Source organism: Brevibacillus sp. MCWH (assembly GCF_013096935.1).
GTDB lineage: Bacteria > Bacillota > Bacilli > Brevibacillales > Brevibacillaceae > Brevibacillus > Brevibacillus aydinogluensis.
On record NZ_SDLF01000007.1, the window covers coordinates 1 to 187301 of the forward strand.

At 56.8% G+C, this 187301-nt stretch carries 197 protein-coding genes, 1 pseudogene, 1 riboswitch and 2 other annotated features; of the genes and pseudogenes, 43 read left to right on the forward strand and 155 right to left on the reverse strand.

The window, feature by feature from the left end; genetic code table 11:
- Nucleotides 1-211: hypothetical protein (locus ETC00_RS20470; protein WP_216369372.1), on the forward strand; the 211-nt coding region annotated here is incomplete at its 5' end.
- A 37-nt stretch (nt 212-248) separates the two neighbouring features.
- Here the strand turns inward: ETC00_RS20470 and ETC00_RS08260 are convergent.
- The 7 genes from ETC00_RS08260 to ETC00_RS08290 form a co-directional block, all read right to left on the reverse strand.
- Nucleotides 249-851: a genetic competence negative regulator gene (locus tag ETC00_RS08260; RefSeq protein ID WP_171565523.1), complete on the reverse strand. Its 603-nt coding sequence runs from the start codon at nt 849-851 to the stop codon at nt 249-251.
- Nucleotides 852-1105: 254 nt separating this feature from the next.
- On the reverse strand, nt 1106-1573 hold the full coding sequence (locus ETC00_RS08265; protein WP_171565524.1) for a hypothetical protein: 468 nt from the start codon (nt 1571-1573) through the stop codon (nt 1106-1108).
- Nucleotides 1574-1688: 115 nt separating this feature from the next.
- Entirely contained in the window at nt 1689-2594 is a 906-nt protein-coding gene (locus tag ETC00_RS08270; protein ID WP_171565525.1) for an NAD(P)/FAD-dependent oxidoreductase, read from the reverse strand.
- A gap of 61 nt (nt 2595-2655) precedes the next feature.
- Nucleotides 2656-3357 carry a LysM peptidoglycan-binding domain-containing protein gene (locus ETC00_RS20850; protein ID WP_171565526.1) on the reverse strand — a complete coding sequence of 234 codons (702 nt, stop codon included), beginning with the start codon at nt 3355-3357 and terminating at the stop codon, nt 2656-2658.
- A complete protein-coding gene (locus ETC00_RS08280) occupies nt 3354-3935 on the reverse strand; it encodes a CPBP family intramembrane glutamic endopeptidase (RefSeq protein WP_171565527.1) in 582 nt (193 codons plus the stop codon). The genes ETC00_RS20850 and ETC00_RS08280 overlap by 4 nt, the downstream gene beginning before the upstream one ends.
- Nucleotides 3932-5506: a RecQ family ATP-dependent DNA helicase gene (locus ETC00_RS08285; RefSeq protein WP_171565698.1), complete on the reverse strand. Its 1575-nt coding sequence runs from the start codon at nt 5504-5506 to the stop codon at nt 3932-3934. Before ETC00_RS08285 ends, ETC00_RS08280 begins: the two co-directional genes overlap by 4 nt.
- On the reverse strand, nt 5506-6585 hold the full coding sequence (locus ETC00_RS08290; protein ID WP_253264267.1) for a YpbB family protein: 1080 nt from the start codon (nt 6583-6585) through the stop codon (nt 5506-5508). The genes ETC00_RS08285 and ETC00_RS08290 overlap by 1 nt, the downstream gene beginning before the upstream one ends.
- A gap of 108 nt (nt 6586-6693) precedes the next feature.
- On the opposite strand from ETC00_RS08290, the gene ETC00_RS08295 reads away from it, so the two are divergent.
- The 6 genes from ETC00_RS08295 to ETC00_RS08320 all read left to right on the forward strand — a co-directional run bounded on the left by ETC00_RS08295 (nt 6694) and on the right by ETC00_RS08320 (nt 13310).
- A complete protein-coding gene (locus tag ETC00_RS08295; RefSeq protein ID WP_171565529.1) occupies nt 6694-7611 on the forward strand; it encodes a hypothetical protein in 918 nt (305 codons plus the stop codon).
- A 103-nt stretch (nt 7612-7714) separates the two neighbouring features.
- Entirely contained in the window at nt 7715-7924 is a 210-nt protein-coding gene (locus tag ETC00_RS08300) for a ferredoxin (RefSeq protein WP_171565530.1), read from the forward strand.
- Nucleotides 7925-8058: 134 nt separating this feature from the next.
- Complete coding sequence (locus ETC00_RS08305) at nt 8059-8556, forward strand: inorganic diphosphatase (protein ID WP_171565531.1); 498 nt, start codon at nt 8059-8061, stop codon at nt 8554-8556.
- 295 nt (nt 8557-8851) lie between these two features.
- Nucleotides 8852-9097, forward strand: a binding site (T-box leader).
- A 71-nt stretch (nt 9098-9168) separates the two neighbouring features.
- Nucleotides 9169-10323 (forward strand): pyridoxal-phosphate-dependent aminotransferase family protein, encoded by a 1155-nt coding sequence (locus tag ETC00_RS08310; RefSeq protein WP_171565532.1) that lies wholly within the window; start codon nt 9169-9171, stop codon nt 10321-10323.
- On the forward strand, nt 10316-11899 hold the full coding sequence (gene serA / locus ETC00_RS08315; RefSeq protein WP_171565533.1) for a phosphoglycerate dehydrogenase: 1584 nt from the start codon (nt 10316-10318) through the stop codon (nt 11897-11899). Before ETC00_RS08310 ends, serA begins: the two co-directional genes overlap by 8 nt.
- Nucleotides 11900-12026: 127 nt before the next feature.
- On the forward strand, nt 12027-13310 hold the full coding sequence (locus ETC00_RS08320; protein WP_171565534.1) for an ArsB/NhaD family transporter: 1284 nt from the start codon (nt 12027-12029) through the stop codon (nt 13308-13310).
- 116 nt (nt 13311-13426) lie between these two features.
- On the opposite strand, the gene ETC00_RS08325 is transcribed toward ETC00_RS08320, so the two are convergent.
- From ETC00_RS08325 to ETC00_RS08595, 55 genes are all read right to left on the reverse strand, one after another.
- Complete coding sequence (locus tag ETC00_RS08325; RefSeq protein ID WP_171565535.1) at nt 13427-14563, reverse strand: HAD family hydrolase; 1137 nt, start codon at nt 14561-14563, stop codon at nt 13427-13429.
- Nucleotides 14564-14583: 20 nt separating this feature from the next.
- On the reverse strand, nt 14584-16365 hold the full coding sequence (locus ETC00_RS08330; protein ID WP_171565536.1) for an ATP-binding protein: 1782 nt from the start codon (nt 16363-16365) through the stop codon (nt 14584-14586).
- A 1-nt stretch (nt 16366) separates the two neighbouring features.
- Nucleotides 16367-17083: a response regulator transcription factor gene (locus ETC00_RS08335; protein ID WP_171565537.1), complete on the reverse strand. Its 717-nt coding sequence runs from the start codon at nt 17081-17083 to the stop codon at nt 16367-16369.
- A gap of 95 nt (nt 17084-17178) precedes the next feature.
- Nucleotides 17179-18408, reverse strand: a complete 1230-nt coding sequence (ccsB, locus tag ETC00_RS08340; protein WP_171565538.1) for a c-type cytochrome biogenesis protein CcsB — start codon at nt 18406-18408, stop codon at nt 17179-17181.
- A gap of 25 nt (nt 18409-18433) precedes the next feature.
- Nucleotides 18434-20089: a cytochrome c biogenesis protein ResB gene (resB, locus tag ETC00_RS08345; protein ID WP_171565539.1), complete on the reverse strand. Its 1656-nt coding sequence runs from the start codon at nt 20087-20089 to the stop codon at nt 18434-18436.
- Nucleotides 20090-20101: 12 nt separating this feature from the next.
- Nucleotides 20102-20626 carry a thiol-disulfide oxidoreductase ResA gene (resA, locus tag ETC00_RS08350; protein ID WP_171565540.1) on the reverse strand — a complete coding sequence of 175 codons (525 nt, stop codon included), beginning with the start codon at nt 20624-20626 and terminating at the stop codon, nt 20102-20104.
- 115 nt (nt 20627-20741) lie between these two features.
- The gene (locus tag ETC00_RS08355) at nt 20742-21491 is read right to left on the reverse strand and encodes a pseudouridine synthase (RefSeq protein ID WP_171565541.1); all 750 of its coding nucleotides are present in this window, start codon (nt 21489-21491) and stop codon (nt 20742-20744) included.
- Between the two features lie 103 nt (nt 21492-21594).
- Complete coding sequence (locus ETC00_RS08360) at nt 21595-22128, reverse strand: spore maturation protein (RefSeq protein ID WP_171565542.1); 534 nt, start codon at nt 22126-22128, stop codon at nt 21595-21597.
- Nucleotides 22129-22143: 15 nt separating this feature from the next.
- On the reverse strand, nt 22144-22734 hold the full coding sequence (locus ETC00_RS08365) for a nucleoside recognition domain-containing protein (RefSeq protein ID WP_171565543.1): 591 nt from the start codon (nt 22732-22734) through the stop codon (nt 22144-22146).
- On the reverse strand, nt 22727-23887 hold the full coding sequence (locus ETC00_RS08370) for a D-alanyl-D-alanine carboxypeptidase family protein (RefSeq protein WP_171565544.1): 1161 nt from the start codon (nt 23885-23887) through the stop codon (nt 22727-22729). Before ETC00_RS08370 ends, ETC00_RS08365 begins: the two co-directional genes overlap by 8 nt.
- Before the next feature lie 93 nt (nt 23888-23980).
- On the reverse strand, nt 23981-24565 hold the full coding sequence (gene scpB / locus ETC00_RS08375) for an SMC-Scp complex subunit ScpB (protein WP_171565545.1): 585 nt from the start codon (nt 24563-24565) through the stop codon (nt 23981-23983).
- Nucleotides 24555-25322 (reverse strand): segregation and condensation protein A, encoded by a 768-nt coding sequence (locus ETC00_RS08380; protein ID WP_171565546.1) that lies wholly within the window; start codon nt 25320-25322, stop codon nt 24555-24557. The genes scpB and ETC00_RS08380 overlap by 11 nt, the downstream gene beginning before the upstream one ends.
- A 25-nt stretch (nt 25323-25347) precedes the next feature.
- Nucleotides 25348-26022: a site-2 protease family protein gene (locus tag ETC00_RS08385; protein WP_171565547.1), complete on the reverse strand. Its 675-nt coding sequence runs from the start codon at nt 26020-26022 to the stop codon at nt 25348-25350.
- 208 nt (nt 26023-26230) lie between these two features.
- The gene (locus ETC00_RS08390) at nt 26231-26665 is read right to left on the reverse strand and encodes a peptidylprolyl isomerase (protein ID WP_029099542.1); all 435 of its coding nucleotides are present in this window, start codon (nt 26663-26665) and stop codon (nt 26231-26233) included.
- Nucleotides 26666-26751: 86 nt separating this feature from the next.
- Entirely contained in the window at nt 26752-28074 is a 1323-nt protein-coding gene (gene lysA / locus ETC00_RS08395) for a diaminopimelate decarboxylase (protein WP_171565548.1), read from the reverse strand.
- 189 nt (nt 28075-28263) lie between these two features.
- Nucleotides 28264-29736, reverse strand: a complete 1473-nt coding sequence (locus ETC00_RS08400; protein ID WP_171565549.1) for a spore germination protein — start codon at nt 29734-29736, stop codon at nt 28264-28266.
- Nucleotides 29663-30304 carry a stage V sporulation protein SpoVABEA gene (spoVAEA, locus tag ETC00_RS08405; protein WP_171565550.1) on the reverse strand — a complete coding sequence of 214 codons (642 nt, stop codon included), beginning with the start codon at nt 30302-30304 and terminating at the stop codon, nt 29663-29665. Before spoVAEA ends, ETC00_RS08400 begins: the two co-directional genes overlap by 74 nt.
- 29 nt (nt 30305-30333) lie before the next feature.
- Nucleotides 30334-30684, reverse strand: coding sequence for a stage V sporulation protein AE (gene spoVAE, locus ETC00_RS08410; RefSeq protein WP_171565551.1), 351 nt, complete (start codon nt 30682-30684; stop codon nt 30334-30336).
- Nucleotides 30684-31712 (reverse strand): stage V sporulation protein AD, encoded by a 1029-nt coding sequence (gene spoVAD, locus ETC00_RS08415; RefSeq protein ID WP_171565552.1) that lies wholly within the window; start codon nt 31710-31712, stop codon nt 30684-30686. Before spoVAD ends, spoVAE begins: the two co-directional genes overlap by 1 nt.
- A gap of 13 nt (nt 31713-31725) precedes the next feature.
- A complete protein-coding gene (spoVAC, locus tag ETC00_RS08420; RefSeq protein ID WP_171565553.1) occupies nt 31726-32205 on the reverse strand; it encodes a stage V sporulation protein AC in 480 nt (159 codons plus the stop codon).
- Between the two features lie 128 nt (nt 32206-32333).
- Entirely contained in the window at nt 32334-32753 is a 420-nt protein-coding gene (locus ETC00_RS08425) for a stage V sporulation protein AB (RefSeq protein WP_171565554.1), read from the reverse strand.
- On the reverse strand, nt 32750-33364 hold the full coding sequence (locus ETC00_RS08430) for a stage V sporulation protein AA (RefSeq protein ID WP_171565555.1): 615 nt from the start codon (nt 33362-33364) through the stop codon (nt 32750-32752). Before ETC00_RS08430 ends, ETC00_RS08425 begins: the two co-directional genes overlap by 4 nt.
- Before the next feature lie 113 nt (nt 33365-33477).
- Nucleotides 33478-34233, reverse strand: a complete 756-nt coding sequence (sigF, locus tag ETC00_RS08435) for an RNA polymerase sporulation sigma factor SigF (RefSeq protein WP_171565556.1) — start codon at nt 34231-34233, stop codon at nt 33478-33480.
- An 11-nt stretch (nt 34234-34244) separates the two neighbouring features.
- On the reverse strand, nt 34245-34691 hold the full coding sequence (gene spoIIAB / locus ETC00_RS08440) for an anti-sigma F factor (protein ID WP_171565557.1): 447 nt from the start codon (nt 34689-34691) through the stop codon (nt 34245-34247).
- Nucleotide 34692: 1 nt separating this feature from the next.
- Complete coding sequence (gene spoIIAA, locus ETC00_RS08445) at nt 34693-35043, reverse strand: anti-sigma F factor antagonist (protein ID WP_171565558.1); 351 nt, start codon at nt 35041-35043, stop codon at nt 34693-34695.
- Between the two features lie 149 nt (nt 35044-35192).
- On the reverse strand, nt 35193-36383 hold the full coding sequence (locus ETC00_RS08450; protein ID WP_171565559.1) for a D-alanyl-D-alanine carboxypeptidase family protein: 1191 nt from the start codon (nt 36381-36383) through the stop codon (nt 35193-35195).
- 183 nt (nt 36384-36566) lie between these two features.
- Nucleotides 36567-38660 carry a methyl-accepting chemotaxis protein gene (locus ETC00_RS08455; RefSeq protein WP_253264268.1) on the reverse strand — a complete coding sequence of 698 codons (2094 nt, stop codon included), beginning with the start codon at nt 38658-38660 and terminating at the stop codon, nt 36567-36569.
- A 188-nt stretch (nt 38661-38848) separates the two neighbouring features.
- Nucleotides 38849-39808, reverse strand: coding sequence for an ABC transporter ATP-binding protein (locus tag ETC00_RS08460; RefSeq protein WP_171565560.1), 960 nt, complete (start codon nt 39806-39808; stop codon nt 38849-38851).
- A gap of 15 nt (nt 39809-39823) precedes the next feature.
- Nucleotides 39824-40819, reverse strand: coding sequence for an ABC transporter ATP-binding protein (locus tag ETC00_RS08465; protein ID WP_171565561.1), 996 nt, complete (start codon nt 40817-40819; stop codon nt 39824-39826).
- Between the two features lie 14 nt (nt 40820-40833).
- Complete coding sequence (locus ETC00_RS08470; protein WP_171565562.1) at nt 40834-41748, reverse strand: ABC transporter permease; 915 nt, start codon at nt 41746-41748, stop codon at nt 40834-40836.
- A gap of 6 nt (nt 41749-41754) precedes the next feature.
- Nucleotides 41755-42687: an ABC transporter permease gene (locus ETC00_RS08475; protein ID WP_171565563.1), complete on the reverse strand. Its 933-nt coding sequence runs from the start codon at nt 42685-42687 to the stop codon at nt 41755-41757.
- A gap of 267 nt (nt 42688-42954) precedes the next feature.
- A complete protein-coding gene (locus tag ETC00_RS08480; protein WP_171565564.1) occupies nt 42955-44595 on the reverse strand; it encodes a peptide ABC transporter substrate-binding protein in 1641 nt (546 codons plus the stop codon).
- Between the two features lie 123 nt (nt 44596-44718).
- The gene (locus ETC00_RS08485) at nt 44719-45189 is read right to left on the reverse strand and encodes an Lrp/AsnC family transcriptional regulator (protein WP_171565565.1); all 471 of its coding nucleotides are present in this window, start codon (nt 45187-45189) and stop codon (nt 44719-44721) included.
- A 377-nt stretch (nt 45190-45566) separates the two neighbouring features.
- Nucleotides 45567-46871, reverse strand: a complete 1305-nt coding sequence (locus ETC00_RS08490) for a pyrimidine-nucleoside phosphorylase (RefSeq protein ID WP_171565566.1) — start codon at nt 46869-46871, stop codon at nt 45567-45569.
- 35 nt (nt 46872-46906) lie between these two features.
- Complete coding sequence (locus tag ETC00_RS08495) at nt 46907-47716, reverse strand: purine-nucleoside phosphorylase (RefSeq protein ID WP_171565567.1); 810 nt, start codon at nt 47714-47716, stop codon at nt 46907-46909.
- 33 nt (nt 47717-47749) lie between these two features.
- Entirely contained in the window at nt 47750-48925 is a 1176-nt protein-coding gene (gene deoB / locus ETC00_RS08500; RefSeq protein ID WP_171565568.1) for a phosphopentomutase, read from the reverse strand.
- 70 nt (nt 48926-48995) lie between these two features.
- A complete protein-coding gene (gene xerD / locus ETC00_RS08505) occupies nt 48996-49883 on the reverse strand; it encodes a site-specific tyrosine recombinase XerD (protein ID WP_171565569.1) in 888 nt (295 codons plus the stop codon).
- Between the two features lie 88 nt (nt 49884-49971).
- On the reverse strand, nt 49972-50211 hold the full coding sequence (locus ETC00_RS08510; RefSeq protein WP_171565570.1) for a YqzK family protein: 240 nt from the start codon (nt 50209-50211) through the stop codon (nt 49972-49974).
- Nucleotides 50212-50279: 68 nt separating this feature from the next.
- Nucleotides 50280-51410: an alanine dehydrogenase gene (ald, locus tag ETC00_RS08515; RefSeq protein ID WP_171565700.1), complete on the reverse strand. Its 1131-nt coding sequence runs from the start codon at nt 51408-51410 to the stop codon at nt 50280-50282.
- A 116-nt stretch (nt 51411-51526) separates the two neighbouring features.
- Nucleotides 51527-51991, reverse strand: a complete 465-nt coding sequence (gene fur, locus ETC00_RS08520; protein WP_035289716.1) for a ferric iron uptake transcriptional regulator — start codon at nt 51989-51991, stop codon at nt 51527-51529.
- Between the two features lie 94 nt (nt 51992-52085).
- On the reverse strand, nt 52086-52712 hold the full coding sequence (gene spoIIM, locus ETC00_RS08525) for a stage II sporulation protein M (RefSeq protein WP_171565571.1): 627 nt from the start codon (nt 52710-52712) through the stop codon (nt 52086-52088).
- Nucleotides 52713-52769: 57 nt separating this feature from the next.
- On the reverse strand, nt 52770-53966 hold the full coding sequence (locus ETC00_RS08530; RefSeq protein WP_171565572.1) for an endonuclease Q family protein: 1197 nt from the start codon (nt 53964-53966) through the stop codon (nt 52770-52772).
- Nucleotides 53953-54510 (reverse strand): NUDIX domain-containing protein, encoded by a 558-nt coding sequence (locus ETC00_RS08535; RefSeq protein ID WP_171565573.1) that lies wholly within the window; start codon nt 54508-54510, stop codon nt 53953-53955. The genes ETC00_RS08530 and ETC00_RS08535 overlap by 14 nt, the downstream gene beginning before the upstream one ends.
- Nucleotides 54511-54673: 163 nt before the next feature.
- Complete coding sequence (locus tag ETC00_RS08540; RefSeq protein ID WP_171565574.1) at nt 54674-55861, reverse strand: DUF3866 family protein; 1188 nt, start codon at nt 55859-55861, stop codon at nt 54674-54676.
- A gap of 198 nt (nt 55862-56059) precedes the next feature.
- The gene (locus ETC00_RS08545) at nt 56060-57175 is read right to left on the reverse strand and encodes a M20/M25/M40 family metallo-hydrolase (protein WP_171565575.1); all 1116 of its coding nucleotides are present in this window, start codon (nt 57173-57175) and stop codon (nt 56060-56062) included.
- 294 nt (nt 57176-57469) lie between these two features.
- Nucleotides 57470-59026, reverse strand: coding sequence for an acyl-CoA carboxylase subunit beta (locus tag ETC00_RS08550; RefSeq protein WP_171565576.1), 1557 nt, complete (start codon nt 59024-59026; stop codon nt 57470-57472).
- The gene (gene mce, locus ETC00_RS08555; protein ID WP_171565577.1) at nt 59019-59870 is read right to left on the reverse strand and encodes a methylmalonyl-CoA epimerase; all 852 of its coding nucleotides are present in this window, start codon (nt 59868-59870) and stop codon (nt 59019-59021) included. The genes ETC00_RS08550 and mce overlap by 8 nt, the downstream gene beginning before the upstream one ends.
- A gap of 45 nt (nt 59871-59915) precedes the next feature.
- The gene (locus ETC00_RS08560) at nt 59916-61568 is read right to left on the reverse strand and encodes an acyl-CoA mutase large subunit family protein (RefSeq protein ID WP_171565578.1); all 1653 of its coding nucleotides are present in this window, start codon (nt 61566-61568) and stop codon (nt 59916-59918) included.
- A 315-nt stretch (nt 61569-61883) separates the two neighbouring features.
- Nucleotides 61884-64004, reverse strand: a complete 2121-nt coding sequence (locus tag ETC00_RS08565) for a copper amine oxidase N-terminal domain-containing protein (RefSeq protein ID WP_171565579.1) — start codon at nt 64002-64004, stop codon at nt 61884-61886.
- Between the two features lie 232 nt (nt 64005-64236).
- Nucleotides 64237-65598, reverse strand: coding sequence for a dihydrolipoamide acetyltransferase family protein (locus ETC00_RS08570; protein WP_171565580.1), 1362 nt, complete (start codon nt 65596-65598; stop codon nt 64237-64239).
- A gap of 32 nt (nt 65599-65630) precedes the next feature.
- Complete coding sequence (locus ETC00_RS08575) at nt 65631-66614, reverse strand: alpha-ketoacid dehydrogenase subunit beta (RefSeq protein WP_171565581.1); 984 nt, start codon at nt 66612-66614, stop codon at nt 65631-65633.
- A 12-nt stretch (nt 66615-66626) separates the two neighbouring features.
- Entirely contained in the window at nt 66627-67619 is a 993-nt protein-coding gene (locus tag ETC00_RS08580) for a thiamine pyrophosphate-dependent dehydrogenase E1 component subunit alpha (RefSeq protein WP_171565582.1), read from the reverse strand.
- 27 nt (nt 67620-67646) lie between these two features.
- On the reverse strand, nt 67647-69068 hold the full coding sequence (lpdA, locus tag ETC00_RS08585) for a dihydrolipoyl dehydrogenase (protein WP_171565583.1): 1422 nt from the start codon (nt 69066-69068) through the stop codon (nt 67647-67649).
- 159 nt (nt 69069-69227) lie between these two features.
- Nucleotides 69228-70319: a Glu/Leu/Phe/Val dehydrogenase dimerization domain-containing protein gene (locus tag ETC00_RS08590; protein ID WP_171565584.1), complete on the reverse strand. Its 1092-nt coding sequence runs from the start codon at nt 70317-70319 to the stop codon at nt 69228-69230.
- A 226-nt stretch (nt 70320-70545) separates the two neighbouring features.
- Nucleotides 70546-72612, reverse strand: coding sequence for a sigma 54-interacting transcriptional regulator (locus ETC00_RS08595; protein WP_171565585.1), 2067 nt, complete (start codon nt 72610-72612; stop codon nt 70546-70548).
- A gap of 150 nt (nt 72613-72762) precedes the next feature.
- On the opposite strand from ETC00_RS08595, the gene ETC00_RS08600 reads away from it, so the two are divergent.
- The gene (locus ETC00_RS08600; RefSeq protein WP_171565701.1) at nt 72763-73026 is read left to right on the forward strand and encodes a DUF2627 domain-containing protein; all 264 of its coding nucleotides are present in this window, start codon (nt 72763-72765) and stop codon (nt 73024-73026) included.
- A gap of 23 nt (nt 73027-73049) precedes the next feature.
- Here ETC00_RS08600 and ETC00_RS08605 read toward each other — a convergent pair whose 3' ends face one another.
- The 7 genes from ETC00_RS08605 to ETC00_RS08635 all read right to left on the reverse strand — a co-directional run bounded on the left by ETC00_RS08605 (nt 73050) and on the right by ETC00_RS08635 (nt 78407).
- Nucleotides 73050-73925 (reverse strand): UDP-N-acetylmuramyl pentapeptide phosphotransferase, encoded by an 876-nt coding sequence (locus ETC00_RS08605; RefSeq protein WP_230076860.1) that lies wholly within the window; start codon nt 73923-73925, stop codon nt 73050-73052.
- Complete coding sequence (locus ETC00_RS08610) at nt 73910-74599, reverse strand: glycosyltransferase family 2 protein (RefSeq protein ID WP_171565586.1); 690 nt, start codon at nt 74597-74599, stop codon at nt 73910-73912. The genes ETC00_RS08605 and ETC00_RS08610 overlap by 16 nt, the downstream gene beginning before the upstream one ends.
- A complete protein-coding gene (locus ETC00_RS08615; protein WP_171565587.1) occupies nt 74586-75143 on the reverse strand; it encodes a copper transporter in 558 nt (185 codons plus the stop codon). Before ETC00_RS08615 ends, ETC00_RS08610 begins: the two co-directional genes overlap by 14 nt.
- Nucleotides 75144-75155: 12 nt before the next feature.
- The gene (gene steA, locus ETC00_RS08620) at nt 75156-76316 is read right to left on the reverse strand and encodes a putative cytokinetic ring protein SteA (protein WP_171565588.1); all 1161 of its coding nucleotides are present in this window, start codon (nt 76314-76316) and stop codon (nt 75156-75158) included.
- Between the two features lie 144 nt (nt 76317-76460).
- Complete coding sequence (locus tag ETC00_RS08625) at nt 76461-76637, reverse strand: DUF2759 family protein (RefSeq protein WP_171565589.1); 177 nt, start codon at nt 76635-76637, stop codon at nt 76461-76463.
- A gap of 156 nt (nt 76638-76793) precedes the next feature.
- The gene (locus ETC00_RS08630; RefSeq protein ID WP_171565590.1) at nt 76794-77570 is read right to left on the reverse strand and encodes a class I SAM-dependent methyltransferase; all 777 of its coding nucleotides are present in this window, start codon (nt 77568-77570) and stop codon (nt 76794-76796) included.
- A gap of 51 nt (nt 77571-77621) precedes the next feature.
- Complete coding sequence (locus ETC00_RS08635) at nt 77622-78407, reverse strand: class I SAM-dependent methyltransferase (RefSeq protein ID WP_171565591.1); 786 nt, start codon at nt 78405-78407, stop codon at nt 77622-77624.
- 119 nt (nt 78408-78526) lie between these two features.
- Between ETC00_RS08635 and ETC00_RS08640 the strand changes: the two genes are divergently transcribed.
- Nucleotides 78527-79393 (forward strand): LysR family transcriptional regulator, encoded by an 867-nt coding sequence (locus tag ETC00_RS08640; RefSeq protein ID WP_171565592.1) that lies wholly within the window; start codon nt 78527-78529, stop codon nt 79391-79393.
- Here the strand turns inward: ETC00_RS08640 and ETC00_RS08645 are convergent.
- The 32 genes from ETC00_RS08645 to ETC00_RS08800 all read right to left on the reverse strand — a co-directional run bounded on the left by ETC00_RS08645 (nt 79390) and on the right by ETC00_RS08800 (nt 106731).
- Nucleotides 79390-80211, reverse strand: a complete 822-nt coding sequence (locus ETC00_RS08645; RefSeq protein ID WP_253264269.1) for a metallophosphoesterase — start codon at nt 80209-80211, stop codon at nt 79390-79392. The two genes, ETC00_RS08640 and ETC00_RS08645, sit on opposite strands and share 4 nt — an antisense overlap.
- Before the next feature lie 34 nt (nt 80212-80245).
- The gene (locus tag ETC00_RS08650) at nt 80246-80824 is read right to left on the reverse strand and encodes a beta-class carbonic anhydrase (RefSeq protein ID WP_171565594.1); all 579 of its coding nucleotides are present in this window, start codon (nt 80822-80824) and stop codon (nt 80246-80248) included.
- Between the two features lie 174 nt (nt 80825-80998).
- Entirely contained in the window at nt 80999-82531 is a 1533-nt protein-coding gene (locus ETC00_RS08655) for an ATP-binding protein (RefSeq protein ID WP_438286228.1), read from the reverse strand.
- Entirely contained in the window at nt 82500-82904 is a 405-nt protein-coding gene (locus ETC00_RS08660; RefSeq protein ID WP_230076852.1) for an ATP-binding protein, read from the reverse strand. Before ETC00_RS08660 ends, ETC00_RS08655 begins: the two co-directional genes overlap by 32 nt.
- A 255-nt stretch (nt 82905-83159) precedes the next feature.
- Nucleotides 83160-83948 carry a sporulation transcription factor Spo0A gene (gene spo0A / locus ETC00_RS08665; protein WP_171565596.1) on the reverse strand — a complete coding sequence of 263 codons (789 nt, stop codon included), beginning with the start codon at nt 83946-83948 and terminating at the stop codon, nt 83160-83162.
- A gap of 431 nt (nt 83949-84379) precedes the next feature.
- Nucleotides 84380-85711, reverse strand: a complete 1332-nt coding sequence (spoIVB, locus tag ETC00_RS08670; protein ID WP_171565597.1) for a SpoIVB peptidase — start codon at nt 85709-85711, stop codon at nt 84380-84382.
- Between the two features lie 152 nt (nt 85712-85863).
- Nucleotides 85864-87594, reverse strand: coding sequence for a DNA repair protein RecN (gene recN / locus ETC00_RS08675; protein WP_171565598.1), 1731 nt, complete (start codon nt 87592-87594; stop codon nt 85864-85866).
- A 15-nt stretch (nt 87595-87609) separates the two neighbouring features.
- Nucleotides 87610-88059: a transcriptional regulator AhrC/ArgR gene (gene ahrC / locus ETC00_RS08680; protein ID WP_171565599.1), complete on the reverse strand. Its 450-nt coding sequence runs from the start codon at nt 88057-88059 to the stop codon at nt 87610-87612.
- A gap of 5 nt (nt 88060-88064) precedes the next feature.
- A complete protein-coding gene (locus ETC00_RS08685) occupies nt 88065-88922 on the reverse strand; it encodes an NAD(+)/NADH kinase (protein WP_171565600.1) in 858 nt (285 codons plus the stop codon).
- A gap of 109 nt (nt 88923-89031) precedes the next feature.
- A complete protein-coding gene (locus ETC00_RS08690; protein ID WP_171565601.1) occupies nt 89032-89844 on the reverse strand; it encodes a TlyA family RNA methyltransferase in 813 nt (270 codons plus the stop codon).
- Nucleotides 89841-91727: a 1-deoxy-D-xylulose-5-phosphate synthase gene (gene dxs / locus ETC00_RS08695; RefSeq protein ID WP_171565602.1), complete on the reverse strand. Its 1887-nt coding sequence runs from the start codon at nt 91725-91727 to the stop codon at nt 89841-89843. The genes ETC00_RS08690 and dxs overlap by 4 nt, the downstream gene beginning before the upstream one ends.
- A gap of 270 nt (nt 91728-91997) precedes the next feature.
- The gene (locus ETC00_RS08700; RefSeq protein WP_171565603.1) at nt 91998-92894 is read right to left on the reverse strand and encodes a polyprenyl synthetase family protein; all 897 of its coding nucleotides are present in this window, start codon (nt 92892-92894) and stop codon (nt 91998-92000) included.
- Nucleotides 92891-93148, reverse strand: a complete 258-nt coding sequence (xseB, locus tag ETC00_RS08705) for an exodeoxyribonuclease VII small subunit (protein WP_171565604.1) — start codon at nt 93146-93148, stop codon at nt 92891-92893. Before xseB ends, ETC00_RS08700 begins: the two co-directional genes overlap by 4 nt.
- The gene (gene xseA, locus ETC00_RS08710) at nt 93117-94496 is read right to left on the reverse strand and encodes an exodeoxyribonuclease VII large subunit (protein ID WP_171565605.1); all 1380 of its coding nucleotides are present in this window, start codon (nt 94494-94496) and stop codon (nt 93117-93119) included. Before xseA ends, xseB begins: the two co-directional genes overlap by 32 nt.
- A gap of 12 nt (nt 94497-94508) precedes the next feature.
- Nucleotides 94509-95363, reverse strand: coding sequence for a bifunctional methylenetetrahydrofolate dehydrogenase/methenyltetrahydrofolate cyclohydrolase FolD (gene folD, locus ETC00_RS08715; protein ID WP_171565606.1), 855 nt, complete (start codon nt 95361-95363; stop codon nt 94509-94511).
- Between the two features lie 92 nt (nt 95364-95455).
- The gene (locus ETC00_RS08720; protein ID WP_171565607.1) at nt 95456-96415 is read right to left on the reverse strand and encodes a tRNA (adenosine(37)-N6)-threonylcarbamoyltransferase complex transferase subunit TsaD; all 960 of its coding nucleotides are present in this window, start codon (nt 96413-96415) and stop codon (nt 95456-95458) included.
- Nucleotides 96416-96434: 19 nt separating this feature from the next.
- Nucleotides 96435-96839: a transcription antitermination factor NusB gene (gene nusB, locus ETC00_RS08725; protein ID WP_171565608.1), complete on the reverse strand. Its 405-nt coding sequence runs from the start codon at nt 96837-96839 to the stop codon at nt 96435-96437.
- Between the two features lie 48 nt (nt 96840-96887).
- Nucleotides 96888-97100 (reverse strand): DUF2273 domain-containing protein, encoded by a 213-nt coding sequence (locus ETC00_RS08730; protein ID WP_171565704.1) that lies wholly within the window; start codon nt 97098-97100, stop codon nt 96888-96890.
- A gap of 12 nt (nt 97101-97112) precedes the next feature.
- Complete coding sequence (gene amaP / locus ETC00_RS08735; RefSeq protein ID WP_304414389.1) at nt 97113-97670, reverse strand: alkaline shock response membrane anchor protein AmaP; 558 nt, start codon at nt 97668-97670, stop codon at nt 97113-97115.
- 97 nt (nt 97671-97767) lie between these two features.
- Nucleotides 97768-98178: an Asp23/Gls24 family envelope stress response protein gene (locus tag ETC00_RS08740; protein ID WP_029099468.1), complete on the reverse strand. Its 411-nt coding sequence runs from the start codon at nt 98176-98178 to the stop codon at nt 97768-97770.
- Between the two features lie 71 nt (nt 98179-98249).
- A complete protein-coding gene (gene accC, locus ETC00_RS08745; protein ID WP_171565610.1) occupies nt 98250-99605 on the reverse strand; it encodes an acetyl-CoA carboxylase biotin carboxylase subunit in 1356 nt (451 codons plus the stop codon).
- A gap of 16 nt (nt 99606-99621) precedes the next feature.
- Nucleotides 99622-100122, reverse strand: a complete 501-nt coding sequence (accB, locus tag ETC00_RS08750) for an acetyl-CoA carboxylase biotin carboxyl carrier protein (RefSeq protein ID WP_171565611.1) — start codon at nt 100120-100122, stop codon at nt 99622-99624.
- A gap of 239 nt (nt 100123-100361) precedes the next feature.
- A complete protein-coding gene (locus ETC00_RS08755) occupies nt 100362-101027 on the reverse strand; it encodes a SpoIIIAH-like family protein (protein WP_171565612.1) in 666 nt (221 codons plus the stop codon).
- 12 nt (nt 101028-101039) lie between these two features.
- Nucleotides 101040-101693, reverse strand: a complete 654-nt coding sequence (gene spoIIIAG, locus ETC00_RS08760; protein WP_171565613.1) for a stage III sporulation protein AG — start codon at nt 101691-101693, stop codon at nt 101040-101042.
- 22 nt (nt 101694-101715) lie between these two features.
- Nucleotides 101716-102363 (reverse strand): stage III sporulation protein AF, encoded by a 648-nt coding sequence (spoIIIAF, locus tag ETC00_RS08765; RefSeq protein WP_171565705.1) that lies wholly within the window; start codon nt 102361-102363, stop codon nt 101716-101718.
- A gap of 9 nt (nt 102364-102372) precedes the next feature.
- The gene (gene spoIIIAE / locus ETC00_RS08770) at nt 102373-103563 is read right to left on the reverse strand and encodes a stage III sporulation protein AE (RefSeq protein ID WP_171565614.1); all 1191 of its coding nucleotides are present in this window, start codon (nt 103561-103563) and stop codon (nt 102373-102375) included.
- A gap of 18 nt (nt 103564-103581) precedes the next feature.
- A complete protein-coding gene (gene spoIIIAD, locus ETC00_RS08775; protein ID WP_171565615.1) occupies nt 103582-103971 on the reverse strand; it encodes a stage III sporulation protein AD in 390 nt (129 codons plus the stop codon).
- Between the two features lie 14 nt (nt 103972-103985).
- Nucleotides 103986-104189, reverse strand: coding sequence for a stage III sporulation protein AC (gene spoIIIAC / locus ETC00_RS08780; RefSeq protein ID WP_171565616.1), 204 nt, complete (start codon nt 104187-104189; stop codon nt 103986-103988).
- Between the two features lie 16 nt (nt 104190-104205).
- The gene (gene spoIIIAB / locus ETC00_RS08785; protein WP_171565617.1) at nt 104206-104724 is read right to left on the reverse strand and encodes a stage III sporulation protein SpoIIIAB; all 519 of its coding nucleotides are present in this window, start codon (nt 104722-104724) and stop codon (nt 104206-104208) included.
- Nucleotides 104712-105674 carry a stage III sporulation protein AA gene (gene spoIIIAA, locus ETC00_RS08790; protein WP_171565618.1) on the reverse strand — a complete coding sequence of 321 codons (963 nt, stop codon included), beginning with the start codon at nt 105672-105674 and terminating at the stop codon, nt 104712-104714. The genes spoIIIAB and spoIIIAA overlap by 13 nt, the downstream gene beginning before the upstream one ends.
- 211 nt (nt 105675-105885) lie before the next feature.
- On the reverse strand, nt 105886-106380 hold the full coding sequence (locus ETC00_RS08795) for a CD1247 N-terminal domain-containing protein (protein WP_171565619.1): 495 nt from the start codon (nt 106378-106380) through the stop codon (nt 105886-105888).
- A gap of 87 nt (nt 106381-106467) precedes the next feature.
- Nucleotides 106468-106731 carry a YqhV family protein gene (locus ETC00_RS08800; protein WP_171565620.1) on the reverse strand — a complete coding sequence of 88 codons (264 nt, stop codon included), beginning with the start codon at nt 106729-106731 and terminating at the stop codon, nt 106468-106470.
- Nucleotides 106732-106890: 159 nt separating this feature from the next.
- Between ETC00_RS08800 and comA the strand changes: the two genes are divergently transcribed.
- From comA to ETC00_RS08815, 3 genes are read left to right on the forward strand one after another with little or no spacing between them, the layout of a single operon-like run.
- Nucleotides 106891-107706, forward strand: coding sequence for a phosphosulfolactate synthase (gene comA, locus ETC00_RS08805; RefSeq protein ID WP_171565621.1), 816 nt, complete (start codon nt 106891-106893; stop codon nt 107704-107706).
- On the forward strand, nt 107703-108419 hold the full coding sequence (locus tag ETC00_RS08810; protein ID WP_171565622.1) for a 2-phosphosulfolactate phosphatase: 717 nt from the start codon (nt 107703-107705) through the stop codon (nt 108417-108419). The genes comA and ETC00_RS08810 overlap by 4 nt, the downstream gene beginning before the upstream one ends.
- A 36-nt stretch (nt 108420-108455) precedes the next feature.
- Nucleotides 108456-108920 carry a DUF441 domain-containing protein gene (locus ETC00_RS08815; protein ID WP_171565623.1) on the forward strand — a complete coding sequence of 155 codons (465 nt, stop codon included), beginning with the start codon at nt 108456-108458 and terminating at the stop codon, nt 108918-108920.
- 84 nt (nt 108921-109004) lie between these two features.
- On the opposite strand, the gene efp is transcribed toward ETC00_RS08815, so the two are convergent.
- From efp to ETC00_RS08835, 4 genes are all read right to left on the reverse strand, one after another.
- Nucleotides 109005-109562: an elongation factor P gene (gene efp / locus ETC00_RS08820; protein WP_029099452.1), complete on the reverse strand. Its 558-nt coding sequence runs from the start codon at nt 109560-109562 to the stop codon at nt 109005-109007.
- A gap of 40 nt (nt 109563-109602) precedes the next feature.
- The gene (locus ETC00_RS08825; protein ID WP_171565624.1) at nt 109603-110673 is read right to left on the reverse strand and encodes a M24 family metallopeptidase; all 1071 of its coding nucleotides are present in this window, start codon (nt 110671-110673) and stop codon (nt 109603-109605) included.
- Between the two features lie 37 nt (nt 110674-110710).
- Nucleotides 110711-111151: a type II 3-dehydroquinate dehydratase gene (gene aroQ, locus ETC00_RS08830; protein WP_171565625.1), complete on the reverse strand. Its 441-nt coding sequence runs from the start codon at nt 111149-111151 to the stop codon at nt 110711-110713.
- A 100-nt stretch (nt 111152-111251) separates the two neighbouring features.
- Nucleotides 111252-111740 (reverse strand): YqhR family membrane protein, encoded by a 489-nt coding sequence (locus ETC00_RS08835; RefSeq protein WP_171565626.1) that lies wholly within the window; start codon nt 111738-111740, stop codon nt 111252-111254.
- Nucleotides 111741-111876: 136 nt separating this feature from the next.
- On the opposite strand from ETC00_RS08835, the gene ETC00_RS08840 reads away from it, so the two are divergent.
- Both ETC00_RS08840 and ETC00_RS08845 read left to right on the forward strand, forming a co-directional pair.
- Entirely contained in the window at nt 111877-112812 is a 936-nt protein-coding gene (locus tag ETC00_RS08840) for a DUF1385 domain-containing protein (protein ID WP_171565627.1), read from the forward strand.
- A gap of 37 nt (nt 112813-112849) precedes the next feature.
- On the forward strand, nt 112850-113188 hold the full coding sequence (locus tag ETC00_RS08845) for a hypothetical protein (RefSeq protein ID WP_171565628.1): 339 nt from the start codon (nt 112850-112852) through the stop codon (nt 113186-113188).
- Between the two features lie 59 nt (nt 113189-113247).
- Here the strand turns inward: ETC00_RS08845 and ETC00_RS08850 are convergent, their stop codons facing one another.
- From ETC00_RS08850 to ETC00_RS08860, 3 genes are all read right to left on the reverse strand, one after another.
- A complete protein-coding gene (locus ETC00_RS08850; RefSeq protein WP_171565629.1) occupies nt 113248-114195 on the reverse strand; it encodes a patatin-like phospholipase family protein in 948 nt (315 codons plus the stop codon).
- A gap of 94 nt (nt 114196-114289) precedes the next feature.
- On the reverse strand, nt 114290-114718 hold the full coding sequence (mntR, locus tag ETC00_RS08855) for a transcriptional regulator MntR (RefSeq protein WP_171565630.1): 429 nt from the start codon (nt 114716-114718) through the stop codon (nt 114290-114292).
- Between the two features lie 121 nt (nt 114719-114839).
- Nucleotides 114840-115397: an NADPH-dependent FMN reductase gene (locus ETC00_RS08860; protein ID WP_171565631.1), complete on the reverse strand. Its 558-nt coding sequence runs from the start codon at nt 115395-115397 to the stop codon at nt 114840-114842.
- Nucleotides 115398-115595: 198 nt separating this feature from the next.
- Here ETC00_RS08860 and ETC00_RS08865 point away from each other — a divergent pair, with 198 nt between their 5' ends.
- Nucleotides 115596-116627, forward strand: coding sequence for a hypothetical protein (locus tag ETC00_RS08865; RefSeq protein ID WP_171565632.1), 1032 nt, complete (start codon nt 115596-115598; stop codon nt 116625-116627).
- Between the two features lie 18 nt (nt 116628-116645).
- On the opposite strand, the gene ETC00_RS08870 is transcribed toward ETC00_RS08865, so the two are convergent.
- A complete protein-coding gene (locus tag ETC00_RS08870; RefSeq protein ID WP_171565633.1) occupies nt 116646-118640 on the reverse strand; it encodes a PAS domain-containing sensor histidine kinase in 1995 nt (664 codons plus the stop codon).
- A gap of 381 nt (nt 118641-119021) precedes the next feature.
- On the reverse strand, nt 119022-120335 hold the full coding sequence (locus ETC00_RS08875) for a M28 family peptidase (RefSeq protein ID WP_171565634.1): 1314 nt from the start codon (nt 120333-120335) through the stop codon (nt 119022-119024).
- 295 nt (nt 120336-120630) lie between these two features.
- Here ETC00_RS08875 and dat point away from each other — a divergent pair, with 295 nt between their 5' ends.
- Entirely contained in the window at nt 120631-121482 is an 852-nt protein-coding gene (dat, locus tag ETC00_RS08880; RefSeq protein ID WP_171565635.1) for a D-amino-acid transaminase, read from the forward strand.
- A gap of 79 nt (nt 121483-121561) precedes the next feature.
- Here dat and ETC00_RS08885 read toward each other — a convergent pair whose 3' ends face one another.
- From ETC00_RS08885 to gcvT, 7 genes are all read right to left on the reverse strand, one after another.
- Nucleotides 121562-122761: an MFS transporter gene (locus ETC00_RS08885; protein WP_171565636.1), complete on the reverse strand. Its 1200-nt coding sequence runs from the start codon at nt 122759-122761 to the stop codon at nt 121562-121564.
- Nucleotides 122748-123260 carry a MarR family transcriptional regulator gene (locus ETC00_RS08890; protein WP_171565637.1) on the reverse strand — a complete coding sequence of 171 codons (513 nt, stop codon included), beginning with the start codon at nt 123258-123260 and terminating at the stop codon, nt 122748-122750. Before ETC00_RS08890 ends, ETC00_RS08885 begins: the two co-directional genes overlap by 14 nt.
- 270 nt (nt 123261-123530) lie before the next feature.
- Nucleotides 123531-124361, reverse strand: a complete 831-nt coding sequence (locus tag ETC00_RS08895; RefSeq protein ID WP_171565638.1) for a lipoate--protein ligase family protein — start codon at nt 124359-124361, stop codon at nt 123531-123533.
- Nucleotides 124362-124651: 290 nt separating this feature from the next.
- A complete protein-coding gene (locus ETC00_RS08900) occupies nt 124652-125554 on the reverse strand; it encodes a class I SAM-dependent methyltransferase (RefSeq protein WP_171565639.1) in 903 nt (300 codons plus the stop codon).
- A gap of 253 nt (nt 125555-125807) precedes the next feature.
- Complete coding sequence (gcvPB, locus tag ETC00_RS08905; protein WP_171565640.1) at nt 125808-127280, reverse strand: aminomethyl-transferring glycine dehydrogenase subunit GcvPB; 1473 nt, start codon at nt 127278-127280, stop codon at nt 125808-125810.
- Nucleotides 127273-128625, reverse strand: a complete 1353-nt coding sequence (gcvPA, locus tag ETC00_RS08910) for an aminomethyl-transferring glycine dehydrogenase subunit GcvPA (protein WP_171565641.1) — start codon at nt 128623-128625, stop codon at nt 127273-127275. The genes gcvPB and gcvPA overlap by 8 nt, the downstream gene beginning before the upstream one ends.
- A 38-nt stretch (nt 128626-128663) precedes the next feature.
- A complete protein-coding gene (gene gcvT / locus ETC00_RS08915) occupies nt 128664-129767 on the reverse strand; it encodes a glycine cleavage system aminomethyltransferase GcvT (protein WP_171565642.1) in 1104 nt (367 codons plus the stop codon).
- A gap of 333 nt (nt 129768-130100) precedes the next feature.
- A riboswitch (glycine riboswitch) is annotated at nt 130101-130193 on the reverse strand.
- A gap of 219 nt (nt 130194-130412) precedes the next feature.
- Between gcvT and ETC00_RS08920 the strand changes: the two genes are divergently transcribed.
- The 3 genes from ETC00_RS08920 to ETC00_RS08930 all read left to right on the forward strand — a co-directional run bounded on the left by ETC00_RS08920 (nt 130413) and on the right by ETC00_RS08930 (nt 134320).
- Nucleotides 130413-132116, forward strand: coding sequence for a DEAD/DEAH box helicase (locus tag ETC00_RS08920; protein WP_171565643.1), 1704 nt, complete (start codon nt 130413-130415; stop codon nt 132114-132116).
- A gap of 66 nt (nt 132117-132182) precedes the next feature.
- The gene (locus tag ETC00_RS08925; protein WP_171565644.1) at nt 132183-133337 is read left to right on the forward strand and encodes a YqhG family protein; all 1155 of its coding nucleotides are present in this window, start codon (nt 132183-132185) and stop codon (nt 133335-133337) included.
- Nucleotides 133338-133447: 110 nt separating this feature from the next.
- A complete protein-coding gene (locus ETC00_RS08930) occupies nt 133448-134320 on the forward strand; it encodes a hypothetical protein (RefSeq protein WP_371808884.1) in 873 nt (290 codons plus the stop codon).
- A gap of 101 nt (nt 134321-134421) precedes the next feature.
- On the opposite strand, the gene ETC00_RS08935 is transcribed toward ETC00_RS08930, so the two are convergent.
- The 5 genes from ETC00_RS08935 to ETC00_RS08955 all read right to left on the reverse strand — a co-directional run bounded on the left by ETC00_RS08935 (nt 134422) and on the right by ETC00_RS08955 (nt 138488).
- Nucleotides 134422-134676, reverse strand: a complete 255-nt coding sequence (locus ETC00_RS08935; RefSeq protein ID WP_171565645.1) for a YkuS family protein — start codon at nt 134674-134676, stop codon at nt 134422-134424.
- A 23-nt stretch (nt 134677-134699) separates the two neighbouring features.
- Nucleotides 134700-134861 (reverse strand): YqzE family protein, encoded by a 162-nt coding sequence (locus tag ETC00_RS08940; protein WP_171565646.1) that lies wholly within the window; start codon nt 134859-134861, stop codon nt 134700-134702.
- Nucleotides 134862-134927: 66 nt separating this feature from the next.
- A complete protein-coding gene (locus tag ETC00_RS08945) occupies nt 134928-135455 on the reverse strand; it encodes a shikimate kinase (protein WP_171565647.1) in 528 nt (175 codons plus the stop codon).
- A gap of 45 nt (nt 135456-135500) precedes the next feature.
- The gene (locus tag ETC00_RS08950; RefSeq protein WP_171565648.1) at nt 135501-137330 is read right to left on the reverse strand and encodes a stalk domain-containing protein; all 1830 of its coding nucleotides are present in this window, start codon (nt 137328-137330) and stop codon (nt 135501-135503) included.
- Nucleotides 137331-137522: 192 nt separating this feature from the next.
- Nucleotides 137523-138488 carry a substrate-binding domain-containing protein gene (locus ETC00_RS08955; RefSeq protein ID WP_171565649.1) on the reverse strand — a complete coding sequence of 322 codons (966 nt, stop codon included), beginning with the start codon at nt 138486-138488 and terminating at the stop codon, nt 137523-137525.
- Between the two features lie 150 nt (nt 138489-138638).
- On the opposite strand from ETC00_RS08955, the gene modA reads away from it, so the two are divergent.
- The 3 genes from modA to ETC00_RS08970 are packed head-to-tail and all read left to right on the forward strand — an operon-like array spanning nt 138639 to nt 140858.
- A complete protein-coding gene (modA, locus tag ETC00_RS08960; protein WP_171565650.1) occupies nt 138639-139445 on the forward strand; it encodes a molybdate ABC transporter substrate-binding protein in 807 nt (268 codons plus the stop codon).
- A gap of 24 nt (nt 139446-139469) precedes the next feature.
- Complete coding sequence (gene modB, locus ETC00_RS08965; protein ID WP_171565651.1) at nt 139470-140156, forward strand: molybdate ABC transporter permease subunit; 687 nt, start codon at nt 139470-139472, stop codon at nt 140154-140156.
- A 15-nt stretch (nt 140157-140171) separates the two neighbouring features.
- Nucleotides 140172-140858 (forward strand): ATP-binding cassette domain-containing protein, encoded by a 687-nt coding sequence (locus tag ETC00_RS08970; RefSeq protein WP_171565652.1) that lies wholly within the window; start codon nt 140172-140174, stop codon nt 140856-140858.
- Between the two features lie 120 nt (nt 140859-140978).
- Here ETC00_RS08970 and ETC00_RS08975 read toward each other — a convergent pair whose 3' ends face one another.
- Together ETC00_RS08975 and ETC00_RS08980 are read right to left on the reverse strand one after the other, a co-directional pair.
- Nucleotides 140979-141743, reverse strand: coding sequence for a LamB/YcsF family protein (locus ETC00_RS08975; protein WP_171565653.1), 765 nt, complete (start codon nt 141741-141743; stop codon nt 140979-140981).
- Nucleotides 141744-141874: 131 nt separating this feature from the next.
- On the reverse strand, nt 141875-142231 hold the full coding sequence (locus tag ETC00_RS08980) for a YlbG family protein (protein WP_171565654.1): 357 nt from the start codon (nt 142229-142231) through the stop codon (nt 141875-141877).
- A gap of 95 nt (nt 142232-142326) precedes the next feature.
- Here ETC00_RS08980 and ETC00_RS08985 point away from each other — a divergent pair, with 95 nt between their 5' ends.
- Nucleotides 142327-142650, forward strand: a complete 324-nt coding sequence (locus tag ETC00_RS08985) for a hypothetical protein (RefSeq protein ID WP_171565655.1) — start codon at nt 142327-142329, stop codon at nt 142648-142650.
- Here the strand turns inward: ETC00_RS08985 and ETC00_RS08990 are convergent.
- Both ETC00_RS08990 and ETC00_RS08995 read right to left on the reverse strand, forming a co-directional pair.
- Nucleotides 142645-143100, reverse strand: a complete 456-nt coding sequence (locus ETC00_RS08990) for a YlbF/YmcA family competence regulator (protein ID WP_171565656.1) — start codon at nt 143098-143100, stop codon at nt 142645-142647. The genes ETC00_RS08985 and ETC00_RS08990 overlap by 6 nt on opposite strands.
- Before the next feature lie 59 nt (nt 143101-143159).
- On the reverse strand, nt 143160-145088 hold the full coding sequence (locus ETC00_RS08995) for a hypothetical protein (protein WP_371808886.1): 1929 nt from the start codon (nt 145086-145088) through the stop codon (nt 143160-143162).
- 38 nt (nt 145089-145126) lie between these two features.
- On the opposite strand from ETC00_RS08995, the gene ETC00_RS09000 reads away from it, so the two are divergent.
- On the forward strand, nt 145127-145555 hold the full coding sequence (locus tag ETC00_RS09000; RefSeq protein ID WP_171565657.1) for a protease complex subunit PrcB family protein: 429 nt from the start codon (nt 145127-145129) through the stop codon (nt 145553-145555).
- Nucleotides 145556-145678: 123 nt separating this feature from the next.
- On the opposite strand, the gene ETC00_RS09005 is transcribed toward ETC00_RS09000, so the two are convergent.
- The 5 genes from ETC00_RS09005 to ETC00_RS20940 form a co-directional block, all read right to left on the reverse strand.
- Complete coding sequence (locus tag ETC00_RS09005; protein WP_171565658.1) at nt 145679-146098, reverse strand: hypothetical protein; 420 nt, start codon at nt 146096-146098, stop codon at nt 145679-145681.
- An 84-nt stretch (nt 146099-146182) separates the two neighbouring features.
- A complete protein-coding gene (locus ETC00_RS09010; protein ID WP_171565659.1) occupies nt 146183-146908 on the reverse strand; it encodes a thermonuclease family protein in 726 nt (241 codons plus the stop codon).
- Nucleotides 146909-147247: 339 nt separating this feature from the next.
- On the reverse strand, nt 147248-148297 hold the full coding sequence (locus tag ETC00_RS09015; protein WP_171565660.1) for a MerR family transcriptional regulator: 1050 nt from the start codon (nt 148295-148297) through the stop codon (nt 147248-147250).
- A 271-nt stretch (nt 148298-148568) separates the two neighbouring features.
- The gene (locus ETC00_RS09020; protein WP_171565661.1) at nt 148569-149012 is read right to left on the reverse strand and encodes a CBS domain-containing protein; all 444 of its coding nucleotides are present in this window, start codon (nt 149010-149012) and stop codon (nt 148569-148571) included.
- Between the two features lie 314 nt (nt 149013-149326).
- Nucleotides 149327-149407, reverse strand: coding sequence for a putative holin-like toxin (locus ETC00_RS20940; RefSeq protein WP_171565708.1), 81 nt, complete (start codon nt 149405-149407; stop codon nt 149327-149329).
- Between the two features lie 191 nt (nt 149408-149598).
- On the opposite strand from ETC00_RS20940, the gene ETC00_RS09030 reads away from it, so the two are divergent.
- Both ETC00_RS09030 and ftsW read left to right on the forward strand, forming a co-directional pair.
- Nucleotides 149599-149943 (forward strand): YugN family protein, encoded by a 345-nt coding sequence (locus ETC00_RS09030; protein WP_171565662.1) that lies wholly within the window; start codon nt 149599-149601, stop codon nt 149941-149943.
- Nucleotides 149944-150026: 83 nt separating this feature from the next.
- Nucleotides 150027-151196, forward strand: coding sequence for a putative lipid II flippase FtsW (gene ftsW, locus ETC00_RS09035; protein WP_171565663.1), 1170 nt, complete (start codon nt 150027-150029; stop codon nt 151194-151196).
- Between the two features lie 56 nt (nt 151197-151252).
- Here the strand turns inward: ftsW and ETC00_RS09040 are convergent, their stop codons facing one another.
- The gene (locus ETC00_RS09040) at nt 151253-151585 is read right to left on the reverse strand and encodes an Asp23/Gls24 family envelope stress response protein (RefSeq protein ID WP_171565664.1); all 333 of its coding nucleotides are present in this window, start codon (nt 151583-151585) and stop codon (nt 151253-151255) included.
- Nucleotides 151586-151636: 51 nt separating this feature from the next.
- Nucleotides 151637-153292, reverse strand: a complete 1656-nt coding sequence (locus tag ETC00_RS09045; RefSeq protein ID WP_171565665.1) for a thiamine pyrophosphate-binding protein — start codon at nt 153290-153292, stop codon at nt 151637-151639.
- Nucleotides 153293-153426: 134 nt separating this feature from the next.
- Here ETC00_RS09045 and sleB point away from each other — a divergent pair, with 134 nt between their 5' ends.
- The gene (gene sleB / locus ETC00_RS09050) at nt 153427-154182 is read left to right on the forward strand and encodes a spore cortex-lytic enzyme (protein ID WP_171565666.1); all 756 of its coding nucleotides are present in this window, start codon (nt 153427-153429) and stop codon (nt 154180-154182) included.
- A gap of 55 nt (nt 154183-154237) precedes the next feature.
- On the opposite strand, the gene ETC00_RS09055 is transcribed toward sleB, so the two are convergent.
- Nucleotides 154238-154495 (reverse strand): hypothetical protein, encoded by a 258-nt coding sequence (locus ETC00_RS09055; RefSeq protein ID WP_171565667.1) that lies wholly within the window; start codon nt 154493-154495, stop codon nt 154238-154240.
- Nucleotides 154496-154663: 168 nt separating this feature from the next.
- On the opposite strand from ETC00_RS09055, the gene cax reads away from it, so the two are divergent.
- Nucleotides 154664-155707 carry a calcium/proton exchanger gene (gene cax, locus ETC00_RS09060; protein WP_171565668.1) on the forward strand — a complete coding sequence of 348 codons (1044 nt, stop codon included), beginning with the start codon at nt 154664-154666 and terminating at the stop codon, nt 155705-155707.
- A 73-nt stretch (nt 155708-155780) separates the two neighbouring features.
- On the opposite strand, the gene fosX is transcribed toward cax, so the two are convergent.
- Nucleotides 155781-156212 (reverse strand): FosX/FosE/FosI family fosfomycin resistance hydrolase, encoded by a 432-nt coding sequence (gene fosX, locus ETC00_RS09065; RefSeq protein WP_171565669.1) that lies wholly within the window; start codon nt 156210-156212, stop codon nt 155781-155783.
- A 297-nt stretch (nt 156213-156509) separates the two neighbouring features.
- Between fosX and ETC00_RS09070 the strand changes: the two genes are divergently transcribed.
- Nucleotides 156510-157154, forward strand: a complete 645-nt coding sequence (locus tag ETC00_RS09070) for a hypothetical protein (RefSeq protein ID WP_171565670.1) — start codon at nt 156510-156512, stop codon at nt 157152-157154.
- Nucleotides 157155-157248: 94 nt separating this feature from the next.
- Here ETC00_RS09070 and ETC00_RS09075 read toward each other — a convergent pair whose 3' ends face one another.
- The 5 genes from ETC00_RS09075 to ETC00_RS09095 form a co-directional block, all read right to left on the reverse strand.
- Nucleotides 157249-158586, reverse strand: coding sequence for a sodium-dependent transporter (locus ETC00_RS09075; RefSeq protein ID WP_171565671.1), 1338 nt, complete (start codon nt 158584-158586; stop codon nt 157249-157251).
- Between the two features lie 63 nt (nt 158587-158649).
- Nucleotides 158650-158902, reverse strand: a binding site (T-box leader).
- Nucleotides 158903-159005: 103 nt separating this feature from the next.
- Complete coding sequence (locus ETC00_RS09080) at nt 159006-159284, reverse strand: Fpa/YlaN family protein (RefSeq protein ID WP_029099385.1); 279 nt, start codon at nt 159282-159284, stop codon at nt 159006-159008.
- A gap of 157 nt (nt 159285-159441) precedes the next feature.
- Nucleotides 159442-160614: a MalY/PatB family protein gene (locus ETC00_RS09085; protein WP_171565672.1), complete on the reverse strand. Its 1173-nt coding sequence runs from the start codon at nt 160612-160614 to the stop codon at nt 159442-159444.
- Nucleotides 160615-160748: 134 nt separating this feature from the next.
- A complete protein-coding gene (locus ETC00_RS09090) occupies nt 160749-162278 on the reverse strand; it encodes an AbgT family transporter (protein WP_171565673.1) in 1530 nt (509 codons plus the stop codon).
- A gap of 13 nt (nt 162279-162291) precedes the next feature.
- Nucleotides 162292-163500: an amidohydrolase gene (locus tag ETC00_RS09095; protein ID WP_171565674.1), complete on the reverse strand. Its 1209-nt coding sequence runs from the start codon at nt 163498-163500 to the stop codon at nt 162292-162294.
- 145 nt (nt 163501-163645) lie between these two features.
- Between ETC00_RS09095 and ETC00_RS09100 the strand changes: the two genes are divergently transcribed.
- Nucleotides 163646-164149 carry a molybdopterin-binding protein gene (locus ETC00_RS09100; RefSeq protein WP_171565675.1) on the forward strand — a complete coding sequence of 168 codons (504 nt, stop codon included), beginning with the start codon at nt 163646-163648 and terminating at the stop codon, nt 164147-164149.
- A gap of 171 nt (nt 164150-164320) precedes the next feature.
- On the opposite strand, the gene sda is transcribed toward ETC00_RS09100, so the two are convergent.
- Nucleotides 164321-164482 (reverse strand): sporulation histidine kinase inhibitor Sda, encoded by a 162-nt coding sequence (sda, locus tag ETC00_RS09105; protein ID WP_371808887.1) that lies wholly within the window; start codon nt 164480-164482, stop codon nt 164321-164323.
- Between the two features lie 301 nt (nt 164483-164783).
- The gene (locus tag ETC00_RS09110) at nt 164784-165995 is read right to left on the reverse strand and encodes an ornithine--oxo-acid transaminase (protein WP_171565677.1); all 1212 of its coding nucleotides are present in this window, start codon (nt 165993-165995) and stop codon (nt 164784-164786) included.
- A gap of 226 nt (nt 165996-166221) precedes the next feature.
- On the opposite strand from ETC00_RS09110, the gene ETC00_RS09115 reads away from it, so the two are divergent.
- Nucleotides 166222-167610 carry a sigma-54 interaction domain-containing protein gene (locus ETC00_RS09115; RefSeq protein WP_171565678.1) on the forward strand — a complete coding sequence of 463 codons (1389 nt, stop codon included), beginning with the start codon at nt 166222-166224 and terminating at the stop codon, nt 167608-167610.
- 199 nt (nt 167611-167809) lie between these two features.
- Entirely contained in the window at nt 167810-169213 is a 1404-nt protein-coding gene (locus ETC00_RS09120) for an amino acid permease (RefSeq protein WP_171565679.1), read from the forward strand.
- Between the two features lie 376 nt (nt 169214-169589).
- Here the strand turns inward: ETC00_RS09120 and ETC00_RS09125 are convergent, their stop codons facing one another.
- Nucleotides 169590-170807 carry an MDR family MFS transporter gene (locus ETC00_RS09125; RefSeq protein ID WP_171565680.1) on the reverse strand — a complete coding sequence of 406 codons (1218 nt, stop codon included), beginning with the start codon at nt 170805-170807 and terminating at the stop codon, nt 169590-169592.
- Between the two features lie 131 nt (nt 170808-170938).
- Between ETC00_RS09125 and ETC00_RS09130 the strand changes: the two genes are divergently transcribed.
- Nucleotides 170939-171829 carry a LysR family transcriptional regulator gene (locus tag ETC00_RS09130; protein ID WP_171565681.1) on the forward strand — a complete coding sequence of 297 codons (891 nt, stop codon included), beginning with the start codon at nt 170939-170941 and terminating at the stop codon, nt 171827-171829.
- Between the two features lie 59 nt (nt 171830-171888).
- On the opposite strand, the gene ETC00_RS09135 is transcribed toward ETC00_RS09130, so the two are convergent.
- Nucleotides 171889-172344: a DUF188 domain-containing protein gene (locus tag ETC00_RS09135; RefSeq protein ID WP_171565682.1), complete on the reverse strand. Its 456-nt coding sequence runs from the start codon at nt 172342-172344 to the stop codon at nt 171889-171891.
- A gap of 63 nt (nt 172345-172407) precedes the next feature.
- Here ETC00_RS09135 and ETC00_RS09140 point away from each other — a divergent pair, with 63 nt between their 5' ends.
- On the forward strand, nt 172408-172743 hold the full coding sequence (locus tag ETC00_RS09140; protein WP_171565683.1) for a hypothetical protein: 336 nt from the start codon (nt 172408-172410) through the stop codon (nt 172741-172743).
- Nucleotides 172744-172832: 89 nt separating this feature from the next.
- On the opposite strand, the gene ETC00_RS09145 is transcribed toward ETC00_RS09140, so the two are convergent.
- From ETC00_RS09145 to rnz, 5 genes are all read right to left on the reverse strand, one after another.
- Nucleotides 172833-173756, reverse strand: coding sequence for a S8 family peptidase (locus tag ETC00_RS09145; protein ID WP_171565684.1), 924 nt, complete (start codon nt 173754-173756; stop codon nt 172833-172835).
- 209 nt (nt 173757-173965) lie between these two features.
- Nucleotides 173966-174064: a YjcZ family sporulation protein gene (locus ETC00_RS09150; protein WP_029099369.1), complete on the reverse strand. Its 99-nt coding sequence runs from the start codon at nt 174062-174064 to the stop codon at nt 173966-173968.
- Nucleotides 174065-174210: 146 nt separating this feature from the next.
- Nucleotides 174211-174831, reverse strand: a complete 621-nt coding sequence (locus tag ETC00_RS09155) for a YczE/YyaS/YitT family protein (protein WP_171565709.1) — start codon at nt 174829-174831, stop codon at nt 174211-174213.
- An 82-nt stretch (nt 174832-174913) separates the two neighbouring features.
- Complete coding sequence (locus ETC00_RS09160) at nt 174914-175138, reverse strand: hypothetical protein (RefSeq protein ID WP_171565685.1); 225 nt, start codon at nt 175136-175138, stop codon at nt 174914-174916.
- Nucleotides 175139-175162: 24 nt separating this feature from the next.
- Entirely contained in the window at nt 175163-176140 is a 978-nt protein-coding gene (rnz, locus tag ETC00_RS09165; protein ID WP_171565686.1) for a ribonuclease Z, read from the reverse strand.
- 134 nt (nt 176141-176274) lie between these two features.
- Between rnz and ETC00_RS09170 the strand changes: the two genes are divergently transcribed.
- From ETC00_RS09170 to ETC00_RS09180, 3 genes are read left to right on the forward strand one after another with little or no spacing between them, the layout of a single operon-like run.
- Nucleotides 176275-177267: an ABC transporter substrate-binding protein gene (locus tag ETC00_RS09170; RefSeq protein WP_171565687.1), complete on the forward strand. Its 993-nt coding sequence runs from the start codon at nt 176275-176277 to the stop codon at nt 177265-177267.
- 5 nt (nt 177268-177272) lie between these two features.
- Nucleotides 177273-178070 (forward strand): ABC transporter ATP-binding protein, encoded by a 798-nt coding sequence (locus tag ETC00_RS09175; RefSeq protein WP_171565688.1) that lies wholly within the window; start codon nt 177273-177275, stop codon nt 178068-178070.
- Nucleotides 178057-178824 carry an ABC transporter permease gene (locus tag ETC00_RS09180; RefSeq protein ID WP_171565689.1) on the forward strand — a complete coding sequence of 256 codons (768 nt, stop codon included), beginning with the start codon at nt 178057-178059 and terminating at the stop codon, nt 178822-178824. Before ETC00_RS09175 ends, ETC00_RS09180 begins: the two co-directional genes overlap by 14 nt.
- Nucleotides 178825-178866: 42 nt before the next feature.
- Here ETC00_RS09180 and ETC00_RS09185 read toward each other — a convergent pair whose 3' ends face one another.
- The 3 genes from ETC00_RS09185 to ETC00_RS09195 form a co-directional block, all read right to left on the reverse strand.
- Nucleotides 178867-179358: an arsinothricin resistance N-acetyltransferase ArsN1 family A gene (locus tag ETC00_RS09185; protein WP_253264271.1), complete on the reverse strand. Its 492-nt coding sequence runs from the start codon at nt 179356-179358 to the stop codon at nt 178867-178869.
- Between the two features lie 149 nt (nt 179359-179507).
- Entirely contained in the window at nt 179508-180320 is an 813-nt protein-coding gene (locus tag ETC00_RS09190; RefSeq protein WP_253264272.1) for a permease, read from the reverse strand.
- Between the two features lie 109 nt (nt 180321-180429).
- Nucleotides 180430-180879 carry a MarR family winged helix-turn-helix transcriptional regulator gene (locus ETC00_RS09195; protein WP_171565691.1) on the reverse strand — a complete coding sequence of 150 codons (450 nt, stop codon included), beginning with the start codon at nt 180877-180879 and terminating at the stop codon, nt 180430-180432.
- A 178-nt stretch (nt 180880-181057) separates the two neighbouring features.
- Between ETC00_RS09195 and ETC00_RS09200 the strand changes: the two genes are divergently transcribed.
- Nucleotides 181058-182104: a flavin-containing monooxygenase gene (locus tag ETC00_RS09200; RefSeq protein WP_171565692.1), complete on the forward strand. Its 1047-nt coding sequence runs from the start codon at nt 181058-181060 to the stop codon at nt 182102-182104.
- 64 nt (nt 182105-182168) lie between these two features.
- Here the strand turns inward: ETC00_RS09200 and ETC00_RS09205 are convergent.
- From ETC00_RS09205 to ETC00_RS09215, 3 genes and pseudogenes are all read right to left on the reverse strand, one after another.
- Nucleotides 182169-182342: pseudogene (locus ETC00_RS09205) on the reverse strand (low molecular weight phosphatase family protein); the annotation flags it as partial.
- 202 nt (nt 182343-182544) lie between these two features.
- Nucleotides 182545-182811, reverse strand: coding sequence for a hypothetical protein (locus ETC00_RS09210; RefSeq protein WP_171565693.1), 267 nt, complete (start codon nt 182809-182811; stop codon nt 182545-182547).
- Entirely contained in the window at nt 182780-183814 is a 1035-nt protein-coding gene (locus ETC00_RS09215; RefSeq protein WP_171565694.1) for a TIR domain-containing protein, read from the reverse strand. The genes ETC00_RS09210 and ETC00_RS09215 overlap by 32 nt, the downstream gene beginning before the upstream one ends.
- A gap of 418 nt (nt 183815-184232) precedes the next feature.
- Between ETC00_RS09215 and ETC00_RS09220 the strand changes: the two genes are divergently transcribed.
- From ETC00_RS09220 to ETC00_RS09240, 5 genes are all read left to right on the forward strand, one after another.
- Entirely contained in the window at nt 184233-184715 is a 483-nt protein-coding gene (locus tag ETC00_RS09220; protein ID WP_171565695.1) for a DUF2975 domain-containing protein, read from the forward strand.
- Between the two features lie 10 nt (nt 184716-184725).
- Complete coding sequence (locus ETC00_RS09225; protein WP_171565696.1) at nt 184726-184941, forward strand: helix-turn-helix domain-containing protein; 216 nt, start codon at nt 184726-184728, stop codon at nt 184939-184941.
- A 79-nt stretch (nt 184942-185020) separates the two neighbouring features.
- Complete coding sequence (locus ETC00_RS09230; RefSeq protein ID WP_171565710.1) at nt 185021-185818, forward strand: DUF817 domain-containing protein; 798 nt, start codon at nt 185021-185023, stop codon at nt 185816-185818.
- On the forward strand, nt 185778-186158 hold the full coding sequence (locus ETC00_RS09235; RefSeq protein WP_171565697.1) for a hypothetical protein: 381 nt from the start codon (nt 185778-185780) through the stop codon (nt 186156-186158). The genes ETC00_RS09230 and ETC00_RS09235 overlap by 41 nt, the downstream gene beginning before the upstream one ends.
- A gap of 180 nt (nt 186159-186338) precedes the next feature.
- Entirely contained in the window at nt 186339-186824 is a 486-nt protein-coding gene (locus ETC00_RS09240; RefSeq protein WP_253264273.1) for a ribonucleoside-triphosphate reductase, read from the forward strand.
- The last annotated feature ends 477 nt before the right edge of the window (nt 186825-187301 follow it).

Here is a 187301-nt window from a genome sequence, read left to right on the forward strand (position 1 = left end):
CCACTTTGCGAGGACTGAAAAAAGTGACAATGCAGGCGATGCTTGTCTTTGCTTGTATGAATTTAAAAAAACTGGCCAATTGGCTATGGAAGGCAGGCAAAGGGAGGCACAATGCCTTTCATTTTCGAATACATACAGGACAAAAACTCCCTCGACTGCCAATGGTAACGAGGGAGTTTGTCTGCAATCTGAAGCACCTAGCAACCGCTAGGTGCTGTTTTATTGTACAGGAATGTCCGCCAGACATGTTACTGAAAATGTCTGCAAATCTCCTTGACAGCGTCGTCAGCAACGACAACCTTGCCGTATTCCTCCAGGACGTAAACGGTAGTCGGCGTCGCTTCTCCGTATTCAGAGAGGATCGCAATCAGCTTCTGGTACTGCTCCTGATCCAAATCGAGCTCTCCCAGTACAAGGTAGTATTTGCCCTGGTAAAAATAAGCGGCTCCGCCATTGGTCAACATCGCGTTTATGCGATGAGCTGCTTCAACCAGATGCTCAAAGTCGCGGAAGGAATAGATGACGAGTTCACTCTCTTCCAGAGTGACTTCCAATTCATATACGTCATCGTCCTCGTACTCTTCCTCTTCCTTCTCAAGCATTGAGCCTGTTTTGCCGCGCGTTACGATTACGACCATTCCCTGTGCTGGCAAGGCAAACACTTCAACGGCGACAGGCCCGGACACTTCAAAGCCCAATTCGTGGTAGGCCTGTTCCATCATGTCGTTGAACAGTTCATGTACCTTTGGAATGTCACGCCACATGTCTTCTTTTTCAATTCCTCGCTCCGACAGATCGTCGAACGTTAGGAAGATCCGTATCTTGTCTTGACCAAGGCGTTCAACACGCATGACTGTCCCTCCTCGCCATCCAGTCGTATTACAAAGTATGAACCAGAGCCTGTAAGAGTTCTCCGCATTTCCGGCGGACACCCCTCGGCCATCCACCATTTTCACAATGTCGTGAAAAAAAGGGGACTGGCTCTATCATAACATAGTTGCGCGGAAGAATATAGCGCTCGGGTCCATTCGTGTGTGCTGAAGGGAGAAGCAACCGGGAATCCTGTCGACCGGACACGCAGAACGGTTGATTCTGTAAAGGTCTGTCAGATTCTGCGCTTTCCCGGGAAAGCCGTGGACAGGAACTGCTTCTGCGTGCTTTTCATCAATTCAATGATTTCCGTCTGCAGCGACCGCCTGCGCTGCATCCGAACCAACAGGATCAAGATTGCAGCTCCGCCGAAAATGAGCGTCGGCATGGGCATTTTGAGATACTGAATGTACCCGAGGAAACCTGCGTATACGCACAGCAGAGCGTTCAGACAGCCCTCGCCAAACACCCCTCGCCGGATGGCCTCGGCCGCATGGGTGCGGATCAGTCCACCCAACAGGACCGACCCCAGCACAAACAAGATGGCCGCCATTACCAGTTCGACCGGCTTGAACAGCAAAAAGGCAACCCAGTCCCCCAGCCGATCAGGGTGAAGCGGCGTGACGGGAAACAGCCGAATCGCACCGTTTCCGCACCACCATGCCAAAAGTCCCAGCAGCAAATCTCTCAGGTAGGTAATCATCTTGCCAATGTCCCTCCGTACTGCCCATGTTCGATCAAACAAAGCATACGGTGGACTGCGGTTGCTTGTGCCTGGTCACCAAATGAATACAAAATGCGATCCGTCCCGTGATATGCTATGTGATGCTTTCCTGCAGGCGCTTGTGAATCCAGATCGCGGCCTGCGCCCCATCTCCCATTGCGATCGCCACCTGCTGGGAATGGGGAATCACGTCGCCCACGGCCCATATATTCCGGTGGTCTGTTTCCTTGGTACGGGGATCGACCAGGACGTGCCCCTTTTCGTTGAAGCGGACGGCAAACGGACGCAGCAAGTCTGTGTTTACACGGGCGCCGGGAAACGCGAGAAAGGCCCGGCTGACTGACAACATGGCGCCGCCGGACAAGACGATGCCGGTAAGCATTCCGTTTTGGTGTGCAAGCCGTTCTACCCGCTCGTTGATCACGTCGATCGAGAGCGATCGGATTGTCTCGCCTTCCTGCGCTCCGAGCGGCGATCCGGCGTGGTTGATCACCGTCAGGCGGTCGGTGTAATAACGAAGCTGGACGGCCATTTTTGCCGCTTGCGGAGCAGCTCCGATGACCGCTGTCGCCTGACCGACCGTCTCGTACCCGTCACAATCGGGGCAGATGAAGATTGATTTTCCGAGACAGTCGACAAGCCCCGGTATGTCCGGAAACGGGTCGCTGATTCCTGCTGCCAGCACCACTGTACGTCCCTCGAGCCGGTAACCGGAGACGCGGAGACGGGCAAAAAAACGTCCCTCGTGTTCCGAGAGCTCTGACACCTCGTCAGAAAAAAAGCGAACGCCCAGACGGAGCGCATGGGTTCGTCCGGCATCGCGCAGCGCCTTTCCGCTGACGCCGTCGGGAAATCCGAGGATGTTGCGGTACGCTTTGGCCACCGTTGACCTGCCATGGTTGGCATCTACCACGGCGACGTTACGCAGGCATCGGGAAAGCTGAATGGCAGTCTGCAATCCTGCAATTCCCCCGCCAATGATAATCGTGTCAAAGACCATGCCATCGTCACCTGCCCGTCTCTCGGTTTTCCCTTAGCATGTCCGTTTGACTGCCGGCTCATCACGGCGACAGAGGAATCGACAATACGTCACCTGCTTTCAACTTGGCCTCCGGACTAATCCCATTGTATCTCGCAATCCGGGAGACCCCTCCGTTGTTTCCATAGTAGAGTCGGGACAGCATGAACAGCGTCTCCCCCTTTTGAACGACGTGGCGCTTTACCTTAGGCTTAGGCGCCGGCTTGGCGGCTTGGACTTTACCGGAAGACGAAGTATGCTCGAAGGAGGCAGGAGTGGTGGCGTTTGTCTGTTCTGTGGCAGGCTTTTCTGACGCCGTTCCCGCGACAGCATTCGCTTTTGTCTGCGCCGATTCATTAGGCAGCGATCCGCTGCTTGGGCTGTTCACGATGGCCGCTGCCTGTCCTCCCTCACCGCCACTGACAGCGGCCGAACCGACGGGGGGAGCAGACGGAGCCGAGCCGTCCGCTTGGGCGATAGCAGACGTCTGTCCGGCTGCGGCTTGCTCCGCTCGTGCTGTCTCATTACCTGGGGGATTCGACGACGTTTGATGGGCCTGGTACAGTTCTGCGGCCACCAGCACGAGAAACAGCGAGCCGAAAATGGCCAGGCCGGAACTGAGAACAGCTTTGTATGAGAGCCGCCCCCTTTTGTGGCGCAACCGCCGCGGAGGCAGTTCGTGCACGTCCGATTCCGGACTCACCCGGAACGTTTCCGGCATCCGTTTGCTTCTGCCCTTTGTCACTCCTGATTCCTCCTCTCGCTTGCACATCCGTATTGAATGTAGAGAGCCAGCAGCAAATCGATCGCCATGTGGGCCAGTATCGGTGTGACGAGCTGCCCGCCCGATTCAAACAGCCAGCCCAAAAGCCAGCTGGTGCCATAGACGCTTGCGACAAGCAGCGGCTTTTGCAGGTACCGGACGTGAACCAGGGTAAAGACCAGACTTGTCCATCCATTGCCGATCAGCGGCAGAAGCACACCGCGAAACAGCCATTCTTCCCCGATTCCGATCACTGCGCACAGCAAAGCGGTGGTCCCAAAAGGCAGACCGCGAAAAATTCGTTCATTAATGTCGCCGTCATCCTGCCATCGTCGCGGCAGATACCGGTCCATCAGGATGCTGGCCAGAACGACCGCAAGCGCGACGGCTCCTGCACGCGCCAGTTCCGGCAGGGTCGGCAGCGCAAACAGCAGCAGGGTACCTTTCCAACCGTGCACCCATAAGCTGCCGATTGCAGCCACCGCCAGCACGATGAACTGGGTCAGCCACAAATTGAGCCTCAGAGCGGCCGGATCGAATTCTTCCCATCGACGCTTCACGGCCCCTTCCCTCCCTTACGATTCGGCAGCAGCTGGGCCAATGCCTCCCGCAAATTCCAGATCGTTTCTCTCTGAGGAGGACGAGCCAAGTGCGTCTCCTCCAGATAGGGGGACAGCTCCAGGCCGCAGCGGGAGCAGCAAGCCAGCGAATAGGATTGGTCATCCTCACCAAAGTACCGGTTCAACTCGCGGCGCAAACAGCCGCTCCCCTCCAGCCAGCGCAGCATGTCCGACAGCTTTTGCCGCTTTTGCCGCCTGCTCCATTCCGTGGCCTGCCAAACCCGCTGCACGTGGTTTTGGAGCGCTTCACCGTCCGACGGCACATCGGACAAGGTGTAGTGGTACTGTTCGCGCGTGACCGCCACTTCCCTCAACAGGCCGCTCTGTTCAGCGTAAAAGAACAGCAGCCGGGCCATGTCTGCGTCGATCTCCGCCGCGGTGAGCACCTCTGCAGGCAGTGAACCCTCCCTGTTCAGCAGGCGAAGAAAGCGGGCCACCTCTTCTGCGGTCGGGTACTCGTTTTCCAGCATGTGCGCGTGAATGTGCAAATCATCCGCCACGTAATACAGCGCAGCATAACCGGGTGCCCCGTCCCTGCCGATCCGTCCGATTTCCTGGGCGTAGGCTTCCAGGCTGGCGGGAAAGTGGTAGTGGATCACGTAGCGGATGTCGGCCTTGTCGATTCCCATGCCAAATGCGTTGGTCGCCACGATCACTTCCAGCTCTCCGCGCAAAAACTGCGTCTGTACCAGCATCCGTTCCATGCTGTTCATGCCGCCGTGATATGCGTGAACCCGTTTTTTTCCGTCCAACTGGTAAGCGGCGACGAGCGTCTCCACAGCCTGCCGTGTGCTGCAGTAGACAATCCCCGGCCCGCGCAGGCGGTCCATCGCGGCCATCACCTGTTCTCGGCGCTCGGCTTCGCTGGCTGCGGCGATCACGTCGATCGCAATATTGGCTCGATTGAGCGGAAGCGCCACCACGTCCTCCGGTTCAATCTTCAACAAGCGGCATATCTCTTCTCTCACCGCTGTCGTGGCGGTGGCGGTTACAGCCAGTACCGGCGGACCGCCGAGCTTCTCTATCACGTCCGGCAGCCGCAGATAGTCCGTGCGGAAATCATGCCCCCACTGGGAGATGCAGTGGGCTTCGTCGACGGCGACCATCGAAACACCTGCGCTGCGCAGCGTCTCCTGCACGATCGGCTGCTGCAGCTTTTCCGGAGACACATAGAGCAGTTTGCAGGCGCCGCTTCTGATGTCGCGCATGATTTGCCGGGAATCTGCCGGGTCCAGGGTGCTGTTCAGGTAGGCAGCGGGAATTTTCCGCCTGGCGCGAAGCTGCTGCACCTGGTCCACCATCAAGGAAATCAACGGAGAGACCACGACGACCACTCCTGGCAAGAGAAGCGCGGGCAGTTGGTACGTCAGCGACTTTCCGCCGCCGGTCGCCAACAGGCCGAGCACGTTTTTTCCCTGCAGCAGGCGAGAAATAATCTCCTGCTGGCCGGGACGAAACGTTTCATAGCCAAAGTGACGGCGCAGCGCTTGGGTCAGCAGATCACCGTTTATCACGTCGTCGTCCCTCCCTTCCGCCGCGCCAGCGCCAAACGGATTTGCAGATAGGATACGTCTGGCCCCAGGTGGTCCTTCACGACGCGCAGCCGGTTCGTGCCCAACTGTTCACTAGCCTGCACGATCCTCTCCGCCAACGCGGGCGAGAGAAAGCGCGAACAGTCCCACTCCGGGCAGCGCAGGGCGATTTCCGCCAGGTGATCCTCCACCGTGCTGGGTTTGATTCTTCGTCTCTGGGCGATCTCCGCGACCGAGAAGCCTTGTCGCAGGAGCGCGTACGTCTGCTCGGCGCTATCGCTCAGCCGCCGTTCCCCGCTGCCGGACGGACCGGCTAGCTCGGCCAGCAGCGGAAACCGTCCGCTCTCGCTTCGCAGCGCATCCAACGCCCGCGCCAGCCCGTATCGAAATTGCAGCTGTATGTACGAAGGGGCTTCCCGCCTGTCCAGCGCCAGTTGGGTCAAGGTTTGCCCCGATTGGGCCGCACCGGAAAAGCGGGCGACGACCACTTCCTGGACAGAGGCGGGAAGCGGTTCCAGCAGGCGGTACAGCTCGTCCGCCAGATGTTCCTGCCAGCGTTCCCGCTGCTCCGGTCTTCCCAGACGCTGCTTCACCCACTGCTGCACCTGCTTGTCCTGTACGACAGGCTGAAAGGACAAGTCGTTTGCCAGCAGGTGGGAGACGGTCTGGACGAGCAGGTGCAGGCGGCGCCAAAAGAGGTCCAGCGGCTCAGCCACCTCGGTCCCGGCAAACGGCTGGAACCAGAATCCCAGCTGATACCTCTCCCGTCCGGCTGCGGCGCAGGTCTCCCCCGCTTCCGTCAGTTCATAGGACGGCTTGCGTCCTTCCCCCGGCGGGCTCACCAGGCGGATCAATCCCTGCTGCATGAGTGCGTCGACAATTTTCTCCCAATCCTCTTTCAAAAGGCGGGGAATCATCCGATAATACGGATAAAGGGCGAACAAATGCACATCCTGCAGCGTCTGGTTGGTCTTGCGGCCGCGCAGAATGTAATACAGCGCCTGGATGGTCCGTTCTCCCGCCAGCGGACGCAATCCGTTGAGGGTGACAGCCTGCATGAAATCATGCTCCAGTTCGGCTAAGGTAGGACTGCTCATGGGTACTCGATTTTTCACTCCCCACATACTACACACTTACTATCGTACAAAAGGATACTGGAGGATCGTATGAACAAACGTTTAACCAAATCTGAATTTCTCGTTGCGTACATGATCATCATAACACTTGCCTGCTTTGTTGGCGGATTTTTTTTCGGCGCCCGGTACATGAAAGCTGCGATGGAGGAACAGCAAGCGGCAGCTTCCCAGACAGAGAAGCAAATGCTGGAGCAGGAAAAGCTGCTGCGGGAACAAAAACTGTACAGTGAACAGGACTTTATCCGTTTTCATTACGCCGTGTACGCTCCGCTGCTGGAACTGAAGCAAGCCCACTTTGACAAGATGGCAGACTGGAGCCGCATGGACACACAGCAGCGGACCGATTCGCTCAACCAACTGGTGAAGGCAGCCAAAGAGACGATCAAGCAATTGGAGAAACCGGCGGCACTCAACACCGCTCCCCTGCTGAACCAGTCCCAAAGCATCTTCCTGGACAGCGTCCGGGCTTATTTGGATAGTATCGAGCAGTTGCTCTCCGATCAGAATAGTAATATACTCGAACCCGAGGAGATTGCCTCTCGCCTCACGTTGTCCCAGAACAGTTGGCTGAAGGGACAGGAACTGCTCTACCAGGCGCTGGCCTTGTGGGAGTCATCGTATGTCACCAAACAGCCAATGCCGAAAGAAAAGCCGAAGACACTCAGCATTGCCCAGTGGAAACAGTACCCGTTTCACTATCGCACATACCTGGCCGCAACCGCGCTGACCCATCACAAACAATGGACGGCGTACAATCCGGAAGATCTGACGGCGCGGCTGGACATGCTGATGTCGTCCAACGAATGGCAGAGCCTCGGACTTCAAGACGTGAATGCAGCCCTCCGGCTGTTAACGACCGCCGACATGGTGAAAGTTGGCGATTTCAAGCAGCTTCAGCTCAAACTGTACCCGGCCGTGAAGACGCCGGAACTTCCCATATTCCGATAGGGGTCTATTTTTAGATGTGATTCATTCTTGAAATCTTTTCATACAACGAATAAAATGAGTTATGACAGTGGACGTACCATCGGGTATGGGAGGTGAAACCACGATGACCACATGGGTAGACAAAGAAACCTGTATTGCTTGCGGTGCTTGTGGCGCTACTGCTCCTGACGTCTTCGATTACGATGACGAGGGTCTGGCTTACAACAAGCTGGATGACAACACAAACACCGCTGAAATCCCGGACATCCTGCAGGACGACGTTCGCGACGCTGCAGAAGGATGCCCGACCGATTCCATTAAGGTGGAAGAATAATTTACCCACAAACAAAAAAACCGCTCATGCCTCTCGAGACATGGGGGGTTTTTTCATTTCTTTCTTTTGCTGCCGGTTCCTGCTATAATGTGGACAGTCCGTACATAATCATCTTTTTGTGAGGAGGAGCAAAGATGTCTTTCGAAAACAAAGTCGTTGACGCGTTTATCGAAATCCCCGCGGGCAGCCAAAACAAATACGAGTATGACAAGGAAGCCGGCGTATTCCGCCTGGACCGCGTCCTCTACTCGCCGATGCACTATCCGACCGAATACGGATACCTGGACAAAACGCTGGCGCTGGACGGCGATCCGCTGGATATCCTCGTGCTGACCACGTTCCCGACCTTCCCGGGCTGCGTGATCAAATCCCGCGTAATCGGTGTGCTGATCATGTCTGACGACAAAGGGCAGGACGAAAAACTGCTCGGCGTTCCGGTGGACGATCCGCGCTTCGACCATGTGAAGTCCCTGGACGACGTGCCGCCGCATGTGCTGAAGGAGATCTCCCACTTCTTCGAGCGCTACAAAGACCTGGAGAACAAAACCACCAAGATCGAGGGTTGGGAAGGCCCCGAAAAGGCAGCAGCCCTGATCGACGAGTGCCTGGCTCGCTACGCCGCCAACAACTGATCGCGTGGAGCCGATCTTCGATGAGCCCTGTGTCTTGCACCGAGACACAGGGCTTTTGCATACATCAGCTCCCGCTGCACGGAAAATCCGAACATTCCAACTGGAAATTTTCCATTTTTTATAAAACCAATTGGATAACGTTCGGTTTTTAGCCCAAAAATACACCTTCCACCAGTGAAAACGCTACTATTTTACGAACAAAAAATCTAATTTATTAAGTAATGTTCTTTTTTTGCTTGACGTCTGCAAACCCTCGTGATATTGTAAATTACAAATCTGAAACAGCTTCAATACTTCAACAACGATGACGAAGAGATGCCTGGCACGGGAAACCCTCAGAGAGCCGATGGTCGCTGCGAATCGGTGGTTCCCACCAAGGATGAGCACTTCCGAGTTGTTGCGCTGAACCGATGTCCCGGGCATCCAGTAGGCGCGAACGGTTGATCCGTTATCTCACAGGTCTCGTACCTGGCAAGGTTCTTCTTTGCGAGAAGAAGAACGAATGAGGGTGGCACCGCGAAGCAAGCCTCTCGTCCCTCACTGTTCCGCGAACAGGAGCAGTGTGGGAACGGGAGGTTTTTTATATGCACTTGTCAAGGAGGAGAGAAATCCATGTTTGCAGACAAAATGATCCTGCGCATACCAGGACCTACCCCCATCCCCCCTCGCGTCCAGCAGGCGATGAACCAGCCGATGATCGGCCATCGGAGCGGACAGTTTTCCGAGCTGTTCGCCCGCACTGCCAAACGGTTGAAGCCGTACTTCGGCACGAGCCAGGACGTGTTCATCCTCGCTGGCAGCGGCACCAGCGCATTGGAGATGAGCGTGGTCAACACGCTGCAGCCGGGCGAAGAGGCGGTGATTCTGGTAAGCGGCGCGTTTGGCGAACGGTTTGCCAAAATCTGCGAACGCTACGGCGTCATTGCCCACCGCCTGGAAGTTCCCTGGGGAAAGGCGGTCACTCCGGATCTGCTTCAGGCGTTTCTGGCTGACAAGCCGCAGGTAAAAGCCGTATTCGCCACTTACTGCGAAACGTCGACCGGCGTGCTCAACCCGATTCGCGAACTGGCACAGGTGGTGCGCCAGCATTCGGACGCCCTGTTCATCGTGGATGCGGTAAGCTGTCTGGGCGCGGTCGCCTGCGAGATGGACGCCTGGGGCGTGGACATCGTCGTAACCGGTTCGCAAAAGGCGTTTATGCTTCCGACCGGATTGGCCTTCCTGGCCGCGAGCGAACGAGCCTGGCAGGTGATTGACCAGAAGAAGCCGCTGGCCTTTTACCTCGACTTGAAGGCCTACCGCAAAAGCCTGGCCGAAAACACGACGCCTTACACGCCGGCCGTGTCGCTGGTATTCGGTCTGGACGAAGTCTGCTCCATGCTGGAGGAAGAGGGACTGCCGGCCATCATCAAGCGGCATGAACTGATGCGCGACATGACCCGCGCCGCAATGCGCGCGCTGAACGTGCCGCTGATGGCCGAGGACGCCTACGCTTCGCCGACGGTCACCTCGTGCGATCCCCAAGGGGCATTCGACGCAGAGGAGCTGCGAAAAGTACTCCGCACCCGCCACAACGTTGTTATCGCCGGCGGCCAGCAGCACCTCAAGGGCAAGATTTTCCGCATCGGCCACATGGGCTACTGCGAACCGCTCGACGTGCTGCAGGTGATTGCCGCCCTCGAACTGTCGCTCCGTCAAATTGGTGCTCCCGTTGAGCTGGGAGCAGGTGTCAAAGCTGCACAGGAGGTGCTTTTTGCTCATGTATAAAATCCTGATTACCGACCCGCTTAGCGAACACGGCATTCAGCAACTGCTTGACGCCCCCGACGTGGAAGTGGTGCGTCAAACCAACCTCTCCCCCACCGATCTGCTTTCCGTAATCGGGGACTATGACGCCCTGCTCGTCCGCAGTCAGACGCAGGTGACCGCTGAGGTGCTGGCTGCCGGCAAGAAACTGAAAGTGGTCGGCCGCGCCGGCGTGGGCGTGGACAACATCGACATCAATGCGGCCACCGAAGCCGGGGTTGTCGTCATCAACGCTCCCGACGGCAACACGATCTCCACGGCGGAGCACTCCTTCGCCATGCTGATGGCCGTCGCTCGGAACATCCCGCAGGCACACAAAAAACTGACGGATGGAACCTGGGACCGAAAAAGCTTTCAGGGCGTAGAGCTGAACAACAAAGTGCTCGGCATCATCGGCCTGGGCCGGATCGGCACAGAGGTGGCCAAGCGAGCCAAGGCGTTCGGCATGACCGTGCTGGCCTACGATCCGTTCCTGACGGAAGAACGGGCGAAAAAGCTGGGCGTCACCCACGCCACGATCGACGACATCTGCCGGCAGGCTGACTTCATTACCGTCCATACTCCGCTGACGAAGGAGACGCGCCATATTATCAGCTCCCGCGAGTTTATGAAGATGAAAGACGGCGTTCGCATCATCAACTGTGCCCGCGGCGGCATTATCGACGAAAAGGCGCTGTATGAAGCCATCTTGACCGGGAAAGTGGCAGGGGCTGCCCTGGACGTGTTTGAAATAGAACCGCCGGTAGACAACCCGCTGATCGGCCTGCCGCAGGTCGTGGTCACTCCCCACCTGGGCGCCTCCACACAGGAAGCACAGGAGAACGTGGCGGTTGACGTATCGGCCGAAATTCTCAAGGTGCTGCGCGGCGAGCCGTTCAAAAACGCGGTCAACCTCCCGTCCATTCCGGCGCACGTGATGGAACGCCTGCAGCCGTACTTTACCCTCGGCGAAAAGCTGGGGAACTTCCTGGCACAGGTGACGGTCGGCTCGATTCAGGAAATCGCGATCACGTACAGCGGCGAACTGGCCGATGTGGACACGGCACCGCTGACAAGAACCGTGCTGAGAGGTGTACTCTCCTTCCGCCTGGGCGAAGAAGTGAACTACGTCAATGCGCCGCTTCTGGCCAAAGTGCGCGACATTACGGTCACGGAGAAAAAATCGGCGCACAATCGCGGTTTTACCAACCTGCTGACAGTCACGTTGAAGACCACACAGCAGACGCGCACCGTCGCCGGTACCCGCCTCAACGGTTACGGAGCGCGAATTGTCAAGATCGACGACTTTGCCATCGACGTGGCTCCGGAAGGGTACCTGCTGTACATCCACCACAACGACCGTCCCGGCGTCATCGGCCGCGTCGGATCGATTCTGGGCAACAACGACGTCAACATCGCCACCATGCAGGTAGGACGGCGTGACATTGGCGGCGACGCGATCATGATGCTCTCTGTCGACAAGCCGGTCTCCGCCGAACTGCTGGACAGCATGGGCGAGCTGCCGGAAGTCAAAAGCGTGACGCAGATCGAACTGTAGGCAGAAATGGTTGCCGCATGGTCTCCTGTACACGGCCTGGTCCTCATGCACCAGGCCGTTTCTTTACCTATTGAAATGCTACAGGTATAATAGTACAAGACTAGCGACTACATGAGAGGAGATCGATATGGCAAACCAGGCACTACTCGCCATCGGCATTTTTTTGGTAACGTACGCGTTTATTATCAGTGAAAAGCTTCACCGCACCATTGTCGCCATGGCCGGCGGCATCCTGATGGTCCTGTTTGGCATTGTCAACCAGGAGCAGGCAATCGAGCACATTGACTTCAACACGCTCGGTCTTTTGATCGGGATGATGATTCTCGTCGCAATTACCGCCAAGACGGGCGTCTTCAAGTACATGGCCATTCGCGCCGCGAAGTTGGCCAAGGGCAATCCCGTGCGCATTCTCGTCTACCTGAGTCTCGTCACGGCTGTGACCTCCGCTTTTCTCGACAACGTCACCACCGTGTTGTTGATCGTGCCGGTGACCTTCAGCATCGCCCGGCAGCTCCAGGTAAACCCGATGCCCTTTTTGATCAGCGAAATTATCTCGTCCAATGTGGGCGGCACGGCTACACTGATCGGGGATCCTCCCAACATCATGATTGGAAGCGCTGTCCCGGAATTGGACTTCATGTCGTTCCTGGTCAACCTGGCGCCTGTTGTCGTGATTATCATGGCCGCCACGATCGGCTGTTTTGTGCTGATCTACCGCAAGCAGCTCGTCACCTCGCCGGAACTGCAGGCCCAAATTATGAACCTGGACGAACGCGCCGAAATCACCGATGTCAAGCTGCTGAAAAAGTCGCTGGCCGTGCTGGCGTTGACGATCATCGGCTTCATACTGCACGGCGTGCTGCATCTGGAATCGGCAACCATCGCCCTGAGCGGGGCGTTCCTGCTGCTGCTGCTCACTGGTGAGCACTACCTGGAAGAGGCGCTAGGCCAGGTGGAGTGGACCACCATCTTTTTCTTTGTCGGCCTGTTCGTCCTCGTTTCCGGTCTGGTTCATACCGGCGTAATCGCCAAACTGGCAGAAGAGGCGATCAATCTGACCGGCGGCAATACGCTGCACACCTCCCTGCTGATTCTCTGGCTGAGCGCGATCGCATCCGCGTTTGTCGACAACATCCCGTTCGTTGCCACGATGATCCCGATGATCAAGGAAATGGGCACACTGGGCATCACCAATCTGGAACCGCTGTGGTGGAGCCTGGCCCTGGGCGCATGCCTGGGCGGCAACGGCACGCTGATCGGCGCCAGCGCCAACGTAATCGTGGCCGGGCTGGCTGCGAAGGAAGGTCATCACATCAGCTTTCTGGGTTTTCTGAAAGTGGCGTTTCCTCTGATGATCATGTCCATTATCCTGTCGCATGTGTACGTCTATCTTCGTTATTTTGTGCTGTAGGAAACAGACTGTATGGACAGGCAGTAAAAAAACGGCTCCCGCGGGAGCCGTTTTTGTATTGGAGAGATCAGTCTTCGCCTGTCCCCCATGCCGGGGCGGCGAAACCGGTTGATGCGCTATTCGAGGATGGAGAGAACTTCGCGGACATCGTTCAGAATATAATCCGCCTGTTCGTCTTCAAACTTGCGGCGGGCTTCCTGTCCGGTCAAACCGGTCATTGTAGCAGCAAAGCGGCAGCCGATGGCGCGGGCCGCCATAAGATCGGCGAGCGAATCGCCGACGATCAGCACCTCGTCGCCGTTGGCAATCGGCAGCGATTGGTCAAGCACTTCGCGATTGGGCGTGGACAGACCCAGCAGCCCTTTCAGATAGGAAAACGGATGCGGCTTGGACAGCGGCGCGCTGGCCGGAATCTCCTCTTCCGCTTCCAACACGTGGCTGGCGGTCACCACCCGTTCCGGATCAAAAAATTCCAGCACCTTCAGTTCGCTGAGCGGAACATGCGTCTCAATAGTAGGACGGCCCGTGCCGATGCCAAGCGTATATCCCTTGTCCTTTAACGTGCGAAACAGCTTTTGCAGTTCCTCCGGGCTGACGATCGGGATTTCGTCGGTCAAAAACCCCTTTTTCCCCGGCTGGTGTGTTTCTCGGCCGATGGACGCAGCCACACGTTCATCGCCCAGATACCATTCCTGGAACGTCTCCTGACACAGCCGCCACAAGTCGCTGTTACGCGAGAACGCATTGGTCACGACGCCGCAGCGCTCAAATGCAATCTGGTTCAGATAGAGCAGCATTTCCGCTTTCTGCGCGGAGCCTCGCGCAAAATCCTTGGTAAACTTGGCGTATTCAATGGAAAAGTCAGGGACGTACGCCTTTGCCCACTCCGACAGGCGGGCAAGCTGGGCGCGGTTCAGCTGGCCAGCCAGCAGATCGGTGGCCTGCTGACCCAGTGCCGGTTTCAGAGCTTCGCACAGCCGGATCACCTGGTAGGCGAAGGTCAGGAACACCATATCCCAGTTGGAGTTGATGCCGCGCGACTTGATAAAGGAGAGCACTTCATCGTCGGCAAAGACCAGCTTGCGGACGCGCCGAATTTCCGCTTCATCCGGACTGGGCGTGAACGTATCCCCGGCTAGGCCGAGATAGCGCGGGCTGTGGAGCATTTCCCAGACAGTCAGGGCGGATGCATCAAAATAGCGCTCTTCACTCAACATGACACCATCGACGTCAAACAGTATCGTCTTGATCATTTCTCTCCACTCCTATTGTGCTATTTGTTCTTGGGTTTGTCCGGCAAAGCGATGGTAAAGGTCGTGCCTTCTCCTAGTTTGCTCTGCACGCTGATCGTTCCGCCGTGGGCTTCCACCAAATTTTTGGCGATGGCCAATCCCAGTCCGGTGCCGCCCGCCTTGCCCCGCGTCCGTGCCTTGTCTGCCTTGTAAAAGCGCTCAAATACGAACGGCAGATCTTCCTGCGGAATGCCGCTGCCCGTGTCACACACCTCGAGCAGAAGCGTTTTGTCTCCCCGAGCGCGAAGGGTCACCGTCCCCTCGTTGGGGGTGTGGCGCAGCGCATTGTCGATCAGGTTGGTCAACACCTGCTCCATCTTGTCGGGATCGACGAGTGCCGTCGTCTGCTTCGTGTCGATTTCGAGCAGGAGATGAATCTCGCGTTCCTTCGCCAAGTTGGAAAATTTCCGTTGAATGCGCTCCAGGTAGGGGCGCAGTTCGATTTGCTCCAGATTCAATTCGACGTGGCCGGCTTCCATCCTGGCGATGCTCAGGAGTTCGTTGACCAGCTTGGTCATGCGGACCGACTCGTCGTAAATGATCCGGGCCAATTCCTTGTGTTCCTCTGGCGAGGCGGCCATATCGTCGACGATCGCTTCACTGTACCCCTGCAGCATGGACAGCGGCGTGCGCAGTTCGTGTGACACGTTGGCCACAAAGTCGCTGCGCATCTTGTCCAGCTTTCGCTCCCGGGTCATGTCGCGCAACACGGCCACGGCCCCGCGAATCTGCTCCCGGTCGTTCAGCGGCACCATCACCAGCGACCAGATCCGTCCCTGAACGGGAAGATCCTCGGTTACCTCCCGGCCGCTCTGCACCACCTGCTGGTAAAAGGCAAACAGCGGAACCGGTTCATCCGGGTGCTCGTACTCCCAGTCGCGCAAAAAATGTTTGGCCGGCGGGTTGGCGACGGCGATCTTCCCTTGCTCGTCGATCATCACCACGCCGTCCACCATGCTGCGCAGGACGCTGGCCAACTGCTCCTTTTCCTTGGAAAGGGCATCCACCAGTTGGTTCAACCGGCTGGCCATGGTGTTGAACGAAGCTGCCAGCTCGCCAATCTCGTCCGTCGTCCGGATCGGGATTTCGGCATGAAAATCCCCTTCCGCGATCCGGTGTGCCGTCTCTTTCATCTGCCGCAGCGGAGAAGTGATGCGCGATGACAGGAAAAAGGCGAAAACCGTGGTCAAGATGAACCCGATGACGCCAACGACGAAAATCAGCTTGCGCACTTCCCGCACCGTATCGTCAAAATCTTCAATCGCCTGGTACATGACAATCGCGCCCCGCATGCCCGGAGAAAGCTCGATCGGAACGGCAACGGCCATAATCTGCATGCGCGCGTTCCGGTCTGTGGGATTGTTGGTAAAGAGGATGCGTCCCGGCGCGGGGTGTTTGCCGGCCAGTGCCTCGGACAGCTTCAGCTCTGGTGCGGCAAGAAGTTGTTCCACCGGGACCATTGGCTTTCCAATGCCTTCGCTTTTGCCCACAAGCTTGCCCATTTGATCGACCATCACCAGACCGGTACGGTGAATGGCGCCAAAACTGGAGGCGATGCCGAGCGCTGCCCGTTTGTCCGGATAGGCAGCCAGGCTTTCGGACAGGCCTTCTGCCAATTCCTGCAGGTTTTTCGTCTGCCGGTTAAAATAAAAGGAGTCAAACGACTGAACCAGCATCAGGCTAAACAGTGTCAGCACCAGGGCAAACAGTGCGATGATGGTCATCCACAGCTTGCCGACTACGCTTTTAAAGATGACGTCCACGTTACTTCGGCACCTCAAGCTTGTAGCCTACGCCCCAGACGGTGGCAATCATCTGCGCTGCAGCCGGTGAGACGCGGTTCAATTTTTCCCGCAGGCGTTTGATGTGCGTGTCGACGGTCCGCAGATCGCCGAAAAACTCGTAATGCCACACGTCTTTCAGGAGCTCCTCACGGGTAAAGACCTTGTCAGGCGACAGCGCCAGGTAATGGAGCAGCTCGTATTCCTTGGGCGTCAGGTTTACTTCCTGCCCGCTGGCGATCACCTTGTGAGCGTCGTGGTCAATCGTCAGATCAGGGAAAACGAGGACCGAGTGGCTGTTGAAGTTATCCGTCTTGAGGTATGCGGTAGCCGAAGAACGACGCAGAATCGCCTTGACGCGGTATACGACCTCACGCGGGCTGAACGGCTTAACGACGTAATCGTCCACCCCGGCCTCGAAGCCGTGCACGCGGTTGGTCTCTTCCCCTTTGGCGGTCAGCATGATGATCGGCGTCGCTTTGTGCTCGCGGATTTTTTGGCACACCTCAATCCCGTCCATGCCGGGCAGCATCAGGTCGAGCAAAATGATGTCGTAGTCGGTCGCCAGCGCCATCTCCAATGCCTGTTCCCCGTTGTCCGCTTCGTCGATGACAAACGCTTCTCGTTCCAGGTACATTTTCAGCAGACGGCGAATGCGTTCCTCATCATCCACCACTAGAATGCGTGCCGCTTTTTCCATACCATACACCCCTTGGGTCCATGTTTTCAATCAAAATGAATCAGATCGTCCCAAACGCTGGCGGACAGGCCAGCATTTTGCGGCGTCTGCCGGCACTACACCCCTGCGTAGGAATGCAGTCCGGCGATCACCAGGTTGACCACCACCAGCGTAATCAGGATGATGACAAACCCGATGACAGACATCCAGGCCGATTTGGCGCCGATCCAGCCGCGAGACAGGCGCAGGTGGAGATACGCGCTGTAAAACAGCCAGACGATCAGCGCCCACACCTCTTTCGGGTCCCAGCCCCAGAAGCGGCCCCACGCCTCTTCCGCCCAGATCATGGCGAAAATCAGCGCCCCCAGCGTAAACACGGGGTAGCCGATACTAATGGCGCGATAGCTGATCTCATCCAGCAGTTCCGGTTCAATGCTGTTCAACGACGGCTGTATGACGGCTCCCAGCCGTTTGCGGAAAATCAGCCGCAAGCCGCCGTACAGGACCAGCCCGGAGATGACGGACCAGATCATCGTGTTCAGCTTCCGGGCCGCATCTTTGCCTTCCATCCAGGCGGGCGCCTCGAACAGCGGCGTTATCGGACCTGCTTGGACTACCGTGGAACCGTTCGGCGCAACGATGGCCGGCAGGGTATACTCTATCTTCGTGTTGCCCGCCTGGTTCTGAGTGTTCTCCTGATTTTGGTTCAGCTCAAAGACGGTCTTGGCATCCATGCGGGCGAACGTGGAGTCCATCCCGATGAAGCCGACCAGCATCAGCACCACGGCCAGAACCGTTTCCAGCCAGCGGGTGCTCTTCGTCGCCCTGTCTTGCGGGACGGTCCGCACCAGGTACATCAGCCCGGCGGCAAAACCGACCGCCAAAATCCCCTCGCCCAGAGCAGCCGTGGTGACGTGAATGTGCAGCCAGTAGCTCTGCAGTGCCGGGATCAGCGGCGTAATCTCTTTGGGGAAGACGTACGAGTACGCCAGCATGATGACCCCGAGCGGCAGCACGAACATGCCAATCACGGTCAGCTTGTAGATGCGGTAGATGATCAGGTAGGCCAGGATGATACAGTAATCGAGAAACGCGATAAATTCGAACATGTTGCTGGTCGGGCTGTGGCCGCCGGCAATCCATCGCGTCACCACGTAGCCGGTTTGGGCGAGAAAACCGACCACCGCCAGCCAGTAGGCGGTCCGGCCATACTTCAATTCGTGCTGTTTCGGATCGCGTCCCGCCCAGTTTTTCCCCGTCATCGCGACGACGAATACAATCGACGAGAGCACGTACAGCACAAAGGCAATATCCAGTAGCCAATCACTCAGTTGAATGAGCTGCACGTCAATTTACCCTCCTTGGAGCCGCTTACGCTTTCGATCTGTCCTGCAGCGCGATTTGCAGCCCCGTCTGTTCAATTAGCATCTGCATCTCTCTGCGCAACCCGTACCAGTTTTTGTTGGTGTGGCCAGCCAGGAGCAGCCGCCCCTCATGAAACTGCACCCATATCCGGCGGTGCTGCCAGAAGAAGCCCATCACCACGCCGATCATGAAGATGATCGAACCGAAGTAGATCACGGGTACCGCCTTGTCGATGCGCACCATCAGACCCGAAATGTCGATCAGGTCCGGCATCTTGATCTCCAGTGTGTAACGGGAGTCCGCTTTCTGCGTGATGATCGTGCCGCTCACGTACACCAATTTTTCCCGCACGTTGTCTTTTTCCGAGATCACTTCCAATGCGAACATCGGATTTTTCGGCAGGTTGGTCTTTGTCGCCGGTTTGTTGTCTTCTCCCATGACAAAGTCGGGAAAGTAATCCAGTACGCGAACCTTGATCCCGTCGCCCACCTGCAGTTCCGGATTGGGCTCGTAGAGATCCAGCCTGATCGGACCGATCGCTTTGCCGCCAGCCTGCTTGTCGATCAGCTCAAAGTTGAGTGCGCCCAACTGCATCTCCTGCACACCCGACTGGACCAAAGACAGGTCTTCATGGATCAAGGGGTGGTTTACCAGGATCGATCCCCGCTTCACTTCGACCAGTTCCGGCTTGGCGCCGGGCAGATCGGCGTTCTTGTTCAGATAGAGAATCGCGTCCGTCTGGTACTTTTTCGGGATTACGCCCCCGTTCAGATCAAGCGCTTGCGGCATCTCCTCTTCTGACCAGTACTCGGTATGGTACGCCACGTTTTTTATGTAATACGGCGTATCCGGCACCGCCACGGTCTGCCCCTCACGCACCCAGACGAACTGGTCCAGGTAAAAGCCGGGGATATTCCGCATCAGGACGCCAATCAGGAAGATAATCAGCCCAATGTGGTTGACATAGGGACCCCAGCGGCTGAACCGGCCTTTTTCCGCCATCAGCGCATCGCCGTCGCGGAAAATGCGGTAGCCTTTTTTCCGCAGGGCTTCGGCTGCCTTATCGGCAAGCGCACCCGGCTCGGTCTCGGCGGGATGCTCCGCTTCGCCGTACAGTTTTTGCCCTTGCAGGAACGAAACGTGTTGGTTGACGCGCGGTTTGTTCAGCGCCTTGTAGAGCGGGATCACCCTGTCCAGGCTGCAGATGATCAGAGATGTGCCCAAGGCTACCAGCAGCGTGACAAACCACCACGACGAGTACATGTTGTGGAACCCCAACGCGTAGTAGATCTGCCCCAGCGTACCGTACGTCTCGCTGTAAAACCTGGCGACGTCATCCTCCGTCGGAACCGGTACGGGAATGTACTGCTGCTGCGGAAAGATCGTACCGATGGCGGAGGCGATCAAAATCACAAGGATAATGGCAATGGCGACCTTGACGGATGAGAAGAAATTCCACACCCGGTCAATCAGGCTTTTCGTATTGGTCTGCGATCGACGGGCCATCCCTTCGTAACGCATGTCGGGAAAGGCGACCCGTCCATTCTGTGCAGCCTCTCCGGTTTGTGCGGTCAACTCCTGTTCCAGCGGCCTGCCGCACGATTCACACAGCAGCGTGCCAACCGGATTGGCGTGTCCGCATTCACATTTTCGCTGATCCATGTTGCTCCTCTCTTACGGCAAGATTTTGGCCACTTTTTCGGCGATCATGTCCTCGTTTAACGGCCCCAAGAAAATTTCCTTGACTTCTCCGTCCGGATCGATGAAAAACGTCGACGGAATTTTATCAATGCGATACAGTTTGGTGATTTGCGACTCGCGGTCCATCAAGATCGGGAAAGTCACGCCAAACTGCTTCAGAAACGGTTCCACAGCGACCGGTGTTTCGCCGATGTTCACTCCCACAATCACCAGTCCCTTGTCCTTGTACGCTTCGTACTGCTTCTGCAGGGCGGGCATTTCCTGTTTACAAGGGCCGCACCACGTCCCCCAGAAATTGAGCACGACGCCTTTTCCCCTCAAATCAGACAAGGCGATGGACGGGCCGTTCAGCTGTTCCAGGCTGAAATTTGGAGCGTCTCTGCCTACTTTCACCGCGTTGGGGTCCTTTACAAAGCTGGAATAAACGGCGAAGACCAGTGCCGCCAGCAAAACGCCCAGAATCGCCACTCTGATGTATGTACGATTGCTCTTGTTCATGATTGTCCTAACTCCCATCTGTGCCTGTTGCCGGCCTGTTTGCTTCATTTATTTATTATAACGTTCCTTGATTTTCCGCCAGCGAACAAGATATGAACAGATTTTGAACGCTGATTCAGCGGCGGTGCGGCAAGTGCTTGCGGTCCCGGGTCAGGCCCCGTTTCAACCGCTCCACTTCCGACGTCGTCAGCGGCCGGTACTGTCCCGGCTCCAGTCCTTCCAGCGTGAGAAACCCCAACTTGACGCGCTCCAGACTCAACACCGGATGGCCGATCGCTTCACACATGCGGCGCACCTGGCGATTGCGCCCTTCGTGAATCGTCAGCTCCAGCAGCGCCCGATCACCGGCGGCCGACGTCTTCAGCAGCCTTGCCTGTGCGGGAGCCGTCATGCCGTCCTCCATCTTGATTCCCCGCTCCAGTCTGTCAACCTTTGCCGGGCTGGGCACTCCTCTTACCCAGGCGCGGTACACCTTATCAATCTCGTAGGAGGGGTGTGTCAGCATGTTGGCCAGTTCCCCGTCGTTCGTCAGCAGCAGCAGACCCGACGTGTCGTAGTCCAGCCGTCCCACTGGATAGACCCGTTCCTTTACACCTTTCAGCAGATCGGTGACGACGCGGCGGCCCTGCGGATCAGAGACACTGGTGATGACACCCGTCGGCTTGTACAGCAGCAGGTAGACGTGCTGTTCCAGTCGAATCGGACGTCCGTCGACGACGATCCGGTCCGTGTCGGGATCGACCCGCGTTCCCAATTCCCGCACCACTTTGCCGTTTACCTGCACCCGCCCCTGCACAATCAATTCTTCGCAGTGGCGGCGTGAGGCGACGCCGGCGTGCGCCAACACTTTTTGCAACCGTTCCATGGATGGTTCACCTCTACAACATCATACCCATTCTTACCAGTGTGGACAAGAACAACAAAAAACTTCCCTCGACCGGGAAGTTTTCCAACCAGCGCATCACGGTTCAGCCAAAGACGTAGGAGACGATCAACAGCGAAAAGATGACGCCCGCCAGATCTGACCACAGCCCAACCCGCAGGGCGTAGGCGGAATTGCGGATGCCGACCGCGCCAAAGTAGACGGTCAGCACGTACAGCGTGGTATCCGTGCTTCCCTGCATCGTGGCGGCCAGCCTGCCGATAAACGAATCGGGTCCGTACTGAGCAATCAGGTCAGTGGCCACCGCCAGCGACCCCGTGCCGGTAAGCGGGCGAAGCAGCGCGAGCGGGACGATCTCTTCCGGCACGTGCAGTACCTCGAGCAGCGGTTTCAGGACGGAGAGCAGCAGTTCCAGCGCTCCGGATTCACGGAACATCGTAACAGCCACCATCATCGCGATCAGATGGGGCAGGATGCGGATGGACGTGGTCAGCCCGCCTTTGGCTCCGTCGACAAACGTCTCGTACACGGGAATCCGCCTGTGCCAGCCGTACACCAGCACGAACGCGATCGTGACCGGAATGGCCCACAACGAAATCAGGGAAACCCATTGGTACATGCCGGCTTCCCTCCTTTATCTCAGCCTGCGGGTGTGACGGTATCGGTGCCAACGATCCAGCAGCAGGGCGACAGCCGTAGCGCCGAACGACGCCAGGAGCGTCGTGCCCACGATTTCGACCGGATTGGCCGAGCCATACTGCATGCGAATCGCAATCATCGTCGTGGGGATCAGGGTAATGCTGGCCGTGTTGATCGCCAACAGTGTGCACATGGCCGGGGTGGCGTGCTGTTTGTCGGGATTCAGTTTTTGCAATTCCTCCATCGCCTTCAGTCCCATCGGCGTGGCCGCATTGCCCAGCCCGAGCAGATTTGCGCTCATATTGGACAAGATGTAGGCCATGGCCGGATGTCCGTTGGGCACGTCGGGAAACAGCCGCTTGATCAGCGGCGCCATCAGCCGGGCGAGCACATCCAGCAGCCCCGCTTTCTCGGCGATGCGCATCAAGCCCATCCAGAAGGCCAGCACGCTTACCAGCCCGAACGCGACGGTCACCCCTGTTTTGGCTCCTTCAAATGCTGCCTGATTAACCGCATCCAGCCGTCCGTTGACGGCGGCCACGACGATGCTGACGACGATCAGGGCGAGCCAGATGACGTTAAGCACTCCACATCCCTCCCGCCATGATCTCCCAGACATGGTCCCAGAACGTCCGCGTCCGCCCGGGCGTCCAGGCCGGTGAGGTATCCTGCACGGTGAGCGGCACCCGGCCGATCAATCGGTCGCCGAGGTACACCTGCAAAAATCCGACGTGACTGCCGATCATGCGCTTCGTCACGGACGGCTGGAGCAGTTCCACTTTCGTGCGGATCTGTTCGGCTTCGCCGTTTTGCAGCGGGTAGGCAAACTCGTTGATCGTCACCAGACGCAGCGATGGATCTTCTGCTGCAACATTTGCCTGAATCGTTTGCCCCTTGGCCACGACTTTGCTCACGGCAAAGTGCTCAAACCCCCAGTCCAACAGCTTCATTGAGTCATTCCAGTCATCCGGCGCATTGAGCGTAATGGCCGCCAGCTGCCGACCGTCCCGCGTAGCGGAGGAAGCCAGACAGCGTTTGGCCAGCTTGGTGTAGCCGGTCTTCACTCCGTCCGCGCCGTTGTACAGATGCAGCAGCTTGTTTTTGTTCTGCAAGCGCCGGTCCCATTTCTCCCCTTCCCACGAAATGGTCTTTACCTTGGTCGAGACGATTTGGCGAAAGATCGGATTGCGCAGCGCGTAGGCGGAAAGCTTGGCCATATCCTCTGCGGTGGAATAGTGCATGTTGCTGTCGTCGAGACCGTGTGGATTGGTGAAGTTGGTGTGGGTCATGCCGATCAGCGCCGCCTTTTCATTCATCAGGTAGACAAAACCGGGCACTGATCCGCCGACGTGATGGGCCACGGCCACGGCAGCGTCGTTGCCGGAGCGGAGCATCAGCCCGTACAGCAATTCTTCCAGCGTCAGCTTTTCGCCCTGCTTGAGGTAGATGGAGGAGCCTTCCACTCCGACCGCTTCCTTCGGCACGGTCACGACGTCCGAAAGCCGGCCCGACTCGATTGCCACAATCGCCGTCATGGTTTTGGTCAGGCTGGCAATCCGCATTTTTTTCGTTCCGTTTTTGGAGTACAGGATGCGCCCGCTGGCCACATCAATCAGGGCGGCCGCTTCCGCGGAGACGTCGGGGAACCCGTTTGCGGCCTCCACCTGCTGCTGCATGAAAAATATCTGCCAAAAAAGAAAAACGACGAGCACGCCGCACAGTTTTTTCCGTACCTTCATAACGTCCTCCCCAACGAATGTAGTACCGGCAGTTTGTACCAGTATATGGGGACGAGTCGTTTGGTAGTACCGAAACTGTCCGATGGCGACTAGCTAGTCGTTTGTCGTCTCTTCCGCTTTTCCGAACAGGGCGGACGCCTCCATCCGGGCTTCCTCGATGTTCAGGTTGACAGGCGGCTCAGGCAGATCACTCAATTCCCGCAGCCCGAAATGTTCCAAAAACTCCTTGGTCGTGGCGTAGAGGATCGGCCGCCCCACGCCTTCCGCCCGGCCCGCTTCACGGATCAGCTGTTTGGAGAGCAGCGTGTTCAGCGCCTTTTCGCACTTCACGCCGCGTATCTCCTCGATTTCCGAGCGGGTGATAGGCTGCTTGTACGCGATGATTGCCAGCGTCTCCAGCGCCGCCTGGGACAATGTGGACTGGCTCGGCGACGAGGCCAGCCGTTCAAAATAGGGGGCGTGTTCCGGCAGGGTGGTCAGTTGGTAGGCGCGGGCCACCTCCACGATCTGAATGCCGCGTCCCGCCCGGCGAAAATCTGCTTTCATGTCCTCGATCAAATCGACGATGGTATCTTCCGGCACTTCGACAATCTCGCTGATTTGCTTGGCGTCAATGCCCTCGTCGCCCGAGATGAACAGCAAGCCCTCGATGACGCCCTTCAGCTTGTCATAGTCCATCAGCTTGGGCTCCTTTCTCCGTATTCTCGCAGATCATGATGTCGTGAAACAGCTTGTGCTGCACGCAGGTAACGTGTTTGGCCTTCATCAGCTCCAACAGGGCGAGAAACGTGGTGACGATCTCCGTACGCGACGCCCCTGGTGAAAAAAGCTGAAAAAAGCGGATCATGCCGCCGCCCACCCGCAAAAGCTGCCGGATGTCCTGCATTCTGTCCTTGATGGAAATTTCATCACGCGACACCTTGGCAATCGGGTCTTTCTCCTTGACCCGTTTCACCAGCTTTTCCAGTGCGCTCAGCAGGTCGTACAGGGTGACGTCATTGATCGTCTGCTCCTCTTCGCGGACGTAGGGAGACAAGTCTTCCGCCGGACGCGTAAACACCTGGTTGCGCCCTGTCTCCATCTCGCGGAGCTGATCGGCCAACAGCTTGTACCGTTTGTACTCCAGCAGCCGCTGCACCAGCTCTTCCCGCGGGTCTGCCTCTTCCACGTCCATGTCCAACAGCGGTTGAAACACGTGCTCTTCCTTGCGCGGCAGCAGCATTTTGCTTTTGATCGACAACAGTGTGGCCGCCATCACGACGAATTCGCTGGCCACATCCAGCTGAAGCTGCTGCATCGTGTCGATCGTCGCCAGATACTGTTCGGTAATCTCCGCAATCGGGATATCGTAGATGTCTACCTCCGCCTTTTCGATCAGGTGCAGGAGCAGGTCGAGCGGGCCTTCAAAGGAATCTAGTTTGATGCTGTATGACACAAGTAACTCCCTCGTTTCCCACTGGCTAGAACAGCGATAAGATGGCGGTAGCCGCATCTGCCACCAACGAGATGGTCATGCTCAGCGGCGTATTGAGAATCAGGCCCCGCAGCGCCGGCAGGAAGATGAGCAGCAGCAGAAGCCACGGTCCGTATACCTCCAGTTTGTAAAAGAATCCGTCCCAGCGGCGCGGCGATAGAAACCGGACGATTTTGGAGCCGTCCAGGGGATGAATCGGCAGCAGGTTGAACACGAACAGCGCACAGTTGATGAGCACGCAGTTAAACAGCGTTTCATGAATGGCGATAGCAGCCTTTTCGTGCATGCCCATCAACATGTACGACTTCATCACCCAGCCGTAGATCGTCATGAAGAAAACAGCCAGCACGAGGTTGATCAGCGGGCCGGCCGCCGACACGTAGACGATCCCCAGCCGTTTGTTGCCGCGGAATTGCAGTGGATTGATCGGCACGGGCTTGGCCCAGCCAAACGGTCCGAACAAAATCAAAATCAGCCCGAATGGGTCAATGTGGGGAATCGGATTGAGCGTCAGACGCCCTTCCCGCTTGGCCGTGTCATCCCCCAGCTTCCAGGCCACGTAGGCGTGCGCCCACTCGTGCAGCGTAAAGGCGATGACGAACGCAATCAAGCGAAACGGCACCGTTTCCCACTCAAAATGAAACAGATCCGAAAAGTCCATTCCGTTCTCCTCCGAAAAAATCGCTATCTTCTAGCATACCAGCAGACTGGGAGGGATACAACCCCGAGTGCATGGGAGAACGGGGCTCTATCGACAAGCAGCACAAAATCCCCTCCGGCAGACCGGCTTCGCCCTGTACGCACCTGGGCGTTTCCCGCAGTCCACCGCGAGGGGATTTGATGAATGCAACGGATATGCTCCCTTGCCGCTATTCAGCGAACACTTCCACTTTTTCCATTCTGTCGCCTTGCTTGATCGCATCCACGTGCTCCATGCCTTTCGTCACGCGGCCGAAAACGGTATGAACGCCGTCCAGGTGGGGGAAGGAGTCGTAGCAGATGAAGAACTGGCTTCCGCCCGTATCCTTGCCCGCGTGCGCCATCGACAGGGAGCCGCGCAGATGCTTGTGCGGATTGCCTTCGGTCTCGCACTTGATGGTGTAGCCCGGACCGCCGGTTCCTGTGCCGTACGGGCATCCGCCCTGCGCCACGAATCCGGGGATGACGCGGTGGAACGTCAGGCCGTTGTAGAATCCCGAATTTGCCAGTTTTTCAAAATTGGCCACTGTTCCCGGCGCTTCCTGATCGAACAGTTCCAGCTCGATCTGGTTGCCGTTTTCCATGGTGATCAACGCTTTTTTCATTCTATTGCCTCCAGACGTGGGAAGAGTCATAACGCCCCCATTTTACCACGCTGCACTTCCCTCGTCCAATCTCTTCCGCTGCTGTCTTAGCGCAGCACTTCAGCACATGTGGGAAGCAGGTCGTGACGGATCAGATCGGCGAAGCTCTCCCGCTTCACCACCAGCTGCGCTTCGCCGTCCTTGACAAAGACGACCGCAGGGCGCGGAATCCGGTTGTAGTTGTTGGCCATGGCGTAGCCGTAAGCGCCAGTGCTGGTGACAGCCAGGATGTCGCCCGCTTGTGCCGGCGGCAGTGTAACATCCCAGATCAGCATGTCCCCCGTCTCGCAGCATTTGCCCGCAATCGAGACCTGTTCCGTCGCCGGTTCGTTCATGCGGTTGGCGACAGCCGCCTCGTATTGGGCCTGGTACAGCGCCGGCCGCAGGTTGTCGGTCATCCCGCCGTCCACGGCCAGGTATTTGCGCACGTCAGGAATCTCCTTGCGAGAGCCGATGCGATACAACGTGGTGCCTGCCTCTCCGACAATGCTGCGGCCCGGTTCGATCCACAGCTCCGGCAGCGGGATGTCACGGGCAGTCAGTTCCTGCCGCACGGCTGTCGTGATTGCTTTGACGTACTCCTCTGGCGGAAGCGGCGTGTCCCCCTCCACATAGCGGATGCCGAAGCCGCCGCCAACGTTCAGCACTTGCGGAAGATAGCCAAACCGCTCTTTTGCTTCCAGAAGCAGTTCTGCCAGTCGCTCAACGGCGATGATAAAGCCGTCCGTCTCGAAGATTTGTGAGCCGATATGGCTGTGTACGCCGAGCAGGTTCAGCCAGTCGCTTTCGTGGGCCTGCTTGATCGCGTCCAATGCCTGCCCGCTCTTGACATCAAACCCGAATTTGGAATCCTGCTGGCCGGTGGAAATGTATTCGTGCGTATGCGCCTCTACACCGGGCGTCACGCGCAGGAGCACCGCCACCTTCTCATTTCGCTCCTCGCCCAACTGCCGGAGGATGTCCAGCTCGTAAAAATTGTCGACGACGAAACAGCCGATGCCGGCATCCAACGCCATCGTAATCTCTTCCAATGATTTATTGTTGCCGTGGAAGTGAATCCGCTCGGCGGGAAACCCGGCCTGCAGGGCGGTGTACAATTCGCCGCCGGAGACGACGTCGAGCGACAGTCCTTCCTCCTCCACCAGCTTGCACATGGCCATGGTGCAAAACGCCTTGCTTGCGTAGGCGACCTGAAAACGGAACCCGGACTGGCGGAACGCCTCCATGTACGCCCGGCATTTGCTGCGAATCAGCGCTTCATCGTACACGTACAATGGCGTCCCGTACCGGACAGCCAGCTCCGTGACGTCACAGCCACCTATTTCCAAATGTCCCCGTTCGTTTACTCGACTGGTCCCGTGCAAAAACATCCCCAAATCCTCTCCAATCTCCTGCTGCATACCGTGCGGTTGCGTTGTGTCTTTATACATAAAGGCAACTGAGCGCAATTGGCCAGTTGCCGTAACCACCTAGCATCCGAGGCTTACCATTCAATTTACTACAATAAAGTGCGTTTGACAATGGGTTAGGGCTTAATTGTCAGAAAATTCCCCGGCAGTCTACTGCCGTGACGAGTCGGAGGAACGGACAATGCTCGGCCGCTTGTTTTTCATCGGCACGGCCATGCGGATCACCACGTCCTTCATCGCCTTGTAGTTGAACGGAATAAACGGCCAGAGGTACGGGGTATCCAGCGAGCGGGTGGCGGCCAATCCCACCAGTACGACGGTCAGCCCAATCATCAGTCCGGCCGTGGAAAAGAAGCCGACCATCAGAATGAGGAAGAGGCGGACAAGCCGATTGGCCTGCGCCAGTTCATAACTGGGGGTGGCAAACATGCCGACGGCGGCCACCGCCAGGTAGAGGATCACTTCAGGCGCGAACAGCCCCACCTTGATCGCTACTTCCCCCACCAGAATCGCCGCCAGCAAGCCCATCGCGATTGACAGCGGCTGCGGCGTGTGAATCGCCGCCATCCGCATCAGATCGAGTCCCAATTCCGCCAGGACAAACTGCCCCAAGAGCGGAATTTCCGCCTTTTTCTTAATGCCGATATAAGCAAGCTGATCCGGTATCATCGAAGGGTGCATCGCCAGCAGCAGCCAGACTGGCAGCAGAAAGACAGAGGCGAAGATTCCAAAAAAGCGCACCCAGCGCAGATAGGCACCGACGACAGGGGTCTGGCGATACTCCTCGGCGTGCTGGACGTGATGAAAATAGGTGGCGGGCGTGATCATGACGCTCGGCGACGTGTCCACGTAGATCAGTACGTGTCCCTCCAGCAGATGAACCGCCGCCACGTCCGGCCGCTCCGTATAGCGGACGAGGGGAAACGGGTTCAGCGTTTTGCCGATGATGAATTCCTCCACGGTTTTTTCCGCCATCGGAATACCGTCAATCTGGATATTTTGCAGACGCTGTCTCAGCTTCTGGATCAATCCCTCGTTGGCCACATCCTTCAGGTAGGCGAGAGCCACGTCGGTTTTGGTCCGCTCCCCAATCTGCATGATTTCAAAACGCAGCCGTTCGTCCCGAATCCGCCGCCGCGTCAGAGCGGTGTTGGTCACCAGCGTTTCCGTAAACCCGTCGTGGGCGCCGCGAACGATTCGCTCCGTATCCGGCTCTTCCGGCTGACGCGTGGGCAGTTCCTTGGCGTCCATAATGATCGCTTCCGTCGACCGGTCGATGATAATTCCCACCTGGCCCACGAGGAGCTTGTCCAAAAACTCGTCGGTGGTGGACACTTTGGTCAGCTGAAAAAACGGGATGTACTTGTGGTACAAATGTTCGAGTACGTTGGACTGCATGTCCCGCTCCCGCAAATCGTTCAGGTCGCGCATTACCTGAACGACGATGTCGGAACTGGCAAAGCCGTTTATGTAGTACAGCAGGAGACGCGTGCCGCCCACGGTAAACTCGTGCACACCCACATCAAAACTGACCCCCACCCCCAGCTTTTCATTCAGATACTCCTTGTTCTCGTCCACGAATTCCGAGATGGGGCGCCGTTTCGTCGCGACTTTCTGTGCCATGGGAACCGCTCCTTTCCAGTATCCATTTCACCGCTCTCAATGTGACCGGGCACCCCTTGTGCAGGTGATCCCTGCCCTGCATCTTGCCGATGTCCCCGATGCCGATGATGTTGGGCACCTGCAGCTCGTTGAGGACGTCAACCGTATCTCCGTAGATGCGGTTTTCCAGCGAGTCATCGGGAAAACCATTCTTGTCCACTGCCTCGTCTACAATCCGCTCCCGGTTGTCCACCGAGACCTTCACTGACGCCCCCCTCACCCCTTTGGTGTTGGAGGCGACGGCGATGGCGCCCAGGACTTCTATATCGGGATGCCCGACCACGTATTCGAGTGCCCGTTCGCCCTGGCCACGTCCGACGTCGCCGTTGTCGTCAAACATGACCAGCACCGGATCGGAGGCAGCCGTTTTGATCAGTTCCACGATCTGCTTGCCGGACAGAGGCGTGGGATTTCCCGCTGACAGGGAAATGGCGCGGCCGCCGATCTGACGTGCTACGGCCTCTACCGCTTTTTGCGCGACGTGATCACCGTCGGTCACCAGAATGACTTTTCGCCGTTGTCCGCGCATGAGGATCACCGTCCCGCTGCATCGGTATTTCAGCCTTTGGGTTTGAAGACAAGTGATGCCAAAAAGCCAAACGCGATCGCCGCAGAAATCCCGGCGCTGGTAACCTCGAATATACCGGTGATGACGCCGATCAGTCCGTGTTGTTCCGCTTCGCTGATCGCTCCGTGATACAGCGCATGGCCAAAGCTGGTGATCGGCACAGTGGCTCCGGCGCCGGCAAAGTCGATCAGCTTGTCGTACACGCCGATGAAGTCCAGAACGACACCGGAGACGACCAGCGTGCTCATGACATGGGCGGGAGTCAGTTTGGCGACGTCCATGAGCAGTTGGCCCACGACGCAGATCAATCCGCCCACCACGAATGCGATGAGGTATTCCATTACGCTTCTCCTCCTTCCAACGCCACGGCGTGGGCGATGCACGGGATGGAATTGCCCTGCTGGTAGCTGACCGGGCTTAACAACGCGCCGGTGGCACACACCAGCACTTTTTTCAGCAGCCCTTTGTTCAGCTGGTCGACGATGTAGCCGTAGGTGACCACGGCACTGCTGGCACAGCCGCTGCCGCCCGCGAACACCTCCTGTTCGGGTGAGTACACCATTAAGCCGCAGTCGTTGTATACGCCTTCCATGTCATACCCTTCCCGCTGCATCCATTCCTTGACGATTGGATACCCGACCGATGCCAGGTCACCCGTGACGATCAAATCGTAATCGCGCGGAGTTCGGCCGGTGTCGGTGAAATGAGTCTGCAAGGTAGAGACGGCAGCGGGCGCCATCGCCGACCCCATGTCAAACGGGTCCTTCACTCCCATGTCCACCACTTTGCCGATGGTCGCATAGGTAATACGCGGCCCGTTTCCGCCGATACCGACCAGTCCCGCCCCCGCTCCCGTCACGGTCCACTGGGCAGACGGAGGCTTTTGTCCGCCGTACTCGGTCGGATAGCGGTATTGACGCTCGGCTGTCGCGTTGTGGCTGCTGCAGGCGGCAATCGCCCGGTTGACGTAGCCGGCGTTCACCAGCGCTGCCGCGTTCGCCAGAGTGAGCATGGAGGTGGAACAAGCGCCGTACATGCCCATGAGCGGGATGACCAGCTGCTCTGCCGTGAAGTTGGTCGTAATGTTTTGGTTTAAAAGGTCACCGGCGATGATCACGTCGACATCCTGTTCGGTCAGCCCCGCCTTGTCCAGAGCAAGCTGCACCGCATCCTCCATCAATTGACGCTCTGCATCCTCCCAGCAATCCTGGCCGGCATACATGTCGTCGTATACCTTGTCAAAATAGGTCCCTAGCGGCCCTTCCCCTTCCTTGGGGCCGACCGCAGTCGCCGAAGACACAAGCCGCACGTCCCTGGTGAACTGCCAGGTTTGCCGGCTAACCCGGAATTCCCCTGCTTGGCTGCCCACGATACGTCCCCCCTTACGTGAACATCTTCCAGAGTGTCTTCAAGATGCCCGCGACAAAGGCGGCCACCACGCCAAACACGATGACGGAACCGGCCAGCTTGAACATGTTGCCGCCGACCCCCAGCACATATCCCTCGCTGCGATGCTCAATCGCGGCAGAGGCGATCGAATTGGCAAACCCGGTTACCGGCACTGCAGAGCCGGCTCCCGCATACTGGCCGATGTTGTCGTAGATGCCCAGGCCGGTCAGCAGCACGGACAAAAAAATCAGGGTGGCCACGGTCGGATTGCTTGCTGTTTTTTCGGTAAATCCGAAAAAGCTGATATACATGTTCTGCAAGATTTGTCCCAAGAGGCAGATCGTCCCGCCTACCCAAAAGGCGCGCAGCGAATTGAGCAGGACGTTTCGCTTTGGCTGGTATTTGGCCGCCTGTTGCTGATACAGTTGCTTCGTCATGGGCATCGAATTGGACGTTTTCGTCTTGGTCCCCACCTTGATCACTCCTTATTGATTCATAAGTGCAGTGCTGCCACTCCTGACCGCATGCATATGGCATATCCATATGATTCCAATTACGATTCACTTCTATGAATGGATGTGTTTTCCATCATAGTGCGCGATTACAAGTGAAACAGCCACTGCAGCAGTGAACCGCCAATCTTTCCGAACACCATCGCCATCAGCAGGACAATCAGCTTATCGTCCACGTTCAGCCTTTTCGCCAAGATCGGAAACACGTTCAGCACCTCGGTCAATCCCGCCGCCAGCATGCCCACGAACACGCCGGCGATGATGCCGTACAGGGAAGTGATCACCAGCGGCAGACGCGCCACCCATTGAAAAAAGTCAGCCAAGGTAAAAAATAGGGCACCGGCCACGAGCGCCCATTCCAGCGCCTGAATGTAGCGCTTGGCATTGGTCAGCTGCGCCAGCCGCGGAATGATGTCCAGCACGGTGATAAAGGCGACGAATCCGCTGCCGACGGCCACTCCCCCTCCCAGTCCGATCAGCACCAGCAGCAGATAGTGCCAGACGTTCATGTCTTGGTCCGCTCGTTTTCCTTGTTTTCGTGCTGGATGTAATACTGATCCAGGCTTTGCTGATACATGAACAACTCCACTTCCAGCGGACTGGGCTCTTCTGTAATCCGTTTTTTAAACAAATGATTAAAAAACAGGATCATCCCCAGTCCGATTCCGATCGAATAGGGGATTTGCAGCCACAGCGGCTGCTCGCTCGCCTGCCCGGTGATCAGGTAGTGGATCCGCTGATGAACCTGCAGCATGCTCACGTCCGTATGAAAGTTCATGATCGCCAGACCCGACCCGACAAACAGCAGCAGCCATACTGCGGCTACCAGCACCAGCTTGGGCCGTTTCCGCGGGTTGAGCACTTCCACGATGATTTGCGCCGCTCCCTGAATCTCCAGCGGGGTTTCCGGGTAGGCGGTCCGGATCTTGCGAATCACCTGCATGATGTCGATGATGATCAGATCGCCGTCTTCCGGCTGCACGCGATAGACAGGCATTCTCGCTAATGCCTTCTCCCGTTCCCCGTCCCAGTAGAGCTGGCAGATGTCTCCCAGGGTGATCACCGCCTGCGGTTTGACAGACAGCCGTTTTCGCAGTCGCAGATACAAAGGTTCTTGCACGTCCACCCCTCCTTTGTGCCCTGCCGATCTTTCGCTAGTATGCGCCGTTTGCCGGTCCTATCATGCAGTTGCAGCCTCACACTTTATCGCGCATAAAAAAAGACCAGACGAGCTTACTGCTCAATCTGGTCCCTGATTGTTTGCAAGATGCGCTTCTCCAGCCGCGACACCTGCACTTGCGAGATGCCCAGCCGCTCTGCCACTTCCGATTGGGTCTGATCCTTGTAGTAGCGCAGATAGACGATCAGCTGCTCCCGCTCGTTCAGCCGGCTGATAGCGTCCTTCAGCGCAATTTTTTCAAACCATCGGTTGACGCCTTCATCGGCAATCTGGTCAATCAGCGTAATCGGATCACCGTCGTTTTCAAACACCGTCTCGTGAATCGACGACGGCGCCCTGCTCGCTTCCTGAGCCAGCACCACCTCTTCCGGCGTAATGCCCACAGCCTCCGCCACTTCCGAAATGGTCGGCGCCCGGCCGTACGTTTTATACAGCTCGTCTTTTGCCCGCCGCACCTTGTTGGCCGTCTCCTTGAGAGAGCGGCTCACCTTGACCGTCCCGTCGTCGCGCAAAAACCGCTGAATTTCCCCGATGATCATCGGCACGGCGTAGGTGGAAAATTTGACGTCGTACGCCAGGTCAAACTTGTCCACGGCCTTCAGCAAGCCGATGCATCCAATCTGGAACAGGTCGTCCGCCTCGTAGCCGCGGTTGATAAAGCGCTGGACGACCGACCACACCAGCCGGATGTTGCTGTTGACGAGCAGCTCGCGGGCTTCAGCATCTCCCTTCTGGCTCTTGGCAATCAATTCCTTCACTTGATCATTGGTCAGAAAAGGCTGACTGGCATTTTTGATATCGGCACCCATTGGCACTACCCCTAATTTTGCAAGGCTTTGGCACACGAAAGGCGTTTGGTCAGGCGAACGGTGGTTCCTTTTCCGACGGCGGTCACCACCTCCAGTGTGTCCATGAAATTTTCCATGATCGTAAAGCCCATTCCGGAGCGTTCCAGTTCCGGCTTGCTGGTGTAGAGCGGCTGCATGGCCAGATCGACGTCCTCGATGCCTTTGCCCTGGTCTTCTACCAGCAGATCGACCAGGCCGTCTTCGATGCTGACAGAGATGCGGACCACGCCTTCAGCGTTTTCCTCGTACCCGTGAATGATCGCGTTGGTAACAGCCTCGGACACAACCGTTTTGATCTCTTCCAACTCTTCGACCGTCACATCCCATTGCGAGATGAACGATGCGACGGCCACACGGGCAAACGCTTCGTTTTGGCTCAGGGCAGCAAACGAGACCGTCATGAAATTGCGCGTGGTCATCTTACGCCACCCCCAGTACATGCAGCGCTTCCGCTTCGCTTTCGCGGAACTTGATCACCTTGAACAGGCCTGACATCTCAAAAATCCGGTAGATGGTCGGATTGATCGAACATACGACCATTTCGCCGGAGCGGGCAGATATTTGCTTGTAACGGCCGAGAATGACTCCGATGCCAGAGCTGTCCATGAACGCCAAATCGGCCAGACTGAGTACGATGTGGCGTATATGCGTATTGCGCAGAATCCCATCCACCGTGCTGCGCAACTCTTCCGCCGTGTGGTGATCCAGTTCTCCCTGCAAACGGACGACCAGCACGTCCTGCTTGGTCTCCGTGGCGATGCGTAGACTCATGGCTGACACACTCTCCTTCATCCCGTAGTTCTCTCTCTTTTCTGTCCGGCGTGTTCCATTTCCTGCCATGCGACAAAAGAACAAAAAAATCGAGCAGCCGAAGGTCACATTCGTGGCAACTCGATTCTTTTCGCGATCGTGCTGACAGTTCAATAGCCAATCAAGACGTGTTTTGTGGTTCGCTTGAGAATCTCCCACATGCCTGCCTTCTCTATCGATTGCTCCGGATAGAGATCAATACGGCTTACTTCTTTGCCTTCCTTGTTTCGGATGAAGATGTGACCGACAACCTGGTCTTTGCTGATGGGCGCATTTACCGTCTGATTCAGGACGACCTCCCTGGTGTAGTGATCAGGCGATTCGCCCCGCTTCATCAGCAGACTGACCGCTTGCGGTGTAATGACATTGACCTGCGGCAGTTTTCCCTTGTCCACGGTGATCGGCTGCACCACTTCTCCCTTTTTATAGACCGGCTGCACCTGGAAGTGGGTAAACGCGTAGGTGAACAGCGTGGCCACTTCCGCATTGCGCGTCTTGGTATCGGGTTCTCCCATCACGACGGCGATCACCCGCATGTTGTTGCGCTTGGCAGTTGCCGTCAGACAGTATTTCGCTTCGCTGGTGTAACCTGTCTTCAGCCCGTCCACCCCTTCGTAAAACCGGACGAGGCGGTTGGTGTTGACCAGCCAGAACGGATTGTCCGTGTCTTTTCGCAAATAGTCCTGATAGGTCCCGGTATATTTGGTAATCAGTTCGTGTTTTAACAGCTCGCGGGACATAATCGCAATGTCCATCGCCGAGGAGTAATGATTGGGGGCCGGCAGACCGTTGGAATTCACAAAATGGGTATTCTTCATGCCGAGCTGCTTGGCCCGCTCGTTCATCCGGGCCACGAATGCCTCTTCTGTGCCGGCCAGATGCTCGGCCATGGCGACAGAGGCGTCATTGCCGGACGCGATTGCGATACCCTTGATCATGTCTTCGACGGTCATTTCTTCTCCGGGCTGCAAAAAGATTTGTGAGCCCCCCATCGACGCCGCCCGTTCGCTGGTGCGAACCTTGTCGGTCAGCTTGATCTCGCCTCGATCCAGCGCTTCCATGATCAGCAGCAGCGTCATCACTTTGGTGATGCTGGCCGGAGGCAGTTTTTCATGCGCGTTTTTCTCGAACAGAACGGTGCCCGTATCCGCTTCCATCAAGATGGCGGACGTCGCGTGCGGCGCGAAATTCATCTCCTTTTGATCGGGGGCGGGTTTTTCATTGGCTGCCGCCGCCATTGGAGAAAAGAAAGCAACACATGTGATGAGCACAGACAGACCCAGATTCAGCGTCCTTTTCATAGCATTCCCTTCCCTCCATTCATGGTTTTATTCTGACCAATCAAACAGGAAAATATTCACATGGAAGGCAACAGCGGTTTTCCGAGAGCGAAACGCTTCACACGGGACAGGCAGCTCCCACCACTACCTTTCCCATTTTTGCTAAAGAAAAGCCCCCTTCGCCCGGGCGAAAGGGGACCGCATTCAGATCACAAACTTGCGAACGTTGTCGGACAATTCATCCGCCAGTGATTTCAGTTGTTCCACATTTTGACTGATCCGCGCAATGGCGTTCAGCTGTTCGTCGACCGTTTCCACGACGCCGCCAAGCGACTGATTGATCTCATCTGACATGGCGGAGAGCCGGTGCATCGAGCTGGTAACCACCTGGTTGCCGGCGGCCATCTCTTCTGACGCGGCCGACATCGCTTCGCTCTGTTCCGCCGCCGATTGAATGTCGGCGACGATGTGCTGGAAGGCAACACCCACTGACTCTACGGACTGAAGTCCATTGTTGACCATCGCGACGATCTCGTCCATATGGCTGCTCATCCCCATCGCGTCGTTGTTGATTGAATGGGCAATGGAGGCGATGTGTTCAGAGAAGGCACTGCTCTCTTCCGCCAGCTTGCGGACTTCGCTGGCGACGACGGCAAAACCGCGTCCCGCTTCGCCGGCGCGGGCAGCCTCGATTGTCGCATTGAGCGCCAGCAGGTTGGTCTGCGCGGCGATGTTTCTGATCATCTCCACGATGCTGGTAATCTGGCGGGCCCGGTCTCGTAGGCCATGCATCTGACGGGCCGTCTGCTCCACTTCACCGGTCGCGTGCCGGACGGTGGAGATGACATTTTCCACCAGTTCCAATCCGTCCGAAGCCCGCTCGAAGGTGCGTGTCGTGGCCAGCGTCGTCGATTCCGCCGCTACTGCCACTTGTTCCACCCCTTGCGAAATCTCCGACACGGTACGGACGGCAGCCGCCACTTCACCCGTTTGCAGGGCGACCCGCTCGGAAATGGTGGAGACGTTGTCCGTGATCAGCTGAATCGCCCCTTTGTTTTGCTGGGCGAAGGCCGACAACTCGTCGGCGGCGTCGTTCAAACGGGCGGCTTGTCCCTGCACGAGCGAGATCAGCGTGCGCAGTTCCGCCACCATTTCGTTCATTTTTCGGCCCACCATGGCCAGTTCGTCGCTGCCTTTGACCTCGATCTCCACGTCAAACCGGCCGGAACCGATGCGCTCCATGTCCTTGGCGATCGCGTACAGCGACCTGCGGATGCGCTTGGCGAACCACCAGATCAGCATGGACGACAGGGCAATGGCAGGCAGGCTGATGAGGGCGAAGTAAAGCCCCATACCGTTTACGTCTCCGTACACCTCGTCGATGCCCGTAGTCAGGACGACACTCCAGCCGATCGACGGGATAGGCGCCAGTGCCGCAAAGGAGTCCAGCCCGTCTGCTTCATACAACAAGCTGCTGCTTTGCTTTTGTCCTGCCAACTCGAGCATCTCCTCGTAGTCGCCGTTTTCGGCAAGGGAAAGCTTTCCGTTTTGCCCGGGGTCGCGGTGAGCAATGACCAGCCCGTCCGGCCGGACCACAAACGCATACCCGTTCTGCATGAACGGAATCGCCTCTACCTTGTTGATGATCGGCTCAATCGTAAAGCCGACTACCAGCACGCGAGAGGTATCCTTGTTTTTCTCGCCGACCGGTGTGGCGATGTAGAGATAGCTTCTGTCACCGCCCAGCACGATCTCTTCATCCGAGACGACTGGGGCCTCTGTCGACACGACCTGTTGAACGAACTTCTTCTGCCTGAAATCCGTCTCAACCCGCCCCGTTAGCGAGTACAGCGCTTTTCCGCTGGCCGTATCCACCAGGTAGATTTTCGCAATCTCCTTGTGGCTTTGCCGCAGCAGTTGGAACTGCTCCTTAATCAGCGGCTCCATCTCCGTCATCATCACGCGCTTAGACGCCGTCTCCCGTGCAGAGTCCATCATTTCCACGATCCAGTCCTCCATGCTGGCGGCATGCTGTTCCGCCAGCATTTTCGCCTGGGTGGACGTGATCCCGATCAGCGTCGACTTGGACAGGGACAGCGCTATAAATTGAAGAGAACCGATAATGACCAAAACAAGAACAATGCCAAACGCAATCATTTTGGTGGCAAGCGAACCCTGGAGCTGTCCCTTGAACGACTCCAGCACCCGGGGCGTATTCCGCAGCCAACTCGGCAATGTTTCCTTGCGCACTCCTCGCAGACGCATGTCCCGAAAATGCGGCAGTCGCAGTTTTTTCATGAGCCAACAGCCCCCTTTTTTCCAATCAGAAGCTCCATAATATGCCAGGCCGGCAGCAATGAAAAAAGCCTCTGCGAACAGATATCAGGTGAAGATACCCAGTCGTTTCGCAGAGGCCACATGTACCGTGTTGTCAAGAAAGGAAGGATTCCCAATCGGATTGATCGGGAATGCCTGTCCTTGCGTTTCTAGTTGTATAAATGGCAGGCCGCGAAATGGCCCGGTTCCACCTCTTTCCACACCGGCTCGGCAGCGGCGCATTCCGGCATCGCCTTCGGGCAGCGGGTGCGGAAATGGCAGCCGCTCGGCGGATTCATCGGGCTGGGCACGTCGCCCTGCAGGACGATGCGCTCCCGTTTCCGCTCCACTTCCGGGTCCGGAATCGGGATGGCCGAAAGCAGTGCCTGGGTGTAGGGATGGAGCGGTTTTTCATAGAGCTTCTCACTCTCGGCCAGCTCCACCATTTTGCCAAGGTACATGACGGCGACGCGATCGGAAATGTACTTCACCATCGACAGGTCGTGGGCGATGAACATGTAGGTCAGGCCCATCTTTTCCTGCAGCTGCTGCAGCAGGTTGACCACCTGCGCCTGTACCGACACGTCCAGCGCGGAGATCGGCTCGTCGCAAACAATAAACTTCGGCTCGACCGCCAATGCGCGGGCGATCCCGATCCGCTGGCGCTGACCGCCGGAGAATTCGTGTGGGAAGCGGTTCATGTGTTCCGGGTTCAGGCTGACCAGCGACAACAGCTCTTGAATTCGTTCCTTGCGCTTCTGGCCGGTCGCCAGGCCGTGAATGTCAAGCGCCTCGCCGATGATGTCGCCCACCGTCATCCGCGGGTTGAGCGACGCGTACGGGTCCTGGAAAATCATCTGCATCTTGCGGCGCATTGCTTTCATTTCCTGATGGTTCAGTTTCATCACATCTTGACCTTCAAACAGGACTTCGCCTGCAGTAGGCTCGTACAATCGAAGAATGGTACGGCCCGCCGTGGATTTGCCGCAGCCAGACTCCCCTACCACGCCAAGCGTTTCGCCGCGCTTGATCTCAAAGGTCAGATCGTTTACGGCTTTCAGGGTATTGTCACCGATCTTGAAAAATTTCTTCAGATTGCGTACTTCAATGAGTGTATCGCGTTTCTCCACTGGTTACCCCTCCTCTTACGATCCTGCGCGGTTCTGCGCCAGCGGGTGCTGCAGCCAGCAGGCGGCGCGTTGTGTCGAGCTGATATCTTTCAATTCAGGATCGTACTCCTGGCAGACGCGCATGGCTGATTCGCAGCGGGCAGTAAATCCGCAGCCGACAGGAGGACGAAGCAGGTCCGGCGGAGTGCCGAAAATCGGCGTAAGCGGCTCGTCGCGATTCAGGTCCAGGCGCGGAACGGAGCGCAGCAGCCCTTTGGTGTACGGATGCTGCGGATTGTAGAAGATGTCGTCGACCGTTCCCGTTTCGATCACCTTTCCAGCGTACATGACGATGACGCGGTCGCACATTTCCGCCACGACACCCAGGTCGTGCGTGATCAGGATGATCGACGTGCCTGTCTTTTTCTGCAGTTCTTTCATCAGGTCCAAAATCTGCGCCTGAATCGTCACGTCCAGCGCGGTGGTCGGCTCATCCGCAATCAACAGCTTGGGCGAGCAGGCGAGCGCAATGGCAATCATGGCACGCTGCCGCATCCCGCCGGAAAATTCGTGCGGATACTGGTCGACGCGTTTTTCCGGCTGCGGGATGCCGACCATGTTCAAGAGTTCGATGGCACGCGCACGGGCATCGGCACGCGTCATCTTTTGATGCTTGATCAACCCTTCCATGATCTGGTTGCCCACAGTCAGTGTCGGGTTCAGCGAGGTCATCGGGTCCTGGAAGATCATCCCGATATCCTTGCCGCGAATCGCTTCCATCTCTTTGTTTGACTTATTGACGATGTTCTCGCCGTTGAAGATGATTTCCCCTTTTTTGATTTCACCCGGCGGCATCGGAATCAGCTTCATCAGGGTTTGTGCCGTCACGGACTTGCCGCAGCCGGACTCCCCTACAATCGCGACTGCTTCTCCCTTGTTGACGTAAAAGTTCACGCCGCGTACCGCTTTTACTTCCCCCGCGTACGTGTGGAAGGAGACATGCAGGTCTTTTACTTCAAGAATGCGTTCCATTGTGATGATCCCTCCTATTTGCGCAAGCGTGGGTCTACGGCGTCGCGCAGACCGTCACCGAACAGGTTGAATGCCAGCATTGTTATGGAGATGAAGAGAGCCGGGAACATCAGCCGCCAGGGGTAGTATCTCATGGCCGACAAGCCTTCGGACGACATTGTGCCCCACGATGCGACCGGAGCAGAAACGCCCAATCCAATGAAGGAAAGGAACGACTCCGCAAAGATCGCGTTCGGTACGGTCAGACTCAACGTTACAATGATCGGCCCCAGCGCGTTGGGGATCAGGTGTTTGAAAATCAGACGGCTGTTATCCGCACCAAGGGAGCGAGCTGCCAGGACAAACTCTTGCGCCTTCAATTGGATAATTTGGCCGCGGACAATCCGCGCCATCCCGATCCAACCGGTAATGGTCAGAGCGATGATGATGGTGCCAACCCCCTGCTCCATCACCACCATGAGCAAAATCACCACGAGCAGGTATGGAATTGCGTACAAAATATCGGCAATACGCATCATGATTTCATCCACTTTGCCCCCGTAGAAACCGGCGATACCGCCCCAGATCATCCCGATAATCAAGTCGATGATGGCTGCAGCAAACCCTACTTCCAGCGAGATGCGTGCGCCGTACCAGACGCGGACGAAAACGTCACGGCCCAAGTCATCCGTCCCAAACCAGTGCTCAGCCGACGGCGGCTGGTTCTTGCCTGTAAGTTCAGTCGTCCTGTAGTCATGGGAACTGAAAATCGGGATAAAAATGGCACAGGCGACCAGGATCAGGATAAAGATCAGGGAGGCCATGGCCACCTTGTTCATTTTCAGCCGGCGCCAGACGTCAGCCCAGAAAGAGAGGCTGGGACGCTTGATTTCCTCCGCCTGGCGAAAATCGACGGATATGGGCTCGAAATGCTCTTTCGTCAGTTGCATGAAACATTACTCCCTTCCTGTGTCACTCAGTTTGATCCTCGGGTCAATCAGAGTGTACGCGATGTCTACCAGCAAAACCGCCGTGACGAGGATAATCGAGTAGAACACTGTCGTTCCCATGATGACCGTGTAGTCGCGGTTCGTGATGGACATGACAAACTCGCGTCCCAGTCCGGGCACCCCGAAAATGCGCTCGATGACAAACGCACCCGTCAAAATGTTGGCAACAAGCGGACCCAGGTAAGTAATGACAGGCAGGAGAGCGTTGCGAATCGCGTGCTTGACGGTAATCGTAACCGTGTTGAGGCCTTTGGCTTTTGCCGTCTTGATGTAGTCCTGACTCATCACTTCCAGCATATTGGAGCGGGTGAGGCGTGCGATAAACGCCATCGGCATGGCAGCCAACGCAAGAGAAGGCAGAATCGTATACTCAAATCCTTCCCACTTCGCAATGGGAAACCAGCCCATTTTCATTGCAAAGAAGTATTGTAAAAATGAAGCAAGAATAAAGCTGGGAACAGACAATCCGAGCACAGCGAGAACCATGGCAGTATAGTCCTGCCATTTGTTGTGCTTCAACGCCGCAATGACACCCAGCGTGATGCCTCCAAAGATGGCAATCAGCAGGGCTTGCGCACCCAGATGGGCAGATACGGGGAACCCGCGGTTAATGATTTCATTTACCGTGGAGGACTTTTCGGCAAATGACGGCCCCAAATCCCATTTGAGGATGCCTATCAGATAATCGAGATACTGCTCATGCAGCGGCAGATTCAGCTTGTATTTGGCCTCCAGCGCGGCGCGAATTTCGTCCGGAACGTTTTTTTCGGACGTAAACGGACCACCCGGAACCGCTTTCATGATGAAGAAGGTGGCCGTTATGATCAGGAATAGCGAGAGCAGCATAAAAAAGATACGCTTGCCAAGATAACGGATCAAAAAACTTACCCCCTTATGCATTGAATGATGGTGTTGTTGCTTTCACGACCCATCTTTGCACTGCGTTCCCACGGAAAGCAGTGCAAAAATCGGCTGTGCAAATAACCCTTGTGGCAGATCTCTTGCTCTTATTCTCTCTCTATCGGCGTACTGCCGTCTGTCTCTTGCAACCAGTCCGCAAAAGATAAGGTATATGGGGTTCCATATACCTTATCCCTGCAGAACCGGGGGCCGTTGGCGTGCGCTCAAACGGCGGGGAACTCACGATTACTCAATGTACGCCCATTTCCAGTCGACGCCGCCCAGACCGTCGATGACGACGCCATGGACATCGTCGTCCTTCACCCAGGAGAGGGTGTAGAAATAGATCGGCATGATGGGCATTTCGTCCATCAGGATCGCTTCCGCTTCGGCGAGGGTCTTCATGCGCTGTTCTCCCGATTCCTTCGCGGAGCGGTTCAGCAGCTCCTTGAACTTCGGATGTTCCCAACGGGTGTCGTTGTTGCCGCCATCCTTATCCTTGTACAGTTCCAGGAAGTTGATCGGGTCGTTGAAGTCACCCAGCCAACCCATGCGGCCGACCTGATAATTCCCCTCGTGGAGGTCTTCCAGGTACACCTTCCACTCTTTGTTTTCCAGTTTCACGTCTACGCCGAGATTCTTCTTCCACTGGTCCTGAATCGCCTGAGCGATCTTTTGATGGCCCTCATGCGTGTTGTAGGAGAGTGTGATCGTCGGCAGCTTGGAAATGCCCAGCTCCTTCATGCCCTCTTCCAGCAGTTTCTTGGCCGTTTCCACGTCGTTGTCCTTGAAGTAGCCGTCCTTGTTCAGTGCCATGGATGGCGGCACGGCGCCCATGGCCGGGAGCTGGCCGGTCTGCAGGATGTTGTCAATCAGGGACTGACGGTCGATCGCATAGGCAAATGCTTTCCGGATCTTCACGTTGTTGAACGGCGGTTTCTCAGTATTGAACTTGTACCAGTAGACACCAGCGATCGGCTGAGTCGTCATCTTTCCGGAGTCTTTCAGCGCCGGAATGGCATCCGTCGGCAGGGAGCTCATCGGTGCGCCGGCCCAGTCGAGATCGCCGTTTTCATACATGTTCAGCTCGGTCATCTCGTCCTCTACCATGGAGAACTCGATGCGTTCCAGCTTGACGTTTTCTGCGTCCCAGTATTTGTCGTTTTTCACGAGCACCATTTTGCTCTTGTGCTCCCACGATTCCATCTTGAATGGACCGTTGCCCACGTGGGTGCTCGCTTCGTTCGCCCACTTCGGATTCGATTCGACCAGTTTTTTATTGACCGGATAGTACGTTCTGAACGTGGTCAGTTCGAGGAAAAACGGCGTCGGGTTTTCCAGTGTCACCTGCAGCGTCTTTTCATCCAGCGCTTTTACGCCGACGTCTTCCGCTTTCGCTTGATTCCTGTTGAAGGCTTCGCCATTTTTAATGTAGTAGAGCTGATACGCGTAGTTGGATGCCGTTTTCGGATCGAGGGCACGCTTCCAGGCGTATTCAAAGTCATGGGCTGTTACCGGATCACCGTTGCTCCAGTAGCTTTCTCGCAGGTGGAACGTGTACGTCAGACCGTCGTCAGATACGTCAATTTTTTCCGCTACAGACGGTTCCGGTGTTTTGCCGTCCTTGCCAATCCGGGTCAGGCCGTCAAAGGTCGCCTGAATGATCGCACCGGACGTCGTGTCCTCGGCAATGCCCGGGTCAGCAGTCGGCGGCTCGGAATGCAGGTTCAGCCGCAGAACTTGCGGTTTTTTCTCTTTGTTTTCGGCTGGTTGTTGATCAGCAGGCTTGTTTTGATCGCCCGTAGATGCTTGCTGACCACCGCAACCGGCCAAGGCCGCACCGAGAACAGCTACAGAACTGACAAGTGCAAAAATGCTCTTTTTCAACGCAATAACCCCCAATTCTCTGATCTTTTTTCTCTTTCTTCCTTCTTTTGTCTTTTTTCCGAATATTCAAATACCAAAAAATGGACAAGTGCTCGCGATGACTTTGACTGGCATCAACTCCTTTCACTGGATCGGCACTTCGTCGTCACGAACGAACGAGAAGGAATCCTTGTACTGCTTCAGTTCCAGCGACACGTCGGCCGCGGCGATTCCCTCAATTTGCGAAAGCCGCTCGTTGACGAAGGTGATGAGTTCTTCGTTATTATGGAAACACGCTTGAATGATCAAGTCGTGCTTGCCGCTGAACGCACCCACGAACCGAACCTCGGGAAACTTGCTCAGCTCCTCGGCCACGCTGTTTTGCCATCCCAGCTTGGTGGTCAGACCGATAATGGCCTGAACGTGCAATCCCAGCTTTTCCGGATCGGGGTGAATCACGAACTGAAACACGCCATCTTGCAACAGGCGGGTGATGCGCGAACGGATGGTGCCCTCGCTCAAGCCTAGTTGTTGAGCAATTTCGGTATAGGGCCGTCGTCCGTCTTCCTGGAGGATCTGCAGGATCTGTTTATCAACATGGTCCAGCTTTCTCATAAATACGATTTTTGTAGAACCTCCATCAGATTTTTACGAAATTCGAAAAAATCGTTAACATTTTGCCTGTCACCTTAAAAATATACGCAATTGTTATTGGTGTCAACGAATTTTGACAAGTAGAATTATAAAAAATTATAAACGGATTCTTAACAATAAATAATTTTTTATATTATATGGCAAGCCTCTTTTCTACCATTGAACCGCAATTCAGTTGATTAATCAATAATAATTTATCGGAGATTGCACATTTTTATCCGAATTGCCAGATAACAACGACCGCAGAGCGCTCTCCAGCGGTTCTCCCCTGCGCAACAGGGCGTGCGGCAGCACCGCACTCCCTGTGTTTGCTTCGGGGTGGCTCACACACGTCGCTATTATTCAACAATCTTGTAAATGAGCGGCTGCTCCGGCGGCTGCTCGCTGCTGTACGCAAACGCTTCAGCCACGTCCTTGAGGGCATCTTGCAGCAAGCGCTCGTCGTTGGCGTGCAGGGTGGCCAGCGGTTCGCCGGCGCGCACCCGATCCCCCCGCTTTTTGTGCAGCACGATGCCAACCGCCAGGTCAATCGGCATCTCCTTGGTCAATCGGCCCGCCCCCAGCACGACAGAGGCATGCCCAACCGTCTCTGCGTCGATCCCGGCCAGGTAGCCGTCCTGCTGCGCCGTGACCTGTGCGGTCAATCCCGCTTGGGGAAGGCGGTCCGGTTCGTACACGTCACGTTTGTTGCCGCCCTGTGCCTCCACCATTTGCGCCAGTTTATCCACGGCTTTGCCGCTGGCGATGATCTCCTCCAGACGGCCTCGCCCTTCGTCCACAGACGACGCCAGCCCGCCCAGCACGAGCATGCGAGCGCCGATTGCCAGCGCCAATTCCGTCAAATCCTTGGGACCGTTTCCAGCGAGCGTTGCGATCGCCTCTTTTACTTCCAGCGCGTTGCCTACGGCAAAGCCAAGCGGCTGATTCATGTCGCTGATGACAGCCACCGTCTTGCGCCCCACCTGGCTGCCGATATCCACCATTGCGCGGGCGAGTGTCTCTGCTTCTTCCAGCGTCTTCATAAATGCGCCTTTGCCTACTTTTACATCAAGCAGGATGGCATCGGCCCCCGCCGCGATCTTTTTGGACATGATCGAGCTGGCGATCAGCGGCACTGCTTCCACCGTGGCAGTTACGTCACGCAGGGCGTACAGTTTTTTGTCTGCGGGCGTCAGGTTGCCGGACTGACCGATTACCGCCACACCGATGTCCCGCACCTGTTGGAAGAACTGCTCGCGGGTGCGTTCCACCTGAAACCCGGCGAACGACTCCAGTTTGTCGATCGTGCCGCCCGAGTGTCCCAGACCGCGTCCGGACATTTTGGCCACGGGAATGCCGGCCGCCGCCACCAGCGGCGCCACGACCAGCGTCGTCTTGTCGCCCACGCCGCCAGTGCTGTGTTTGTCCACTTTTACTCCCGGAATGGACGTTAAGTCCAACTGCTCCCCGGATCTTGCCATCGCCATGGTCAAATCGCCGGTTTCGCGCGGCGTCATGCCGCGGAACAGTACGGCCATGGCCCAGGCGGACATTTGGTAGTCGGGAATGCTTCCATTTGTATAGCCGTCGACGAGAAACTGAATCTCCTCCGTGCTCAGTTCCTTGCCGTCCCGTTTCTTCGCGATAATATCCACCATGCGCATGCTGTTTCACCCCACCCTCGTGTGCTGCCGCCAGCCTATAATTTCGCCACGATCCCGTTCACCAGTGACAGGAACTGGGCCTTCACGCGTTCGGTCGTCTCCATCACTTCATCGTGGGAAAGCGGCTGTTCCAAGATGCCGGCCGCCATGTTGCTGATGCAGGAGATGCCGAGCACGTTCATCCCCATGTGACGGGCCGCGATTACCTCCGGCACGGTCGACATGCCGACGGCGTCTCCTCCCAGAATCCGCAGCATGCGGATCTCGGCCGGCGTCTCGTAGCTCGGGCCGAGCAGACCGACGTAGACCCCTTCCTGCAAGGTGATGCCCAGCTCTGCCGCCACTTCTTTTGCCACAGCGCGAAGTGATTTGGAATAGGCTTCCGACATGTCGGGGAAACGGGGACCCAGCGTGTCGTCGTTGGGGCCGATCAGCGGGTTGCGGAACGTCATGTTGATGTGGTCGGCAATCAGCATCAGGTTGCCCGGCTTGTAGCTCTCATTGATCCCGCCGGCAGCGTTGGTGACGATGATCGTCTCCACGCCGAGCTGTTTCATGACGCGGATGGGGAACACCACGGCGTCCAGTTCGTGACCTTCATAATAATGGAAACGCCCCTGCATGGCCACGACCTGCTTGCCCTGCAGCTTGCCGATGACAAGCTGTCCCTTGTGTCCGACCACGGTGGAGACGGTAAAGCCGGGAATCTCGTGGTACGGGATGACGACCGGATTTTCGATCTCGTCTGCCAGTACCCCCAGACCGGAGCCGAGCACCAGGCCGATGGTCGGTTTTTCCGTCAGTTTCGGTTGAATGTAGGCAACTGCTTCTTGTATGCTGCTCATCGTGTTTTCCCCTCTCGATTTCATTTTTTCATCTTACAATCTGGCCAAAAAGCTTTCCCCGATCTCGGGCGCCTTGACGCCAAAGTTTTCGGCAATCGTCGCGCCGACGTCGGCAAACGTGCCGCGCACGCCCAAATCGCTTCCCTGCGCGATGCCCTTGTGGTAGACCAGAAGCGGCACGTATTCGCGGGTGTGGTCCGTGCCGTGGTGTACCGGGTCATTGCCGTGATCGGCGGTGATGATCAACAAGTCACCGCTGTCCAGCGCATTGAGAAGCTCCGGAATGCGGGCGTCAAACTCCATCAGCGCCCGGCCGTAGCCCTCGGGATCGCGGCGGTGGCCATACTTGGCGTCAAAATCGACCAGATTGACAAAGCTCAAGCCGGTAAAATCCTCGTTCATCGTCTTCAGCAACTGGTCAACGCCGTCCATGTTGTCCTGGGTCCGAATGGAGCGGGTAATGCCCTCGTCGGCGTAGATGTCGCTGATTTTGCCGATCGCAATCGACGTCAGCCCCGCATCCACAAGCCGGTTCATGACCGTCGGCGCAAACGGCTTGACGGAGTAATCATGCCGGTTGGGCGTACGCACAAACGCCCCCGGCTTGCCGACGAACGGACGGGCGATGACGCGGGTGACGGCAAATTCGTCCCGCAGTGTCAGCTCGCGGGCGATCTGGCAGATGCGGTACAGCTCTTCCAGCGGCACCACTTCTTCGTGCGCTGCCACCTGGAACACGCTGTCGGCCGAGGTGTAGACGATTACATCGCCGGTCCGCATGTGTTCCTCGCCCAGTTCCTCAATAATCGCGGTGCCGGACGCCACCTTGTTGCCCAGCACCTTGCGTCCGATCCGCTGCTCGAACTCGCGGATCAGCTCGGCCGGGAAGCCGTCGGGATAGGTGCGAAACGGCGTGGACACGTGCAGGCCCATGATCTCCCAGTGTCCGGTCGTCGTGTCCTTGCCGATAGAGATCTCTTTCATTTTCCCCCAGTGCGCCTTGGGAGCTTCAACAGCCGGTACGTTTCGCAACGGGGCAATATTGCCCAGGCCGAGCGCCTGCAGATGAGGCAGGGAAAAGCCGTCGACTCGCTCGGCGATATGGCCCAGCGTATGAGCGCCTTCATCGTTGAAGCGGGCCGCATCCGGCAGCTCCCCGATTCCGACGCTGTCCATCACAATTAAGAAGACTCGAGAAAAACGTGACATAAAAACCGCCTCCTGCAACAATCATCAAAGTGTTCAGTCGTCAGACGTCTGACGAGGAAAAAAAGAGAGACTACGCTCTCGGGTGGGTTTTTGCGTAAATGTCCTTGATGCGCGAACGGGTCACATGCGTGTAAATCTGCGTTGTGGAAATGTCCGCGTGACCCAGCATTTCCTGTACAGACCGGAGATCTGCTCCGTTTTCCAGCAGGTGCGTGGCGAACGAATGGCGCAGCGTGTGCGGCGTGATTTCGGTCCGAATGTTGGCCTTCTGCGCGTAGCGCTTGATGATTTTCCAAAATCCCTGCCGGGTGATCTGCTTGCCCAGATGGTTGAGAAACAGGGCTGTCTCGCCCGGCTGCTTCACCAGCTTCGGCCGTCCCGCCTGCAAATAGTGGCGCACCATTTGGATGGCGACGGAGCCGAGCGGGATGATCCGCTCCTTGGACCCCTTGCCCATGCACTTGACGAATCCCATCTCCAGGTTGACATCGCTTACATCCAGGTTGACCAGTTCGGAGACGCGGATACCGGTCGCGTACAGCAGTTCCAGCATCGCCTTGTCGCGCAGCCCTGCCGGAGAGTCGACCGGCGGGCTGTCGAGCAGCCGTTCCACTTCCTCGACCGAGAGCACCTTGGGCAGGCGCTTTTCAATTTTGGGGGTCTCCAGATGGATGGACGGGTCCTTGTCTATGTACTTGTCGCGGACGAGATATTGATAAAAGGCCCGGATTGACGCCAGATTGCGGGACAGGGTGGCAGTAGCCCGTCCCTTTTCCTGGAGGGTCATCAGATAGCCGATAATCTGGCTCCGCGTGGAGTCCTCGATCCGGGTCACCCCCTGCTCCTGCAGGTATGCCGTATAGGCAACCATATCCCGCTGGTACGATTCGAGCGTGTTGGGCGACAGCCCTTTTTCCACAGCCAGGAAATGGATGAATTGATCAATCAGCGTGTCCATGAAGCTGTTCCCCTTCAGGTAAGTGTCTTGATATGCTTTCCACGCGGGAACGGAAAAGTCCTCTTTTTTCCCGCGAAAAAGGTAACGGTTACTCTCCCGTCAGGTAGAACAACTGCAGCCGGGACAGGTATCCGTCCCAACTTCCGCCTCCCTGGGCGTTGATCAGCTTCACCACTTTGACGGCATTGCCGTGCGGTTCGCGGTAGGGATCGCCTGGCAGGAACCTGTCTGACAAGAGGCTGATGATCCCGTAGGACAACAGCGCACAGGTAACGAACAGGAGGAAAAACCGGAGAATCTCCATCAGCCGCCGAAACGATACTCGCATCGATGCAATCCTCCCCGTTTCCGTGTTACCTCCAGTATATGCGCTGGTCTCCTGCTCCATTCGGTACGCTATACGTGCAGGTCATGCAGCGCGTCTTCCAGCGGGACATACGGCAGATTCAGCGAGGTGGCCACTGCTTCGTACACCACATGGCCGTTCAGCACGTTGACGCCGCGGGCAAGCGCGCGGTTTTGGGTGATGGCGGCGCGGACCCCCTTGTTCGCCAACTGCAGGCCGTAAGGTATTGTAACATTGCTCAGGGCGATTGTCGACGTGCGCGGCACCGCTCCCGGCATGTTGGCCACCGCGTAGTGGACGACGCCGTGCTTGACGTATGTCGGTTCGCTGTGTGTGGTAATACGGTCCACAGTCTCGATCGAGCCCCCCTGATCGATCGCCACGTCGACGATGACCGATCCGGGAGACATCGACTTGACCATCTCCTCCGTCACCAGCTTGGGCGCCCGCGCCCCGGGGATCAGGACCGCCCCGATCAGGAGGTCGGCGTCCTTTACCGCCTGCGCGATGTTGTAGTGGTTGGACATCAGTGTCCGCAATCGTCCCTGGAACAGATCGTCCAGTTCGCGCAGCCGGTTGGCGTTGATGTCGAGAATCGTCACCTGCGCCCCCAGGCCGACCGCCATTTTGGCCGCATTGGTCCCGACGATGCCGCCGCCGACGATGACCACATGAGCCGGTGGGACACCGGGAACGCCTCCCAGGAGCACTCCCTTTCCCCCGTGCGGCTTTTCCAGAAACTGTGCGCCAATCTGCACCGACATGCGGCCGGCCACCTCGCTCATCGGCATCAATAACGGCAGCGAACCGTCGTCAGTCTGGATCGTCTCGTAGGCAATCGCGACCACTTTCTTGGCACGGAGCTGCTCGGTCAGTTCGCGTTCCGGCGCCAGATGCAGATAGGTAAACAGGATCAGGTTTTCGCGAAAGAATTTGTATTCGGCAGGCAGCGGTTCTTTTACCTTGCAGATCATCTCCGCCTGCTGCCATACCTCCTCTGCACTGTCGAGAATTTCCGCGCCGGCTGCCGAAAAATCCTCGTCGGAAAAACCGGAACCGATCCCCGCCTGCGTCTCGACCAACACGCGATGGCCCGCCTGTATGTATGCGCTCACGCCGGCGGGGGTCAGCCCCACGCGGTTTTCGTTGTCTTTGATTTCCTTTGGCACCCCGATAATCATCACACATTCGCCTCCTGTGGCTCGCATTTGCGCTTTCCTTATCATGCCACCGGAGGTCCTGCTCCATAACCCGGGGCAGAAAAAAAGAAAAACTTCTCCCGCACAGAGAAGTTTTTCTATTTAAAGTCCTCCACGTTCACCTTGTCGATGCAGCGATGGCAGATGCCGTAGAAGGTGAGCCGATGGTCGGTAATGTAAAAGTTGTAAACATTCTTGACCTTTTCTTCTGCGGAGACAAGCAGGTCTTCAAAGATTTCATCCACCGTGCCGCAGTTCAGGCAGATCAGATGGTGGTGGTGGTACTCGGCGTTGTCGTCGCGCAGATCGTAGCGAGCCACCCCGTCGCCGAAGTTCATCTTGTGAATGATCTTCAGCTCGCTCAACAGTTCCAGGGTTCGATACACCGTGGCGAGACCAATTTCCGGGGCTTTTTCCTTGACCAAAAGGTAGACGTCTTCCGCACTCAGGTGATCTTCCTCGTTTTCCAGTAAAACGCGAACAGTGGCTTCACGTTGTGGCGTCAGTTTATAGTTCTGGGAATGTAGTTGCTGCTTGATCTTCTCTAACTTTTCTTCCAACATAAATGCCCCTCCCCGCTCGCATGAAACCTGCTCCTATTATAGTAGAGGGGTGTTCCAGAAGTCAAATACATACGTTATTAAATGAGAATTATTCTTAATTAAGCACCATTTGCATCAGCCTGGGGGAGACGAACGTCTCGAACAGCGCCGCCACCATCAGGACGGCCAGCATGACAACGACCAACACGGTGTAGCCGACGAAGTGGGGCAGAATCACGTCCCGTCTGCTCAGGAGCCGCGTTTTGATCAGCCGCATGGAAAACGAGATGCCGCTCACCCCGACGATAAACAGGGCCGGCACCACCAGCAAATTTTGCGGCAATACGCCCGCCAACGCCAGCGTCACACCTTGCCACTGAAGCTGATTCACCAGAAAGCCGACTGTAAACCCGACGACCACTCCTTTGAGAAACAGCAGCAGCAGGATCATCGGCAGACCGATGATGGACAGCCCCAGCATCCACAAGATGCCCACCGTTTTTGCATAGTGGCCGAACGCCTGTTGGAAATGGGCCGTCGGCTCGGGAATGCCCTGGCTTCCGAGCGTGTTGAAAAAGTACTGCAGAAAGCCAAACAGCTCCTGTCGCTGGGAAAGCGGCAAGGAATTGACGATCACCGCTCCAAAAATAATGCCCATCGCAAACAGTACGATCGTAAACCAGTAAAGCGACTGATGCTCTCGCGCATATGCCTGGATTGTTTGTCCAACTCTTGCCCGCACGCCGTTTCCCCTCCCGCAACGCTGATTACTGTACAGCTTATGCGGAAGTCCGGGCGCCTATGCCTTGCCTGTCACGATCCTGCCGTACGTGCCGGCTCCTCCGGCCTTGACGTTCAGCCGCCCTTCCCTGGCCTGGACGATCAGATCCGCGATTCGCTCACCGACCACGCCGGCAAGTTCTTCCCTGCCCACCCGGTGAAGAATGTTCATCTCCGTCCCAAACGCACAGTACAGCTTGTCACGCAGCCTCGGGCCTACTCCGGGAATGAACTCCAGCGGCACCTGTTCCACGTACGGGGGACGAAACGGCGGATGGACGCCGGCCGGGCAATCAGCCAACTGTTCAATCCGGTCAAAGACGCCCCGGACCACCCGTTTGAAGCCGCACTGCGGACAGCGGCCATCGGCGTCTGCCGGAAGTGTCGATTGGCACGATTGGCAGGCAGTCTGATGGTACTTCCCCAACTGCGGATGAAGACCGTAGTTGACAGCGACGCCTCTCCCCGCTTCCCTGCGCAAAGCCCGCATCCACTCCCGAAACGAGCGTTCGGCCATGGCCATCGCCTGATACTCGCGGCCGATTTTCGCCAGCGAATGGGCGTCCGAATTGGTCAGGAATGTCTTGTCATGCAGCTCCGTCAACCGGTCGGCCATGTCCGTATTGGCGCTCAGCCCCAGCTCGACGGCCGGGATGGTAGAGGGCTCCGCCACCTCCGAAAGCGAGTCGGTGCAGCTGCCGTACAGGCCTTTGTGCGGCGTGAAAATATGGGCCGGAACCAGCACGCCGCCTCCTTCGGCCACCCTCTCCTGCAGTTCCCGCAGCGTGGCTCCGATCCGCTGGGAGCTGAGATTGACGTTTTTGCAGCGTCGGGACAGCCAGTCGGTAAAAAGGCGCATCTCCCCCACGTTCGGCAGGTAACAGAGGAAGTGGGCCTCTCCTCGTCCCGGTTCTTTGATCTCCACTTCGCATCCGAGAATCAGCAGGGTCTGCTTGTACTGAACGCCGCCATCCCTGTGCTCTTCGGCCGCTCCCGTTTCCAGCAGGCCAATCAGCTCTTCCTGCACCTCGGGAGCGTGAGCGTCGATGATCCCGATGACGTCCATGCCTTTTCGCTCGGACGCTTCTTCCAGAATCCGCGTCAGGGTCATCTGCCGGGATGCGGTGATTTTGACCGGTTTGCCGCTCTTCGTCCCGCCGATGTGGATGTGCATGTCACAGAAGTAGCGCGGCAGCCGTCTGTCAACCACGTTCATGCAGCACCCGATTCTCCCAGGCAAACAGGGCGGCGACGGTCTTGGCGTCGCAAATCTCTCCCGTGCGGTGCAGTTCCTTCGCCTCTTCCAGCGTCAGCTCCAGCACCTCGACAAACTCGTCTTCATCCGGACGACTTTCCCCTTTTGTCAGTCCCGTCGCCACGTAGACGTGCATAAGTTCGTCGGCAAACCCCGGTGACGTATAAAACGAGCTCAGGAGCTCATAACTGGCGGCCTGATACCCTGTCTCTTCTTCCAGTTCGCGCTTGGCACAGGTGAGCGGCTCTTCCCCCGGCTCCAGTTTGCCTGCCGGAATCTCCACGATGGTCCGCTCCAGCGGTTTGCGAAACTGGCGCACGGCGACCATCTTGCCGTCCGGCGTCAGCGGCAGAACGGCCACCGCTCCCTGGTGATTGACAATTTCCCGCTTTGCCGTTTTGCCGTTGGGCAGCAGCACCTCATCCACCTTTACCTTGATAATCCGTCCGTCGTAAATCGTCTGACTGCTGATGGTCTTTTCGTATAAACGGTCTTGATCGCTCACGCTCATCATCCTTTTTCGAGATCTGGTTCTAAACGCGTCCGGCTGCCTCATATTGTGGAGCAAGACACTTGTCCACCCTTATTGTATCGGAGGCGTATTGGGATGAAAACCTATGTCAGCGAAAAGCATCTGCGCATGGTCGGCAAAGCGTGGGAAATCCGCGCTACACTCCGCTCCTGGTCAAAAAAAGAGCTAACGCTGCAAGAGTATCTGGCCCGGCGCAGCGGTGCGTCCCGCCGCTAGCACATTCGGCCAAAAAGGGAGTGCTCTGCACCGCGAGATCTGCGGCCAGAACAGCCGCCTGAAACGGGGCCGGATCGTTCCGCCAGTGCCGGCCCATCGTGACAAACGACAGGCCAAACATCTGCTCCAACCGCTCCAGCTGTTCATGATCCGGCGCCGGCCTGCTTACGGCCAGATGACTGCCGCTGCGGATCAGCTCAGCCGTTTGACTGCGGACAATGTCGTCGCGTCCGTCGCCAAATTCGGGCACTGCCAACAGCACCGGCCGCAGCGCAAAACGGCCGAGAACGGTCCGCGTGTGATGGCTGATGCCAAAGTGGCGTTTGCGGGGATCGGCAAAGCTGAGACGGGGGATGAAAAACGGGATGCCGCCCAGAAGGGAGACGGCGTGAATCACCTCCGCCAACTGCATGCCCGAGAAGCCCAGCGGCGTCCCTGTTCCGGTCACACCCGGGCCGAGAAAGCACAGGATCACGTCCGCCTGTTCCACATGCCGGGCCGCCAGGAGGCCGTTGTGGATCGTCACGGTTTCCCTGTCGCCGCCCCAGGCGTGTCCCGCGGTGACGGTCGCCGCCAGCACGCCTGCTGACTTTAGGCGCGCCACCTGCCGGCTCAGGGCGATCGGCAGGGAAGCGGCGTCCGGCATTACATACACCTGACGTTTTTCCGGTGCCGCCCATGCGACCGCCGCTGCGGCAGCCGGAAGCAGGCTGTGCAGTTCGCCGATCAGCACGGGCGTTCCCTCCAGTGATAGCGATTCATCACAAAACCGTTCATGGTACGGGCTGTCCTGCTCTTCCACTGTATCGACGGCCAGCTGCGAGGGCGCGTAGCGCATTTTCATCACGTGGCCCCACGCTCCCGGGGACAGATCGTCTTCGACGGTTCTCCTCGTTTTTCCGATGACGATGTGAAACCCGCCCGTTCCCAGCTGCAGCCGTACAGCGGTCGTATTCACCAGAACCTCGTCGCCCGCGGCGAGGTCTTCGTCGAAAAACGAGACGGCCGGTTCGACGAGGCCGCTGTCGTGCAGGCGCACGTCCAGGATTTGCACACCCGTCCGTTTTTCCCGTACCTCTGTCACCATCCCCGCAGCCACGCGAAGCATGTCACTTCCTCCCTTCTTCCACCGTTTCAGGGTCTTCTCATGATCAGTCTATGTTTGGCATGGCTTGCCCAATCATTTGTGTGCTCCCGCGATCGGCTTCCTTTTGCCAAGCGGCTAAGGCCAGGCTTTTTCACTGCCCGCACGCGTACAAAAAGGCCGGGACCCCACTCAGGGTACCCGGCCCGCACACTGCATTGCTTACTCCAGCACTTCAGCGATAATCGCCAGCACCAGCTCTGCTGCCTTGTTCAGTTCCGCAATCGGCATGCGTTCGTTTTTCGTATGGATTTCTTCGTACCCGATGCCAAAGTTCACGCTCGGAATGCCGAACCCGTTGAAAATGTTACCGTCGCTGCCGCCGCCGCTGGCAATCAACTCCGGTTCGCGGCCCACGCGCTTCACGGCAGCGATTGCCTTTTGCACCACCGGCGTCTCTTCGTTGAATTTGTAGCCGTGATACATGAAGATCACGTCGTTTTCGCAGCGCGCCCCCATTTCTGCCGCCGCTTCTTCAAAGGCGGTGGTCATCTTTTTCACCTGCGCCTCCAGCTTGTCCATCACCAGGCTGCGCGCTTCGGACCAGACTTCCACGTAGTCCGTCACGATGTTGTATGCCTTGCCGCCTTCAAACCGGCCGACATTGGCGGTCGTGTCCGCGTCGATGCGGCCCAGCGGCATGCGGGAAATGGCCTTGCTGGCGACGGTGATGGCGCTGATGCCGTCCTCCGGATTGACGCCTGCATGAGCAGCCTTGCCGTAGATTTTTGTCACAATCCGATACTGCCCCGCTCCGGCAACCGTGATCTTGCCCACCGGTCCCTCAGAATCCAGGATAAAGCCCATCTCCGCCTTCAGCAAGCTGGAATCCATCGCACGGGAACCAACGAGGCCCGATTCTTCGCCCACCGTGAATACGATCTGGATCGTCGGATGCGGCAATTGTTTCTCTTTCAACGTGCGCAGCGCTTCAAAAATCGCCGCGATGCCGGCCTTGTCGTCAGCGCCGAGAATGGTCGTCCCGTCTGAGTAGACGTACCCGTCGCGCACCTGCGGCTTGACGCCGTTGCCCGGCACGACCGTGTCCATGTGGCTGCTGAACAGAATGACCGGCCCTGGGGCGGTGCCTTCCAGCGTTGCGATCAGGTTGTTTGCGCCATGGCCAGTTTTGGCAGCCGCGTCGTCTTCCTCCACCGTAAAGCCCAGGTCCGTCAATTTTTCCTTCAGCACCTTGGCAATGGCCGCCTCATGTTTGGTTTCGCTGTCGATTTGGACGAGCTCCAGAAACTCGTTTAGCAAACGTTCCTGGTTGATCACACCCGATTCCTCCCTGAAAGATGTCCTGCCGCGCAGGGATCAATAGCACCATAGCCGGCAGGGTCCAGATTTTTGCGGGAATCCCGGTCCGGCGCACCAGCGATGCGGACGTGTCCTGGCTTTTTACGCACATGCCGCACGCTTTTGCCGCCATGGCCCGGAACATTCACCTTCCTACCTTGCCTACATGTACCAGTATACCGCAAAAAATTTTTTTACACCATGTATTCCCGCAACCCCTGCCAACCTGCTGCCTGACAATCAAACGTCGGAAGGCTTCCATAAACAGCCGGATCACAACGGGATGTTGCCGTGCTTCTTGTCGGGCCGCTGCTCCCGTTTGTTTCTCAGCATTTCCAATGACAGCCTCAGGTACTTGCGCGTTTCACGCGGATCGATCACGTCGTCCACCATGCCGTGCTCTGCCGCGACGTACGGATTGGCGAATTTTTCGCGGTATTCGGCGATCTTCGCCTGCCGCGTGCCAGCCGGGTCGTCGCTTTGCTCGATATCCCGGGCGAAGATGACGTTCGCTGCCCCCTCCGGCCCCATCACGGCAATCTCCGCGTTCGGCCAGGCGTAGACCACGTCTGCCCCTATTGCCTTGGAGTTGAGCGCAACGTACGCCCCGCCGTACGCCTTGCGCGTGATTACGCTGATTTTCGGCACGGTTGCCTCTGAATAGGCGTACAAGATTTTTGCCCCGTGACGGATGATTCCGCCGTGCTCCTGATTGATGCCCGGGAAAAAGCCGGTGACGTCCACAAACGTGATCAGCGGCACGTTAAAGGCGTCACACGTGCGGATAAACCGGGCCAGTTTGTCCGAAGAATCGATGTCCAGCCCGCCGGCCATCACTTTGGGTTGATTGGCGATCAGCCCCACGCTTTGACCGTTGATGCGGCCGAAACCGACCACGATGTTGCGGGCAAAATTGGGCTGCACTTCCATAAAGTCGCCGTGGTCCACCACTTTCTCCAGCACTTTTTTCACGTCGTACACTTTCGTTCCGGCCACGGGCACCAGCTCGATCAGCTCTTCCAGCCAATCGCCCGGGTCTCCGTCGTACGGTACGCACGGCGGTTCCTCCCGGTAGTTTTGCGGAAGGAAGGTGAGCAGACGGCGCACCTGCTGGAGCACGTCCTCTTCCGTCTCCGCCGTGAAATGAGCGTTGCCGCTGATGGCGGAATGAACCGATGCACCGCCCAGGTCTTCGCTGGAGATTTTTTCGCCGGTGACTGTCTCAATTACCTTGGGACCGGTGATAAACATCTGCGACGTCTTCTCCACCATAAAGACGTAATCGGTGATGGCCGGCGAATACACCGCCCCGCCCGCGCACGGACCGAGAATGACGGAGATTTGCGGGACAACCCCGGAGTAAATGGAATTGCGGTAAAAAATATGGCCGTACCCGTCCAGAGAGACGACCCCTTCCTGAATCCGCGCGCCGCCGGAGTCGTTCAGACCAATGATCGGAGCGCCGTTTTTCGCCGCCAAATCCATGATGTTCGCGATCTTTCTGGCGTGCATTTCCCCTAGAGCTCCGCCGAAAACGGTGAAGTCCTGGGCAAACACGTACACCAGGCGGCCGTTAATCTTGCCATAACCGGTGACCACGCCTTCGCCTGGGGCCTCCAGCTTGTCCATGCCGAAGTGGGTGGCCCGGTGCTTGACGAACGGCTGCAGTTCCACGAAACTGTCCGGATCGAGCAGGAGGTCCAGCCGTTCCCTGGCCGTCAGTTTGCCCCGGTTGTGCTGGGCGGCGATTTTTTCGTCGCCGCCGCCCATCTCTACCTTCCGCTTCCGTTCATACATGTCGTTGATTTTTTCGTACATCGCTTCACTCATGCGCCGTTTCCTCCTTGCTCGCAGATGCTTTCGGAGCCTGACACAATTCGTACAGGACGCCATGCGCCCCCTTGGGGTGCAGGAAAGCAATCTGCGCACCGTGGGCACCCGGTTTTGCCGTTTCATGGATGAGCGGAACGCCGTTTTCGCGCAAACGGAGCAAGCGCTCATTCACATCGTCCACGTCGAGGGCAATGTGATGAATGCCTTCACCCCGCTTTTCGATGAAACGGGCGATCGGGCTGTCCGGACCGAGCGGCTCCAGGAGCTCGATGCGGCTCTCGCCGATTCCCAAAAACGCCACCCGTACCTGTTCCGAAGCCACTTCTTCCGTCCCCAAAAGCGGCAGCCCCAACTGTTCGGTGTAGAACGGAAGGGCATCGTCCAGGCTTTTGACGGCGATGCCGATGTGGGCAATCTTGTTGGGAGCAGGCAGCAGGCTCATCCGCTTGCGCTTCACATGAGAGCGGATGAAATCGGCGGTCACCCGCGTCGGCGTCCCAGGAGTAAAGACCTCGGCAATCCCCTGCGATTTCAGATAGGGAATGTCCTCCTGCGGAATCACTCCGCCGCCGATGACGAGAATGTCGTCCGCCCCCTGCTCCCTAAGCAGGCGGACTACTTCCGGAAACAGTTCATTGTGGGCACCCGACAGACACGACAGGCCGATGACGTCCACGTCCTCCTGTATGGCGGCATTGACAATCTGTGCGGGCGTTTGCCTTAGCCCGGTATAGACTACTTCCATGCCCTCGTCCCGCAGCGCTTGCGCGACCACCAGAGCGCCGCGGTCATGGCCGTCCAGTCCCGGTTTGGCTACCAGTACGCGAATGGTTCGTTCCATGTTGATCCCCCTTGTTCACTTCTGAATCCTCGACAGCGGCTGTCCCTATACGGCGCGGTACTCGCCGAACACCTCGCGCAGCACGCCGCAGATTTCGCCGATGGTGGCGTAGCTGCGGACACACTCCAGGATCAGCGGCACGAGGTTTTCCGTCCCCTCCGCGCCCGCTTTCAACTGATTGAGCGTTTGCTCAACAGCGAGGTTGTCGCGACGCGCCCGAAGCGCATCCAGGCGCTCCTTTTGTTTGCGGCCCAAAGCCGGATCGACGCGAAGCAGTTCTGGCTGCGGCTCGTGTTCCAGTTGGAAGCAGTTCATGCCGACCACTTTTTCTTCGCCCGATTCGATCTTCCGCTGCGTTTCGTAGGCCTGTTTTTGAATTTCCCGCTGCATGTAGCCCGCTTCCACGGCAGCCACCGCTCCGCCCATCTGCTCGATTTTCTCCAAGTATTCCAGCGCTCTGGACTCAATCTGGTCCGTCAGATACTCGACGTAATACGAACCGGCCAGAGGATCGACAGTGTCGGTCACACCGCTTTCAAAAGCGATGATCTGCTGCGTTCTGAGCGCAATTCGCGCTGACTCCTCCGTCGGCAGGGCGAGCGCCTCGTCGCGCGAGTTGGTGTGCAGGCTTTGCGTGCCGCCCAACACTGCGGCCAAGGCCTGGATGGTTACGCGAACGATGTTGTTGTCCGGCTGCTGCGCAGTCAGCGTCGAACCGCCCGTCTGGGTGTGGACGCGGAACTGCCACGACTTCGGATTCTTGGCCCCGTAACGCTCCCGCATCAGACGCGCCCACATCCGGCGTGCTGCCCGGAATTTTGCGATCTCCTCAAAGAAGTGGTTGTGCCCGTTGAAGAAAAACGACAACTGCGGCGCAAATTGATCGATGTCCAGTCCGGCCTGCAGCGCCGCTTCCACATAGGCGATGCCGTCCGCAAGCGTAAAAGCGACTTCCTGCACGGCGGTGGACCCGGCCTCCCGAATGTGGTAGCCGCTGATGGAAATGGTATTCCACTTGGGCACGTGTTTGGCGCAGTAGCCAAAGATGTCCGTAATCAGCCGCATCGACGGTTTTGGCGGAAAGATGTACGTGCCGCGCGCGATGTACTCCTTGAGAATGTCGTTTTGAATCGTGCCCGACAATTTTTCCGACGGTACCCCCTGCTTTTCGGCCACGGCAATGTACATTGCCAGCAGCACGGATGCGGGTGCGTTGATCGTCATTGACGTGCTCACCTTGTCGAGCGGAATTCCCGCCAGCAGGGTCTCCATGTCCTCGAGCGAATCGATCGCCACCCCCACCTTGCCCACCTCGCCGGCGGCCATGGGATGGTCGGAGTCGTACCCGATCTGCGTCGGCAGATCAAACGCTACACTGAGCCCGGTTTGTCCCTGTTCCAGCAGGTAGCGAAAGCGTTTGTTGGTCTCCTCCGCCGAACCGAATCCGGCGTATTGGCGCATCGTCCACAAGCGGCCGCGGTACATGTTGGGCTGAACGCCGCGAGTGTAGGGATATTGGCCTGGGAAACCAATCTTTTCCATGTAAGCGTCATCAATCTGATCCGGCACATACAGCGGATCTATTTCAATGTCCGACGAGGTGGCAAAGCGCTGTTTGCGCTCCGGCGTCTTTGCCAGACGCTCGGCCAGCTCTTGTTGCCACTTCCGGTACAGTTCGGTACAATCTTTTGTAGTCACCGGTCAACCCCCGTTTCAATGTGTAATCGGCAGGAGGAATCAAAGGCTCCCCCTTCCAATTCTAGCACAGCGAAGTATACAATAACGCGACAATTTCCACTTTTCGTGAAGCAATTTTTTGCAAGGCCCGGTTCAGGAGGTAGTAATGATGAGGAATCAGTCCCTGTTTGCCAAGGTATTGGTAATCGTATTGGTGATTGCACTGGTCGTCCCGATGTTTTTCTACTTTCAACCGTAGACGGGCGGACACGGTACCGTACCAAGTAAAACCCCCTTCCACAGTGGAAGGGGGTTTTTGTATGTGCTCGCCGGGGATTAGCGGTAAACGAACACGCTGGATGTTTTGGCATCCCATCCGACTTTGTAGCCGAGCGTATCACTCACGAAACGGATCGGGATCATCGGCATGTTGTTTTTCAGCACGACAGGCGTGGGCAGAGTTACCTCCTTGCTGCCAACACGGGCAGTATTGGCGCCAACGGTAAATTTGATCTGGGTCGTGCCGCTGACAATCGTTACGGTGTTGTTGTTCCAGATGGTAGTAAGCGCCAGCGCTTCTTTAAAGAACTGCGCCGGGACCATTGTCGTGCTGTTGTTGGCCAGGTATGGCGCTACCTGCAGCGGGTAGGTCTTGCCGTGCAGTGTGAACGATGCCGTATTCAGTTTAAACAGCGCGGCGTTCGACGGAACGGTAACCGCAGGCTGCTGCTGCGCCGGTGCCGGGGTCTGTGCCGGTGCCGGCACGCCTACACCAACGGAGCGAGCAAACAGCAGGCCTTTTTCCTCAGACGTAAACACGCTGATGCTGTACGTGTTTTTCGTCGCCGGGTTCACGATGTTGGCACCTGCGCCAATGACGACATTGGCCGCGCCGCCAGCCGGAATGTCTTGTGCCGGATAAACCAGCACGTTTTGGCCGCGAACAGCGACGAAATTGGCAGCCACGCCATTAACCGTGACGTTTGCCGGAGCGATGTAGGCAGGCACGCGGTAACCCGCCGGGAACACGATCTCGATGAAGTCGCGCTGCTTGTACAGCGGCATCGACACGCCCTTGATCGCGATGTTGATACCGGTCGCCGCGCCTACGGCCGTGTTGGTCAGCGAAATGGTAGACGTGCTGTTGTTTACCTGGGCAGGCGTGCCTGTTGCCGGCGTCGGATTCGTGGTCGTCGAGCCAGTACCCGAGATGGTAAAGGGCTTGGACGTGATTGTCTTGCCGTTCACCGTCATCTTCAGCTGGTAGCTTCCCGCCGTTTTCGGGTTGGTCAGCCAGGCATCGTACGAGATGTCCACTTTAACTTTGCTGGTAGACGTGAAGTTGCTCGGCGTGGTCAGGTAGATTTTGTTGCCGGCAGGCGCTACTTTGCGCGGCGTTTTTCCGTTAATGGAAAAGTCGGACGGATTGAGAATGCCCGGGATCATGTCGGCGGACGGGAATTCGACGATGACGTCGCTGTCGGAATTCAGCTTCTTGCTGCCGAAGTCGGCTTCAAACGTATAGCTGGAACGCGCTCCCACACCGGAGTCGGACAGGGTAATACTGAAGTCCCCCGAACCGCTGGTCGAACTGGAGCTGGAACTTTTGATTTCAAATTCTTCCGATTTGTATGTAGTGCCATCCCATTTGACTTCAATCACGTAGTCGTCGTCTGCATCCGGATTCTCAATTCCCGCGGCTTCGTAGAACGTGATGGTCAATGATTTGCTGCCGGCGGCTTTGGACGGCACCTTGAGTTCCACTTTTTTGCCGGAAATTCTGACGTCGTCAGGTTCATACTCGTTGATGTCCACATCGTCCGTGCTGATTTTGTTCGGGAGCATGTCTTCATCCGGGAAGTAGACGGTGATCCAATCACCTTTGGTCAGTTTGTCCTTCAATTTGATCGGGCCCAGCTCGTATTTGGCCGTGTCGCCTTCAGTCGTACGGTTGATGGACACGTCAAATTCGCTGCTTTTCCCCGAGCTGCTTTTGCTGTCTTCGTAAATTTTGACCTTGTAGTCCTCCCAGGACGATTCCCTGTCCGTTTTTACAGAGACGGTGTAAGAACCGTCGTCATCCGGGTTGGTGATGCCGCTTTCGATGTCGATCGAGATATCATCTCCCTTATCCACGGCTTCGTCTACAGTGATCTCGATCGTTCTGCCGGAGACTCTGACCTTTTTGATATCCACATTGGCATCGATGTCGTCTTCATCAATTTTGGTACTGACATCAAAGTCCTTGGGAAATCTGATGTAGATGACATCGCCCTTTTTCAAATCTTTTTCCAGCGTAAAGTCGATCGTATACGTTGTTTCTTCGCCAGCCGTATCGTCCTCCGGCTCAACGGACAGGTCTTCGATTGCATATGCGGATGGCGGGTTCGCCACCAGCGGCGTGGATACAAGCGCAGTAGCCAACACGATTGGAAGTGTCTTTTTGCTCTTCTCCATGTTCGTCCTCCCATGCTTCTCGTAATCTAGTAAACTTTTCTAGTCGAACCGCTTTCAGTTTACCATATATACGAAACAGAGGGAATCTGTTCTGGCAAAATGGCAAACATAACCGGTTCATTAAGCTATGACGACGGATGTATGCAAAAAGTTACAAACCGGTAACAAAAATTTTTTACTGCCATGCGAAAAGGCCAGATTCCTAGGTGAATCTGGCCTTTGGTCACGTTGGCTAGTACAGTTTGGTATCGGGGCCGATGGCCTCCAGTTTCTGCTTGACGCTTTGCAGGAAACGGCCGCAGATGAGGCCGTCGAGCACGCGGTGGTCCAGCGAGAGGCAGAGGTTTACCATCGAACGGATGGCGATCATGTCGTCGATTACCACCGGGCGTTTAACGATCGCTTCCACGCTGAGAATGGCCGCCTGCGGGGCGTTGATGATCGGCATGGACAATACGGAGCCGAACGAGCCGGTATTGTTCACAGTGAACGTGCCACCTGACATGTCATCCATCGTCAGTTTGCCGGCGCGCGTACGGGCCGCCAGATCCTCAATCGATTTGGCGATGCCGAGGATCGACTTTTGGTCCGCATCCTTGATCACGGGTACGAACAGCGCATCCTCCGTCGCTACGGCGATGGAGATGTTGATGTTTTTCCTGACGATGATCTTGTCGCCCGCCCAGGTGGAGTTGAGCATGGGGTATTCCTTGAGCGCTTCCACCACGGCCTTGATGAAAAACGGCAGGAAGGTGAGGTTTACCCCTTCTTTACGCTTGAACTCTTCTTTGACCTGATTGCGGAAGTTGACCAGGTTGGTCACGTCCACTTCCACCATCGTCCAGGCGTGAGGAGCTTCATGTTTGCTCTGCACCATCCGATTGGCAATCGTCCGGCGCACAGGCGTCACCGGGATGATCTGATCGCCAGGTGCCACCGGGATGTCAAAGGCGTTCGCACCTGTCGCTGCTGGTGCAGAGACAGCCGGAGCAGCGTGCTGAGCGGATGGGGCACTCACCGCCGCAACCTCAGCAGGCTGCTGGGCAGGTGCTGCCGCTGCCGGAGTCTCGGCCGCTGCCGGCGGCTGACCGCCCGCGTCGATAATCGCCTGCACGTCTTTTCGCGTCACACGTCCGCCCAGTCCGGTACCTTGTACGCGGGACAGGTCAATCCCGTGTTCCTGCGCCAAACGCAATACGGCCGGTGAATAGCGCTGCTTGCCTCCCTGCTGTTTGGCGGCTGCTGCCGGTCGGGACGGGGCATTCGGCGTCGCGCTGACAGGCTCGGCCGAAACTGTGGTATCAGCTGCCGCGCTCACATCCGCTGCCGCTGGAGTCTGCGGCTCAGCCGCGCCGCCCTCCTCTTCGATGTACAGAATCAGCGTCCCCACTGCCACCGTCTCACCCTCGGGCACGACGATCTCCGTAACCCGACCGGAGACGGTGGACGGCACTTCCGCATTTACCTTGTCCGTCGTCACTTCGGCCAACGGATCGTATTTCTTGACCACATCGCCCACCTTCACCAGCCATTTGGTGATGGTGCCTTCGGTCACGCTTTCGCCAAGCTGGGGCATAAGCACTTTTGTTGCCATGTCCACGGTCCTCCTATCGCCTTATTGAACCCCTAAAAATGCGCCAGTTCCCGCATCGCTTCCAGTACCTTGTCGGGGTTGAGCATGAAAAACTTCTCCATCGGCGGACTGTACGGCATGGCCGGTACGTCGGGGCCGCACAGACGCTTGATCGGCGCATCCAGGTCAAACAGACATTGTTCGGCAATCACGGCAGCCACTTCTGCGCCGACGCCGCCTTCCTTGTTGTCTTCGTGGACGATCAGCACCTTGCCCGTCTTGGCGGCCGCTTCCGCAATCGCCTCCTTGTCCAGCGGATACAGCGTGCGCAGATCGAGCACGTGAGCGCTGATCCCTTCTTCGGCCAGCTTTTCCGCCGCCTGCAGGCAGAAATGGAGCGTCAGGCCGTACGAAATCACCGTGATGTCCGTCCCTTCCCGCTTGACGTCCGCCTTGCCGATCGGCAGAACGTAATCGTCCTCGGGCACTTCCCCTTTGATCAGGCGGTAGCAGCGCTTGTGCTCGAAAAAGAGGACAGGGTCGTCGTCGCGAATCGCCGCTTTCAGAAGGCCTTTGGCATCATACGGCGTGGACGGCGCCACCACCTTCAGACCGGGCACGTTGGTAAACATCGCTTCCACGGATTGGGAGTGGTACAGCGCTCCGTGCACTCCGCCGCCAAACGGGGCGCGGATTGTAATCGGGCAGTGCCAGTCGCCGTTGGACCGATAGCGCATTTTCGCCGCTTCGCTGACGATCTGGTTGATAGCCGGCATGATGAAGTCGGCAAACTGGATCTCCGCGATCGGGCGCATGCCGTACGCCGCCGCCCCGATCCCCACGCCGACGATGGCCGATTCCGCCAGCGGCGTGTCGATGACGCGCTCTTCGCCAAACTCTTCGATCAGACCGACGGTGGCGCGAAACACGCCGCCGCGAACGCCGACGTCTTCGCCGAGAATGAACACGTTGGGATCACGCCTCATTTCCTCGCGCATCGCCATGGTAATCGCATCAATAAACGAAATGACTGCCATCTGGATACCCCCTTATTCCCCGTACACGTGCGTGAGTGTCGATTCTGGCGTCGGATACGGTGCGTTTTCCGCATACTCTGTCGCCTCGTCCACTTCCATCTGCACGCGGGTCAGCAAATCCTGCTCTTTTTCATCATCCATCAGGCCCACTTCTCGCAGGTATCGGCCAAACAGCAGGATCGGGTCTTTTTTCTTCGCTTCTTCCACTTCTTCACGCGTCCGGTAGGTGCGGTCGTCATCGTCGCTGGAGTGGGGGACAAGGCGGTACATGACCGCTTCGATCAGCGTCGGACCTTCGCCGGAGCGTGCGCGCTCCACCGCTTCCTTCATTACCCGGTACACTTCAATCGGATCGTTGCCATCCACGCTGACGCCTGGGAAGCCGTACCCGATCGCCCGGTCTGCCACGCTTTCGCAGGCCAGCTGTTTTTTCAACGGCACGGAGATGGCGTATTTGTTGTTCTCGCAGAAGAAGATGACGGGCAGCTTGTGAACGCCGGCAAAGTTGGCCCCTTCATGGAAGTCCCCCTGGTTGCTGGAGCCTTCGCCAAACGACGTGTAGACGACGAAGTCCTTCTTTTGCATTTTGCCGGCAAGCGCAATGCCCACTGCGTGCGGCACCTGCGTCGTCACCGGACTGGACCCGGTCAGGATGTTCCACTTCTTGCCGCCAAAGTGGCCGGGCATCTGCCGGCCGCCGCTGTTCGGGTCTTCCGCCTTGGCGAACGCCGACAGCATGCAGTCCCGGGCAGTCTGTCCGAAGACGAGCACCACGCCGAGGTCACGGTAATACGGGCAGAGGTAGTCCTTTCCCTTCTGCAGGGCAAAGGCTGCTCCCACCTGGGCCGCTTCCTGCCCCTGGCAGGAAATGACAAACGGCACCTTGCCCGCCCGGTTCAACAGCCATTGACGTTCGTCAATCTTGCGCGCCAGGAGCATGTAATAGTACATGTCCAATACCTGCGCGTCCGTCAAGCCCACTTGTTCATGACGCTTGGTTGTCATCGTCGGATACCCTCCTTGCTAATCGCACTAAATGTGAATCGCCTTGCCGTCCACTGCCAGCGCCGCTTCCATGAGCGCTTCGGACAGGGTCGGATGCGGGTGTATGGCATGGCCGATTTCCCACGGAGCAGCATCCAGGACGCGGGCCAGTCCCGCTTCGGAAATCATGTCCGTCACGTGGGGGCCGATCATGTGCACGCCCAAAAGATCGTTGGTCTTCGCATCGGCCACCACCTTGACAAAGCCGTCGTTTTCGCCGTGGACGAGTGCTTTCCCCAACGGTTTGAAACTGAATTTGCCGACCTTTACGTCGTACCCCTGCCGGCGCGCTTCCGCTTCCGTCAGGCCGACATTGGCCACCTCAGGCCGACTGTATGTGCACTTTGGCACTTTGCTGTAATCCAGCGGCTCCGGATTGAGACCAGCCATGTGCTCCACGGCCAGGATGCCTTCGTGCGAGGCCACATGAGCAAGCTGCAGCCCGCCGATGACGTCGCCGATGGCGTAGATATGCGGCTCTGCCGTCTGAAAGTGCTCGTTGACGACGATCACGCCGCGCTCCACTTTGATCTCCGTCGCCTCCAGACCGATGTTTTCCACGTTGGCCTGCCGCCCGACGGATACCAGCAGCTTTTCGGCCGCAAACGTCTGCACGCCGCTGGCCGTCTCTGCCTGAATCGAGACGCGGCCGTCCGCTTTCTCCAATGTCTCCGGCAGTACCTTTGCCCCGGTGACGATGTTCACCTTGCGCTTTTTCAGCAGGCGGGTCATCTCCTTGCTGATCTCCTCGTCTTCCAGCGGCAGAATCCGGTCGGCGTACTCCACCACCGTCACCTCGACGCCGAAGTCGTTCAGCATGGAGGCCCACTCAATGCCGATCACGCCGCCGCCGACGATTGTGACAGACGACGGCAGTTCTTCCCATTGCAGCGCTTCGTCGCTGGTGACCACTGCTGTGCCGTCAATCGTCAAGCCCGGCAGCGTCCGGGGGCGGGAACCGGTGGCGATGAGCAAAAAGCGGGGGACGAGCATCTCTTGGTCCCCGTTTGGCTTTTCCACCCGCACAGCCCCTGCCTGCGGCGAAAAAATCGACGGGCCCATGACGCGGCCGATCCCTTCAAAGACCGCGATGTTCCCTTTTTTCATCAGGTACTGCACGCCCTTGTGCAGTTGGTCGACGATCCCCTGCTTGCGCGACTGCACTTTGCGGAAGTCGTAGCCTACACTGTCGGCCGAGATGCCGTACTTGTCGCTTTCCTTCAGCGTCGCGTACACCTCGGCACTGCGCAGCAGCGCCTTGGAGGGGATGCAGCCTCGGTGCAGGCAGGTGCCGCCCAGCTTTTCCTTTTCGACGATCGCCACTTTCATCCCCAGCTGGGAGGCGCGGATCGCCGCGACGTAACCGCCTGTCCCGCCTCCCAACACGACGAGATCAAATTCCTGTGACATGCGTTCCATCTCCTTTCGTCCGTGGGGGAGCAGCTTAGGACCACTCCACCGTCTGGTATCGCGTCCGGCGAATTTGAACATTCACTCGGCTGTATGTATCGGGGCGTCCGCAGCGCTGCCGCGGGCGCTCCCGGAAAAGCCGCCGGTCAAACGGCGGTATTAGCGGTGGTAAACAGTCTTGCCGTTTCGCAGGAATGTGTTGCGGGATTTGGCGACGCTGGCGATGCGCTCTTCCGCCATGCGGTCAGCTGCCTTGTAGGACGGTACACCGTCGCGTTCAGCAATCTCGAATACCTTCAGGATGTTGTCGTAGATCGTCTCCACCTTTTTCAGCGCCCGCTCACGGTTGTAGCCCTGCAGTTCGTCCGCCACGTTGATCACGCCGCCCGCGTTGATGACGTAGTCCGGCGCGTAGATGATGCCCATTTCATGAATCATATCGCCATGCCGTTCTTCTTTCAACTGGTTGTTGGCCGCGCCGGCGATCACTTTCGCCTTTAGCAGCGGAATCGTGTCGTCGTTGATGATCGCTCCGAGCGCGCACGGCGAAAAGATGTCGCACTCGACACTGAAAATCTCGTTGACGCCGACCGCTTTCGCGCCAAAGTCCTCGACGGCCCGGTTGACGTTCTCCTCGTTGATGTCGGTCACGATCAGATGGGCACCTTCTTCATGCAGATGGCGGCAGAGGTTGTACGCCACGTTGCCCACGCCCTGCACCGCCACCACACGGCCCGACAGGTCGTCGCTGCCAAACGCCAGCTTGGCGGCTGCCTTCATGCCGCGGTATACGCCGTAGGCGGTTACCGGCGAGGGGTTGCCGCTGGAGCCGAACGCCGGAGAGACGCCGGTGACAAAGTCCGTTTCCAGATGGATCATGTCCATGTCGGCCACGGTCGTACCCACATCCTCGGCGGTGATGTAGCGGCCGTTCAAGCCCTGGATGTAGCGGCCAAAGGCCCGGAACAGTTCCTCGCTCTTGTCTTTGCGCGGATCGCCGATGATCACGGCTTTCCCGCCGCCGATATTGAGGCCGGCCGCCGCATTTTTGTAGGTCATCCCGCGGGCGAGCCTGAGCACGTCGATGATTGCTTCTTCCTCGGACTTGTACGGCCACATGCGCGTGCCGCCCAGGGCCGGCCCCAGTGTCGTATCGTGAATGCAGATGATCGCTTTCAAACCGGAATTCTCGTCTTGACAGAAGACAAGCTGCTCGTAGTCGTATTTATGCATGTATTCGAAGATGTTCATGAGGAAACCTCCCTAGTATGTTTCGTCTTTGCAATCCGGCAGTCAAGCGGAGAGAACTCTTCTGCCTGCTCCCGATTGGTTTATAATGCAACAGTCATGCCATCGAAAGAGAAAATGAAAGCGCTTCAATTTTGTGCAGGAGCCATTCGGGCTTGGCAATTTCCTGCGCAATATTTTGCACAAACGAGCAAAAGGTTGCATGCAAAAAAATGCACGCTCGTCTCGCTCAGCTCTGCTCCTCGGTAATCCCCAGCTTTTCCAGCTTGTAATACAGGCTGCGGATTGAAATCCCCAGGCGTTTGGCCGCCAGCGTGCGGTTGCCGCGAGCGGCTGTCAGCTCGTGGATGATGTGCTGCCGCTCCGCTTCTTCCACCGCCTCCTTCAGCGTTTTACCCGTGGTGGCGGCAGTCTCCTGTCGCTGTCCGCCGTGGTTTCCGCTTTTTCGCTCCAGCGGAGGCAGATGCTCCGGCAGGATGACCCGCTCGCTGATCCGCATGTGGATCATCGCCCGGGCCAGCACGTTTTCCAACTCCCGCACATTGCCCGGCCAGTGGTAGGAGAGCAGGATGCGCAGCGTCTCCGGGGCGATCTCCTCGACGTTGCGTCCGTATTCCTGATTGTACTTGCGCAGCAGGTGCATGGCGAGCGGTTGTATGTCCTCCAGACGCTGCCGCAGCGGCGGGATATAGATCGGAACCACGAGGAGCCGGTAGTACAAGTCTTCCCGAAAACGGCCCGCTTGGATCGCTGATTCCAGATTGACGTGAGTGGCCGCGATGACGCGGACGTCGACGTCGATCGCCTTGGTCCCGCCGACGCGCACCACTTCCCGCTCCTGCAGAACGCGGAGCAGTTTGACCTGCATGCTCATCGACAGTTCGCCAATTTCATCGAGAAAAATGGTGCCGCCGCTGGCTTCCTCGAACAGGCCCCGCTTGCCGCCGCGCCGCGCGCCTGTAAATGCTCCCTCCTCGTAACCGAACAGTTCGCTCTCCAGCAGATGCTCCGAGATCGCTGCGCAGTTGACGCGGATGAACTGCTTGTACTTCCGTTCGCTGGCGTTGTGGATGGCGTGGGCGAACAGCTCCTTGCCCGTCCCCGATTCGCCGCGCAAGAGCACGGTCGCCCGGGTCAAGGCTGCCTTTTGCGCCTGTTCGATTGCCGCCCGCATCGGCTCGCTGAAGCCGATGATGTCGGCAAAGGTGTACTTGGCTTCCAGGGTGCGGATGATCTGGTGTGCCCGTTCCAGCTCTTCCGTCAGCCGTTTGATTTCCGATACGTCGTGGATCACCCCGACACTGCCTTTCAGCTCACCGTCCACCATGACCGGGGCCACGTTGACGACGACGTCTTTTCGTTTCGGTCCCACTTTCATATGTACGCCGCGAACCGGCTTTTTGGTCTTCAGCACACGCATGTGCATGCTGTCCCCTTCGGAGATGTCCACCGTTGCCGGTTTGCCAATGATGTCTTCGGGCTGCAGACCGGTCAGCCGGGTATACGCGGGATTGATCAGCAGGCCATTTCCCTTGGCATCTACGACCGAGATGGCCTCGTCAGACGAATGAATAATCGCCTGCAGCATGCTTTTCAGCTCTTTCAGGTCGGTCACTTCTTCCGCCAGTGTCATGATTTCCGTAATGTCGCGGAAGATGGCGACGGCGCCCACCACCTCGCCTTGTTCGTTGCGAACAGGAACGCGGTTGGTGATGATGCGCGTCTTATTGGGCAGCACCTGCTCCTGGTTGAGCTCCGGCTGCCCCGTTTCCAATACGATATGTAAGCGCGTGTTGGGGATCTTTTCCGAGGCGACTGTCCCCAGCACATCTGCTGCCTCCAGTCCCATCAGCCGTTCCGCTGCCCTGTTGAACAGGGTGATGATCCCCTGCCGGTTGACGGCGATGATCGCATCATGGGTGGAGTTGAGCATGGTCTCCCGCTCCCGCTGGTTCTGCGTCAGCGCGGCGATCAGCGCTTCCTTCTCGCTGATCAGCTTCATGATGATGCTGGTAAACGTCCCTGGAATCAGCGCCGTCTTTTCCTGTTTGAGGCGCAGGATCTCTTCATAGGCCGCCTGGTTGCCGGTCGCCTCCAGAATCACGTCCACATCCCTGGACAGATACGGCCGAAAATCTGTGCCGACCTCGATGCCCAGTGATCGGGCCAGTTCCAGTCCCGGTGCGTCGCTGCGCTCATCCACCACGGCGATGATCGTCATCTCCTCCATGTTGCTCAACAACCGCAGAAGCGCCGTTCCGCCCCGGCCGGCCCCGACGATGAGCAGCTTGTGCATGCGCGATCCCTCTTTCCACCAATCAGAAATCAGACTGTTACCATTGTACCCCATGCGCGCCCGGTTGGACAGGCGCATGTTCCGTTGGACAAGGGGCGACCCATCCATTATGATGGGAAGGGAGCACGTTGGAAAGGGGTGAACACGCCCTTGATCGGCCAAAAACTAATCGCGCTTATGATCATGGTCATTCCCGCAGCGCTTGCCATGTACGGAATCAAACTGATCCGCGATGCGCTTTTTTACTCCGCAACACCCGATGCAGATTTCCTCTGGGGAAAGCTGCTGCTCGGACTCGTGCTGTTCGCAGGCCCCGTCAGCTTTATCGGCGGGTTTATATTGCACCACGACCGGAAGCGGAACCGCGTACAGCCCCGCTTCATGAAACGCGATCCGGAAGACGACGAAGACTAGAACCAGGCCGTGACGACCTGGTTCTATTTCGTTTCAGCCGGCCGGCCCCACTGATCCAGCCGGTTCAGCCAGCCGACAGATTGGATCACGCGGGAAAAGGAGACGAATTCCGCCAACAGGTGGAGGATTGCAAACACGAGCAGCATGGCAATTTGCACGGCAAACGACAGGTTGGTCGCAAGGCTGAATCCAGCCGCGAACCCCAGATAGTTGGCCCCCGTGTCTCCCAGCATCAGGCGGCCTGCGGCGTCATGCCGAAACACCAGCGCAGCAGCAGCCGCCACGGGAACCATCCACACCCAGCAGGGAGCTTTTCCTGAAGCAAACGCCCCGCCTGCCACAGCCACAGCTGCGAGCAGCGCAAACACCTTGAGCGCGCGCGCCGGCCGCAGGTCAAACATGTTGAGTACGTTTGGCGACAGCGCCAGCAGACCGGCTGCTGCAAGCGCCGACAGCGTCTCCCCGTAAAGGGCGAGGCTGACCAACAGGGCCGTACTCCCGCCTCCCCACGCTTTCCACATGCCGCTGGTCATGCGCCGTTCCTTCCAGAGCGCGCCGAAGTGGCCGCGGAAGCCTTTTACCGCTTTGTCGGGACTGCAGTCGTCCAGCCAGCCCCAAAACGCCATCGACGCCGAACCGGCCAGAAACAAGACGCCCACGCGCAGCATGGCTGACGCTTCGGCGGCAAACAGGCAGACGAGCAGCATCGCCGCCTGCGCAGCGGCTGCATAACAAAACACTGCCACGCCTCCCCCGGTGATCACGTCTTCGTCCCTGAAATTTTTGCGGATCATTCCCTTCCTGCTAAGCATCCGCAAACATGCGGCAAACAGCAGGCGATGCCCGACCGCGGGGACGACGACGCCGAGAAAAAGCAGCGCCATCAGTTTCGCGTCCACACGCTTCCCTCCCACCATTTGCGGCCAAGTGCCCGGCCGATCGCCCAAAATTCTTTTCCCCGGTGGCAGTAACCAGCCCAATCATTTCCGGTCTCCCGATGGGCAAACGCAACCGGCACCTCCAGCACCCGGTACCCGGCCCGAAGCACATCAATGGTCAACCCGACTTCGATGCCAAAGCCCTTGTCCAGACGCCCCGTGCGTTCCAACACCTGGCGGCGAATGGCCCGCTGCCCCGACAGCGGCGCCTGGGCCCGATACCCGGTCAGCAGCCGGATGCCGTGACGCGCCAATCCTTTTGCCAATCCCACGCCCGCTTTTCGCGCCGGCGCGGGCAGTACGGCCACTGCCATGTCGCAGACGTCGCTGAGGACAGGAGCGATCAGGCGGTTCGCTTCTCCCGCGCTTTCCCGCAAATCGCCGTCCAACAGCAGCACGATGTCGCCAGCGGCACGCCGCCAGCCCGTCTGCAGCGCTGCCCCTTTGCCCTGGTTGCGCGGCAATCGGATTACCAGATCGGCCCAACTGTCCGCCAGTGCTCCCGTGCCGTCCGTACTGCCGTCATCGACGACGATCAGTTCGTCACAGATGACGTGCTCGCGGACAGCCTGCAGCGTGGACACGATGGAGTCGGCCTCGTTATAGGCGGGAATTACTACGCTAACTGTTTTCACGCGCCTCCCTCATTTCCGTCAGCAGCTTTTGCACGTTCTCCAGCAATCCCCACTGTTTGCTCGGCGAATCGGGCACCTCTTCGGCGTACAGCCAGCGGCAGTCGTTTGGCAGCGTCGACAGCCAGTCCGGCTGGACAGGGCCAAAGACCAACAGCGGCCCGTCCGACGGTATGCTTCCCTCCCGGTAGGCCAGCACGTTTACCCCGACGGAGCGGAATATCTGCTTGAGCCGCAGCAATTGCTGCTGATCGGCATGCCAGACGTACACGCTGCTCCCCTTCAGTTCATTGGCATAGCGGCTGGCCAGCAGCTGTTCCATTTCTTCGTGGTTCCGCTCCATTTCCGCCAAGATACGGTTTAGCTGCTGCTTCAGCTCGCTGTTGCTGCGCAGCGCCTGGTCGTACTTGGCTTCCATGTTTTTCAACACTTCCTGTTCCTTCAGTGCAAACCACGATTGCCCGGCCGTGCCTCCCAGCAGGATGCCGATCCCCAATGCGAGAAACACTGCAGCCAGCGACAACAGGTGATGACGAAAGTGAATCAATTCCGCCGCCTCCTAAAACGCCCAACTGCGCCACTGCATCCACCACATTTGCACGGCGTGGCGGGCGACCGGGTTGATTGCCAGAGCGGCCGCGACCGGAACGAGGGTGGCGGCGATCATCAGCGCCCACCAGTTCCACGACCAGCGCGGCTGGTAGAGCTGGCTGACGCCCTTGGCATCGATCAGCTTGGGCCCGATTTTGGTGCGTACCAGCAGGGTGCTGGCCATGCCTTTGCGTCCTTTCTCCAAAAAGTCAATCATATTGGAATGCGAGCCAATCGTGACGATCAGCTGCGCCTGTTCCTCATAGGCGAGCAGCATTGCGACATCTTCGCTGGTCCCCGGCGCGGGCAGGAGGTGATAGTGAAGCCCCAGCGCCTCGACCCTCTCCCGTCCGGGCGCGCTGCCATCGGGAAAAGCGTGGACCACTACCTCCGCCCCGCAGCACAGGGCGCGGTCGGAGATGCTGTCCATGTCCCCGACGATCAGATCGGGCGTATAGCCGCATTCCATCAACGCGTCCGCCCCGCCGTCCACAGCAATCAGCACCGGCCGGCACTCGCGGATGTAGGAGGAAAGCATCCGCAAATCCTCCCGATAATGCCGGCCGCGCACGACCACCACCACATGCCGGTTTGCCATCCGCGTGACCAAGGGCAACTTGCGCAGCGGATGGAGAAACAGTTCCTTTTCCCGTTCGGCGAACTGCAGGGTGTTGTCGATAAACGCGGCCAGCACGTCGTCCAGGCGGTCATCCGCTTCCTTTCGCCTCGCCGCGATCTCATCAGCGGTGACGGCCCGCACTGAGGCAACCGGACGCCACTGTCCGTCAGTGTGCACCAGCAGCGCATCGCCCGACACCGCCGCCCGTTTTCCGTCCAATTCCTCCACCAGACTGCTGTGTCCACCGACGACTTCGTACATGGGAATCCCTGCTTCCAGCAGTCTGCTCGCCCCTTCGGCGGGGTAGGTGCCGGTCATGAATGGGGAGAGGTTGATCACGGCCTGCACGTTGGCTTCCAGCAGCGAACGGGCCGCCATCTCATCGACATCGGCATGGTCCACCAGGGCGATTTGCCGGGGCTGAAGCCGTTTGCACAGTTGTTTGGTTTTACGGTCGGCCGCGATCGTCGCCGTGCATGCAAACATGCCGGTATCACTGCGCTTGCCCACCTTTCCCACCTCCATCCCTAGTATGCTAATCATTTCCGCCAGGCATGCAATTGGCGAAAAAGAAAGGAGGCCGCGCAATTTGCGCAGCCTCCACAGCAACCGCTTTCGTCCCCGCGAAAACGAACCTGTAAACGGGAACGACCCCTATACTCCTCTTGTCGCGTAGTAGATAATCAGACCGTCTGCGAACAGGAATACAGCCAGGGACAAAAGTCCGAATCCTACCGCAAACTTGTTTTTGGCTCTCGCGGAACGGATCACGCCCCAGAGGATGAAGAACGTGAACACGAACATGAGGATATCGAACAATGTAATTTTCATCCGTCAGACAACTCCTTTACAAAACTGACGCGCAGGAATAGAATGCCACTTTCATTATATAGAATCGCCCACGGGTATACAAGCAGTAGTGGAATTGTGACAAACGATTTCACAATTGTGGATTCACTGGGGAAGGGTGGTTACGGATAGTGTGTCTCATTGTTTCGTTCCTATCCAGATCGTCCAGCGATCCCGCTCCACGATGATCCCGTCTGAAGCAATCTCCTGCTTCATGGCATCGACCAGCGCGCGCAGCTCTTCGTCGGAAAGGGCGTGCAGGATCGAGCGGCCGTTTCGTTTGAGCAGATCCTGCTCCAGTTCCTCCCATCCCGAATAGACGCGGCGTGTCTCCCACAGCACATCCCTGTGTATCGCTTGAAAACCGGCTGTTCGCATCGCGTCCTGCACGTCGGAATCGGCTGGGCGGCGCTCTTTTTCCAGCTCCAGCAGACGCGGAAAGCGGGAAAAAAAGTATCCGCGCAGATGGGTGGGCGAACCCGGCAGGGACACATCCTCCATCGTCCGATCCTGCACGATCGCCAGACCGCCGGGAACAAGCAGGCGGGCGGCCTCGGCAAAGAACCCGTCCAGCTCGTCCAAATGATGAATCAACGCTCTGGCAAACACCACGTCGGTGCTTTCCCCCGGCATCCCTGTCCGCAGGGCGTCTCCGCGGACCAATGTTACGTTTGGACAGTCACGACAGGTCTCCTTTGCTGCCTCCAGCATAACTTGGGAAAAATCAACGCCGACCACCGCTGACGCTCCCATCTCCGCCCATGCTTTGGTGTATATCCCGCCGCCGCATCCGATGTCTGCCACGCGCCTGCCAACCGGGTCGAGCCATCCGCGAATGGCCTCCATCCAGCTTGCGTCCGCGCGCCTGCCAGCGTACGCATAACGATTCTGTTCCGCATGAAAATCTATTCGCATGGCCTGATCCGCTCCATGAATTCCAGCCGGTGCCAAATGGGATGGTTCATCTCACTTTCCCCCTTTTTGGCACAAGACCATCCACTCGTCGATCTGGTGCGACTGGACGCGTCCGTTCCGCACGTCCAGATTCCAGTATGCTTTCATCGCCTGCGGCGCATCCAGCAGGCAGCACTCCACTGCTTCCTCCTGCTCCTTGGATGAGGAGGTCCGGGCGACCCACTCTGAAAACAGGAAGCGCTTTTGGCGCAGGCGGTCCTTGCGTTCCATTAGGCCGTATTTCTGCAACAGTTGCCGCCACTCCGCTACCGACAGACAGCGCACGTGGCTGATGTCGCGCAATTTCTCCACCCGGTTGACAATCTCGGCCAACTCCGGTTCATCGGGCACCACGTTGTCGATCAGCAAAAACATGCCGCCAGGACGAAGCACACGGCTCGCCTCACGGACAAACGCGTCCGGGTCGGGAACGTGATGGGCGGCAATGCGGCAGCATACGGCGTCAAACGATTCGGACAAAAACGGCAGGTGTTCCGCGTCCGCCTGCACGTACACAAGATTCGTCAATCCGGCCTCCCGGTGAGCATTAGCTGCAGCCTCCAGCATCGGTGCAGTCAGGTCGGTGGCCACAACGAAGCGGCAGTGCGGAGCCAGCGTTTTGGCCACATGGCCGCCGCCGGTCGCCACATCCAGCACCACCCAATCGCCGCGTGGCTTCAGCCATTCGACCAGGAGCGGCAAGTCCTCCCCCTTGGCGTGCGTCGCGCTGGTCACATATGACTCGGCGTGGAGGCCGAATTGTTGTTGAACCGTTGTTTTCACGTCATCCTGTCTCATGGAGACCACCTCCTGATCCCATCCTATTCCATACACAAACCGCTTTGTTATAGAATATGAATAACAAGCTATCCATCTATTCGATAACTTCAAAAACCAGATCGTTTCAGGAGGTTCCCATGGATTTGCAAAGCCTGGAGGTGTTTTTGGCGATTGCCCGTTACGGTTCGCTGAACCGGGCGGCCCAAGCCATGTTTCTCGCCCAATCCACCGTGACCCACCGGCTCAAGCAGTTGGAACGGCAAGTGGGCACACCGCTATTCGTCCGCACCGCTACAGGCGTCAGCCTGACCGGGGAAGGGAGGCGCCTTCTGCCGGTTGCGGCCTCCGTCGTCGAACAGCTCCGTGCATTTACCCAGCACAGGGAAAAGCCTCAGGCGCTGACAATCGTTGCTGGCAAAGCGTTCGCGTCGTACGAGCTGCCCCGCCTGATCGGCGAGTACCGGCACGCTCACCCGCACTTTACCTGTTTCGTCCGCTCCACGCTTTACGAGGAATCAATCGCCGCCCTCCTCACCGGTGCCGCCGACATCGCCTTTCTTGGCCACGAGGTGTACCATCCGTACATTCATCAGGAGTTCCTGCCTTGCGACCGAATTCTCCTGGTGACCGCTCCCGAACATCCGTGGGCAAGCGGATTCCCCGGTTTTTCCCACTGGGGAGCAGAGCCCGTCATCGCTTTCGGCGACCATACCGCGCCGTTCCGGCAGCGGGTTGACCGGTTCCTGGCGCAGCACGGCGTATTTCCCAACGTCGTCATGGAACTGGACAGTTTCAGTGCAGTCAAAAAAATGGTCCTCCAGCAGCTCGGTGTCACCATGCTGCCGGAACGAACCATTCGGGAAGAGGTGGACGCGGGACGACTGATTGCCATGGACATTGCCAACGGCCAACTGACCCGCCCCACCTTGATTGCCTACCTGCATGCCAAAAAGGAGGACGACGCATTTCAGCAGTTTGTCCAGTGGATCAAAAGCGCCTACTAAACCAGCGTGAGGACGGTCACTTCCGGCCGGCAGAGAAACCGGACCGGCAAAATGGTCGTGCCCAATCCCCTGCTGGTATAGACCGGCATCTTGCGCTCGCCTGCCTGCATCAGGCCGGACACGTATTTTTGGCCAAGCGGTGGTGTCAATACGTGGCCGATGAGCGGGAGGCGCACCTGTCCGCCGTGACTGTGGCCGGACAACTGCAGATGGACATGATGACGGGCAGCCACATCGGCAAAGTCCGGTTCGTGCACAAGCAGGATTACCGGTTCGCCTGGGGCAATGCCCGCCAATGCCGCCTGCACGTCAGGCGTGCCGTGCAGCACGTCGTCCACGCCGACCACATAGAGACCGGCCCCTTTGTACTCTGTCCGCACATGTCGGTTGTCCAGGACCTGAAAGTCCGCATCCACGAGCGCCTGGTGGATAACATCCTGCTGCCCGTAGCGCCAGTCGTGGTTGCCCAGTACGGCAAACTTGCCGAGCGGCGCCTGCAGTCCCCGCAGCATGGGAACCGCCGCGGACAGCAGCCGCGTGCTCTCGTCCACCAGGTCGCCGGTAAAGCAGATCAGATCAGGCTTCTCCCGATTGATCACATCCACCACGCGCTGCAGTTGTTCCAATCCCCAGTACGGTCCCAGGTGCGTGTCGCTAAAATGGACCAGACGGACACCTTTCAGCACCTGCGGCCAATCGGGAAGTGTGATCGACAGCGAGACCACTTCCAGTTGATGCCGTTCCCACCCGTATCCGTAGGCTCCGCACAGTGCCCCCACCCCGAGCAGCCCCAGGAGCCAGTGCATGCCTTTTGTCATAAAACGCCTCCGGGTAATGACATCCAACCGCCGCTTACTCGTCGCAAGCGATTCTCTCATAGCCGTTGACGACCAGGTCCAGCTGCCCGGTCTCCGGATTGATTAACAGGCCGTGCACCGGCACCCCGCACGGCAGCAGTGGGTGGTTTGAAATAACCTCGACGCTTCGTTTCACGCTTTCCTCCACGCTGTCAAAGCCGCGCAGCCAGGTCTTCAGATTGATCCCGGCATTTAGCAGCAAGGAAATCGTCTCGTCGGTAATCCCCTGCTGTTTCATTCTGTTCAGCATGTCTTCGGCGGAGATCATGCTCATCCCGCAGTCGTAATGTCCCACGACCATCACTTCTTCCGCGTTCAAGGCATACAGCGCGACGAGGATGCTGCGCATGACACTGCCAAATGGATGGGACACGATCGCCCCCGCACTCTTCACGTGCTTGAAATCCCCGTTGCGCAAATTCATCGCCTTGGGCAGCAGTTCTTCCAGCCGGGTATCCATACAGGACAGGATCACCAGACGCTTGTCCGGGAATTTGGTTGTCTTGAATGCCTCGTATTCCCCACGAGCGACAAACCCGCGGTTGTACGCGAGAATCTCTTCCAGTTTGGTCATGCGTGATCACCACTCTTTGCAAGGGTTATTTCCTCATTGTACTAGAAAGAAGCAGGGAATCAACACATTGCGAGAAGTCCGCCAACGCAATGTGCCTGCTCGCAGCATGGAGGCTATACAAAAAGAACCCCCTCTTGGATAAGGGGGCAGGTTTCCAGAAAATGCTTTCCATATTTATTGAAGCTCCTCCAAGGCTTGCTGCAGCGTGGCCTTGGTCACCACCTTTTCAGTAAACGCAATGCCCAATTCGATCATGGTGTTGGCGATTTCCGGGCGAATCCCGGTGATGATCGCCTTGCATCCGAGCAGCCCGATTCCTTCTACGATGCGAAACAAATGGCCCACCACGGCTGTGTCCATGAACGCCACACCGGACAAATCAATAATAATTTTTTGAATCTTCAGGTTGGCAATTTGATTGAGCGTTCGCTCCTGCACTTTTTTCGCCCGATAGGTATCCAGGGTGCCGACAATGGGCAGCACCGCCATGGAAGCGGATAACGGAATGATGGGAACCGACAGGTCATCTATCGTTTCACGGTGGGAACGCAGCAGTTCATCCTTGTACTCGATGTAACTGGAGAAATAGTGGAAAATGTAATGATCCAAGAGAAAATTCGTTTTGATGCCAAGCTGGAAGACACCTTCCATGTCCAGTCCGACATTCTGATAATAGTTATGTAATAAATTCCAATACACCTTGCGAAACGCCTGGATCAATTCCAGTTTGATGACGAGCGGGACATCATTTCTCGCACCCGTCTTGCCCAGTTCCTTCGCGAGCATCGTCAGCTCATGCTGCCGCTCTTCGACCAGGAGTTTGGCCATTCTGACAAAAATGTCCCCTACATTAATATTGTACATGGAGTCGGCGATGAGCTGGTTGGTCCCTTTCGTTTCGTGGGCAAACAGCTCGTGAAAGCGATCTTCATTCATGGCGAAATACTCTTGAAAACTCTGGCCTTCCACGTATTGCATGTTCATATCCATCACTCCAATTTGTTCGATCATTTCAATCGGAAACTGAATGGTGAATGTTGTGCCGATGCCTTCTGTACTCTTTACCTCAATGGTTCCTCCATGTTGATAAATGGTTGAAAACACCTGTGTCAGGCCCATGCCCGTCCCCTCATCTTTTGTTGTGAAGAAGGGAGTACCCAACAGTTGAAGCTTTTCCCTCGGCACACCGACTCCTGTGTCCGAAATGCTGACGTACACAAAGTCACCCATACGGTAATGGTCGATGGTGATGATGCCTTCATGGGGAATGGCTTCAAACGCATTTTTCAAGAGATTGAAAAAGGCTTTCTTCAACTGGTTGCGTTTTCCCCAGATAACTTCATCACAATTGCGAAAGTTCCGGACAATTTGCACCCGATAGATTTGATCCTGAAACAAGTAGAGCAGAGACTCCAATTCGGAACAGAGATTGATCGAAAGATACGACTCTTCTTCCAAATCAGGTTTGCATACCTGCAGCAAATCCTGCAGCGTCGCAATCGCCTGGTCCAGTTCGGAACAGGCAATATCCAAATACCCATGGGAAATCTCTTCCTTGAGCAGCTGCAAAAATCCCTTCACTGCGGTTAACGGATTTCTCACTTCATGTGCGATCCCCGCTGCAATTTGGCCGATCGAAGCAAGGCGGCTCAAGGTATCTTCTGTCTTTTGTGTGTTATGGCTGCTTGGTTGCCCATTTGATTGCAACGATCCTCGTTCCTCTCCTTGAAGTTTCGATGTGGAATTCATCCATCAGTCGCTTTACGCCGGATAAGCCGAGTCCCAATCCTCGTGACGACGATCGCCGTTTGCCGTTGATCACGTCCTCAACATCGAGAATTCCCGGCCCTTCATCGGTAACGACCAAGCGTATTCCCTGTTCGAGCAATTCACAACAAATGATCCCCTTGCTGAAGGCGTGATCCAGTATGTTTCGGGTTAACTCTGACACGCTCACGAAAATCTTCTGCTGATCCGCCTCGGAAAAAGGGAGCTGCTTCATAAAATGACGAACCGTACTTAACGCAAAATAAATATCGTCTTCGGAAGAGATATTCACTTTTTGATAGGTGATCGGCACAGGAATCCTCCAAGGAACCAAACAAATTTCATTTTAATTTGGTTATAATGATGTTTATGAATATATCAATAAAGAATTATGTACTGCTCATCACTTCTGGCAGCAAGATATCCCGGGCATGTCTCATCCGGCCTTACCCCCTTCTGGATTGTAAAAAAATACCACTTCTTCATTGGTCATACGGAACCAATAAACAAGCGGTACTCGTAATGCTTCCAATTGTCAGTATCTTTGATACATCTATTTTCTTTTTTCTCAGCTTATTTTCGCTTCAATCCGCAGCTTATCAGCCACCATGGCAATAAACTCGGAGTTGGTCGGCTTTGCCTTTGTGTTGGAGACGGTGTAGCCGAACAAGCTGGAGATGGAATCCAGATTCCCCCGCGACCAGGCGACTTCGATGGCGTGGCGGATGGCACGCTCCACCCGGCTGGCTGTCGTGTTGAACTTTTTGGCGATGTCGGGGTACAGCACTTTGGTGATCGAACCGAGCAATTCCACATCGTTGTACACCATCGTGATCGCTTCGCGCAGGTACAAATACCCCTTGATGTGGGCAGGCACACCGATCTCGTGAATGATGCTGGTAATGCTGGCATCCAGATTGCGCCCTCTCACCGCCAGCGACGACTGCGGCTTGACGGCGCTGATAAACGAACCGGTCGGCTTGCTGCTGGTCATCTGGCGGATGCGTTGAGCCAGCACTTCCATGTCAAACGGTTTCAAAATGTAGTAGGCAGCTCCCAGTTCCACCGCTTTTTTCGTGATTTCTTCCTGACCAAACGCGGTCAGCATGATGATTTTGGGCTGCGGAGACAGACGCATGGCCTGAATCTGCTCCAGCACCGCCAGGCCATCGAGGTGCGGCATGATAATATCGAGAATCAGTACATCCGGCACGCTCTCCTGAAGCAGACGAATGACATCGTTGCCGTTGTACGCCACCCCGACGACGTTCATGTCATGCTGGCTGCTGATGTACTCTTCCAGCAGGTTCACAAATTCCCGATTATCATCTGCCAACAACACGTCAATCTTGTTCAAGGTCGTTCCTCCTTACAATCAACATCTATTTTGGAAAGAAGGTGGAATTGGTGATCTCAGAAGTATGTAAACGATCGGAATCTGTCCAAACCATCTTTTCACATGAAAAATTATTCGACAAACCCCAGGTCATTCCTGCCAATGACGAAAGATTGAATGATTTTTCCGATATTTCGACAATTCACAACTGCTTTTCGTCAGTATGCGTTCCCCCGTCGGCCGTCACTTGCGAAAAATGCGGCTGGATGCGGCAGCCCCCTTCCTTTTGCGCCCTGCACGTCTGGGCGATATCCGGTAAGGGACGCCCGCATAGAGAAGAGCCGCCGCGCCCAACGGGAGAGCGCTGACGGCTATTGAAGCGTGCTTCGGTTAGGGGCGTTTCTGCACGTCCCGCAAAGCCATGCGTTCGTGCCTGTAAGCTGGTCCTTACGCTATGCTGCATTCCCGATCGGCGCTTTGCCTTGCTGCGAGCGGACGGGTATGCCTGCCTCTTGCAGCATCCATTCAATGTAGCAGCCGTATCCCGAGGTGGGATCGTTGACAAACACGTGTGTGACCGCCCCGACAATCTTACCGTCTTGGATAATCGGACTGCCGCTCATCCCCTGAACGATGCCGCCGGTTTTCTCCAGCAGACGCTTGTCCGTTACTTTGATAATCATGCCCTTCGTGGCGGGGAAATGCTGCTTGACGACATTGACGATCTCTATGGAGAACTCCTCCACTTTTTGGCCGTCCACCACCGTGAGAATTTTGGCCGGCCCCTCCTTCACCTGCTCGGCAAGGGCGATCGGCATCGGCTCATTGTACAAACCGCGCTTTGGCTGCTCTTTCATCTTGCCAAAGATGCCGAACGGCGTGTTTTTGGTGATCGTCCCCAGGACTTCGCTTTCGTTGTAAAAGCGGGCAAATTTCTCCCCCGGGTTGCCGCTCTGTCCTTTTTCAATGGAGGTTACGCTGGCTGCGACGATCTGGCCGTCGCCCACGGCAATTGCCTGGCCGGTGTCCACGTCAGAGATCACGTGGCCCAACGCACCGTACGCCTTGGTATTGGGGTCAATAAACGTCAGTGTACCGACACCGGCTGCAGAATCGCGGATGTATAGCCCCATGCGGTACTCGTTGTCTTTTTTGTCTTTTGCCGGGTGCAGGGTCATGTTGAGCTTTTCCTTGCCGCGTACGACCAGCAGCTGTACGGGGGTGTTGCGCTCCCCTGCTTCGTTGACCAGTTTCTTGACATCATTCATGTCGTTGATGTACAGATCGTTTATCTTGACGATCATGTCCCCGACATGAATACCCGCTCGCTCCCCGGGCGAAACCTTTTCCTTGCCTGTGTCCACGAGATGGTGTCCGACGACGAGCACGCCCGCCGTCTGCAACTTGACGCCGATCGATTGTCCCCCGGGGATGACCCGCAAATCGGGCAGCACGTTTACGTTGACAGCGGTCAGCGGAACGTTGTGCCACTTGACCTGCAGCTGTGCCTGACCTGCGCGGCGCGGCTCGACAGACAGCGGTTTGCTCAAGTCGACGGTGACTTCCCGCGTCTTTGCTCCGTTTACGTGCAAAATGTCGGGGTTGCTGTTGATCAACGTCCCCATGACGGGCACGGAGACGCGAAGCTGTTGCAGTGAACCTTCCATCAAGCGCAATTCATGGGGGAAAGAAGTCAGGTCGCGGAACGGGGTGGAACTCACGACGAGCGCCGTGATGAGGAGAAGGAGACTTCCCATCCATTTTCTTCTGTTGTGACGGATCACCAGCAATCACTCCTACCGTTCCCTACCTACACCTACCTGATACACCTCCACCTTGTGTAGTTATAATGTTGCCTGCGCCCCAACGGATTATGTCAGGAAAATCACCCACGCACACACGCGGGAATGCGCCATCCGCCCCGTAAAAAAAGCTGTCAAACGCCGTTGACAGCTTTTCGTTGTTGCCCCAGCAAAATCATTTCGCGGGCATGTTCTTCGGTTTTGGACGTGACTTCGGCACCCCCCAGCATCCGGGCCAACTCCTTGACGCGCTCTTCGTCGGAGAGCCGCTCTACCACCGTCATCGTCTCGTGCTCACTCATTTCCTTGCGAATCAGGAAATGCGCGTCAGCCAACGATGCCACCTGCGGCAGATGGGTGATGCAAAGAACCTGCCGTTTCTGTGCCACGCGGGCCAGTTTCTCCGCAATCGCCTGGGCCGCCCTGCCGCTCACGCCGGTATCCACTTCGTCGAAAATCAGCGTCTGGACCTGATCGGTGCCGGCCAGGATCGTCTTGATCGCCAGCATGACCCGGGACAGTTCTCCGCCAGACGCGATCTTGGCCAGCGGACGAAGCGGCTCGCCCGGGTTGGGGGAGATGAGAAACTCCACCTGATCAATGCCGTTTGCATCGACGCGCCATTTGGCACCTTCCAGCTCAATCCCGTCCTCATCCGGCACCCGGCGGACGTCGATTGCGAAACGGGCCCGTTCCATGTGCAGATCTTTTAACTGCTGCTCAATCTCCCGCGCCAGCCGTTCGGCGCATTCGCGGCGGATCACGGACAGTTCCTGCGCTTCCACGGCCAGATCGGCCGCCAGTTCGCTCAGCCGGTGCTCCAACTGCTGCAGGCGATCCTCATAGTGCTGCATCTCGTCCAGCTCGTCCTGGATCGCAGCGGCGTACTCCAGAATGTCGTCCACGTTTTTGCCGTACTTGCGTTTCAGGTTCTGGATCTGGTCAAGCCGCCGCTCCACTTCCGCCAACTGCTCCGGTTCGAAGTCAAGCTGGTCGCTGAGCTGGCGAAGCTGCTGCACCACGTCTTCCATCTGATAGTATGCGCTCTGAACCGATTCCACAATCGGCGCGAGCTGCTCTTCGTACGACGCGATCCGCTCCAGCTCGCTCATCGCGTGGCCGAGCCAATCAAGTCCCCGCTGATCTCCGTAGAGGGCGCGGTAGGCGTCCTGTATGCCGGCGTACACCTTTTCAATGTTCATCCATTTTTTTCGCTGTTTGAGCAGTTTCTCGTCTTCCCCCGGGGTCAAGGCGGCCGCCTCGATCTCGTTCAACTGGTATTGAAGCAGGTCAATCCGCTGCACCAGTTCCCGCTCGTTGCGAGCCATCCGCTCCAGGTCCTGTCTGGTCTTTTTGTAGGCGGCGTAAAGCTGAGCGTACTCCTTTTTGGCTGGGCCCAACTCCGCCTCGCCGTACGCGTCCAGCCAGTTGATGTGCTTGTCCGCCTGCATCAGCATGTGGGTGTCGTGCTGGCCGTGCACGGTCACCAGCCACGGCCCCAGCTCCCGCAGCATTGCCAGGGTGACCAACTGGCCGTTGATGCGGATGATGCTTTTGCCCTGGCTGGAGATGTCGCGGCGCACGACCAACGTGCCGTCCTGCTCCACAGCGACGCCAAAGCTCTCGCACAGCGCCAGCGCCGGGTGGCCGGCGGGCAGTTCAAACAACCCTTCCACTTCAGCCCGCGTCTCTCCGTACCGGACAAAGTCGGCGGAAGCTCGCCCGCCCAGAAGCAGGCCGAGCGCGTCGATGATGATTGACTTCCCTGCGCCGGTCTCCCCCGTGAGGATGTTCAGTCCGCGTTGAAAGGAAATCGTGACCGATTTGATGATGGCAAAATTGCGAATGGACAGTTCCAACAGCATCGTGTGCAACCACCTTTACAACATGTCCAGGAAGCGCTGGGTGACTTCCCGGGAGTTCTCCTTTGAGCGGCAGATGATGAGAATGGTGTTGTCGCCGCTGATGGTGCCCATGATCTCCTCCCAGGACAGGTTGTCAATCAGTTCGGCTACAGCATTGGCGTGGCCTGACAATGTTTTCAGCACAATGAAGTGGTCGGCGTAGTCGATGCTCACGTAGGAGTCCACCAGCATCCGCTTCAGTTTTTGGATCGGGTTGAACTTCTGCTCGACAGGCATCGAATACTTGTAGCGTCCGTCCGGAAGCGGCACTTTCACCAGGTGCAGCTCTTTGATATCCCTTGATACGGTGGCCTGGGTCACGTTGAACCCTGCTTCCCGCAGACGGTCCACCAGTTCGTCCTGGGTCTCCACTTCGTAATTGCTGATGATTTCCCTGATGCGAATCTGTCGTTGTCCTTTGTTCATTGCCATTACTCCCACTCACCTTGTAGTTTCGTGCGTATCGTTTCAAAAAAGCCGCCTGTTTTCCACTTGATCAGCGGCGTGACATGCGGGGACTTCTTGACAAAAATCTGGTCGCCGCCTTCCAGCCGATAGCCAAACTGGCCGTCGATGGACAGTCCCATCTCCTGGTGGATGGCATCCACCTCGATGCGAATGATCTGATTGGCCGACAGCACCATCGGACGGGCGGTCAGCGAATGTGGGGCCACCGGTGTCAATAGCAGCATATCCACATTGGGTGCCACGATTGGCCCTCCCGCCGACAAGGAATAGGCGGTCGAGCCGGTCGGACTGGAGACGATCACACCGTCGCCGCTGAACGTCGCCACATAGTCGTCATCCACGTACACGGCGCATTGGATAATCCGGCAAAACGAGCCTTTGGCGATGCCGATATCGTTCATCGCGGTGTAGCTGGCCAGCGCCGTCCCGTTTCGCACCAGCGTCGCCTCCAGCATGGTCCGCTCCTCGATGTCGTACTTGCCGGAGAGCAGATTGTCCACGGCTACAGGCAGATCGTCCGGATCTGCTTCCGACAAAAAGCCGAGCGTCCCCAGATTGATGCCAAGTATCGGCAAGGAGCGGCCGGCCAACTGGCGGGCTATCCCAAGCAGCGTCCCATCTCCGCCCAAGACACACAGCAGTTGTGCTTCCCGGCCGATTTTTTCCAGCGAGGCTGCCAGCTCGGACCGCCCCACATCCGAGGCAATATGTTCATCAAGCAGGACGCGGGCCCCTCTCGCTTCCAGCAGGTACATCAACTCTCTGGCCACGATTCGGGCTTCCGGCTTCCCTTTGTTTGCTACGATACCAATCGATTTCATACGGCCCTCCCAAACGTCGTTGGTTGGAAATCCTTATACAAGTATACAACTTATCATGCATATAAAAAAAGCCTCGATTCTGCGTGATCGAGGCTTTTTGTCCCACATTTCACTTCAATTCGCGATGGGCCGCGGAGACCACTTCCGCCGTGTGCTTCAGCCAGGCGTCCGGAGTCAGGCCGCCCTCGCTTTTTCGCGCGTGCAGGAGAAACTCGATGTTCCCCTCGCCTCCAGTGATGGGAGAGTAATCCAATCCATGCAGAGAGAACCCGGTGTTGACAGCGAACTGGCCGATATCAACCAGCACCGCTTCATGAATATCCGGATCGCGGACGATGCCGTTTTTGCCGACGTTTTCCTTGCCCGCTTCAAACTGCGGCTTCACGAGGGCAACCACATCCCCGCCCGGTTCCAGAAAGCGGTACAAAACGGGCAGGATCAGCTTCAGCGAGATGAAGGAAACGTCGATCGAGGCGGCGTCCGGCCGCTCATCGTCAAATTCATCCGGGTCCATGTGGCGAAAATTGGTTCGCTCCATCACTACGACACGCTCGTCCTGCCGCAGGCTCCAGGCAAGCTGTCCGTACCCGACGTCAATCGCGTACACACGGCGCGCGCCGTGCTGCAGCGCACAGTCGGTAAAGCCGCCCGTCGACGCGCCAATGTCCATCATCACTCTGCCGTTCAGATCAATCCCGAACACGCGCAGCGCTTTTTCCAGCTTCAACCCGCCACGGCTGACGTAGGGATGCACCTCTCCCTTTACGGTGATCGGCGTGTCTTCAGGAATTTTGGTCCCCGGCTTGTCGCAGCGCTCGCCGCCCACCAGGACCAATCCGGCCATCACGGCGGCCTTGGCCTTTTCCCTTGTTTCAAAAAACCCTCGTTCGACGAGGAGCACGTCTACCCGTTCTTTTTTCATGCTTCCACAACGCCCCTTGTCATGGGCAGCAGGGCGCGCACGCGGGCAGCGATGGCGTCTGCCGTCAGCCCCACTTCCTCGCGCTGTTCCTTCACGCTGCCGTGCTCCACAAAGTAGTCGGGCACCGCCACCACTTCCACGCGCACCTGATGAAACCCGGCCGCCGCCAGACATTCGAGAACGGCGCTGCCAAAACCGCCCATCGCCGCTCCCTCTTCGACGGTGACGATGTCGTAGCCTTCCCGCGCCAGGCGGAACAGCAGCTCCTCATCCAGCGGCTTGCAGAAGCGGGCGTTGACCAGCATCGGTTGGATGCCTTCGCTGTCAAGCTGCTCCACCGCTGCCTCCGCCAGTTCGAAGACGTGGCCAAACGACAGGATGGCGACGTTTTTCCCCTCACGCACCACTTCCGCTTTGCCGATCGGCAGGACCTGCAGCTCCTCGTCCATTTTTACGCCGCGAATGGCCAGACGCGGGTAGCGGAACGAGATGGGGCCGTCTTCGTAGGCCACCGCCGTTTTCATCATGTGGCGCAGTTCGTTCTCGTCCTTTGGCGCCATGATCACCATGTTGGGGATCGTCCGCATGAACGCGATGTCGTACATGCCCTGGTGCGTCTCCCCGTCTGCTCCGACCAGGCCCGCCCGGTCGACGGCGAAGATGACGTTCAGCTTTTGGCGCGCCACATCGTGAATCAACTGGTCGTACGCCCGTTGCAAAAAGGTGGAGTAGACCGCATACACCGGTTTCAGCCCCTGCGTCGCCAGGCCGGCGGCAAAGGTACAGGCGTGCTGTTCGGCGATGCCTACGTCAAACAGGCGATCCGGAAATCGCTCACCAAACTTGAGCAGCCCGGAACCAGCCGGCATGGCCGGAGTCACGGCGACAATCCGTTCATCCGCTTCGGCGAGCTGGATCATCGTGTCCGCAAAGACGGACGTGTACGTCGGAGCAGACTTCGGCGTATGACCTGACTCGATCTTGTACGTTCCGATGCCGTGCCATTTGACCGAATCGGCTTCGGCGGGGGCGTAGCCCTTTCCTTTTTTGGTAATGGCGTGAATCAGTACCGGCCCTCTGGTCTGCTTGGCTGTCTTCAGCGAGTCGAGCAGCAGTTCCAGGTTGTGGCCGTCGATGGGGCCGATGTAGGTGAAGCCCAGCTCTTCGAATAGCACGCCGGAGACCAGCAAATACTTCAAGCTGTCCTTGAACCGCTCCGCCAGATGGGCCAGTCTGCCGCCCACGGCGGGTATCGATTTCAGCAGGTGCTCCAGCTCTTTTTTGGCGTTCCGGTAGTTTTCGGCAGAACGCAGCTTGCCCAGGTAATTGTGCAGCGCGCCGACGTTGGGGGCGATCGACATCTCGTTGTCGTTCAGGACCACGATCACGTTTTTCTTCTCGTGACCGATGTGATTCAGCGCTTCAAACGCCATTCCCCCGGTCAGGGCGCCGTCCCCGATGATCGCCACGACATGGTGCTTTTCCTTTTTCAGATCCCGCGCGGTAGCCATGCCCATCGCCGCGGACAGGGACGTACTGCTGTGTCCCGTTTCCCAGACGTCATGCGGGCTTTCGCTCATCTTGGGAAAGCCGCACAACCCCTTGTACTGGCGCAGTGTCGGAAACAGTTCGCGGCGGCCGGTGAGGATTTTATGTACATAGGCTTGGTGACCTACGTCCCAGATCAATTTGTCTTCCGGACTGTTGAACACGTAGTGCAATGCGAGCGTCAGTTCCACCACACCCAGGTTGGGAGCGAGGTGTCCGCCCGTTTTGGACAAGGTTTCCACTAGAAACTGGCGAATTTCACTGGCCAGCATGTACAGCTGGGGCAGCGAACACGTTTTCAAATCCTGAGGATTGTTGACTGTCGTCAGCAGCATTTTGATTCCTCACTTTCCAGTCGTTCTCCGTCAATTGGCATGCTGCAATCCATAAATGATAACGCAAACATCCGCTGCGTTCAGCTTGCTTCATTATAACGGTTTCTTGGCGAAAAGACCACTTTCATCTGCCAGAGGCCCGCCATGCTGCCGTAATCACCCGGACTGTCCGCTCCGGGGAGAAAAATAAAAAGCCGGCTTTCCCTGCGGATAGCCAGCATTTGTCGATAAATGTGGTTCAAAAGAACCGGGCGTGAATACCTGACCCGTTTACTTTGTCCGGTTCATCACGTAATCGGCCAGCGGGGCCAAGGCCGAATGTTCCAACCCCGCTTCGGCAAGCGCGGCTTTTGCCTCCGCGATCAGCTGGACGAGCCGCTCTTTGGACGCCTCCAGTCCGAGCAGCGCAGGATAGGTGGCCTTCTGCCGGTCGGCGTCGCTGCCCACCGCCTTGCCCAGTTGGGCTTCATCCCCTTCCACGTTGAGGATGTCATCCTGGATTTGAAACGCCAGTCCGATACAGAGCCCATAGCGGGTCAGCGCGTCCATCTGCGCCGGCGTCGCCTCGGCCAACCACCCGCCGCCGCGCAGCGCGGCAATCAGCAGGTCGCCGGTTTTGTGCCGGTGGATGTACTCCAATTCTTCCAGGTTGAGGCGTTTGCCTTCCCCTTCGATGTCTGCCATCTGCCCGCCGACCATCCCGGCGGAACCGGCCCGCTTTCCCAGTTCGGCAATCAGCCGGACGGTCGTCTCCGGCTTTACCTCCGGATCGTCCATGTACGCCTCGGCGATGTAGCCAAACGCACGCGTCAGCAGCGCATCCCCGGCCAGAATCGCGGTCGCTTCCCCGAACACCTTGTGATTGGTCGGTTTGCCGCGGCGAAGGTCATCGTCGTCCATCGCCGGCAGGTCGTCGTGAATCAGCGAATAGGTATGAATCATTTCCAGCGCGACGGCGAAGGGAATCCCCCGCTTCAGCGGCTTGTCCAGCGCTTCCAGTACCGCCAGCACCAGCATCGGACGCAGCCGTTTGCCGCCCGCCATCAAGGAATATTTCATCGATTCGTACAGTGTATGCGGCACGCCGTCCCGTTCCAGACCGGGAAGCAGGTGTTCTTCGATCAATGCCGTCTTTTCAGTCAGGTAGGAAGCGAAAGCGTCGGTCATTGCGCTTCGCCCTCCACGTGGAACGGCTTTTGCTTCCATTGGCCGTCTTCCTCCACCAACTGGGTGATTTTCGCTTCGATTGCATCCAGCTTTTGACTGCAGATGCGGGACAGCTTCACGCCTTCCTGATAGAGGCTGATCGCCTCCTCCAGCGCGATATCCCCCTCTTCCAGACGGTGGACGACTTCCTCCAGCCGCTTCATCGCCTCTTCAAACTGCATGTCAGTCTCTTGATCCGTCTTCTTCCGCGCCATTACGCTTCTCCTCCCGGTAAATCTGTTCCACGCGTGCCTGAGCACTGCCATCACTTAATCGTACCATGAGAGTGTCTCCGGGGGCAAACTGGTCGACTGACTTGATCAACCGCCCGTTGGCATATACCAGGGAAAAGCCGCGCTGCATCACTTTCAACGGGCTTAGCGCATCCAGTTGACCGATCCGAGCGGCAAATGCCATTCGCACCTCATTCACCCGCTGCCGGACCAGCTCATCCAGGCGAGACCGATGCGCGCTGACGGCCCGCCTGCGCTCCGCGACCGCTTCCGTCGGCCGGAACCGTTTCAACTGGGCAGCCACCAGTTCATACCGCTCCGTGCGACGGCTCACCAACTGCTTCATCGCCTGACGCATGCGGCTCTGCACGTCATCCAGGCGCTGCTGCGCTTCTTCCACCCGCCGCTTGGGCCGGCGCATGGCGTAGGATTGCATCAGGGTTTCCAGTCGTTTCCGTTCAGAAGCCATCTGTCCGCGCAGCGCCCTGTGCATTCGCGCGTCCAGCTGCTTGACTCGTTCCACCCACTCCAGGTAATGCGGCACGGCCAGTTCGGCAGCCGCTGTCGGAGTGGCCGCCCTCACGTCTGCGACAAAATCGGCGATGGTCACGTCAGTCTCGTGTCCCACGGCGGAGATGACCGGAATCCGGGATGCGGCGATCGCCCGCGCCACCTGCTCGTCGTTGAAGGCCCACAGCTCTTCGATCGAGCCGCCGCCCCTGCCGACGATCAGCACGTCGATGTCAGGCTGCTGATTGATGATGTGGATCGCCGCCACGATCGACGCCGGAGCTTCCGCCCCCTGGACGATCGCCGGGGACAGGACGATCTCCGCCTGCGGGTAGCGCCGTCTAATGGTGGTGCAGATGTCGCGGATGGCCGCACCTGTCGGCGATGTAACCACGCCAACGCGCTTGGGAAAGCGCGGAAGCGGCCGCTTCCGTTCCTGGGCAAACAAGCCTTCCGCAGCCAGCTTCGCCTTCAACTGTTCAAACGCCAAATAGAGGGAGCCCAGCCCGTCCGGCTGCATCTCCCTGGCGTACAGTTGATAGACGCCGTCCCGCTCATAGGCAGAGATGGAACCACGGACAATCACCTTGGTTCCATCTTTGGGCAAAAAGCGCAAAAAGCGGTTGTAGCTGGCGAACATGACCACTTTCATGCGGGACTGGCTGTCTTTCAATGTCAAGTACATGTGGCCGCTGGTGTGGTGGGTAAAATTGGACACTTCCCCCCGCACCCAGACGTCCTGCAGGTGCTGTTCCCGTTCCAGCACCTGCTTGATGCAGCGATTCAAGTCGCTGACCGTATATACATGTCGCGTGTCCATGCGCTCCCTCCCTTATCGGGCGGTTTGTTTTCTGGCAGCGGCGACGGTGTTTTTCAGCAGCATGGTAATCGTCATCGGGCCGACACCACCGGGGACGGGCGTGAGATAGCCGGCTACCTCCCGCACCTCCTCAAACTTGACATCCCCGACCAGCTTGCCGGTCTCAATCCGGTTGACGCCGACGTCAATCACCACAGCGCCCGGTTTGACGTGTTCCCGCCCGATCAAATGAGGCTTGCCTGCCGCCACGACGAGAATATCTGCCTGCCGAGTATACGCGGCCAGGTCCACCGTGCGGGAGTGGCACATGGTCACCGTGGCGTTTTCCTGCTGCAGCAGGAAGGAGACCGGCTTGCCCACGATGTTGCTGCGGCCGATCACGACCGCGTGCTTGCCTGCAATGGGCGTTCCCGTCCGCTTGATCAATTCCACGATGCCGTGCGGCGTGCAGGGAAGCAGTGTGTCATATCCGATCATCATGTTGCCGACGTTGAGGGGATGGAAGCCGTCCACATCCTTTTTCGGCGCGATGGCTTCGATCACCGCTTTCTCGGAGATGTGCGGCGGCAGCGGCAGCTGCACCAATATGCCGTGAACGTTCGGATTTTCATTCAATTGATGAATCAAGTCCAACAGTTCCGCTTCGCTGATGGAAGCGTCTTTGTAAATGACCTCCGAGCGGATGCCCACCTCTTGACACCCCCGCTCCTTGCCGCGAACGTAGGAGTGGGAGGCAGGGTCATCCCCCACCAAAATCACCGTCAATCCTGGTTCCACGCCCTGTTTTTTCAATTCTTCCACATCATTCGCCAATTCTGCGCGAATGTCCTGTGCAATGTCCTTCCCGTACAAAATGGTCGCTGCCATGGAGAAGAAACCTCCTTCATCAAGTTCGCTACCCTTAGTGTAGCGACTCAAGGAGTTTATGTAAAGGCGAATTTTAAAAAGTTCATATCCTCTTAACGTTCGCCTTTCAACTTCATCCATCCCAGCATTGCCACGCCGTATGCATTGTCCCCGGAGTACTCCGGGTCGCAAAAATAGAGACTGGCCTTGACGGCCGGGTGCTCCAGCCGTCTGATCAGACGCTCGCGGATGTACCGGTTGGCGGCGACTCCCCCGACGATGAGAATCTCCCGCGGCAGCCCCGCTTCGACAGCATGGCGCAGTGCCTTTTCCAGCGTATTGGCGATACACTGTTCTGTCGCCCTCGCAATGTCCGCCGGATCTATGGTCCCGCTTTCCACTGCCCGCAGCAGCGACGCCTCCGGTCCGGAGAAACTGAACGACATGCCGTCTACTGCGGACGCCACGCGAAACTCCCCTTTGGCTTCACATGCCATTTTTTCCAGGAAAGGACCCGCAGGAAACGGCAGTCCCAGCGCCACCCCGATCCGGTCCACCAACTGCCCGGCGTGGAGGTCGATCGTTCCGCCTATCTTCTCAATGCGGTATCCGGCCGCCTCCCGTTCGCATTTCAACAGCTCGCTCGTCCCGCCGGACAGGTGAACGGCGAGAAAGCTGTCGCCCTGAGGCCGTTTTTCCGCGGTGAACTCTCCTGCCGCGATATGCCCTTCCTGGTGGGTCGTCAACAGGCAGGGTACCCGCAGGTAGGCGGCCAGAGACTTCGCCAGCCCTTCCCCCACCTTGAACACAGGCATGTACGATCCCTCCACGGGACGCGGCTTTTCGCTGGCACATACCGCAACGATTTCGTAGTCGTTCCACTTCAATTGCTCGCTCAACTCCGGCAGGTTCATCACATGCTGAAAGACGGCTTCTGATTGCTGCAGGCCGCGCTTTCCTTCCTTCACCTTGAGAAGGCGCTTTGCTTCTGCCACAATCCGGCCGTCTTCCTCTGCCAAGCACAGCGATGTCCGGTAGTTGCTCGTATCAATTCCCAACAATACCTTCGTCATGCTGTCTCACCTGCTTGTTTTACGCCTGGGCGGTCTGGCGCGACTGCAAAAAGCTGGACAACACGCCGTTGATGTAACGGTGCGACTGCTCGTCACTAAACAATTTGGCGATCTCGATCGCTTCGTTCATCACGACTCTGTCCGGCACGTCCGGTTCGTACATGATTTCAAAAAATGCCAGGCGGAGAATGGCCCGATCCACGTTGGCAATGCGCTCCAACTGCCAGCCGCGCAGGAATTTGCGAATTTCCGCGTCTACCTCTTGCTGGTGCTTTAACGTGCCTTCCACCAGATAACGCAGGTACGACGGATCTTCCTCGCTGTCTTCCATGACGAGGTTCAGTGCGTCTTCCACCTGCACGTCAGCCATGTCGATCTGGAACAGGCATTGGACTGCTTTTTCTCGTGCTGTTCTACGTTTCATTGCGTTCACCTTCTACTCAAAAATCCGTTGCAAACGATGGTCCGACCATCACCGAAACTTGCCGGGCAGGATGCGGTCCAGGATTTCCCGCAAATCTTCCTTGTGGTCCAGCTTGCGGCCGATGTAATACCCTGTGCCGACAAACACGACAATCACCAGTGTATCCCAAAAACCGACGAAAAGGTAGATGATGCCGAAAAAAAGACCGGCCGCCACACCCAGTAGTTTCCCCTTGTGCTCCCACAACAACTCCCATAACATGCCGTTCACCCTCTATTCCACCCGCCTGCGGGCCGCGTAAATCTCAGACTGTGCCACTTCGGTGACGACGACAGCCACTTCGGAAATCATGACGCCGGCGATGCCTTCCACCTGCTCCTTGACAACGGTCTGCAGCTGCTGGGTCAAATCCGGCAGCGGGGTTTCCCCGTCCACAGAGACGCGCAGCAGGATCATGTTGCCGCTCTCGTGCGCCCTGACTACCGTTTTCAGATCGCGAACGCCTTTCACGCGCCGCGCCGCCCGCTCGGCGATCGTCTGGATCGTCTGCAGGGTAATGTTCACTTCCCCCAACTCACTGCGCTGCCGGATGCCCCGTTCCCTTTTCGGTTGGCGGGAGCGAAACGAACTGAAAAAGAAACGCAGGCTGACAATCAGAAAGATTATGGCGACGATCAGATACGCAGGATGGCTGCCGGTCAGCATTTGCTCCACATAGGGGCGCAGATAGGCAGCGGGGATCAGGCCGCTGGTCGCCCCGATGGCAACGCAGGACAGCACAATCAGGGCAAAGCTGTACAGCGTCAAGATAAAGCGGTCAAACAAATTCACACACATCTTCCTTTCGCCTTGTTTGAACAGGAGGCCATCCCGGCAATGATGAGGAAAATGCCCCCTGGCTAGCAGGGGGCATTGGTTCCGCTGCCGTCTAGCGAACCCGCTGGTACTCTTCTACGGCGGCCGGGGCTTTTTCTTCGCTCTTCAGCTCTACATCGACGATATGTACGTTTACTTCCACAACCGACAGCCCTGTCATGCTCTCGATCGCGTTGCGCACATTATCTTGAATATTCCGAGCGACATCCGGGATGCGGTGTCCGTATTTCACAATGATCGATACATCAACTGCCGCTTCGCGCGATCCCACTTCGACGCGAACGCCGCGAGCAATATTTTTACGGCCGAGCCGTTCGGCAATCTCGCCTACGAAACCGCCGCTCATATGGGCCACGCCTTCCACTTCCGAGGCGGCCATGCCGGCGATGACTTCCAAGACTTCGGGAGCGATCTGGACTTTGCCAAGCTCTGTTCTCTCTAAATCCGGAGTAAACTCTTCCATGCTTCGCACCTCCCTGCGGTTTTATACTCCATTATAGCAAGCACCCACTCATTTTACAAATCAAGGCAAGATCAGGCTTCATCCAGCTGAAGGTCATAGTTGTCCAGGAATTTGGTGTCAAACTCTCCGCTGATGAACACCTCGTGATCCATCACCTTCAAGTGGAACGGGATGGTGGTGGTGATCCCGTCGACGACGAATTCTCCGAGCGCCCGCTTCATCCGCTCGATCGCCTCCTGTCTGTCCTTGCCCCAAACAATCAGCTTGGCGATCATCGAATCGTAATACGGCGGGATGGTGTAACCGGCGTAGGCGGCGCTGTCCACCCGCACGCCAAAACCGCCCGGCGCCAGGTAGTTGTTGATGCGTCCCGGCGACGGCATGAAGTTTTTGGCTGGATTCTCCGCATTGATACGGCACTCGATCGCCCATCCGTTCAGCTTGACGTCGTCCTGGGAGAACGACAGCGGTTGGCCGGCTGCAACCAGAATCTGCTCCTTGATCAGGTCGATGCCGGTGACCAGCTCCGTGACCGGATGCTCCACCTGGATGCGCGTGTTCATCTCCATGAAGTAAAATTGTCCGTATTTGTCCACCAAAAACTCGACCGTGCCGGCACCGTGATAGTTGACCGCCTTGGCGGCTGCGACGGCGGCTTCCCCCATCTGCTTGCGCAGTTCCTCGCTGAGAGCGGGGGACGGCGCTTCTTCGATCAGCTTCTGATGACGCCGCTGGATGGAACAGTCGCGCTCGCCCAGGTAGACGACGTTGCCGTACTTGTCGGCCATGATCTGAATTTCCACGTGGCGCGGGCCTTCCACGAACTTCTCCAGGTAGACGCCCGGATTGCCAAACGCCGTTTTCGCTTCGCTTTGCGCCTGGCGGATTGCTTTTTCCAAATCCTCGTCGTTGACGGCGACGCGCATGCCACGGCCGCCACCGCCCGCTGTCGCCTTGACCATGACCGGATAGCCGATCTCATTTGCAGTACGGATGGCGTCGTCAATATCTTCGATCAGACCGTCCGTACCGGGCACTGTGGGCACGCCCGCCGCTTTCATCGTCTCCTTGGCGGTGGACTTGTCCCCCATCTTTACGATCGCTTCCGGGTCCGGCCCGATAAACGTGATGTTGCAGGCGGCACAGATTTCGGCAAAGTCGGCGTTTTCGGCCAAAAAGCCATACCCCGGATGAATCGCGTCGGCCCCCACCTTGGTCGCCACGCTCATGATGTTGGCAATGTTGAGGTAACTGTCTTTGGACGCCGTCGGCCCGATGCAGTACGCTTCATCCGCCATCTTGACGTGAAGCGCGTCACGGTCTGCTTCGGAGTAGACCGCGACCGTCCGAATGCCCAACTCGCGGCAGGCGCGGATGACCCGTACGGCAATCTCGCCGCGGTTGGCAATCAACACTTTCTGGAACATTCCGCTCTCCTCCACTTTATTCAGGCTTTACCAGGAACAGCGGTTGACCGAATTCCACCAGCTGGCCGTCTTCGACCAGCACCTTCACGATTTCCCCGGTCACTTCCGCCGTGATTTCGTTGAACAATTTCATCGCCTCTACGATGCAGACCACCTTGTCCGGCGTGACCTTGTCACCCGGCTGCACGTACGGCGGTTTGCCCGGCTCGGGAGCGCGGTAGAAGGTGCCGACCATTGGCGACACGATCTTGTGCAGGTTGGCTTCTTCCTGTGCCGGTGCCGCCGGTTTTGCTGCTTCCGCAGGCGCGGGGGCTGCCGGCGCTTCCACTGCCGTCACCTGAGCCGCCGGAACAGCAGCGGGTGCCGCCTGCACGACCGGCTGCGGAATTACGACCGTCTCGGCTTCTACCGATTTTTTCAGAGTCACTTTCGTCCCGTTCATTTCCAGTTCAAATTCATTAATGGAAGATTGATCGATCAACTTAATGATTTCGCGGATTTCATGAATTTTTAACACGCGTACGCACTCCTTTGTTTCAATGGATGTCCAGGGAGTTTACAAGAGTATGTAGGATCAGGTCATAAAACCATGGTAGCCTGTCTCCATCCCCAACGTCAAGAAAGGATTTCCCCTCTGCTCTCGCTGGAGAAGAGGGAAAATCCTTACAAGCATACCCGATTCAGCCGCACTTTAGTATGGCCAAAAACGCGAGTATGGTCTAAAACGCGAATGGGAGGATGAATCACCCCGCACGCCTACGAAGCCTGGAACCTGACGGTCACGTTGCTGGCGGAGACGTTCAGGTGCTGTTTCACTTGGGCGATGATGTCCACGACTTCATCGGCATTCAGTTTGTCTTTTTGGACGATTACCGTCACCTTGCCGTCCTGCACGAACACGACCGCGTCTTTGTAGCCGCTCGCCTTCAGCATCTCTTCCAGCCCCATCGTGGCTGATTCGAGCTTGGACAGCTCGTCGTACTTCGCTTTTGCTTCGGCGACCGCCTGCGGCGTGGCATCGGCGCTGCTCATGATTGCCAGCTGCTCGTCTTTTTGCTGCTGGGTCTGCGCTTCCCGTTTCATCTTGTAGCCTTGGAAGATCTCGGCCGCCGACTCACCCACCGTCATCAGCGCGCTGTCTTCCTCCTGCTTGTCGGCAGCCTGCTTCGCGTCATCCGGCGCAGCGGCTGGCGTTTGGGACGAATCTGCGTTTGCCTCGGCTTTCCCTTCCACAGGTTTGGCGTCCGGCGCCGGTTTGTCCGTTTGCTTGGTTTCCACGATCACACCATCCAGTTGGTCCTGCTGCTCCTGGCCTAACGCCGGCATCTGCTCCTGCGGCCCCTTCACCAGGTAGTAGCCGGACAGGACAACCATCACCGCCAGCATCGTCAACAACCATACTGTCTGTTTTCTGAGCATCATCTGCCATTCCTCCTAACCCTTTTTGGGCAAAATGGATATCTTGTAAGCGGGGACGTCCAGCACTTTTTGGACGGCCTCGGTGATCCACGCCTTGACCTGAATATTGTCGGCTCCCTTGGCGACGACCAGCACGCCCCTCACCCGGGGTTTCAACGTCTTAATCACTACCGGCTGATCCTGCTTCCCGCTGATTACGACCACCTGCTCGTCGCGCGACTGTTCGCTCTGATTGCGGGTAGCCCGATCCTTGTCCGTCTCCTGATTGGTGGAAGAACGCGTGTTGCGGTTTTTTTCCACGACCAGCTCCGGGGTGGAATCCAGGTTTACCATGACTTCGACGCTGCCGACTCCGATTACATTGCCGAGGATTTCCCGCAGCTGCGTCTCGTACATGTTCTCGTATTCAGCAATGATGTCGGGAGCGGACGATCCTCCAATGGCCGGCACGCTCGCTTCACCGTCCGGCGGGCCGGTCGGATTGCTGCCCTCGACTCCGAAGCTGAGCGGCTGATCCCGCTCCACTTTCAGGAAGTCGGTCAAAATCATCACCGCCATGCCAATGCCCATGATGACGATGAAGTAATGGATCGGCCTCAGCTTTTTGTCGCCGCCATCCCCCTCCCACAGTTTTTTCAGCTTGGCAAACACGTCCTTCACCTCGCTCATATGATTCCTTCTTCAGCGCTGTTCACCCGGCCGGCCGCGACAGGACGACCACCTGCTCCTCCGTCAATCCCCACTGCTGGGCGACGTCGCGGGCAATCCGCCTGTACAGGGGATTGTCTTGCTGCTCCGCCTTCGGCACTTCCGCCGGGTCAACAGAGGACGGCGGCCTGCTCAGATCGATGTGCACCGGCTGAATCGGCTCAATCGGCTTGATCTCCCCGGAAGACCGCTCCCTCTCCTCTCCCACGATCAGTTCGATGCGGCGCAGCTCCGGCTGTTGGGCGCTTTGCTCCAGGGTTACGTTCACGCCGCTAAGCTCCAGTCCGTACGCCTCTTTTACGCGGGCGCGGACCGCTTCCTCCACCTGCTTCTGCACGTACGCCCGCACCTGCTTGTCACGCGCGCCCGCCAGCTTTTCTGCGATGCGCTTCCACTCGGCATCGGCGGGGCGGTCCAGCTCTGCCTGATAGCGGTCAATCTGGAGCGCCAGTTCTTCCTGCGAGAGATTGAACAGGGAAAAAACGGGCGAAATGATCGTCAGCAAGAGAATCAAACCCATGACCATTTTGACGTACCGCTGCAGACTGGTATTGGGCAGGATCAGATCGAGAAAGGCGGCGAGCAGCACCAGCAGGATGATTTTTTTCAGCCACAAGGTCAGCCATGTCATTCGCTTCACCTACCGAACCATCATGGAGATGTTGCCGGCCGCGATGATGATGGTAATGGCGAGAAAAAACATCAGACCCACCGTTGCCAGCGCGGCAAAGACGAACACGAGGCTTTTGCCGATCGTCCCGAGCGCACTGATGATCGGGCTGTTGCCAAGCGGCTGCAGCACCGCCGACGAGAGATTGTAGATCAGGGCCAGCACCAGGATTTTGATGGCCGGAAACGCGCACAGGATGACGAGGATCAGCACGCCCGCCAGACCGACTGCGTTTTTTACCAGGAGCGACGCATTCAGCACGGTGTCGGCGGCGTCGGAAAACATCCGTCCCACGATGGGGATGAAGTTGCCGGTGAGGTATTTGGCCGTCCGCAGCGTCACCCCATCCGCCACCGCCGAGGTCGCCCCCTGGATGGAGATGACGGCGAGGAACATCGTCAAAAACGAGCCCAGCGCTCCCATCGCAATATTTCGCAGCAGCGTCGCCAACTGTGTCACCTGGTACCGCTCCGAAAACAGGCTGGCGATGGACAGCATGGCGGACAGAAACAGCAGCGGGAAAATGATCGCGGAAATGAACAGCCCGCTGGTGTTGATCATGAAGATAATCAGCGGATGAAACATCGTCGCCGACGCCAGGTTGCCCACGGAGGCGAGCAGGGCTATCACCAGGGGAATCATCGCCAGCATGAAGTCGGACATGTTGTTGATCGCGTCCTTGGCGTAGGTGATGGCCACGTGAAAGCTGTTGATTGCCAGCACCATCAGCACCAGATAGGCAATAGAGTAGGCGACGATGGTGACCGTGTTCCGTTCAAACGCGTTTTGCATCGTTTCCAGGATCATCGCAAACACGGTGATGATGATGATCGAGCTGAGCAGTTTGCCGTTCATCAAAATCTCGTGAAGGAAGAATTTGGCCATGCCCTTGAGAAACCCCGTGATGCTGAGCTCCCCTTGCTGCATCAGCAATTGGATGAAGCCAGGTGCTTTCACGTCGGGCAGGTAGCCCTTGTACTCGCGCTGGAGCTGCCGCCAAAACTGCTCCACACGATCCAACTCGAGGCCGTCCGCTTGATCCTTGACCAATTCGTCGATGGTCTGGGCGGCGGGAGCGGGTGAAGCCGATACGGTGACGGCCGGCAGCACCACCAGCAGAATCAGCAGGATGACCGACAAGCCTGCACGCGCCACACGCATCTGCATCCCTCCTCTCCCTTACGCCGGCAATAGGTTAATCACGGTTTCGATGATGATTTGAATGATCGGAACGGCCATGACCAGAATCAGCACCTTGCCCGCCAGCTCAATTTTGGAAGCGATTGCTCCCTGGCCCGCATCCCGCGTCATTTGAGCGCCAAATTCGGCAATGTAGGCAATTCCGATGATTTTGAGGATCGTTTCCAGAAAGACGAGATTCAGATCAGCCTGCACGGCCAATTTCTCGAGAATGCGGATCACTTCGGCGATCTTGCCGATGAGAAAGTAGAAGATGAACACGCCGCTGGCAAGCGCCAGAAGAAAGGCGAACATCGGCTTCTGCTCCTTGATGACCAGCGCGAGAATCGTAGCCACCAGTCCCAGCCCGACGATCTGCACGATTTCCATTCTGCCTTCCCTCCTCAGTTGAACAGGAAGACGCGTTTTACCTCGGAAAACAGGTCACCAATAAAGTGAGCCACCATGTACAGCACGATGATGAACCCCACCAGCGTCGCCCAGTGCGCGATGTCTTCCTTGCCCGCCTGCTTCAGCACCGTGTGCAGAATGGCCGTGATAAACCCAACCGCCCCGATCTGAAAAACAGGTGTCAAATCAAAATCCACTGTGAACACCTCGCCTTTAGAACATCAGGATGACGACCAGCAGGCCGCACAGGAAGCCGAGGCTTTTGTACATCTTTTCGTACCTCCCTTGCTCTGCGCGCGCCTCTTCTTCCAGCCCGCGCAAATGGGTGACGGCAAGGCGCAAATGTTTCTGCTGGTCTTCCCGGTCGGACGAGCCGAGAACCTGCCCCAGGCTGCTCAACACATCTCGTTCCTGCCTGCGCAGTGCTGTCTGCGGCCAATGTGCGTCGATCGCCTGCCGGAGGGCGTCTTCCGCCGTCTGGGCCCGCTCGGTGATCAACAGCTCGGCCGCAGTCAAAAACAGACGGCCCACCTCGTCCGGTACGCGATGTCCAATTTTGACGAAGGCACGGTGCAGGGGGGTCAGACCGTACACGATTTCCGTCTCCAGCATCTGCAAGGCGACCAGCAGGGCGCGCAGCTGCACGGGACGAAACGCGTAATTGCGGCCGATCTGCCAGCCGATCATGGACGCGGAGAACAAAATCAACACGGCGCCAATCAGCTTAACCATGCGATTTTCTCCCTATCCACCCGAGTCAGGCTGCCATCGTAAACCGCTTCGACCGTCCCTACGCCATTTGTCCTGCTGAGCAGGATGTAGCGGGAAAACGCGCCGTACTGGATCAACCTGCCCAGTGTTGGTCGCTGAGCCACTTCGCTGACGTCGGCGCCGTGCGCGGTGCAGATGACCGCTACCCCGGCGTGAATTGCCTCCCACACCGCCTCTCCGTCTTCGGTCCGGCCGATTTCGTCGACGATCAGCACATCTGGCGACATCGAGCGAATCAGCATCATCATCCCGACTGCTTTGGGACAAGCATCCAGCACATCGGTGCGCGGTCCGACGTCCCGCTGCGGCACGCCGTTGAGGCAGCCGGCCAATTCGGAACGCTCGTCCACAATGCCGACTTTCCGGCTGGACGCCCATTCGTTGCCGTAGCTTAAAGAACGGGCGATATCGCGCAGCAGCGTCGTTTTTCCGCACTGCGGGGGAGAAATGATCAGGGTGTTGTGCACGCGTCCATTCTCGAACAGAAACGGAAGCACGCGGTGTGCCGCTCCTTTTTTCTCGCGGGCGATGCGGATGTTGAAGCTGGTGACGTCGCGGATGCCTTTTACTTCTCCCTTCTCCATCACCACTTTGCCGGCGATGCCGATGCGATGGCCGCCGACGACGGTGATGTATCCCCGCTTCAGCTCTTCTTCCAGCGCGTATAGCGAGTGTTGGCTCACCTGGTTGAGCAGCTTGACCGCCTGCTCCTCTGAAAAGATCCACCCCTGTCTGGCAATCGCGGTCAGCTGGCCGGAAGGCGTCACATAGCTGGACTGCTGTCCGTAACGTATTTCCATCGGCTGATTTTGCCTAAGGCGTATCTCCTCCAGATGCTCTCTGACGGCGGAGGGCAGCGCTGTCAGAATGCTGCGGACGGACGCCGGCAAAATCGCCATGATCTCCTTCACCATCGTCCCCTCCTTTTGCGGCTGGCGGGTGGTGCCAGCCTTTGTCCACTTTGACTTACCTCCATCCTATGCGCCCATGGACGAGTTTTATGCCAAGAAAAAACGCCTGCCGCAGGGCAAGCGCCAAACGGCAGACGCGCATGCGAAGAGACAAGCCAGATTGACCGGCAAATCCGGCCGCGAGCTCGTATGTCTGCCGGAATCGATGTACTCATGTCGGGTTGATCGGCTCGTACTCGGCTTCGTCGCGATACGGCTCGACGATGTAGTGGTGGTAGCCTTCACCGTCCACACCTTCGTGAAAAAAGAGAACCTCCCGGCAGGATGGACACTCAAGGGCGTGCGACGACAAGACGTGATCACGCTCTCCTGTCTCGTACAAATGCGCATCCTCATCGTCATCGTGATCGGCGAATGACTCGTACGCTGCCTGCCCATCCACGGAACAGTCCTCTACGGTCTCGTACAGGGCCTCATCGTCGTTGAACAGGTACAGCTCCACGTCTTCCAGGTCTTCGTCGATGGCCTCCGCGTAACGCTCCGTTTCTTCCACGCGGGCGTGCAGCTCGCGGAACGCACCGTAGATGTCGTCGACCAGTTCAATCATCTCCGCGAGAATCTTTCCCTCTCGGCTGTTCTCCTGTATGTCCAGTCCTTCCGCCAATCCGCGCAGATAGGCAATGCGGTTTTCCAACGTTTCCAACATGATGGGCTTCCCTCCTCTAACCGGTGCTTGCCCTATTGTTCCCGAAAGACGTTCTGGTTACCAATCCAATCTGCCGAACATGTCCGCTTACTTGCGCACGCCGATAAAGATGCAGACGATGCCGAGGAAGATCCAGGCAATTTTGGTGAAACTGATCCGGTCCGACATGCCGATCAACCCGACGGTCGTGGTCGTCAGCAGCACCAGCGGCCCAACGATTGCCAGACTGGAGTTGATCAGCAGGGCCTTTTCCACTTGGTTCACCTTCAAGATCAGCAGGGCGACCAACAGTTCAAGCGTTCCGGACATCATCCTGAGCGCAGCCATCCCGAGTATTGCTTTTTCCCACATCCAGCCTCGTCCTCCCTCCTCTTCCTCACTCTATGCCCGTCCTCGCCGGTTTCATCACACCTTTTGGCTGGGCAATAGCCTATGGGCGGTTGGCTCACTCCTTTTCGGCCGCCTACATACACTGAAGCAAACGCCTAAAAAGAAATGAGGAAACCGCCAATGCTAGACAGCGACATCCCATTCTGGCCCGTGAGCTGGTCTGATCCGTTTGGCGAGCGGCAATCCAAACCGCGCTCCCGCGGATTGACCATGGTCATCGACAAAGGGCTTGGGCTGAACACCTTTCAAGATCTGATGGAACTGGCCGCGCCGTATATCGACATTTACAAACTGGGGTTTGGCACTTCGACGCTCTATCCCGCCGGTGTTCTGTACCAAAAAGTGGCGCTCGCCAAGGCACTTGACCTGCACATCATGCCGGGCGGCACCCTGTTTGAGATTGCCATCCGCCATTCGTCACCGGAAGCGTACATGGCCAGGCTGCTTGACCTCGGTTTCAACGCGGTGGAGATTTCCGACGGAACCTTTCCGCTCTCTGACGACATGCGCCGTCGGGCAATCGCTGCTGCGGCAGACGCGGGGTTGACGGTATACACGGAATTTGGCAAAAAAGCAGCCCATTTCCGGGCGGAACGCGACGATCTGCTGCGCACGCTGGAACAGGATGTGCGCGCGGGCGCCAGCTACGTGATCGTGGAAGCGCGGGAGAGCGGAACGGTCGGCGTGTTTGACTGCGAAGGCATGGTGGATCACGCGTTTGTGCAGGAGATCGTCCAGGCGGCCGGGGCCCTTGCCTGTCGGCTGATCTGGGAGGCGCCGCACAAGGAACAGCAGGTGGCCTTGATCCGCACCCTGGGGTGTGACGTCAATTTGGGAAACGTCGCCTATACAGACATCCTCGCCGTGGAGACCCTGCGCCGGGGCTTGCGGGCGGATACGGCCTCTTTGCTGGAGGGAAGGAGGATCGCTCCATGAGAATAGCGGTGGTGCCGACCGTGGAGGAGATACGTTTTGATCAAATCAGCAACCGCGTCGTCGTGGTGATCGACGTGCTGCGTGCCTCCAGCACGATCGTCACCGCTTTAGGCAGCGGATTTCAAGAGGTCCTCCCGGTGGAGACGATCGGCCAGGCCCACGCGCTGCGCTCGGCCGAAAGCGTTCTTGCCGGTGAACGGCACTGCCGCAAGATCGCCGATTTCGACTGCAACAATTCGCCGACCGAGCTGGCCCGACAGACCCGTGCCGGACGGCAGTTGGTTCTCACCACGACCAACGGCACTCGCGCGATTCAAAAAGCCGAGCGGGCCCAGGTTCTTGTCATCGGCTGTTTTTTGAATGCCACCTCCTGTATCCGGTACGCCCTGTCGCACAAACTGGACATCACGCTGTACTGTGCCGGCACTCGCTCCGAGTTCGCCCTGGAGGACGGACTGGCGGCCGGCCTGATGATCCACACAGCACAACAAATGCGCCCCCACATCCAGGTGTGTGACCTGGGGGAGGCGCTGAAAGCGAGCTATCTGTACGTATGCGACCGGCTGGAAGAGGTGATGGCTCGCACCACCACGGGCAAACGGCTGACCCAGCACCACTGCGAGGAAGACATCCGCTTCTGCTCCCAGATCGACCGCTACCAGTTGGTTCCGGTGGTGAAGGATCGACGCATACTCCCAACCCTTGTCTCATAAAGTGTAAGCAGAACAGGGACAGGGGTTTTGATGCCGATGATGCCAGGAGAAGTGATGCTTGTCATCCTGATCGTGATCGGGCTGCTCGGACGATCGCCGATCATCGCCACAGCCGCCAGCATCCTGCTGGTGTTAAAACTGACCGCACTGGAGCGATTTTTTCCCGCCGTCGAACGGCGCGGGCTGGAACTGGGCCTGTTGTTTTTGACCATCTCCGTGCTGGTGCCGTTCGCCAACGAAAAGATTTCCTGGCGGGATGTAACGCCGTTGTTTACGACAGTGATGGGCCTGCTCGCCATGGCAGGCGGCGCCATCGCCACGTGGATGAACGGAAAGGGGCTTGACCTGCTGCGCGCCGAGCCGCACATCATCGTCGGTCTGGTGATCGGCTCCATTTTTGGCATCGTCTTTTTGCGCGGCATCCCTGTCGGGCCCTTGATGGCGGCGGGCATCACCGCATTTGTTCTCAAGCTGTGTGAGTGGTTTGGCGGACGGACGTAACCGTCCGCTCAGTGTGTTGACAATCCGGCAAAGAAAAAAGGCTGTACCCTGTTTGGGTACAGCCTTACGTGCAAACATCCGCGTTTATGCGCGGGAAACGTATTGTTCCGTGCGCGTGTCGATGATCAGCTTGTCGCCTTCTTCTACGAACAGCGGCACGTTGACCACAAAGCCGGTTTCCAGCGTTGCCTTTTTCGTCACGTTGGACGCAGTGTCGCCTTTTACGCCCGGCTCGCACTCGGTCACTACCAGTTCAACCGTGTTCGGCAGTTGAATACCGATGGTCTCACCGTTGTACTGCATGATCTGTACGTTCATGTTTTCCTTGAGGAATTTCAGTTCGCGCTCAATTTGCTGACGCGTGAACGTGATCTGCTCGTACGTCTCGGTATTCATGAAGGTGTACTCGTCACCGCTGTTGTACAGGTACTGCATTGTCGACGTTTCAATGCGGGCCGGGTTCACCTTTTCACCGCCACGGAACGTCATTTCCGTGATGTTGCCGTTGCGCAGGTTGCGCAGCTTGGAACGAACGAAAGCTGCACCTTTCCCGGGCTTTACGTGTTGGAATTCGATTACCTGATAAATGTTGCCATCTACTTCGATGGTCAAACCAGTACGAAAGTCGTTCACAGAAATCATGGTAGTCCTCCCAATCAACGAATAACACAACTAGTATAAATTAGACCGGCAAAATGAGCAACTCTTTCGTCGAGGTTGTCAGTACCTCGTGGCCGTCCGCGGTGATCAGCACGTCGTCCTCGATGCGCACCCCGCCAAGGCCGCTGATGTAGATGCCCGGCTCCATCGTGACCAGCATGCCCGGTTCCAGCACGAAGGGACTCACCGTCGACAGATTGGGCAGCTCATGCACTTCCACGCCCAGGCCGTGACCCGCGCTGTGTCCGTACGCGTCTCCGTAGCCCGCGGCAGTGATGATCTCGCGCGTGACAGCATCCGCTTCCTTGCCGGTCACACCCGGTTTCAAGGCCGCTACGCCGGCGATCTGGGCGCGCAGGACGATGTCGTAAATCTCCTTCAGCTTGGGGTCCGGTTCCCCGACGGACAGGGTGCGGGTGATGTCGGAGTTGTATCCTTTGTAGGCCGCACCGAAGTCCAGCGTGACCATTTCGCCCGCCTGGATGACCTTCTCGCTGGCTCGCCCGTGCGGCAGTGCCCCGCGCACACCGGACGCCACGATGATGTCAAACGCAGCAGCTTCCGCACCGCGTTTGCGCATGAAAAACTCCAGCTCCAACGCCACGTCCACCTCGCGGACGCCTGGTTTGATGTAGCCCTGAATATGCTGGTACGCCTCGTCGGCGATGCGCACTGCTTCGCGGATGATCGCCAGCTCGGAGGGGTCCTTGTACATGCGCAGTTTTTCCATCAGACCGCTCGTCGGCACAAGCTCGACACCGTCAAACGCCTTGCTCCATTCCTGATAGGTGCCAAACGACACGCTGCTCTCAAAGGCAAGCCGCTTTACGCCCGCTTCCTTCAGCACGCGGGCGATCGCTTCCACCGGTTTGCGTTCGTTGTTGACCACACGAAAATGGGGCGCCTGCTCCTGCGCCTGCTCGATGTAGCGGAAGTCAGTGACGAGAAATGCCTCTTTTTCCGTCACGATCACCCAGCCGGTGGAGCCGGTAAAGCCGCTCAAGTAAAACCGGTTTTCCTTCTTTTCCGTAATCAGCGCATCTGCGCCGAGCTGCGACAAGGCGTCGCGAAGCCTCACAAGCCGTTGTTCCATGACCCTCTCCCCTTTGATTTTTTGTTCTTCCGTGCCTTTATCCCTGCGTCAGTTTGCGGACCAGTGCGCGCAGCGCCCATTCGTATCCGTCCGTTCCCAGTCCGACCACCTGTCCCAGCACGACCGGCGCGATGACAGACTGATGGCGGAACGGCTCGCGAGCGTGAACGTTGGAAATATGTACCTCGATCGTCGGCAGCGCCACCCCTGCCAGCGCGTCCCGCAGTGCGTAGCTGTAATGGGTGAAGGCGCCGGGATTGATCACGATGCCGTCGTGCACCCCTTTGGCCCGGTGAATGGCGTCGATCAAAACGCCTTCATGGTTGGACTGACAGTGTTCCAGCCTGCCGCCCAGTTCCTCCATCACTTTTTCCAGCCGAGCAAGCACGTCGTCCAGCGTCTCGCTTCCGTACACGTCAGGTTCCCGCTTCCCCAGGAGGTTGAGGTTCGGGCCGTTCAGCAGCAGGACGGATACCATCGTCCATTCCTCCCCGTGTGAGATTCAGTTGAACATCTTTTTGTAAAAAGATTTTTACTAGAGAAATATTTTACCACACAGAGGAAGGGCTTGAACAGCATCAGGCTTTGTCTGATTGCTCCAGCGAGATCGACATCCCGGCAAACAGGCCGAATGACAGATACCAGGCCAGTTCGGTGCTGAGCGTCGCTTGATTCCAATTGCCGATGCGAAAGAAGTACCCTGCCACGGCAAAAAGGATCAGGCCGTACAGCAACCCGAACCACCACAAGCGGATTTTGCCGAACACTAGCGAATACAAGAAGACAGCCACGATCGTCTCCACGAGCAACATCAGCGCCCCCAGTCCGACGCCCGCCCAGGAGTTTGCCCTCACCATGCCGAGAATCGGCCGGGCGAACGCTTCCACGCCGTATGGTGTGAAGTTCAGATAATGGGCGGCAGCGCGGATCAGCCCCCACACAACCGTCCCCCAGAAAGCCACTTCTCCCACCTTGGCGAGCGCCAGCGCTTTTGCACTGCCCTGCTGCCCGGCCGACAAGCCTGCCGTGCCCTGCTGTTCCGCCTTTTGTGTCCTGGTTGCGTCCATGTGCATCACCTCAGGTGTAGTATGCGCCGCAGTTCCGGTTTTCACTAATTGTTGACAATTGAACGGCAGCGTGTGAACTGCTTATAGCCTGCGCGTGCCGTTTCCGGTACAATATGTGGTAAGGAAGGTGATAGGATTGGCGCAGCAAAACGTACCCAGTTACGGCGGGCAGGCCGTCATCGAAGGCGTCATGTTTGGCGGCAAACGAGTGACCGTCACTGCCATCCGCAGGAAAAATCAGGAAATCGAGTATTACGAAGCTCCGCGTTCGGAATATAAATGGGCAAACAGCATGAAAAAAATCCCCTTTGTCCGCGGTATCGTCGGCTTGATCGAAGCCAGCGCAAACGGAGCCAAACATCTGAATTTCGCTACCGAACGGTACAGCATGGAATCGGACGACGACGTGGACTCAGGACCGTCCAAGCTGCAAATGGTGCTCGGCGTAGCCGTGGTCGGGGTGCTATCGTTCTTGTTCGGCAAGTTTGCCTTCACGCTGGTGCCGGTCTTTCTCGCCCAGTTTTTGCTCGGACAGTGGGTGCCGGCGGGGATTCCCCAAAACCTGGCGGAAGGTGTGATCAAACTCCTGCTCTTGCTCGGCTACATTACAGCGATCGCGCAGGCACCGATCATCAAACGTCTGTTTCAATACCACGGAGCCGAACACAAGGTGATTAACGCGTTTGAATCCGGGGTAGAATTGACAGTAGAGAATGTGCAAAAATTTTCCACCCTGCACTACCGCTGCGGCAGCAGCTTTCTGATCTTTACGGTGATCGTCGGGGTCATCATCTACTCGCTGTTCACCTACGAAACACTGTGGGATCGCGTGGTGCAGCGCATCGTACTCCTGCCTCTGGTAATCGGGGTATCGTACGAAGTTCTGCAGTGGACCAACAAATGGCGCGATACACCGATCCTCCGCTATTTGGGTTACCCAGGACTGTGGCTGCAAAAAATCACGACCCGCGAACCGGACGACAGCCAGGTGGAAGTGGCGATCGCCGCGTTTCTCAAAATGCGGGAACGGGATCAGGTCGCAGGCAAAGAGCGACTCATCTCCGCCGGATAACGTTGAGGCATATAGAATACCATTGAGGTGAAGCCCTATGTTACGCCACATCCCCCCTATCATCGTCGCGTTGCTGCTGTTGGCCGCCTACGGCTTTCTGAGGCAGGTCATCGACAATCCTGTCGGCACCTTGATCGTGATCGGCTTGTCCGTGCTGCTGTTTGTGGCAGTGCGAAACTACCTGCGAAGCGGCTCGGTTTTCTCCTCTGCCTACCGGCACAAACAGCCGAAGCCTAAAACCGCACCGCGCCCGACGATGAAAAAGTCGTCGCCGGCAAGCCGCAAAAACCACCCGTTCCGTGTGATCGAAGGAGCCAAAAGCAGGGCAAAGAACAAGCAGAACGAGAGCGACCCAAAGAACCACATCTCGCAGTAACATCAGGCAAAACACTTCTACCCGATTCGTATTCCGTCCGTTTATGCAAAACAGGCTGCCTATACGAGGCAGCCTGTTTTTTTGTTTGGTCCTGGCGGTATGCTGCGGAATACTTCGACGTACTGCTCGAAGTTCCATTTGGCCAGAAACTGGCGGGCCGCCTCTTCCCCCGAACGTATCAGGGCTGCGCGCAGCTCAGGAGGAAGGCCGAAATGCGTGGTCCGCACCCCCAGCGTCGGAATGAAGATCGTCCGTACTGCCTGCGCCCGCTCCACATACAGCCGGTCGTGGGCGTCCAGCATCGTGGTGATCAGGCTGCGGGTAAACGAAAAAAGGCCCCGAATCCGGTACGCTTCCCGCTCCACCCGTTTACTGTGCAGGCGAAACCCGATTGTCGGCCAGCGCGGCTTTCCGGGAACGTCAAACAGCCAGACCGGATAATTGCTCAGCAGCCCGCCGTCCACGATATAGTGCGGTTCCCCGTTTTGCTGCAACCGGACCGGCTGAAAGAAATACGGCAGCGAACACGACATGCGGACGGCCCGGGCGATCGGGAATTCCTCCGGGACGATGTCAAACTGGACGAGATCGTCCGGCAAAACCAGCATTTTTCCCGCCGTGATGTCGGACGCGATGATCCTGAGCTTGCCCGGAGGCAGATCCCCAAAGGTGCGTATGCCTTTTTTCCGCAGCAATTCGTCCATAAACCTTTCAATCCGGTTGGTCCGGTACATCCCCTGCCGCACGAACAATTCGTACAATGGACCGATGACCGGCAGCCGACCGAGGCCGCGCCGCTCGAGAAAATGCAGATAGTCCAGCCGCTCAAACACAGGCCTGAGCTCTCCGCTCTTGTAACCCGCCCCGAGCAGAGCGGCGACAAACGAGCCCGCCGACGTGCCGGCCAGGTTCTTCCACGTATAGCCGTGCTCCTCCATCACCTGCAGCGCTCCGATAAAGGCAATCCCTTTCACTCCGCCGCCCTCAAACACCGCGTCCGCCTGCATGCTCTCACCTTCCCTTCCCTCCTTATCAAATATAGGGAGGTGGCTTGTCGATTACGACAAAAAACGCAAGCCGGTCAGGCTTGCGTCAGTGCAGTTATTCTTCCTTTTGCTCGTCTTCCTGTCGGATACGGCGCAGCTCCTCAATACGCGACGGGTCGGCGTGAAAATACTGGACGAGATACTCCAGGCAGGTGATCGACTCCCAGCTGAGATGGTGCTCGATCCCTTCCACGTCCCGATAGATGTGCTCCTCGTCCACGCCGATGACGCGCATGAACTCTTCCAGCAGACTGTGACGATCCACCAGGCGCTTGCCGATTTTCTTGCCTTTTGGCGTCAGCACCAGGCCGCGGTATTTTTCATAGACCAGGTAGTTGTCTTTGTCCAGCTTCTGGACCATCTTGGTAACGGATGAGGGATGCACTTCCAACGCTTCCGCGATATCGGAGACACGGGCGTAACCTTTTTCTTCGATTAAAGTGTAAATGCGTTCCAAATAGTCTTCCATACTGGGAGTTGGCATGTGAATCCCTCGTTTCCACACGGTATTTCAGGCGGGATGAAAAACCTTGTGGCCAAGGCTTTTCAAACGCACGTAAAAACATAATACCGTGGAAAGCGCGACGGTTGCAAGAAAAACCTGCCTACTGCGGCTGTTTTTCCGCGTTCATCGCCCGCACGTACCGTACCAGTTCCCGGCCGAGCGTCTCCATGCGTTCCTGCAAACGCGGATCTTTCAGCGTCCCGTCCGGCGCAAAGGCGTCGTAGGCGCTGGGAATGCTCGGGCTGGACGGCAGAGGCCAGGCGTGCAGATTGCGCATGATCACCTGCAGGGTGTTTACCGTATTGGTCGCGCCCATGCTGCCTCCTGCCACGCCAAGAATGGCTACCTGCTTGTCGCGCAAATGGCGCCCTTCCAAAAAGTCGAGCGCGTTTTTCAAGGCGCCAGTGATGCTGCCGTGGTACTCCGGCGAACCAATCACCAGCCCGTCCGCTTCCGATACCTTTTGCACAAAACGATGCACCGTCTCCGGATACGTGGAGGCGTCATCGCGATTGTCGTAGACCGGCATCGGCCATTCGGCCAGGTGAATCAATTCCGTTTCCGCTCCCGCTTCCCGGGCGGCCTTCAACACGATCTCTACCGCCAGTTTGGTTGTTGACTGCGCGTTCATGCTGCCAGCAATGCCGACAATTTTCATCTTATTCACCTCAAATGGGGGAGTTGTCTAAAGTACCTTCATACAGTATATCCATATATTAATAGTTTGTAAACACATATGTATCATTAATCACACTGTTCTGAACAAGCCTCTGTGCCTCATACATTGGTACCAGTGCGACAGATTTCATGACGCATGAACGAATTTGGGTTCCACGCTGGGAAAAGGATGATGTGAATGGACAGAAGCGCATGGCGAATCGCCGTCCTGTTCGCTGGGGCTGCGCTCGGCGGTTCGTATTTTAGCGGTAATGAATGGCTGCGCTTTTTTGCCTATTTCGGCTCGTGGGGGACGATTGGCCTTGCTGCTGCCAGCATCGGACTGGGGTGGATCGGCTGCCGTGTGCTGGTCTCCTGTCATCGCCAGGGGGTGCGTACGCTCCACGATCTGCTTTTGCACTGGTTTGGCCCTACATTCGCTCCCACCTTTTCCGTGTTGATTCACCTCTCCCTCTTGGCTTACGCGGGAGCGACAGCAGGCATGCAGGCAATGCAGCACATGGCTGGTGCGTGGAGCTGGCTGTTTGTGCTCGCCCCCCTGCTCCTCGCCGTGGTGGTTGTCTCTCAGGGGTGGACGACGATCCTTAGGGGGACAGCCGCCTCACTTGCCGCAGGACTGCTAATGCTTGGGTTTGTGTTTGCCGAACAGCGCCACGTGCCGATTCCTTCGCTCGGATACCAATTCAACGCTCTGTGGCTGATCCAGGCCGTGCTGTACCTCTCCCTGCATTTACTGGTCTGTCTGGTCGTCGTCCTGCCGCTTGCCATCCGCGCGCCCCGCCAGAGCACGATACGTGCGGGCGTGTTGGCGGGCACACTGTTCTTTTTCTTCGCCTCCCTGCTGGGACAGGCGATCCTTTTGGCTCACTGGCACGACGTCCACTCCGCCGCCTTGCCGCTTGCGCACATTCTGGCTTCTCTCATGCCGTTTGCCGACCTGCTGCATCTGTTGTTGTCACTCGGACACGCCGGCCTCATCCTGGGCGCACTCGTTTACGCAATGGCCGTGCCCGTGGCGGTGCGCCACGATCTGCACATGGGGCCGCTGCTGCTGGCGATGCTGGCCGGGGCCGGTCTGTTTGCACTGCTGCCACTGGTAAGCGTCACGGCAGCCAATCTGGCCGCAAGCAGCGCCACGTACTGCGGACTGTTGCTGCTGGGGCGCCTGTTGTGGAAAGGCAGGAAACCACGTCCCAAACCGCCCGCGTGAGCACAACCCGCTGCATCATCAGGCCATGACGGGGAGGATGACATCGACCGTCGTTCCTTTGCCCGGTTCGCTGGAAATCACGATTTGGCCGCCGTGCTCCTGGATGATCCTGCGGCTGACCATCAGGCCAAGTCCGGTCCCCTTTTCCTTGGTGGTGTAAAAGGGCTCGCCCAGGCGCGGAATCTGTTCCGGGTCGATCCCGCCCCCCGTATCAATGATCCTGATTCGCACCTCGCCTTTGTCCAGCTCTTCCGCCTCCACCCGGAGGTGTCCCCCGTTTGGCATTGCTTCGATGGCATTTTTGCACAAATTGATGAAGACTTGCTTCAACTGGTTTTCTTCACAGGTGATGAGCGGCAAATTCTCCGAGATTCGGGTGTGAATCTGGATGTTGTTTAAGATGGCCTGGCTGTCCAGGAGTGAGAGAACGTTTTTCAGGATGCCGCCCACTTCCCGCTGCTGATACTTGACCGCCTGCGGCTTGGCCAACAGCAAGAGTTCGCTGACGATCAAGTTGATCCGATCCAGTTCGGAGAGCATGATCCCGCAGTACCGATTGGCTTCAGCGGACGACTGCATTAATTGGATAAAGCCGCGCAGCGCAGTCAATGGGTTGCGGATCTCGTGGGCGATTCCCGCCGCCAGCTGCCCGACGGCAGAAAGCATGTCCGACTGGCGGAGCAGTTCTTCCGCCCGCTTTTTCTCCGTAATGTCGCGGGTGACGATCATAAAACTGATCACCCGTCCTGTCTCATCCACAATTGGTTTGCAGCGAGATTCCAGGTTGACCCAGTGGCCGCCGTTGTGCAGGAAGCGGAATTCGACCGAAGCCATTTCACCGGTTTGACCGATGCGCGCAATCGCCTGCCGGACGGATTTCTGATCATCCGGATGCACCCGATCCATGAAGTCGTACACCTGATTGAACTGATCGAGCGGATACCCCAGAATCGACTCATGCGAAGGAGACATGTAGGTCACCGCACCGCTCCCCTCGTACACGCAGATCATGTCGGTCATGTTTTCGGCGATCAGCCGGTACTTTGCTTCGCTCACCCGCAGGCGATGCTCCACGCGCTTCTGTTCGGTAATGTCCCGCGCGCTGCCGACAATGCCGATCACTTTCCCCTCGCCGTCGTAGATCGGCGCCAATGAGAGGGACACGTGCAGGGGTTGGCCGTTTTTGTGAATGCGGACCGTTTCCAGCCCAATGATGCGCTTGCCATTCAGCACTTGTTGATGGTAGTAGTCGGCTTCTTCCTGCAAATGCGTGGGGATGAACGGCAGCGGCCGGTCGATCAATTCTTCTTCGCTGTAGCCAAAGATGATTTCTGACGCCTGGTTGATGCGCTTGATGCGGCCGTTGACGTCAATCACCGAGATGGCGTCGGGGGTTTGCTGCAGAATGGACTCCAGCAGTTCTTTCGTGGCCAGTCCGTCCATTTCCACCCGCTTCTGGTCGGTGATGTCCCGCCCCAGCATCAGGAGGGAGACTTTATGGGTCAGTGGATCCATGACCGGTACCTTTACCAGGTCGATAAAGCGTGTCGATCCGTCCGGCTGCTCAAACACTTCGACGCGACGGAACGGTTCTCCCGATCGAAAGACGAGTTCGTCGGTTTCCCGGCAGCTGAACAGACTTTGCCGGTAACGGTCCGTCACGCCCACCAGCTCCGGACTGGCTGAGCAATCGCCGACAAAGAATTTCCCGGCCGCTTGATTGACGTATAAAAGATCGCCCGTTTTGCTCTTGATGAACAGGAGGTCCGGGACGGCGTCGAAATAGCTGCGGAATCTGTGCTCCCGATAGCGGACTTCCTGTTCCAGTTGACGGACGCGCCGCAGCAGGTACAAGATCAAGAGGAAGGCCGCCACCTCCAACAACTCCAGGACACCGAACAGCAGTCTCCCATTGGCTTGGGAAGACCATACGGGCCAGTGTGCCACGGCGGTGACAACCGCCAGGGCGATTACCGCCAAGAACGAAGGATACAGCGCTTGGGATTGCTTCATATCAACCTCCGTAACAGATGTAACTGATGGACATCCCCGTATTGCGGTTGGGGATGTTATTTTATTCGGAAATTTCCGATAAATGACGCGAAACATTACGGTGACGCTGCTGTTCCGGATTGCCCACGACACGATCGCGGTAAACGCATTGCCGCACCAGCCACATCTCCCTTTGCCGGGAATCACTGATTCACACTCTGCACAAAGTGAGTGAATTTTTTTACATTCGCGAAAATTATACCTCTTTTATCAAAAATCGACCATTCCTTACCATTCGACAGATTTTGACAATTACTTCCGGAAGGCAACAAAACGCCCGCGTCTAGAAAACCTGCGCGGGCACGGCAAACGTCTGTATTTCCCTTTTCCTATCAATCCTCATCACTTGGGAGCGGGTCGGCCCGCCGGATACGCCGGGGTGTGTTCATCGGCAATCTCGCGCACGGCGGCCAGGACGATTTGCGCCGTACGGCTGAGCTGCTCCCGACTGATTCTGTCCACGGTGTCCTGCGAGAGCTCCCTCTTTCTGTCAGCGGGTACTGGAGCGACTAGCACGGCGGCGGGAATCCCGGCGCGGGCAAACACGGTCGCTTCTCCCCCTATGCCAGACTCGCCAGGTCGAGCGGCGGAAAAAACGGCCCCCGCCTGCTCTGCCAGATCGGCGGGCAGATTTCGCAGTCCGTCCGCTGTAACCGCCGTCAATTCCCCCGCGTCCGCACTGCCGACGCCATTGAGGCAGAACGCAGCGACGATCTGCTGCTTCTCGGCTTCGGACAAGGAGCGCACGTAGGCATCAGCCCCCCGCGCCCCGTCGTAAGCCGCTCCCAGACTGACGAAACGCACTTCCGTGTCAACCTGCTGACTGGCCAGAAGGCGGGCTGTCTCCAGCAGCACGGCCGCGCCGGACGCTCCCTCGTTGGCCCCCGGCGACGCGGGCGGAGAATCGTGGCGTGCGGTCACCAGTACCGTTTGACCTGTGTTTGCCCCCTTTGGCTTTCGCGCCGCGATCAGATTGTACGACGTGCGTCGGGTGGAGACACCGCCGATTACGTTCAGCTCAGCGGACACCTTTCCCTTTTCCAGCAGACGCTGACGCAGGAGTTCCCCTTCCGTTCGCGGGAGCAGCACGGCAGGTACGGCCATGTCGAGCGGTTCTTCCAGCGGTTCGTCCCATGCTCCGTCGTCGTCGTTGACGAGAATGACTCCCGCCGCCTGGACGGCCGCCGCGTTGCGCACCTTTTCCCCCAAGGGAATCTCTCCCCGCTGGATCAGGACGATCTTCCCTTCCGCCTGTATGCGGCTCATCTCCGCCGCCGTGCCTCTCCCGGCGTCAATGATCTCGGCTGCCGCCCTGCCGTTTGGTCCATGTGTCAAGGCGGTCACGTTCCACATGCGGTCGGGCCAGCCATCCGTGCGCAAGGAGAGCTGGGTCGGCTGGCTGTACACGTAATAGAAAAACGGCTGCAGCTTGGTCTCGTACCCGTACAGGCGAAGCTGCTCTTCCACATAGACGAGGGCGGCAAACTCCGATTCCGTCGCCGCCGCCCGCGGCTGACGGGACAGGCGCTCTACGTGATCGTACAGACTGTCGGCGTCGATCTGTTCCTGCACTCCGGCCGCCGCCCCTGCCGGCAGCGGCAAATGTAAACTCATGACCAGCATGGCGCACAACGTCCATCTGCAATACGCCCTCATGGCATGCTCCTTTCGCAAGGCGTTTGTTTTTATTATGGGCAGGGGCTGTCGCCAGCGTCTAGTCAGAATAGTTTGTCAAATACGGGCACACAGCGTCATAGAGCGACATCATTTGTGGCCCATCCGTAAAATCAAATTGACCCTTGTCCCCCGGTTTGGTAAGGTGGAAGGAGAATCCATCTACTGCTCGACGCGGATTTTTGCCTGTCCGCCGCCGGGGCTGCATGTTTGCGGATGGTTTTTTGCAAACAAAAAATGTCATAATTTTTGCGTAATCATGAAGGAGGATTTCGCCATGCTGTATGTGGATGGCAAGTGGGTCGAGGCTGACGAACTGGCCGTACACCCGGAAGACCGCGGCTACAACTTTGGTGACGGGATCTATGAGGTGGTCCGGATTTACAAAGGGAAAATGTATCAGTGGGACGCCCATCTGACCCGTCTGTTCCGCAGCGCGCGGGAAATCAAGCTGGACCTGCCCTGGACGGCGGCAGAACTGAAAGATATTGCTCAGCAGCTGATCGTCAAAAACAACCTGACGACGGACGATGACGCCATCCTCTACCTGCAGGTGACGCGCGGCGTCGCTCCTCGCCTGCACGATATCCCGAGCGGCATCCGACCGGTCATCATGGGATTTGTCCGGCGCAAGGAACGCCCGCTGGCCGATCAGAAAAAGGGACTGACCGCCCAGCTGGTGGAAGACATCCGCTGGCTCCGCTGCGACATCAAGACGCTGAACCTGCTGGGAGCCGTGCTGGTCAAGCAGTACGCCAAGGAGGCCGGCGCCCAGGAGTCGATCTTGCACCGCAACGGCATCATTACCGAGTGCAGCGCCTCCAACCTGTTTGCAGTCAAGGACAACGCCCTGTACACCCACCCCGCCGACAATCTGGTTCTGCACGGCATCACCCGGCAAACCGTCATCGACCTGGCAAAGGCAAACGGCATTCCGGTGCATGAGGAGGCGTTTGACATCCAGTTCCTCAAGCAGGCGGATGAGCTGTTCCTCTCCAGCACGACGGCGGAAGTGATGCCCATTGTCGCCGTGGACGGCCAACCGGTTGGCAGCGGCCAGGTAGGCCCGATGGTGCAAAAACTGCAGCAGCTGTTCGAGCAGCACATCTATTCCGAGGTGCTCGTGTAATACACTGAAACACATCCTGCTTTCCAATCTACGCAAGTGAAGCGGCTATCCGTATCGGGTAGCCGCTGCTTTTTACTGCTCATTTGACAGCCTCGTTCACGTTTTGGGGGCGCATCCGCAGCCGCAATCCCCAACTCAACAACGCAAACAGCACTCCCAGCAGTCCAAAAACGACGACAGCTTCCATTTTCGCCAGCAGCCATCCCGATACGACAGGTCCGGCGGCCATTCCCATGTACCGGATGAAGTTAAACAGTCCCATCGCACTGCCCCTGTTGTGCTCAAATTCATTTGCCATCATTGTCGAGTACAAAGGAGTTATGACCCCTACACAGATCCCGTACATTACCAGAGCCGTAAACATCCCGATTAACGAAAATGAATGGGTAACGGCAAAAAGCAGAATGCTGCCTGCCGCTACGACGTGTCCGCCTGCACTCAGCGTCTTGAGCGGAATTCGGGCTTGCAGGTAGGTAAAGATCGCGCTTCCCGCCATCGTGCTTAGCGCCAGCGGCAGATAAAGCAGCCCTACCAATTTCAGGCTTGCATGATAGTGATCCGTCAGCAAGACAGGCAGGTATACGATCACGGCGAAATACACGAAGAAAAACAGGAAACTCAAGATCAGTATCGAGCTCCCCGTCCTGTTTGTGAAAATGCCGCCATAGTGATTCAAAAGCCCGCCTTTCCTGACAGATTGTTTCCCTTCCGGAGTATCTTTCGGGAAAAACAGCTGATGGGCCACCAGGAGAATGGCGGAAGCAATTGCGAGAAACCAGAAAATTCCGGGATAGCCATGCCAGTCTCCCATCCATCCTCCCAGTACCGGGGCTACTGCAGGCGCAACAGACAGCAGCATTTGATACGTCCCCATCGCTTTTCCGCGTTGGCTTCCCTGAAACAACCTGCCAATGGTCGCTGCGGCAACAAGCGGGAGAGCAGCAGTTCCTGCCGCTTGCAGAACCCTGAACAGCAAAAACACTGAAAACTGATTGGTGACAGCGCACCCGATGCTGGAAACGACGGTCAACAGAATGGCCGGGATCAGCACAAATCGGGCCCCTTTCCGATCTACGAGCGGTCCGAGAACCATTTGCATGATCGCGGTAACGAAAATAAACAGCGATACCGACAAATTCACCAGGTTCATGGAGACGTGAAACGAGTCCCTGATCAGGGGAATGATCGGCGAGTAAATATTTTGGTTTAACGATGCAAAGAAGGCGCTGATACAAACCAGATACAAAATGAACGCGGCATTACCGTTAGCGCTCTTCACGGAGGGTCCCCTGCCTTTCCGCCAGTTCCTCCTTGATTTGCATGGTCAGTTCTCGGAGGAATTTGAGAATGGCATGCCGCTCCATCTCAGTAAAGCGGTCAAGAAACTGGTAGAACTGCTGTTCTTTCCGCTTGTGTATCGCTTCGTGCATCTCAAACACTTGCCGTCCTTTTGGCGTCAGCCGAAAATACACTTCCTTCTTGTTGTCCGTGAGTTGGAAGCGTTTAATCAGGTCTGCTTCCAGCAATTTTGCCGTGATTTTGGTAATGTTTGCTTTGGACAAGTTCATTTTCTTGGCAATGGCACTGTTGTTGATCGGTTCATGCTGCCCGATACAGTCAATGACGTGAATGCTCGTCATATTTCGGGGCAAGAGTTTTCCCTGTTCACCCGTCGCCTGGTTCAAAAACTCCTGAATGTCGGTATCCGCCCTTTGCTCGTTCAGGTGCAGCAGCTTCATATACTGGTCATAAATCAGCTCGTGTGTCAGATCAGACATTGTTCCTGCACTCCCTTCGGATTTATCGTGCACATTTCTCACACAAAATTGTTAACCAGTAAACACTTTCATTTTATTCGCGGTCGTAAAATAATGTCAATGATCATTGTTGATAAGTTTTCGCAAATAATTTACATGTTAACAAAAGATTTCCGTCCTCACGAGCATGAAAAAAAGCTCTCGGGAGCCGGTGGTTTGGCCCATGAGAGCTTGTCTAATCCGTATTCGTCCATTTGTCTGCCTGATTTCCTCCGACGAAAAACCTGTCCGTCAGCGGCGGAAGTTCCACTCGTCCGAAGCGTAGCGGGTACGAACCAATTCATCGGCCAAAGCCAATTCTTCAGACGTCAGTTCTCCCGGTACCAACTCCACCTCCAGACCGGAAGCGAAGCCGTCGCGGAAGGCATGCACAGCCTCTTGCAGGCTGATCGGCCGGGGGCTTACCTCGTTGATCGTCACTGCCTTTTGCCGGAAGCTCTCCATCATGCGCTGTTTCACGCGCTCGGACGGGAAGTTGAGCAGCGAAAAGAGCAGCTCGACGTCCATCTCCAGGAGAATCGAACCGTGCTGCAGGATCACGCCTTTTTGCCGCGTCTGGGCGCTGCCTGCCACCTTTTTGCCCTCCACCACCAGTTCGTACCAGGAGGGGGAATCAAAGCAGGCTGACGAGCCGGGCGAGCTGTACTTTTCCTTTTCCTCCTCGGTGGCCAGCGAGACCATTTCCGCGTGCAGGCCGAGCCGCTGAAATCCGTGCAGCAGCCCCATGCTGATCACCTTGTACGCCTCCGTCACGCCGGACGGCATTTTCGGATGGCTTTCCGAAACGACGACGCTGTAGGTCAACTCCTGATCGTGCAAGACGGCCCGTCCCCCGGTCGGACGGCGGACAAAGCCCAGCCCTCGCTCACGCAGCGCCTCCAGGTTGATTTCCTTGGCCGCCTTTTGAAAGTAGCCGATCGACAGGGTCGCCGGATTCCACGTGTAAAACCGGACGGTCGGCGGTACCTTTCCTTCGCTGTGCAGTTGCAAAATCGCCTCGTCGACAGCCATGTTCATGGCCGGTGACATGGCTTCCGTGACGAGAAAACGCCATTGTTCCATAGTTCGACCTCCTCTTGCCCCATCCATTGTACGCCGCCGGCAGCCGGGACGACAAGAGACGGACGATTCCATTGCACACGTGGACGCGCCTGTCCCTTATCGTTTCTTCCCCTACGTCACCGTACGATCTCCCTCCATCTTACCACATCATCCAGTCCGCCTGGCGTCGTCACCACCTGTAAAAGTGTCGAAAAGAGGCACTAAGCCGCCGCTCGGAGAATCGCGTAAACAAACAAAAAAGCCGGGCAACCCACCCGGCGCACATGATCCACGTATCGAGGCAGCCATTTTTACGTGACGACAGCCCATGCAAAGCGCACGTGACAGCTCGCCTGATAACCGTCCGTTCGGTTCTGGAAGTATCGTTCCTGGATATCGGCCGAGCTTGCGTTTTCATGCAGACGCAGCCCCACACGTTCCAACTCGACAGCCAGCGTCGACGGGTCGAGGGCCGTTTTCATCGGCTCACCGATCTTGCTTAGCTCCTCCCGCATCTCTTTATCGTGCGGCGCGCCTTCTTCCGGCACAAAGTAATCGAAAATCACTGCACTGCCCGCAGGGGCTATCTCGGCAATGGAACGAAGCGTTGCGAACACTTCGTCGCGCGTCAGGTACATGGTGACTCCCAGCCAGCTAAAAAAGCTCTTCGTCTGCACATCGTACGCCGTACGCTTCAGTGCATCAGCCAGGCGTTCCTTTGTGAAATCCACAGGCACAAAGTGGAGATGTGACGGGGTCTCCCATTTCAATTCAGCCAGCCGATCGCGTTTGAAGGCTTGCGTGGCCGGGTGGTCTGCTTCAAATACCTGCAGTTGACGCAGAAGATCGGGACGGCGGAACGCAAACGTATCCAACCCGGCCCCGAGTATGACATACTGCCCGATCCCTTGTTGTACCGCGAGCTCAAGGTTGTCTTCCGCATATCGCGAGCGGCTGAGAACATGAGACAGTCCCATCGCCTGCAGGAACGGCCGCAGAGCGTCAGCCGCCTGACCGGAGCGTGCCAGGCCGGCTTCCGGGACGGGAATCTGAAGGGCACTGGCCAATCCTTGTTCAATCAGCACACGTCTTTCCTCTGGTATCAGCTCGAAGGCGAGAAAGTCATCAAAAATTTTCGGGGTGTCATTCATGGTATGGTAGGCGCGCATGTAGGCGGTCATGATCGCGGTCAGACTGACGTGGTTTTCTTGCAAGGTTATCTCCTCCTTTGTACTGCCGATCTTACAAGGAATGGAAAGACGGCGTGTACAAAGAAGTATACACAGACCAGCAAATTGTTTCAATCGTTAATTTTTAATCATATCATAAAATTTAAATTTTGTCAAGGGGTTAGGTCTCCAGCTGTGATGTTCGCAGATGTTCGCAATCTGTCGGGAGTCTTCCTGCTCGCAATCCGTATGTGGACAACGCAAAAACCGCCCGAAAAAAACGGGCGGTTTCAATCGGTTATGCTTGTTCCGGCTGGTAACGGAGGATCGGCTTGCGTGCTGCCGTCGCTTCGTCGAGGCGCTTGACCACCGTGGTGTGCGGCGCTTCCTGAACGATTTCCGGGTTTTCTTCGCACTCGCGGGCGATTCTCAGCATGACCTCGATAAACTCATCGAGCGTTTCTTTTGTCTCCGTCTCCGTCGGCTCGATCATCAGACATTCGTCGACGATCAGCGGGAAGTAGATCGTCGGCGGGTGGTAGCCAAAGTCAAGCAGACGCTTGGCGATGTCCAACGTACGGACGCCCAGTTTTTTCTGGCGGACGCCGGAGAGGACAAATTCGTGCTTGCAGACGCGGTCGTACGGCAGCTCGTAGGCCGACGCCAGCTTTCTCATCATGTAGTTGGCGTTCAGCACGGCGTTTTGCGAGACTTGCAGCAGCCCTTCCGGCCCCATCGTGCGGATGTAGGCGTAGGCGCGGACCAGGATGCCAAAGTTGCCGTGGTAGCCTTTTACGCGGCCGATGGACTGGGGACGGTCGTTGTCCCAGTAGTACGTGCCGTCTGCTTTTTTGCCCACGATCGGGGCTGGCAAAAACGGCTCCAGAATTTTTTTCACCCCGACTGGACCGGCACCAGGACCGCCGCCGCCGTGCGGACCGGTAAAGGTTTTGTGCAGGTTGAGGTGGACGACGTCAAAGCCCATGTCGCCCGGCCGGGCAATGCCCAGGATCGCGTTGGCATTGGCCCCGTCGTAGTACAACAGACCGCCCGCTTCGTGGACAATCCGCGCCATTTCCACGATATCTTCCTCAAACAGGCCGAGCGTGTTGGGGTTGGTCAGCATCAGCGCCGCCGTGTCCGGACCGACTGCCTGGCGCAGCGCTTCAATATCCACCAGGCCGCGCTCGTCGGACGGAATCGTCACGGTTTGCAGGCCAGCGACCGCTGCGGAAGCCGGGTTGGTGCCGTGGGCGGAGTTGGGCACGATCACTTTCGTGCGCTGATGGTCACCGCGGCTCTCGTGGTACGCGCGAATCATCATCAGCCCGGTCCACTCGCCGGCCGCTCCCGCTGCGGGCTGCAGCGTCACCGCATCCATCCCGGTGATTTCCGCCAGGTCGTTCTGCAGGTTGTACATCAGCTCCAGAGCACCCTGGACGCTTTCTTCCGGCTGATAGGGATGGGTTTGAGCGAAGCCCGGATAGCGGGCCACATCTTCGTTGATTTTCGGATTGTATTTCATCGTGCACGATCCGAGCGGGTAGAAGCCGTTGTCCACCCCGTGATTGCGGCGGGACAGTTCGGTGTAGTGACGCACGAGCTGCAGTTCGGACACCTCCGGCAGTTCGGTTGGCGTCTCGCGGATCAGATGCTTGGGCAGCAGCGCGGCCACGTCGACTTCCGGCACGTCCAGCGCCGGCAGGTTGTAGCTCACGCGGCCTGGTTTGCTCAATTCAAAAATGAGTGCTTTGTCCTTGTCGTTATGCACGTGTGATCGCCTCCAGTTCCTGCACCAGCGTGTCGATTTCGTCTTTCGTCCTCAGCTCCGTGACAGCGAGCAGCATGTGGCCGGACAGTTCCGAATAGGCAAGGCCGAGATCGTACCCGCCGATGATGCCCTTCGCGAGCAGCGCCTTGTTCACCTCTGCGACCGGCTTGGACAGCTCCACCGCAAATTCGTTGAACACCGGCGCTCCGAAGGTAATCCGGAATCCCTTTGCCTGCAGCGCCTGTTTGGCGTAGTGAGCTTTTTGCAGGTTCATCATCGCCATCTCCTGCACGCCCTGCTTGCCCAGTGCCGACAGCGTGATCGACGCAGCCAGCGCCATGAGCGCCTGGTTGGAGCAGATGTTGGAGGTTGCCTTTTCGCGGCGGATGTGCTGTTCCCGCGCCTGCAGGGTCAGCACAAACCCGCGTTTGCCGTTTTCATCCTTCGTCTGGCCGACGATGCGTCCCGGCATTTTACGCATCAGCTTGGACGTGGTGGCAAAGTAGCCGCAGTGCGGTCCGCCGAACGAAGCCGGGATGCCAAACGGCTGCATGTCGCCGATGACGATGTCGGCTCCCAGCTTGCCTGGAGCTTCCAGTACACCGAGGGAGAGCGGGTTGGCAGAAACGACCAGCAGCGCCCCTTTTTCGTGCGCAATCGGTTCGACCGCCGCCAGGTCTTCCACGGCGCCAAAGAAATTGGGGTACTGCACGATGACTGCGGCAGTCTGGTCGTCAACCAGCGCTTTCAGTTCGGCAAGATCGGTCACGCCGTCGCCGGTGAAGCCCGCTTCGACCAGCTCCACGCCTTGTCCGTAGGCGTACGTTTTCAGCACGCTGCGCGCCTCCGGGTGTACGGCACGGGAGACGACCACCTTTTTTCTGCCGGTGTGGCCAGCCGCCATCATCGCCGCTTCGGCGAGCGCGGTGACACCGTCGTACATGGAAGAGTTGGCCACCTCCATCCCGGTCAGCTCGCACACCATCGTCTGATATTCAAAGATGGCCTGCAGCTCCCCCTGGCTGATCTCCGGCTGGTACGGCGTGTAGGCGGTGAAAAACTCGCCGCGCAGCAGCATGTGGTTGACGACGCTGGGGATGTAATGCTCGTACACGCCGGCACCCAGGAAGTTGACGTGGGTGCTGAAGTTGACGTTCTTGCTGGACAGCCCTTGGAAGTAGCGGACCAGTTCCGGTTCAGAGAGCGCTTCCGGGATGTTCAGATTCCCTTTGAAACGCACCTCTTCCGGGATGTCGGCAAACAGTTCATCCACGCTGGAAATGCCCAGCGCTTCCATCATTTCGCGCTTGTCCTGATCAGTCTGCGGCAGGTAACGGTATTTCACGTGCGAGGTCCTCCTTTTCCACGCTTGCGATTCTTACGTCAGTTTTTCGGCCGTTTGTAGAAGGGCGTGGCCACGACTTCCGCCTTGAGACGTTTGCCGCGTATCTCCACATCCAGCTTCGTGCCGATGGCAGCGAATTCCGCTTTGACCAAAGCCAACCCAACGTTCTTTTTCAGCGTCGGGGACTGGGTCCCGGTCGTCACTTCCCCCACCTGTTGGTCGTCGACAAACACCGGATAATGCGTGCGGGGGATGCCGCGGTCGATCATTTCGATCCCGACCAGTTTGCGGGGCGCTCCCTGTTCTTTCTGCGCCTTTAAAACTTCCTGGCCGATAAACGGCACGTCTTTGTCCACCTTGACGGCAAATCCGACACCAGCCTCGATCGGCGTAATATCCTTGCTCAGTTCCTGACCGTAGAGCGGCAGCCTTGCCTCGAAGCGGAGCGTGTCGCGCGCCCCCAGTCCGCACGGCACCAGGCCGTCCGCTGCGCCTGTCTCGAGTAGTTTCTCCCATACCTGGATGGCGTGAGCAGCGTCCAGGTAAATCTCGAAGCCGTCTTCACCCGTGTACCCGCTGCGGGAGACGAGCGCGGGCACACCGTCAATCAGCACATCCCGTTCAAAGCGGAAGAAGCCGATCTGCGACAGGTCGACGGGTGTCAGCCGCTGCAGGATGGACTCCGCCAGCGGCCCCTGCAGGGCGATCTGGGCTGTTTGCGGAGAAACGTTTTCGATCGTGACGCCGTCGATCAGATGCTGGGAAAGCCAGTCATAGTCCTTGTCGATGTTGGCCGCGTTGATCACCAGCAGGTAGTGATCGTCGGCAAATTTGTACACCAGCAGATCATCCACCGTTCCGCCGTCCGGATAGCACATCAAGCTGTACTGCGCCTGGCCCGGCACCAGTTTGGAGACGTCGTTGGTGGTCACGCGCTGCAGGAATTCCAGCGCCCGCTCCCCTTTTACCTCCACTTCCCCCATGTGGGATACGTCGAACAATCCTGCCTTCGTCCGCACCGCTTCGTGCTCCTGAGTGATGCTGGAAAACTGAACCGGCAGCTCCCAGCCGCCGAAGTCGATGGTTTTCGCCCCGTACTTCTCGTAAATCGGGAAGAGCGGCGTGCGTTTCAAAGTGGACATGAGGCACCTCCTGAACCGAATGAACTGTTTGTTGTAAAGCTGAACACAGCCGGCAAAGCCTCCGACGATCGTCCGGGTTCTTTGCCGCAAACCGATTGGCCCCAAGAAACCCGGAGTCGCCTTGCGTCCGGAACGTGAGCGATCGTTCATAAGGACGCGTTCACGAACGCAAAAAAGGACAGAGCGGAAGAATCGGAAAACGCCAAAGAAGACGGCGCCCCCATGTCTCCCCTCTGTCCTTGGTACCTGAGAGTTACCTTGCCGAAGCGGGCCAACCGGCACAGCTGGCAAGTTTCCCCGTTGGTGGCTCTTGTCGAGCTCTCTCCAGAGATGCGTCAAGTAGAGGTACTTTTGCCTGAGAGATTCACCGTCACCGGCTTGCTCCTTCGGCGCTGTCTAAAGACAGTCTCTCCCTTCTACTATCATTCGCGTTGGATGTTGGGCCATACATAACTTTTTCAATTGATTCCATACTAAACAACAAACCTACACGTTTATCCTACCACGAGCGTGCTTTTTTGAAAATATGCAAATTGACATTCAACTCACGATTTCGTTAACAATTTTTTCTCGAGGACAAATATTGTTAACAATTAGCGCATGACTTATATGATAAATGGCATCCTTTAGTAATGAGGTGCAAAAATGACGAATATTCCTGTCTCGTTTGACATGAAATGGATTGATTTGCTTACGGAGCGCATGCGGCAGGACGGCCCTTGGGACAAATGGGAACTGTTCCAGTTGGCCCTGGAGGCGGAAGAAGCCATGCTTGTGCGCGAGTTCGACCAGCTCCAATGCCTCAAGTATCTGCCTTCCCTCAAACCCTATCCGCACCAGCTCAAAACAGCAGAACGCGTGTTGAACGAGCTGCGCGGCCGGGCCATCCTGGCCGACGAAGTGGGGCTGGGCAAAACGATCGAGGCCGGACTGATCATGAAGGAGTACATGGTCCGCGGCCTGGCCAAGAAGATTCTCGTGCTGGTCCCCGCCTCCCTGGTCATTCAGTGGACCAAGGAGCTGAACCAGAAGTTCGGCATCCCCGCTATCGCGCAGAAAAAAGAGTACATGTGGCGGCAGTACGACGTGGTGGTGGCCTCGATCGACACGGCCAAGCGCGACCCGCACCGCCGCCACGTGCTGAACATCGACTACGACATGCTGATTATTGACGAGGCGCACAAGTTGAAGAACAAGCGGACGCGGAACTACCAGTTCGTCAAGGAAATCCGCAAAAAATACTGCCTGCTCCTCACTGCCACGCCGATCCAGAACGAGATGGACGAGCTGTACAACCTGATCAACCTGCTGAAGCCGGGCCATCTTGGCCACACCAGCACGTTTGCCACCAACTACGTGGAAGGAAAGCGACAGGCGAAAAACAACGAGCAGCTCAAACACGAGCTGGACAAGGTGATGATCCGCAACAAGCGAAGCGACGGCGGCATCCAGTTTACCAACCGCGTGGTACGGTCCATCCCCATCGTGCTGTCGCCGGAGGAAAAGGCCCTGTACGACGGGGTCACCCGCTTTGTCAAGGAACAGTATCACTCCGGGACGGGCGGCTTCAACTCGCTCGCCTTGATCACCTTGCAGCGAGAGGTCTGCTCCAGCCGGGAAGCGGCGTTCATGACGCTGTACAACATGCACCAGCGCACCCCGGAGGACTCCCCGGCAAGAGCCGAGATCATGGAGCTGGTGGAGCTGATCAAGCGGATCGAGACCCACTCCAAGGCGGCAAAAACCGTGGAACTGATCCGGGAAATCAACGACAAGGTGATCATCTTCACCGAGTACCGGGCGACGCAGAATTATCTGCAAAAGTACCTGCATGAACACGGGATTACCTCTGTGCCGTTTCGCGGCGGATTTAAACGGAGCAAAAAAGACTGGATGACCGACCTGTTTCAAAACCGGGCACAGGTGCTGATCGCCACCGAGGCGGGCGGCGAAGGGATCAATCTGCAGTTCTGCAATCAGGTGATCAACTACGATCTGCCCTGGAACCCGATGCGCGTGGAACAGCGGATCGGCCGCGTCCACCGGCTGGGGCAGCAGCGGGACGTCCACATCTACAACCTGTCCACCGTCGGCACCATTGAACAGCACATCCTCAACCTGCTCTATGAAAAAATCGACCTGTTTGAAATGGTGATCGGTGAATTGGACGACATCGTGGAGCGGCTCAATCTGAATCAGACACTGGAAGAAAATCTCATCAGCATCATCATGGACTCCCGCTCCGAGAGGGAAATGGCCGTCAAGCTGGACAACATGAGCCAGGCCATTCGCGCGATCCGGGAGGCAAACCGGTCGCGGGACGCTCTGCCCGATGTGGCGGAACACTAACCGATCCCGGTGATTGGCCGCGGCTGCCGGCCAGCATTTTATAGTCAGACGGGAGGGAAACGATGCATGCAGCAAGAGCAGATACGCCGATTTACAGAACGCTACCTGGCCGCCTTTTCCGCCCATATTATGGAGACGCATCCCGACTACCTGACCGTAAAGCTGCCGGTCGAGGTGGACAAAGATATCGGCAATAGACCGTTTTACTGGACCTGGGTGGAGAAAATGAATCTGCCCTACCAGCCCATGGTGCTCACGTTTTACTTTGACAGCGAGCGGAAGCCGGAGGGACTGCGAGCGGAGCACCTCCATCTCGGCGCGGGCCGTCTGCAGCAGATCTTTCAATCCGCCCGCAAGCACGGAAGTTTCGTCTGCATGTACGAACAAACCGCATCCCCCCGACCGGGCGGCCGGCGCACCACCCCGCTCGTTCCCTGGCTGGGATTGAACTGGAAAGTCTCCTTTATTTGCGACAAAAAGCGGGACATGCTGCTCCATTTCGGGATCAACCTGCACCAGCCCCAGATTGTAACCGACTTTTACCCGTTTCTGCAGCAGCTGTCGCTCGCCCCGTCCATCCCGGATTACTGCTACACGCTGGAAAGACGCCTCTCTCTGACAGAGGCCGCCGCCATTGCCGAACGGGAGACCCGCCGCCTGCTGGACGCAGAGGACGGACGCTGGGCAGAGGAAGCGCGGCAGCGGCTCAATGAAGAGTTGCAGATTCTGGAAGCGTACTATGCCGAGTTGGTCTCCCGTGAAGCGGAAAGCCGCGAGCGCGACAGCGGCGCGGCGGATGGTGACGAATCCTCGGACAGCGGGAAAAGCGGCGGCAGTGAAGCACATGCTCTCTCTTTGCCGGACGTTCTGGCGAAGACGGCGACAGAAGCTGCTCAGGTGAACCAATCTGTCCCGGCTCCCCCTGTCCATATTGCACCGCCCACCGTCCAACCTGCGACCGAACCGTCTGCAGCCCGGGAGGAGCCGCAGAGCAGCGGCGGCCGCATCCTGGACTTTTTGCGTGCCAACGGCATACCCGAAACGCCGCGCGAAGAGATCGACCAGACAGAGTGGCGCAGCAGCACGCCGGAAGAGGAAAAGCAGCGGCGCATGGACGAACTGCACTGGCAGTACGAGCCTCGCATCGAGGTGCAGTTTATCAATGGCGGGCTGTTTTACCTCCAGTCCGCGCCTCCCGCCAAAAACAGGCGAATTCTGTAAAAGAAGTGCGAGAAAAAACGATCGCAAAGAGACAGATAGCAACAAATCTTTTTCGTCAACCTGGTTACAATAGGTACCAAGAAGCCTTGTACAAAAGGTGGTGCATGCTTGTGGCCAGTAAAATGACCCGATCCGTATGCGCACTGCTCTGTGCGCTCGCGATCGCGTGGCCGGCCGTCACGCACGCCGAAGAGACGGATTGGGACAAGCGTTTTCACACGCAGGTTCAGCAGTGGATGAACACGATCATCGAGCGGGATCCCAGTTTCCGCGACTGGAAAAACGCCCAAATCGATGCTCAATCGCTCGGTGCCAACCAACATCAGTGGCTGGTCAGCATCACGCGAGACGGCAGACAGGTGGGTTACATGGTGGTGGGCGAATCCCCCGCTTCCGGAACACAGCCGACGTTTGTGCTGCTGGAATACGGCGTAGGCGAATACATTTTGTTCGACGACGCGTTTGCCCCGCGCGCAGTGGCGGCGGAACCGGTCTATGACGGATTCGCCTCCCACTGGCTGGTCGCGCGTCAAGAGCAGCGGGAACTGGTGGACGCCAAGACGGGCGAAACGTACCCCGCATCCGCTGTTGCCGGCCCGCCGGTGATCACCACGCTGTCTGAAGCCGAACTGGTTCGCCCGGAAGAACGCCTCACCGCTGCCCGCGTGCTGTCCGGTGCAGTACAGGACCCGTTTGACCGGATTGACTGGCTGACCGACACGTCCAACAGGCGTCAGCTGACCTGGACAGACCTCTGGCAAAAAACATCCGCCGGCCCGGTAACGCTTACTGTGCCGCTCCACCACTCCAATGTGCTGGCACCGTTTGCAGTGCAGTCGCTGCATCTGTGGAACGGCCGCGCGGCATACGTCGGCGTCTGGGACGAGGGGCTGCGCTTCGTTCCCTACGCATACGCGATGAAAGTGGGACAGTTTCATGCTGTTGATACCGGCGCACACAAAACAAGCTCTCTGCCGGAATGAACCGACAGAGAGCTTGTTGTCTGGGCGGCTGTGTGCTGTATGGGATCAGCTCGCCGCGTCCGTTTCAACGCCTGATTGGGGAACTGCCCCCGTCAGCACCGTCAGCGATGCTCAATGGGCGACAGTCGGGTGTGTACCGCATGAAACACTTCCTGGGGAGTCATGCCAGCGGCGTTGATGACCGGAGCACCGGATATGGTTTTGCTCTGGTCGTTCAGCACGTTGACATCCTGGCCGGTGATCACGATGGCGTCCACCATGTTTTGCCAGTTGCCCAGATCCACCACGTCGTACCCGTTGTCACGCAGCATTTTGCGGATATGGGTAAGGGAACGTTCCACTGCCACTCTCGCCATATGCTACCTCCATCCGGCTGGGATTATTTGCGCCATAACAGCTTGATTGACATCGGGATGGCCCCGAACCAGCGCGTGGACCAGGCCTCGCGCGGCTGTTTCCGCCGCCGCCGCTCTTCCTTCGGGGTCTCCACATACTGCACAAACAAGCGGGTCAGGTACTTTAAATACTCCTGAAACGACATCACACGTGCCTCCTTCATACGCACGTTTCCGCGCCGTTTGCCGTGAAGGCGGAGCGCTTTCTTCCCCTAGTCTCTCCCGATCAGGCCGCTTTCAACCATCCTTCCGCGTATTTCCGCCACGATATCGGACACGTCCTTGCCGGTTGTGTCGATTTGAATCGGGGCAAAATCATACGCCCCTTTCCGCTCGTCCAACAGTCTCCGCACCCGTTGCGCCACGTCGCCGGCGATGAGCGGACGGCCGGTATCTCCTGCCAGGCGGCGGATCAGTTCCTCCTCCGCTGCAGACAAGGCGATCACCGTTCCCTCACTCAGCATGAGCCGGACATTTTCCGGACGAAGCACCGCTCCCCCTCCGGTGGTCAGCACCTGCGGCTTCTCTTGCAGCAGCTCCCGCAACATGGCGCTTTCCGCGTCCCGAAAGTACTGCTCTCCCTTTGTAGCGAACAGCTCGGGAATCGAGCATCCCTCCCGCTCTGCGATCGCCTCGTCCAAATCGCGGTGCGGAATGCCCAGATCCTTAGCCAGCGCGCTCCCCACCGTAGTTTTCCCTGTTCCCATGAATCCGACGAAAATCACATTTCCGTATGTCATCGGCTGTCTCCTGCCTTTCGTAGTCGTAGATGACTGTCCGCAACGTCACTGCAAGGTCACGGTCTTTGCCTCTTTGTCATAGGAAACCTGCGCGCCAAGCCCCTGACTGAACAAGGTGAGCGGCGCCATCGTCTTCTCGGCGATTTCCAGCAGCGGCTGCCCCAGATCGACGCGCTGGCCGTCCCGTTCAACAACGCGTTGGCCCTGTTTGAGCACGACCTGATGCCCTCTGCCCTGCACCATCGTCGCCTGCTTGTCCGGCAACCAACTGACGCGATACCCCATCCGTTCCGCCACTTCGCGCAGCGGGAGGTAGACCGTCCCGTTTTTCACCCTCGCTGGAACGGATGGGTAAAAGCTCGTCCCGTTCACGATGGTCGTCACATACGGTTCCAGCTCCACCTGACGCAAGGGCGCCTTGTTTTCCGTCCGGACATTGGGGACGAAGTAGCGCGCTTCTCCTTTCAGCACCTGGCCCAGCGCCTGATCGAGGTGCTCCGGACCGATAACACTGCCGTGGTAGGTGCGCTGCACGCGCTGCAGGAATTGTTTGTAGGCGTCGTCGCCGATCTGCCTGCGCAGGTGGTCGTACAACAGCGCCCCTTTGGAGTACCAGGTCCAGTGGAACTCCTGTTCACCGGCAAACTGGTTGAGCCGCTTGCCCAATCGGCCGGACGGATAGAGCTGCTTCAACTTGTCCGCGTCGCGGCTGTACGATGACAGGAGGGCGGCGGCCTTCTGGGAGCCGTAGCGGTGCTGCAGATAGTGATAGACGCTCATTTCCACCAGCCCCTCGTCCAACCAGCCGTGCACCGCTTCCAGCGTGGCGACGCTGTTGTACCACCACATGTGGGCCACCTCGTGCGGCAGCCAGTGCTCGATCAGATTGTTGTGGTGCATGTCCCGCTTAAACACCGCCATGTTGGCGTACTCCATCGCATACGTCGTGCCGGTGCCGGTCTCGGCAATCGCCACCCGGGGATACGGCAGCGGGCCGTACCATTCTGTATAGACCGGAAACACAGACCGGGCGATCGCTTTGATCCGCTCGATGTTGCCCTTGTCCACAGACGCGATGTCTACCGTCAAATTGGGCGCAAAGGTGATCGTCTCCACATGGTAGCGCGGGCTGCCCACCAACGCAAAATTGAGCAGGCGGCTGCCGCGGTACCGCACTTCCTGCCGGTTGCCGGCCAGCGGCTTGGTCTCTCCCCTTCCCCAGGAGCTCACCCATTGAAAGCCCTTTGGCGACACAAACGACACGTCGTAATCAGCGTAATGGTACACGAACGGATCGCCGAAATTGACCCGCTGCGGCGGAGTGTACCAATTGCCGCGCTGGTCCATCGCACCCAGCATCGGATACCAGGTGGTCAGCGTCCAGATGTCGTCCTTTACCCCAAAACGGGTGCCGCGGCGGGGAACGGGATTCTCAAAAGTGACCGTCAAGCTCCCCCGCTTCGCCGAACCGAACGGATTGGTCAGATGGACAACCGCCTGGCGCCGTTCGAATGTAAGCGGCTTGTCCCCGGCGCGAATCTCCTTGATCGTCATCAGATTCCATGGATAGTCGTAGATGAACAGGCGAAGATCCGGCGTGCGCGGATTATCGAACTCCACCGTGACACTTCCAGCAATCATCGCCTTTGTCGTATTCAGTTCAGCACGAATCGTATAGGTCGGATGCAGATCTTTCACATAGGAGGGCAGCGGCGGATTGTAGGCGAATGGATCAGCTCCCGCCCCTGTCGTCACTGTCGCGTTGTTTATGAAAAACGGCGCCAGCACAGGCCACTTGGCGATCACCCCGACCGAAGCGAAAACGATCAAAATTGTCAAACAGATCAACAAGCTCGTTTTGTGCAATGGTTTCATGTCAGCCCCCGACTCATAAGCGACAAGCACGATGTTATTTCGTCGCAAAGCTTATCCAATTTATTGTAGCAAATCTCGACAGGGCTGAATAGAAAATCTTGCCACATCACAGCTACATGACAGCGGCCCGCATGCAGCGACACCCCATTCATAACAGCGGACGCGCTTACTCGCTGCGGCTGTTATGGGTCATTACCACGTCTCGTACATGATCTCGCCCGTGTAGGTCAAATCGTATCCCCCGATCGCAGCCAGTTCGTCGCGAAACGATGCCGATCGCAAAATGTCCCGCACGATCTGGATCAGCTCCTCGTTTTCCGCGTTTTTCAGGATGACCAGATCGTACCGCTCCCGAATTACAGGCAAAAACTCCACTCCGACGATCCGGGCAGCCTTTTCGATCCCCACGCCGACGTCCGCTTCCCCCCTCGCTACTGCTGCGGCCACAGCGAGGTGATTCGCCTCTTCCCTGTCGTATCCAGCCACGTCCCGTCCGGCGATGCCGTGCAGCCGGAGCTGTTCTTCGATCAGGGTGCGTGCTCCTGACCCTTTTTCCCGGTTCACCATGCGCACCCCGGGTTTGCCGAAATCGGTCCAGTCGACTATCTGCTTCGGGTTGCCCGCCCGGACGTAAAAACCGGCCCAGCGGGACAGCAGATTGACGATCACGTAGCGGTATCCGCACAAAATCCGCCGCACATACGGCGTGTTGTATTCCCCGGTGTCGCCGTCGAACAGGTGCGTGCTGACGACATCCGCCTCACCTGCGTACATCGCCAGCAGGCTGTTGATGCTGCCCGCATAAGCGCGAAGCGGCCGCATCGTTTTGCCTCTGCGTTCGAGATGACTGGCCAGCATGTCAAGGCTGACGTCCTGACCGCTGATGATAACCTGACGAACGTGCTGCGCTCCCTGCGGCCAGGCGCTGCGCTGCATGGGCGTCACAGGCGCCGAAGCGCTCGGAACCGCCGCTGCCATGCCGGATACTCCTTTTGCTCTCGCCTTGTACGCTTCCAGATCGGACGCGTCCACCCGCATCTGCCGGCCGACGCGGTACGCGGGCAGTTCCCCTTTTTTGATCAAATCGTACACGGTCAGTTTGGAGATTCGCAGCATCTTGGCAATTTCTTCAGTCGTGTAAGAAATGTCGTCGTTCATCGCCGCCTCCCGGATCAATTGCTGACTTGTCTTTCTCCATTTTCGTTTACTATTCACATGTTTGCAATTGATCAATTGAAATCATTCAGATAATCTAATTATAACTAATTATTATTACATATAACGAAACACAACTCAGGAGGTCGTATCATGCAAAAACAACTGACGGCCATCCTTGCGGCACTCTGCATGATGTGGGCCGCCGGGTGCGGTGCGCAGACCTCAGACCAGCAAACCGCCCCGCAGCAGCCATCGGCCAAGCCGGCGGAAACGACACTGATGGTCTCGGCTGCCGCCAGCCTGACCGACGCGTTGAATGAGCTGAAAACTGCGTTTGAACGCGAACATCCCGGAGTGGTGATTAGCTATAACTTTGGCAGTTCCGGCAAGCTGGCCTCCCAAATCGAGCAGGGCGCTCCCGCCGACGTCTTTTTGTCCGCCAGCAAACAGGATATGGACAGGCTGGAAGAGAAACAGTTGATTGTCACGGACACGCGCGTTGACTTTGCCAAAAACGAGCTTGTACTGATCTCGTCGGCTTCCAGCCCGCTGGCGCTTTCTTCATTTGAAGAGCTGGGCGATGATGCCGTCAAGCATCTCGCCGTCGGCGAACCAACGACCGTCCCGGCCGGCCGCTACGCCAAAGAAACGCTCGAACACCTGAAGATGTGGGACAACCTGTCGGACAAGCTGGTCTTTGCCAGCGACGTGCGCCAGGTGCTGACCTATGTCGAGTCCGGCAACGCCGAAGCCGGCATCGTCTACGCGAGCGATGCGGCCATTTCGCCCAAGGTGAAGGTGATCGCCGCAGCCGAACCGGAGTGGCACAACCCGATCGACTATCCGGCCGCCGTCATTGCCGCCTCCCGTCAGGCGGACACCGCCAGGATGTTTCTTGCGTTTGTGACCAGTGACAAAGGCAAGGCAATCTTTAAACAATACGGATTTCACGAGTAGGAGAACAGAACAGGAGGCGGACACATGAATCATCCCGAATTGACACCGCTGCTGCTGTCGCTGAAAGTGGCGGCCCTCTCCACCTCCATCGTATTTGTCGCCGGTCTGCTGATCGCCCGCTTCCTGACGCGCAGGCACTTTTGGGGCAAGCACGTACTGGAGTCCTTTCTGCTGCTGCCGCTGGTGCTGCCCCCCACCGTCGTCGGATTCGGCCTCCTGCTTTTGTTTGGAAAAAACGGGATAATCGGCAAGTGGCTGACGGAGTGGTTTGGAGTCCAGGTCGTCTTTTCACTGACCGGTGCCGTAATCGCTTCCGTGGTCGTGTCGTTTCCGTTGATGTACCAGAGTGCCGCCGCCGCCTTCAGCGGGATCGACCGGCGGTACGAAGACGCTGCCCGGACGATGGGGGCTTCGGAATGGCGCGTCTTCTGGACGATTTCCTTTCCGCTCGCCTGGCCGGGGCTGTTGGCCGGATTCGTTCTCTCCTTTGCCCGGGGTCTGGGGGAGTTCGGCGCCACGCTGATGCTGGCGGGATACATTCCCGGCAAGACCGATACGATCCCCGTCGCCATCTACTTCGCCGTGGAAGCCGGCCAGATGGACAAGGCGCTCTTTTGGGTGATCATGATCGTCTCGCTGGGCATGGGAACGACCATGTGGTTGAACTGGTGGAGCCGACGCAGCGTCCGCCGGTTTGCCAACACGAAATAAGGCGGGAGAATGACCATGCTGTATGTCGACATGCAAAAACGGCTGCCTGACGGCGTCCTGCACGCGCGGTTTACGGCAAAAGACGAGATTGTCGTCCTGTTTGGCCCTTCCGGTGCGGGGAAAACCACCATGTTGAATTGTGTGGCGGGTTTGACCAATCCCGATGCGGGCCTCATCCGGCTGGGCGACACCGTCTTTTTTGACAGCGATTCAAAAAAGGCCCTGCCGCCGCAGCAGCGCAACGTGGGCTATCTCTTTCAGGACTACGCCCTGTTTCCGCACATGACCGTGGAACAGAACATCCGCTACGGACTGAAAAAGGGGACCAACCTGCGGCTGGCCGAACTGCTCGCCTCCGTCGGGATTGATCGGCTGCTGGATAAATACCCGCATCAACTGTCCGGCGGGCAAAAACAGCGAGTCGCCCTGGTACGGGCACTGGCCACGGAACCGGATATCCTGCTCCTGGATGAGCCGCTGTCCGCCCTGGACGCAGATACACGCCGCCAGTGCCAGGATGAACTGCTCCGACTGCACGAGATGTGGCGAATACCGTTTCTCCTGGTCACCCACGATCTCCAGGAGGCGGAACGGTTGGGCAGCGTGATCCTCGTGGTGCAGAACGGCCAGGTGCTGCCCCACGGTCCCAGGCGATCAAACGAGTCGTCTTTCCACGCCGGGACCGCGCACGAATCCTCTTGAGGTGTTAGCTGATCGGGCATGTGAAGCTGGACGGACACGACAAAAGCCGTGCTTTCGCTCCTCCGCCTTTTGGCTGGCGGCCGGAATGGCACGGCTTTTTCATTCGCTTATACATCTGCGTTATTTGCCACAGAACGGCTCGATTTTCACGTCATGCTGTTTGGCCCAGCGGTGCAGTTCGGTGAGAAACGGCAGCAGATCCGGGCTTTCGGCGTGTACGCAGAGCGTGTCCGCAGCCAGCGCAATCACACTCCCGTCCACGGTTTGCACCGTCTGTTCCAGTACGAGCTGCCTCGTCTGCTGCATCTGCTCTTCCTTGCTGATCAGCACGCTGCCCTCCAGTTCACGCGGAGCCAACCTGCCGTTTGGCAGATACGCGCGGTCGGCAAATACTTCTTCCGCCACCTGCAGACCGTATTCCAGACCGATCTCCACCAGTTTGCTGCCCGACAAGGCATAGAGGATCAGGTCGCCGTCGATGTCGACGATCGCCTGCACTACTGCCTCAGCCAGTTCAGGCTGCTCGGCAGCCTCGTTGTACAGCGCCCCGTGCAGTTTCACGTGATGCAGGCTCCCTCCCAGCGCCTTTGTCACGCCGGACAGGGCGGCCACTTGATACAGTACCAGTTCGTACACCTCCCGCGCCGAGAGGTTCATGGAACGGCGGCCGAACCCCTGTACGTCGGGGTAGCCTGGATGCGCGCCGATTTTCACCCCGTGCCGGAGCGCCGCTTCTACTGTTCTGCAGATGTTATGGGGATCGCCAGCATGCAGGCCGCAGGCAACGTTAACGGACGTAATCCACTTCATGATGCCCAGGTCTTCCGTTTGCCGTCCGCGGCTGAACCCTTCCGCCAAGTCGCAGTTGATATCCAGGTGAATCATGTACGCACCGCCCTTCTGTAAACGCTGTCATTGTCAGTATCGCTTTCCATGTCCATTACATTTCCCATTTCTTACAGCATATCATGCCGCACCCACCAGCAAAAGCAAAAAAGCTGCCGAAATGTGGCAGCTTAGCGGACGATTTCTGTCGAAACGCCTGTCGACACCAATCCATCGTCGTTTTGCAAGTTTTCCGTCAGGGCCATGAGCTGGCTTTTCTCCTGTTTGTAGTCGTATTCTTTCGCCTTGTCCGGCTTGGCGTTGTTGTACTCGATTGGAATTTCGTGTCGGTGGGACCGCTCGATTTTCGTGACGAAGTGCAGCTTTTCCATCATGCGGATTGTTTCGTCGATCTGATTGGCATCGACGTACATCGACACGTAGTTCAACCGCTTGGAGATGTAGTGAATGGTGCCAAATTTGCGTAAATTTTTGGCGGCACGCGTGTTTTTCACCCACACGGCGACCCCAAGACGTCGTTCTCTCATGCTGGTCGTCGATCTCCTTCCCGAACGTGATAAAATGTTTCATAACAGACACATTACCCGGCCCGCAAATTACTTCCGAAAGCGAGGGAAGACACATGCGCCTGGACACGTACTACCAACGGTTTACGGACGCGATCCTGCAGCAGGACGTCGCCGCTTCAGCGTACTGGCGCCAGTTTGCTGGCCAGCGCTTTTTTTATATAGCCAGTCCGCTCCCCGCCACTCAACTGGCCTGTCAGCTGTTGGCGACGGGGGAACGGATCACGGCGGACACCAAGCTGAAACTGGAGTGCGTCTACGTGCGCTCCGACAGCTCGCAGCACGTCTTTCGCGTGCGCTTCCTCGTGCCGCAGGAGAAGCAGTTTTGCTGCGGAAACTTGTGCGAAGACTGCTTCCTTCTCAGGCAGCCGCGGTCATGAGCGTTTTTTTATGCTGCACCCGCAGCTTCCCCCGCTGCCGCAGCCGCTGCTTTTCGCCTCCAGAAACGGATTGTTGCTGGGGACCTTGATCGTCTCCGAGACCGCGTCAGCAATGGTTCGTCCCACCTGGTACAGCAGACGGTCCAGGTTGTCCTCCGCCCGCTTGAACGCCTGGACAGAATCCAGCATTTCGATTTTCCGCTTCAGCTCGCGGACCTCTTTCGATATCTGATCGTAGTCGGGATGATATTTCCCAAACCGCTGAACATCTTCGTATTGGGCCTTTTTGCGTTCGAACAGCGCGAGCAGGCGCTGCGCCTCCTCGTCCGCTTCCATCCGCTGCTTGGCATGAATGTACTCCGAGACCTCGCGCGAATGGTTGATCATCGTGGACAGCTCGTGCGAATGCAGGATAAGCTCGGCCATATCCACCGTCTCCAATGCTTCCATGCAGCGAGACCCCCTTTCTTGAAAGCCCTTATCTTGCATTGTACCACGAAACAATCCGGCTAGTACAGATAATCCGGCAGGAGAATGCGCACGCGATCGATCTCGTCCAGCCGACACCGTCTTTTTCCGCTGCGATCCTCCAGGACAAGATGCCAGTACCCCATTTCCACAGCCAGCTGCCGCGGGATGCCCTCCCACGTCTGACCGCTCATGAGACGCAGCTGAACCTCCAGTTCCAGTTCGCGGGCCCGCTGCAGCAGATCGCGCAAGGTTTGCGGATGGTAGGATTGGAAATGCTGCGTCCACATCTTGGGCAGAGTTGCCGCTTGAGGCATGCCTTCCCACTGGTTGGGAAAGGTGTTTTCCACTGCGTATCCGTCCCAGGGCCGGTCCACGGCAAACAGACCGGCAGTCGGCCCATCGTCACTAATATCCGTCTCTTCCCTTTCCACACGCATCAGCGCCCCATCCTGCGGCTCGTAGCCATACGCCCGAAACAGGGCCAACAGGCTCTCCTTCTGGGCAGGCGTCACGAGGAAATCGGTCGGGGAAATGACCATCTCCAGATACGGCTGAAACGCTTCGATCTGCCGCAACTCCTCCAGCAGACCGGGGTGGGCGGTCCGCACCCGAAACAGCGGTTCCAGTTGGATTTGCCGCGCGTTTTTCCCCCACATGTGGATCAGCTGACTGACCGCTTCCGGCAGCGGGTGGGTGCAGGACTGGCGCAGCGTCTCCACGGCCTGCTGCTCCGTTCCGCCTGCGGCCAGAAACGCCTGTAACGGTTTGGCCTGCAGTTCGCCGCGCAGCAGCTCCCCATCAAACGCCAGCGGACAGAAACGGCTCAACGCCCATACCGCCTGCAGCGGAACGAGCGGCGGTATGGTAATGATTCCGGCTGGATCGACAAACCACCCTTCTTCCCGGGGCAAACGGGGCAGGCTGTTCCATCGCCAGTAAAGCGCTCCGTCCTCTGCGGTGCCGAGCTGAATCCAGCCAAACCCCAAGAGCAGGTGAAGCCACTCGTCCACGGCCCGTTGCTTTGCCTCGTCCGGCAGAACAAATCCAGCCTCCGCCAAACGTTGCAGCATGTAGTCGAGCGAGTGCCACTGTTCCAGCGGAGAACGCTTCATCCACAAGGCAAGTGCGTCCCACCAGCTTTCATGGGGCAGGTACTGCTCGGCTGCCAGCTCGTACAATTGTTCCCAACTCTGCTCCGGTGTCATGTCCAGCCATTGGAGCACGCGTTGCTCTGCCAGGACCAGACGTTTCTCCTGCGGACGGACAAGCCCCAGGCGCAGCGCCACATCCAGAACGACAGCCAATGGCAGCCCATCCGGTTCCTCATCGGCTAGCGGCGGCAGTTTCCATCCGGCTACATGGCTTCTGTTCAGTGACAGCAGTGCTGCCATCTTTTGCCGGACCCGGCGGTGAACGCCGCCTTTTTGCGTCAGCGGCACGTCATTGTCGCGAATGAACAGCAGGACGGCAAAAAGATCCAGATGTAACCCCCGTCCTGCTGTTATATAATAAGGGAGCGTTTTTGGCGCCAACGATGGGGTTTTTGCCTCCGGCAGCAGGCAGAAGGTCAGATGCTCCCGCACTTCACGGGGCATCAGGTAACCGATTTCGCTCCACCTCTTGCGAACAGTTAGCACCAGCCCGAGCCGGCGCAGTCTGTTCAATCCGACGGCCAGATGCCTGTGGTTTTGGGCGCTGAGCCGATCCCACTCTCTCTTCCGGAAAAATCCTCTGGCAGAAGTGGTGACGAACAGCCGAATTGCTTGCCGTTCGGGTTCGCTGGCCTGCTTCCACACTTCCATGGCAAAGGCGGGATCAGCCAGGCGAATGTGCACATCCCGTTCATCGCGGATGCCCAGCCGCTTTTCCTGCTCGGCTATCATCGCTTGCCGTGTCGAGTGGGAAAGGTATTCGACGCATTGCTGCACACGCACGCTTGTCACCCCGCTTTCACCGTTATTTGCCACATGTTCGTCAACCTACAATCGCAAGGAGGGATATCGACATGTTGCATGCAATGTACAGTTTGATTTTGGCTGCCGCCCTGGCGATTCCGGGGGTACAGCCGTTTTCTATAGATCATCCTACTCCAATCGCCGTCCCTGCGGAAGGGACGAACGCAACTGAATCCGTCTCTGCTTCTTACCCGCCTGCGGTCCGCGATGCCCTGAAGCAGGTGCAAAAAAGCGGCGGTCACACGATCGTCCGCGCCGACGGTAAGACCTATGTCGTCATCGGTGTCGGGCAGCGTCCGACCGGCGGCTACCGTCTGGTGACCGAGCGGGTGGAGCGCACCGGCGCACACGGATTTGTCATCCGCGTCCGTGAACAAAAACCGGCCGCCGGCGCGATGAAGGCACAGGTTATTTCCTATCCAACCCTGGTGGTTGCGCTTCCTGACGCGCAGGCCCAGGTGCAGGTAACTATCTCTTGACACAGGAAAGCCGGCCCATGCTTGTCCCGTCGATACGGGATGAGGGTCGGCTTTTTGCATGCGCCCGCCCCGGATGCGCGTTCGCTGTCCTAAAGCGGCCGCTCCTGTTTGACGCCGGCCGGGCTACGGCTTGACGTCGATCTGCAGCTTCTGCTGCACGCCGTATGATTCGTGATTGTTGTGCGCCAGTTCGACCACGACTTCGTGTCGGCCCGGCGGAATGTCTTTTAACACGTACTGCGGTTCAAAGATCTTGGCCACCTTTTTGCCGTCCAGGTAGAGATGGACGTGCCCCTCACCGTATCGGTTGTCCTTTCCCATGTTTTCCAGAGAAAAGGTAAAACCGGTCACGTTCAGCTTCAAATGCAGGTCATCCTGTTTCAGCGTATGGGACACGTTCAGCGTAGGGAGCCGGTGCTGATCGTGAACGGCTTCGACCGGCGCTTGGGTGTTTGCATCGCGGTTCGCATAGACAAACAGCTCGATGCACGCTGCCACTCCAATCAGTATGAGCAGGCGGGTGATCAGTTGCGGGGCCTTCATCGGGACACTCCTTTCCACATCCTGTCACCCACCAGTGTTCCCGAACCGAGACCGCTTCATTCGCGTGCGCCTGCTGACCGGCGGCTACCGCTTGGGCGGGCGAAATCCTGCTGCCTTGGCCTCTTCTTCCGTGGCGAACCAGACCTCCGCTTTCGTCCGTTCGTAGTTGGCCGATCCGGGCACATGATAGATTTTCTCTCCTTTGGCATTGATGTTGCCCTTGATCGGCTTGCCCGGCGGCGGGGTCTCCGCTGCGCTATCCGTCTGCTTCGCTTTTTTGGTATTACTGTCTTTGCCGTTATCGGCTTCTTTTGCTGTCGATGTAGTCTGGGAATCGGACAGTCCCCACAGCCCTCGGTTGTGTTCCCGCGCGTCCCGCTCCGCTTCCAGAAACAGATCGGCGTAAGCCACATTGGGCGGGACGGTCATGATTCGCGCGTATCCGTCCCGGACCAGCTTCTCGTTGACAAACGTGCCGTCCGCCATGTACACATAGGCCAGCAGCCGGCCGTAACGGTCGTGGGGTTCGACGTCAAACTTGAGTGTAACTGTTTGCCCCGTCAGCAGTTTCTTGCTGAATTCGCTCGCTTCCTTTCCGTATGGTTCCACGGGGTGGTTGGGCTTGACCGTCTCCGGCGTGTCAACGCCGATCATCCGCACTTTTTCCCCGCTCGAAATCTCAAATGTGTCTCCGTCCACCACGCGCTTGACGACCGCGGTCATCTCGCCGTTGGGACTCGGCTGATCGTTGGCCGCACAAGCGGTCAACACAAGGCACAGGCCGATCAGCCAATGGATGATGTGTTTCATCGGTATTCTCTCCTTTTCTCGCTGTGCTGTTTACCAGCGTAGCCGATCGTCCTGGAGAGGTCAACCCGGGGTGAAGGCGGACGGGAAAAGGAAATACACAAAAACGACCCAGCCAGCAGGTCGTTTTGTCGAGGAAGTTTAATCTCGGTCACTGAACAAAAACAGCAAGATCACCACGACGATGATAATCCACAAAAAATCATCGTTCTCCCGGTCGAAAAAACCATCCAGAAAACCCATGGTGGAGTCCCCCTTTCCTTCTCGCTTACAGCCTATGCAGCTGACTAGACGGGTGTCATTGGCTGTATGAGCCCAAAAGTGGGCAGGACAGGGGGCCGCTTACGCCAATGTGGCGAAGACGAGGTGTACATAGGTCGTCAACTGCTCCGCTTCCGGCTGAAATCCCAGTTCTTTTAGCGCGGCCAGCAGCCGCGAGCGGTCGGTATAATACCCGTATTCGATCCGTTCAATCGCATCCGTCCGGCCGGACTGCCGCAATGCCTCCAGGTGATTCGCGCGATGGCCGGCGTCCACGAACATGAAGTCGGCAATCGCCAACCGCCCCGCCGGTTTCAGTACGCGCCGGCACTCCGCCAGCGCCAGCACCTTCTGCTCGTCGGTCAGATGGTGCAGCGCGTAACTGGTGGCGACAAAGTCAAACCGGCTGTCCAAAAACGGAAACGCGAAAAACGTGCCGAGCTTGGCCTCCACCCCAGGATTTTTTTGCCGGCATCGCTTCAACATCTCGGGTGACTGGTCGAACGCGCAGACGGTCACCCCTCGTTCCCGCAACCGCCGTGCCAGATTGCCCGTGCCTGTCCCGGCGTCAAGACCGGTTTCACCCGGCTGAGGAGCGACCTTCTCAACCAGGGCATCCAGCACTTGTTCATACCGTTCATGCGGATGAAATCCGTCGCGCGCTTCCGTGACCATTTGGTCGTAGTTGGCCGCCAATTGGTTGAAATTCCACCGGTCCACCCAGTTGTTTCGCGCCTGACGAAGCCGTTTGCTTGCTTCCGCCAGTTCAAACAGGGAGGCGGGATCGCTTTCTCCATCCCTCTTTACCCGCTCAATCATCGCCTCCGTGGTGTGGATCACCTTGCTCAATTCCACCCAGCGGTCGTACACGAAGGAAAGCTGCAGCTCCAGGTAGTGCAGCAGACCGCCCTCTCCTTCGTCCAGCTGCCTCAGCACGTGCCGGATGTCTTCGATGGACATGCCCACCTCGCGCAGGGTGATGACGGTTTGCAGGCGCCACACATCCGCTTCCGTAAACTGCCGGTAGCCGGAACCATCCGCCTTTTTCGGCGTAATCAATCCCTTTTCTTCGTAAAAACGAATTGCCCGCGGCGTGATTTGCAGTCGGCGGGCCAACTCCTTGATCTGCATGAGCCGCTGTTCTCCCCTCCATACGCTTCTTACCCCATTGTAAACCTTGCCGTTGCGTGAATGTACAGCCCTGTTTTTTACGATGGAGAGGCAGCTGCACCCGCGTGTTTTCCTGTCCATACAATTTGCCTGTCCATAAAAAAGAAAGGCTGCCGGTCGCGCGCCGACAGCCTTTCCGTTCCCGGGACCCGGGACAAACGTCCTTTTGCCGCCGTAAGATGGCGGTGTATCATGCGCCTTGCGATTGAGCAGAACGCTCCGCGCCAGCAGCTTAGTGGCGGGGCGCCGGTTCGGAGATTTCGTACAGCGCTTCGCTTGCTTCGTCGTGGTGTGCCTGGCGGACCGCCATGTCTCCCAGCGCAACAATCCCCACCAGCTTGCCGTTCTCCACCACCGGCAGACGGCGAATCTGATGCTGGGCCATGATTTTGGCCGCTTCGTCCACCGTCATGTCGGGCTGACCCAGGATGATGTCGCGGGTCATCACCTCTTCCACGGCAGCCGAACCTTCCCGTTTTTCGGCCAAGCCGCGAATGACGATGTCGCGGTCGGTGATGATGCCGATTACGTCCTGCTTCTCATCCACAACGGGGATGACGCCGACGTTCCAATCGCGCATTTTGCATGCCACTTCGTAGACGTTATCTTTAAGCGTAACAGTAGCCACGTCTTTCGTCATGATCTCGCGCAGCGTGCGGTTTTCCACTTTTGCCATCTTCTTCTCCTCCTTGTCGCTGGTAACGTTTGTAGTGTGTCCGACCCTCCTGAGTTTCATGCAAAATGGGACAAGCGGCGTGATTTCCATCTGGAGATGACCGGGTACCTTGTGATAAGATGAGAACATGATGCTGTCAAAAACGGCATCACTCTTGTGTTCGCCCCCAGGCTTATAGCCGTGGACGGACGCAAAAAAAGACCGCCGGGTGGGGCAACACCCTACGGTCGTAAGTACAATAGACGTTCCCCAAAAGGGGGGCGGCTCTGCATTCCTGATTGTAGACCCCCTGGCTGTTTTAGCTCAAGGGAGGTCTACTTCTTTTTACTAGACGACAGCATTAAGACTAAAGTCCCGAACGCCAACATAAGACTTAGTGCTTCGAATACTGTCATGCTATCACCCCCTTTCCGATAACGGGGATGAACCGACCACCCTTGAGGAGCCCACCTATTGTGTTACACGATTATACCATATAATGGGAACAGGGTCATCATTCTTTAGGCTCGATATATCCATTGCGCTGTATCCAAAAACAGACTATCATAAGAAAGTGTACAACTTACCAAATGTAGGAGGAACGTCAATGGTAATCAAAGATACGGGAATCGGCGGCAAGGAAGTCATGCTCACCGATCTGGATCACTACATGAAAGATCTCGGATTTACCCGCGGCGCCTGGGATTACCGCCATGCTACATACGATCACAAAATCCTCGATAAAGGCAACACGTATTACCTGCGTATTGAAGCCAACGTAACCGAAGGCAAACTGGAAGATCCCCATGCCGTGCTGAAGCTGGAAGAACCGTACATGGGCAAACACCTGTTCCCGCACGGTCTGGATTACGATTCTCCGATTCCGGATTCCGTCGTGCAGTCAGCCAAACGGAAACTGCAGGTCCTGAACGAGAAGCTGTCCGCGTATTAATGCGGCATTCGCCCAATTGAAAAGAGCGCACACGTCTACAGAGAGGCATCCCCTCTCTGTTTCACGTCAAGGGGGGGTTCGTAATGAAGACACGGGGCGTCCCCGATTTCCTGCTGTTGCTGTTGACCGCCCTGCTGGTTGGATTCGGCATCACCATGGTCTTGAGCGCCAGCTCCATCTTTGCCCTGACCAGCTTCATGGGAAAAGGCTGTACGGTTTGCAATGGAGACGAACTGTACTTTGTCAAACGGCAGGCAATGTGGCTGGTAATAGGTACCATCGGCATGCTCATCGCCATGAACATCCCCTTTTCCTTTTACAAGCGCAATTTTCTTTTGATTGCGCTGATCAGCTTGCTCGCCCTGCTGCTGGTCTTGATTCCTGGAATTGGCAGCAACACCAACGGAGCCCGTTCCTGGTTCAGAATTGGTTCCGCCACGATTCAGCCGGTGGAATTTGCCAAGCTGGGGCTGATCCTCTATATGGCGGCGATCGTGACCAAAAAAGGAGAGGGTATACGCAAGTTGAAAACAGGTCTGATGCCCCCGCTCGTCGTGACCGGGGTGTTTTTCCTCCTGATCATGGCCCAGCCGGACCTGGGGTCGGCCGCGATCGTGCTGGGGACGGCTATCATCATCCTGATCAGCGGCGGAGCGCGGATCGGCCAACTGTTTCTGATCGGCTTTCCGGTGACCTCGCTGGCGCTGGTCAGCTACATCCTGGCGAAGGAACACGCCTTGGGTCGGATCACCGCCTTTTTGGACCCTTGGCAAGATCCTCGCGGCACCGGCCTGCAAGTCATCCAGTCGTGGATCGCCATTGCTCACGGCGGGTTCTCCGGCACCGGATTCGGGAAGAGCATCCAGAAATACCTGTACCTTCCGGAAGCCCATACCGACTTTATCTTCGCGATTATTACCGAAGAGCTGGGCTTTATCGGTGCCACACTCTTTCTGCTGGTCTACCTGCTGTTTCTTCTGCGCGGCTTTCACATCTGCCTGCGCGTCAAAGACACCTTTGCCAGCCTGGTCGGGATTGGCATCGTCAGCATGATCGGGCTGCAGGCGTTCATCAATATCGGCGGCGTCACCGGGCTGATTCCGCTGACCGGTGTCACCCTGCCGTTTATCAGCTACGGCGGCTCATCCCTTCTGGTCAGCATGGTGTCGACGGGCATCCTGCTCAGCGTCTCGCGGGAAGTCAGCCGGCAAAAAATGGCCGAACAACTGCAAAAGCAGCCGTACTCCGCCTGACGCTTCGGGGAAACGGCCAACCCATAAAAAAACGACCTGTATCGACAGGTCGTTTTTTACGTGAGATCGATCGCGTCGACACGGACATGGACAGCCTCCACGCACAAACCGGTCAGCGATTCGACGATCTCCTTCACTTTTTCCTGGAGCTGGCGGCAGACGTGATGAATCGGCAGTCCGTATTTGACCGACACCCGTATCTCGATGCTGGCTCTCCCGTCCACAAGCGACACGGTAATGCCTTTTGTGCCGCCGCTGATGCGTTTCGCCAGGTCCTGGTACAGCCCGCCGGAGTGCACGGAGATGCCGGATACCTCCCCTGCCGCCGTCCCAGCAATTACCGCCACCACTTGATCCGCAACGCGGATTTCGCCGCGCCTTTCCTCCATGGCGCCCCCTCCTTCCTCTCTCCGTCACAGGGCTGCGGCCGCGCTCGGTTATCAGATTTTTCTTTCATTATAAACAGAAGAAGCTTGGGCTTGAAAGGGGATTTCTCGTTTTCGCTCAGTCAGTGTCGGAAGCGTGCACTGCACGTCGATAAGTGTCAGACGGTCGGACGCACACACCTCGGCCAACGCGGACGCCAGTTCGTCCCTGCTCCGGATGGATCGCGCCGACACACCGCAGGCCCTGGCCCACTGGACGAAGTCGGGGTTTTGTAAACGGGTGCCAAACGGGACGAGGCCGCTTTGTCTCATCTTCCATTCCTCCAGCCCCAGCGTTCCGTTGTTGACGACAATCAGCAGAAACGCTGTCTCTTGCTCCACGGCTGTCATCAGTTCGGACATGTACATCTGCAGGCCGCCGTCTCCCGTCACGCAAATCACCTGCCGCTGCGGCTGGTTCAGTTTGGCTGCAATTGCCGCGGGAAGGCCGTACCCCATCGTCCGCCACTTCCCGGAAAAAAGCGGGCGCTGAGAAACGGCGCGAAAAGCACGATTGAACCAGATGGTGTGCTCACCGGTATCCAGCGTGATGACGGCATCGTCGTCAACGGCCCGGGACAGCGCGTGCATGAGTGCCTCCGGTGTGACCGGCTGGTCGGGCCCAGCGTCGACGGCTTGTTCTGTCTCCTGCCAAAATGCAGCGTGCCACCGCTCCACTCGCGCCATCCAGTCGGGGTCGGGACGCTTGTTCTCCAGCCGGCGCAGCCAGAGCGGCAGGACCTCTTCCAGATCTGCCGTCACTGAAAACAGGTCGGGATGGAAGTGGATCGACTCGATCGACCGGTCTACCTGCACCACCGGCAAGCCGGCCGGGATGTATTCCTGCGGGAACCAACTCGCACCGAGAATCACCAGCAGGTCTGCTGCGGCCAGCGCGTCCAGACCGGCGCGGCTTCCTCCCTCGCCCAGACCGCCCAGCATCAGCGGATGGGATTCCTCTATGACGCCTTTTGCCCCCAGCGAAACCAGCACTCCCGCTCCCGCCTGCTCCGCCAGCCGTTGGCACGCATCCGCGACGCCGCGCGCCCCGATCCCGAGAAGCATGAGCGGTCGTTTTGCCCGTCCAATCCATTCCGCCGCCTGCTCCACCTCCCCTCTGTTCGCGCGCAAGCCAGACGCCTGCCTCGGCAACTCGGGGATCAGCGGACAGCCGGTCGTACGGGAAAAGACATCCTTGCACACCGCCAGATGGGCGACGCCCTGCTGCGACTCGGCCGTGACAAAGGCTCGCTGGAGCACCTCGCCGATCGCCTGGGGATGGGTGACCGTCGTCGTGTACCGGCAGATGGGACGCATCACGTCTTCCTGGGGCACGTACTGCTTGTACTCTCCCCCCAACTTGTACGTCTCCACCTGTCCGGTAATGGCCACGACCGGAGCCCGATCCGTCTGGGCATCGGCCAAACCGTTCAAGAGCTGAATGGTGCCCGGACCGCTGGTGGCCGTGCAGACAGCCGGCTTCCCCGTCAGTTTTGCTTCCGCGGACGCCATCATGGCCGCGGCCGCTTCGTGGCGGCAGGCCACATAACGTATCTGCTGCTGCTTGCCGAGCGCGTCCAGCCAGGGCAGAATCGCGTCCCCGGCGACGCCGTAAATCCGGGTGACTCCCCATTGAGCCAGTTGTTCGGTGATGTATTGAGCCACTTGCATCCTGTATCTCCCCTTTCGCGTCTAAACGTCGCATGACCTAGTATGCCGTTGTTCCCATCATTTTACTATCCAAATCTGTCCCAAATTGGAGAACCTAACAGGCAGGATCAGGCGAATCAAAAGGAGGATGAATCATGAAACAGCCTGTCAAATGGCTGGTGGCCCTGCTGGCGATCGCGCTGCTCATCACCTCGGCGGCGATCGTCTCTCCGAAGCGCTCCGACGCGTTCAGCGATCAGATCGTCAAAGTGGGCGCGCAGGGCAAGGACGTTCGCGAAATGCAAGGACGGCTGAAATACTTGGGGTTTTACACCGGCAAAGTGGACGGGGTATTTGGTTGGCGGACGTACTGGGCCCTGCGCAACTTCCAGTACGAATTCGGGCTGAAAGTAGACGGGGTGCTGGGGCCCAAAACAAAGCTGAAATTGTACAACGCAACGAAAAACTGGCGTCCTACCGCGGAAGAGCTTGGCGTGCCGCAGACGGCCAAGACACCGACCAAGTCGAAAGCGCCCACCTACCACGCCCACGGCATCTCGGAGAACGACATCCGTCTGATGGCAAACGCCGTCTACGGCGAGGCCCGCGGCGAACCGTACATCGGACAGGTGGCAGTGGCAGCTGTCATCTTGAACCGCACGCGTCACCCGTCATTTCCCAACACGCCGGCCGGCGTCATCTTTGAACCGCGCGCCTTCACAGCTGTGGCAGACGGCCAGATCTGGCTGACGCCGAACGAAACGGCTAAAAAGGCTGTTCAGGATGCGCTGAAAGGCTGGGACCCTACCGGCGGCGCCATCTATTACTTCAATCCGGACACGGCCACGTCCGCCTGGATCTGGAGTCGGCCGCAGATCAAGAAAATCGGCAAGCATATTTTCTGCCGGTAACGGAAAGCAAACAGGCACGGTCATCATCCGTGCCTGTACGTTTTGCCGCCGACCATTACGGCCGCTGTCCCCGCATATGTTCCGCCATTTTGATAAAGCGTTCTTCCTGTTCCGTCGTGCCGCACACGCCGCATTGCACCAGGATGCGCTCCCCCCTGTACGGCTGGTGAAACGCATCCAGTTGGTCTGACGACAGTTCCGCCACAACATCGCCAGTCTGCGGGTCCAACCGCACATAGCGGGGGTTTTGTTCAATGACTGTGAACCTCATCCGGTTCGACTTGCATGTGGGGCACAGATACGGTTTAGCCATGCGGATACCTCCTCTGACGATGGTTCACCCGTTAGTTTCCGCCAATCAGGCCAGGCTATACCCGTCTGCCAGGTTCAAATTTCTCGTGACAAGCGCATCGGTTTTGGCTAAACTAAAGAACATCGCATCAAATGGTATAAAATGTTAAACCTTTATCGAGGTGAACGTATGAATCGGCAATTGTTCTTTTTCCTCGTGGGGGGCAGCTTCCTGTTGGCAGCGTACGCCCATTACTTTACGGACAACGAGCTTTTCCGCTTTGCAACAGCATCGTTGGCCATTATTTTTCTTGCCGCCTGGCTGGGAAAATCGACGGAGAGCGTTGCCCATTACGCCGGTGACCGCATCGGCGGTTTTCTCAACGCCACGTTCGGCAACGCAGCCGAGCTGATTATCGCCTTTTTCCTGGTCAAGGAAGGACTGTTTGACATGGTCAAGGCCTCCATCACCGGCGCCGTCATCGGGAACATGCTGCTGGTGTTGGGACTGAGCGTGCTGCTGGGCGGATTGAAATTCAAGGAACAGACGTTCAACAGCAAGCTGGCCGGCCACAACGGCTCGCTGATGACGCTGGCGATCGTCGCGCTGTTTATTCCCGCCGTGTTCATGCAGCAGCTCCCGCCGGCAGAGATCGGTACGCTCAGCATTGTGATTTCCGTCGTCCTGATCATTGCCTACCTGCTGTGGCTGATCTTCTCCATGGTGACCCACCGGGAATTTCTGTCCGACATCGAGCCGCACGAGAGCGAAGCCGAGTGGTCCAAAGGCGTCTCCATCCTGATGCTTGCCCTGTCCACGGTCTTCGTCGCCATCGTTTCCGAATGGCTGGTCCACAGTGTCGAGCATGTCTCCCAGTCGCTGGGGTGGTCGGAGCTGTTTGTCGGGGCGTTTGTCATCGCCATTATCGGAAACGCCGCCGAGCACAGCGCTGCCCTGCTTCTGGCCATGAAGGGGCGGATCGGAGCTGCTGTGGAGATCGCCATCGGCTCCAGCCTGCAAATCGCCCTATTCGTGGCGCCGACGCTGGTGCTCATCAGCCTGCTTCTGGGGCAGCCGATGGACATCGTGTTTACGCCGTTTGAGCTGGCCGCGATCGGCGTCGCTACCTTTATCACCATATCGATCACCAAGGACGGTGCCACCAACTGGTACGAAGGCGTTCTGCTCCTGACCGTCTACATCATCATCGGCACTGCCTTCTTCTTCGTCTGAGAGACAGACTGCCCGATTCGGCAGCCTCAGATTGCAGACAGACGAGAGGGATGGATAATGAAAAAGCTCGGTATCATGCCGAGCTTTCTTCTTCTTGCTGATCAACCGCCCTGTACGCGGATAACCGTTCCTCCAATGTGCCCGTATGCAATTCAAACAGGTTGTTATCGTAATCGTAGAAGTAGATGGAGTATCCTTCCCCCTTGATCCTGGGGCGAGGAGGTTTCATCTCCAGGCGCAGGGCTTTGATTTTATCGAGATAGTAGTCAATGTCTTCTTCCTTGATTTTGAATGCCACATGGTGATAGGTTCGGTTGACGATTTCACTATTTTCCATGACCGCGATCCACTGCCCGCCGATGATGAAAAATCGTTCACGGGATATCGAGTGGGTCTTGTTACCGCTGTAATAGACCTCTTGCGCCTGAAACAATTCCTTGTACAACGCAGTTGTTTTCTCCAAATCCTTTACCACAAATGTAATGTGGCTTACACTTTCAATCATGCCTATCATCCTTTTCTCACAACATTGACAAAGTATTTTGTCTATCTTCACCAATCTCATTCCGTTGTGTTCCATCCCACTGTGTAGACGAAGAAGTACCCGGCGATGTTTCCAATTGTTTCGGTCAACCACCATTCCAATACGTGTTCCCTATCCGTTTATCGCAGGTAACGCTTGTTAATGCCACATTCCGTGTATATACTCGGTATATCTGTAAATATATGAAAATTTCGCGAATGGGTCGAAACAACAGCGATCCGATCGTAATTATCCAGAATATACAAAGGAGACACATCTATGGAGTTTATTTTAACCCATAAATGGATGTTCTTGATTCTCGCAGAAGTCATCTTTTGGATTTCCATCATCACTTTCTTGGTCCTCAGGTATTGGTTTGGCAAAAAAACACTCAGTTTTGTGTTTTTTCTTCTCTTTATTATCAATGACCTGTGGATCGCTTCCCTGGGCTTTTTCGATTATTTGCAAACAGGGCAGTTTTCCAGCTACCAAGTCGTGATCGTAGTTGTTTTTCTCTATGCGATCACGTATGGGAAAAGCGACTTCAAAAAACTTGATTACCACATCCAAATCTATGTCGCCAAGTGGAAAGGGGAACCTGCTCCCGCTATCGCTCCGCCGAAAAAACTGGTCGGCAAGGAACACGCCAAAAAAGAACGGAAGCATTTTTACGTTCATCTGGCCGTCTATGCGGCAGCACACCTGGTTTTCTTCTTGCTGTACGGGCTGTCCTCACGAATCTATGAAATGGCAAGCATGAACCAGTTTTTTGACGAGTATTTCTCATCCATGGAAGGAACACTGCCGTTTGCCAATCAAACCGTCAACAACCTTAGCAGGGTTTGGACCTTGATCTTCATAATCGACAGCATCATCGCACTTTCGTATACCGTATTTCCAAAGGGCGGCAGGAACGCCTCCTAGACGTTAATCATTCCTGTAATAAAAAAGCCTGCAGACGTGTTCTTCGACGAACCCTTGTCTGCAGGCAAGGACTGCCCGATGCGGCAGTCTTTTTTTATAGAAAGCCAAGCGAGTGCATAAACACCACAATGATGGCAAGCGGTGCCGCATACCTGAGCAGCAGCAGCCAGGCGGCAAACAGCTTCCGGCCCAGCGGTGTATGGGCGGTAAGCTCCTGCATCAGGATTTCCCGCTTCATCTTCAGCGGCACGAACACCGCGATCAACAGCGCCCCCAGCGGCATCAGCACGTTGCTGACGAGGAAGTCGGCGGCGTCAAACACGGATTTGCCAAAGAAGGTGACGTCCGACAAGGCCCCGAAAGAGAGCGCGGACGGAATCCCGACGATGAAAATCAGCATGCCGACAATCCAGGAAAGCCGCTTTCGTTTGACCTCGTCCCCCTTGGCGAGCGAAGCCACGATCACCTCCAGCATGGAAAAGGCGCTCGTCAGCGTGGCAAACAGGAACAAGGCAAGAAACACCAGCAAAAACAGGGAGCCGAACGGAATATGCTCAAACACCGACGGCAGGACGATAAACAACAGGCCCGGCCCCGCCTCCGGTTTCACGCCGAGTGAAAACACCGCCGGGAAGATGGCCAGCCCCGCAAAAAAGGCGACCAACAGATTGAGACCGACAATCGATCCGGCCGATTTGACCAGGTTTTCCTCTTTGCCAAGGTACGAGCTGTAGGTGACCATCACCGACACCCCAACGCTCAACGAGAAGAACGACTGCCCCATGGCGTACAGGATCGACTCTGCGGACAGTTTGGAAAAGTCCGGCATCAGGAAGAACGCCACCCCGTTTCCCGCTCCGTCCAGCGTCAGCGAACGGACCATCAGCACCAGGAACAGGATAAACAGCCCCGGCATCATATACCTGTTGGCTGACTCGATCCCGCTTTGTATCCCGCGAGCCACAACCATGATCGTCACCAGCATGAAGGCGCATTGCGCCGCGACGGAGCCGATCGGGTTAGCGATTACGTCCAGGAACAACTGATCATAGGACTGTCCGATCAACTGTCCGGTAAGACCGCGAAAGAAATAGGTGAGAATCCAGCCGCCGACCACGCTGTAAAATGACAGCAGCAGAAAGCAGGTAGCCACCCCGAGCCGCCCGATCCAATGCCAACCTGTACCCGGAGCAATGGTGCGGTAGGCGGAAATCGCCTCCTGTTGGGTGCTTCGTCCGATGACGAATTCCCCCAACAGCAGCGGCATGCCGATCAGCACGGTAAACAGCAGGAACAGGAGAAAAAACGCCCCGCCTCCGCTGGTGCCCGCCACATAGGGAAATTTCCAGATGGCCCCGAGCCCGATCGCTGACCCGGCGGCCGCAAGGATGAACCCCAATCGGTTCGTCCACTGTTCCGTTTGGTTCGTCATTCACGAACTCCTCCTTCATCCAATCGTCTGTCCTGTATACATAAATAAAAAACTCGTCCCCACGAAAGGGACGAGTTGAATTACTCGCGGTACCACCCTGATTAAGCCAAAGGAGCCTTCAGGTGAAGGACAGCTGCGGCTTCACTTTTGCCATTGATAACGGGAATGACCCGGTGCTCCTCCTACTGGGACAATCGTTCAGAGGACAGCTCCAGAGGGAATTCCACGGGGCGTGCTTCAGAACCGCTTTCAGTCTCCGACGATTCCTCCCTGTCAAGCCGCTGGACCGTGTACTGGTCTCTGTCATCGCTTTTGACACAATGAAAAATGATATGTATAAATGTACGGCAGTCATTGAAAAATTGCAAGGAGTTTTTCATGAAAATGAAAAAGCGAGGAACGTCTCCACCCCCTCGCTTTTACTTCTGCCGGTGTTCATGCAGATCGGCCAGCTTCCGCTCCAACGAACCCATGATCTCGCGGCCGATTTCCTCTTCGATCAATCCCAGACGGACGGCAAATTCTACTTCTCGCGACAGCCCGAACATCTGCGTGTCCAACACTTCTTCATACAACGGGCACTGCGGCATGGTCAGGTTTTCCATCTGTACGTCGATCAGTTTATAGATTTTTTCTGCGTCTGCTCGCAGCAATGCTAGCGCTTTTTGTTCCAGATCGGGAACCTTAATCTCTGTCAAAACCTATCCCTCCGTTTGCCACCATCCTTACCTTACATAGTACGCCATTCTGGGCCATTTGAAAAGGGGAGATGGGGAGACAACTGTAACCGGCTCGCTGCCAGTTACAACCGACAGCGCCAATGATTGCCCGTTCCCTCATTGTAATGAGTCCCCCTTACTCATGGAGCGCCCGTTCCAGGCGTGACATCGCTTCCTCCAGGACGACGCGCGGGCAGGCAAAGTTAATGCGCTGAAACCCCGCCCCTTCCTTTCCAAACACGGTCCCGTCATGCAGACCCAGCTTCGCTTTCTTGCGCACGAGCGCGTTCAGTTCGTGTTGGCTCAACCCCAGCCGGCGGAAGTCCATCCAGCCGAGATAGGTAGCCTCCGGGACAGCCATGGATACCTCGGGAATTCGCTCAGCCAGAAAGTCGCGGATGTACTCCGCATTCCCCTTCAAATAGGCGAGTAATTCATCCAGCCACGGCTCGCCGTGCCGATAGGCGGCAATGGCCGCTTCGATGCCGAACAGGTTGAGCACTGTGTGCCCCATCCGCCTGGCCGCCTGTCTGAATGCCCGCAGCAGCTGAGGAGCAGGAGCGATCACGAACGCGGTTGACAACCCGGCGAGATTAAACGTCTTGCTGGCAGAGACCAGGGTCAGGCTATGGCTGGCAAGATGATCCGGGAGGGAGAAATAAGGGACGTGCCGCCCTTTTTCGTAGACGAGGTCGGCATGGATTTCATCCGCCACGACCACGATGTCCCGTTCCGAGCACATCTCCCCGAGCCGCACCAGTTCCTCCCGGGTCCAGACCCGTCCCACCGGATTGTGCGGACTGCACAGCAAAAACAATTTCGGCCGGCTTTCGTCCAAGATCTGTCGCAGGCCGTCCCAGTCGATGGTGTACCGGCCATTCTCTTCCCGCAGCGGATTTGGCACGAGTCTGCGTCCCAGGCTTTCCACCGCGTGATAAAACGGATGATAGACCGGCGTTTGGATCAGGACGCTGTCGCCCGGTTCGGTAAACGCTTCGACAGCGATGTGCAGTCCCGGCACGACCCCCGGCAACGTTCCCAACCAACCGGTGTCGACGGTGACGCCATACCGCCTGGCATACCAATCGGCCACTGCCTCGTACAGCGCATCGGGCCGCCCGGGATACCCGTAGACCGGATGCTGCGCGCGGCGAACCAGCGCTTCCGTCACTGCCGGCGGACACGCAAAGTCCATATCGGCCACCCACATTGGCAAGACGTCATCTGCTCCCAGCACCCGCTGGTAGTAATCCCACTTCAAACTGTTCGTCCCTTGTCGCCCAATCCGGATATCAAAGTGATGCGGCACTGTATTCCCCTCGCTTTTGCATGTTTTTTCTTTTCACCATACCCCGTTCTTTGGCAAATGTCCAAGCCTGAATGTCTCGTGTGCCCAAAAAAAGCGCCGCAGCCTCGTCAGCATGCGGCATTTTCCGTTTGTCCTCAGCGCGGGTAGACGCCGGGACCGACCGGCAGATCAAGGACAAACCAGACGACCATCTGTACCATCCAGATCAATAGGAAGGACAGCGCGTACGGCATCATCGTCGCAAAGATCGTGCCCATGCCCGCGTCCTTCTTGTACGCTTGGTAGTAGGCCAGGATCAGCGGCAGGTAGGGATTTACAGGTGATATGGTGTTGGTCGCCGAGTCGGCGACGCGGTAGGCGACCTGGATGAACGCCGGATGGTAATCGAGCAGCATCAGCATTGGCATGAACACCGGAGCCAGCATCGCCCACAACGCCGAACCGCTGGTGATGAACAGGCTCGCGAATGCGGTAAACAGCGTGAACCCGAGCACGACCGGCAGCCCGGTCATCCCGATGCTCTTTAGAAAATCAGCACCGCTCACGGCCAGCAGGATGCCGATGTTGCTCCAGTTGAAAAAGGCGATAAACTGGGCGGCCGTGAAGGCCATCACGATAAAGCCGGACATGTCTTTCACCGCTTCCGTCATGTAGCGCGGAATGTCCCTTGTACTCGTGATCAGCCCCATCTTCTTTCCGTACACGGCGGACACGGTCACGAAAAAGAGCAGAATCACCGGGATGATCCCCTTCAGGAACGGCGACGTCAAAAACCCGCCTGTCTGGGGATCGCGCAGGAGCGCCCCTTCCGGCACGACCAACAGAGCTGTCACTGCTGCAAAGACCAGGGCGGCGATGCCGGCTGCGCGCAGCGCCTTGTTCTCCCTGTCGCTCAGCTCCTCAAAGCGAACCTGCTGCTCTCCCTGATACTCGCCCAGGCGCGGTTCGATCACCTTGTCCGTAATCCAGGCGCCGATAAAGGACAGGAGAAAAACGGATGCGGACATGAAAAACCAGTTGTCCAGCGGCGAGACGTGGGCATGGGGATCGATCGTCCTGGCCACTTCGGTAGAAATGCCGGAAAGCAGGGCATCCGTGCCCGCGATGAACAGGTTGGCTGTGAATCCTGACGAGACCCCGGCCATGCCGGCGGCGATACCGGCGATCGGATGGCGGCCCAAAGCCAAAAAGACGAGGCCACCCAGCGGCGGGATGATCACCATGGCCGCGTCGGAGGCGAGATTGCCCAGCACGCCGACAAATACCACCGTGAAGCTGACGATCGTTTTTGGCACGCGGGTCATGAGTTTGCGCAGGACGCTTGTGAGCAGACCCACTTTTTCCGCCAGACCAATCCCCAACGCCATGGTCAGCACGAGGCCGAGCGCCGGGAAGTCGGTAAAGTTTTTCAACATGCTGGTGAGAATCCAGTGGATTCCTTCGACGCTCAGCAAACTTTTCACCGGGACGGTTTCTCCTTTGCCGGGGTGTGTCACGGAGACGTCCAGTCCGGCGAGAATGGCTGAAATCACCATCATGATCAGGCACAGATACACAAAGAGCATAAACGGGTGAGGCAGTTTGTTCCCCACGGTCTCGATCCATCGCAACATCCCTTTTTGGTGTTGCAGCTCTGGCTGCATGCCTGCCGCTCCATGTGGCATGGTTGATCCCCTCCTACCCGTTTGCAATTGGTTGGCCGGATTTGGCACCCGTCCATTTCAATGCCCACCGAACAAACAGGGCAACCCCGTCCCGCAGCGCGTCCTCGTCAATGGTGAAGCGCGGATGGTGATGCGGATACACGATACCCTTTTCTTCGTTGCCAGCGCCCAGACAGATGTAACAGCTTGGCACGCATGCGGCAAACGCGGAGAAATCTTCCCCGCCCATCATCGGCGGAATGCGCTGCAGCGCTTGCTCCCCCCATTCCTCCACGATCAGTTCTTCCACCGTCCGGGTGACCCGTTCATCATTTATCACCGAAGCATATCCGTACCGGTAGTCAAAGCGATACGCGGCGCCGTGCGCTTCCGCAACCCCCTTGACAATCTGCTCCAGCCGCTTCGCCGCCGTTTGGCGAACGTCCTGGCTGAAACTGCGCACAGAGCCGCGCAGTTCCGCCTTGTCGGGAATGACGTTGTAGGCCCCTGTTCCTCCGTGAAAATTGGTCACGGAGATGACCAGTTGTTCCAGCGGATCGGTGTTGCGGGAAACGATCTGCTGCAAATTGGCAATCACCTGCGCGCCAATCGCCACCGGATCAATCGCCGTATGCGGCGCGGAGGCATGACCGCCCTTACCCTGAATGGTAATCTCGAACCGGTCGGAATTGGCCGTGACCGGTCCGTAGGCAATTCCAATCTTACCGACTGGAATATACGCCATCAAATGGATGGCGAGCATGGCATCGATGCCTTCTGCCACCCCTGCCTCCACCATTTCACGGGCACCGCCGGGGTGCATCTCCTCCGCGTGCTGGAAAATGAAGCGCACTTCCCCTCTGATCTGGTCCCGCAGGCGGGACAGCACGCTTGCTGCGCCCAGGAGCATCGCCGTATGCCCGTCGTGCCCGCACGCATGCATGACACCGGGAACTGCCGATGCGAATGGAAAGTCGTTTTCTTCCTGGATCGCCAGTGCGTCCATGTCGGCGCGCAGACCGATCACGGGGCCCGGTTGGGCACCGACGAGACGGGCGACCACACTGGTTCTGGTCGGCCGGGAGAGCTCCAGATTCCCAAACGACTGCAACCGCTCGTACACGAACGCCGCTGTCTTCTCCTCCTGAAACGACAGTTCCGGATACTTGTGCAGATGCCGCCTCCACTGGATCACGTCGTCCGCAACAGAGTCCAGCAGAGAGCGCACGTTTTCCTTGTCCATGACAATCTCCCCTTCAGATGGTAGTTTCCACCAATTACAAATTTCTATATTTTCGGAAAATTTCCTTTACGATGATTCGTTTGCCGCATCCCGGCATGTACAGTACAATCAGGAATAGGATTTCGTATAAACGGAGGAATGCTGGATGTCAGATGTGATCGTGTTCAAGGGGGCCGTATCGTTCCCCATCACGCTGGACCCGAGTGTGTGGATCTTCGACGAACGAAAAATCGACCTGCGCACCTATCGGGGCGAAGAAGAGCAGACGGACGGACGGCAATCCGCCTACCTGCAGGGCACTGGTTCCCAGTGGGACAAGGAACTGCGGGAAGGCGCCACACTGCCGTCAGAACGGCGGAGTCTGGCGGAAGAACGGAAAGCGCTTGAGGGCGACTACGGCATGCGGCTGGCTCCGTTTATTGACAACGCCAAGCCGCTGCCGGAAGCGACGCACGTGCTCATCCACCGCGACGGCCAGGAGCCGGTAACGCTGCCGATCGAAACCGCCAGACAAGCAATTCTGCAGTTTTCCCGAGATGGCAAGCCTCTGCGCGAAGATGGCCCGGTCTACTTTTTCCTGCCGGAGTGGTTGACCGCTGGCGAACAACCGCTCAAGGCCATCACCGCATTTGAATTCGTCACAGAATGATAAAGTACGTCTGGCCTGGCCAGACATGCTGCGGAAGACAACCGCACCCGACTCCATTGCGGCACAGCAAGAGACAATAATTGCGAACATACGTGTGAAGCCGCATCAAAAAAAGCCATCCGCCGCGGCGGATGGCTTTTCTATGATGGATGCTGCCTGGAGGTTTGCCCATCAAGCGCTGAATTGAGTAATTTGGAGGTTTCTCCTTTCTATCTCTTCGCAAAGCAACTCGATGAAGGCGGGATCCAATTGAAGGTCGACAGCACGCTGATACACTTCTATCAACATCTGATCGCTCAAAAATTTCACATTGGTCACCTCCATCTGTTTCATGTGCCCATTGTAGCAGATGGGACGTGCGCGAACAACCGTTCCGATATCCACAACCCATGTGGAAATCGTGTGGGTAAGCTGTGGGCAAAGTGTTGACAACTGGAAAAAGATACCGGTTTTTTTCCTGTGGATTCCTACCCAACATTTATCCACATCTTGTCAAAATTTGTCGAACGATTTTGTATAATCAGACCCGACTGTCGACCTCCGCTCCTCCCTGAGGACAGGGGAAGCAGCTTACAGGAAAAACCACCCGGGACCGGGTGGTTTTCCTTTTTGACGGTATGGACACAACCGTGTATTACGCGTTGGCCGGCTCGGTGGTGTGCAGCACTTGTTTGATCCGTTCGATCGCCCAATCCAGTTCTTCCTTGCTGATGACCAGCGGCGGCGCAAAGCGGATCGTCGTCTCATGCGTCTCTTTGCACAAGAGGCCCTGTTCCTTCAACTGCTCGCAGTACGGACGGGCCGCCGTATGCAGCTCCAATCCGATAAACAGGCCGCGGCCGCGGATTTCCTTGATCAGCGGGTTGCGAATTTCTTTCAGCTTTTCCATGAAGTACGCCCCGAGCTCGCGGGAACGATCCACCAGCTTTTCATCGATCAGGACATCCAGTGCAGCCACCGCGACGGCGCAGCCCAGCGGATTGCCGCCAAACGTAGAGCCGTGGGAACCCGGGTCAAAGACACCGAGCACTTCCCGGTCCGCAGCCACTGCCGAGATCGGGAACACGCCACCACCCAGCGCTTTGCCCATGATGTACATATCCGGCTTGACCTCCTCCCAGTCGGACGCGAACAGCTTGCCCGTGCGGCCAAAGCCGGTCTGAATCTCGTCGCATACGAGCAGCACGTTGTTGGCTTTGCACAATTCGTAGGCCTGCTTCAGGAAGCCCTCGGGCGGAATGATGATGCCGGCTTCGCCCTGGATCGGCTCCAGCATGAATGCCGCCGTGTTCGGCGTGATCGCCTTCCGCAGCGCTTCGATGTCGCCGTACGGGATGATTTTGAAGCCCGGGGTGAACGGTCCAAACCCGCGCTTGTAGGATTGATCGGATGAGAACGAGGTGACTGTGATCGTACGGCCGTGAAAATTGCCTTCACAGACGATGATTTCCGCCTGGTTTTCCGGCACCTTTTTCACATCGTACGCCCAGCGGCGCACGGCTTTCAGCGCTGTCTCCACCGCCTCTGCGCCCGTGTTCATCGGCAGGATCATCTCCTTGCCGGTCAGCTGCGCCAGTTTTTCATAGAAGACGCCCAGCTGGTCGTTGTAAAAGGCGCGCGAGGTGAGCGTCACCTTGTCCGCCTGATCCTTCAGCGCCTGAATGATGCGGGGATGGCGGTGGCCCTGGTTCAATGCCGAATACGCACTCAGCATATCCAGGTATCTGTTGCCTTCCGGATCTTCCACCCATACGCCTTCCGCCTTGGAGATGACGATCGGCAGCGGATGGTAGTTATGTGCGCCGTATTTCTCGGTCTGATCAATTACCGCTTTGGTCTTGTTCATGTTGTCTGCCTCCTTGAATCGCTTGTTATCTGTAGTATCATTCAAGAACGATGCCAACCGAACCAAATCTTGCCGCAGCGTTGCTATTGCGCAATTCCCTTCCTCTACCGGCAAAATTTTTTTGCATGTCCCCCGCAATTTTTCGCATCAGTGCAGAATCATTTTGCACACGCCTCTACCTAATGGTATGATAACCTTCGTAGAAATGACAGGCAGGTGCATTTTGATGGCGAACGAATCGCATGAAACCTTCTTGCGCATCTACGCACACATTCTCGACAACATCAGCGAAGGGGTACACGTGATTAACGCCCAGGGGACATCCATCGTGTACAACCGCAAGATGTCGGAACTGGAGGCGATGAACAAGCACGACGTACTGAACAGGCCGCTGACAGAGGTGTTCCAGTTTCCGCAGGGGCAGGAGAGCACGCTCCTTCGCTGCCTGCGAACGGGCAAAAGCGTGCGCAACGTTCGGCAAACCTATTTTAACGACAAGGGGATAGAAATCACAACCATCAACAATACCTTCCCGCTGATGGAAGACGGCCGGATCATCGGGGCGATGGAGATTGCCAACGATGTCACCAAGATGGAGCGGCTAATCCGCGAAAATCTGTGGGACAAAAACGGCGCCCGCTACACATTTGACACCATTATCGGCGACAGCCCATCCATTCGGGAAGTGATCGAAAGCGCCAAACGGGCGGCGCGAACCTCGTCTTCCGTGTTGGTAGTGGGTGAAACCGGCGCGGGCAAGGAGCTGTTCGTGCAGAGCATCCACAACGCCAGCCTGCGCGCGGGAGGGCCGTTTATCTCGCAAAATTGCGCCGCCCTGCCCGATACCCTGATTGAGGGGCTGCTCTTCGGCACAGCGCGCGGCGCCTTTACCGGCGCGGTGGAACGGCCGGGTCTGTTTGAGCAGGCGGAAGGCGGCACGCTGTTTTTGGACGAGATTAACTCGCTTAGTATGCCACTGCAGGCCAAATTGTTGCGCGCCCTGCAGGAAAAGTCGATCCGGCGCATCGGCGACACCAAGGACCGGGCGATCGACGTGCGCATCATCGCCGCGCTGAACGAAGATCCTATCGAGGCGATCTCCCAGCAGCGGCTGCGCAAGGACCTGTACTACCGGCTGGGCGTGGTCACGCTTTTCATCCCGCCGTTGCGCGAGCGAAAAGAGGACATTCCCCTGCTTGTTGACCATTTTATCCGCAAGTACAACCAGCTGTTTCAGATGGACGTGACAGGGATCAGCGAGGAGGTCATGCGCTTTTTCCTCTCTCACGACTGGCCCGGAAACGTGCGGGAGCTTCAGCATGTCATCGAAGGCGCGATGAACCTGATGACGGACGAAACAGTCATCACCACCGCGCATCTGCCCTATCACTTTTTGCGCCGCACAGGAAGTGCCGCCAAGGAAAAGATGCCGGTTCAGCCATTAGCGGATGAGATCAAGCCGCTGAAAGAAAAAATGCGTGAGTTTGAGGCATACTACATTCAGCGCGTGGTTGAAAAGCACAAGGGCAACATCTCCCGCTCCGCCAGGGAGTTGGGCATCAGCCGGCAGAGCCTGCAGTACCGCCTGCGCAAACTGGGAGTCAAGCATACGTGAGGTGCGCCAACTTTTTTGGCGAGTGACGAATTTTTTTGCGCTAATTGCCCAATACGTTTGCACAAGCTGACTCTATTTTTGCGATTGTACGCAAACGTATGACAATTCCGACTTGGTACACTCCTTGCATAATACTTGTCCTCGCAGGTTGTACAAGGCTGATTGTACCATTCCTGAATTTCCTGAAGGAGAGGGTTACATGACATCACGAAAAGAGCACCACAACGAATTGAACCGAGCGATGAGCAGCCGCCACCTGTTCATGATTTCGCTCGGCGGCGTAATCGGAACCGGCCTGTTCCTGGGCTCCGGCTACACCATCAGCCAGGCGGGGCCGATCGGGACGATTGTCTCCTACATGGTTGGCGGTCTGATCATGTATCTGACGATGCTCTGCCTGGGCGAGCTGGCCGTGGCAATGCCGGTGTCCGGTTCGTTCCAGACCTACTTGACCCGGTTTGTCAGTCCGTCGCTCGGCTTTGCCGTCGGCTGGCTGTACTGGTTGGGCTGGGCCGTTACGGTTGCGCTGGAACTTTTGTCTTCGGGCCTGCTGATGCAGCGCTGGTTTCCCGATTCACCAGTATGGATGTGGTGCGCGATATTCGGTGCCGTCCTGTTCGTATTAAATGCGCTTTCCGCACGGGCGTTCGGGGAGACGGAATTCTGGTTTTCGAGCATTAAGGTAAGCGCTATCATCCTGTTCATCATTCTGGGTGGCGCCGCCATGTTTGGCCTGATCGACATGAAAAACGGCCAACCCGCTCCGATGCTCTCCCATTACCTGGACAGCCCGCTGCTGCCCAACGGGATTACCGGTCTCTTGCTGACGATGATCACTGTCAACTTTTCATTCCAGGGAACGGAACTGATCGGTATTGCCGCCGGCGAGAGCAAGGAGCCGGAAAAGACGATTCCCCAATCGATTCGCAACACCGTTTGGCGCACGCTTGTCTTTTTCGTGCTGGCGATCTTCGTCCTGGCCGGCATGATCCCCTACCAGCAGGCGGGCGTGATTGAAAGTCCGTTTGTCGTCGTCTTCGACAGCATCGGCATTCCGTATGCGGCCGACATCATGAACTTCGTCGTGCTGACAGCGCTGTTGTCCGTGGCCAACTCCGGACTCTACGCAGCCACCCGGATGCTCTACTCCCTGTCCAAAGACGGCATGGCCAGTGACAAACTGGCGACAGTCAACCACAAGGGGATTCCGATGCAGGCGCTCCTGATCACCTTCGCCATTTCCCTGCTGTCGCTCTTGTCCGGCTTCATCGCAGAAGACACCGTGTTTATGATCCTGCTGTCCATCGCCGGTCTCGGGGCACAGGTTGGCTGGATTTCCATCTCCCTGTCCCAGATCGCATTCCGCCGCCAATACCTGCGAAACGGCGGTTCGCTGCAGGACCTGAAATTCCGGACACCGCTCTACCCGGTGCTTCCGATGATTTCGCTGATCCTCAACATCACGGTTCTGATCAGCCTGGCATTCGATTCGGAGCAGCGGATCGCGCTGTACTGCGGGATTCCGTTCCTCGTGATCTGCATCCTCATCTACCAACTGCGGATCAAGAAAAAGAACGGCTTGACGGATCAAAACGCTGCCTGACAAGCGGATGCACCGCTGGATGGTGGCGCAGGCCATTTCCTGATCGCATCAAGCCAAACCAAATCAATTTCGTGTTGCGCGTCTATTCACAAAGAAAAGCTTGCGGCCTGTGAGGAACCGCAAGCTTTTCGTTTTCGCAAGCAATTCATGCTAGCAGTCGTCGTGCAATCATGTGTTACATGGCTACGCGCACGATCTCCGTAATGACCACCATGGCAAAGACGGCAAACCCAAGGGAACTGGTTACAAGCAGCATCCGTTTCAGTTTCTTCATGTCATCCATTTGTGATTCCCTCCCTTTCTCTTGTGCCAACCATCTCTACCGTTATATACGAGCGGGAGTTGGAAAAAGTTTCAAGTCAGCACAAAAAATTTTTCAGGATCGTGCCATCCTCACACAGTCGCTTTTGGATTGAGCCATTTCCTGCTCCATCCGGTACAGCTTCCAGGCTACCCAAAGGCCGACAAACAGGCACAACATCCACGGCAGCCAGGGCATCTCCTGCCGCTGTGCCAGATCATACACCCAACCGCCGGCAAACTGGCCCACGGAACCGCCGATCGCCAGCGAATACCCATTGAAGCCGTAGTAGGCACCGACGTGCTCGGGCGGCGCAAAACGCTGCACCATGTCCATCATATGAGGTACGGCGATCATCGTGCCCAGGGCGAACAAGAGTGCATCGGCGACCAACATCCACAGCGTATCAGCAAACGCCAGCAAAAACAAGCCGAATCCCATGACAAATGTGCCCAATCCAATCAGGGTGAGGCGCTGCGGGTATCCCTCCAGCCACTGGCTGACCTTCATCTGCAGCAAAATGACGGAAACGGAGACGGACGACAAGACGATGCCGACGGCGGTTTTGCTGTGCGTCACGTCCTGCGCAAGTTGCGGTATGGTGAGAAACAGCTGCATGTTGAGGTAGTAGTAGCCCATCAGGATCAACGTGTAGCGGACGAAGCGCCTGTCCCGTACGACCAGCGCCATGCTCGCCCAGATGCCGTGCCGCTCGTGCTTCACTTCGATCGGCTGCAGCAGGAACAGCGCGATCAGCCCGTTTCCCGCAAAAATCGCCCCGGCAAACAGCGACAGGTACGTAAAATCGAAGGCGGCCAAAGCGGTCCCCACGACCTGGGAGCCGACAACGCCGACGTTGGTCAGCACGTTGCGAAAGGCAAACACGTCCTTGCGAATCGAATCGGGAGTCAGCACGGCAAAGGCGGCCGACATGGCCGGTTCAAACAGCGAGCCGCCCAATCCGGAAAGAACGGCCGCCAGAAAAAACTCCCACGGCGCTGTACAAAACGCAAACAGGGCAAAACCTGCGGCGCGAATCAACAGGCCCAATACCATGGTACCCTTGTAGCCAAAGGTGTCAGCCACCACCCCGCCGAGAAAGGCAAATCCCTGCTGCGAGAATTGTCGCACGCCAAGCACGAGGCCAGCCATCGCCACCGTCCATCCGATGCTGCCTGTCAAGTACAGGGTCAGGTATGGAATCAGCGCGTAAAACCCCAGGTTCATCAAAAACGAGGTGACCAGCAGCAGCTTGACGGAAATCGGCGTTTCCCTCCACACGCGTCTCTTCATCTCTATCACACTCACTCTGTCTTCTGTCTGACATTTCGCGATACTCCCAGCTTACGAAAGCTGGTATAATTTGAGAAACGAACAATTTTGCACAGAGTTATCAAAGAATGTGATAAGAGGGAACACAGCGCATGGATTTCGAACAGTTACGTGCCTTTTATACCGTGGCGCAAACGAAAAACTTTACAAAAGCGGCAGAAATGCTGCACGTTGTCCAATCGACCGTTACGACGAGAATCAAACAACTGGAAGAAAAAGTAGGCAAGCCGCTGTTCACCCGGGACAAACGCAGCGTGAAGATCACCCAGGCCGGTTTGACGCTGCTGCCGTACGCCGAACGCATCCTGAAGCTCGCCACCGAGGCGCTGAACGAAGTGGCTGCCCTCCAACCGTACGAGGATTACCTCTCCATCGGCAGCCTGAATTCAATCTGGACCGCCATCCTGGAGCCGATACTCAAGGAGTACCACTACCGCTATCCGCACATTGCCATCAGCACCAAGACGGGGCACTCCGCCGACGTAATCCAATTTCTCCTGGACAACGTGATCCAAATCGGGATCGTCTACGTGCCGCCGTCTCTGCCCAACTTTGAGGTCATTCCCGCCTGGGAAGACGAGATCGTCCTGGTCAGTCCCCCGGACGACTCGATTATCACAGCGCCACATGTGGACGCTCGCGAACTGCGCAACCTCCCTTTGCTCTTCATGAATTGGGGGCCGCCGTTTGACCAGTGGATGCGGCAGACGCTGCCGCGCAGCTTTGTCCCCAAACTCCACGTGGACAAGGCGGAACTGGCCATCGACCTGGTAAAGGAAGGCCTGGGCGTCAGCCTGCTGACCCGTTCGACGGTGCAGGCCGACCTCGCCAACGGAACACTGAAGGAAATCACCATTGTCGGCAACAGACCGCCCAAACGGTCCGCCTACATCGTCCTGCCCCGGGACAAAAAGAACAAGCCCAGCGTGGAAAAATGGCTGGGCCTGATGCAGGAATTCGGTTATTTGCCTGAGCGGGCGTGACAGGACAGACGCCTTCGTCCGGCTTCCTCACAGGGGATCGGCCATATGGCGAGGCAATCTCATTCACCCTCCTCCATCAACGCACGCAGTGCGGCCGCAAACCGCTGATCGTCCTGCTGTGTGCGTGCAGACGGTCCGCGGGTTCGCCCGCCTCCCCGGCGGAAGCGCGCTTTTTCGTTTCGTTCTTCCAATTGGAACGTGATCCGTTCCGCATCAAACACGGACCCGTGCGGTGTCACGGCCTTGGACCGTTTCCCCAGCACGAGTGCGGCCAGTCCGATGTCCTGGGTGACGACGATGTCGCCCGCCTTCGCTTCGTTGGCCAGCCTCATGTCCACTGCCTGGGGGCCGGCGTCCACCACAACGTGATCTTCACCGTGAATCTGGTGATGGTAGCTGGCAAAGGTGACACAGCGCCACCCTTTTTCCTTGCACAGCGCCCGGGCAATCTCCAGCGCGCTTCGCGGACAGGCGTCGGCGTCAATCAGCACGCGCCCGTTGACTGCAGTCGTCACATTGGTTCACCTCTTCGCAGGCATGGCCCCTCCCCCTGCGGCTCCTTTTTTGATATGATGTGAATGGAGAGGAGTGAAAGGGCTTTGCGTTATCAATTTCAGTACGACGAACGGCTGGGCGTTCGGCTTCCCGTCCTCTACCACGACTGGGACGAGTATTCGCCGGAAGAGCGGGCCAGCATGCTGCTGGAGTGGGAAGAAATTCGCGCAACCATTCCCGATCGCATCATTCAGTTGGAAGCCATTATCATCGAAAAGCAAAAACAGATGTTTGAGGAAGAAAACTTCGCCCGCTCCTGCGAATTGAACAGCGAGATTCACGAATTGGCCAGCATTATCAATGATCTTAATATATGGTTTCGCGTTCAACAAGACTACGAAACAAAAACGCACCAGTAACCGCAGGCAAACACGGGACGGCACAAAAGGGCAGGCGATAAAGAATCGCCTGCCTCTCTTTTTTAGACGTTTTATTAGGCGTTGGCCGGTCAACTCGCGGCCGATTTTTTCCGCGCCAGGCGCAGCGCGATCAATCCGGTCACGTGCGGCGCCGCCATCGACGTCCCGTTCAGCTTTTTGAAGCTGTTGCCCGGCCAGGTGGACAAAATGTCCACGCCCGGCGCCGTCGTCGTCATTCCTTTGCCGCGCGAGCTGAATTCCGCCAGCTTGCCGTTTTGCGCCACTGCCCCGACACCGATTACCTCCCGATACCGGGCCGGGTATTCCACCTGTCCCCCGTTGTTGCCGGCTGACGCCACCATGACGATTCCCCGGTCCGCCGCCTTTTTGACAATCCGCGCCAGCGCTTCGCTGTACTGCGGCATGCCGAAGCTCATGTTGATGATCTCCATGTTGTTTTTGATCGACCAGTTCAAGGCCCGCATGATGTCGGCCAACCTGGCTGTGCCGTCCTCCCGGAACGTGCGCACATCGTAGAGATCAGCCTCCGGGGAGACCCCGACTATCCCCCGCTTGTTCATTTCCGCTACGATGATGCCGGCCACATGGGTGCCGTGCCCGTTGCGTTTGCCCCGGACCAGTTCGATGCCTCCCTTCACTCGATTGCGCAGCTCGAAATGATTGCGGTCTATCCCTGTATCGATGACGGCGATCTTCACGCCGGCTCCCTTGCTTCTCTTCCACAACCGTTCCGCCCCGACATACTTCACGCCCCAGGGCACCTCTTCTTGCGAGTGCACCCTGACCACCACGTTTTCTTCCACGATCGGATTGTGCCGTAAAAAGTGGTCCTGGTACATCTCAAAAAGTTCATCGCGAACGCACATGCAGGAGACGTCGTCAAAGCAGCGCCACGGCTGTTTCGCCGCCCGGGTAGCCAACTTCAACTTCGCCTTCAGCTCCGCCAAAATGTCGGCAAACGGCGCTTGATGATGAAACGTCAAAATCTTCACCTGGATTCCTCCCTGTCGTGACGAATGTCTGCATCATCCTATGTACAGATGCTGCCTTTTGGGTTGGGTGTTCACACAGGAGCGAGAAAAAGGGCGATTGTCTGAGCGCAGTTCAAACTGTCCGCCGCGCTGCGTCACCGCAAAAGCGCAAAGCAAAAGGGAGCGCGTGTCCGCTCCCTGTTTGCTCATACCCGCCAGTTGTGCCTGGATTAGTTGTCGCAGGCGCACCCGACGATCGTCAGCAATACGAACAACACCAGCACCAAGGCAAAATCGTCAAAGAAACCGCCGTTAAACAGGCTACTCATTACGCTTCCCCTCCTTTGTTGGCAACTACTCATACGGTATGAGCCAAACGGGTGGATTGATTGGACGGACGCCCATGTCCTGCATTTCAGCACCGTCCAATTTGGCTGGCCTGACGCTCGCAAACGCCAAAAAAGCCTGCGCTCCATCAAGAAGCTGCAGGCTTTTTGGATTGGGGGGCAGGCGCCATCCCGTACGGTTTTTGCATGACGGTCTGCCAGAAGGGGATCGTGCGCTGGATCAGCGGACCGGTCAACAGCGCGATCAGCACGGTGCCGATCGACACCGGTCCGCCCAGGGCCGCACCCGCCAACAGGACGGTTACCTCGATGGCGATGCGTACCTTTTGAATGCTCCAGCCCATCCGTTCGTTCATCGCCAGCATGAAACTGTCGCGCGGTCCAGCGCCCAGCCGCGGCGAGATGTACATCCCGATGCCGACGGCCATTATCAGCAAACCGGCGAGCAGCATCAGATACTGTTCCAGCATGGTTTCGGCTGTCGGGACAATGTCCAGCCAGAGAAAAAAGTCGAGAAAACTGCCAAAGCAGACCATATTCAAAAACATGCCAAACGTCGGCTTGATCTTAGCCAGCACATACGAAAGCAGGATGACGATGACCCCTACGATTTGCGTCCAGATGCCGATGGTCAGTCCAAACGTTTTTTGCAGACCGATGTGCAGCACATCCCAGGGCGAGACGCCCAGGTGTGCCTTGATCGTCAGTACGCAGCCAAATGCGCCAATGAACAGCCCCAGCACAAACATGGCGTAGCGAACCGCGAGCGGCCCGCCAAGTCGTTTCCCATACACTCCTGTTCACCTTTCCGTTCTCTCTGTTCTCTGCCGGTTAGCGCCAACCGGCCACCACTTCGTGAAAGATCCCGGCACTGCGGAAGTACGCCTCTGCTTTTGGGCGGTTGATGTAGGTTTCCAGCTCGTTCAGCCGCTCTCCCTCCAGGACGACCTGCCGCTGCCGGTTTTCCTCGTCACGGTACTCCACGATCAGGGACAGGTTCTCCCGCAGACAGTGTTCCCGCAGTTCTTCCGGGGTAGCAAAGGTAACCCGTTTCATGCTCTCCCTCTTTCCTGATGATGATCATTCATTATAGCAGGGATTCGCCGTTTCGCCCACTCCGCCGCGCACTCGTTTTACAGGTAGGCTGGCCAGATCTTCCGCCAACGTCGTATTGGGAAAGACGTCCCTGGCCTCCGCCAAGAGATCGGCCATTGTCAGGTCCCCGTCTTCATTTTCATAGCGCGGGCTGAAGTGGGTGAGGCAGAGCGCCTTCACCCCCGCTTCCCGGGCCAGAAGGGCCGCTTCCCGCGCCGTGGAGTGGCCGCTGCGCACGGCCAGCTCCTTGTCCCGGTAGGCGTACGTCGCCTCGTGAATCAGCAGGTCAGCACCGGCCGCCAATTCCCGGACGGCGCGGCACGGCTGGGTGTCTCCGCTGTAGACCACTTTGCGCCCCGGCTGGACTGGTCCGACAAAATCGCGGCCGTCAAAGACACGACCGTCTGGCAGGGTGATCCGCTCCCCCCGCTTCAACGCCCCGTACAGCGGCCCCTGCGGGATGCCCGCCTGTTCGGCTGCGTCCGCCAGAAACGCGCCGGGGCGATCCTTTTCCACCACCGCATAGGCGTACGCCGGCACCCGGTGCTGCACCCGGCGGCAGGACACCGTGAACGCTTCGTTTTCCCAGATGGTGCCTTCCTCGACGATGTGCACATGAAGCGGGTAATGCAGATGGACGGGACTTACGTCCATCACCGCCTGGATGTAGCGGTCCACGCCCGGCGGCCCGTACAGTTCCACCGCCGATGCTTCGTCGTTGCGCAGCGAGCGGCTGGCCAACAGGCCGATCAAGCCGTACAGGTGATCCCCGTGCAGGTGGGTAATGAAGATTTTTTCCAATTGACTTACTTTTAGCGGGGAACGCAAAATCTGGTGCTGTGTGCCCTCACCGCAGTCAAACAGCCACCACTTGCCTGTTTGAATAAAGCGGAGGGCGATCCCGCTGACGTTTCGACGCGTCGACGGAGCACCCGATCCGGTTCCCAGAAAGGTAATGATCATGCTGCGAGTGGTCTCCTTTTCATTCTGACGTTCAGGTGCCTGTCAGGTTGCTGGGCATTCACCCTTTTTTCCGAGGGCGCATACCCTACATCAAGCAGATTGTTCAGGCACTTGCCTTGTCAGGAGGGATGATGATGAAGCGACTGCTCTCTCTGGGGCTTGCCGCCGGACTGGCGCTGACGGCGCTGTTGACCGGCTGTGCCGACGCCCCGGAAAAAATACGGATCGGGGAAGTAACCCGATCGATCTTTTACGCCCCCCAGTACGTCGCGCTGGAAAAGGGCTTCTTCAAGGAAGAAGGGCTCGACGTGGAACTGACCACCACGTGGGGCGGCGACAAAACCATGACCGCCCTGCTTTCCGGCGGCATTGACGTGGCGCTGGTCGGTTCGGAGACGAGCATTTACGTCGCCCAGCAGGGAGCGGCCGATCCGGTTATCACCTTTGCCCAATTGACGCAGACGGACGGCACCTTCCTCGTCTCGCGCCAAAAAGTGGAACACTTCAGCTTCGACCAACTGAAGGGCAGCGTTTTTCTCGGCCAGCGAAAAGGCGGCATGCCGCAGATGGTCGGCGAGTACGTGCTGAAAAAGCACGGCATTGACCCGCACAACGACCTGCAGTTGATTCAAAACATTGAATTCAAAAACGTCGCGTCCGCTTTTGCCTCGGGGACGGGAGAGTACGTCCAGCTGTTCGAGCCGCAGGCGTCCCAATTCGAGGCAGACGGCATCGGGTACGTCGTCGCTTCGTTCGGCCAGGAAAGCGGCACGGTTCCCTACACCGCGTACATGGCCAAACAAAGCTATCTCGAGAAGCAGAAAGCCGCTATCCAAAAGTTTACCAATGCCATCTACAAAGGGCAACAATGGGTGGCCAGCCACTCTCCCAAAGAGACCGCCCAGGTGATCGCACCCTACTTCCAGGAGGTCAGTCCGGAGATTCTGGAAAGCTCTGTCAAACGCTATCTGGAGCAAGGCTCGTACGCCACCGACCCGATTCTCGACGAATCTGAGTGGAACCTCCTGCAGGAGATCATGGACCAGGCAGGTGAACTGAAACAGCGCGTCGATTACGCCAAGCTGGTCAACACCACGTTTGCCAAAACCGCCAAGGAAGGGAAGTAAGCGATATGAACCAGCTTCTTTCTGAACCGGCCAAAATCGAGCTGCGTCACGTCACCCATCTCTACGTCACGACCACTCGCGCGTTCATGGCGGTCAAAGACATCAACCTGCGCGTGGCGGAAGGCGAGTTCATCTGCCTGATCGGCCCCAGCGGCTGCGGCAAAACGACACTGCTCTCCCTGATCGCCGGGCTGGAAAAACCGACGGCAGGCAAGATTCTGATTGATGGACGGCCGGTGGAGGGCACTTCCCGCCAGGTGGGCTACATGCTGCAGCAGGATTTTCTGTTCAACTGGCGCACGATCGAGGAAAACATCTTCCTCGGCCTGGACATACAAGGCATCCGCAGCCGGGAGACGGAAGCGTACGCCCTGCACCTGCTGGAGGAAATGGAACTGGCCGACGTGCGCAAGGCGTATCCGGCACAGCTTTCCGGGGGGATGAGGCAGCGGGTGGCGCTGGTACGCACACTCGCCTGCCAGCCTGACATCCTGCTGCTGGATGAACCGTTTTCGGCGCTGGACTACCAGACCAAACTGAAGCTGGAGGACCTGATTTTCTCCACGCTGCGCCGCCACAAAAAAACGGCCGTACTGGTGACGCACGACCTGTCCGAGTCAATTGCGATGGGCGACCGGGTGTACATCCTGGCGCGCAATCCCGGACGCATCCGAAGCGAAGTGGCCGTGCCGCCAGCAATCCGCGATGCGCTGCCGTTTGACGCCCGCAATCGTCCCGGGTTTCACGAATTGTTTCACCAGGTGTGGAAAGAGATGGAGGTGGTGACCGATGCAGCCACATGAGATTGAGGCGATCCACCGCAACCATTTGCGACGGATGGCGAAACAGCGCTGCCTGGTCGTCGCCACCCAACTGGCCCTGTTTCTGCTGTTCATCGGCATCTGGGAAGGGCTCGCCCGTGCCAACGCCATCAACGTGCTGATCTTCAGCTACCCGTCCAAAATGTGGCAGTTGTTCTGGTCGATGATCCTGGACGGCAGCCTGCTGCCGCACGTAGCGATAACCGTGGGAGAGACCGTTGTCGGCTTCCTGCTGGGCACGCTGCTCGGCACGCTGCTCGCCACACTGATCTGGTGGTCCCCCTTTCTCTCCCGGGTGCTGGAGCCGTATCTCGTGGTCGGCAACAGCATGCCCAAGGTGGCACTCGGCCCCGTCTTCATCGTCGGTCTGGGGCCCGGCCTGGTCTCCGTAATCGCGATGGGCTGCGCCATCTCCGTCATCATTACCACGATCGTGATCTACACCAGCTTCAAAGAAGTGAATCCCAATTATGTCAAGGTAGTCCAGACGCTGGGCGCCAACAAGCGGCAAACCTTTACGATGGTGATCCTGCCCGCCACGATTCCGACAATTCTCTCCACGCTCAAGGTAAACGTCGGCCTCTCCTGGGTGGGCGTGATCGTCGGCGAATTTCTCGTCTCACAAAAAGGGCTGGGCTATCTGATCATCTACGGCTTTCAGGTGTTTAATTTTACCCTCATGAAGGTAATGAAAATACCTAAATTACACTTACGCGCTGGTGTCCCCTCCAGGTAAGCATTATCAGCCCTTCTGTCCAAGGAATGTCTCCCCATCCTCTCAAAGAATTTTTTCCATGGCCATCACATCAACAAAGTTTCCATCCAATATACCTTGGTTGTGAAACACACCGACTACACGGTACCCGCATTTTCTGTAAAGACCTTGGCCAAGTCCGTTAAACGGAAAGGTAAACAACACGATTTTGTGAAATTTCTGGACGCGCGCTACCTCCTCAAGCCTGTTTAACAGTACCTTCCCGACGCCTTTTCCTCGGTAAGACCGCTCAATATAGATTGATAAGTCAGCGACGCCGTCATAGGCACATCGATTCGAATAACGGTTAAGAGAAGCCCATCCAATGACGGCACCATTCATCTCTGCGACAAGAACGGCGTATCGCCCCTGATGTTCATCAAACCACTTTTTGATGTACGTGTAGTCCTTCTCTTCTGATTCCAAGGTCGCGATTCGGTCAGCAATCCCTTGATTGTAGATCGTGAGGATTGATTCAAGATCTGCCGCACTTGCAGCTCGAATGCAAAGGTTCATGACCGGAATCCCCCTTTTCACAGTCCTCCGACTCATTTGGGCTGCAAACAGAATCTTTTGTATCCTTGACCTCTTCGATTTTTACCTTGCAACAAGAACCCTCTTTTTTTCCAAACAAACCTTTCAAGAATCCCATGTTATATTCCTCCTCAGATAATATAGAATAAAAATCCAGACATGGTGGACATGGTGAACACAGATACAACAAACGCTCCAACTAATCGCTTTTTAAAAATAGAGTGAAGCAGTGTTAACTCTGGCAAGCTTGCTCCCGCAGAACTGATCATAAGCGCCATTACTGGACCAAGAGCCATTCCTTTTGCAATCAAAATTTGCGAAATGGGGATCATTGTCGAGAGTCGAATATAGAGCGGAATACCAATAATGGCTGCGATTGGCACCATCCACCACTTATCTCCACCTATATAGGTCGTAATCCATTCGGTAGGTACAGCACCATGAATGACAGATCCAATCGCAGCACCAATAATGAGATAAGGATAAACCGATTTTATCAGTCCCAATGTTTCGGCGAAGGCAGCTTTCAGGCTAAAGGACTTGCTTGACTCGTTGTATCCAGTCATGACAACTTGTTTAACTTGTGTTTCAAACCCTAATCGTTCCAGGGTAAACCCGATGATCACCGATAACACGGAAGTAATGACAGTATAGGCAATCGCTACTTTTACCCCGAGCATTGTTCCCATGAGGGTAATTATAGTTGGGTCTAACACCGGTGATGCGAAAAGGAACACCATCACAATCCCGAAACGGATTTTTTTGTTTAACAAGTTCACAACCACCGGTATGGTTGAGCAAGAGCAAAATGGTGTAACGAACGCGAATACCAATACCATAAAGGCACCCAGGGCTGTGTTTTTCCCCGCCAAAAAATTTTCAAGCTTTTTATAAGGGATAAAGCTCTGGAGAAAACTGATGGCAAACGAGATCACAATAAACAATACCGTTAACTCTAATGCGATCTATAAAAAACTGTCCAGAACTTCGCGCCACATGTTCACCACCCCTATTTATTTGCATTTTACAAGTATTTTAGAAAGAAAAGTGGGTTTAATCACCCATGGGATTGCAGCATTGCTTGGTTCTAGCCATCGCTTGATTCAACAATTGTAGGGAACGAATCACCGTTTCTTTTTCAAATTGGCTCATATGAGAAAAGATATCCTCATAATACGAGCACATTAGCCTATCAATATAATCATGAATGCGTTTCCCTTTTTCCGTTAAGGAAAGGATATGCACCCTGCGGTCTTCTGCATACGGAGTCTTTTTTACGAGTTCTGCTTCAACCAATGCTTGAACCTGGCGGCTGAATGTCGTGACATCCATTCCTAAAATCTCAGCAATTTGTTGCATGGACGGCTGATGGTTCCGGTTGATTTCGTATATGATGTGGCTTTGCACAACCGATATGTCAATTCCATCTACTGAACAACAGTTTTTATTTAGAAGTCCAATACGCCGAGTCATCGTCTGTAAAATTTCACGTATATTATCCATTTCCTCACCTCTTTACCCATTTATACACGAATTACTTGCAATTAGCAAGTTATTTTTATAAATTCTTTATGTAGAGATTAATTGGTACCTATATACGCAATTGTTGTAAGTGAACACTAATAATATTTTTCTAAAAATCACATCGTTATAATCCGATTTTGCGAAAGGAATGATTAAGGTGCCCCCTATTTATGATTGTATTGTCATCGGTGCCGGTCAGGCTGGTTTAGCGGCTGGTTATCACCTTCAACAACAGCAGCTTAATTTTCTTATTCTCGAAGCTGCTGATAAACCTGCAGGCTCATGGCCACAGTATTATGACAGCCTTACCTTGTTCTCCCCTGCTCGCTACTCCTCCCTTCCCGGGCTGCCGTTTCCAGGAGATCCCACTCGCTATCCTGTCCGAGATGAAGTCGTATCGTATTTGATACATTACGCCCAATATTTTAACTTGCCTATTCGGACCAATACCTCAGTTACTGATATTCAAAAGGAGAAACATTTGTTTTTGCTCGCAACTGGATCGGGGGAATTATTCCAAGCAAAAAATGTAATCGCTGCTACGGGCGGATTTAGTCGTCCATTTATCCCTCATATTCTTGGGATTGAACATTTTCAGGGGACCACTCTTCATTCCAAGGATTATAAAAACCCCTTTCCCTTTCAAAACCAACGAATTGTAGTGGTCGGGGCAGGTAACTCAGCGGTCCAAATTGCAGTCGAGTTGGCAGCACATGCAGACGTTACCATTGCCACACGCTCGCCCATTCTCTTTAAGCCACAGGTAATTATCGGTAAGGATGTTCATTTCTGGGTCACGGTGCTTGGGATCGACCAAACTGGTTTTGGAAAATGGCTGCTTCAGTCAAAACCAGAGGGTGTCCTGGATACGGGGAAATACCAGAAAGCCATCGAGAATCAAAAGCCAAGTCGGAAGGAGATGTTTGTCCAATTTACGAAAGATGGCGTTATTTGGTCAGACGGTACGGAAGAACATGTTGATACCGTCATCTTCGCCACCGGTTATCGTCCGAACGTCAATTACCTTTCCTCTCTTCATGCTTTGGACAAAGATGGCTCCCCTTTGCATCATAAGGGCGTCAGTACAACTGTAAAAGGTCTGTATTATGTTGGACTCCCTTGGCAACGCTCTTTGGCATCAGCGACACTTCGTGGGGTTGGGAAAGATGCGAAATATGTGATCAATCATATGAGGAATACCTAGCTATATGTTCTTTCTAAAGTAAACGACCATGAATCGCATGGTCGTTTACGAATGCCCCTACTTCCTAGATACCTTCAGCAAGAAATTTTTCAATGCGAGCTTTGATGGAATCACGTACAGTACGGTATCGAGTCATAATTTCTTGTTCGGTTCCTGTTGCTTTCGCAGGATTGTCAAAACCCCAATGCCATTTCACGATGTTTTTATTGGAAATAACAGGGCAATGTTCATCTGCATACACGAGTGGTTTTTTATCCATGATCTATTCTCCTTTTGTATTGTTTGTATTGTTGAAATATCTCTTATGAAACCAAAGCGTAACGTTTACTACTTCAATCATGACTGACACTTCTGCCAAGGGACCGATAATGGCTGCAAACGCTGCACCCGAATGAATCCCGAACACCCCTAAAAAATGAAGGAGGCTCGTCGCCCCCTGTTTATCCAAACATCGGTTCGTCAAAATGAACATTGCGCGTTGCTACAATTCGAACATGGTCATCATTCTTGGTAACACTCGGACCGTCAGCGTAAATTTCTTGAAACAGCTTTTCATCGGGTTTCGCATATTTTTTCCTGGCCTCCATGGCAGCCTGGACCGCAGCTTTTCTTTTTAATGTAATCGCAAAGTCGGATGGTGAATGAACGACGAACGCTCTGACCTTTCTGCCAATCTTAGTAAATTTGCGCGGGTTGTTGTTCAACATATGCTTCAACTCCCCTTTCCAGAAACGTATTTAACGAACTGAGGATTGCTTGGTTTTCCTTTTCAATAAACTGTTCCAGCAGCGCATCGTATCGTTCTTCAGGCACTTGTCTATTGATAAGCAAATGGACGGTCACCACAAACGTTTTTGCAATCGGAATACAGATGATATATTCGTATTCACCGCGAACCGTATTTTGTTCTTTAAAAGCCATGATGGATTTGTTGGACAAGAAGGACTCAACAACCCAACTCTTATCCTCCGGGAACCTCTCATTATGATCCAAGCTGTACCGTTTTCCTTCATCTACGTCTCTGGCGTGACCGATTTGTACCAGTTCATCTTCAACGAGGGAAAATAGAGTTGCCGCTGATGGGCTGAATCCGTCGGGAGTTGAACAGGAACCAAGAAAGTTCTCCATGACCCGATTGTATTTAATCGCCGTGTGATTGCTGTGTTTTACCAACGAGTAAAGAAAATTGACTTGAGCGGTGAGGCGTTTGTTTTTTTCCATTATATCACGCGAATCCTGTCTGCGGCCGAGCCTGTTGATAATTTCACTGAGTTGATAGGCAAACACACTGACGGCTGACATTGCGTTATCGTCGTCTCGATCAATCTCGTATTCACCTGGAGTAATGCCAAACAAGTCCGTGGGAATGCGGAAGTCTGCAAGTCCTCTTGGCTTGACGAAGAAAGCACGGTCAGCACCAAGTTTTCCAATGGAAAGTCCAAGTTCAAAAATCACATTGTCCCGTGCTGCTGTCAGTTCCGCCCCCCGCAGATATGTACGATCGTCCGGAGAGAAAATAAATACGGCAAAATCTGTCGCATCGAGGTGATTCAACAGACTTTGTAACGCTGTTTGATTTAGTTGAAATATCCCATGTGACCAGATTGTGACCTGGGCTTCATGTGTCAGTGAAGCATGGAGCGCTCGTGCCAGTCGGTGTCCCTCTGCGGAAGAGCCAATGAAAACTCTGGGTTTTACCGCAACATTCATGGTACGCCCCCTCTCACACCGAAAATGAACGTCATCTCAATTGGTAAATTTCCGTCTATTTTCTACATTATTCAGCCGTTCGCCATCCGTATACCTTTTTCGTGCCGATTCTTTTCCTCCACTGTGTCAGCTTCAAAAACCACGCTCTTACCCCAAGGCATTTCCACCTCTTTCCATTTTCGCATATTGGATGCAGAACATTGCCAGACAACTGCTATGCGTTTTGGTTCTTTTTACTATCGGGATAAAGAGCCATTGGAGGTAACGATTCAATGGCTGCTTCCGTATTTGTAAGCGCGGGAACGCCTTGTTCCACAAAAAAACAACAAAAATATATCTTTTTACGGCATTTTTTTATTGAAAAACGATAAATTGAGTGGTAAAGTCAAAGCGAATTCAGCAAAGTGAGGGGTTTTTTATGAGACGAGGAACAACACTCTTTTTAAAGGGAGCTGTTATTCTGATTGGAATGCCAGTTCTCGCCATGTGCCTGTTTTTGGTGCCTGAGATCGCCAATTACGCAGCTGAATTGTATCCGAATATCGCGATGATGAAATATCTCGTTTTTATCCTTTTGTATGCAACAGCGATCCCTTTTTACGTTGCGCTGTATCAAGCGTTTAAACTTTTAAGCTATATTGACCAAAATAAAGCCTTCTCAGAATTATCTGTAGTCGCTTTACAGAAAATCAAATACTGTGCCATTACCATCAGTATTTTGTACATGGCAGGCATGCCGCTTCTCTATCTGATGGCTGAAGCTGACGACGCCCCAGGCATCATCGTCATCGGATTGGTCCTGATATTTGCCTCCATGGTGATCGGCGTTTTTGCTGCGGTTCTCCAAAAGCTGTTGCAGGAGGCTATCGAAATCAAAGCAGAAAATGATTTGACGGTCTGAGGTGAGTAACGTGGCGATTATTATCAATATTGACGTGATGCTGGCCAAGCGGAAAATGAGCGTTACAGAACTATCGGAAAAGATCGGAATTACAATGGCCAATCTTTCCATATTGAAAAACGGAAAGGCAAAAGCAATTCGATTATCAACTTTGGATGCGATTTGCAAGGCGTTGGATTGTCAGCCTGGAGACATTTTAGAGTATAAAAGCGACGAAAACACGTAAGGTTCTAAAGAGAATCAACATAACCGTTTGTGAATCTGCGTAGAAGGTGAACAATTTGAAACGACGATTATTCCATGCCATGCAGCAGCTGGTACGCTTCGGCTGGCAGCAGGCGCTGTCCTGTGTCTTTCCTGTGGTCATCTTTGCCTCACTGGCTCTGACAAAGTTCATTCACCTTCCCTGGCTGCCCCGTTACGACTGGCTGCTAATCATCTGCCTGGCCATGCAGGTATGGATGCTGCGCTCCGGTCTGGAAACACGCGACGAGCTGAAGGTGATCACCGTCTTCCACTTGATCGGTTTGGCGCTGGAACTGTTCAAGGTGCGCATGGGGTCCTGGTCGTACCCGGAAGAAGGCTGGACGAAGGTGTACGGAGTCCCTCTCTACAGCGGATTTATGTATGCCAGCGTGGCCAGCTACCTGTGCCAGGCCTGGCGACGCCTGAAGGTAGAACTGGTTCGTTGGCCTTCTCTCTGGTTGGTTGCCCCGCTTGCCGCTGCAATCTACCTGAATTTCTTCACCCACCATTTTTGGGTTGACATTCGCTGGTGGCTGGCTGGCTTGGTGCTGGTCGTCTTTAGCCGAACCTGGGTTACCTATGAGGTCGGCCGTCATCGCTACCGGATGCCGCTTATCCTCTCCTTCGTGCTGATCGGCTTCTTCATCTGGATTGCGGAGAACGTCGCCACCTTTTTTAGCGCGTGGGAATACCCGAATCAAGCCGACAGCTGGCGTCTCGTCCATGTAGGTAAGGTCAGTTCCTGGGTTCTGCTTGTCATCGTCAGCTTTCTAATCGTCGCCTCGTTGAAACAAATCAAGGAAAAGCGAACTGAGAATGGAAAAGACAGCGGCACCCCCACTCGTCAGGAGATGTAAGCGAAAAGAGGATGAGAGAGCGCATTTGCTCCTCATCCTCTTTTTGTACTTCGAGATTCTCTCACTCGTATCGCTCTTTCCTGCTGGAAAAGTAACGAAAGCAGGCAAACTTTTTAATTTGCTGCAGAAATACGGTAAAGGCGACATTGCAGATGCAGTAGCAGGAATGGGAAAGGTTTTAAAGCATAATAGCAAGGCTGTTTTAATGGAAGGAACCTCTAGTAATGGATGGAAGCATATTGTAGAAAATCACATAACCGGAAAATCAGGCAAGACATTGTTTCCAAAACATATGGGCGAAGGAGAGATTAAAAATTTAATCATGGAAAGTAAAGTGTAGAAAAAGGGAAAGTTAAGACAAAACATTCCGATGGAACAATAGTGTATGTATATAATCCTAATAAATATGGTATTAGTGAAATGCTCACTGTTATAAATGAAAATGGGATTATCCGAACCTCCTACCCAACAAAAGGAAGTAGCGTAGTAACAAAAAAAAAAAGGAAGCGAGGCGAGAGCTATGTCTCTAAAAATTGTATTGGTAGACGGGGACGGCGATTGGAAAGAAACACTTAAAAGCGGCGATCTTGATAGTTTTTTTAGTTGTGAGATGTACATGACTGTTGATAATGGCAGCGAACAACTGACCATCAATACCGCTACTCTTTACGGCACAGCGTTGATAAGCATGACCGATGGCATAATTAACATGCTCACCAATAAAGATAAACAGACATTTCATATTCTCGGCTTTGGTTCTGTTCACGATTACTATTTTCATATGAAAGGACCTGAAATCAAAATCGAAGCCGTAAATGTTACAAATGATCAGGTAGAACACTTTCTTTTTTACGACAAACTGACATTCGCTCGTGATCTCGTAACAACCTTGCAGAATCATTTACAGGAGATTGCGCACATTAACCCCCGAATCAAAGAACAAAAAAGATATCACCTCCTGGAACACGGAGTGTCTGTACTCAACTCCATACTTGAAAGGTATTAGGGGAGCTTCATCAGGAAAGGAAGGGGCGCTGGCCGTTTGCTGGTCGCCCCTTTTCTGATTGTTGCCAATGACCAAAACAAAAAGAGCTATTATATTAATAGCTCTTTTGAGGATTATGTTCATGTATTACCACCAAATCCTCTCGCGGTCCAGTTTAGGTAACTTGGTATAACGATAGCCGACCAAAGCGGTATTCGTGTCCTTATTTTTCACAGAAACTAAAATCCTTTGTACATCGGCTATGGGGTGCTTGAGATAACCTTTCTCTAATGTGTCAAGATACTGATTCGATTTGGTGACTATAAAAAACTTCGCTTCCAATTCCTTTCTAGTCTTCGGTGCAGTTACTGTGTCAAGATCAAAAGAAAGTTCCTCAAAAAAATCAAGCGAAAATTCCCCAGTAAGAGAAAGAGAATACTCAAATGCCTCTTAGGTGGTAATATAGACAAGACTACCCACTTGTGTTGTTCCCATCCC

Bases quoted from the DNA above. Each gene is read 5' to 3' on its own strand.
- ETC00_RS08260 (WP_171565523.1), bottom strand. From the start codon at position 851: ATGCGTGTTGAACGCCTTGGTCAAGACAAGATACGGATCTTCCTAACG.
- ETC00_RS08265 (WP_171565524.1), bottom strand. From the start codon at position 1,573: ATGATTACCTACCTGAGAGATTTGCTGCTGGGACTTTTGGCATGGTGG.
- ETC00_RS08270 (WP_171565525.1), bottom strand. From the start codon at position 2,594: ATGGTCTTTGACACGATTATCATTGGCGGGGGAATTGCAGGATTGCAG.
- ETC00_RS08290 (WP_253264267.1), bottom strand. From the start codon at position 6,585: ATGCAGGCTGTCACCCTCAACGGATTGCGTCCGCTGGCGGGAGAACGG.
- ETC00_RS08295 (WP_171565529.1), top strand. From the start codon at position 6,694: ATGAACAAACGTTTAACCAAATCTGAATTTCTCGTTGCGTACATGATC.
- ETC00_RS08300 (WP_171565530.1), top strand. From the start codon at position 7,715: ATGACCACATGGGTAGACAAAGAAACCTGTATTGCTTGCGGTGCTTGT.
- ETC00_RS08305 (WP_171565531.1), top strand. From the start codon at position 8,059: ATGTCTTTCGAAAACAAAGTCGTTGACGCGTTTATCGAAATCCCCGCG.
- ETC00_RS08310 (WP_171565532.1), top strand. From the start codon at position 9,169: ATGTTTGCAGACAAAATGATCCTGCGCATACCAGGACCTACCCCCATC.
- serA (WP_171565533.1), top strand. From the start codon at position 10,316: ATGTATAAAATCCTGATTACCGACCCGCTTAGCGAACACGGCATTCAG.
- ETC00_RS08320 (WP_171565534.1), top strand. From the start codon at position 12,027: ATGGCAAACCAGGCACTACTCGCCATCGGCATTTTTTTGGTAACGTAC.
- ETC00_RS08325 (WP_171565535.1), bottom strand. From the start codon at position 14,563: ATGATCAAGACGATACTGTTTGACGTCGATGGTGTCATGTTGAGTGAA.
- ETC00_RS08335 (WP_171565537.1), bottom strand. From the start codon at position 17,083: ATGGAAAAAGCGGCACGCATTCTAGTGGTGGATGATGAGGAACGCATT.
- resB (WP_171565539.1), bottom strand. From the start codon at position 20,089: ATGGATCAGCGAAAATGTGAATGCGGACACGCCAATCCGGTTGGCACG.
- resA (WP_171565540.1), bottom strand. From the start codon at position 20,626: ATGAACAAGAGCAATCGTACATACATCAGAGTGGCGATTCTGGGCGTT.
- ETC00_RS08355 (WP_171565541.1), bottom strand. From the start codon at position 21,491: ATGGAACGGTTGCAAAAAGTGTTGGCGCACGCCGGCGTCGCCTCACGC.
- ETC00_RS08360 (WP_171565542.1), bottom strand. From the start codon at position 22,128: ATGTACCAATGGGTTTCCCTGATTTCGTTGTGGGCCATTCCGGTCACG.
- ETC00_RS08370 (WP_171565544.1), bottom strand. From the start codon at position 23,887: ATGAAGGTACGGAAAAAACTGTGCGGCGTGCTCGTCGTTTTTCTTTTT.
- scpB (WP_171565545.1), bottom strand. From the start codon at position 24,565: ATGGACTATGACAAGCTGAAGGGCGTCATCGAGGGCTTGCTGTTCATC.
- ETC00_RS08385 (WP_171565547.1), bottom strand. From the start codon at position 26,022: ATGGACTTTTCGGATCTGTTTCATTTTGAGTGGGAAACGGTGCCGTTT.
- ETC00_RS08390 (WP_029099542.1), bottom strand. From the start codon at position 26,665: ATGAAAAAAGCGTTGATCACCATGGAAAACGGCAACCAGATCGAGCTG.
- lysA (WP_171565548.1), bottom strand. From the start codon at position 28,074: ATGTTTTTGCACGGGACCAGTCGAGTAAACGAACGGGGACATTTGGAA.
- ETC00_RS08400 (WP_171565549.1), bottom strand. From the start codon at position 29,736: ATGGCACAGAAAGTCGCGACGAAACGGCGCCCCATCTCGGAATTCGTG.
- spoVAEA (WP_171565550.1), bottom strand. From the start codon at position 30,304: ATGCGCGGACAACGGCGAAAAGTCATTCTGGTGACCGACGGTGATCAC.
- spoVAE (WP_171565551.1), bottom strand. From the start codon at position 30,684: ATGGAATACCTCATCGCATTCGTGGTGGGCGGATTGATCTGCGTCGTG.
- ETC00_RS08425 (WP_171565554.1), bottom strand. From the start codon at position 32,753: ATGAACGTCTGGCACTATCTGCTGCTGGTGCTGATCGGACTGGGAGGG.
- sigF (WP_171565556.1), bottom strand. From the start codon at position 34,233: ATGGGTGCCGATATCAAAAATGCCAGTCAGCCTTTTCTGACCAATGAT.
- spoIIAB (WP_171565557.1), bottom strand. From the start codon at position 34,691: ATGACCACGCGCAATTTCATGACGGTCTCGTTTGCTGCCCTGAGCCAA.
- spoIIAA (WP_171565558.1), bottom strand. From the start codon at position 35,043: ATGAGTCTACGCATCGCCACGGAGACCAAGCAGGACGTGCTGGTCGTC.
- ETC00_RS08450 (WP_171565559.1), bottom strand. From the start codon at position 36,383: ATGAAAAGGACGCTGAATCTGGGTCTGTCTGTGCTCATCACATGTGTT.
- ETC00_RS08455 (WP_253264268.1), bottom strand. From the start codon at position 38,660: ATGAAAAAACTGCGACTGCCGCATTTTCGGGACATGCGTCTGCGAGGA.
- ETC00_RS08465 (WP_171565561.1), bottom strand. From the start codon at position 40,819: ATGGAACGCATTCTTGAAGTAAAAGACCTGCATGTCTCCTTCCACACG.
- ETC00_RS08470 (WP_171565562.1), bottom strand. From the start codon at position 41,748: ATGCAACTGACGAAAGAGCATTTCGAGCCCATATCCGTCGATTTTCGC.
- ETC00_RS08485 (WP_171565565.1), bottom strand. From the start codon at position 45,189: ATGAGAAAGCTGGACCATGTTGATAAACAGATCCTGCAGATCCTCCAG.
- ETC00_RS08490 (WP_171565566.1), bottom strand. From the start codon at position 46,871: ATGCGCATGGTGGATATTATCGCGAAGAAACGGGACGGCAAGGAACTG.
- ETC00_RS08495 (WP_171565567.1), bottom strand. From the start codon at position 47,716: ATGAGCAGCATACAAGAAGCAGTTGCCTACATTCAACCGAAACTGACG.
- deoB (WP_171565568.1), bottom strand. From the start codon at position 48,925: ATGTCACGTTTTTCTCGAGTCTTCTTAATTGTGATGGACAGCGTCGGA.
- xerD (WP_171565569.1), bottom strand. From the start codon at position 49,883: ATGGACACGCTGATTGATCAATTCATCCATTTCCTGGCTGTGGAAAAA.
- ETC00_RS08510 (WP_171565570.1), bottom strand. From the start codon at position 50,211: ATGCGAGTATCGTTTCGGCGGCTGATGGAGATTCTCCGGTTTTTCCTC.
- ald (WP_171565700.1), bottom strand. From the start codon at position 51,410: ATGATTATCGGGGTGCCAAAGGAAATCAAAGACAACGAAAACCGCGTG.
- fur (WP_035289716.1), bottom strand. From the start codon at position 51,991: ATGTTGGAAGAAAAGTTAGAGAAGATCAAGCAGCAACTACATTCCCAG.
- ETC00_RS08530 (WP_171565572.1), bottom strand. From the start codon at position 53,966: ATGAACGTGGTTGACAGACGGCTGCCGCGCTACTTCTGTGACATGCAC.
- ETC00_RS08540 (WP_171565574.1), bottom strand. From the start codon at position 55,861: ATGCTTCGCGTGGCTGCGGGGATGGTGACAGAGGTACGGGAAAAACGG.
- ETC00_RS08550 (WP_171565576.1), bottom strand. From the start codon at position 59,026: ATGAGTGAAGCGATGTACGAAAAAATCAACGACATGTATGAACGGAAG.
- mce (WP_171565577.1), bottom strand. From the start codon at position 59,870: ATGGAACGAACCATTCGCGTACTGGTAGCCAAACCGGGACTGGACGGC.
- ETC00_RS08565 (WP_171565579.1), bottom strand. From the start codon at position 64,004: ATGGAGAAGAGCAAAAAGACACTTCCAATCGTGTTGGCTACTGCGCTT.
- ETC00_RS08570 (WP_171565580.1), bottom strand. From the start codon at position 65,598: ATGGCAACAAAAGTGCTTATGCCCCAGCTTGGCGAAAGCGTGACCGAA.
- ETC00_RS08575 (WP_171565581.1), bottom strand. From the start codon at position 66,614: ATGGCAGTCATTTCGTTTATTGATGCGATTACCATGGCGATGCGCGAG.
- ETC00_RS08580 (WP_171565582.1), bottom strand. From the start codon at position 67,619: ATGACAACCAAGCGTCATGAACAAGTGGGCTTGACGGACGCGCAGGTA.
- lpdA (WP_171565583.1), bottom strand. From the start codon at position 69,068: ATGTCACAGGAATTTGATCTCGTCGTGTTGGGAGGCGGGACAGGCGGT.
- ETC00_RS08590 (WP_171565584.1), bottom strand. From the start codon at position 70,319: ATGAACATCTTCGAATACATGCATAAATACGACTACGAGCAGCTTGTC.
- ETC00_RS08595 (WP_171565585.1), bottom strand. From the start codon at position 72,612: ATGCACAAGCTGCTCATCGTCGGGGCCGGCCGGGGCGGAACGGCGCTT.
- ETC00_RS08625 (WP_171565589.1), bottom strand. From the start codon at position 76,637: ATGAAAATTACATTGTTCGATATCCTCATGTTCGTGTTCACGTTCTTC.
- ETC00_RS08630 (WP_171565590.1), bottom strand. From the start codon at position 77,570: ATGCGAATAGATTTTCATGCGGAACAGAATCGTTATGCGTACGCTGGC.
- ETC00_RS08635 (WP_171565591.1), bottom strand. From the start codon at position 78,407: ATGAGACAGGATGACGTGAAAACAACGGTTCAACAACAATTCGGCCTC.
- ETC00_RS08640 (WP_171565592.1), top strand. From the start codon at position 78,527: ATGGATTTGCAAAGCCTGGAGGTGTTTTTGGCGATTGCCCGTTACGGT.
- ETC00_RS08645 (WP_253264269.1), bottom strand. From the start codon at position 80,211: ATGACAAAAGGCATGCACTGGCTCCTGGGGCTGCTCGGGGTGGGGGCA.
- ETC00_RS08650 (WP_171565594.1), bottom strand. From the start codon at position 80,824: ATGACCAAACTGGAAGAGATTCTCGCGTACAACCGCGGGTTTGTCGCT.
- recN (WP_171565598.1), bottom strand. From the start codon at position 87,594: ATGCTGTTGGAACTGTCCATTCGCAATTTTGCCATCATCAAATCGGTC.
- ahrC (WP_171565599.1), bottom strand. From the start codon at position 88,059: ATGAACAAAGGACAACGACAGATTCGCATCAGGGAAATCATCAGCAAT.
- ETC00_RS08685 (WP_171565600.1), bottom strand. From the start codon at position 88,922: ATGAAATCGATTGGTATCGTAGCAAACAAAGGGAAGCCGGAAGCCCGA.
- ETC00_RS08690 (WP_171565601.1), bottom strand. From the start codon at position 89,844: ATGAAAAAAGAACGGGTAGACGTGCTCCTCGTCGAACGAGGGTTTTTT.
- dxs (WP_171565602.1), bottom strand. From the start codon at position 91,727: ATGCTGCTGACGACAGTCAACAATCCTCAGGATTTGAAAACGTGTTCG.
- ETC00_RS08700 (WP_171565603.1), bottom strand. From the start codon at position 92,894: ATGACCGACGCTTTCGCTTCCTACCTGACTGAAAAGACGGCATTGATC.
- xseB (WP_171565604.1), bottom strand. From the start codon at position 93,148: ATGGCGCGGAAGAAGACGGATCAAGAGACTGACATGCAGTTTGAAGAG.
- xseA (WP_171565605.1), bottom strand. From the start codon at position 94,496: ATGGACACGCGACATGTATATACGGTCAGCGACTTGAATCGCTGCATC.
- folD (WP_171565606.1), bottom strand. From the start codon at position 95,363: ATGGCAGCGACCATTTTGTACGGGAAGGACATTGCACAGGACATTCGC.
- ETC00_RS08720 (WP_171565607.1), bottom strand. From the start codon at position 96,415: ATGACGAAGGTATTGTTGGGAATTGATACGAGCAACTACCGGACATCG.
- nusB (WP_171565608.1), bottom strand. From the start codon at position 96,839: ATGAAACGTAGAACAGCACGAGAAAAAGCAGTCCAATGCCTGTTCCAG.
- ETC00_RS08730 (WP_171565704.1), bottom strand. From the start codon at position 97,100: ATGTTATGGGAGTTGTTGTGGGAGCACAAGGGGAAACTACTGGGTGTG.
- ETC00_RS08740 (WP_029099468.1), bottom strand. From the start codon at position 98,178: ATGGAAGAGTTTACTCCGGATTTAGAGAGAACAGAGCTTGGCAAAGTC.
- accC (WP_171565610.1), bottom strand. From the start codon at position 99,605: ATGTTCCAGAAAGTGTTGATTGCCAACCGCGGCGAGATTGCCGTACGG.
- ETC00_RS08755 (WP_171565612.1), bottom strand. From the start codon at position 101,027: ATGATGCTCAGAAAACAGACAGTATGGTTGTTGACGATGCTGGCGGTG.
- spoIIIAG (WP_171565613.1), bottom strand. From the start codon at position 101,693: ATGAGCGAGGTGAAGGACGTGTTTGCCAAGCTGAAAAAACTGTGGGAG.
- spoIIIAF (WP_171565705.1), bottom strand. From the start codon at position 102,363: ATGACATGGCTGACCTTGTGGCTGAAAAAAATCATCCTGCTGGTGCTG.
- spoIIIAE (WP_171565614.1), bottom strand. From the start codon at position 103,563: ATGCGTGTGGCGCGTGCAGGCTTGTCGGTCATCCTGCTGATTCTGCTG.
- spoIIIAD (WP_171565615.1), bottom strand. From the start codon at position 103,971: ATGGAAATCGTGCAGATCGTCGGGCTGGGACTGGTGGCTACGATTCTC.
- spoIIIAB (WP_171565617.1), bottom strand. From the start codon at position 104,724: ATGGTTAAGCTGATTGGCGCCGTGTTGATTTTGTTCTCCGCGTCCATG.
- ETC00_RS08795 (WP_171565619.1), bottom strand. From the start codon at position 106,380: ATGTTGGAAACGTTGGAAAACCGCATTGCCTATCTGCGCGGATTGGCG.
- ETC00_RS08800 (WP_171565620.1), bottom strand. From the start codon at position 106,731: ATGTGGGAAAAAGCAATACTCGGGATGGCTGCGCTCAGGATGATGTCC.
- comA (WP_171565621.1), top strand. From the start codon at position 106,891: ATGCTAGACAGCGACATCCCATTCTGGCCCGTGAGCTGGTCTGATCCG.
- ETC00_RS08810 (WP_171565622.1), top strand. From the start codon at position 107,703: ATGAGAATAGCGGTGGTGCCGACCGTGGAGGAGATACGTTTTGATCAA.
- ETC00_RS08815 (WP_171565623.1), top strand. From the start codon at position 108,456: ATGATGCCAGGAGAAGTGATGCTTGTCATCCTGATCGTGATCGGGCTG.
- efp (WP_029099452.1), bottom strand. From the start codon at position 109,562: ATGATTTCTGTGAACGACTTTCGTACTGGTTTGACCATCGAAGTAGAT.
- ETC00_RS08825 (WP_171565624.1), bottom strand. From the start codon at position 110,673: ATGGAACAACGGCTTGTGAGGCTTCGCGACGCCTTGTCGCAGCTCGGC.
- aroQ (WP_171565625.1), bottom strand. From the start codon at position 111,151: ATGGTATCCGTCCTGCTGCTGAACGGCCCGAACCTCAACCTCCTGGGG.
- ETC00_RS08835 (WP_171565626.1), bottom strand. From the start codon at position 111,740: ATGGACGCAACCAGGACACAAAAGGCGGAACAGCAGGGCACGGCAGGC.
- ETC00_RS08845 (WP_171565628.1), top strand. From the start codon at position 112,850: ATGTTACGCCACATCCCCCCTATCATCGTCGCGTTGCTGCTGTTGGCC.
- ETC00_RS08850 (WP_171565629.1), bottom strand. From the start codon at position 114,195: ATGCAGGCGGACGCGGTGTTTGAGGGCGGCGGAGTGAAAGGGATTGCC.
- mntR (WP_171565630.1), bottom strand. From the start codon at position 114,718: ATGCCAACTCCCAGTATGGAAGACTATTTGGAACGCATTTACACTTTA.
- ETC00_RS08860 (WP_171565631.1), bottom strand. From the start codon at position 115,397: ATGAAAATTGTCGGCATTGCTGGCAGCATGAACGCGCAGTCAACAACC.
- ETC00_RS08865 (WP_171565632.1), top strand. From the start codon at position 115,596: ATGGACAGAAGCGCATGGCGAATCGCCGTCCTGTTCGCTGGGGCTGCG.
- ETC00_RS08870 (WP_171565633.1), bottom strand. From the start codon at position 118,640: ATGAAGCAATCCCAAGCGCTGTATCCTTCGTTCTTGGCGGTAATCGCC.
- ETC00_RS08875 (WP_171565634.1), bottom strand. From the start codon at position 120,335: ATGAGGGCGTATTGCAGATGGACGTTGTGCGCCATGCTGGTCATGAGT.
- dat (WP_171565635.1), top strand. From the start codon at position 120,631: ATGCTGTATGTGGATGGCAAGTGGGTCGAGGCTGACGAACTGGCCGTA.
- ETC00_RS08890 (WP_171565637.1), bottom strand. From the start codon at position 123,260: ATGTCTGATCTGACACACGAGCTGATTTATGACCAGTATATGAAGCTG.
- ETC00_RS08895 (WP_171565638.1), bottom strand. From the start codon at position 124,361: ATGGAACAATGGCGTTTTCTCGTCACGGAAGCCATGTCACCGGCCATG.
- gcvT (WP_171565642.1), bottom strand. From the start codon at position 129,767: ATGTCCACTTTGAAACGCACGCCGCTCTTCCCGATTTACGAGAAGTAC.
- ETC00_RS08920 (WP_171565643.1), top strand. From the start codon at position 130,413: ATGACGAATATTCCTGTCTCGTTTGACATGAAATGGATTGATTTGCTT.
- ETC00_RS08925 (WP_171565644.1), top strand. From the start codon at position 132,183: ATGCAGCAAGAGCAGATACGCCGATTTACAGAACGCTACCTGGCCGCC.
- ETC00_RS08935 (WP_171565645.1), bottom strand. From the start codon at position 134,676: ATGGCGAGAGTGGCAGTGGAACGTTCCCTTACCCATATCCGCAAAATG.
- ETC00_RS08940 (WP_171565646.1), bottom strand. From the start codon at position 134,861: ATGTCGTTTCAGGAGTATTTAAAGTACCTGACCCGCTTGTTTGTGCAG.
- ETC00_RS08945 (WP_171565647.1), bottom strand. From the start codon at position 135,455: ATGACATACGGAAATGTGATTTTCGTCGGATTCATGGGAACAGGGAAA.
- ETC00_RS08950 (WP_171565648.1), bottom strand. From the start codon at position 137,330: ATGAAACCATTGCACAAAACGAGCTTGTTGATCTGTTTGACAATTTTG.
- ETC00_RS08955 (WP_171565649.1), bottom strand. From the start codon at position 138,488: ATGAACGACGACATTTCTTACACGACTGAAGAAATTGCCAAGATGCTG.
- modA (WP_171565650.1), top strand. From the start codon at position 138,639: ATGCAAAAACAACTGACGGCCATCCTTGCGGCACTCTGCATGATGTGG.
- modB (WP_171565651.1), top strand. From the start codon at position 139,470: ATGAATCATCCCGAATTGACACCGCTGCTGCTGTCGCTGAAAGTGGCG.
- ETC00_RS08970 (WP_171565652.1), top strand. From the start codon at position 140,172: ATGCTGTATGTCGACATGCAAAAACGGCTGCCTGACGGCGTCCTGCAC.
- ETC00_RS08975 (WP_171565653.1), bottom strand. From the start codon at position 141,743: ATGATTCACCTGGATATCAACTGCGACTTGGCGGAAGGGTTCAGCCGC.
- ETC00_RS08980 (WP_171565654.1), bottom strand. From the start codon at position 142,231: ATGAGAGAACGACGTCTTGGGGTCGCCGTGTGGGTGAAAAACACGCGT.
- ETC00_RS08985 (WP_171565655.1), top strand. From the start codon at position 142,327: ATGCGCCTGGACACGTACTACCAACGGTTTACGGACGCGATCCTGCAG.
- ETC00_RS08990 (WP_171565656.1), bottom strand. From the start codon at position 143,100: ATGGAAGCATTGGAGACGGTGGATATGGCCGAGCTTATCCTGCATTCG.
- ETC00_RS09000 (WP_171565657.1), top strand. From the start codon at position 145,127: ATGTTGCATGCAATGTACAGTTTGATTTTGGCTGCCGCCCTGGCGATT.
- ETC00_RS09005 (WP_171565658.1), bottom strand. From the start codon at position 146,098: ATGAAGGCCCCGCAACTGATCACCCGCCTGCTCATACTGATTGGAGTG.
- ETC00_RS09010 (WP_171565659.1), bottom strand. From the start codon at position 146,908: ATGAAACACATCATCCATTGGCTGATCGGCCTGTGCCTTGTGTTGACC.
- ETC00_RS09015 (WP_171565660.1), bottom strand. From the start codon at position 148,297: ATGCAGATCAAGGAGTTGGCCCGCCGACTGCAAATCACGCCGCGGGCA.
- ETC00_RS09020 (WP_171565661.1), bottom strand. From the start codon at position 149,012: ATGGCAAAAGTGGAAAACCGCACGCTGCGCGAGATCATGACGAAAGAC.
- ETC00_RS20940 (WP_171565708.1), bottom strand. From the start codon at position 149,407: ATGACAGTATTCGAAGCACTAAGTCTTATGTTGGCGTTCGGGACTTTA.
- ETC00_RS09030 (WP_171565662.1), top strand. From the start codon at position 149,599: ATGGTAATCAAAGATACGGGAATCGGCGGCAAGGAAGTCATGCTCACC.
- ftsW (WP_171565663.1), top strand. From the start codon at position 150,027: ATGAAGACACGGGGCGTCCCCGATTTCCTGCTGTTGCTGTTGACCGCC.
- ETC00_RS09040 (WP_171565664.1), bottom strand. From the start codon at position 151,585: ATGGAGGAAAGGCGCGGCGAAATCCGCGTTGCGGATCAAGTGGTGGCG.
- ETC00_RS09045 (WP_171565665.1), bottom strand. From the start codon at position 153,292: ATGCAAGTGGCTCAATACATCACCGAACAACTGGCTCAATGGGGAGTC.
- sleB (WP_171565666.1), top strand. From the start codon at position 153,427: ATGAAACAGCCTGTCAAATGGCTGGTGGCCCTGCTGGCGATCGCGCTG.
- ETC00_RS09055 (WP_171565667.1), bottom strand. From the start codon at position 154,495: ATGGCTAAACCGTATCTGTGCCCCACATGCAAGTCGAACCGGATGAGG.
- cax (WP_171565668.1), top strand. From the start codon at position 154,664: ATGAATCGGCAATTGTTCTTTTTCCTCGTGGGGGGCAGCTTCCTGTTG.
- fosX (WP_171565669.1), bottom strand. From the start codon at position 156,212: ATGATTGAAAGTGTAAGCCACATTACATTTGTGGTAAAGGATTTGGAG.
- ETC00_RS09070 (WP_171565670.1), top strand. From the start codon at position 156,510: ATGGAGTTTATTTTAACCCATAAATGGATGTTCTTGATTCTCGCAGAA.
- ETC00_RS09075 (WP_171565671.1), bottom strand. From the start codon at position 158,586: ATGACGAACCAAACGGAACAGTGGACGAACCGATTGGGGTTCATCCTT.
- ETC00_RS09090 (WP_171565673.1), bottom strand. From the start codon at position 162,278: ATGCCACATGGAGCGGCAGGCATGCAGCCAGAGCTGCAACACCAAAAA.
- ETC00_RS09095 (WP_171565674.1), bottom strand. From the start codon at position 163,500: ATGGACAAGGAAAACGTGCGCTCTCTGCTGGACTCTGTTGCGGACGAC.
- ETC00_RS09100 (WP_171565675.1), top strand. From the start codon at position 163,646: ATGTCAGATGTGATCGTGTTCAAGGGGGCCGTATCGTTCCCCATCACG.
- sda (WP_371808887.1), bottom strand. From the start codon at position 164,482: ATGAAACAGATGGAGGTGACCAATGTGAAATTTTTGAGCGATCAGATG.
- ETC00_RS09110 (WP_171565677.1), bottom strand. From the start codon at position 165,995: ATGAACAAGACCAAAGCGGTAATTGATCAGACCGAGAAATACGGCGCA.
- ETC00_RS09115 (WP_171565678.1), top strand. From the start codon at position 166,222: ATGGCGAACGAATCGCATGAAACCTTCTTGCGCATCTACGCACACATT.
- ETC00_RS09120 (WP_171565679.1), top strand. From the start codon at position 167,810: ATGACATCACGAAAAGAGCACCACAACGAATTGAACCGAGCGATGAGC.
- ETC00_RS09125 (WP_171565680.1), bottom strand. From the start codon at position 170,807: ATGAAGAGACGCGTGTGGAGGGAAACGCCGATTTCCGTCAAGCTGCTG.
- ETC00_RS09130 (WP_171565681.1), top strand. From the start codon at position 170,939: ATGGATTTCGAACAGTTACGTGCCTTTTATACCGTGGCGCAAACGAAA.
- ETC00_RS09140 (WP_171565683.1), top strand. From the start codon at position 172,408: ATGGAGAGGAGTGAAAGGGCTTTGCGTTATCAATTTCAGTACGACGAA.
- ETC00_RS09150 (WP_029099369.1), bottom strand. From the start codon at position 174,064: ATGAGTAGCCTGTTTAACGGCGGTTTCTTTGACGATTTTGCCTTGGTG.
- ETC00_RS09155 (WP_171565709.1), bottom strand. From the start codon at position 174,831: ATGTTTGTGCTGGGGCTGTTCATTGGCGCATTTGGCTGCGTACTGACG.
- ETC00_RS09160 (WP_171565685.1), bottom strand. From the start codon at position 175,138: ATGAAACGGGTTACCTTTGCTACCCCGGAAGAACTGCGGGAACACTGT.
- rnz (WP_171565686.1), bottom strand. From the start codon at position 176,140: ATGATCATTACCTTTCTGGGAACCGGATCGGGTGCTCCGTCGACGCGT.
- ETC00_RS09170 (WP_171565687.1), top strand. From the start codon at position 176,275: ATGAAGCGACTGCTCTCTCTGGGGCTTGCCGCCGGACTGGCGCTGACG.
- ETC00_RS09175 (WP_171565688.1), top strand. From the start codon at position 177,273: ATGAACCAGCTTCTTTCTGAACCGGCCAAAATCGAGCTGCGTCACGTC.
- ETC00_RS09180 (WP_171565689.1), top strand. From the start codon at position 178,057: ATGCAGCCACATGAGATTGAGGCGATCCACCGCAACCATTTGCGACGG.
- ETC00_RS09185 (WP_253264271.1), bottom strand. From the start codon at position 179,358: ATGAACCTTTGCATTCGAGCTGCAAGTGCGGCAGATCTTGAATCAATC.
- ETC00_RS09195 (WP_171565691.1), bottom strand. From the start codon at position 180,879: ATGGATAATATACGTGAAATTTTACAGACGATGACTCGGCGTATTGGA.
- ETC00_RS09210 (WP_171565693.1), bottom strand. From the start codon at position 182,811: ATGTTGAACAACAACCCGCGCAAATTTACTAAGATTGGCAGAAAGGTC.
- ETC00_RS09215 (WP_171565694.1), bottom strand. From the start codon at position 183,814: ATGAATGTTGCGGTAAAACCCAGAGTTTTCATTGGCTCTTCCGCAGAG.
- ETC00_RS09220 (WP_171565695.1), top strand. From the start codon at position 184,233: ATGAGACGAGGAACAACACTCTTTTTAAAGGGAGCTGTTATTCTGATT.
- ETC00_RS09230 (WP_171565710.1), top strand. From the start codon at position 185,021: ATGCAGCAGCTGGTACGCTTCGGCTGGCAGCAGGCGCTGTCCTGTGTC.
- ETC00_RS09235 (WP_171565697.1), top strand. From the start codon at position 185,778: ATGGAAAAGACAGCGGCACCCCCACTCGTCAGGAGATGTAAGCGAAAA.
- ETC00_RS09240 (WP_253264273.1), top strand. From the start codon at position 186,339: ATGTCTCTAAAAATTGTATTGGTAGACGGGGACGGCGATTGGAAAGAA.